We start from the raw sequence: 227,339 nt of genomic DNA, 5'->3' as shown, positions 1-227,339 counted from the left end.
GGATCGCGGCGAGCGAGAGCGCGGCGGCGAGCCAGTTGGAGATGACGCCCAGCCAGACGATGCTGGCGACGCCGATGATCCAGGCGAAGACGAGCGCCTCGCGGTCCGTCAGCTCCCCCGTCACGAGGGGGCGGCGCTGCGTGCGCTTCATGACGCGGTCGATGTCGCGGTCGATGTAGCAGTTGAACGCGTTGGCGCTGCCGGCGCTCAGCGAGCCGCCGACGAGGACGCCGAGGATCAGCCAGAGGTTCGGCCACCCGCCCTGGGCGAGGATCATCACGGGCGCCGTCGTCACGAGCAGGAGCTCGATGACGCGCGGCTTCGTCAGTGCGACGTACGCCTTGGTCTTCCTCGCCAGGCCGATCGTCTCCCGATCGACCCGACTCTGCACCGCAACGTTCATCGCACCTCTAACTCGCCGGACATTCCCTCCCCATGGTAGGCCACGGCACCTGCGAGCCGAGCCGCGCGGGGCCCGTCGCGACGCCCGCCGGAACACCGAAGGGCGAGTGGGTGTTCCCTATACTGATAGGCGGTCCGGCTGGGCCTCCCCCATCTTCAGAAGGGCTAGAACCAAGTGGCAGCATTGCAATGGGACCCCATCGACAGCAAGGCGGTCGACACCGCACGGATCCTCGCCGCGGACGCGGTCGAGAAGGTCGGAAACGGTCACCCCGGCACCGCCATGAGCCTCGCCCCGGCGGCCTACCTCCTCTTCCAGAAGGTCATGCGCCGCGACCCGTCCGACAGCACCTGGATCGGTCGCGACCGGTTCATCCTCTCGGTGGGCCACAGCTCGCTCACGCAGTACACGCAGTTCTTCCTCGGCGGCTACGGCCTCGAGATCGAGGACCTGCAGGCGCTCCGCACGTGGGACTCCAAGACCCCGGGCCACCCCGAGTACGGCCACACCGACGGCGTCGAGATCACCACGGGCCCCCTCGGCCAGGGCCTCGCCTCCTCGGTCGGCTTCGCCTACGCGGCCCGCTTCGAGCGCGGCCTGTTCGACCCCGAGGCGCCCGTCGGCGAGAGCCCCTTCGACCACTTCGTCTACGTGATCGCGGGCGACGGCGACATGCAGGAGGGCATCACCTCCGAGGCCTCGTCCCTCGCCGGCCACCAGGAGCTCGGCAACCTCATCGCGATCTACGACAGCAACCAGATCTCCATCGAGGACGACACCGACATCGCATTCACCGAGGACGTGGCCGCGCGCTACGAGTCGTACGGCTGGCACGTGCAGCACGTGGACTGGAAGCGGTCCGGCGAGTACGTCGAGGACGTCCAGGAGCTGTTCGACGCCGTCGAGGCCGCGAAGGCCGAGACGCGGAAGCCCTCGCTGATCATCCTGAAGACCATCATCGGCTGGCCGTCCCCGAAGAAGCAGAACTCGGGCAAGATCCACGGCTCCGCCCTGGGCGCCGAGGAGCTCGCGGCCGTCAAGGAGATCGTCGGCTTCGACCCCGAGAAGTCGTTCGAGGTGCCGGACGGCGTCCTCGAGCACACCCGGAAGGCCGTCGAGCGCGGCCAGGAGCAGCACCGCGAGTGGGACGGGAAGCTGGCCGCCTGGGCCGAGGCCAACCCCGAGCGGAAGACCCTCCTCGACCGCGTACTCGCGGGTGACGCCCCCGAGGGCCTCGACGCCGCGCTCCCCGTCTTCCCGGCGGGCAAGGACGTCTCGACGCGCGCCGCGTCCGGCAAGGTCATCAACGCCATCGCCGAGGTCATGCCCGAGCTGTGGGGCGGCTCCGCCGACCTCGCCGAGTCGAACAACACGACCATCGAGTCGGCGCCGTCGTTCGTCCCTGCCGAGCGCTCCACCGAGATGTGGAAGGGCGACCCCTACGGCCGCGTCCTCCACTTCGGCATCCGCGAGCACGCCATGGGCGCGATCCTCAACGGCATCGTCCTGCATGGCAACACGCGCCCCTTCGGCGGCACGTTCCTCATCTTCAGCGACTACATGCGTCCGGCGGTCCGTCTCGCCGCGCTCATGAAGGCGCCGTCGATCTTCGTGTGGACCCACGACTCGGTCGCCCTCGGCGGCGACGGGCCGACCCACCAGCCGGTGGAGCAGCTCGCCAGCCTCCGGGCCATCCCGGGCCTCGACGTCATCCGCCCCGCGGACGCCAACGAGACGGCGCAGGCGTGGAAGACGATCCTCACGCGCCGCATGGGTCCCGCCGGCATCGCTCTCTCGCGCCAGAACCTCCCGGTCCTGGAGCGCGGCACGGGCGACGCCACCGCCACCGAGTACGCCTCGGCCGCCGGCGTCGCCAAGGGCGCCTACATCCTCGCCGACACCGAGGGCACGCCCGACGTGATCCTCATCGCCACGGGCTCCGAGGTGCAGTTCGCCGTCGAGGCCCGCGAGGCCCTCGCCGGCGAGGGCGTCCAGGCTCGCGTCGTCAGCGCCCCGAGCCTCGAGTGGTTCGAGGAGCAGGACGCCGCGTACAAGGAGCACGTCCTCCCCGAGGCGGTCGCCGCGCGCGTCTCCGTCGAGGCGGGCATCTCGCTCTCCTGGAAGCAGTACGTCGGGCACCACGGCCGCAGCATCTCGATCGAGCACTTCGGCGCCAGCGCCGAGTACGAGGTCCTGTACCGCGAGTTCGGCATCACCACGGAGGCCGTCGTGAAGGCGGCCCAGGAGTCCATCGCCTCCCTCGCGTAGCTGACGAGGAGCGGGGCGGCCGAGCTGCTCCGCTCCCCGCCGGACCCCCGACCGGTCCGCCGGCCGGGACCCGGGAGGGGCGCGCATCGCGCGCCCCTCCCCCCGAACCTCACAACCAGCATGAAGAAGGCAACATGACCGACACCACTTCCCCCACCGCGCAGCTCTCCGCCGCGGGCGTCAGCATCTGGCTCGACGACCTGTCCCGCGAGCGCATCGATGCCAAGGGCATCGAGAAGGTGATGGCCGAGCGCGACGTCGTCGGCATCACGACGAACCCCACCATCTTCGCGTCGGCCCTGGCCAAGGGCGAGGCGTACGACGCCCAGGTCCGCGAGCTCGCGGCCGACGGCGCCGACGTCGACCGCGCGGTCTTCGAGATCACCACCCGCGACGTGGGCGAGGCCGCGCGCATCTTCCGCCCCGTCTACGACCGCACCGCCGGCTTCGACGGCCGCGTCTCGATCGAGGTCTCCCCCGACTTCGCGAACGACACGCAGGCCACCATCGACGAGGCCCACAAGCTGTGGGAGAAGATCGCCGAGCCGAACGTCATGATCAAGATCCCGGCGACCCGCGAGGGCCTCGAGGCCATCACCGAGGTCATCGGCGCCGGCATCAGCGTCAACGTCACGCTGATCTTCTCGCTCGAGCGCTACCGCGAGGTCATCAACGCGTACCTCACCGGCCTCGAGAAGGCCAAGGCGGCGGGCATCGACCTGTCCACCATCCACTCGGTCGCGTCCTTCTTCGTGTCGCGGGTCGACACCGAGATCGACAAGCGCCTCGACGCGCTCGGCACCGACGAGGCCACGGCCCTGAAGAGCAAGGCCGGCGTCGCCAACGCGCAGCTCGCCTACCAGGCCTTCGAGCAGTCCTTCGCGTCCGAGCGGGCCCAGGGCCTCCTCGGCGCCGGCGCCAACAAGCAGCGCCCGCTGTGGGCGTCCACGGGCGTCAAGAGCCCGGACCTGCCCGACACGCTGTACGTCACGCAGCTCGTCGCCGCGGACGTCGTCAACACGATGCCGGAGAAGACGCTCGACGCGACCTTCGACCACGGCGTCATCGAGGGCGACACCATCACGGGCTCCTACGACGCCGCCAACGACGTGCTCGACCGCGTCGACGCCCTCGGCATCTCCTACAAGGAGGTCACCGAGCTCCTCGAGGAGGAGGGCGTCGCGAAGTTCAAGGTGTCGTGGAGCGAGCTCATCGAGACCGTCACCAACGCCCTGGACGGCGCCAAGTGAGCGTCCGCATCGCGCTGAGCGGTGCGGCGGCCACGGCCGTCGAGACCCACGTCCCCGCGCTCGTCGAGGCGCACGTCGCCTCCGGCATCACCGGGCTCGACGGCACCCTCTGGGGAGCCGACGCCGAGTCCGAGGCCACGAAGCGCCTCGGCTGGACGCAGGCGGTCTCCGTCTCGCGTCCGCTCGTCGCCGAGATCACGGCGCTCCGCGAGGAGCTCCGCGGCCAGGGCGTCGACCACATCGTCCTCGGGGGCATGGGCGGCTCGTCGCTCGCGCCCGAGGTCATCACGCGCACCGCGGGCGTCGAGCTCACGGTCCTCGACTCGACCGACCCGGGGCAGGTGCTCGCCGCGCTCGGCGACCGGCTCGCCACGACGGCCGTCGTCATCTCCTCCAAGTCGGGCTCGACGCTCGAGACGGACAGCCAGAAGCGCGTGTACGAGCGGTCGTTCCGCGAGGCGGGCATCGATCCCACCGCGCGCATCGTCATCGTGACCGACCCGGGATCCCCGCTCGACGAGTCCGCCCGTGCTGACGGGTACCGCGTCTTCAACGCCGACCCGGACGTGGGCGGCCGCTACAGCGCCCTCACGGCGTTCGGCCTCGTGCCGTCCGGCCTCGCCGGCGCCGACATCGGAGGCCTCCTCGACGAGGCGGAGGCGGCGTCCGCGCAGCTCGCCGTCGACGACGTGTCGAACCCGGGCCTCGTGCTCGGCGCCGCCATCGCCGGCACCTCGCCCATCAAGGACAAGCTCGGCATCGTCTCCGACGGCACCCACATCGTCGGCTTCGGCGACTGGGTCGAGCAGCTCATCGCGGAGTCCACCGGCAAGCTCGGCACGGGCCTCCTGCCCGTCGTCCTCCCGACGGACGCCCCCGAGCTCGACCTCGACCTCGCCGACCTGCAGATCGCGCGGCTCGTCGCCGACGTGGACGCACACGACGCGGCCGAGGGCGAGATCGTCATCAGCGGCACGCTGGGCGCGCAGATCCTCACGTGGGAGTACGCCGTCGCGGTCGCGGGCCGCCTGCTCGAGATCAACCCCTTCGACCAGCCCGACGTGGAGGCCGCCAAGGTCGCCGCGCGCGGTCTGCTGGACGACCGTCCCGCCCCCGAGGCCCCCGTCGTCACGACGGACGGCATCGAGGTCCGGGGCACGTCCGACGTCACCGAGGGCGCCACGGACGTGTCCTCCGCCATCGACGCCCTGCTCGCGCACGTCGGCCCCACGGGCTACGTCGCCGTGCAGGCGTTCGTCGACCGCCTCGCGCTCCCCGAGCTCGAGCGCCTCCGCGACGCCGTCGCCCGCAAGGCCGGCCGTCCGGTGACGTTCGGCTGGGGCCCGCGCTTCCTGCACTCCACGGGGCAGTTCCACAAGGGCGGCACCCCCGTCGGCGTGTTCCTGCAGATCACCGCGGACGCGGCCGAGGACCTCGCGATCCCCGACCGCCCCTTCACCTTCGGCGAGCTCATCCAGGCCCAGGCCGCCGGCGACGCCACCGTGCTCGCCGAGCACAGTCGTCCGGTACTGCGCCTGAACCTGACCGACCCCACCACGGACGCCCGGGCCCTGCTCTCGACGCTCGAATGACCGCATCGCCGGATCCGTCCGGCAGATCGAGGAGTTACATGTCGCCGGTGGATATCACCCCGGAATTCAATCCCCTGCGGATCCCGTCGGATCGTCGACTGAACCGCATCGCGGGGCCCAGCAGCCTCATCATCTTCGGCGTGACGGGTGACCTGTCACGCAAGAAGCTGATGCCGGCCGTCTACGACCTGGCCAACCGGGGGCTCCTGCCCCCGGGGTTCGCGCTCATCGGCTTCGCACGGAGGGACTGGGAGGACCAGGACTTCGAGCAGGTCGTGTACGAGGCCGTCAAGCAGTACTCGCGCACCAAGTTCGACGAGGACGTCTGGCGCCAGCTGGCGCAGGGCATCCGCTTCGTGCAGGGCACCTTCGACGACGACGAGGCGTTCCAGACGCTGAAGGAGATCACGGAGGAGCTCGACCGCGAGCGGGGCACGATGGGGAACCACGCGTTCTACCTGTCGATCCCGCCGAAGTCCTTCCCGCTGGTCACCGAGCAGCTCCGCCGCTCGGGTCTCGCGGAGCAGAAGGAGGGCCACTGGCGACGCGTCGTCATCGAGAAGCCCTTCGGCAGCGACCTGAAGACCGCGCGCGAGCTGAACGCGGTCGTCGAGACGGTCTTCCCGCCGGACTCGGTGTTCCGCATCGACCACTACCTGGGCAAGGAGACGGTCCAGAACATCCTGGCGCTGCGCTTCGCGAACCAGCTCTACGAGCCCCTGTGGAACGCCAACTACGTGGACCACGTGCAGATCACGATGGCCGAGGACATCGGGGTGGGCGGCCGTGCCGGCTACTACGACGGCATCGGCGCGGCGCGCGACGTCATCCAGAACCACCTGCTGCAGCTCCTCGCCCTCACGGCCATGGAGGAGCCCGTCGCGTTCGACGCGTCGAGCCTTCGGGACGAGAAGGAGAAGGTGCTGTCCGCGGTGCGCCTCCCCAAGGACCTCTCCACCGCCACGGCCCGCGGGCAGTACGCCGGCGGCTGGCAGGGCGGCGAGGAGGTCGTGGGCTTCCTCGACGAGGAGGGCATGGACCCCCAGTCGACGACGGAGACCTACGCGGCGATGCGCCTCGACATCAACACGCGCCGCTGGTCGGGCGTGCCGTTCTACCTGCGCGCGGGCAAGCGGCTCGGTCGCCGCGTGACGGAGATCGCGGTCGTGTTCAAGCGCGCGCCGCAGAACCTGTTCGCGGAGGACCAGACGTCGGCCCTCGGCCAGAACGCGCTCGTCATCCGGGTGCAGCCCGACGAGGGCGTCACCATCCGCTTCGGCTCCAAGGTGCCGGGTGCGGGGATGCAGGTGCGCGACGTCACCATGGACTTCGGCTACGGCCACGCCTTCACCGAGGCGAGCCCGGAGGCGTACGAGCGGCTCATCCTCGATGTGCTGCTCGGCGACCCGCCGCTCTTCCCCCGCCACCAGGAGGTCGAGCTGAGCTGGAAGATCCTGGACCCCATCGAAGAATTCTGGCGCACGCAGGGCCAGCCCGAGCAGTACCGACCGGGCACCTGGGGGCCGGCCTCGGCCGACGAGCTCCTCGCCCGCGACGGACGGACCTGGAGGCGGCCATGAGAGTCGATCTGCCGAACACCACCACCGCGAAGATCTCGAAGGCGCTCGTCAAGATCCGCGAGGAGGGCGGCGCCGTCGCCCTCGGCCGCGTCCTGACGCTCGTGATCTCCACCTCGCTCGGCAGCGAGGAGGAGGCCATCGAGGCTGCGAACGACGCGTCGCGCGAGCACCCCATGCGCGTCATCGTCATCTCGACCGAGCGCGGCGCCGCCGCGGAGACGACCACCGAGTCGGCCCGCGTGGACGCCGAGATCCGCGTGGGCGGCGACGCCGGCGCGAGCGAGGTCGTCGTCCTCCGCGTGTACGGCGCGGCTGCCGAGGACGAGGAGAGCCTGGTCACGGGCCTCCTCCTCCCCGACGCGCCCGTCGTGGCCTGGTGGCCGCACGACGCCCCCGCGGTCGTCAGCCAGTCGCCGCTCGGCCGCATCGCGCAGCGCCGCATCACCGACTCGTCGACGAGCAGCAACCCGCGCGTCGCCCTGCAGCACCTGGCGGAGACGTACGCGCCCGGGGACACGGACTTCGCGTGGACCCGGCTCACGCTGTGGCGTGCGCTGCTCGCCGCGGTGCTCGACCAGCCGCCGTACGAGCCCGTCACCCAGGTGGAGGTGTCCGGCGCCGCCGACTCCCCCTCCACCGTCCTGCTCGCCGCCTGGCTCGGCCTGCAGCTCCAGGTGCCGGTCCTGCACGAGGTCACCACCCGGGCCACCGGCTCGAGCGGCATCCACGGCGTGCGGCTGCACCGCGCGTCGGGTGTGATCGACCTCGACCGGCCGATCGCGAACGTCGCGACGCTCAAGCAGCCGAACCAGCCGACGCACGATGTGAGCCTCCCCCGCCGGAGCCTCCGCGACTGCCTAGCCGAGGAGCTCCGGCGCCTCGACCCCGACTCCCTCTACGGGGACGTGATCCGTCACGGACTCGAGCGGGCGACGGCGGGCCAGGGATACATCACCGCGTCCACCACCGCACGGAAGGACTCCGAAGAGCGATGACGAACGACCGCAGGGTGCTCGTGCACCCCGACAAGAAGGCCATGACCGGCTCCGTCGCCGCGCGCTTCCTCACGAAGCTCGTCGACATCCTGGATGAGGAGGAGACGGCCAACGTCGTCCTCACCGGGGGGACGGTGGGCCCGAGCATCCTCGCGGCCGTCAACGAGTCCGCGGCGCGCGACAGCGTCGACTGGACCCGCGTCCACTTCTGGTTCGGCGACGAGCGGTGGCTCCCGCACGGCGACCCCGAGCGCAACGACACCACGGTGCGCACGGCGCTGCTGGACCACATCGACGTCCCCGCCGAGAACGTCCACGCCATGGGCGCGAGCGACGCGGGGATGAGCCTCGACGAGGCCGTGCAGGCCTACACGGCGGAGCTCGCCGAGTTCGCGAACGGCGACACTTCGCTGCCCCGCTTCGACATCACGTTCCTCGGCGTCGGACCGGACGGCCACGTGGCGTCGCTCTTCCCGGACAGCGACGGCATCCGCACCATGGACACCGCCGTGGTCGCGGTGCGCAACAGCCCCAAGCCGCCGGCCGAGCGCATCTCGCTCACGCTGCCGGTCCTGAACTCCTCGCTGCGCATCTGGATGGTCCTCGCCGGGCCCGACAAGGCGTTCGCGCTCGGTCTCGCCCTCGCGGGTGCCGATCGCACCGAGGTGCCGGTTGCCGGCATCAAGGGCCGCAAGCGCACGGTCTTCTTCATCGACCGGGAGGCCGCCGCGGACGTGCCGGAGAACCTGATGCTGTCGTCCTACTGACGCACGATGCCGGCGAGAGCCGGACGACGGAGGGCGGGTCCTGAGGGGCCCGCCCTCCGTCGTCCCAGATGCGTCCACCCGCCACGCGGAGCACGCACCGCACGCAGAACGCCCCCGTCCACTCGGACGGGGGCGTTCTGCGTCGCTGACGCGTGCTGCTACTTCGTGGCCTTGACCGTCCCACGGCGGGCGCGGAGCTGCTCCAGCGCCTCCTCGAGGAGCTGGCTCGCCTCCTCCTCGCTGCGACGCTCCTTCACGTAGGCGAGGTGCGTCTTGTAGGGCTCCAGCTTGGCGACCGACGGCGGGTTCGCCTTGTCACGACCGGCCGGCAGACCCGACTGCGGGGAGTCGATGGTCTCGGGGATCTCCTCCTCGGGCAGGTTCGCCGCGAAGTGGCGGACGGTCTCGTTGCCGAGCGCGTCCCAGTACGAGATCGAGATGCGCTCCGCGTGGAAACCGCGGTCCTGCTCGCCCATGGGGCCCGCGCCGACGCGCGAACCGCGGATGGCGCTTCCTCCTGATGCCATGTGGCTGCTCCCTACAATCCGGTGTCGAACTTGGTGATCAGCCCGAGGACCACGATGCACGTGACCCAGACGAGGCCGAGGATGACGGTGATGCGGTTCAGGTTGCGCTCGGCGACTCCCGAGGAGCCGAGGCTCGACGTCGTGCCGCCTCCGAACATGTCGGAGAGACCGCCGCCCCGCCCCTTGTGCAGGAGGATGAGCATGGTCAGCAGGAGGCTGGTGATTCCCAGAACCACCTGCAGGACTACCTGGAGGATTTCCACGTGCGGCCTTTCGGGTGCGCGGTGCTGTGGCCGAGACCGACCGGTGAACGGCCGATGGGCCGTTGTCGATTATAGCGGGCGGCTGGACGCGGCGAGCCGTCCGCGCCCGGAGGGGCGCGGACGGCTCCGAGCGGGTGAGCGGATCAGACGCCGACGTGGGAGCGGAACCGCGCGATGGCGGAGAACTCCTGCACGTCGAGGCTGGCGCCGCCGACCAGCGCGCCGTCCACGTCCGGCTCGCGGAGGAAGCCCGCGATGTTGCCGGACTTGACCGATCCGCCGTAGAGGATGCGCGTGGCCTTCGCGGCCTCGTCGCCCAGGATCTCGGCGACGACCGCGCGCAGCGGCGCCGCCACCTGCTGGGCCTGCTCGGGAGTCGCGGCGACGCCGGATCCGATGGCCCACACGGGCTCGTAGGCGACGACGACGTCGGCGCCCTTCTCGAGCCCCTGGAGCGCGACGCGCAGCTGCGCCACGGGGACGGCGCTCGCGCCGTGCTCCTCGAGGTCGGCTGCGGTCTCGCCCACGCAGATCACGGGGACGATGCCGTGGGCGACGGCCGCCGTGGACTTGGCGGCCACCTGCTCGTCGGTCTCCCCGTGCAGGGTGCGCCGCTCCGAGTGGCCGACGATCACGTAGCGGCAGGCGAGCTGCGCGAGGAACGCCGCGGAGATCTCCCCCGTGTACGCGCCCGACTCGTGCTCGGAGACGTCCTGTCCGCCATAGGCGAGCTCCAGCTTGTCGGCCGACACGAGCGTCTGCACGCTCCGGATGTCGGTGGCCGGCGGGAACACCGCGACCTCAGCCTCCGCGTAGTCGTGCTTCGCGTCCTTGAGGCTCCAGGCGAGCTTCTGCACGAAGGCGATGGCCTGGAGGTGGTCCAGGTTCATCTTCCAGTTGCCCGCGATGAGGGGCGTGCGCCCCGCGGGGCGATCCGTCACTGCCATCCGAGGACCTCCAGTCCCGGCAGGCGCTTCCCCTCGAGGAACTCGAGGCTCGCGCCGCCTCCGGTCGAGATGTGACCGAAGCGGTCATCATCGAATCCGAGCGCGCGGACGGCGGCGGCGCTGTCGCCGCCTCCGACCACGGACAGCCCCTCGACGCGCGTGAGCGCGTCGGCGACCGTCTTCGTGCCGGCCGCGAACGGCTCCAGCTCGAAGACGCCCATGGGCCCGTTCCAGAACACCGTGGTCGAGCCGCGGATGATGGTGGCGAACGCCTCGGCGGTCTCGGGGCCGATGTCGAGCCCGAGCCCCTTCTCGCCCGCGGGCGTCTGCTCGATGGCGTCCGCGCGCGTGACCTCGTGTGCGGCGTCGGCGGAGAACCCGTCGGCGACCACCACGTCGGTGGGGAGCACGATCTGGACGCCCCGCTCCTCCGCCTCGGCCAGGTAGCCCTTGACGGTCTCGACCTGGTCCTCCTCGAGGAGGCTGGATCCGACGGAGTGGCCCTGCGCCTTCAGGAAGGTGAAGAGCATCCCGCCGCCGATGAGCAGCGAGTCGACGCGCGGCAGCAGGTGGCCGATGACGCCGAGCTTGTCGGACACCTTGGAACCGCCGAGGACGACCGTGTAGGGCCGCTCCGGGTTCTCCGTCAGGCGGTCCAGCACCTCGAGCTCGCTCGCGATCAGCGAGCCGGCGGCGCTCGGCAGGACCGAGGCGAGCTCGAAGACGCTGGCCTGCTTGCGGTGCACGACGCCGAAGCCGTCGGACACGAACGCGTCCCCCAGCTCGGCGATCGACTCCGCGAAGCCGCGGCGGACGGACTCGTCCTTGCTCGTCTCCTCCGCGTGGAAGCGCAGGTTCTCGAGCACGACGACGTCGCCGTCCGCGAGGGCGTCCACGGCGGCGCGGGCGGAGTCGCCCACGGTGTCCGTCGCGAACGCAACCTCGACCTCGAGCAGCTCGCCGAGGCGCGCCGCGACGGGGCGGAGGCTGTACTGCTCGTCCGGGGTGCCGTCTGGCCGGCCGAGGTGCGAGATCACGACGACGCGCGCGCCGGCCTCGCGGAGACCCGTGAGGGTCCCCAGCGAGGCGCGGATGCGCCCGTCATCCCCGATCACGCCGTCCTTCAGGGGGACGTTGAGGTCGCAGCGCACGATGACGCGACGACCCCGGAGGTCCCCCAGGGAGTCGATGGTGCGGAGTCCCACGGCCGGTTACAGGCGATCGGCGACGTACTCGGTGAGGTCGACGAGGCGGTTGGAGTAGCCCCACTCGTTGTCGTACCACGACGCGACCTTGACCTGCGAGCCGATGACCTTCGTGAGGCCGGCGTCGAAGATGGAGGAGTGCGGGTCGTTCACGATGTCGCTCGAGACGATGGGGTCCTCGGTGTACTTGAGGATGCCCTTGAGCGGGCCCTCGGCCGCGGCCTTGTAGGCGGCGTTGACCTGTTCGACCGTGACGTTCGCCGTGGTCTCGATGGTCAGGTCGGTGATCGAGCCGGTGGGCACGGGCACGCGGAGGGCGTAGCCGTCGAGCTTGCCGACGAGCTCCGGGATCACGAGGCCGAGCGCCTTGGCGGCACCCGTCGACGTGGGGATGATGTTGACCGCGGCGGCGCGCGCGCGACGCAGGTCGCTGTGCGGGCCGTCCTGCAGGTTCTGGTCGGCCGTGTAGGCGTGGACCGTCGTCATGAGGCCGCGCTCGATGCCGAACTCGTCGAGGAAGACCTTGGCGAGGGGCGCGAGGCAGTTGGTGGTGCACGACGCGTTGGAGATCACGTCGTGGGTGGCGGGGTCGTAGGTGCCCTCGTTGACGCCGAGGACGAGGGTCGCGACGTTGTCGCCCGTGGCGGGCGCGGAGACGAGGACCTTCTTGGCGCCGGCGGCGATGTGCTTGCGCGCATCCTCCGCCTTGGTGAAGCGGCCGGTGGACTCGATGACGATCTCGACGCCCAGCTCGCCCCAGGGGAGGTTGGCGGGGTCGCGCTCCTCGAGCACGCGGATCGCCTTGCCGTTGACGACGATGTTGTCGCCGTCCAGCTCGACGGTCGCGTCGAGGCGGCCGGTGATGGAGTCGTACTTGAGCAGGTGCGCGAGGGCCGTGTTGTCGGTGAGGTCGTTCACCGCGACGATCTCGATGTCGCTGCCCTTGGCGAGCGCTGCGCGGAAGTAGTTGCGGCCGATGCGGCCGAAGCCGTTGATGCCGATCTTGACGGTCACGTGTTCTCCTGATGTTCTGCGCGCTCGGGGGCGGCGGTGGGTGGTGGAGGTTCGGGTGCGGGAGTCCTGGCGTGCGGGAGCCGCGGGCGGCCGGGGTCTCCCGTCCGGCCGCCCGCGGCGGCGCCTACGAGAGGAGGAAGAGGCCCTGCGTCTTGGTGCGGGCGGCCTCGAAGCGCGCCTGCACGTCGGCCCAGTTGACGATGTTCCAGAACGCCTTGACGTAGTCGGCCTTGACGTTGACGTAGTCGAGGTAGAAGGCGTGCTCCCACATGTCGAGCAGCAGGATCGGCACGGTCGCCGCGGCGAGGTTGCCCTGGTGGTCGTACAGCTGCTCGATGATGAGCTTCTGGCCGAGCGAGTCCCACGCGAGGATGCTCCAGCCGGAGCCCTGGATGCCGAGCGCGGAGGCGGTGAAGTGCGCCTGGAACTTGTCGTACGAGCCGAAGAACTCGTCGATGGCCGCGGCGAGCTCGCCGGTGGGCTTGTCGCCGCCGTCGGGGCTGAGGTTGTTCCAGAACACCGTGTGGTTCACGTGGCCCGCGAGGTTGAACGCGAGGTCCTTCTGCAGCTTGTTGACGAACGTCAGGTCGCCGGCGTCGCGCGCCTCCTGCAGCTTGACGAGGGCGGTGTTCGCGCCGTCGACGTAGGTCTTGTGGTGCTTGTCGTGGTGCAGCTCCATGATGCGGCCGCTGATGTTCGGCTCGAGGGCCGAGTAGTCGTACGGGAGGTCGACGAGAGTGTAGTCAGCCATAGGTGTATCTCCTCTTCATTGCCCGGGGGCTCCCGGCCAGAGGCCGGGGGTGGGTGACGGATCGAGTCTAGTCCGGCGGCCCTCCGCGGGACCTGGCCGGATGACGCCGGACGTCGAGCGGATCCCGCCCGCAGCCCGCTGCGGACGACACCGCGTGCCGCGGGCGCCCCGGGCGGATCAGACGTCGTCGAGGTCGGCCGGGAGGTTCGCGTCCGTGCCGGGCAGGCCCTCGTCGACGGCCTTCTTGTCGGCCATCGCCAGCAGGCGGCGGATGCGCCCGGCGACCGCGTCCTTGGTCATGGGCGGATCCGCGTGGTGACCCAGCTCGTCGAGGCTCGAGTCGCGGAAGCGCAGGCGCAGGTCGCCGGCGTACTTGAGGTGCTCGGGGATGTCGGGGCCGAGGATCTCCATGGCCCGCTCGACGCGCGCGCACGCGGCGACGGCCGCCTGCGCGGAGCGGCGGAGGTTGGCGTCGTCGAAGTTGACCAGGCGGTTGGCGGTGGCGCGCACCTCGCGACGCTGCCGCATCTCCTCCCAGTTGACGACCGTGCCCTGCGCGCCCATGGCCCGCAGCATCTGCCCGATGGCGTCGCCGTCGCGGATCACGACGCGGTGGACGCCGCGGACCTCGCGCGCCTTCGCGCTCACGTCGAGACGGCCGGCGGCGCCGACGAGGGCCATCGCCGCCTCGTTGCCGGGGCAGGTCACCTCGAGGGCGGCGGAGCGACCCGGGTCGGTGAGCGTGCCCGCCGCCAGGAACGCGCCGCGCCACACGGCGGCGATCTCCTCGCGCGAGCCCGTGGTGAGCCGGTTGGGGAGGCCGCGGATGGGCCGGCGTCGCGCGTCGAGGAGCCCCGTCTGCCGCGCCAGGGTCTCGCCGCCCTCCATGACGCGGACCAGGTAGTGCGTGGCGCGGCGCATGCCGGACGCGGGGATCACGGAGATGTCGCTGCGGACCCCGTAGAGCTCGGCCAGGTCCTTGCGCACGCGGCGGGCCAGGAGCGGGGTGTCCAGCTCCGACTCCACGGCGATGCGGTTGGAGATGAGGTGCAGACCGCCGGAGAAGCGGAGGATCGTGGCCAGCTCGGCAGCCCTCACCGTGGTCTTGCTGACCTCGACGCGTGACAGTTCTTCCTTGACGTCCGAGGTCAGAGGCAAATGCTTACTCCCTTGATGAGATGGGTGCCCTACTCCCGGCCGAGGTCGCGGTGCTTGGTGCTGACAGCGACGCCGGGAAGGGCGCGGAGGAGGCTGGTGAGCTCCTCGGCGACGGCTACCGAGCGGTGCTTGCCGCCGGTACAGCCGATAGCGATCGTAGCGTGTCTCTTGTTCTCCCGCTGGTACCCGGCGAGCACCGGGGCGAGGGCCCGGGCGTACGCGTAGACGAACTCCTCGGCGCCCTCCTGGCCCAGCACGTAGTCGCTGACGGCCTTGTCGCGGCCGGTGAGCGGCCGGAGCTCCGGGGTCCAGAACGGGTTCGGCAGGAAGCGCATGTCGGCCACCATGTCCGCGTCCGCGGGCGTCCCGTACTTGAAGCCGAAGCTCATGACGGTGACGCGGACGCCGGCGTCGTCGGCCCCGCTGAACTGCTCGGTGATGGTCGTGGCCAGCTGGTGGATGTTGAGCTCGGATGTGTCGATGACGAGGTCGCTGGCCTCGCGGATCTCGATCATCCGGGCGCGCTCGGCCGCGATGCCGTCCAGGAGCGTCCCGTTGCCCTGCAGGGGGTGCGGCCGGCGCACCTGCTCGAAGCGGCGCACGAGCGCCGCGTCCGTGGCCTCGAGGAACAGGACGCGGAGGCGGGGTCCCGTGCCGAAGGTCTGCAGGACGTCGCGCAGCTCGGAGAAGAAGTCGCCGCCGCGCACGTCGACCACCGCGGCGATCTTCGGCAGCGACGTGCCCGCGCGGCCGGCCAGCTCGACGAGCGGCTTGAGCATCTGCGGCGGCAGGTTGTCGACGACGTACCAGCCGAGGTCCTCCAGCGCGTTGCCGACGGTGGAGCGGCCCGCGCCGGACATCCCCGTCACGATCATGACGTCCTGCTGGGGGATCTCCACGCTCATGCCGGCATGCACCTCTCGTCGCGCTGGTCTGTGGGTCGAGTCTAGGCGGGACCCGCGACACGCCGCCCGCGGCCCCGGGTCACGAGCGGAGCCGCTCGTAGACGGCCTGCGCGAGCGTCGGGCCGATCGTGCGGACGGCCGCGATCTCCTCGACCTCCGCCTGCTTGAGCTTGGCGACCGAGCCGAACTGCTGGAGCAGGCGCTGCACCCGCGACGGACCGAGACCCGGGATCTCGTTCAGCACCGACGTGATGTCGCGCTTCCGACGGGCGCGCTGGTGCGTGATGGCGAACCGGTGCGCCTCGTCGCGGATGCGCTGGATGAGGAAGAGCGCGTCGCTGTTGCGCGGCAGGATGATCGGGTAGTCCGAGTCGGGCAGCCATATCTCCTCCAGGCGCTTCGCGATGCCCGCGAGCTGGATGCCCGTCACGCCGGACTCCTCGAGCGCCCGCTGGGCGGCCGCGACCTGCGGCTGGCCGCCGTCGACGATGAGCAGGTTCGGGCTGTAGGAGAACCTGTTGACCGGCGGAGCCTCGCCGAGCTCGGGCGGGGCGGCGTCGGCGGGCACCTCCGCCTCCTTGCCGAGGTACGCGAGACGCCGGGTGATGACCTGGTGGATGGACTCGGTGTCGTCCGTGGAGTCGGCGATGTTGAAGCGGCGGTACTGGTCCTTGCGCGGGAGACCGTCCTCGAAGACGACCATCGACGCGACGATGTTGGTGCCGCTGAGGTGCGAGACGTCGTAGCACTCCATCCGCAGGGGGGCGTCGGGCATGCCGAGCGCCTCCTGGATGTCCGCGAGGGCCTTCGACCGCGTCGTGAAGTCGGAGCTGCGCCTCGTCTTGTAGAGCATGAGCGCGTTCTGCGCGTTGGTGGCGGCGGTCTGCGCGAGCGCGGCCTTGTCGCCGCGCTGGGCGACCCGGAGGTCCACCTGCCAGGAGCTCGGCCGTCCCCGGCGGACGGTGCCGTCGTCCTCCCCCGCGGCCCGACGCTGGCTGAGCCACAGCTCCAGCTCGGCGGCGTCCGCCGGGAGCTCCGGGACGAGGACCTCGCGGGGCGGGTGCGCGTCGTCCTCGTAGGCGTTGTGGAGGACGGTCTCGACGAGCTCGCCGATGCCGATGTCGAGCTCCTTGTCGACGACCCAGGTGCGCGTGCCCCGGATGCGGCCGCCGCGGACCATGAACTGCTGCACGGCCGCCGCGAGCTCGTCCGCGGCGATGCCGAACACGTCGGCGTCGACGCGGTCGTCGAACACCACGGCGGTCTTGGACAGCGCCGCCTCGAGCGCGCCGATGTCGTCACGGTGCCGCGCCGCGGCCTCGTAGTCCATCTCCGCCGCGGCGTCCTTCATCCGCTGGGTGAGCTGGCCCACGTACTTCGAGTCGTTGCCGGCCATGAAGCTCACGAAGTCGTCCGCGATCTCGCGGTGCTCCTCCTCCGAGACGCGGCCGACGCACGGCGCGGCGCAGCGGCCGATGTCGCCCAGCAGGCACGGCCGGTTGGTCTGCCGCGCGCGCTTGAAGGTGCTCTCCGAGCAGGAGCGCACGGGGAAGACCTTGAGCATGTGGTCGACCGTCTCGCGGATCGCCCACACCTTCGTGTAGGGGCCGAAGTACTTGGCCCCGCGGATCTTGCGGTTGCGGGTCACCATGACGCGCGGGTAGTCCTCCCCCAGCGTCACGGCCAGGTACGGGTACGACTTGTCGTCCCGGAACTTGACGTTGAAGGGCGGATCGAACTCCTTGATCCAGGTGAACTCGAGCTGGAGCGCCTCGAACTCGCTGCCGACCACGGTCCACTCCACGCCGGCCGCGGAGGTCACCATGCGGCGCGTGCGCTCGTGCAGGCTCTGCAGGGGGGCGAAGTAGTTGGCGAGGCGGGCGCGGAGGTTGTTCGCCTTGCCCACGTACAGCACGCGGCCGGCGGCGTCTCGGAACCGGTAGACGCCCGGCGACGTGGGGATCTCCCCCGCCGCCGGACGGTAGCCGACCGTGTCGGTGCGGGCCATCAGCCGGCCGCGCGCTCCTCGCGCGCACGCTGCGACTCGAGCGCGGCCGCCTCGGCCTCGGCGTCGAGGACCTCGCGGAGGAACCCGCCGGTGTAGCTCTCCGGCACCGTCGCGAGGTGCTCCGGCGTGCCGGTCGCGAGGACCGTGCCGCCACCGGCGCCGCCCTCGGGGCCCATGTCGATGAGCCAGTCGGCGGACTTGATGACGTCGAGGTTGTGCTCGATGACGATGACCGTGTTGCCCTTGTCCACGAGCCCGTTGAGCACCAGCAGCAGCTTCCGCACGTCCTCGAAGTGGAGGCCCGTGGTGGGCTCGTCGAGGACGTAGACGCTCCGGCCGTTCGACCGCCGCTGCAGCTCCGTCGACAGCTTGACGCGCTGCGCCTCGCCGCCCGAGAGCGTGGTGGCGCTCTGCCCCAGCCGCACGTATCCGAGGCCCACGTCGACGAGCGTCTTCATGAAGCGGTGGATGGCCTGGATGGGCTCGAAGAACTCCGCCGCCTCGCTGATGGACATGTCGAGCACCTCGGCGATGCTCTTGCCCTTGTAGTGGACGCTCAGGGTGTCGCGGTTGTAGCGCGCTCCCCCGCAGACCTCGCAGGCCACGTACACGTCGGGCAGGAAGTTCATCTCGATCTTGATGGTGCCGTCGCCCGAGCACGCCTCGCAGCGGCCGCCCTTGACGTTGAAGCTGAAGCGGCCGGGGAGGTAGCCGCGGGCCTTCGCCTCGGTCGTCTCGGCGAAGAGCGTGCGGATGCGGTCGAACACGCCGGTGTAGGTCGCGGGATTGGAGCGCGGGGTGCGGCCGATGGGGTTCTGGTCGACGTGCACGACCTTGTCGAGGTTCTCGAGCCCCGTGACGCGCGAGTGCTTGCCCGGGACCTTGCGGGCGCCGTTGAGCTCGTTGGCGAGCACCCGGTAGAGGATGTCGTTCACGAGGGACGACTTGCCCGATCCGCTGACGCCCGTGACCGCGGTGAGCGTGCCGAGCGGGAACGCGGCCGTGACGTTCTGCAGGTTGTTGGCGCGCGCGCCGACGACCTGGATCTGGCGCTTCCGGTCGATCCTCCGGCGCTTGGCGGGCGTCGCGATGGCCTTGCGGCCCGCGAGGTAGTCGCCCGTGAGCGACTCGCGGTTCTCGATGAGCCCGGCGTAGGAGCCCGAGTGCACGACCTTGCCGCCGTTGACGCCGGCGCCCGGGCCGATGTCGACGATCCAGTCGGCCGTGCGGATGGTGTCCTCGTCGTGCTCGACGACGATGAGCGTGTTGCCGAGGTCGCGCAGCTTCACCAGGGTCTCGATGAGCCGGCGGTTGTCGCGCTGGTGCAGGCCGATGCTCGGCTCGTCGAGCACGTAGAGCACCCCCGTGAGCCCGGACCCGATCTGCGTGGCCAGGCGGATGCGCTGCGCCTCGCCGCCGGAGAGCGACGCGGCGGCGCGGGCCAGGTTCAGGTAGTTGAGCCCCACCTCGATGAGGAACTCGAGGCGCACGCGGATCTCCCGCAGCACCTGCGCGGCGATGTGCGCCTCGCGGTCGGTCAGCTCGAGCTGCGCCATGAACTCCTGCGCGTCGGACAGGCTCATCTCCGCCACGTCCGCGATGTTCGCGCCGTGCACGAGGACGGCGAGCACCTCGGGCTTCAGGCGCTTGCCGTCGCACACGGGGCACGGGATCTCGCGGAGGTATTCCCCCCAGCGCGCGCGCTGGTTGTCGGTCTCGGCCTGGGCGAACTGGCGCTCGATGTACGGCATGACGCCCTCGAAGCCGGACGAGTAGGTCATCTCCCGGCCGTAGCGGTTCTTCCACTTGACCTGCACCTCGAAGTCGTTGCCGCGGAGGACCGCCTCGCGGACCTCCTCCGACAGCTTCCGCCAGGGCGTCGTGAGGGAGAACTTGAGGTCGCGGGCGAGACCGGCGAGCAGCTTCTCGTAGTACTGGAAGAGGCCCTTGCCCTGCGTGGTCCACGGCAGGATGACGCCGTCCGCGATGCTCAGCGACTCGTCGCCGATGAGGAGCTCCTGGTCGACCGACATGCGCGTACCGAGACCCGAGCACTCCGGGCATGCGCCGAACGGCGCGTTGAACGAGAAGGTGCGCGGCTCGATCTCGGTGAGCTGGATCGGGTGGTTGTTCGGGCAGGATAGCTTCTCGGAGTACGTGCGGAGGCCCCCGGGACCCTCGACGTCGACGAAGTCGATCATGACGATGCCGTCCGTGAGGCGGAGCGCGGTCTCGAGCGAGTCCGTGAGGCGGCCCAGGATGTCCTCGTTCGCGACGAGGCGGTCGACCACGACCGAGATGTCGTGCTTGTACTGCTTCTTCAGCTTGGGCGGCGAGCTGAGCTGGATGAGCTCGCCGTCGACGATGGCGCGCGAGTAGCCACCGGACGCCAGCTCCGCGAAGAGGTCGACGAACTCGCCCTTCTTCTGCGACACGATGGGGCTGACCACCTGGTACCGGGTGCCGGACTCGAGCTCCATGAGCTGGTCGGCGATCTGCTGGACCGTCTGGCGGGAGATGCGCTCCCCGCAGGTGGGGCAGTGCGCGACGCCGATGCGGGCCCAGAGCAGCCGCATGTAGTCGAAGATCTCGGTGATGGTGCCGACCGTCGAGCGGGGGTTGCGGTTCGTGGACTTCTGGTCGATGGAGACCGCGGGGCTCAGGCCCTCGATGAAGTCGACGTCCGGCCGGTCGACCTGGCCGAGGAACTGGCGCGCGTATGCGGACAGCGACTCGACGTACCGGCGCTGCCCCTCCGCGAAGATCGTGTCGAAGGCGAGGGAGGACTTGCCGGACCCCGAGAGGCCCGTGAAGACGACGAGCGAGTCGCGCGGGATGTCGAGGTCGACGTCGCGGAGGTTGTGCACGCGCGCACCGCGCACGCTGAGGAGGGAGGAGGACTCGACGGGGGAGATTGACACCTGTCCATCGTATGCGTCGCCACCGACACGACCGACGGAGGGGGACGCCGCGACCGGCGCCTGCTCCTCCGCGCCCCGGCAGCCCCGCTCAGGACAGGTGGCCCGCCTTCTCCATCTGCCGCAGCTCCCGCTTCAGGTCCCCGAGCTCGTCGCGCAACCGCGCCGCCAGCTCGAACTTCAGCTCGCCGGCAGCCTGGAGCATCTGGTCGTTGAGGTCGGAGATGATCGTCTCCAGCTCGTTGGCGCCCGCGGCCGCCTTGCCCTCGCGTCGGAGGTTCGGCGTGGGCGACCGCTTGCCGCCTCCGCGTCCCTCGAGCATCTTCTTCGTGTCCTCGCCCTCGCGGGCGAGGATCTCCGTGATGTCCGCGATGCGCTTGCGCAGCGGGGTGGGGTCGATGCCGTGCTCGAGGTTGTACGCGACCTGCTTCTCGCGCCGACGGTCGGTCTCCTCGATGGCGCGCTTCATGCTGTCCGTCAGCACGTCCGCGTACATGTGCACCTCGCCCGAGACGTTGCGCGCCGCGCGGCCGATGGTCTGGATGAGCGACGTCGACGACCGGAGGAACCCCTCCTTGTCGGCGTCGAGGATGGCGACGAGCGAGACCTCGGGGAGGTCGAGCCCCTCGCGCAGGAGGTTGATGCCCACCAGCACGTCGTAGATGCCCGCGCGCAGCTCCGAGAGGAGCTCGACGCGTCGCAGCGTGTCCACGTCCGAGTGGAGGTAGCGCACGCGCACGCCCGCCTCGGCGAAGTAGTCGGTGAGCTCCTCCGCCATCTTCTTCGTGAGCGTGGTGACGAGGATGCGCTCGTCCTTCTCGACGCGGACGCGGATCTGCTCCAGCAGGTCGTCGATCTGGCCCTTCGTGGGCTTGACCACGATGGCGGGGTCGATGAGCCCGGTGGGGCGGATGATCTGCTCCACCACGCCGTCGCCCATGCCCAGCTCGTACTTGCCGGGCGTCGCGGACATGTACACGGTCTGGCCGACGCGCTCCGTGAACTCGTTCCACTTCAGCGGCCGGTTGTCGAGCGCGCTCGGGAGACGGAAGCCGTGCTCGACGAGCGTGCGCTTGCGCGACGAGTCGCCCTCGAACATGGCGCCGATCTGCGGCACCGTGACGTGGGACTCGTCGATGACCACGAGGAAGTCGTCCGGGAAGTAGTCGAGGAGGCAGTGCGGGGCCTCCCCCGCGTCGCGCCCGTCGATGTGGCGCGAGTAGTTCTCGATGCCGGAGCAGAAGCCGATCTGCTGCATCATCTCGATGTCGAAGTTGGTGCGCATCCGCAGGCGCTGCGCCTCGAGGAGCTTGCCCTCGCGCTCGAGCACCGCCAGGCGCTCCTCCAGCTCCTGCTGGATGGTGCCGATGGCACGCTGCATGACCTCGGTCTCCGCCACGTAGTGCGAGCCGGGGAAGACGGACACCGAGTCCATCTTGCGGACCACGTCGCCCGTGAGGGGGTGCAGCGTGTAGAGCGCCTCGATCTCGTCGCCGAACATCTCGATGCGGATGGCCAGCTCCTCGTACATCGGGATGATCTCGATGGTGTCGCCCCGCACGCGGAAGTTGCCGCGCGAGAAGTCGACGTCGTTGCGCTGGTACTGCATGGAGACGAACTTGCGGATGAGCGTGTCGCGGTTGATCTGCATGCCCACCTGCAGGGCCACCATCGCGTTCATGTACTGCTCCGGCTGTCCGAGGCCGTAGATGCAGGACACGGTGCTCACCACCACCACGTCCCGACGGCTGAGCAGCGAGTTCGTGGTGGAGTGCCGCAGGCGCTCGACCTCGGCGTTGACCGAGGAGTCCTTCTCGATGAACGTGTCCGTCTGCGGGACGTAGGCCTCGGGCTGGTAGTAGTCGTAGTAGGAGACGAAGTACTCGACCGCGTTGTCCGGCATGAGCTCGCGGAACTCCGTCGCCAGCTGCGCCGCGAGGGTCTTGTTGTGGGCGAGGATGAGCGTCGGCCGCTGGACCTTCTCGATGAGCCAGGCCGCCGTGGCGGACTTGCCGGTGCCGGTGGCGCCCAGGAGGACGATGTCGGGCTCGCCGGCGTTGACCCGACCCGCCAGCTCGGCGATGGCCGTGGGCTGGTCGCCGCTCGGGGAGTACTCGCTGACGACCTTGAACGGGCGCACGGACCGGGTGGGCTGCATGCCCCCGAGTCTACGAGCGGCCTCCGACACCGCCGGACAGGTTCGCCCACAGCCGATCGGTCTGCGCCAGGGTGCTCGCCAGCGAGACGCCGGAGTCGACGACGTCGTCGGCGACGGCGAGGCGCTCCGCGTCCGTGGCCTGCGACGCGATGCGCCGCTCGGCCTCCTCGGCGGGCATGCCGCGGAGCTCGACCAGGCGCCGGATCCGCTCCTCGCGCGGCGCGTGGACCACCACGATCCGGTCGAACTCGTCGACGCGGCCGGACTCGACCAGCAGGGGGATGTCGTAGACGACGACCGCGTCCGGGTCCCGCTCCTCCGCCTCGGCCATCCGCCGGGCGGACAGCGCGCGGACCGCCGGATGCGTGATGGCCTCCAGGTCGCGCCGGGCGTCCGGGTCGCGGAACACGACGGCGCCGAGCGCGGGCCGGTCGAGCGAGCCGTCGGCGGCGATGACGTCCGGGCCGAAGCGGCGGGCGATCTCCGCCAGCGCCGGCGTGCCGGGCTCCACCACCTCGCGGGCCAGCCGGTCGGCGTCGATGCGCACGGCGCCGAGCTCCGCCAGCCGGTCGGCCACCACCGTCTTGCCCGCGGCGATGCCGCCCGTCAGTCCGATCCTCCGCATGCATCCAGCCTAGGCGCGCCCGGAGGAGCGGCGCGGCGCCAGGGGACGACGAAGGCGGCCCTCCCGGAAGGGAGGGCCGCCTCGTCATGGTGCGGGTGGTGCTACTTCGAGCTGGACAGCTTCTCGCGCAGGGCGGCGAGGCTCTCGTCGTCCGCCAGCGTGCCGGCGCCCGTCGAGTCGCTCGTGAAGCCGGGACCGGCGGACGTGATGCCCGTGTCGGCCGCCTCGGCCTCGGCTGCCGCCGCGACCTGCTTCTTGTGGGCCTCCCAGCGGGCCTGGGCTGCGGCGTACTGCTGCTCCCAGGTCTCGCGCTGCGACTCGAAGCCTTCCTTCCACTCGTTGGTCTCCGGGTCGAAGCCCTCGGGGTACTTGTAGTTCCCCTGGTCGTCGTACTCGGTGAGCATGCCGTAGAGGGCCGGGTCGAACTCGGTGCCCTCGGGGTCGACGCCGTCGTTGGCCTGCTTGAGGCTCAGCGAGATGCGGCGACGCTCGAGGTCGATGTCGATGACCTTGACGAACACCTCGTCGCCGACGGACACGACCTGCTCGGCGAGCTCGACGTGCTTGCCGGAGAGCTCCGAGATGTGCACGAGGCCCTCGATGCCCTCGGCCACGCGGACGAACGCACCGAACGGCACCAGCTTGGTGACCTTGCCGGGCGCGACCTGGCCGATGGCGTGCGTGCGGGCGAAGACCTGCCAGGGGTCCTCCTGCGTCGCCTTGAGCGACAGCGAGACGCGCTCGCGGTCCAGGTCGACCTCGAGGATCTCGACGGTCACCTCCTGGCCCACCTCGACGACCTCGCTGGCGTGCTCGATGTGCTTCCAGCTGAGCTCGGAGACGTGCACGAGGCCGTCGACGCCGCCCAGGTCCACGAACGCACCGAAGTTGACGATCGAGGAGACCACGCCCTTGCGGACCTGGCCCTTCTGGAGGTTGTTGAGGAACGTGCTGCGGCTCTCGGACTGCGTCTGCTCGAGCAGGGCGCGGCGCGACAGGACCACGTTGTTGCGGTTCTTGTCGAGCTCGAGGATCTTGGCCTCGATCTCCTGGCCGAGGTACGGCGTGAGGTCGCGGACGCGGCGCAGCTCGATGAGCGAGGCCGGGAGGAAGCCGCGGAGGCCGATGTCCACGATGAGGCCGCCCTTGACGACCTCGATGACGGTGCCGGTGACGACGCCGTCGGACTCCTTGATCTTCTCCACGTCGCCCCACGCACGCTCGTACTGCGCGCGCTTCTTCGACAGGATCAGACGGCCTTCCTTGTCCTCCTTCTGGAGGACGAGGGCCTCGACGGTGTCGCCGACCTTGACGACCTCCGTGGGGTCGACGTCGTGCTTGATGGACAGCTCACGCGAGGGGATGACGCCCTCGGTCTTGTAGCCGACGTCGATCAGGACCTCGTCCCGATCGATCTTCACGACGGTGCCCTCGATGAGGTCCCCGTCGTTGAAGAACTTCAGTGTCTTCTCGACCGCGGCGAGGAAGTCCTCAGCAGATCCGATGTCGTTGATCGCGACCTGCTTGGGCGCCTTGTCGGTCGTTGCGATTGTCATGTAGTTAGTGCTCCAGGATGGGCATGAATAAGGCCGCGGACGCGGACCCGCGCGGGTACCGGTCGAGCGGCGGACAGATGGGTCGTCGCAGAACTGCGACAGTCGATCTTAGACCCGGCCCGGGAGGCGGGACAACCGCGCCGCGCGGGACGACCGCGCCGCGCGGGACGACCGCGCCGCGCGGGACCGCCGCGCGGCGCCCGCCCCGCGGGATCAGCGGAGGACCGTGGCCCGCAGCGTGTCGAGGCCGACGCCGCCGACGTCGAGCGCCCGGCGGTGGAACTCGCGGATGTCGAAGGCGTCGCCCTCGCGGCGCCGCGTCTCGTCCCGGAGGTCCTCCCAGATGCGCTGGCCGACCTTGTAGGAGGGCGCCTGGCCCGGCCAGCCGAGGTACCGGTTCACCTCGAAGCGCACGAACGACGGGTCCATGTTGACGTTGCGGCCCATGAAGTCGAAGGCGTATCCCGCGTCCCACACCGCGTCGCCGTCGGGCACGCGCTTGCCGAGGTGGACGCCGATGTCGAGCACCACGCGCGCGGCGCGCATCCGCTGGCCGTCGAGCATGCCGAGCCGGTCGGCCGGGTCGTCGAGGTAGCCGAGCTCCTGCATGAGGCGCTCGGCGTACAGCGCCCAGCCCTCCGCGTGCCCGGAGGTGCCCGCGAAGCGGCGCCACGTGTTCAGCTCGGCCTTGTTGTAGGTGGCCTGCGCGATCTGCAGGTGATGCCCCGGGACGCCCTCGTGGTAGACGGTGGTGAGCTCGCGCCAGGTGTCGAACTCGGTGACGCCCTCGGGCACGGACCACCACATGCGGCCCGGCCGGCTGAAGTCGTCCGCGGGGCCGGAGTAGTAGATGCCGCCCTCCTGCGTGGGGGCGATCATGCACTCGAGGGCGCGGATCTCCTCGGGGATGTCGAAGTGCGTGCGTCCGAGCTCCTCGACGGCGCGGTCGCTCGTCTCCTGCATCCAGGCCCGGAGGGCGTCCGTGCCGTGGAGCTTGCGCGACGCGTCGCCGTCGAGGTGCGCGATGGCCTCCAGGACGCTCGCGCCGGGGAGGATCTCGCGGGCGATGGACTCCTGCTCCTCGACCATGCGGGCGAGCTCGCCCACGCCCCACTCGTACGTCTCGTCGAGGTCGACCTCCGCGCCGAGGAACGACCGGGAGCGCAGGGCGTACTGCTCACGGCCCACGGCGTCGGCGTCGCGTCCGGCGGGCTCGAGCTCGGAGCCGAGGAACGCCGCGAGGCGCTCGTAGGCGGAGCGGGCCTCCTCGGCGCGGGCGCCGAGGTCGCTCCGGAGGGACGCGGGCAGCTCGCCCGCGTCGGGTCGCGCCTCCTCCGCGAAGCCGCGGAAGAAGCCGTCGGGAGCGGCCTGGCGCTCGACCTGGCCCAGGACCTCGCGGATCTGGCGCTTCGCGGGCACCTGGCCGCGGCGCACGCCCTCCCGCAGGGTCTCGATGTAGCCGTCGACCGCGCCGGCGACGTTGCCGAGGCGCGTGGCGACGTGCGCCCAGTCGCCCTCGGTCGCGGTCGGCGAGATGTCGAACACCTCGCGGATGGCCTGGGCGGGCGAGGCGATGACGTTGAGGTCGGAGAGGTGGACGCCCGCGTCGTGCATCTCGACGTCGAGCTCGAGCTCGCGCGTCAGGTCCATGCGGGTGACCTCGTCCACCGCGTCGACCGGCCGTGCGGCGTGGAGCTGCCGGATGACGGACCGCGCCGCGTCCGCGTGGGCGGCGTGCCCGGCGGGCGAGTGGTCGCCGTACTCGCCCTCGCGTCCGGGCCGGCCGAGGTAGACCCGCTCCTCGGGGTGCAGGTCGAGGGTGGTGTCGATCCACCCCTCGGCGATGCGGTCGATGTCCGTCTGCGGTCGGGGGGCCCTCGGCGTCGTCGTCATCCCTCGACCGTACCGGCTCCCAGGAGGGACCGGACGGCGGCGGGATCGGTCGCCCCGCGCAGCTGCTCCGCGCGCACCGGGTCGAGCAGGATCTCCGCGAGTCGCGACAGCAGCGCGATGTGGCCGCCTCCCGTGGCGGCGATCCCGATGACGATGCGGACGTCGTGCCCGTCCCAGTCGACGCCGTCGGGCAGGCGGAGGAGGCTGATGGCGTCGGCCCGCACCAGGTCGCGGCCGGCCGCGAGCGTGCCGTGGGGGACGGCGACGCCCTCGCCCACGAAGGTGGACACGGATCGCTCCCGCTCCACCATGGCCTCGACGTACGCGGGCTCCACGGCGCCTGCCGCGACGAGCGCCTCACCGGCCTGGCGGATGGCGTCCTCCCGGTCGTCGGCGCGCGCGGCGAGCCGGATGGAGCCGTCCGCGAGGAGGTCGGAGAGTCGGGCCTGGGTCATGCGCTGGTGCTCCTCGTGCTGGGGGTGGACGGGTCGGAAGGGGCGCCGGCGGTCAGTGCGCGGCCGCGGCCCACGAGTCACCGCGGCCGACCTGCACCTCGAGCGGGACCCGCAGGTCCGCCGCGTGGGCCATGCGGTCGGTCACGATCGCCTCGAGGGCGTCCCACTCCCCGGCGGCGACCTCGAGGATGAGCTCGTCGTGGACCTGGAGCAGCATGCGCGACTCCATGCCGCGCTCGCGCATGTCGGCCTCGATGCGGATCATCGCGATCTTCATGATGTCGGCGGCCGAGCCCTGGATGGGCGCGTTGAGGGCCGCGCGCTCGGCGTTGTCGCGCAGCACCCGGTTCGGGCTGGTGAGGTCGGGGAACGGACGGCGGCGGCCGAAGATGGTCTCCGTGTAGCCGGCCGCGCGCGCCTCCTCCACCACCTGGCGGAGGTAGTCGCGCACGGAGCCGAAGCGGGCGAAGTAGTCGGTCATGAGCTGCTTGGCCTCGGATGACGCGATCCGCAGCTGCTTGGACAGCCCGAAGGCGCTCAGCCCGTACGCGAGGCCGTAGCTCATGGCCTTGACCTTGGTGCGCATCTCGGCGCTCACGTCGGCCGGCTCGACGCCGAAGATGCGGGATCCCACGAAGCGGTGCAGGTCCTCCCCCGCCGCGAACGCCTCGATGAGGCCCTCGTCGCCCGAGAGGTGCGCCATGATCCGCATCTCGATCTGCGAGTAGTCGGCCGTGAGCAGGGTCTCGAAGCCCTCGCCCACGCGGATGGCGCTGCGGATGCGGCGACCCTCCTCGGTGCGCACCGGGATGTTCTGCAGGTTCGGGTCGTTCGAGGAGATGCGGCCCGTGGTCGTGCCGGTCTGCACGTACGTGGTGTGGATCCGCTCGTCGTCCCCGATCCCGCGCTCGAGCGTCTGGATGATCTGCCGCAGCTTGCTGGCGTCCCGGTGCTCCAGCAGGAGGTCGAGGAACGGGTGCGGGTTCGACGCCTGGAGGTCGGCGAGGGCCCCGGCGTCCGTCGAGAAGCCCGTCTTGTTCGCTCGCGTCTTCGGCATGCCGAGCTGGTCGAAGAGGACCTCCTGCAGCTGCTTGGGCGAGCCGAGGTTGATTTCCTTGCCGATCTCCGCGAAGGCGCGCTGGGCCAGGTCGGTGATGCGCTCCTGCAGCTGCGCGCTGAGCTCGGCGAGCCCGGCGCGGTCGGTCGCGACCCCGCGCAGCTCCATCTCCACCAGCACGAGCAGGGTGGGCATCTCGATGTCGACGAGGACCCCGAGGGTGCGCTCGTCGAGCACCTCGCGGAGCGCGTGCTCGACACGGAGCGTGTACCAGGCCTCGACCGGCGCCGTGAGGGCCTCGGTCTCGGGGACCAGCTGGTTGGCGTCCGGCTCGGGCAGGTCCTCGAGGAGGTAGCGGCTGACGAGCGCCGCCAGCGTCTTGTCGGTGAAGCCGGGCCGCAGCAGCCAGCCGGCGACGAGCACGTCGAAGGCGAGGCCGGAGAACGCGAGGCCGGCCCGGCGCATGGCCTTCACCTGCACCTTCGCGTCGGACATGACCTTCGGGGCGTCGCTCGCGAGCCACCGCTCGAAGGGGGCGTAGTCCGCCCGGCCCGGCTGCCAGGGCAGCGTGACGGCCTCCGTCGCGCTCGCGAGGCCGAACCCGACGGGCGCGCCGTCCTGGGTCTCCACGGTGAGGCCGAGCCCGTGCGGGGACGCGGCGCTCTGCGTCGCGATCCACTTCTCGAGCTCCTCGTCGAGCAGCTGCTGGGCGCGGGGCGCCTGCGGGGCGGTCGACGGCTCCTGCTCCACCGCGCCGACGGGCGTGCCCTCGCTGGACGCGGAGGCGCCGGAGCCCTCGAGCTTCAGCACGCGCTCCAGGAGCTGCTTGAACTCCAGCACGGCGAAGACCTCGCGGAGCGCGGGCTCGTCGATGGGCTTGCGCTCGAGGTCCGCGGGGCCGAGCGGGAGCTCGACGTCGGTGAGCAGCCGGTTGAGCCGGCGGTTGCGGATGACGTTCTCGTACTGGGCGCGGAGGTTGTCGCCGACCTTGCCCGTGATCTCGTCCCGGTGCTCGATGACCGCGTCGAGCGACCCGAACTGGTTCAGCCACTTGACCGCGGTCTTCGGGCCGACCTTGTCGACGCCGATGAGGTTGTCGCTCGTCTCCCCCACGAGCGCCGCGATGTCCGGGTACATCTCCGGCTGCACGCCGTACTTCTCGAACACCTTCTCGGCGTCGTAGCGCGTGAGCTGGGAGACGCCCTGCGTGGACGGGTACAGGAGCGTGACGTCGTCGTTGACGAGCTGGATGGCGTCCCGGTCGCCGGAGACGACGAGCACGCGGTAGCCCTGCTCGGCACCCTGCCGCGCGAGGGTCGCGAGGATGTCGTCCGCCTCGTGGTCCTCCTTGGTGAGGGTGGGGATGTTCATGGTCTTCAGCGCCCGCTCGAGCAGCGGCACCTGGCCGGTGAACTCCGCCGGCGTCTCGCCGCGCGTGCCCTTGTACTCCGGGTACTCGCGCGTGCGGAACGAGAAGCGCGAGATGTCGAACGCGACGCCGACGTGCGTGGGCTTCTCCTTCTGCAGGAGGTTGATGAGCATCGCGATGAAGCCGTGGACGGCGTTCGTGTGCTGCCCCTCGCGGTTCTGGAAGCTCTCCGCCGGCAGGGCGTAGAAGGCCCGGAACGCCAGGGAATGGCCGTCGATGACGAGGAGGGTAGGCTTTTCCGTGTTCGGCACGGGCCCAGCCTATCGAGGGCTCCCGACCTCGGACCCGGCCTCGGAGGATCCCCATGACCCAGCCCGCACCCGAGGACCATGCCGCCGATCCGCGGCTCCGGCAGCCGCAGGACGTCGGCGCCCTGGCGCGGAAGATGGGCATCGTGGTCACCGAGCTGAGCGCCGAGCGCTCGGTCGCGACCATGCCCGCCGAGGGCAACACGCAGCCCTACGGCGTCGTGCACGGCGGCGCCTACGTCGTCCTCGCGGAGTCGCTGGGCTCGATGTCGGCGAACGTGCACGCGGGCCCGGACCGGGTCGCCTTCGGCATCGAGCTGAACGCGAGCCACACGCGCTCCGCGTCGACCGGCACCGTGACCGGCACGTGCACGGCGATCCACCTCGGGGGCACGCTCACCACGCACGAGATCGTCATGACCGACGACGAGGGCCGGCGGCTGTCGACCGTGCGGATCACGAACATCGTCCGGGAGCGCGGGCGGGCCTGAGCCCTCGTCGGCGAGAGCGCCGTCCTCGACCCGCGGTCCGCGGGCGCCGGGGGCCGGGGGCCGCTAGGCCTTCTTGGCGCTGAGCTGCTCGATGATCGCCTGCGCCACGTCGTGCATGGTGAGCCGGCGGTCCATGGACGCCTTCTGGATCCAGCGGAACGCCTCGGGCTCGGTGAGGCCCATCTTCTCGTTGAGGAGGCCCTTCGCCCGGTCGACCAGCTTGCGGGTCTCGAAGCGCTCCACGAGGTCGGACACCTCGGCCTCGAGGGTGATGATCTGCGCGTAGCGCGCCAGCGCGATCTCGATCGCGGGCAGCAGGTCGTTGGGCGTGAAGGGCTTGACGACGTAGGCCAGCGCGCCGGCCTCGCCCGCGCGCTCCACGAGCTCCTTCTGGCTGAACGCCGTGAGGAGGACGACGGGGGCGATGTGGTTGCGGTTCAGCCGCTCCGCCGCGGAGATGCCGTCGAGCTGGGGCATCTTGACGTCCATGATGACGAGGTCCGGGCGCAGCTCCGTGGCCAGGGCGACGGCGGTCTCGCCGTCCCCGGCCTCGCCGACGACCTCGAAGCCGTTGTCGCGGAGGGTCTCCACGATGTCGAGGCGGATGAGCGACTCGTCCTCGGCGACGACGACACGACGGGGGGCTGCGGGGGCTGTTTCCTGGTCACTCACGGATAGGAGCCTACGGTATCGTCAGCCTGGCCGGTGCGCGCCGGATTGGCGGAATGGCAGACGCGGAGCACTCAAAATGCTCTGTCCGTGAGGGCGTGTGGGTTCGAGTCCCACATCCGGCACCGGGTCCCGCGGAGCACGCGCGGACGACATGCGGGAGGGGGGGGGAACACCCGGTTGGCCCCCCCCCCCCCTCCCGTGCGTCCGGGCCGGGCTCCCGCCCGGCCCCGCCGACCTACTTCTCGTAGGCCGGAGCCGCCTCGTTCACGGCGTCGCCGACGACGTGGACGCGCAGCTCGTTGGTCGAGCCCGCGATGCCGGGAGGGGACCCGGCGATGACGACGACCTTCTGGCCGACCTCGGCGAGGCCCTCCGCGAGGAGCACGTCGTCCACCTGGTGGAACATCTGGTCGGTGTGCGTGACCGTGTCGACGAGGTACGTCTGCACGCCCCACGACAGCGCCAGGCGACGGCGGATGCCCTCGTTCGGCGTGAACGCGAGGATCGGGATGCCGTTGCGCAGCCGCGTCATGCGCCGCACCGAGTCGCCGGACTCCGTGAACACGCAGAGGAACTTGGCCTCCACGAACTCGGCGACCTCGGCCGCCGCGAGCGTGATGGCGCCGCCCTGCGTGAAGGGGCGCGTGCCGAGCTTCGGGATGCGCTCCAGCCCGTGCTCCTCGGTCGACTCGATGATGCGGGCCATGGTCTTGACCGTGACGACGGGGAACTCCCCGACGCTCGTCTCGCCGCTCAGCATGAGGGCGTCGGCGCCGTCGAGGACGGCGTTGGCGCAGTCGGAGGCCTCGGCGCGCGTGGGGCGGGGGCTCGTGATCATCGACTCGAGCATCTGCGTCGCGACGATGACGGGCTTGGCCTTGCGGCGGGCGAGCTCGACGGCGCGCTTCTGCACGATCGGCACGGCCTCGAGCGGGAGCTCGACGCCGAGGTCGCCGCGGGCGACCATGATGGCGTCGAACGCGTCGACGATCTCCTCGAGCGCGTCGACGGCCTGCGGCTTCTCGACCTTGGCGACGACGGGGACGCGGCGGCCCTCCTCGTCCATGATCTCGTGCACGCGCACGATGTCGGACGCGTCGCGCACGAAGCTCAGGGCGATGAGGTCGGCGCCGAGGCGGAGGCCCCAGCGGAGGTCGGCCTCGTCCTTGCCGGAGAGCGCGGGCACGTTGACCGCGACGCCCGGGAGGTTGATGCCCTTGTTGTTGCTGACGGCGCCGGCGACCTCGACCGTGGTCGTGACGCGCGTGCCGTCCGTGGAGACCACGCGGAGCGTGACCTTGCCGTCGTCGATGAGCAGCGGGTCGCCCGGCTTCACGTCGCCGGGGAGGCCCTTGTAGGTGGTGGAGCAGATGTCCTTCGTGCCGAGGATGTCCTCGATCGTGATGACGAAGGTGTCGCCGAAGGCCAGGTCGTGCGGTCCGTCGGAGAACTTGCCGAGGCGGATCTTCGGGCCCTGCAGGTCGACCAGGACCGCGACCGCGCGTCCCGCGTCGTCGGCCGCCTTGCGGATCGTGGAGTAGATGCCCTCGTGGACGTCGTAGGTGCCGTGGCTCAGGTTCATCCGCGCCACGTCCACGCCGGCGTCGATGATGGCTCGGATGCTCTCGTAGGAGCTGGTCGCGGGCCCGAGGGTCGCGACGATCTTCGCTCTTCTGGTCATGCTCTGTCTGTCTCGCGTTTCTGCGTCGCACACGGACGCGGTTCGGGTGAGTGGTCGCGCGCGCGGACGCGGCGACGGGGTCAGATGGAGAGAGCGCGATCCGTGGGACGGACCGGGAACGGGAGCTCCGTGTCCCCCTCAAGGTACCGGTCGACGGCGGAGGCCGCTGAACGCCCCTCGGCGATGGCCCACACGATGAGCGACTGGCCGCGGCCCGCGTCGCCCGCCACGAAGACGCCGGCCTGGTCGGTCTGGTAGTCCTCGCCGCGCGCGACGTTGCCGCGCTCGTCGAACGGGACCGTCAGCTGGGACGCGAGCGCCTCCTTCTCGGGACCCGTGAAGCCGAGCGCGAGGAGCACCAGGTCCGCGGGGATCTCGCGCTCGCTGCCCGACTTGGGCACGCGTCGCCCGTCCCGGAACTCGGTCTCCGCGACGCGGACGGCGCGGACGTGCCCGTCGTGGTCCTTCAGGAACTCGACGGTGGACGCCAGGTAGTGGCGTTCCCCGCCCTCCTCGTGCGCGCTCGACACCTCGAAGAGGGTCGGGTACGTGGGCCACGGCTGGTCGGCGCGGCGCTCCGACGGGGGCTGCTGGCCGATCGCGAGGTTCGTCACGGACGCCGCCTTCTGGCGGTGCGCCGTGCCGATGCAGTCGGCGCCGGTGTCGCCGCCGCCGAGGACGACGACGTGCTTGCCCTCCGCGTGGATCTGCTCGGGCACCTGGTCACCGGCCGTCGCGTGGTTCGACTGGCGGAGGTAGTCCATGGCGAAGTGCACGCCGTCGACGTCGCGGCCCGGGATGTCGAGGTCGCGGGGCACGAGCGCGCCCGTGCAGACCACGACCGCGTCGTAGCGCAGGCGCAGGTCGGACCAGGTGATGTCCTTGCCGATGTCGACGCCCGCGCGGAAGCGGGTGCCCTCCGCCGTCATCTGCGCGAGGCGCGCCTCGAGGTGGCGCTTCTCCATCTTGAAGTCCGGGATGCCGTAGCGCAGCAGCCCGCCGATGCGGTCGTCGCGCTCGAAGACGGCGACCGTGTGGCCGGCGCGCGTGAGCTGCTGCGCGGCGGCGAGGCCCGCGGGACCGGAGCCCACGACCGCGACGGTCTTGCCCGTGAGGCGCTCCGGGGGGTGCGGCTCGACCCAGCCGTTCTGGAAGGCGTCGTCGATGATCGACACCTCCACCTGCTTGATCGTCACGGGCGGCTGGTTGATGCCGAGCACGCACGAGCTCTCGCACGGAGCGGGGCACAGGCGGCCCGTGAACTCCGGGAAGTTGTTCGTGGCGTGCAGGCGCTCGATGGCCTGCCGGCCCTCGCCCCGCCACGTCAGGTCGTTCCACTCCGGGATGAGGTTCCCGAGCGGGCAGCCCTGATGGCAGAAGGGGATGCCGCAGTCCATGCACCGGCCGGCCTGGCGCACGAGCTCGCCGCGCTCCTGCTGCTCGTACACCTCCTTCCAGTCCATGAGCCGCACCGAGACCGGGCGGCGCTTCGGGAGCTCGCGCTCCGTCACCTTGAGGAAGCCCTTGGGGTCAGCCACCGGTCACCTCCAGGATGCGCTTCCAGGCGACGTCGCCGTCGGGGTCGAGGCCCTCGTCCACCGCGGTCTGGCGGGTGGCGAGGACGGCCGCGTAGTCCCGCGGCAGGATCTTGGTGAAGCGGTGCATGGATGTCTCCGGGTCGGCGAGCAGGCGCTCGGCCACGGTCGAGCCGGTCTCGGCGAGGTGCCGGCGGAGGAGGTCGAGCACGATCTCGACGTCGGCGCTCCCGAGCGGGTGCAGCTCGAGCTCGCCCGACGCGAGGGCGTCGGTGTTGATGCGGTCCTCGGCGAGGTCGAGCACGTAGGCGGTGCCGCCCGACATGCCCGCGCCGATGTTGCGGCCGGTGCCGCCGAGCACGAGCGCGAGCCCGCCCGTCATGTACTCCAGCGCGTGGTCGCCGACGGCCTCGACGACCGCGGTGGCACCGGAGTTGCGGACGAGGAACCGCTCCCCCACCATGCCGCGGATGAACATCGTCCCCTGGGTCGCCCCATAGCCGATGACGTTGCCGGCGATGACGTTCTCCTCGGCGGGGAAGCCGGCCCTCGAGTCCGGACGCACGACGATGTCGCCGCCGGACAGGCCCTTGCCCAGGTAGTCGTTGCTGTCGCCGACGAGGCGCAGCGTGATGCCCGCGGGCATGAACGCGCCGAACGACTGGCCCGCGGACCCGCGGAGGGTCACGTCGATCGAGCCGGTGGGCAGGCCGTTCTCGCCGTGGGCCTTGGTGACCAGGTGGCCGAGCATGGTGCCGACCGCGCGCGCCGTGTTGCGGACGGGCAGGTCGATCTCGACGCGGCCGCCGTGGTCGAGGACGTCGCGGCTGAGGCGGATGAGCTCGTTGTCGAAGTGGTCCTCGAGCTCGTGGTCCTGCGACCGGGCGTGCTTCATCGGCTCGTCGTCGGCGAAGGCCGGACCGACCAGGATCGGCGACAGGTCGAGCCCGGACGCCTTCCAGTGGTCGATCGCGTCGCCGACGCCCAGCAGGTCGTTGCGGCCGACGATCTCGTCGAGCGAGCGGTAGCCGAGCGCGGCGAGGTGCTCGCGCACCTCCTGCGCGATGAACTCGAAGAAGTTGACAACGTGGTCGGCCTTGCCGGGGAAGCGCTTGCGCAGCTCCGGGTTCTGCGTGGCTACGCCCACGGGGCAGGTGTCGAGGTGGCAGACGCGCATCATGATGCAGCCCGAGACGACGAGGGGCGCGGTGGCGAAGCCGAACTCCTCCGCCCCGAGGAGCGCGCCGACGATGACGTCCCGGCCGGACTTCATCTGGCCGTCCACCTGCACGACGACGCGGTCGCGCATGCCGTTGAGGCGGAGGGTCTGCTGCGTCTCCGCGAGACCCAGCTCCCACGGCGTCCCCGCGTGCTTGAGGGAGTTGACCGGGCTCGCGCCCGTGCCGCCGTCGTGGCCCGAGACGAGGATCACGTCGCTGAGCGCCTTCGCCACGCCCGCGGCGACCGCGCCGATGCCCGACTGGCTCACCAGCTTCGTGTGGATCCGGGCGGACGGGTTCGCGCGCTTGAGGTCGAAGATGAGCTGCTTGAGGTCCTCGATCGAGTAGATGTCGTGGTGCGGCGGGGGCGAGATGAGGCCGACGCCCGCGGTCGCGTGGCGGGTGCGCGCCACCCACGGGTAGACCTTCCCCGGGGGGAGCTGCCCGCCCTCGCCGGGCTTGGCGCCCTGCGCGAGCTTGATCTGGATGTCGTCGGCGTGCGTGAGGTACATGCTCGTGACGCCGAAGCGGCCGGACGCGACCTGCTTGATGGAGCTCCGGCGCTCGGGGTCGAGCAGGCGCTCCACGTTCTCGCCGCCCTCGCCCGTGTTGGACTTCGCCCCCAGCCGGTTCATCGCGATCGCCAGCGTCTCGTGCGCCTCCTCGGAGATCGAGCCGTAGCTCATGGCCCCCGTGGAGAAGCGCTTGACGATGTCGGAGATGGGCTCCACCTCGTCGAGCGGGACCGGCGGCCGCGTGCCCGTGCGCAGCTGGAACATGCCCCGGAGGGTCATGAGGTCCTTCGACTGCGCGTCGACCATGGACGTGTACTCACGGAAGATGTCGTACCGGCGCGTGCGCGTGGCGTGCTGCAGCCGGAAGATCGTGTCCGGGTTGAAGAGGTGCGGCGAGCCGTCGCGGCGCCACTGGTACTCGCCGCCCGTCTGCAGGCGCTCGTGCGACAGCACGGCCCCGTCCGTCGGGTAGGCGCTGCGGTGGCGTGCGGCGTTCTCCGCCGCGATGACGTCGATCCCGACGCCGCCGAGGCGCGTGGTGGTGCCCGAGAAGTACTGGTCGACGAGCTGCTGCGAGAGGCCGACGGCCTCGAAGCACTGCGCGCCGGCGTAGGAGGAGACCGTCGAGATGCCCATCTTGGACATGATCTTCAGCACGCCCTTGCCGAGGCCCTTGATGAGGTTCCGGGTGGCCTTCTCCGGGGTGACGCCCGTGAGCATGCCGCTGCGGACCAGGTCCTCGCAGGACTCCATGGCCAGGTACGGGTTGACCGCCGAGGCGCCGTACCCGATGAGCAGCGCGATGTGGTGCACCTCGCGCACGTCGCCGGCCTCGACCACGATGCCGACCTTCATGCGGGTCTGCTTGCGGATGAGGTGGTGGTGCACGGCCGCGATCATGAGGAGCGACGGGATGGGCGCCAGGTCGCGGTTGGAGTCGCGGTCCGACAGGACGATGAACTGCGCCCCGTGGGCGATGGCCCGGTCGACCTCGTCGCACATCGCCTCGATCCGCTTCTGCATGGCGAGCGGGCCGTCGTCGACGCGGTAGAGCCCGCTCACGATCGTGGTGGTGCGGCTGCCCGGCCGGTGGTCGATGTGGATGACCTTGGCGAGCTCGTCGTTGTCGATGACGGGGAAGTCGAGCACGACCTGCTTGGCGTGCTCCGGCCCCGCGTCGAGCAGGTTCCGCTGCGGGCCGAGGCCGAGGCGGAGGCTGGTCACGACCTCCTCGCGGATGGAGTCCAGCGGCGGGTTCGTGACCTGCGCGAACTGCTGCGTGAAGTAGTCGAACAGGAGGCGCGGGCGCTGCGACAGCACCGCGATGGGCGTGTCCGACCCCATGGCGCCCAGGGGCTCGGCGCCGACCTTCGCCATGGGCATGAGGAGCATCCGCACCTCCTCCTCCGTGTAGCCGAAGGTGCGCTGGCGGCGGACGACCGACGCGGGCGTGTGCACGATGTGCTCGCGCTCCGGGAGCTCGGCCAGGTGGATGCGGTTCTCGAGCCACTCGCCCCACGGCGCGCTCGCCGCGAGCTGGGACTTGATCTCGTCGTCCTCGATGATGCGGCCGGCCTCGGTGTCGACGAGGAACATCTTGCCCGGGCGGAGCCGGCCCTTGCGGGCGATGCGCGCCGGGTCGATCTCGAGGACGCCGATCTCGCTGCCGAGCACGACGAGGCCGTCGTGCGTGACGAGGTAGCGGCCCGGACGGAGCCCGTTGCGGTCCAGGGTCGCGCCGACGAGCGTGCCGTCGGTGAACGTCAGGGCGGCGGGCCCGTCCCACGGCTCCATGACCATCGAGTGGTACTCGTAGAAGTCGCGGCGGACGGGGTCGATGTCGCTCTGCTTCTCCCACGCCTCGGGGACCATCATCATCATCGCGTGGGGCAGGCTGCGACCGCTGAGGCTGAGGAGCTCGAGGACCTCGTCGAACGACGCGGAGTCGCTCGCGCCCGGGGTGACGATGGGCAGGAGCGGCCCGAGGTCGCCGAGCAGCTCCGACTCGAGCTGCGACTGGCGGGCGCGCATCCAGTTGCGGTTGCCGGCGACGGTGTTGATCTCGCCGTTGTGCGCCATCATCCGCAGCGGCTGCGCGAGCGGCCACGACGGGAAGGTGTTGGTGGAGTAGCGCGAGTGCACGATCGCGAGCTTCGAGGCGAAGCGCTCGTCGGAGAGGTCGGGGTAGAAGGGCTCCAGCTGGAGCGTCGTGACCATGCCCTTGTAGACGAGCGTGCGCGAGGAGAGCGAGATGAAGTAGGCGCCGAGCTCCCGCTCCGCGCGCTTGCGCAGGCGGAACGCGAGCCGGTCGAGGGCGAGGCCCGCGGGGCGGTCGGCGGGCTCGGCCGCGTCGGACGCGAGGAAGAGCTGGCGGAACGCGGGCATGGCCTTCCGCGCCAGGTTGCCGAGATGGGACGGGTCGACGGGCACCTCGCGCCAGCCGAGGACGCGGAGGCGCTCGGTCGCGGCGATCCGCTCGATGCCCGCCTCGAGCTCCTCGCGCTCGGCGTCGTCCGTGGGCAGGAACGCCATGCCCACGACGTACTCCCCCATGGGCGGCAGGTCGAAGCCGGCGACGCCGCGGAGGAACTCGTCGGGGATCTGCGTCATGATGCCCGCGCCGTCGCCCGTGCCCGCGTCGGAGCCGATGGCCCCGCGGTGCTCGAGGTTCCGGAGCGCGTCGAGCGCGTTCACGATGATGTCGTGGCCCGGGGTGCCGCGCAGGGTGGCCACCATGGCCAGGCCGCACGCGTCCTTCTCGAAGGCGGGGTCGTACAGGCCCTGCTTCGCGGGGAACGCGCCGCCGGGAGGGGAGGTGGAGGAGAACGCCATGGGAACCGTCCTAGATGCACTGCGGAGGGACGTCGCTGGCCCTGTGGTGGGGACCGCCTCGCTGAGCAGGAGGCGGTGACCGCGGGGGTGCCCGCGCTGGGGACTAGGCGCCGCGTCCGCTTGTGGCGGGGAGAGCGTGGGAGTCCGACCCGGTGGATGCCCGATCGGCGTCGCCGTCGGTGAAATCCGAATCCGTGTACACCGATGCTACCTCGCCGTCGCGACCCGCCTTCGCGCGCCGGGTTACGTCATCCGGGGTGCGGCCGGGCAGGTACGCGCTCGGCTCGCTGCCCACGTGGCGGCGCGTCTGGACGATGAAGAGCACCAGGCCGATCGCGACCGCGATGAACGCCGCCCACACGTTGGTGCGGATGCCGAGGATGATCTCGCTCGGGTCGATGCGGATGGACTCGAACACCATGCGGCCGAGGCCGTACCACATGAGGTAGACGGCGAGGCCGCGGCCCCACTGGAGGCGCACCGCGCGCCCCAGCAGGATGATGAGCAGCGCGCCCGCCACGTTCCACACGATCTCGTAGAGGAACGTGGGGTGGAACAGCGTGCCGGCGGGGAGGCCGGCCGGGAACGCGGCGTTGCCCGGGTCGACCTCGAGGCCCCACGGCAGGGTCGTGGGCGTGCCGAAGAGCTCCTGGTTGAAGTAGTTGCCCATGCGGCCCGCGGCCTGCGCCAGCAGGAGCCCGGGGGCGAGGGCGTCCGCGAACGTCCAGAAGCGGACGCCGGTCCACTTCGAGGCGAGCCAGACGCCGACGGCGCCGCCGATGAGCGCGCCGAAGATGGCGATGCCGCCCTCCCACACGTAGAGGACCCGGAGCGGGTCCGCCCCCGCGAAGAAGTAGTCGCCGGGGTGCGTCAGCACGTGGAACGCGCGCGCCCCGGCGATGCCGAGGATCAGGGCGAGCAGCGTGAAGTCGATGACCGTGCCGGACTCGACGCCGCGCGCCACCAGGCGCCGGTTCGTGAGCCAGGCCGCGATGAGGATGCCGACGAGGATGCACACCGCGTAGGCGTGGATGGCGAACGTGAGCGGCAGGTCGATGCCGAAGCCCTGGAGCCACGCCGTGACGTCGAACCGGGTGTCGGACGGATCCGGGCTGGGGATGCTCATCGGGGCGAACAACGGATGGCGCTCACTTTCGCAGGGGATTCGGCGGGCGCGGCGGGACCGCGGGCCGGGGGCTAATGTAGCGCAGTTCCCCGCGCCAGATCGGCCGCGGCACGGGCGACGCCGGGCACGCCGCCGTCGGCGAGGGCCGCCACGAGCGCCGAGCCGACGATGGCGCCGTCCGCGTAGTCGAGGACCTCGCGCACCTGGTCGCCCGTGGAGATGCCGATGCCCACGCAGGCGCTCGTGGAGCCGGCGTCGCGCAGGCGCGAGACGAGGCCCCGGGCGGCCTGGTCGACGTCCTGGCGCGCGCCCGTGATCCCCATGGTGCTGACGGCGTAGACGAACCCGCGGCTCCGCTCGACGGCCTGGTGCAGGCGCGCCTCGCTCGAGGACGGGGCCGCGAGGAACACGCGGTCGAGGCCCGTACGCTCCGACGCGGCGAGCCAGTCGGCGCCCTCGTCCGGGATGAGGTCGGGCGTGATGAGGCCGGCTCCGCCGGCGGCGACGATGTCGTCCGCGAACCGCTCCACGCCGTACTGCACGACGGGGTTCCAGTAGGTCATGAGCAGGACCGGGGCGTCGACGCGCTGCGTGATGGCGTGGAGCGCGTCGAAGCCGTCCCGCAGGCGGAAGCCCTGCGCGAGCGCGGTCTGCGTGGCGCGCTGGATGACGGGGCCGTCCATGACCGGGTCGCTGTAGGGCAGGCCCAGCTCGATGACGTCGACGCCGTTCTCGACGAGCGCGACGGCCGCCTCGATGCTCGTGGCCACGTCCGGGAAGCCGACGGGCAGGTAGCCCACCAGCGCACCCGAGCCCTGCTCGCGACGGAGCGCGATGGCCCGCTCGACGGGGCTGCCGACCGGCGTCGCGGCGTGCGCGGCCGCGTTCACTACTGCTCCGCCCCGGCGTCGATGAGGTCGAAGTACGCCCCGGCGGTCTCCATGTCCTTGTCGCCGCGTCCGCTGAGGTTGATCAGGATGATCGCGTCGGGTCCGAGCTCCTTGCCGAGCTCGAGCGCTCCCGCGAGGGCGTGCGCCGACTCGATGGCCGGGATGATGCCCTCGGTGCGGCTGAGCAGGCGGAGCGCGCTCATGGCCTGGTCGTCCGTCACCGGGCGGTAGGAGGCCCGGCCGAGGTCCGACAGCCACGAGTGCTCGGGACCGACGCCCGGGTAGTCGAGCCCCGCGGAGATCGAGTGCGAGTCGATGGTCTGGCCGTCCTCGTCCTGCAGCAGGTAGCTGCGGGCGCCGTGGAGCATGCCGGGACGGCCCTTCGTGATGGTGGCGGCCGTCCGCGGGGTGTCCGCGCCGTCGCCTCCCGCCTCGAAGCCGTAGAGGGCGACGTCCGCGTCGTCGAGGAACGCGTGGAAGATGCCGATGGCGTTGGACCCGCCGCCGACGCACGCGGCGACGGCGTCGGGCAGTCGGCCGGTGAGGGCGAGCACCTGCTCGCGCGCCTCCTCGCCGATGATCTTCTGCAGGTCGCGGACCATGGCCGGGAACGGGTGCGGGCCGGCGACCGTGCCGAAGACGTAGTTGGTGGTCTCGACGTTGGTGACCCAGTCGCGCATGGCGTCGTTGATGGCGTCCTTGAGCGTCCGCGAGCCCGAGCGCACGGGGACGACCTCGGCGCCGAGCAGCCGCATGCGCGCGACGTTGAGCGCCTGGCGCTCGGTGTCGACCTCGCCCATGTAGATGACGCAGTCGAGCCCGAAGAGCGCCGCGGCCGTGGCGGTGGCGACGCCGTGCTGGCCCGCCCCCGTCTCGGCGATGATGCGCTTCTTGCCGATCTTCTTCGTCAGCAGCGCCTGGCCCAGCACGTTGTTGATCTTGTGCGAGCCCGTGTGGTTCAGGTCCTCGCGCTTCAGGATGATGCGGGCACCGCCGGCGTGCTCGGCGAAGCGCGGCACCTCCGTGATGAGCGAGGGCCGGCCCGTGTAGGTGCGGTGCAGCTCCTGGAGCTCGTGGATGAAGGAGGGGTCGACCTTCAGCTCCTCCCACGCCTCCGACAGCTCGTCGAGGGCGGCGACGAGGGACTCGGGGACGTAGCGCCCGCCGAAGTCGCCGAAGTACGGGCCGGTGGCGCTGCGCAGGTCGGTCATGAGCGGATCTCCAGGAACTCGGTCAGCGTGCGGACGGGATCGCCCGTGACGAGCGCCTCGCCCACGAGGACGACGTCGGCGCCCGCACGGCGGTAGTGGGCCACGTCGTCGGCGGTCTTGACGGCCGACTCGGCGATGCGGACGACGCCGGTGGGGATGGAGTCGGCCAGGCGGCCGAAGAGGTCGCGGTCGAGCTCGAAGGTGGTGAGGTCGCGGGCGTTGACGCCGACGACCTGCGCGCCGAGGTCGAGCGCGCGCGACACCTCGTCGGCGGAGTGCGTCTCGACGAGCGCGGTCATGCCGAGCTCCCCTATGAGGGCGTGCAGCTCCACCAGGGTCGGCTGGTCGAGCGCGGCCACGATGAGGAGGACGAGGTCGGCGCCGGAGGCCCGAGCCTCGAGGACCTGGTAGGCCTCGCCGATGAAGTCCTTGCGGAGCACGGGGATGGAGACCGTGTCGCGCACCTGCTCGAGGTCGTGCAGCGAGCCGCCGAAGCGGCGTCCCTCGGTGAGGACGCTGATGACGCTGGCGCCGCCCGTCTCGTAGCGGGACGCGAGGAGCGCCGGATCGGGGATCTCGGCGAGGGCGCCCCGCGAGGGGCTCGAGCGCTTGACCTCCGCGATGATCTTCACGCGGTCGGCCGGCGCCAGCGCGCCGAGGGCGTCGAGGGCGGCCGGACGCGCGAGCGCGGCGGCCTCGACCTCGGCAAGGGGACGGAGCTCGCGACGCGCCGCCGCGTCCTCGAGGGCGCCGGCGAGCAGGTCGCCGAGCATCTAGGAGTGCGCCTTCGTGGGCGCGGTGCGGTGACCGCCCACCCCGAAGCCCATCTTCTTCATGACGCCGCCGGTGATCCAGCCCAGGACGGCGAGGACGGCGGAGGCCCAGACCACGGGCTCGATGGCGAACCAGAACGCGATGGTGCCGACGCTGAACGCGACGAGCATGATGACGACAGCGGTCCAGGCCGCCGGCGAGTTGCCGTGGCCGGGTTCTGCGGACTCGGTGGACATGCGTGCTCCTCGTGGGTCGTACGGTCGGGATGTTCCGAGTCTACCGGTCGGCGTCGGGGTGGACGCCGGGTGCGGGGGGCCCGGCGGGGGCCGTGCCGTCTGCCTCGCGACGGTCGTCGCCGTCGTCCGCGGCGGTGCCCGACGGCGACGCCTCGTCCGGGTCGCCGGGCTCGCGGCGCGTGGGGTCCGCGCCGCCGCTCAGGCTGTCCCACGCGGCGACGGGATCCTCGCGCGGGACGATCCTGCGGGCGGGTCCGGCATCCGGCGCGTCGTATCGGGAGCGGCCGGTCGGCCAGCGGGGGCCGGTGACGGCGACGAGGATACCGACGAGCGCCGAGGCGATGCCGGCGACCAGCGTGAACGGTCCCCAGGGGGTGGTGGTCCAGCCGACGACGAGGTCGGCGATGGGCGCGGACCCGGCGACGCCCGTGACCGTCGTGACCGCGGCCTCGCCGGCCTGCACCGGACCCGACACCGCGGCGAGGGCGGTGAGCGCGACCGTCGCGCCGATGATCGCCTGGAGCACGCCGAGCACGACCCGCAGCGCGCGGCCGGCGATGGCGAGCGCTCCCGCGAGGGCGAGGCTCGACAGGGCGAGCGCGCTGAGCGCCGGCGCGGCGACGCTGCCCGCCACGGGCACGAGCGCCGGTGCCTGACCGCCGATGCGGAGCGTCGACCAGTCCTGCGACCAGCCCAGGAAGGTGGCGGCGCTCGTCGCCAGGACGAGCAGGAGGGCGAGGCCCCTCGTGCGGCGCGTGACGCGCATCAGCGCACGCGCCGCATGGCCTCGGCGACCGCGACCGCGCGCAGCGGGGCCGCGGCCTTGTTCTGCGACTCGAGGTACTCGGCGTCGGGATCGGAGTCGGCCACCATGCCGCCGCCGGCCTGCACGTGCGCGACGCCGCCGACGATGGTGGCGGTGCGGATCGCGATGGCCAGGTCCGCGTCGCCGGCGAAGTCGAAGTAGCCCACCACTCCCCCGTAGACGCCGCGCTGGGCGGGCTCGAGCTCGTCGATGATCTGCAGGGCGCGCGGCTTCGGGGCGCCCGAGAGCGTGCCCGCCGGGAACGTGGCCCGGAACACGTCGATGCTCGAGACGCCGGGCCGCAGCGTGCCCTCCACCGAGCTGACCAGGTGCATGATGTGGCTGAAGCGCTCCACGCGCATGAACTCGGTGACCTCCACCGACCCCGGGGCGCAGGCCTTCAGCATGTCGTTGCGCGCGAGGTCCACCAGCATGAGGTGCTCGGCGCGCTCCTTGGGGTCGGCGAGGAGCGACTCCTCGTGGGCCACGTCCTCCTCGACGGTGCCGCCGCGGGGACGCGAGCCCGCGATGGGGTGCATGTAGACGTGGTCGTCGGTGACGGTCACGAGGGCCTCGGGCGACGAGCCGACGATGGAGTACGGCACGCCGTCGGCGTCCTCCAGCGTGAGGAGGTACATGTACGGGCTCGGGTTGAGCACGCGGAGGATGCGGTAGACGTCGATGGGATCGGCCGTGGTCGGCTGGTCGAAGCGCTGCGAGACCACGACCTGGAAGACGTCGCCCTCGTGGATGTGGTGCTTGCTGCGGGCGATCGCGGCGTGGAAGTCCTCCGGCGCGGTGCGCAGCGTCGCCGACGGCTGCACGTCGAGGTCGACCTCGGCGAGGAACGTCTCCGCGGGGCGTGCGAGGTCGGCCTGCATGCGGTCCAGGCGCGCCTGCGCGTCCGCCCACATGGCGTCCTCGTCGTCCACGCCGTCGTTGAGGGCCGTCGCGACGAGGGTCACCGTGCCGCGCCGGTGGTCGAGGACCGCGAGCTCCGACACGAAGCTCAGGGCCTGGCCCGGCACCGGCACCTCGGCGGGAGGCCGGTCGGGGAGGCGCTCGATCTGCCGCACGGCCTCCCAGCCGATGAAGCCGACGAGGCCGCCGGTGAGCGGCGGCAGGCCCGGGATCCGCGGGGTCTCCCACCGCGCGTACAGGGCGGCGAGGGCCGCCAGCGGGCCGTCCGGGGCGTCGTCGCCGAGCGCGCGGGACGCGTCGAGCCCGTAGTCCAGCCAGCGCGCCTCGTCTCCCTGCTGGGTGAGCACCCCGAAGGACGAGACGCCGACGAAGGAGAACCGGGTCCAGATGCCGCCCTGGCCGGCGGACTCGAGCAGGAAGCTGCCCGGTCGGCCGGCGGTGAGCTTGCGGTGCACGCCGACGGGCGTCTCGCCGTCGGCGAACACCTCGCGGAGGACCGGGATGACCCGGTGGTCGGCCGCGAGGGCGCGGAAGGCCGCGCGCATCGTGGTGCCGGCGGCGGAGGCGTGGCCCGGGGCGGTGGAGGTCATGCGGACGGCCCTTCGTCGGAGGCGGGACGCGCGCCCGCGACGGGGTGCAGGTGGTCGGCGTCGAAGCACGTGCGCGTGCCGGTGTGGCAGGCCACCCCCACCTGGTCGACCTGGACGAGGACCGTGTCGCCGTCGCAGTCGAGGGCGGCGTCCCGCACGAACTGGGCATGCCCGGACGTGTCGCCCTTCCGCCAGTACTCCCGGCGGGAGCGCGACCAGAACGTGACGCGGCCGCTGGTGAGCGTGCGCCGGAGCGCCTCGCGGTCCATGTAGCCGAGCATCAGCACCTCGCGGGTGTCGTGCTGCTGGATGACCGCGGGCAGCAGGCCGTCGTCCGCGAAGGCGGCGCGGGCGAGGATCCCGTCGACGTCCGGGGCCGCGGGGGCGCTGCTCGTCGTGCCGCTCATCGGACCACCTGACCGGCGTCCCGCAGGGCGCCCTTGACGTCGCCGATCGTGAACCGGCGGGAGTGGAAGACGCTCGCGGCGAGCACGGCGTCGGCTCCCGCGTGGATGGCGGGGGCGAAGTGGTCGAGCTCCCCCGCGCCGCCCGAGGCGATCACGGGGACGCGGCTCGCCGCGCGCATCGCGGCCACCAGCTCGAGGTCGAAGCCGTCGCGGGTCCCGTCGGCGTCGATGGAGTTGACGAGGAGCTCGCCCGCGCCGCGCTCCACGGCCTCGCGCGCCCACGCGACCGCGTCGATCGTCGTGCGCGTGCGGCCGCCGTGCGTGGTGACGACGAATCCGGACTCCGTGTCCCCGCGGGTCACGTCCAGGGACAGGACGCAGACCTGCGCGCCGAAGCGGTCGGCGATCTCCCCCACCAGGTCGGGGCGGGCGATCGCGGCGCTGTTGACGCCGATCTTGTCGGCGCCGCTGGCGAGGAGCCGCGCCACGTCGTCCGCGCTGCGCACGCCCCCGCCGACCGTGAGCGGGATGAAGACCTGCTCCGCCGTCGCGCTGACGACGTCGTACATGGTGGAGCGGTCCTCCACCGTGGCCGTGACGTCGAGGAAGGTGAGCTCGTCGGCTCCCTGCTCGTAGTACCGGCGCGCGAGCTCGACCGGGTCGCCCGCGTCCTGCAGGTCGAGGAAGTTGACGCCCTTGACGACGCGGCCGGCGGCGACGTCGAGGCACGGGATGACGCGGACCGCGAGCCGGCCCGAGGTGGCGGCGGCGTCGGCCGGCAGGCCCCCGGCGATGGCGGCCACGGTCAGATCCTGGCGGCGTGGATCGGGCTGACGAGGATGGCGCGCGCGCCGACCTCGTGCAGGCGGTCCATGATCTGGTTCGTGTCGTCCCGCGGCACCATGGAGCGCACCGCGACCCACGCGGGGTCCTGCAGCGGCGAGATGGTGGGCGACTCGATGCCCGGCGTGATGGCCGTGGCCGCGTCGAGCAGGTCGAGCGGGACGTCGTAGTCCATGAGCACGTACCGGCGCGCCACCAGCACGCCCTCGAGGCGGCGCAGGAGGGTCGCGGCGCCCGGCTTCTCCTCGGCACCCGAGATGAGGACCGCGGTGGAGCGGAGGATCACCGGGCCGAAGATCTCGAGTCCCGCCTTCCGCAGCGTGGTGCCGGTCTCGACGACGTCGGCGATGGCGTCGGCGACCCCGAGCTGGATCGCGGACTCGACCGCGCCGTCCAGGCGGATGAGCGTCGCCTCGACGCCGTGCTCGCGGAGGAACCCGCCGACGAGGACGGGGTAGCTCGTGGCGATGCGAACGCCCGCGAGGTCCCGGAGGTCGACGAAGCGGCCGACCGGGCCCGCGAAGCGGAACGTCGACCCCGCGAAGCCGAGCTCCGCGGTCTCCGAGGCGTCCGAGGACGAGTCGATGAGGAGGTCGCGGCCCGTGATGCCGACGTCGAGCGCACCGGATCCGACGTAGGTGGCGATGTCGCGCGGGCGGAGGTAGAAGAACTCGACGTCGTTGCGCGCGTCGAGGACGTAGAGCTCCTTCGGGTCGCGGCGGCCGGCGTATCCGGCCTCGGCGAGCATCTGGGCGGCGGTCTCGGCGAGCGAGCCCTTGTTGGGCACGGCGACACGGAGCATGGGGATCACTTCTTCCGGGGTGGGGGTCGACGGGTGACGGGGCGCGTCACAGATGTCGGCCGACGTCCTCCAGGGTGAGCCCGCGGGCGATCATCATGACCTGCACGTGGTACAGCAGCTGGGAGATCTCCTCGGCCGCGCGGTCGTCGGACTCGTGCTCCGCGGCCATCCAGACCTCGGCGGCCTCCTCGACGACCTTCTTGCCGATCGCGTGCACGCCGCCGTCGAGCTCGCGGACGGTGCCGGACCCCTCGGGCCGCTCGGCGGCGATCCGGGTCAGCTCGCCGAACAGGTCATCGAAGGTCTTCACGGGATCCAGGGTACAGCCGCGGGCGGCGCCCCCCGGACGACGACGGGAGGCCGGGAGCGCGATGCTCCCGGCCTCCCGGTGGTGGTGCGCCGGTGCTAGCCGACGCCCTGCAGGTCGATCACGAAGATCAGGGTGCGGCCGGACAGGCGGTGGCCGCCGCCGGCGGGGCCGTAGGCGAGCTCCGGCGGCACGACGAGCTGGCGGCGTCCGCCGACCTTCATGCCGGGGATGCCCTGCTGCCAGCCCGCGATGAGGCTGCGGAGGGGGAAGCGCACGGACTGGCCGCGGCTCCACGAGGAGTCGAACTCCTCGCCGGACTCGAAGTCGACGCCGAGGTAGTGGACGTCGACGGTGTCGCCGGGCTGGGCCTCGGGGCCGTCGCCCACGGTGACGTCGGAGATGGTGAGCTCTGCGGGGGCCGGGCCGTCGACGGGCTCGACCTCGGGCTTCTGGATGTCGGTCATGGATCCAGTCAAGCAGATCCGCGGACCGGGTCCGTCGGGCCGCGGAGGTCGCGACAGTGCGCGTCGCGCGTCAGTGCGCGTGGGCCTCGGCGGCCCGGCGCAGCTCCCGGATGGCGGACTCCGGGTCGCCCCCGCGGAAGACGCCCGATCCGGAGACGAAGGTGTCGGCGCCCGCCTCCGCGGCGCGCCCGATGGTCTCGACGTCGATGCCGCCGTCCACCTGCAGCCACACGTCGTGGCCGGAGTCGCGGAGGCGGGAGCGGAGCGCGCGGAGCTTCGGCATGGTCTCCGGCATGAACGACTGGCCGCCGAAGCCGGGCTCGACCGTCATGACGAGGACCTGGTCGAACTCGTGCAGCAGGTCGAGGTAGTCGTCGACCGGGGTGCCGGGCTTCAGCGCGATGCCCGCGCGCGCGCCGATGTCGCGGAGACGGCGGGCGAGCGCCACCGGCTCCCGCGTCGCCTCGGCGTGGAACGTGACGCTGGCGGCACCCGCCTCCGCGTAGCCCGGGGCCCAGCGGTCGACGTCCTCGATCATCAGGTGGACGTCCAGCGGGACGGGCGTGACCTGCTGGAGGCGCTCGACCATCGGGAGCCCGAACGTGAGGTTCGGGACGAAGTGGTTGTCCATGATGTCGACGTGCACGAGGTCGGCGGTCGCGAGGCGCTGGATCTCGCGCTCCAGGTTCGCGAAGTCGGCGGACAGGATGCTCGGTTCGATGCGGACGGGCATGCTCCCGACCCTACCGGCGGGTCAGCAGCGCGATGAACATCGCGTCCGTGCCATGCCGGTGCGGCCACAGCTGGACGCTGGACGCGGGATCGGCGCCCTCCTCGCGCGGCGGGAGCTCGAGGTCGCCGTCGGCCACCTCGGCGAGCACGGCGCGCGTGTCGAGCGCCGACACGTCCGGGTGGCGCTGGAGCGCCGCCTGCACGACGGCGCGGGTCTCGGCGAGGTGCGGCGAGCACGTGACGTAGGCGAGGATCCCGCCCGGGGCCAGCGCGCCGATCGCCGCGTCGACGAGAGCCGTCTGGAGCACGCCGAGGCCCGCCACGTCGCGCGGCGACTTCCGCCAGCGCGCCTCGGGCCGGCGGCGCAGGGCGCCGAGGCCGCTGCAGGGGGCGTCGAGGAGGATCCGGTCGAACGCGCCCGGGTGGCTCTCGCCCACGGTCGTGCCGTCCAGCTCCCACACCTCGGTGTCCCCGGGGACCGCGCGGAGCGCGTCCCGGACGAGACCCGCGCGGGCGGGCACGAGCTCGTTCGCGGTGAGCAGCGCACCCGCGCGCCCCGCCTCCGCCGCGAGCAGGGCCGCCTTGCCGCCCGGACCGGCGCACAGGTCCAGCCAGCGCTCGCCGGGGCGGACGGGCCGGGCGCGGCTCAGCGCGAGCGCGGCGAGCTGGGAGCCCTCGTCCTGCACGCGGACGCGGCCCTCGGCGACGCCCGGGGCGTCCATCGGGTCGCCGCCCTCGAGGTACGCGCCCACGGGCGAGAACGCCGCGGGCTGCTCGTGCGTCTCCTCGACCGTCGCGAGCCCCGGGAGCGCGACGAGGCTCACGGCGGGCGCCCGGTTGTCGGCCCGCAGCAGGTCTTCGAGCTCGTCGGCGCGGCCCTCGCGGGCGAGCGCCTGGCGGAGGGCGCGGAGGACCCACAGCGGATGCGAGTGCTCGAGCGCGAGCCGCTCGTCGGCGCTCGCGGCGCTGTCGAGGACCCGCTCCCGCCAGGCGTCGGGCTCGGAGCGCGTGACGGTGCGCAGGACGCCGTTGACGAAGCCGGTCGCCGACCGGGATCCGACCGCGCGGGCCATGTCGACGCCCTCGTTCACGGCCGCGTGCGTCGCGACGCGCATGCTGAGCAGCTGGTGCACCGAGAGGCGCAGCACGTCGAGGATGGGCGCGTCGATCGCCGTGACGGGACGGCCCGCCGCGAGCTCGATCACGCGGTCGTAGTAGCCGGACATGCGCAGGGTGCCGTACGCGAGCTCGGTGGCGAGCGCCGCGTCCTGGGCGCTGAGGGCGGCCCGGCGGATCCGGACGGGCAGCAGCAGGTTCGCGTACGCGTCCGACTCCCGCACGGCGCTGACGACCTCGTAGGCGACGCGACGGGCGGGGCTGACGGCGGCGGGGCCGGCGGCGGCGCGGTCGCGGTCGCGGGGCCCGGCCTCGGGGCGGCGGCGGTCTCCGGCGGGGCGGCGGCCCCCGGGGCGGCGGGAGCTGGATCCGGTGCTGTCGCTCATCGTGCGGTGACGTCCTTGTCCGTGACGCCGCGCCACCAGTCGGCGGCGGGCATGGGGCTCTTCCCCGCGGGCTGCACCTGGATGAGCTCGACGGGGTGGCTGGCGGTGCCGACGGCGACCCGGCCGTCGACGGAGGCGATGCGCCCGGGCTCCAGCGGCGCTCCGTCGCGGAGGGCGGCGGCCCGGTGGACCTTGAGGCGCACGTCGTCCACGGACGTGTGCGCGCCGGGCTCGGGCGTGACGCCGCGGATCCGCGCGAGGACCTCCTCGGCGGGCCGCGCCCAGTCGATGCGGCCGTCGTCGATGGTGGTCTTGGGCGCGAGCGTCGGCTCGCCCTCCTGGGGCAGGGCCCTGGCCGTGCCGGCGGCGATCGCGTCGACCGTGCGCGCCAGGAGGGCGGCGCCCTGCACCGCGAGGGCGTCGAGCACGTGGCCGGCCGTCTCGTGGTCGCCGGTGGGCCGCTCCTCGCGGGCGAACACCGGCCCGGTGTCCATGCCGCGCTCGAGCTGGAAGACGCTCGCGCCGGTGACGCGCTCCCCCGCCATGATCGAGCGCTGCACGGGGGCCGCGCCCCGCCACCGGGGCAGGAGCGAGAAGTGCAGGTTGATCCAGCCGCGCGCGGGCGTGGAGAGGAGCGGCTCGCGCACCAGCCCCCCGTACGCGACGATGACGCCCAGGTCGGCGGCGACCGCGGCGATGCGGGCCGTCGCCTCCTCGTCGAGGCGGTTCGTGCGGAGCGTCGGGATGCCCCGCCGCTCCGCCTCCGCGGCGACCGGCGACGGCGTGAGCACGCGCTTGCGGCCGAGCGGCGCGTCCTCGCGCGTCACGACGAGCGCGACCTCGTGGCCCGACTCGGCGAGGAGCTGGAGCGAGGGCACGGCCGCGAGGGGCGTGCCGGCGAAGACGAGTCTCATGCGGATCCCTCCCGGGGACGGCGTGCGGGGCGAGCGGAGGAGGCGGGGGGCGTGCGGACGGCGGCCGGGGCGGCGGCGCCGCGGGTCCGGGCAGCGCGGCGGACGCGCATCAGAACAGCCCCGTGTCGTCGAACCGTACACGGAGGGGGACGGTGGGCCGGAACCCGGGGCGGCCCGCGACCGGCTTCCGGCGGCTGGAGGCGTTGCGCACGACGGCCGCGCGGAGCTCGCGGGCCGCGTCCGGCCCGCTGGAGTAGTCGAGGCGGACGATGGCCCGCACGCGGCCCTGCTCGGTCGGAGCGGGCCCCAGCACGTCGACCCCCACGATCCCGGCGAGCCGCTCGACGGCCGTGCCGACCGCGTCGGGCAGGCCCTCCACGCTCGCCGCGCGCACCGCGGGCGGGAAGCGCAGCGCCCGGCGCTCGAGCAGCTCCTCGCGCGCGTACCGGGGCTGCTGCCAGGTGGCGAGGGCACGGGCGACCTGCCCGCCGACGCCCACGAGCATGACGGGCGCGCGGGGCGCCGCGAGGGCGGCCGCGTTCGACCACTGCCGGAGCACGTCCTCCCCCACGCGCAGGCTCTCGCGGGCGAGCATCCGCTCGCCGTCGAGGAGGAGCACGGCGCGGTAGCCCCCCGCGGCGACGGGCTCGGCGCCGCGCGTGGCGACGACCAGGCGCGACTCGGCGTCGACCTCCTGCACATGGCGCTCGCCGTCGGCCAGCACCACCTGCACGCCGGGGAACGCGCGGCCGAGCTCCTCGGCGGTGCGGCCGGCGCCGATGGTGACGAGCCGCAGCTCGTCGGATCCGCAGTTCGCGCACCGCCAGTCGCCCGCGAGGTGCCCGCACCAGCCGCAGGTAGGCGTGCTCGTGGCCGTCGACATGCCGAGCGGGCCGGTGCACACCGTGCAGCGCGCGGCCTGGCGGCAGGCGCGGCACGCCACGAGCGGCGCGTAGCCGGGACGCGCGACCTGGATGAGGACCGGACCGTGCTCGACGGCGTCCTTCGCCGCGCGCCAGGCCCCGGACGGGATGCGCGCCTGCCGGGCGAAGCCCTCGTCGCCCGTCTGCGAGGTGGTCGGGATGACGCGCGGGGTGCGGTTCGCGGAGGGCGCGACGCTGCCGAGGTACCCGATGGCGACGAGCCGCTCGACCTCGGTGCTCCGGGAGTGCGCGAGCAGCACGAGCGCGGTCGCCTGCTGCCGGCTGCGGAGGAGCGCCACGTCGCGGGCGTGCGCGTACGGGCTGAGGGGCTCCGCGTGCAGCGGGTCGCCCTCGTCCCACAGGGCGATGAGGCCGAGGCGCGGCGCGGGCGCGTAGACCGCCGAGCGGTTGCCCACCACGATGCGCGGCGCCTCGCCGAGGCCGGCGAGGAACGCGCGGTAGCGGTCCGGGCCGGACTGGCGGGCGTCGGTGCGGATCACCGATCCCGCGGGCGCGTGCACGGCGAGGGCCAGCTCCAGCTGATCCTGGTCGCGGTAGTCGGGGACCACGAGGACGCTGCTGCGGCCGGACGCGAGCACGCGGGCGGCGACCTGCGCGAGCGTGACGGCCCAGCGGCCCGCCCACGCGCCGCCCGGCAGCTCGACGACCTCGGGGATCGCGTCGACGGCGACGCGCCCGGTGCCGTCGATCGCGGCCGCGAGGCCCTCCGGCGCGTACCCGTCGACGGGCGGGAGGACGCGCGCGGCGTCGCCCGCGGGCACGACGGCGGCGTCCGCGTCGGCGCCCGGCCCCCCGCGTGCCGCGAGGGCCGCGATGTGCGCCTTCTCCACGCGCACCTGCCGCGGCGGCACGGCGAGGCGGATCACATCGGACGCGGATCCCGCCTGCCGGTCCGCGACCTCGCGCGCGAGCGTCCAGATCTCCGGCCGCAGGACGGGCAGCGGCGACACGACGGCCTCGACCTCGCTGAGCGCGCCCTCGTAGCCCTGGCCGTCCCCTGCCTCGACGACGTAGCCGTCGGCGACACGTCCCGCGGACCGCAGCGGCACCCGCACGCGCACGCCGGGCACGCACTCGGCCCGCAGCGCCTCGGGCACGGCGTAGTCGAACAGCCGGTCGAGCTGCGGCAGGGGCGAGTCGACCATGACGCGGACGACGGGCGGGCGTCCGCCGAGGGAGGCGCCCGCGCCGTCCGGGGATCCCGCGGTCACCGGGCGCCGCCGATCACGACGTCGCCGGGACGCCCGGCGACGACCCGAGCGCGCGCGTCAGAGGCCCGCGGCGCTCTGCAGGTCGGCGACACGGTCGAGCGCCTCCCAGGTGAAGTCGGGCAGCTCGCGGCCGAAGTGGCCGTAGGCGGCGGTCTGCGCGTAGATGGGGCGGAGCAGGTCGAGCTGCTCGACGATCGCGGCGGGCCGCAGGTCGAAGGTCTCGCGGATGGCGCGGACGATGCGCTCCTCGGGCACGTGCGCCGTGCCGAACGTCTCCACGTAGAGGCCGACGGGGGCGGCCTTGCCGATGGCGTAGGCGACCTGCACCTCGAGGCGGTCGGCGAGTCCCGCGGCGACCGCGTTCTTCGCGACCCACCGCATGGCGTAGGCGGCGCTGCGGTCGACCTTCGACGGGTCCTTGCCGCTGAACGCGCCGCCGCCGTGCCGGCTGAAGCCGCCGTAGGTGTCGACGATGATCTTCCGGCCCGTGAGCCCCGCGTCGCCCTTCGGCCCGCCGATCTCGAACTTGCCGGTGGGGTTGATGAGCATCGTCGCGTGGCGCGAGTCGAGCTCGATGCCGATCTCGGCCGCCTGCGCGAGCACCGGCCGGATCACGTGCTCCTCGACCTCGCGGCGGAGGTCGTCCTGCGACACCTGCGGGCCGTGCTGCGTGGAGAGCACGACGGTGTCGACCGTGCGCGGGACGAGCCCGTCGTAGCCGATGGTGACCTGCGTCTTGCCGTCCGGGCGGAGGTAGGCCAGCTCGCCGGAGTGGCGGACGGCGGCCAGGCGCTCGGCGAGGCGGTGCGCGAGGTAGATGGGCAGCGGCAGGAACACGGGGGTGTCGCGCGACGCGTACCCGAACATGAGGCCCTGGTCGCCCGCGCCCTGCAGGTCGCGGGCGTCGGTCGACGCGGACCCCGAGCGGGACTCGTAGGAGCGGTCGACGCCCTGCGCGATGTCGGGCGACTGCGCGCCGATGGACACGGTGACGCCGCAGTTGCTGCCGTCGAACCCGACCTCGGACGAGTCGTAGCCGATGTCCCGGATGCGGTCGCGCACGATCTGCGGGATGTCGACGTAGCCGGAGGTGGTGACCTCGCCGGCGACGTGCACGAGCCCCGTGGTGACGAGGGTCTCGACGGCCGCGCGGCTCGTCGGGTCCTGCGCGAGGAGGGCGTCGAGGATGCTGTCCGAGATCTGGTCGCAGATCTTGTCGGGGTGCCCCTCGGTGACGGACTCGGAGGTGAACAGGCGCAGGTCGGTCACGTGCGGGGCCTCCAGGGGGATCGCGTGGTCGAGAGCCGGTCGCTACCGCGGCCCCGGCTGACCCGCTACGTCGAGAATTCGATGGGCCACCTGCTCCTTGGAGCCGGAGGCCTCCGCAAGTGTATCGCCGGACCTCGCGAGCACCGTGACCGCGTTGCCCTCCGTGGCGAACCCCTCGGTCCAGCCCACCCGGTTGAGGACGAGCAGGTCGCAGCCCTTGCGCGCGAGCTTCGCCCGGCCGATGCGCAGGAGCTCCGCGGGATCCTCCTCGGTCTCCGCCGCGAAGCCCACGACCACCCGGTGCGAGCCGTCCGCGCGCGGCGCCCGGGCGTCGGCGGCGAGCCGCTGCAGGATGTCCGGGTTCCGCACCAGCTCGACGGAGAGGGCGTCGCCCGCCTCCTCCTTCTTGATCTTGCCCGCGGAGACGGCCGTGGGCCGGTAGTCGGCGACGGCGGCGGCCATGATGACGACGTCGGCGTCGGCCGCCTCGCGCACCATCGCCTCCTCGAGCTCGAGCGCGGTCGACACCAGCACCACCCGGACGCCGGTCGGCGCGGGCACCTCGAGGTGCGCCGCCACGAGGACGACGTCGGCGCCGCGGTCGCGCGCGGCGGCCGCGAGGGCCGTGCCCTGGCGGCCGGAGGACCGGTTGCCGAGGAAGCGCACGGGATCCAGCGGCTCGCGGGTGCCGCCGGCGGAGACGACGACGCGGCGGCCCTCGAGGTCGCGGCCGCCGGGGCGGACGGCGGCGAGGGCCGCGGCGAGCACGTCCTCGACCTCGGCCATGCGGCCGGGTCCCGAGTCGGTGCCCGTGAGCCGACCCGACGTGGGGCCGACGAGCGTGGCGCCGCGCGAGCGCAGGATGGCCGCGTTGGCTTGGGTCGCCGGGTGCTGCCACATCTCGGTGTGCATCGCCGGGGCGACGACGAGGGGCGCGCGGCTGGCGAGGATGGTGGTCCCGAGCAGGTCGTCCGAGAGGCCGAGGGCCATGGAGGCCAGCGTGTGCGCGGTCGCGGGTGCCACGACGATGAGGTCGGCCTTCTGGCCGAGCGCCACGTGGCGCACCTCGGAGACCCCGTCGTACAGGTCGCTCGTGACCGGGTTGCGGCTCACGGCCTCGAGGGTGGGCTTGCCGACGAAGCGGAGCGCCGCCTCGGTGGGGACGACGTGCACGTCGTGCCCGAGGAGCACGAGGCCACGGACGACGCCGACGGCCTTGTACGCCGCGATGCCGCCGGTGATGCCCACGACGACCATCACGCGGCGGCGCTCCGGATGCGGATGGCGGGGAGCGCGTGCGGCGGACGGTCGGCGGGGGTCATCCGGGTGGGCGGCTAGGAGGCCGCGGGCTCCACGATGGGCGTGGCGACGAGCTTGTCCTCGTTGATCTCGTGCATGGCGACCGAGAGGGGCTTGTCGTCGATGGTGGAGTCGACGAGCGGTCCGACGTTGTCGAACAGGCTGCCCTCGTGCAGGTCGGCGTAGTAGTCGTTGATCTGACGGGCCCGCTTGGAGGCGAAGATCACGAGCGCGTACTTCGAGTCGACCTTCGAGAGGAGCTCGTCGATGGGCGGGTCGATGATGCCCTGGGTCTTGTCAACCATGGATGTGCCGCTTCCTCATTACATGGACGAAGGCCGTACGGGTCCGGGTCACGGACCGACGGCCTTCCTGGTCTTCATCAACTCTACGACCTCGCGGGCGGCATCCGCGACATCGCGGTTGACGACCAGGTGGTCGAACTCGTCCTGGGCGGCCAGCTCGACCTTCGCGGTGTCCAGGCGTCGCTGCTGCTCCTCCGGTCCCTCCGTGCCGCGGCCGACCAGCCGCCGCACGAGCTCCTCCCAGGTGGGAGGCAGGAGGAACACGAGCCGGGCCTCCGGCATCGCGGCCTTCACCTGACGGGCGCCCTGGATGTCGATCTCGAGCAGCACGCTGCGCCCCTCGGCCAGCGCGACGTCGATGGGCGCGCGGGGCGTGCCGTAGCGGTGCGCGTTGTGCACCGTCGCCCACTCGAGCAGCTCGCCCCGCTCGACCATGCGGTCGAACTCGGCGTCGGAGACGAAGTAGTAGTTGACGCCCTCGACCTCGCCCGGCCGGGGCGCGCGGGTCGTGGCCGAGACGGAGAGGAGCACGTCGGGCTCGTTCTCGCGGATGAAGGTGGAGACGGTGCCCTTGCCGACGGCCGTGGGTCCGGCGAGCACGACGAGGCGGCTCGGCTCCACGATCTGCTTGGCCGCCTGCCAGTCCTCGAGGAAGCGGGTGAGGCGCACGCGCTGGTGCACGCCGAGCCCGCCGAGGCGCTTGGCGGTGGAGATGCCGAGCTCCCCGAGGATCCGCTCCAGCTTCGTGGGGCCGATGTTCGGGATGCTGGTGAGGAACTCCGTGACGCGCAGCGTCGCCTCCGCGCGGTGCGCCGGGTCGGCGGACGCGTCGAGGACGCCGAGCGGCGTGCGGTCCCCCGTGACGATGTCGTGCTTGACCTGGGCGCGCGCGCGGCGGGCGGCGACGGCGGCCTGCGACGCGGCGACCCGGTCGACCTCGGGTGGTTCGGGCCTCATGGCAGCACCTCTTCGAGTCGTCCGGCGTGGTCGGTGACGGCCTCCGCGACACGCCGTGGCCCTGCCGCGAGGATACTCCGCGAGGCGCTCGCGATCACAACGCCCGCGGCCGGGCCGAACAGCTTCCGGACATCGCCGAGCAGCGCCCCCTGGTGCCCGAATCCGGGCGCGAGGATCGGCGTGCGGGTGAGCGACGCGAGGTCGAGGCCCGCGTCGGCCGCGTCGACGGTCGCGCCGATGACGAGCCCGAAGGCCCCCGGGGCCGCGGCCGGGTCGTCCCGGGGACCGTTGGCGGCGACGGCCGCGTCCTGGATGCCCCGGGCCACCGTGCGCGCGCCGACGGGGTCCCCGCCGTCGCCGGGGACGGCCGGGAGGACGGCCCGCTGCAGGTCGCGGGCCTCCGGGTTCGAGGTGGCGGCGAGGACGAGCACGCCCGCGCCCCACGCGTCGGCGGCGGCCCGGACGCCGTCGAGGGAGCCGACGCCCGTGTAGGCGGTGAGGGTGACGGCGTCGGCCCGCAGCGGGCTGTCGGGCGCGAGCCACGCGGCGCCGTACGCGTCGACCGTGGAGCCGATGTCGCCGCGCTTGGCGTCGGCGATCACCAGGAGGCCCGCGTCCCGCGCCGCGGCGAGCACGCGCTCGAGCGCGGCGTACCCCGCGGATCCGTGCCGCTCGAAGAACGCGACCTGCGGCTTCACGATGCCGGCCCGACCCGCCGTGGCCTCGACCACGCGGAGGCCGAACTCCTCGAGCCCCCGCGCGTCGTCGTCGAGCCCCCATGCGTCCAGCAGGGCGCGGTGCGGGTCGATGCCGACGCACAGGTGCCCGCGCTCGCGGAAGGCGCGGGCGAGGCGCGCGCCGAACGGCGGGGCGACCGGGGCCGCCCCGCCGTCGGCGGTCGTCACCTGCGGGCCTCGCGGGCGATCGCGTAGTCCTGCAGGCTCGTGACGTCGAAGCCCGCGCGGATCGCGTCGAAGGACGCGACGGCGGCCGTGAGCTGCGCGATGGTCGTGAACAGCGGCTTGTCCGCCGCCACGGCCGCGGCGCGGATCTCGTAGCCGTCCGCGCGCGCCGTGCGGCCCGACGGGGTGTTGATCACGACGTCGACCTGGTCGCGGTTGATGAGGTCGACGATCGACGGCGAGTCGCCCTCGACGGGCGCCTCGCTGTACTTGCGGACCACGCGCGCCTGGATCCCGTTGCGGCTGAGGATCTCGGCCGTGCCCTCGGTGGCGAGCACCTCGAAGCCGAGCTGCTGGAGCCGGAGGACGGGGAGCACGATGGAGCGCTTGTCGCGGTCGGCGACCGAGACGAAGACCGTGCCCGAGAGCGGGAGGCCGCCGAACGCCGCCTCCTGGCTCTTCGCGAACGCCCGCGGGAAGTCGCGGTCGATGCCCATGACCTCGCCCGTGGAGCGCATCTCCGGGCCGAGCACCGAGTCGACGATGAGGCCGTCCTTCGTGCGGAACCGCTTGAAGGGCAGCACGGCCTCCTTCACGGCGACGGGCGAGTCCATCGGGACGTCGGAGCCGTCGCGCTCGGGCAGGAGCCCCGAGGCCCGGAGCTCCGCGATGGGCGTGCCGACCATCACGAGCGACGCGGCCTTCGCGAGCGGGATGCCGAGCGCCTTGGACACGAACGGCACCGTGCGGCTCGCGCGCGGGTTCGCCTCGAGGACGTACAGCACGCCCGCGCCGATCGCGAACTGCACGTTGAGGAGGCCGCGCACGCCCACGCCCTCGGCGATGGCGCGCGTGGCGTCGACGACCTGCTGGATCTGGCCGCGGCCGAGCGTGACGGGCGGCAGGGTGCAGCTCGAGTCGCCGGAGTGGATCCCGGCCTCCTCGATGTGCTCCATGACGCCGCCGACGTAGAGCTCGGTGCCGTCGTAGATGGCGTCGATGTCGATCTCGATGGCGTCGTCGAGGAACCGGTCGATGAGGAGCGGCCTGCCCGCGCCGATGATGCCCTGGTCGGCCATGCGCAGGAAGTAGTCGTGGAGCGTCGCCGTGTCGAAGACGATCTCCATGCCGCGGCCGCCGAGCACGTAGCTCGGGCGGACGAGCACCGGATAGCCGATGCCCTCCGCGACGACCACGGCCTCGTCGATCGCGGTGGCCGTGCCGTTCCGCGGCGCCACGAGCCCCGCGGCGTCGAGGATGCCGGAGAACAGGCCCCGCTCCTCGGCGAGGTCGATGGCCGCCGGGCTCGTGCCGAGGATCGGGACGCCCGCGGCCTCGAGGCCCTTGGCGAGCCCGAGCGCGGTCTGGCCGCCGAGCTGCACGACGACGCCGACCAGCTCGCCGGCCTGCTGCTCGGCGTGCACGATCTCGAGCACGTCCTCGAGCGTGAGCGGCTCGAAGTAGAGCCGGTCGCTCGTGTCGTAGTCGGTGGAGACGGTCTCCGGGTTGCAGTTGATCATGATGGTCTCGAACCCGGCCTCGGCCAGCGCGAACGACGCGTGCACGCACGAGTAGTCGAACTCGATGCCCTGGCCGATGCGGTTCGGGCCCGAGCCCAGGATGATCACCTTGCGGCGGTCGGAGGGCACGATCTCCGTCTCGGAGTCGTAGCTGGAGTAGTGGTACGGCGTGAGGGCGGGGAACTCCCCGGCGCAGGTGTCCACCGTCTTGAACACCGGGCGGATGCCCGCCGCGTGGCGCGCGTCCCGCACCTCCTGCTCGGGGACGCCGCGGATCTCGGCGATCTGGGCGTCCGAGAAGCCGTGGTCCTTCGCCTCGCGGAGGATCTCCGCGTCGAGGGAGCCCGCGTCGCGCACGGCGTCCGCGACCTCGTTGATCAGGACGATCTGGTCGATGAACCAGGGGTCGATCTTGGTCGCGTCGAACACCTGCTCCGCCGTGGCGCCCGCGCGGAGCGCCTGCTGCACCGTCACGATCCGGCCGTCGGTGGGCGTGCGGCTCACCTCGAGGAGCTCGTCGACCGAGCGGGTCTCGGCACCCCAGTGGAACGAGGACCCGCGCTTCTCGAGCGAGCGCAGCGCCTTCTGCAGGGCGGTGGAGTAGTTGCGGCCGATGGCCATCGCCTCGCCCACCGACTTCATGGTCGTCGTGAGCTCGGCGTCGGCGGCCGGGAACTTCTCGAACGCGAACCGCGGGACCTTGACGACCACGTAGTCGAGCGTGGGCTCGAAGCTCGCCGGCGTGACCTTCGTGATGTCGTTCGGGATCTCGTCGAGGCGGTACCCGATGGCGAGCTTCGCGGCGATCTTGGCGATGGGAAACCCGGTGGCCTTCGACGCGAGGGCGCTCGAGCGGGAGACGCGGGGGTTCATCTCGATGACGATGAGGCGGCCGTCCGCGGGGTCGACCGCGAACTGGATGTTGCAGCCGCCGGTGTCGACGCCCACCCGGCGGATGATGTCGATGCCGATGTCGCGCATGTGCTGGTACTCGCGGTCGGTGAGCGTGAGCGCCGGCGCGACCGTGATCGAGTCGCCCGTGTGCACGCCCACGGGATCGACGTTCTCGATGGAGCAGACGACGACCGTGTTGTCGGCCGTGTCGCGCATGAGCTCCAGCTCGTACTCCTTCCAGCCGAGGATCGACTCCTCGAGGAGCACCTCGGTGGTGGGGCTCGACTGGAGGCCGTCGGCGACCATGCGCTCGAGCTCCTGGCGCGTGTGCGCGAAGCCCGACCCGAGGCCGCCCATGGTGAACGACGGGCGGATCACGAGCGGGTAGCCGAGGTCCTCGGCGAACTCCACGGCCTGCTCGAGCGTCTTCGCGACGTGCGAGCGGGCGACGTCGGCGCCGGACTCGAGGACGAGGTCCTTGAAGAGCTGGCGGTCCTCGCCCTTCTGGATGGCCTCGACCTTCGCGCCGATGAGCTCGACGCCGTGCTTGGCGAGGATGCCGAGCTCGTCGAGCCGGATGGCCGCGTTGAGCGCGGTCTGGCCGCCGAGGGTGGGGAGCACCGCGTCCGGCCGCTCCTTGATGATGATCTTCTCGAGCACCTCGCTCGTGATCGGCTCGATGTACGTCGCGTCCGCGAAGTCCGGGTCGGTCATGATCGTGGCCGGGTTCGAGTTCACGAGGATGACGCGCACGCCCTCCTCGCGGAGCACGCGGCAGGCCTGGGTGCCGGAGTAGTCGAACTCGGCCGCCTGGCCGATGACGATCGGCCCGGAGCCGATGACGAGGACGGAGTTGATGTCGGCGCGCTTGGGCATTACACGGTCTCCTGGGGGGTCGCGGCGGCGGGGGCGGTGCCCGACGCGTCGTGGATCAGCTCGATGAACCGGTCGAAGAGGTACGACGAGTCGTGCGGGCCCGCGGCCGCCTCCGGGTGGTACTGCACCGAGAAGGCCGGGATGTCGAGGCAGTTCAGCCCCTCCACGACCTGGTCGTTGAGCGAGATGTGGCTGACCTCGGCGCGGCCGAAGCCGGCCGGGGTGTCGACGGGGCCGTCGAGCGGCGCGGAGACCGCGAAGCCGTGGTTCTGGCTCGTGATCTCGACGCGGCCGGTCCGGCGGTCGAGCACGGGCTGGTTGATCCCGCGGTGGCCGAAGGGCAGCTTGTACGTGTCGAACCCGAGGGCGCGGCCGAGGAGCTGGTTGCCGAAGCAGATCCCGAAGAAGGGGATGCCCTTCCGGAGCACGTCCTGGAGGAGCTCCACGTGGTACTGCGACGCCTCCGGGTCGCCCGGGCCGTTGGAGTAGAAGACCGCGGTGGGCGCGAGCTCGGCGAGCTCCTCCGTGGTGATGGTCTGCGGCACGACGTGCACGTCGAGGCCGCGGGCGGCGAGGTGCCTCACGGTCGCGGTCTTGATGCCGAGGTCGAGCACCGCGACGGAGCCGATGCGCTCGCCCTCGGCGGGCACCGTGTACGTCTCGAGCGTGGAGACCTCGGCGGAGAGGTTGCGGCCGGCCATGTCGGGCGCCTGCCGCACCTGCGCGAGCTGCTCCTCGTCGCTGAGCGACGCCGCCTCGCCGGAGAATACGCCGGCGCGCATGGCGCCCTCGTCCCGGATGCGGCGGGTGACCGCGCGCGTGTCGATGCCGGAGATGCCGACGACGCCCTGCGCGACGAGGTCGTCCTCGAGCGTGCGGGTGCCGCGGAAGCTCGAGACCACCCGGGAGGGGTCGCGGACGACGTAGCCGGCGACCCAGATGCGGCGCGACTCCATGTCGTCGTCGTTCATCCCGGTGTTGCCGATGTGCGGCGCCGTCTGGAGCACGATCTGGCCCGCGTAGGACGGGTCGGTGATCGTCTCCTGGTAGCCGGTCATGCCGGTCGCGAAGACGGCCTCGCCGAGGCTGGTGCCGCGGGCGCCGTACGCGCGTCCGACGTACCTCCGTCCGTCCTCGAGTACCAGGACCGCCGGTTCGTGTCGGGCCATGTCGGTCACTTCCCTTCGTTGTCGTCGTCGTGCGCGGGGCGGGGGATGCGGTGGAGGGCGTCGACGAGCGCGGGCTTGTCGCGCGGGTCGATCACCCGGAGGTACGTGTCGACCTCGGTGCGGGCGGCCTCGTCGAGGACCCAGGTGACGGCCACGAGGCCGCCCTCCTCCACCACGCGGTCGATGGCGTAGGTCGCGAGGCCGGAGCCCGTGATCCGGTCGGCGGGCAGGAGCACCTCGCGCTCGCCGTCGATCGCGAGCACGAGGCCGGCGTCGTGGACCCGGGCCGCGGCGCGACCGCGGAAGCCGAGGGGCGCGACGGTCAGCCGGTCGAGCGGCTGGCCGGCCGTGGTCGTGGCGACGTACAGCACGTCGACCTCGAGGGCCGGCGCGCCGAGGCCCGCGGGCGGGCGCGGCGGCTCGGGCAGCGCGCCCTGGCGGCGACGGCGCGCGCGCCAGCCGAGCGCCATGAGCGCGAGGAGCAGGAGGAGGAGCGCGATCACGGTGAGCGCGGGTCCGAGGCGGTCGCTCATGCGGCGGGGCTCCCCAGGGCCCCGGAGGCCGACCCGTCGCGCGCGTCGGCGTCGGCGCGGTCGCGGAGGACCGCGGCGCGCGCGACCGTGCCGCGGTCGACGAGCGCGCCGTCGAGCACGGTCGGGTAGCCGCGGTGGAAGGTCGCGACGACGCGGCCGGGCAGCGTCATCTCCAGGTACGGGGAGTTGCCGCTCAGCCCGCCGAGGTCGTCGCGCCCGAAGACGCGCGAGGCGCGGGGGTCGTACAGGGTGATGTCGGCCGGGGAGCCGCCCGCGAGGACGTGGCCGTGCTCGGCCAGGCGGCCGATGCGCGCGGGGGCGTGCGACATGACCCGCGCGACGCCCTGCCAGTCGAGCAGGCCCGTGTCGACCATCGCGAGCTGGACGACCGACAGCGCGGACTCGAGGCCCACCATGCCGAACGCGGCCGCATCCCACTCGCAGTCCTTCGCCTCGACGGGGTGCGGCGCGTGGTCGGTGGCCACCACGTCGATGGTGCCGTCGGCGAGCGCGAGGCGGAGCGCCTCCACGTCCTCGCGGCGGCGCAGCGGCGGGTTGACCTTGTAGCGCGCGTCGTAGCCGGCGACCAGGTCCTCGGTGAGCAGCAGGTGGTGGGGCGTGACCTCGGCGGTCACGTCGACGCCGCGGGCCTTGGCCCAGCGGATCACGTCGACCGAGCCGGCCGTGGAGACGTGGCAGACGTGCAGGCGGGATCCGACGTGCTCGGCGAGCAGCACGTCGCGCGCGATGATCGACTCCTCGGCGACCGCGGGCCAGCCCGTGATGCCGAGCTCGCCGGACAGCGCGCCCTCGTTCATGGTGGCGCCCTCGGTGAGGCGCGGGTCCTGCGCGTGCTGCGCGATGACGCCGTCGAACGCCTTCACGTACTCCAGCGCGCGGCGCATCAGGAGCGGGTCGGAGACGCACTTCCCGTCGTCGGAGAAGACGCGGACGGCGGCGCGGCTCGACGCCATGGCGCCGATCTCGGCCAGCGACTCCCCCGCGAGCCCGACCGACACGGCGCCGATGGGCCGCACCGTCGCGTAGCCCGCCGCGTCGCCGAGCGCCTTGACCTGCTCGACCACGCCGGCGGTGTCCTGCACGGGCATGGTGTTGGCCATCGCGAAGACCGCCGTGAACCCGCCGAGGGCCGCCGCGCGGGATCCGGTGAGCACCGTGTCGCTCTGCTCGTAGCCGGGCTCACGCAGGTGCACGTGCAGGTCGACGAGGCCGGGCAGCGCCACGAGCCCGTCGGCCTCGACGACGTGCGCGCCGGCCGGGACCTCGAGGTCGGGCCCGATCTCGCGGATCAGCCCGTCGGCGACGAGGATGTCGGCGCGCTCGCCCGAGGGCAGGGTCGCGCCGCGGATCAGGTGGGCGTCGCGCGCGGTCGTGTCGTGCTGGGGCATGTCGTACTGGGTCATCGGTCGGCCTTCCCGTCGCCGGACAGCAGGAGGTAGAGGACGGCCATGCGCACCGAGACGCCGTTGGCGACCTGCTCGCGCACCGTGGACCTCTCCGAGTCGGCGGCGGCGGCGGATATCTCGAGCCCGCGGTTCATGGGCCCCGGGTGCATGACGATCGTATCGGGCCCGAGCAGCGCGAGCCGCGCGTCGTCGAGGCCCCAGATGCGCGCGTACTCGCGCGGGTTCGGGAAGAAGGCCGCGCGCATGCGCTCAGCCTGGATGCGCAGCATCATGACCGCGTCCGGCCGTCCCTCGACGAGCGCCGCGTCGAGGTCGTAGCAGACGGTCACCGGCCACGAGCCGACCCCCACGGGCACGAGCGTCGGCGGGGCGACGAGCGTGACCTCGGCGCCGAGCGTCGTGAGGAGCCACGCGTTCGAGCGGGCGACGCGCGAGTGGAGGATGTCGCCGACGATGAGGACGCGCGCGCCGTCGAGGCCCCTCCCCCGGGCAGCCGGGCCGTGCAGCCGGCGGCGGATGGTGAACGCGTCGAGCAGGGCCTGCGTGGGGTGCTCGTGCGTCCCGTCGCCCGCGTTGACGATGCCGGCGTCGATCCAGCCGCTGCCCGCGAGCGTGTGCGGCGCGCCGGAGGACGGGTGGCGGACGACGACGCCGTCGGCGCCCATGGCCTGCAGGGTCTGCGCGGTGTCCTTCAGGCTCTCGCCCTTGGAGACGCTCGAGCCCTTGGCGCTGAAGTTGATGACGTCCGCCGAGAGCCGCTTGGCGGCGGCCTCGAACGAGATGCGGGTGCGGGTCGAGTCCTCGAAGAAGAGGTTCACCACGGTGCGGCCGCGGAGCGCCGGCGTCTTCTTGATCTCGCGCGTGCCCACGTCGGACATGTCCTCCGCGACGTCGAGGATGCGGACGGCCTCGTCGCGGGTCAGGTCGCGGGTGGAGAGCAGGTGCCTCACGACACGGCCTCCCCCGCGGCGGGCGCCGGCACGTCGTCGGGGCCCTCGATGGCGACGGCGTCCTCGCCGTCGATCTCGTCGAGCCGCACGAAGATGCGCTCCGCGAGGCTCGACGGCAGGTTCTTCCCCACGAAGTCGGCGCGGATGGGGAGCTCGCGGTGCCCGCGGTCCACCAGCGCGGCGAGGCGCACGGCCGTCGGGCGGCCGAGGTCGCCGATCGCGTCGAGGGCCGCGCGGACCGTGCGGCCGGAGAAGAGCACGTCGTCGACGAGCACGACCGTGCGGCCGTCCACGCCGCCCGCGGGCAGGAGCGTGGGCGCGGGCGCGCGGGTGGGGTTCCGCTGCAGGTCGTCGCGGTACATGGTGACGTCGAGCGAGCCCACCAGGTCGGCGGGGGCGTCGGGCTCGAGGCGGGCGATGATGCGGCCGATGCGCTCGGCGAGGACGGTGCCGCGCGTGGGGATCCCGAGGAGCAGGAGGCCGGCGGGGCCGCGGTTCGACTCGAGGATCTCGTGGGCGATGCGCGTGAGCGCACGGGTGATGTCAGAGGGCTGCAGCACGATGCGCTGAGGCAATCCGACCTCCTTCCCCGCCTCTCGGGACGGATGTTAAAGGTGGTCTGTTCCGCGGGTCACTCTAGCGGGTGCGGTCCGACGCGTCGAGGACGGCGCGGATGCGGCCGAGGACGGCGGCGTCCTGCAGGCTCGTGGCGTCCCCGAGCGTCCGGCCCTCGACGAGGTCGGCGAGGAGGCGCCGCATGATCTTGCCCGAGCGCGTCTTCGGCACGTCCGGCACCACCACCATCCGCCGCGGCTTCGCGACCGGCCCGATGGCCCGGGCCACGTGCGCCGTGAGCTCCGGCCCCAGCGACGCGGCGAGCGCGCGCCAGCCCTCCGCGTCGTCGTCCGCCGGCCGGTCGTCGCCGCGCGGCACCACGAACGCGACCACGCGCTGCCCGGTGAGGTCGTCGGCGACGCCCGTGACGCCGGCCTCGCCGACGCGCGGATGCGCGACGAGGGCCGACTCGATCTCGATGGTCGACAGCCGGTGGCCGGAGACGTTCACGACCTCGTCGATGCGGCCCTGGAGCGCGATGTCCCCGTCGCCGTCCCGTCGGGCGCCGTCGCCGGCGAGGAACCAGCCGCGGTCGGCGAAGCGCTCCCAGTAGGCGCTGCGGTAGCGGTCCGGGTCGCCCCAGACGGTGCGGGCCATCCCGGGCCAGGGACGCTGGATGACGAGGAGGCCCGGCTCCCCCGCGGCCGTCTCCTCCCCGTCGTCGTCGACCACGGCGACCCGGAACCCGGGCAGCGCGCGACCCGCGGCGCCCGGCTTCAGCGTGGAGGCGCCGGGCAGGGGCGCGATGACCGCGGCGCCCGTCTCGGACTGCCACCACGTGTCGACCACGGGCGCCGCGCCGCCGCCGACCTCCCGGTGGAACCAGCGCCACGCGGCCGGGTTGATCGCCTCCCCCACGGACCCCAGCAGGCGGATGCTGGACAGGTCGTGCCCGCCCACGCCGTCGGGGAACCAGCTCATGAGCGAGCGGATGAGCGTGGGCGCCGTGTAGTACGTGGTGACCCCGTAGCGCTCGATGATCTCCAGGTGCCGTCCGCGGTGGGGAGTGTCGGGCGTGCCCTCGTAGATCACCTGCGTGAGGCCGTTGGACAGCGGCCCGTAGATCTCGTAGGTGTGCGCGGTGACCCAGGCCAGGTCCGCGGTGCACCAGTGCACGTCGTCCGGCTTCGCGTCGAAGTGGGCCCAGTGCGCCCACGACGCGTGGGTCAGGTACCCGCCGGAGGTGTGCACGAGGCCCTTGGGGCGGCCCGTCGTGCCGGAGGTGTAGATGATGAAGAGCGGGTGCTCGGCGTCGAAGGCGCGGGGCTCGTGGACGGGCGACGCGGCTCCGACGGCGTCATGCCACCAGACGTCGCGTCCCTCGGTCCACGGCACGTCCTGCCCGGTGCGCCGGACGACGAGGACGTGCTCGAGGGACGGGACGCCCGCGACGGCCTCGTCCGCCTGCGGCTTGGTGGCGACCGCGGTTCCGCGCCGGTGCTGCCCGTCGCTCGTGATGAGCAGCCGGGCGCCCGTGTCCTCCACGCGGAAGCGCAGCGCCTCCGCCGAGAAGCCGCCGAACACGAGCGAGTGCACGGCGCCGATGCGGGCGACCGCGAGGGTCGCGACGACGGTCTCGACGAGCACGGGCAGGTAGATGACCACGCGGTCGCCGGGGCCGATGCCGAGGGCGGTCAGCGCGTTCGCGGCGCGCGCGACCTCCTCCTGGAGGTCGCGGTACGTGACGGCGCGGCGGTCGCCGGGCTCGCCCTCGAAGTGCAGCGCGACCCTGTCGCCGCGCCCCGCGGCCACGTGCCGGTCGACGCAGTTGGCGGCGACGTTCAGGCGGCCGCCGGCGAACCAGGTGGCCGCGGGGACCTGCGGGGTGCCGTCCTCGGCGACGGGCGGGACCCAGGTGTGCGCCGTCTGCCAGGGCGTCTCCCAGTCGAGGCGGCGGGCGGCCTCCTCCCAGAAGGCGACGGGGTCGGACTCCGCGCGCGCGTACGCCTCCGCGCCGACGTTGGCCGACGCGGCGAGCGCGGCGGGCGGCGGGAACGAGGCCGGGCCCGCGGTCGCGGCGTCGCCGTCCGAGGGGTCCAGGGGGGTGGCGGCGGCCTGCTCGGTGCGCGGGGAGGTCATGCGACGACGCTACGTGCGCCCCCGCGGAGGACCCGAACCGGGATCGTCACGCGGGGACACACGGCGCGCGAGGCGCTGCCGGCGTCAGCCCCAGCGGCGCACGAGCACGCGTTCGACGACACCCACGACGGCGTCGGTGATCGCGCCCAGCACGGCGAGGAGGACGATGGCGAGGAGCACCCGGTCCACGCGGCCGTTGCTCGACGACTCCGTGAGCAGGTAGCCGAGCCCCATCGAGGCGGCGAGCAGCTCCGCGGCGACGAGGAACAGCCACGACTGCGCGAGGGCGAGCCGGAGGCCGGAGACGACGGCCGGGAGCACGGCGGGCAGCTGCACGGTGACGAGGAGCGGGATCCGGCGCAGCCCGAACGCGCGCCCCACCTCCACGAGGTGCGGGTCCACGTGCCGGAGCGCCCCGGCGACGGTCGTGTACACGGGGAACAGGGCGCCGATCGCCACGAGGGTGACCTTGGAGTCCTCGTTGATCCCCATCCAGAGCAGGAGCAGCGGCACCCACGCGAGCGACGGGACGGTGCGGAAGGCGCCGGCGGTCGGGGCGAGGAGGAGCCGGCCGATGCGGGAGAGGCCCACCACGGCACCGAGCACGAGGCCCACCGTCGCGCCGAGGGCGAACCCGAGGAGCACGCGCTGCAGGGAGATGGCGACGTACTGGCCGAGGATCCCCTGCTCGGCGAGCTGGCCCCCCGCCCGCACCACGTCGAGCGGCGCGGGCAGCAGGTGGGCGGGGACGGCGCCGGTGGCGGTGACCACCGCCCAGAGCCCGACGACCAGGAGCGGGACGACGGCGCCGACGGCCGTGCGCACGAGGGCGCCGCCCGCGGTGCGGCGGGTCGCCGGCCGCGCGGCCCCGCCCTCCTCGACGGCCGCGTCCGCGCGCGGAGCCGTGCCGAGGGCGGTCATCCGGCCGCCACGGCGCCGGCGTCCGCGGACTCCGCGTACTGCGGCTCGAACAGCTCGTCGAGCGCCGTGTCGACCCGCGCCTGGTCGGGGACGTCGCCGGACTCGACGAGGATCGGGCCGACGCGCTCGAGCACGGCGCGCTGGGCGTCGCCGGGGACGGGGTCGACGCCGAGGTTGGTCCGGTCGATGACGGTGGACGCGACGGCGGGGTCGATGGCGGCGGCCTCCGCGAGGATCGCCGCGGTCTCGTCCGGGTGCTCCACCGCCCAGGCGCGGGCCTCCTCGTACGCGTCGACGACCGCCTGCGCGAGGTCGGGCGACGCGTCGAGGAACGACTGGGTGGCGTTGAGGAACCCGTAGGTCGCGAAGTCGACGTTGCGGTACAGGAGCGTCGAGCCCGCCTCCGCCTGGCTCGCGGCCATGAGCGGGTCGAGCCCGGACCACGCGTCGACGGAGCCGTTCTCGAGCGCGGCGCGGCCGTCGGCGTGCTGGAGGTTCTGGATGGTCACGTCGGACACGGGGATGCCGGCCTCCTCGAGCGTCTGCAGCAGGAAGAAGTAGGGGTCGGTGCCCTTCGTGGCGGCGATGTCGGCGCCGCGCAGCTGGTCGACGCTCGTGATCGGCGAGCCCTCCGGCACGACGATCGCGGTCCACTCGGGCTGCGAGTACACGTCGATCGTGCGGATGGGCGACCCGTTCGCCCGGGCGAGGAGCGCGGCGGACCCGGCGGTGGAGCCGACGTCGACGGCACCGGCGCGGAGGAGCTCGTTGGCCTTGTTCGAGCCAGCGGACTGCACCCAGTCGACCTGCACGTCGGATCCGAGGCGTGCCTCGAGGAGGCCCTGGTCCTTCACGATGAGGCTCAGCGGGTTGTAGGTGGCCCAGTCGACGGTGAGCGTGTCGGCGCTCCAGCCGGCCGGGTCCGCGGAGGCGGCGGCGGCGGGGGCGACGGACGAGCCCTCCCCGGCGGCGCAGCCCGCGAGGAGCATCACGGCGGCGCTCGCGAGCGCGAGGGACGGGAGGGCGGATCTGCGGAGCGGGAGACGGGTCACGGTGGGTCCTCGGGTGCTGTGCCGGCGGGGATCGCGCGGGCGGCGGGTCGGGTGGTGCGGAACGTGCGGATGTGCGGGGTGTGCTGGGGCGGTGCGGGTCCCGTCCGGAGCGGAGCCCGGGCGGACGCTGCACGGCGTGCGGGAGCCGGTGCGCGGCGGCGCGTCAGCGGGCCGTGCGGTGGCCGGGCACGCCGAGCCCCTCGAGCAGCTCGGCGCGGAGGGCGGCGAGGGTGGCGTCGCCGCGGTCGCGGGGCCGGGATCCCGGCACCTCGAGCACGCGGCGCACGGTCGCGCCCGGTGCGGCACCGGGAGCGGGGTCGGGTCCGAGCAGCACCACGCGGTCGGCGAGGTGGAGCGCCTCGTCGACGTCGTGCGTGACGAGGAGGACCGTGGTCGGGATGGCGGCGTGCACGTCGAGCAGGAGGTCCTGCATCCGGAGCCGGGTGAGGGCGTCCAGGGCGCCGAATGGCTCGTCGAGCACGAGGACGCGCGGCCGTCGGGCGAGCGCGCGGGCGAGGGAGGCGCGCTGCGCCATGCCGCCGGACACCTGGCGGGGGCGGAGGTCGGCGGCCTCGGCGAGTCCCGTGAGCTCCAGCAGGTCGCGCACGCGGGCGTCCCCCTCCGCACGCGGCACGTCGCGCGGCAGGCCGAGGCGCACGTTGGCGCGGATCGTGCGCCAGGGCAGCAGCCGCGGCTCCTGGAAGGCGACCGCGGAGCGCTGGTCGACCTCCTGTACGGGCGTGCCGTCGATGCGGAGGGACCCGGTGTCGGGGCGGTCGAGCCCGCTCACCTGGCGGAGGAGGGTCGACTTGCCGCAGCCGGACGGCCCGAGGACGGCCACGACGTCGCCGGCCGCGAGGTCCAGGTCGACGTCGCGGAGGACGGTCCGTCGCGCGCGGGAGCCCTCTACGGGGAAGGACCGGCCGATCCCCCGGAGCTCGACGGCGCCCGCGGAGCCCGGTGCGGGAGCGGTCGCGGTCGGCGCACGTGACGGGGCCGGCGCGGGCGGCGCGGCCGGCGCGGGCGACGCCGGGTCGGGGCGCGAGGCGGAGGCGGTGGCGGGCATGACCCGACGCTAGGGCGCGGCGCCGCCGGCCGGATCACGTCCCGTCACACGCCGTCGCGGGACGACACGCGACGTAATGCACCGCCGGCGGTGTGCTCCGACGAGGCGGCACCGGGCCTCGAGCCGCCGACGGACGCGGGCCGCGGCCCTGGACGACGTGGCGCGGAGGACGACGCGGCACAGCCGCCGACGCCCTCCCGGCCGGGTCAGGCCTGCGCGGCCGCGATCCGGGCGAGCATGCCGTTCACGAACGACGCGGACTCGTCCGTGCTGAGCGACGACGCGAGGTCGACGCTCTCCGAGATGGCGACGCCGTCGGGCACGTCGGCGTTGAAGAGGATCTCCCAGATGCCGATGCGCAGGATCGCGCGGTCGACCGCGGGCATGCGGGCGAGGGTCCAGTTGACCGAGTACGTCTCGATGAGCTCGTCGATCTCGTCCTGGTGCTCGACGACGCCCTCGGCGATCTCGCGCGCGTACTGCCACGAGGCCTGCCGGTCGGGCTCCGCGGCGGCCCGCTGCTGCTCTACCGCGAGGGTCGCGGGGATCGTCTCCCCGCGGATGTCGGCGACGTACAGGACGTCGAGGGCGCGCTTGCGCGCCTTGGTGCGTGCGCTCACGGGTCAGTCGGTGACGCGGCCGAGGTAGTCGCCCGTGCGGGTGTCCACCTTGACGCGCGTGCCCTGCTCGAGGAAGAGCGGGACCTGGATCTGGTGGCCGGTCTCGACCGTGGCGGGCTTGGTGCCGCCGGTCGAGCGGTCGCCCTGGAGGCCCGGCTCCGTGTACGTGATGGTCAGCACGACCGACGCGGGCAGCTCGACGTAGAGCCCCTCGCCGTTGTGGAGCGCGACGGTGACGCTCTGGTTCTCGAGCATGAAGTTCTTCGCGTCGCCGACCTGCGCGGCGGACAGCGTGATCTGGTCGTAGTCGCTCGTGTCCATGAACACGAAGTTCTCGCCGTCGGCGTAGAGGTACTGGAAGTCGCGGCGGTCGACCGTCTCGGTCTCGATCTTGGCGCCCGCGTTGAACGTGCGGTCGACGACCTTGCCGCTCATGACGTTCTTGACCTTGGTGCGCACGAACGCGCCCCCCTTGCCCGGCTTGACGTGCTGGAACTCGATGACGGTCCACAGCTGGCCGTCCATGTTGAGGACGACGCCGTTCTTGATGTCAGCGGTAGAGGCCATGCGGGGAGGGTCCTTGCCTGTTCGACGAGCGGGATGCGGCGGTCGAGCGGCCGCGCGGAGGATCCGGATCCGCGGCCCGACGGGGCGCGTGCGGGGATCCGAGGGATCAGCCTAACGGGTGCCGGTCACCACGTGCGCGAGCGCCAGGAGGTACGAGCCCGTCCCGAGGCCCGCGATGACGCCCGTGGCGACGGGCGAGATGACGCTCTGGTGGCGGAACTCCTCGCGCGCGTGCGGGTTCGAGATGTGCACCTCGATGAGCAGGAGGCCGGCCTTGGTGACGAGCGCCGTGGCGTCGCGGAGCGCGTACGAGTAGTGCGTGAAGGCGGCCGGGTTCATGATCACGGGCGTCGCGGTGTCGACGGCCTCGTGCAGCCAGCCGATGAGCGTCGCCTCGTCGTCGGTCTGCCGCAGGTCGATCTCGACGTCGTCGGGCGCGAAGGCGACGAGCTCGCGGCGGAGGTCCTCCAGCGACCCGGTGCCGTAGACGTCGGGCTCGCGGCTGCCGAGGCGACCGAGGTTGGGACCGTTGAGGACGAGCACGCGTGACATGGATCCAGCCTAGGGGCGCTCCCGGGACCCGGCCCCGCGGGACGGCGCCTCCTCGCAGGGCGGTGGCCCGGCAGCGCAGCAGCGAGGAGCAGGAGCGCCCCGACGGGGTGCGGCTCCCGTCTGCCGACGCCGACCGTGATCCCAGCCCCGGGCACGCGACGCCACCTGCGGCGCACGGCTGCCTCCGTGAGGAGCGCCGGAGCCGCGATCCCCGCTCGCGGCACGTGCCCCCGTCCCCTTCCCTGCGGCTGCGCGAGGAGACCGGTCAGCGCGCTCGGGGAGAGGAGGTGCTGATCGTCCGCCGGCATCGGTGCTTACGTCGTGCGCACCGGCCGCCGCGATGGTCGGAGGCCGCCCTCGGGATGCGTGCGGCTCAGCCGACGCTCTGGCCGCCGTCGGAGCGGATGCGCTGCCCGTTGATCCAGCCGCCCTCCGCCGACAGGAGGAAGCACACGAGCGCCGCGGCGTCGCGGGGCTCGGCGAGCCGTCCGCGCGGCGTCGTCTCCCGCAGGCTCTCGCGGATCTCCGGTGTGAACCAGCCCGTGTCGGTGGGCCCGGGATCGACGAGGTTGGCGGTGATCCTCACGTCCTCCAGCTCGCGGGCGGCTGCGATGACGATGCGGTCGAGCGCGGCCTTGCTGGCGCCGTAGGGCACGTTGCCGACGACGTGGTCGCTCGTGAGCGCGACGATGCGCCCGGCACCCGGCACCGCGCGGTACCGGCGGGCGAAGCCCTGGACGAGCTGGAGCGACGCCCGCACGTTCACGGCCAGGTGGCGGTCCAGGCTCTCCACGCTGGTCTCCAGCAGGGCGCTGTCGACCGACTCGGCGTGGCTCAGCACGAGGGCGGTGAGCGGCCCGAGCTCCCGCTCGACCTCGTCGAGGATCCGCTCCGCGGCGTCCGTGTCCACGAGGTCCGCCTCGACGGCGTGCGCCCGGCCGCCCGCGCGCTCCACGGCCTCGGCGACGCGCGCCGGGTCCTCCGGCTGACGGCCCCACGGCATGCGGGCGTCGTAGTCCGACCAGTACGTGAAGGCGACATCCCAGCCGCCGAGCGCGAGGTCCTCGGCGATTGCCGCCCCGATGCCGGAGACGCGGCCGACGCCCGTGACCAGCGCGACGGGCCGCGGCGCGTCCGGATGCGCGGGATCCGTCACGAGCCGATCTCCTGGTAGGCCGCGAACAGCAGCGCCTCCTCCGGGCCGTTGAGCACGCTGGCCCGGCCGACGCCGTCGAGCACGATGAATCGCATCATGTCGCCGCGGGCCTTCTTGTCGCGCTTCATGCTGGCGACGAGCGTGGGCCAGCGGCCCACGGGGTAGCTGGTCGGCAGGTCGAGCGAGTCGAGGATCCGCCGGTGCCGGTCGACCGCCTCGTCGGACAGCGAGCGCGTGAGGCGCGAGAGCTCCGCGGCGAACACCATCCCGACCGCGACCGCCGCGCCGTGCCGCCACCGGTAGCGCTCGGCGTGCTCGATGGCGTGGCCGAGCGTGTGGCCGTAGTTGAGGATCTCGCGGCGGCCCTTCTCCGTGAAGTCCTCGCCGACGACCTCCGCCTTCATGGCGATGGCGAGCTCGACGACGCGGCGGAACTCGGGGCTCGTGGTGTCGGTGACGCGCGCCACGTCGGCCTCGATGACGTCGAGGATCTCGGGCACGGCGATGAAGCCGGCCTTGACGATCTCCGCGAAGCCCGTGACGATCTCGTTGCGCGGCAGGGTGGCCAGCAGGTCGAGGTCCACCACCACGGCGGTCGGCGCGTAGAAGGCGCCGACGAGGTTCTTGCCCTCGGAGGTGTTGATGCCGGTCTTCCCGCCGACGGCCGCGTCGACCATGGCGAGCACCGTGGTCGGGACCTGGATGAGCATGACCCCGCGCAGCCAGGTGGCCGCGACGAAGCCGCCGAGGTCGGTCGTCGCGCCGCCGCCGAGCGTGATGACGGCGTCGGAGCGCGTGAAGTCGGTCGTGCCCATGATCTTCCAGCAGAACGCCGCGACCTCGACGCGCTTCGCGCCCTCCGCGTCCGGCACCTCGGCGAGGTAGACCTCCACGTCGCCCTGCAGGCGCTCCCGGAGGCGCGACGCCTCCTCGGCGAGGGCCGGGGCGTGCACGATGAGCACCTTCCGCACCCGCGGGCCGAGCAGCGCGCCGATCCCCTGCACGAGGCCCCGGCCGACGGTCACGTCGTAGCCGGGGGTGCCGGAGACGCGGATCACCGTGGCCGCGTCGGGCTCGGCGGCGGCGGGCGCGGCGGACGGGTCGGCGGGGCGGGCGGTCTCGGGCGCGTTCTTGTCGGTCATGGCTGCCTCTCCCGGGCGAAGCGCTCGATCTCGCGGACGATGCGCGGGAGCGGGCGGTCGGAGGTGTCGATGGTCAGGTCGGCGAGCGAGCGGTACAGCTCCTCGCGGTCGGCGACGATGCGGCGCCAGCTCTCGAGGCCGTCGACGAGCGGGCGGTCGTCGCCGCGGATCCGCGCCCGGACGGCGTGCTCGCTGACGGTCAGCAGCACGACGAGGGCCGGCGCGAGGTCGGCCCGGGTGTCCGCATCGAGCACGGCTCCCCCACCGAGGGACACGACGCCGCCACCCGCGAGGGCGTCGGCCACCGCGGCCCGCTCGAGCGCGCGGAAGCGCGCCTCCCCGTGGTCGCGGAAGATGTCGGCGATCGAGCCGTGCGCGTCGACGACGGCGCGGTCGGTGTCCGTGAACGGCAGCCCGAGGGCCTTCGCCAGACGACGTCCGACCGTGGTCTTGCCCGCGCCGGGCGCGCCGATCAGGACGACCGTCACGGTCAGGACCCGGGCGGGGCGGGCGGCGCGGCGTCGGCCTCGTCCACCAGGGCCGCGCCGGAGCGGCGGCCCTCGGGGATCGACTCGAGGTAGCCGCGGAGGTTCCGCCGGGTCTCGCCCACGGAGTCGCCGCCGAACTTCTCCAGCACCGCGTCGGCGAGGGTCAGCGCGACCATCGCCTCCGCGACCACGCCCGCGGCGGGCACGGCGCACACGTCGGAGCGCTGGTGGTTCGCGGGGGCGGCGCCGCCCGTGGCGGTGTCGATGGTGCGCAGCGCCCGGGGCACGGTCGCGATGGGCTTCATGCCCGCGCGGACCCGGAGGACCGTGCCCGTGCTCATGCCGCCCTCGGTGCCGCCGGCGCGGTCGGTCGACCGGCCGATGCCCGCCGCCGTGGAGAACAGCTCGTCGTGCGCCTCGGAGCCGCGGCGCGTCGTGGTGAGGAACCCGTCGCCGACCTCGACGCCCTTGATCGCCTGGATGCCCATGAGCGCCCCGGCGAGCTTCGAGTCGAGGCGGCGGTCCCAGTGCACGTGCGAGCCGAGGCCCGGGGGCAGGTCGTAGGCGAGCACCTCGACGACGCCGCCGACGGTGTCGCCGCTCGCCTTCGTGTCGTCGACCTCGGCGACCATGCGGGCGCTCGTCTCGGGGTGGAAGCAGCGCAGCGGATCCGCGTCGAGGGCGTCGACGTCGTCGGGGGTCGGCAGCGGCGCGCCCTCCGGCACGCGGACGGGGCCGATGGCGAGCGTGTGGCTGACGAGGGTGATGCCGAGCTCGGCGAGGAAGGCGCGCGCGACGGCGCCGAGCGCCACGCGCGCGGCGGTCTCGCGGGCGCTGGCGCGCTCGAGGACGGGACGGGCCTCGTCGAAGTCGTACTTCTGCATGCCGACGAGGTCGGCGTGGCCGGGGCGCGGGCGCGTGAGGGCCGCGGCGCGCGCACCCGTCAGCCTCTCCGACTCGACGGGCTCGGGGCTCATGACGTCGACCCACTTGGGCCACTCCGTGTTGCCGATGCGCACGGCGATGGGGCTGCCCAGCGTCCGGCCGTGGACGACGCCGGTGGAGAGGCTGAGCTCGTCCTGCTCGAAGCCCATGCGCGCGCCGCGGCCGTAGCCGAGCTTGCGACGGGCGAGGTCGGCGCGGATGCCGTCGAGGCTGACGGGCACGCCCGCGGGCAGGCCCTCCAGGACGGCGATGAGTTCGGGGCCGTGGGATTCCCCGGCGGTGAGCCAACGCAGCATGGCCCCATCCTCCCACAGCGGCAGCGGCCGCCCCGCGGGTCAGGACCCGGTCCAGGGCCTCCGCGGATCGCGCCCGACGCTCGCGAGCATGGCGGCGAGCACCCGACCCTCGTCGGCGACCGCGCGCTCGGCGTCGCCGCCGACGAACAGGCGCACCTGCATGAGCGCCTGATGCACGAGCATGTCGATGCCGGGCACGACGCGTCCGCCGGCGCGCTCCCACGCCCCGGCGATGCCGGTCGGCCACGGCGCGTAGGTGACGTCGAGGAGCACCGCGTCGGCCGCGAGCCGCGCCGGGAGCGCAACCTCGGACGCGGCGTCGCCGGGGAGCGTGCTGATCGCCGTGTCGGCACTCGCGAGGACCGTGGACGCGTCGTCCAACGGGACGATGCGCAGCGCCAGGCCGAGCTCGTCGGCCAGGGCGTCGAGCTCCCGGGCGCGCTCCGGGCGCCGGGCCGCGACGGCGACGCGCGCGGCCCCCAGGTCGCGGAGCGCCACCAGTGCGGAGCGGGCCGTGGATCCCGCGCCCAGGACGACCGCGTCCGTCGCCTCCGCTACCCCGGCGTCGCCCAACGCGCGCACTATCCCCGCCACGTCGGTGTTGTGGCCGCGGCGGGTCGCCCGACCGGCTGCGTCCGGCTCCTGCACGAGCGTGTTCGCGGCGCCGGCCAGCCGTGCCGTCTCGTCGACGTGGTCGAGGAGCGGGAGCACGTCGCGCTTGAGCGGCATCGTGAGGGACAGGCCGCGCCATCCGGATCCGAGCCCCGCGACGAGGTCCGCGAGCTCCGACCCCGTGCACTCCACGGCCTCGTACGACCAGTCGAGCCCGAGCACGTCGTACGCGGCCCGGTGCAGGCGCGGCGACAGCGAGTGGGCGATGGGGCTGCCGAGGACCGCCAGCCGCACGGCCGGCGTCCGCGGGTCAGCCATTGCCGGGGTTGTCCCTCATGAACTGCTGCCACTCGGCGACGGCCTTCAGGTGGTCGTCGTAGGACTCCGAGAAGACGGTGTCGCCCGTGATCGTGTTGACCGTCACGAAGTACAGCCACGGACCGTCCGCCGGCGCGATGGCCGCCTTGATGGCGACGTCGCCCGGGTTCGAGATGGGCCCGACCGGCAGGCCCGGGTTCACGTAGGTGTTGTACGGGTTGTCGTCCGCGCGCTCGGCGTCGGTCGTCGTGACGCGCCCCGCCGACTCCGCCCCGTAGGCGACGGTGGCGTCGGACTGCAGGAGCATGCCGATGTCGATGCGGTTCTGGAAGACGCGGGACACCTTGTAGAAGTCCTGCTCGAAGCGGGCCTCCTTCTGGATCAGCGCCGCCATCGTGAGGACGCGGTGCCGGTCCCCGGGGGCGACGCCCGCCTCGTCGAGCGCCTGGAAGGTGCGCGCCACCATGGTCCGCACCATGTCGGCGGCGGACGTCCCGGGCGGGAAGTCGTAGGTCGCCGGGAAGAGGTAGCCCTCGATGCTCGGCGCCTCGGCGGGGATGCCGAGCGCTCCGAGGTCGGCCGACGCGGCCTCCAGGTCGGCGACGGGGGTGCCGGTGCCCTCGGCGACGAGCTCGAACGCCTGGGCGGCGGTCTGCCCCTCGGGGATGGTGACCTTCGCCTGCACCTGGCTGGCCGGATCCTGCAGCAGCGCCAGCGCGGACGCGGCGCTCATCTGCTTCCGCAGCGTGTAAGTGCCCGGCTGGAAGACGACCTCGCCCGAGCTGACGACGGCCTGGTAGAACGCCTTCGACGTCTTCACGACGTCCTGCTCGGCGAGCGTGTCGCCGATCGTGCTGCCGGTGTCGCCGGTCTTGACGACGACCTGCACCTCCCCGGAGCCCTCGCCGTCGTAGTCGGTGGGCTCCGCGGGGGTCATGAGCGCCGAGACGACGGGGCCGAACAGCGACGTGGCGATGACGGCGGCGCCGCCGAACAGCACGACGAGCAGGACCAGCACGTAGGGCCACCTGGGGTGTCGGCGCCTCGGCTTGGGGGCGGCCGGGGCGGGATCCCGCGGCGGCGTCCCGCGGCCGCGGCTTCCGTCCGCTGCGGGCGCCGCAGCCGGTCGGCGACCCGCGGACGGCTCCACCGGCGCGGCGGCGATGCCGGCGGCCGCGGCGGAGGCGGCGGACGTGTCGCCCGCGGCGGCGGACGCCGAGGTCGAGGCGGCCGCTGCCGCCGAGGAGGTCGAGGGCGCGTCCGGGACCGCAGCCGGGGCGGGAGCCGGGGCCTCAGCCTCCGGCCGTGATCCGGTCGTGGCCGTGGACCGCGACGCGTCGCCGGCGTCGTCCCCCGTCGCCGAGCCAGAACGTGCCTCCGCGGCCTCGCGCAGGGCGCGCAGCTCGCGTCGCGTCATCGGAGAGCCGGTGCCGATCCCCGGTCCGGCGCCGCGCGGCGCGTCCTCGGCGCCCGGGGCGGGGGCCGGCGCGCGCCCCGCATCGGGGCGAGCCGCGGCGTCGTCGCCGAACAGGCTCTCGAAGGGGTCGCCGCCCGCACCCGCTGCCGTCGTGGCGCGTCGGGTGGGGTCGGTCTCAGGCGTGTCGGTCAGGATCGACTCGGTTCCTCGGGACGAGAGCGCCGGGTGGGGAGCCGGCGGTGCGCTCGCTCTCGAGCGCATGTTGAAGGATTATAACGGCCGCTACCTGGTCGATCACGGGCCGCTGCTTGCGGGAGCCCCTACCGGACGACCGCAGGGCGCTCTGCGCGGAGACCGTCGACAGCCGTTCGTCCACGAGCCGGACCGGCGTCGGGGTGGCGTCCGCGAGGCGGCGGGCGAAGCCCTCCGCGTCCTCCGTCGACGCCGTGGCGCGCCCGGAGAGCGCGAGCGGCAGGCCCACGACGAGCTCGACGCACCCGACCTCCGCGGCCACCTCGAGGATGCGGCGGATGTCCGCCGAGCCGCCCGCGTCGCGCGGGACGGTCTCGACGGGCGTCGCGATCAGCCCGTGCGGGTCGGAGCGGGCGAGGCCGATGCGCGCCTTCCCCACGTCGACGGCGACGCGCGAGCCCGTCCGCATCAGGACGCGAGCGCCTGGCGGACGGCGGCGAGGGCGTCCGGGATGGCCGACACGTCGGATCCGCCGCCCTGGGCGAGGTCGTCCTTGCCGCCCCCGCCTCCGCCGAGCACCGCGGCGGCGGCGCGGGCGAGCTGCCCGGCCTTGGCCCCGGCGTCGCGGGCGGCCTGGTTGGTGGCCACGATGACGGTCGGCTTGCCCGCGGCGTCACCCGCGAGCGCGACGACCACCGGGTCGGAGCCGGCGCGCTCGCGCACGAGGGTCACGAGCTGGCGCACCTCGTCGGCCGAGCGGACGCCGCCGAGCGACTCCTGGATGAGCGTCACCGATCCGACGCGCGAGCCCTGCGCGAGCAGGGCCGGCACGCGCTGCTGGAGCGCCTGCGCCTCGAAGTCCGCGATGCGGCGCTCCGCGGTCCTCAGGTTCGCCATCAGGTCGGCGATGCGGTCGGGCAGCTGCTCGCGCGGCGTCTTGAGGCTCGACGTGAGCTGCGACACGATGGCCCGCTCGACGGCCAGGTCCTGGAACGCCTCGCGGCCGACGAGCGACTCGATGCGCCGGTTGGTGGAGCCTACGGACGACTCCCCCACCACGTTGATCAGCCCGATCTGCGCGCTCGAGGACACGTGGGTCCCCGCGCACAGCTCGCGCGACCACGGGCCGCCGATGTCGACGACGCGCACGGTGTCGCCGTACTTCTCGCCGAACAGCGCCATCGCGCCGAGCTGCTTGGCCTCGTCGATGGGCATCACGCGCGTGACGACCTGCAGGTCGTCCCGCACGGCGCCGTTGGCGATGTCCTCGATCTCGTTGCGCGTCTCGGGCGACAGCGCCTGGTTCCACGCGAAGTCGAGGCGCATGTAGCCGGCGCGGTTGTACGAGCCGGACTGGTGCGCGTCCTGGCCGAGCACCTGCCGGAGGGCGGCGTGCACGAGGTGCGTGCCGGAGTGCGCCTGCGTCGCACCGCGCCGCCAGTCGGCGTCGACCACGGTCGTGGCGGCGTCGCCGACGCCCACCTCGCCGGAGCGCACCTGCACGCGGTGGCTGATGAGGCCCTTCACGGGCTTCTGCACGTCGAGGACCTCGAGGTCGAACCCCTGGCCGACGATGCTGCCCGCATCGGCCTCCTGGCCGCCCGACTCGGCGTAGAGGCTCGTCTCCGGGAGGATGACCTCCGCGATGTCCCCCGCGACCGCGTGGTCGACGCTCTGTCCGCCCACGATGAGGCCGAGGATCGTCGTGCCGGTCTCGAGCTCGTCGTAGCCCGTGAAGCGCGTCTCGCCGGCGGCGCGGAACGCGCTGTAGACGGTGAGGTCGGCGAGGGCGGTCTTCTTGCTCTTGGCGTCGGCCTTGGCGCGCGTGCGCTGCTCCAGCATCAGGCGGTCGAACGCCTCGCGGTCGACCGTGAGCCCGTTCTCCTCCGCCATCTCGAGCGTGAGGTCGATGGGGAACCCGAACGTGTCGTGCAGCAGGAAGGCGGTGTCGCCCGCGATCCGCTCCCCGCCCTTGGCCTTCGTCTCGCCGACGGCCACGTCGAGGATCGTCGTGCCGCCGGAGAGGGTGCGGAGGAACGTCTCCTCCTCCGCGTAGGCGAGGCGCGAGATGCGGTCGAAGTCGTCGGACACCTCGGGGTAGGCGGCCGTCATCGCGTCGCGCGACGCGGGGAACAGCTCGCCGAAGGTCGCCGTGTCGACGCCCATGAGGCGCATGGCCCGGACGGTCCGGCGCATCAGGCGACGCAGGATGTAGCCGCGCCCCTCGTTGGACGGACGCACCCCGTCCGACATGAGCATGAGGGAGGAGCGGACGTGGTCGGCGACGATGCGCATGCGCACGTCGTCCTCGTGGTCGGCGCCGTAGCGGCGGCCCGCGATGCCGGCCGCGCGGTCGAGGACCGGGCGCACCTGGTCGATCTCGTACATGTTCTCGACGCCCTGCTTGAGGAAGGCGACGCGCTCGAGGCCCATGCCCGTGTCGATGTTCCTCTTCGGCAGGTCGCCGAGGATCTCGAAGTCGGCCTTGCCGGTGCCCTGCCCGCGCAGGTACTGCATGAAGACGAGGTTCCAGATCTCCACGTACCGGTCGTCGTCGGTGGCCGGGCCGCCGTCCCGGCCGTAGGCCAGTCCGCGGTCGAAGAAGATCTCGGAGCAGGGGCCCGCGGGGCCGGGCTGGCCGGTGTGCCAGTAGTTCGTGTCCCGGCCGAGGCCCTGGATGCGGTCGTCCGGGAGGCCCGCGATGCGCTTCCACGCCTGCCGCGCCTCGTCGTCCTCGTGGTAGACGGTCACCCACAGGTCGTCCGGGTGGAACCCGAGGCCGCCGTCGGCCTCGCTCGTCGTGAGCAGCTCCCAGGCGTAGGCGATGGCCTGCTCCTTGAAGTAGTCGCCGAACGAGAAGTTGCCGTTCATCTGGAAGAACGTGCCGTGCCGGGGCGTGCGGCCGACCTCCTCGATGTCGAGGGTGCGGATGCACTTCTGCACGCTGGTGGCGCGCGGGAAGGGCGCGGGCACGACGCCCGTGAGGTAGGGCACGAACGGCACCATCCCGGCCACCGTGAACAGGAGGGTCGGGTCCTCGCTCACGAGGGACGCCGACGGCACGACGGTGTGCCCCCGGTCGCCGAAGTACGTCAGCCAGGCGTTGCGGATGTCTGCGGTCTGCATGCGGTCTACTGCTTTCCCAGCTCGGTGATGGTGTCCTCGGCCTCGCCCACGGCGGAGCGGAGCTCGGCCTCGCGCCGGCGGTAGCCGTCCTCGACGGCCTCGCCGAAGCGGCGGGCGCGGTCGTTGACGTCCTGGAAGAGGCGGTGCCCGGCCTCGGTGCGATCGACCTGGTGGGCGATCGCGAAGCCGATGACGACCCCCACGGCGATGAGGACGAGGTTCTTCATGCTTCTCCCCTTCCGGGAGGTCCACCCCTCGCGAGGAGGGTGTCGAGCGGTGCGCGCGGCCCTTCGGGGCCGAGGGCGATCCTACCGGCCGGGGCGGGCGGCTCCCCCGGCGGCCCGGCCCCGCGGGACGGCACGCCCGCCCACGGCCCCCGGCACAGCGGCACATCGGCCGCGGAGACGCCGAGAGGCGGGCCGCCCCGGAGGGCGACCCGCCTCGCGGACGGTGATGCGGTGCTTAGCGTGCCGCGTAGTACTCGACGACCAGCTGGACCTCGCAGGTCACGGGGACCTCGGCGCGCTTCGGCAGGCGCACGAGGCGGGCCTGCAGCTTGTCGAGCTCGACCTCGAGGTACGAGGGGAGCTTCGGCAGCACGTCGGCGTGACCGCCGGCGGCGGCGACCTGGAAGGGCTCGGTGCCCTCGGAGCGCGGCTTGACGTGGATCATCTGGCCGGCCTTCACGCGGAAGGAGGGGCGGTCGACGATCTTGCCGTCGACCATGATGTGACGGTGCACGACGAGCTGGCGGGCCTGCGCCGTGGTGCGCGCGAGGCCGGAGCGGACGACGAGCGCGTCGAGGCGCTGCTCGAGGATCTCGACCAGGTTCTCACCGGTCAGGCCCTGCGTGCGGCGCGCCTCCTGGAAGGCGATCTTGAGCTGGGCCTCGCGGATGCCGTACTGGGCACGCAGGCGCTGCTTCTCGCGCAGGCGGACGGCGTAGTCGCTGTCCTGCTTGCGCTTGGACCGGCCGTGCTCGCCCGGCGCGTAGGGGCGCTTCTCGAGGTACTTGGCCGCCTTCGGCGTGAGCGGGATGCCCAGCGCGCGGGAGAGGCGGGTCTTGCTGCGGGTGCGTGACTTGGTGGACACGTTTTCCTTCCAGGGGAGAAAGTCTCTTGACTGCGGATGATGCAGGGCGTCCGCGCACACGCATGGGCGCGCGACGATCGGTACCGCGATGCGGTTCCTGCGTGAGTAAGAGGGATTCGCCACGGGTCGTCCGGCTACAGGACGTGTCCCTTGATCATGATGTCGACGCAGCCGCACGCGACACCCGATTGAGGCGTCAGCAAGCGTAGCACGGGAACGGCGGGGACCCGGGTGCGCGCCGCGCCGGGCGCGGGCACCCCGTCCGCGTCGCCTCAGCCGCCGCGGACGATGCGGCGCAGCCTCTCGAGCCGCGCCGACAGGTCCCGCTCGTGCCCGTGCTGCGTGGGCGAGTAGTAGGTGCGGCCGACCAGCTCGTCGGGCAGGTACTGCTGGGTCACGACGCCGATGTCCGCGTCGTGGGGGTAGCGGTACCCCTTCCCGTGCCCGAGGCGCTTGGCCCCCGGGTAGTGGGCGTCGCGTAGGTGCAGCGGGACGCGGCCGAACGCGCCGGCGCGGACGTCCGCGATGGCCTGGTCGATGCCGAGGTAGGACGCGTTCGACTTGGGCGCGGTCGCGAGGTGCACGACGGCCTGCGCGAGCGGGATCCGCCCCTCGGGCATGCCGATGAGCTGCACCGCGTCGGCCGCCGCCACCGCGACCACGAGCGCCTGCGGGTCGGCGAGGCCGATGTCCTCGGACGCCGACACGATGATCCGGCGGGCGATGAAGCGCGGGTCCTCCCCCGCCTCGATCATGCGGGCCAGGTAGTGGAGGGCCGCGTCCACGTCCGATCCGCGGATCGACTTGATGAAGGCGCTGATGACGTCGTAGTGCTCGTCCCCGTTGCGGTCGTAGCGCAGGAGCGCCCGGTCGACCGCCAGGGCGACCTGCTCGGTGGAGATGGGGACGGACGCGGGGTCCGCGGCCGGGGCGGTCCCGCGGGCACCGTCGCCGCCCCCGCCCTCGTCGCCGTCCTCGTCGTCGTCATTGCCGTCGTCCGCATCCCCGGCCGCCGCGCGCGCCTTCCCCGCGGCATCCGCCTGGGCCGAGACCGCGGCCGCTTCGAGCGCCGTCAGCGCACGCCGCGCGTCGCCCGAGGCGAGGCGGATGATCATGGCCCGCGCGTCGTCGTCGAGGGAGAAGCGCCCGCCGAGGCCCCGCGCGTCGGCGACGGCGCGGTCGACGAGCACCCCGAGGTCGTCGTCGTCGAGCTGCTCGAGCGTCAGCAGGAGGCTCCGGGACAGCAGCGGGGAGATGACGGAGAAGGACGGGTTCTCCGTGGTCGCCGCGATGAGGATCACCCACCCGTTCTCCACCCCCGGGAGCAGCGCGTCCTGCTGCGCCTTGGTGAAGCGGTGGATCTCGTCGAGGAACAGCACCGTCGAGACGCCGAAGAGGTCGCGGTCGCTGAGCGCCTTCTCCATCACCTGGCGGACGTCGCGCACGCCCGCGGTCACGGCGGAGAGCTCGACGAAGCGCCGGCTGGACCCGTGCGCGATGGCCTGCGCGAGCGTCGTCTTCCCGGTCCCGGGGGGTCCCCACAGGATGATCGACACCGACCCCTGCTCGCCGGCGACGTCGGACGCGAGGCTCACGAGGGGGGATCCCGGCGTCAGCAGGTGGCGCTGGCCGGTGACCTCGTCGAGGGTCCGCGGACGCATCCGGACGGCCAGGGGCGTGGCCCCCGAGCGGAGGCCCGGTCGCGTGTCGGTCATGACCTCGATGGTAGGCGCGACCGGCTAGTGTTCCCGTACCGCCGCCTCGGGCGGGACCGAGCGGAGGACGCCGTGGCCCCCAGGAACGACCGCGCAGCCCGCGAGGCGCAGGCCCGGCTCCGGCGCTACGCGGCGCGCCGGGAGCTCCACGCCCGCGCCGTGCGGCGCCGCCGTCGCGACGACCTCGTGGCCGTCGTCGGCGTGGTCCTCGTCGCGGCGCTCGCGGTCGGCGCGCAGCTCGCCTGGCAGTCGGGGCCGGGCGCCCCCGGGCCCGCGGCGTCCGCCTCCCCGACGCCCGACGCCGCCACGCCCACCGCGGATCCGGCGGAAACCGGGGACGTCCCGCCCGCCACCCTCGCCGAGGATCGGACGTGGACGGGCTCGCTCGTCCTGAACGGCGACGTGACGCTCGGCGTCGAGCTCGACGGGCGGTCCGCGCCCCAGTCCGTGTCGGTGCTCGTCTCGCTCGCGCAGAGCGGCTGGTACGCCGACCGCACCTGCCACCGCCTCACCACGGCGCTGTTCCAGTGCGGGAGCGCGGACGGCCGGGGCGGCGGCGACGCGGGCTTCACGTACGGACCGGTGGAGGACGCTCCCGAGGACGGCTCCTACCCGGCCGGCACCATCGCCATGGCCCGCGGGGAGAGCCCGGACAGCCAGTCCGGCCAGTTCTTCGTCGTCTACCGGGACACCCGGCTCGACACCTCCACGGGCGGCTACACGGTGGTCGGTCGCGTGACCTCCGGCCTCGACGAGTACGTGAGCCGCATCGCCGACCAGGGCATCACCCCCGGCGCCTCCGCGGAGGACGGCGCCCCGGTGGTCCCGACCACGATCACGAGCCTCACCCTGGGCTGAGGCGCGCCGCAGGTCCTCACGAGCGCCTGCGAGCGGGAGCCGGTTCCGCCCGCGACCGCGCCGCCGCACCTCCGCTCGGGCATGATCGGTACGGCGGCCTGCGCCCGCTCCCGGACGATCCCGCCCGGGAGCCGTGCTCTAGGCTGACGTGCACGTCTCCGAACCGGTCCGGCCGGTCCTATGAACAAGGTGGAATCCGTGGCTGACAACGATCAGACCCCCTGGGGCCGCGTCGACGAGACGGGCACCGTCTTCCTGCGCGAGGGCGACGGCGAACGTGCCGTCGGCCAGTACCCCGACGGGACCCCCGAGGAGGCGCTGGCCTACTTCCAGCGCAAGTTCACCGACCTCGCCGGGCAGGTCACGCTCCTGGAGCAGCGCGCCAAGCGCGGCGCCCCGGCGGCGGACGTCTCCAAGGCCGTCGCGCACCTCATCGAGGCCGTGGACGGCGCGAACGCCGTCGGCGACCTCGCCGCGCTCCGCGCCCGCCTCGACGTCCTCGCGGCCACCGTGGGCGAGCTCACGGAGAAGCAGGGCGAGGAGCAGCGCCAGGTCGTCCAGGGTGCCATCGCCGAGCGCACCGCCATCGTCGAGGAGACCGAGCGCCTCGCGGGCCAGGACTTCTCGAAGGTCCAGTGGAAGCAGCTGACCGCCGAGGTCGACGCGCTCTTCGGCCGCTGGCAGCAGCACCAGCAGACGGGTCCGCGTCTGCCGAAGAACGACGCGAACGAGCTCTGGAAGCGCTTCCGCACGGCGCGCTCCGCCATCGACACCGAGCGGAAGGCGTTCTTCGCCGAGCTCGACAACGCGCACAAGGACGCCCGCTCCAAGAAGCAGGCCATCGTCGAGCAGGCGCGTGCCCTCGAGCCGCAGGGCGTCGGCGGCATCCCCGCCTACCGGCGCCTCCTCGACGAGTGGAAGCTCGCCGGACGTGCTGGCAAGCGCTACGACGACGCGCTCTGGGCGCAGTTCAAGGCGGCGGGCGACGTGCTCTACGGCGCCAAGGCCGAGGTCGACGCCGCGGACGACGAGGAGCAGCAGGCCAACCTCGCGGCCAAGCTCGCCCTCCTCGACGAGGCCGAGCCCATCCTGCAGATCACGGACCGCACGGCCGCGCGCGACAAGCTCACGGCCGTCCAGCTCCGGTGGGACGCGGTCGGCCGCGTGCCGCGCGACAGCGTCAAGACGGTGGAGGACCGCCTCCGCAAGGTCGAGACGCACGTCCGCACCCTGGACGAGGAGTTCTGGCGCAAGAACAACCCGGAGACCAAGGCGCGGTCCGAGGGGCTCGCCTCCCAGCTCGGCGCGGCCATCGACAAGCTGCAGCGCGAGCTCGACGCGGCGAAGGCCGACGGGGACGCACGCCGCATCGCGGACGCCGAGGAGGCCCTGGCCGCCCGACGCGTCTGGCTGGACGCCCTCGGCTCCTAGCCTCCCTCCGCACGTCGACGGCCCGGACTCCTCCACAGGAGCCCGGGCCGTCGCCCGTCCGCCCCGGGTCGATGGCATGGTGCGCCCATGTCCCCCCGCCTCGCTCCCGTCCTGTCCGTCCTCGACCTCCCGCTCGCGGAGCTCTGCTCCGCCCGTCTCGACGGCGAGCTGTACGAGGTCGACGCCTGCTACTCCCCCGTGGACGAGCTGGCCTCGCCCTGGCTCCGCGCGGCGGCGCTCGCCGCGCAGGTGCCGTCGCGTCTCATCGCCGAGCGCACCACGGCGGCCTGGGTGCACGGCGCGGTCCGCATGCCCCCGCGCACGCACGAGTACTGCGTCGACAGCGTCGCGCGGTGCCACCCGCCGGCGCTCCGGAACGTGCGCATCCGCGAGGTCGTCCTCGACGAGCGCGACACCGTGGTGCTCGCGGGGATCCGCGTCACCACGCCCCTCCGCACCCTCTGCGACATCGTGCGCACCGTGTCCGACCTCACGCCCCGGCACGAGCGCGCCTGCCTCGGCCTCCTCCGGCTGCCCGGCGTCACGATCCCGGGCGCCCGCGAGCACCTCGCCTCGTGCGGGGCGCTCCCCGACAAGCGCCGTGCGCTCCAGCGGCTCGACGCGCTCGCCCTCCGCGCGTCCTCCCCGCGGGGCACGGACGGGTCCGACGCCGACGACGGCGCCTGGCCGATCAGCCCCCGTTGACCCGGTACACGTCGTACACCGCGTCGATCCGGCGCACCGCGTTGAGCACGCGGTCCAGGTGCGTCACGTCGCCCATCTCGAAGACGAACCGGCTGATCGCCAGCCGGTTGGACGAGGTCGAGACGGAGGCCGACAGGATGTTGACGTGGTGCTCCGAGAGCACGCGCGTCACGTCGCTGAGGAGGCCGGAACGGTCCAGCGCCTCGACCTGGATGTGCACGAGGAACAGGCTCTTCGACGACGGTGCCCACTCCACCTCGATCATGCGGTCGGGTTCCGCCCGCAGCGAGTCCACGTTGTGGCAGTTCGCCTGGTGCACCGAGACGCCTGCCCCGCGCGTGACGAAGCCGATGATCTCGTCGCCGGGCACGGGCGTGCAGCACTTCGCCAGCTTCACGAGGATGTCGGGCGCGCCGCGCACGAGCACCCCGGAGTCGCTGTTGCGGGAGACGCGCGAGCGCTGCGTGACCGCGAAGACCTCCTCGGCCTCCCCGCCGCTGTCGCCCTGGATGGAGGAGAGCACCTTCTCGATCACCGACTGCGTGGAGACGTGCCCCTCGCCGACGGCCGCGTACAGCGCCGCCACGTCGTCGTACTTCATGCTCTGGGCGACGTCCGAGAACGCGTCCTGGTTCATCAGCTTCTGCAGTGGGAGGTTCTGCTTCCGCATGGCACGGGCGATCGCGTCCTTGCCCTGCTCGATCGCCTCCTCGCGGCGCTCCTTGGTGAACCACTGCTTGATCTTGTTGCGCGCGCGGGCGCTCTTCACGAACGCCAGCCAGTCCTTGCTGGGACCGCTGTCCGGGTTCTTCGACGTGAACACCTCGACGACGTCGCCCGTGGTCAGGGGGTTCTCCAGCGGCACCAGCCGGCCGTTCACCTTGGCGCCCATCGTCCGGTGGCCGACGTCGGTGTGCACCGCGTAGGCGAAGTCGACGGGCGTCCCGCCCGCGGGCAGGCCGATGACCTTCCCGTGCGGCGTGAAGACGTAGACCTCCTTCGCGCCGATCTCGAAGCGCAGCGAGTCGAGGAACTCCCCCGGGTCGGCCGTCTCGGACTGCCAGTCCGAGATGTGCGCGAGCCACGCGAGGTCGGTGTCCCCCTGCGGCGACACCTCCGCGGCACGCCCGCCGTTCATGCGCTCCTTGTACTTCCAGTGCGCGGCGACGCCGAACTCGGCGCGCTGGTGCATCTCGTGCGTGCGGATCTGGATCTCCACCGGGCGGCCCTTCGGCCCGATCACCGTCGTGTGCAGCGACTGGTAGAGGTTGAACTTCGGGGTGGCGATGTAGTCCTTGAAGCGGCCCGGCACCGGAGTCCATCGGGCGTGGATCGCGCCGAGCACCGCGTAGCAGTCCCGCAGCGAGTCCACGAGCACGCGGATGCCGACCAGGTCGTAGATCTCGTCGAACTCGCGCCCGCGGACGACCATCTTCTGGTAGATCGAGTAGTACTGCTTGGGCCGACCGGCCACCTTCCCGCGGATGCGGGCCGAGCGCAGGTCGTCGTTCACGCTGTCGATGACCTGCTGCACGAACTCCTCGCGCTGCGGCGTCCGCTGCTTGACGAGGTTCTCGATCTCGACGTAGATCTTGGGGTAGAGGACCGCGAACGACAGGTCCTCGAGCTCCCACTTGATGGTCGAGATGCCGAGCCGGTGCGCGAGCGGCGCGTAGATCTCGAGGGTCTCCTTGGCCTTGCGCTCCGCCGACGCGGACTCCACGAAGCCCCACGTGCGCGCGTTGTGCAGCCGGTCGGCGAGCTTGACCACCAGCACCCGGATGTCCTTCGACATCGCCACGACCATCTTCCGGACGGTCTCCGCCTGGGCGCTGTCGCCGTACTTGAGCTTGTCGAGCTTGGTGACCCCGTCGACGAGCATGGCGATCTCGTCGCCGAAGTCGTGGCGCAGCATGTCGAGCGTGTACTCGGTGTCCTCGACCGTGTCGTGGAGGAGGGCGGCCGCGAGCGTCTTGGGCCCGATTCCGAGGTCCGCGAGGATCTGCGCGACCGCCACCGGGTGGGTGATGTAGGGCTCGCCGCTCTTGCGCTTCTGGCCCTCGTGGGCGCGCTCCGCGACGGCGTAGGCCCGCTCGATGAGGCTCATGTCGGCCTTGGGGTGGTGCAGGCGGGCGGTGCGGATGAGCTGCTCGACCGCGCCGGCGGGCTGTGCGCGCGAGAACAGGCGGGGCACCAGGCGCCGGAGCGACGCCGTGCTCGAGGTCGTCTCCGTCATCGTCCAACCTCCCAGGCGTGTGCTGGAGACCAAATTATCACCGCGTCCGCGGCCTCCCGACCACGGGCCGCCGGCGCACCCCGGTCGCGCCGACCCGCGATCCGGACGTCACCACGACGGACGGCGCATGCCGGTCGACGACGACCGACGCAGCGGGAGGCCGGTCAGGCGACGCGGCCGGGCGCGCCGTCGTCGGTCACGACGTCGCCGCCCATCTCCGACCAGGCGTGCATGCCGCCCGTGATGTTGGAGGCCGCGTATCCACCGCGCAGGAGGGCCTGCGTCGCGAGGGAGGAGCGGTGCCCGGAGCGGCAGACGACGACGATGTGCTCGTCCGTCGGGATCTCGTCGACCCGAGCCTGCAGGTCGCCCAGGGGGATGTGGTGCGCCGCGGCCGAGTGACCGGCCTCCCACTCGTCGGGCTCCCGGACGTCGAGCAGCCAGGAGTCGCCCGTCGCGGTCCGGGCCTTGGCGGTCGCGGCATCGAGGTCCTCCGGGACGCCGGCTCCGTGCGCGCTGCTCACGACTCCACCGTCACGGCGGCGCGCTCGGCCTGGGCGCGGCTCGCGGCCGTGGCCGCCAGCGCGTCGCCGCGCTTCACCCTCGGCTCGCCCTCGCGGAGGTGCGCGTACAGCGGAGCGGCGATGAAGATCGTCGAGTACGTGCCCACGATGATGCCGATGAACAGCGACAGCGCGATGTCGCGGAGCGTCCCGGCCCCGAGCACCACGGCCCCGATGAACAGGATGGACCCGACCGGGAGGATGGCGACGATCGAGGTGTTGATCGACCGCACCAGCGTCTGGTTGACGGCGAGGTTGACCGACTGCCCGAAGGTCCGACGGGACTCCTGCCCGTCCTCCGCGGTGTTCTCGCGGATCTTGTCGAACACCACGACCGTGTCGTACAGGGAGTAGCCGAGGATCGTGAGGAAGCCGATGACGGCGGCCGGCGTGACCTCGAAGCCCGTGATCCCGTAGATGCCGGCCGTGAGGACCAGGTCGTGCAGCAGCGCGACGATGGCGGCGACGGACATCTTCCACGTGCGGAAGTAGACGGACATGACCACGGCGGCCAGCGCGAGGAACACCACGAGCCCCCACAGCGCCTGCCGGGTGATGTCCTGGCCCCACGACGGCCCGATGAAGGACTCGGTGACGCTCGACGTCTCCACGCCGTAGGCGGTCGCGAGCGCCTGGCGGACCGCGGTGCTGTCGGCGGGCTCCAGCTGGTCCGTCTGGACGCGCACCGCGTCGGCGCCGACCGCGGAGACGCGCGCGGGGACCGACGTGACCGTGGCCACGGCGTCGCTGGCCGTGTCCTGGGACTGCGACTGCACACCGCTCACCGTGTACTCGGAGCCGCCCGTGAACTCGATGCCGAACGTGAACCCGCCGCGGACCAGGGGCCCGAGGATGGAGATGAGGATGCAGACGGCGGCGATGCCGTACCAGAGGCGGCGGCGTCCGACGATGTCGAACGAGCGCTTGCCCGTGTAGAGGTCGTTGCCGAACTCGGAGAAGCCAGCCATCAGTCGTCCCTGCTCGTGTCGTCGGCCCGCGGCGCGTCGAGGGTCGCGGTCTTCGTGGATGCGGGCGCCGAGCCCTGGGCGGCCTTGCGCTCGGCGATGGTCTGCCGGCGGGCCGCCTCCTTGGCGGCGGCGGCGCCCCGTCCGCTGGCGGCGGTCGGGGTGCGGAACGTGGCCCGGCCCCGGTAGACGGCGCCGAGGGCGCGCGGGTCCAGCCCGCTCATGCGGTGGCCCTCGGCGAAGAACCGCCGGTTGGCGAGCAGCTGCAGGATCGGGTGCGTGAACAGCGACACCACGATGAGGTCGATGATCGTCGTCAGCCCGAGGGTGAGCGCGAAGCCCTTGACGTTGCCCACCGCGAGCACGAACAGCACGGCCGCGGCCAGGAAGTTGACCGTGTCCGACGCGATGATGGTCCGGAGGGCGCGCTTCCAGCCCTGCTCGACGGAGGAGACGAGACCGCGGCCGTCGCGGAGCTCGTCCTTGATGCGCTCGAAGTAGACGATGAACGAGTCCGCCGTGATGCCGATGGCCACGATGAGACCCGCCACCCCGGCGAGCGAGAGCCGGTACCCCTCCCGCCAGCTGAGCAGCGTGATGAGCAGGTAGGTGATGACCGCGGCGATCACCAGCGACGCGATCGTGACCATGCCGAGCGCCCGGTACTGGACGAGCGAGTAGAGCACCACGAGCACGAGCCCGATGAGGCCGGCGATGAGGCCGCTGGTGAGCTGCGAGGACCCCAGGGTCGCGGAGATGACGTCCGAGCTCTGCAGCGTGAAGCTGAGCGGCAGGGCGCCGAACTTTAGCTGGTCGGCCAGCGCCTTGGCGCTCTCCTGCGTGAAGTTGCCCGTGATGGAGGGCTTGCCGTTCGTGACGACGCCCTGGGTGACCGGGGCGCTGATGACCTCGTTGTCGAGCACGAACGCGAACTGGTTCCGCGGCGACTCGAGGGTGATGAGGCGCGTCGACATGTCGCCGAACTGCTGCGTGCCGTCGCCGTCGAAGACCAGGTTCACGGACCAGGTGCCGGTGCTGACGCCCTGGCTGGACTGCTGGAGGCCGCTCGTGGCGTCGGAGATGGTGCTGCCGTCGACCTCGACCGGGCCGAGCACGTACTTCGCCGCCCCGTCGTCGGAGCAGGAGATGATCGCGCGGTCGGCGGGAGCCGCCTGACCGTCGCTCTCCGGAGCGGTCGCGCAGTCGTACGCGGCGAACTCCGCCTGCAGGCGGGGCGTGACCCAGGAGATGTCGCTGGGACCCGTGGGCTCGGCGGTGGGCTCGTCGGAGAGGGTCGAGGGGTCCGGGGTCTCCTCGGCCGCGGGGGTCTCGCCTTCGGCAGCGGGCGTCTCGCCCTCGGCTGCGGGCGTCTCGCCCTCGGCCGTCGGCGTGGTGCCGTCGGCGGGTGCCGAGCCGTCGGTGGCCGTGGGGGTCGGCGTGGCGCCGACCGACGCGGTGCCGGCTGCGCCGACGAGCACCGGACGCAGCTCGAGCTTGGCCGAGGACTGCAGGCGCTGCATGGTCGCCGCGTCGGGTTCGCCCGGCAGGCTCACGACGATGTTGCTGCCGCCCTGCGTGGTGATCTCGGCCTCGGAGACGCCGCTCGCGTCCACGCGCTGGCGGATGATCGAGACGGCCTGGGCGAGCTGCTCGCTGGTCGGTCCCGAGGACGACCCGTCGAGCTGGGGCGCGAGGATGATCTGCGTGCCGCCCTCGAGGTCGAGCGCCAGCTTCGGGGTCCAGGACCCGTTGCTGAACGCGACGCTCGCGGCGTTGCCGCCAGCCAGCAGGCCGATGATGACGAGCAGCCAGACGAGCTTGCGCCGGGCCTTGCGTACGGGTGTGGGCGACTTTGCCACCTGGACACTCGACTTTCTTCACGGTGGGCCGGCGGGATCCGCGGAGCGCCCCGGATGGAGGGTGGGAGCAGGGCCGGGCGGCATGCCGCCCGGGATCGGACGGACGGCCGGTGGCCGCCCGTCCGCTGGATCAGGAGCGGCCGGTGGGGGCGTCGCCGTCGTCGAGGCGGCGGGCGGACGCGTCCGTGGTGCCCGTCTCGTCGACGACGTCGGTGGCCGGGGCGTCGTCCACCAGGACGGAGGCGTCATCGGCGACGGTCGGCTCGACCACGCGGGCGATCGTCTGGCGGTGCAGCTTCAGCACCGTGCCGGGCGCGACCTCGAGGTAGGCGAGGTTGTTCTCCTCGTCGAAGGACACGAGGGTGCCGTAGATGCCGGACGCGGTCATGACCTCGGCTCCGGGGACCATCTGGGTCTGGAGGGCGGCGAGGTCCTTCTGGCGCTTCCGGCTGTTGCGGAACATGAAGAAGATGAGCAGCGCCAGGACGGCGAACATGATCAGGGTGAACGGGTCCATGCGGGACGGGCCTTTCAGGTGCTGAGGGGTGACGGACACGACGAACCGGCGACGTTCCGCGGGAGGCCAGCTTGAATCATAGGCCATCGCCGAACAGGGGCTCCTGGGGACTCCGAGCCCCCATTCCCGGGGCCGTGCCCGGCGCGGGGGACGCGGCCGCCCCCGGCGCGGCGGGCGCCGGGAGGCCGAAGTGCCGCCACGCCGCCGGGGTCGCCACCCGTCCGCGCGGCGTGCGCGTGACGAGGCCGATCCGCACGAGGAACGGCTCGACGACCGACTCGATGGTCTCCGCTTCCTCCCCCACCGACACGGCGAGGGTGTTCAGCCCGACCGGGCCGCCGCCGAAGCGCGTGAGGATGCCGCGCATCACGGCGCGGTCGAGGCGGTCGAGGCCGAGGGGATCCACGTCGTACAGGTCGAGCGCGGCGCGCACCGACTCGACGCCCGCCTCCGTCCCGTGCACGAGGGCGTAGTCCCGCACGCGCCGGAGCAGGCGGTTGGCGATCCGCGGCGTCCCCCGGCAGCGACCGGCGATCTCGGCGACGGCCGCATGCGCGATCTCGAGGCCGAGCATCCCCGCGGCCCGCTCGATGACCTGCTCCAGCTCGTGCGTCTCGTAGAACTCCAGGTGGGCCGTGAAGCCGAAGCGGTCGCGGAGCGGGCTCGGGAGCATTCCCGAGCGCGTCGTGGCGCCCACCAGCGTGAACGGCGACAGCTCCAGCGGGATGGAGGTCGCGCCCGCCCCCTTGCCCACCATGATGTCGATGCGGAAGTCCTCCATCGCCAGGTAGAGCATCTCCTCGGCGGAGCGCGCCATGCGGTGGATCTCGTCGACGAAGAGGATCTCGCCCGGCACGAGCGCGGACAGCACGGCGGCGAGGTCGCCCGCATGCTGGATGGCCGGCCCGCTCGTGAGGCGCAGCGGCCGGCGGCTCTCCTCCGCGACGATCATCGCGAGCGTGGTCTTGCCGAGCCCGGGCGGTCCCGCGAGCAGGATGTGGTCGGGCGAGCGGTTCTGCATGGCGGCCGCCGTGAGCAGCAGCTCGAGCTGGCCGCGCACCTTGACCTGCCCGACGAACTCCGACAGCGATCGCGGACGCAGGGCCCCCTCGAAGGCGAGCTCCGCGTCGGACTCGGGGACGGGGCTCGAGGCGTCCCCGTGCGCGAGGCCGCTCACCGCTCGACCCCCGGACCGGGCGCGCCCGCCGGCTGCTGCGGGCCCAGCATGCCGAGCGCGACGCGGAGGAGACGGGGCATGTCGGCGGGAGCGCCGGCGTCCTGGGCCGCGACGACCGCGTCGTCGACCGCCGTGCGGGCGACGCGCTCGGACCAGCCGAGCCCGATGAGCGCCGTGACGACGTCGGCGCTGACCGTGGCTGCCGCGTCCGGCACCGGCCGCGCGCGCGGAGCCGTCACGAAGATCTTGCCGGCGAGCTGCAGGACGATGAGCTTGGCCGTCTTCGGGCCTATGCCGGACACCCGGCGGAAGGCCGCGTCGTCCTCCGCCGCGACCGCCCGCGCCATCGCCTCCGGGTCGAGGTGCTCGAGGACCGCGAGGGCGGACTTCGGCCCGACGCCGGTGACGCCGCACAGCAGCTCGAAGGCGCGGAGCTCGTCCGGGCCGGGGAAGCCGAAGAGGGTGAGCGAGTCCTCGCGCACGACCAGCGAAGTGAGCACGGTGGCCTCGGATCCGTGGCGCAGCTCGAGCGCGTGCCGCGGCGTCACCGCGACGCCGTAGCCCACGCCCTGCACCTCCAGCAGGAGGGTCTGACCGGACACGGACAGCACGGTGCCGCGGAGGGAGGAGATCACGCCCCCAACCCTACGAGCTAGCGCCGACCCCGCTGCGCACGCTCGGCAGCGAGCCAGGCGGACTGCGCGGCCGTCGGTCCGGCGGCCGGCGGCGCCCCCGGCGCCACCGCGCGGGGCACGGGCACCGCGGTGCCCGCGATGCCCGCCCGGGACATCCCCGCGCGCCACCCCGCGCAGATGGCGAGGGCGAGGGCGTCCGAGGCATCCGCCGGGGTCGGCAGCTCGTCGAGTCCGAGGATCCGCGCCACCATCGTCGCGACCTGCCTCTTGTCCGCCTGGCCGTAGCCGGTCACGGCGGCCTTCACCTCGCTCGGCGTGTGCATCGCGACGTCGAGACCCCGACGGGCGGCGCCCACGAGGGCGACGCCCGTGATCTGCGCCACCCCCATGACGGTGGAGACGTTGTCCTGCGCGAAGACGCGCTCGATGGCGACGACCGCCGGCCGGTGCCGGTCGACCAGCTCCTCGATGCCGTCGCCCACCGCGAGGAGGCGGTGGTGGAGCTCCGACGTCGGGCTCGTGCGCACGACCTGCACGTCGACGAGGCGCGCGGTGCGGTCGGGGAAGACGTCCACGACGCCGACGCCGCACCGCGTCAGGCCGGGGTCGATCCCGAGGATCCGGACGGGCGGCTGGCCGCCCGCTCCGCTCCCCCGCGCGGCGGCGATGGGGGCCTACTCCTCGTCGTCGTCGAGCGCCGCCTGCACGTCGGCGGGCACGTCGCTGTTGATGTAGATGTTCTGCACGTCGTCCAGGTCCTCCATGGCGTCGACGAGCTTGTTGACCTTGCGCGCCGTCTCCAGGTCGACCTCGACCTTGACCTGCGGCACGAACTCGACGTCGGCGGAGTCGTAGTCGATGCCCGCCGCCTGGAGCGCCTGGCGCACGGCGACCATGTCCGAGGGCTCGCACTGGATCTCGAAGACCTCACCGTGGTCGGTGACGTCCTCGGCGCCCGCGTCGAGGACGGCCGCCAGGACGTCGTCCTCGGTGGGGGTCTCCGCGTGCGGCACCGCGAGGACGCCCTTGCGGTGGAAGTTGTAGGCGACGCTGCCCGGGTCGGCCATGGTGCCGCCGTTGCGGCTCATCGCCGTGCGGACCTCCGCGGCCGCGCGGTTCTTGTTGTCCGTGAGGCACTCGACGAGCATGGCGACGCCGTTGGCGGCGTACCCCTCGTACATGATCGTCTGGTAGTCGACGACCTCGCCGAGCAGGCCGGCCCCGCGCTTGACCGCGCGGTCGATGTTGTCGTTCGGGACGCTGGTCTTCTTGGCCTTCTGCACCGCGTCGACGAGGGTCGGGTTGCCCGACATGTCGGCGCCGCCGATCTTGGCCGCGACCTCGATGTTCTTGATCAGCTTCGCGAACGACTTGGCCCGCCGCGAGTCGATGATCGCCTTCTTGTGCTTCGTGGTCGCCCACTTGGAATGTCCGGACACGGGTGGTTCTCCTTACGCGGCGTCTGCTCGCTGTCAATGATGGACCATGGGGCCCTCCCGCCGAGGGAGCCGGGAGTCAGAGGGTGCGCCCCGCGTCCTCGACCATGTCGAGGAAGAGGCGGTGGAAGCGGAGGTCGCCCGTGACCTCCGGGTGGAACGACGTGCCGAGGAGCGCTCCCTGGCGCACGGCGACCACGCGTCCGTCGTCGAGGGTCCCGAGCGCACGCGCCGACGGGCCCACCGAGTCGACGACCGGGGCGCGGATGAACACCGCGTGCACGGGCGGTTCGCCGAGCTCGGGGACGTCGAGGTCCACCTCGAACGACGACGTCTGCGATCCGAAGGCGTTCCGCCGCACGGACACGTCGAGACCGCCGATGCTCCGCTGGTCGTGGATGGCGTCCACGATCTCGTCGGCGAGCATGATGAGGCCGGCGCACGTGCCGTACACCGGCAGCCCGTCGTCGATGGCGGCACGGAGGGGCTCGGCCACGCCGAACTGCCGCGACAGCTTGTCCATCACCGTGGACTCACCGCCCGGGATCACGAGGCCGGAGATTCCCGGCAGGTCCTTCGGCTGGCGCACGAGCCGCGTGCGGGCCCCGAATCCCTCGAGCACCTGGACGTGCTCGCGGACGTCCCCCTGCAGCGCGAGGACGCCCACGACGGGGCCGTCGCCGTGCGGAGCCGCGCTGCTACCAGCCACGCTCGGCGAGGCGGTGCGGCGCGGGGACGTCGGCGACGTTGATCCCGACCATGGCCTCGCCCAGCCCGCGCGATGCCTCGGCGATGGCGTCGGGGTCGTTGAACAGGGCGGTCGCCGTGACGACGGCCTTCGCGCGCGCCACCGGGTTGCCCGACTTGAAGATGCCGGATCCGACGAACACGCCGTCGGCGCCCAGCTGCATCATCATCGCCGCGTCCGCCGGGGTGGCCACGCCGCCCGCGGTGAAGAGCACGACCGGCAGCTGCCCCGTGGTCGCGACCTCGAGCACCAGGTCGTACGGCGCCTGCAGCTCCTTCGCCGCGACGTAGATCTCGTCGTGCGTGAGGGCGCTGAGCGCGCGGATCTCGGACTTGATGGTGCGGATGTGCTTGGTGGCCTCGGACACGTCGCCCGTGCCGGCCTCGCCCTTGGAGCGGATCATCGCCGCGCCCTCGGTGATGCGGCGGAGCGCCTCGCCGAGCGTGGTGGCACCGCAGACGAAGGGGACGGTGAAGCCCCACTTGTCGATGTGGTTCACGTAGTCGGCCGGGCTCAGCACCTCGGACTCGTCGATGTAGTCGACCTCGAGGGACTGCAGCACCTGCGCCTCGACGAAGTGGCCGATGCGGGCCTTGGCCATGACCGGGATGGAGACCTCGGCCTTGATCTGGTCGATGAGGTCGGGGTCGCTCATGCGGGCGACGCCGCCTTGGGAGCGGATGTCCGCGGGCACGCGCTCGAGCGCCATGACGGCGACCGCTCCCGCGTCCTCCGCGATGCGCGCCTGCTCGGCGTTGACGACGTCCATGATGACGCCGCCCTTGAGCATCTCCGCGAGTCCGCGCTTGACGCGGCTCGAGCCGACCTGTCCGGGGGTGTTGGTGTCAGTCATTGTGGTCCCTATCCTATTCGCCCGCCGCGGCGGGCCAGGCTGCTGCGATGGATGCACGGACGTCGCCCAGCAGCTGCGGCAGCGCCTTGGTCTTCGCGATGATCGGCAGGAAGTTCGCGTCCTGCCCCCACCGGGGCACGATGTGCTGGTGGAGGTGCTCGGCGATGCCGGCGCCCGCCACCTGCCCCTGGTTCATGCCGATGTTGTAGCCGTCGTTCCGGGATACCTCGCGGACGACGCGCATGGCGGTCTGCGTGAGGGAGCCGATCTCGGCGACCTCCTCCGGGCTCGCGAGGTCGTAGGTCGCGATGTGGCGGTACGGGCAGACGAGCAGGTGCCCGCTGTTGTAGGGGAAGAGGTTGAGGAGCACGTAGGCGTGCTCCCCCCGCGCCACGATGAGCGCGTCCTCGTCCGACATCGACGGCGCGATGCAGAACGGGCACTCGTCGCGGTCCGGCTGCTGGCCGTTCTGGATGTAGACCATCCGGTGCGGCGTCCACAGCCGCTGGAACTCGTCCGGGACGCCTGTCAGGTGGCCCGGCTCGTCGACCCGCGGGGCGCCCTGCTCCTCGTCTCCCCCGGGCTCGTGGTCCGACAGCGTCAGACGGGCCACGCGGTCACCACCTGCTCGCGACGGGCGATGGCGCCGGTGATCCTCTCGACGGCCTCCGCCACCGGGACGCCGTTCACCTGCGTGCCGTCGCGGAACCGGAAGCTCACGGACCCGGCCGCCCGGTCGTCCTCGCCCGCGATGAGCTGGTACGGCACGCGCGCCTTGGTGTGGGTGCGGATCTTCTTCGGCATCCGGTCGTCGGAGGTGTCCAGCTGGACGCGCACCCCCTCAGCGCGGAGCAGGTCGAGGACGCCGCCGAGGTACTCCTCGTAGTCCTCGGCGACGGGGATGCCGACGACCTGGACCGGCGACAGCCACACCGGGAACGCGCCGGCGTAGTGCTCGGTGAGCACGCCGAAGAACCGCTCGATCGAGCCGAAGAGCGCACGGTGGATCATCACGGGCTGCTTCCGCGTCCCGTCGTTCGCCGTGTACTCGAGGCCGAAGCGCTCCGGGAGGTTGAAGTCGAGCTGGATGGTGGACATCTGCCACGTGCGGCCGATGGCGTCGCGCGCCTGCACGGAGATCTTGGGGCCGTAGAACGCGGCGCCCGCGGGATCCGGCACGAGCTCGAGGCCCGTCTCGACCGCCACCTGGCGGAGCGTCTCCGTCGCCTCCTCCCAGACCTCGTCGGACCCGACGAACTTCTGCGGGTCCTTCGTGGACAGCTCCAGGTAGAAGTCGTCGAGGCCGTAGTCGCGCAAGAGCGACAGCACGAAGCCGAGCGTGGCCTTCAGCTCGTCGGCCATGCGCTCGCGGGTCGTGAAGATGTGGGCGTCGTCCTGCGTCATGCCGCGGACGCGGGTGAGCCCGTGGATCACGCCCGACTTCTCGTTGCGGTACACGGTGCCGAACTCGAACAGCCGGAGCGGCAGCTCCCGGTAGGAGCGCTGGCGCGACCGGTAGATGAGCACGTGCATGGGGCAGTTCATGGGCTTGAGGTAGTAGTCCGCGCCCTGGCGCGTGATCTCGCCCTCGTCGTTCCGCGCCTCGTCGAGGTGCATCGCGGGGAACATGCCGTCCTTGTAGAAGTCGAGGTGCCCGCTGGTCTCGAACAGGTTCGACTTGGTGATGTGCGGCGAGTAGACGAACTCGTAGCCGGCGTCCTCGTGGCGCCGGCGGGAGTAGTCCTCCATCTCGCGGCGGATGATGCCGCCCTTCGGGTGGAAGACGGCGAGGCCGGAGCCGATCTCGTCCGGGAACGAGAAGAGGTCGAGCTCGGCGCCGAGGCGGCGGTGGTCGCGCTTGAGCGCCTCCTCCATGCGGCCCTGGTAGGCGCGGAGCTCGTCCTTGGTGGGCCAGGCGGTGCCGTAGATGCGCTGCAGCTGCGGGTTCTTCTCGGAGCCGCGCCAGTAGGCGGCCGCGACGCGCGACAGGGCCCAGCCGTTGCCGACCATGCGCGTGCTCGGCAGGTGCGGACCGCGGCAGAGGTCGCGCCAGAGGACCTCGCCGGTCTTGCCGTCGACGTTCTCGTACACCGTCAGCTCAGCGCCGCCGACCTCGACCGACTCGCCGTCCTCGCCGAGCTCCTCGCTCGAGCCGCCCTTGAGGCCGATGAGCTCGAGCTTGAAGGGCTCGTCGGCCATGAGCTCGCGCGCCTCCTCCTCGGAGACCACGCGACGCGTGAAGCGCTGACCCTGCCGGATGATCCGCTCCATGCCCTTGGAGATCGCCTTCAGGTCCTCCGGCGTGAAGGGGGCGTCCACGTCGAAGTCGAAGTAGAAGCCGTCCGTGACGGGCGGGCCGATGCCGAGCTTGGCCGCCGGGTGGATCTGCTGCACGGCCTGCGCCATGACGTGCGCGGCGCTGTGGCGGAGGATGGCGAGCCCGTCGGGCGAGTCGATGCGGACCGGCTCGACGACGTCACCGGGGACGACCTCCGCGGCCAGGTCCCTCAGCTCCCCGCCGACGCGCATGGCGACGACCGCGCGGTCGGAGAACAGCGTGAAGCCGGTGCCGGCCTCGCTCGCCGTGACGGACGACGGCGCCTCGCGCGTCTCCGCGGGCGCGGCCTCGTCGTGGATCTCGGGCTGGGCGGCGTCTACCACTGCGGGCTCCTTGCGGGACGGGGAGGGAACGGCCTCAGACTACCGGCGCGCACGTCCAGCTCCTCGCGGGGCGACGGCGCACGCGGCGCGCGCCCAGGACGTCGCGAGCGACGAGACCGCGGCCAGGAGGCGGCCGACGATGCAAGAAGGCCCCGGTCTCCCGGGGCCTTCCGTTGGTGAGCGATACTGGGATCGAACCAGCGACCTCTTCCGTGTCAGGGAAGCGCGCTACCGCTGCGCCAATCGCTCATGCACTTGCTCGAGGTGGGGACGGGATTTGAACCCGCGTGGACGGCTTTGCAGGCCGCTGCCTCGCCTCTCGGCCACCCCACCACCGGTGGTTCCCACCTTGTGAAAGGGACCCCCTTCGGGGCCCCTGTTCGAGCGGATGACGAGATTCGAACTCGCGACCCTCACCTTGGCAAGGTGATGCGCTACCACTGCGCCACATCCGCATTTCGCTCGCTGCTCCCGGCTTCCCGGCAACCCTGCGTGCTCGATGACTCTAGCCGATGTCGTGACGCGGGTGCAAAACGAGCGCCGCCCGAGGTCGCGTCGACGCCCGTCCACGGGCCCGACGCCCCGTGTTCACGCGGATCCCCGACTGCGGACCCCGGAGGCGGGTCGGGCGTGTCGCGCGCTCGACGCACCTGCGTGCGCCCCTCCGGGAGGGCGTGACCGCGACGGCCCTCGCGGTATGGCATCATGGATCCGCACCGTCCGCGGTGCGAGCACGGGCGATTGGCGCAGTTGGTAGCGCGCTTCCTTCACACGGAAGAGGTCATCGGTTCGAGTCCGGTATCGCCCACCGAACACCTCCTCATCGGCCCCGCGTCGGCGTCCGCCGATCACGCACCGGATGCGCTCAGCGCAGCAGCTCCCTGGCCGTGCCCTCGTCGAGCACGATGTCCGTCACGAGGCCGGCCGCCAGGGCTCCGCGCACGCTCCGCGCCTTGGAGGCGCCGGCGACCACGCAGACGCGACGGGGCGCACGGCGGATGGTCGCGAGATCGGGACCGCTGGCGCGGGCGTTGATGGCGATGTCGGCGGACGAGCCGTCCTCGCGGAAGAACACGGTGGACACGTCTCCCACGACGCCGTCCGCGTCGAGGGCCCGCTGGTCCGAGCGCTCCAGGTAGCCGCCCGAGTAGACGTGGCTGGGGACGAGGGCCACCGGGGAGCCCACCCCGAACAGCACCATGTCCATGCGCTCCTGGAGCTCCAGGACGCGCTGGGTGCTCCGCTCGCGCCACAGCGCCTGCTTGGTGGCGGGGTCGTCGAAGAAGGCGGGCACCGGGAACTGCTGCACGGTCGCGCCGTAGGCGTGCCCGAAGCGCCGGAGGATCTCGCTGGCGTACATGATCCCGGTCGTCCGGACGTTGCCGGCCCCGTTGAGCTGGACCACCAGCGTGTTGTGGGTCGGCTTCGGCACGAGGTAGCGGCTCACCGCGCTCACGGTGGAGCCCCACGCGACCCCGACGACCATGTTGGAGTCGACGTACTGCGTGAGCATCCGTGCAGCCGAGAGCGCCACCCGGTCGACGCGGTCCACGTCGCTCGTCTGGTCCGGGACGGGCACCACGTGCGCGACGACGCCGAACCGGTCGTGCAGCTGCTCCCCCAGCACGGTGGCGAGGTCGAGCGGCGAGCGGATCTGGATGTCCACGAGCCCGGTCTCCCGGGCGAAGGACAGGAGCCGCGACACCGACGAGCGGCTGGTGCCGAGCTCCCGGGCGATGGCCTCCATGGTCAGGTCCTGCATGTAGTAGAGGTGCGCGGCGCGGAGAGCGTCCTGCGTGCGCTCGTGCGCGATCCCGTCGACCATGACGACATGCTTGCACATCCGTGCACGGGCTTCGCGTGATCCGTTCGCGGGAGGAGGATGGAGGCATCACAACGCGCACCACCCACGCACCGACCAGGAAGAAGCTCCTCGTGACCACGTCGAAGAAGACCGACCTGCGGGACAACGTCGCCCGCATCCACGACCGCCCGAGCGCGCAGGTGCTCGTCATCGGCGGCGGCATCAACGGCATCGCGACGTTCCGCGACCTCGCGCTGCAGGGCGTCGACGTCGTCCTCGTCGAGCGCGCCGACTACGGCTCCGGCGCGTCGGCGGCCAGCTCGCACATGATCCACGGCGGCATCCGCTACCTCGAGAACGGCGAGTTCCGCCTCGTCCGCGAGTCGGTCGAGGAGCGCAACGGCCTGATCCGCATCGCGCCCCACTACGTCAAGCCGCTGCAGACGACCATGCCGATCTTCTCGACGTTCTCCGGCATCCTCAACGCGCCGCTGCGCATGCTCACGCACAAGCAGCGCTCCACCAAGGAGCGCGGCGCCCTCCTCATCAGCGTCGGCATGACGCTGTACGACTCCTTCTCCCGCGACGGCGGCTCCGTGCCGCGCCACCGCTTCCGCGTCGGCAAGGCCGCCCGCGAGGACATGCCGGCCCTCAACAGGGACGTCAAGTTCACCGGCACCTACTACGACGCGTCCGTGCACGAGCCCGAGCGCCTGGCGCTCGACGTGCTCAAGGACGGCCTGGCCGCGGGCGAGCACGCCCGCAGCGCCAACTACCTCGAGGCCGTCGGCGTCGCCGAGGGCGGCGTCACGCTCCGCGACGTGATCTCCGGCACCGAGTTCGTCGTGAGGGCGGACGTGGTGGTCAACGCCTCGGGCCCCTGGACCGACCTCACCAACGGCGCGATGGGCGGCGACACGAGGTTCATGGGCGGCACGAAGGGCTCCCACATCGTCGTCGACAACGCCGAGCTCCTCGAGGCCACCAAGGGCCGCGAGATCTTCTTCGAGAACAACGACGGGCGCATCGTCCTCATCTACCCGCTCAAGGGCCGCGTGCTCATCGGCACCACCGACATCGACGCGGACCCCCGCGAGCCGGCCGTCTGCACCGAGGAGGAGGTCGACTACTTCTTCGACCTCGTCAAGCACGTCTTCCCGCAGATCGAGCTGAACCGCGACCACATCGTGTACCGCTACTCGGGGATCCGCCCGCTGCCGCGTCACGAGGACACCGCGCCCGGCTTCGTGTCGCGCGACTACCGGATCGTCGAGACCGAGATCGCCGGCCTGCCCGACACGAAGGTGCTGAGCCTCGTCGGCGGCAAGTGGACGACGTTCCGCGCCCTGTCCGCGCACCTCTCCACCGAGGCCACCACGCGCCTCGGCGTCGAGCGCTCGGTCGACACGACCGGCATGGCCATCGGCGGCGGCAAGGACTTCCCGTCCTCCAGCACGGCACGTGCGCGCTGGATCGCCACGCAGGCGGCACGCGCCGAGGGGATCGGCACCGAGCAGGTCGACCGCCTCCTGAACCGCTACGGGACGCGCGCCACCAGCGTCATCGACGTCCTGGCGGGCCAGCCCTCCACGCCGCTGTCGACCGACCCCCACCTCACGCGGGCCGAGATCGCGTACTTCGCGACGCACGAGGACGCCGTGCACCTGTCCGACGTCGTGCTCCGGCGCACCAACCTCGCCTTCGTCGGCGGGGTGACCCACGAGATGCTCGCGGAGATCGCGGACGTCCTGCAGGAGGCGCTCGGCTGGAGCGCCGGCGAGCGCGACGCCGAGATCCAGGACACGGTGGACGTGCTGCGGACGTACCACGGGGTCGACGTCGGCGCGACGAAGGTCGCCGCCGACGCCACCGTCACGGAGTTCGCGAACTAGCGTCGTCGCTCGCGGATCCGTCCGCACCGGAGGCCGGTCGCCATCTGGCGGCCGGCCTCCCGTCGTCGGTGCCCGCCATGTGCCTCGGCGTACCGTCGCCGGACGTCGGCGGAGGCTGTCAGGGGACGGGGCTACCTTCGGCCCATGACCCATCCCCGGCTCGACGAGATCCCCCTCACCACGCTCCAGGGCGAGAGCACCACGTTCGGCGCCTACGCCGACAAGGTCGTGCTCGTCGTCAACGTCGCCTCGCGCTGCGGCCTCGCGCCCCAGTACGAGAAGCTCGAGCAGCTGCAGCGGAAGTACGGGGAGCGCGGCTTCACCGTCATCGGCTTCCCCAGCAACCAGTTCCTCCAGGAGCTCGGATCCGCCGAGGCCATCGACGAGTACTGCTCCACGACGTGGGGCGTGACCTTCCCGATGATGGAGAAGGCGAAGGTCAACGGCCGATCCGCCCACCCCGTGTACGCCGAGCTCACGAAGACGCCGGACGCGGACGGCAAGGCCGGTCGCGTGAAGTGGAACTTCGAGAAGTTCGTCGTGACGCCCTCGGGCGCGGTGCACCGCTTCCGCCCGACCGTCGAGCCGGACGCGCCGGAGATCGTCGCGCTCATCGAGGCCGAGCTGCCGGCCTGACGCCGACTCCGGTCCGGAGCGGCTCTCCCGCTCGTCCGCGTCAGCGGCGTCGGGCGATCAGTCCGGCCAGGTACGACGCCTGCCCCGCGTGCTGCAGGTCGTCCGAGAGCACGCTGACCAGCCGGGCGCCCAGCGTGACCGGCGGCGTCCACGCCTCGTCGACGACGCGGCCGAGCTCCGGGTCGTCGAGTCCGGCGAGGTACGCCAGCGTCGCCGACTGCACGGCCTCGAGGTAGCCGAGGAGGAGGTCGGCGGTGATCCCGGACAGCGCCGCGACGTCATCCGGCGTCTGCCCGTAGCCCGTGGCCGACTCGGCGAACGGGAGGGCGAATCGATCCGCCCACCCGTCCGCGGTCCATGTCTGCGCCGTCCCGGCCACGTCCGCGACCTGGGCGTCCTGCACCCGGGCGAGGTGCCAGACGAGCCAGCCCACGGTGTTCGCCTCGGGGTCCGGACGGAACGCGAGGTCCTCGGCGTCGAGCCCCTCGACCGCGTCGCGCACGAGGTCGGCGATCCGCCCGTAGGCGTCCACGAGCAGGTCGGTGGCGGGGGTCATGGGGTCTCCTCGGATCGGGCTGCGCGTCCGGCGGATCCGACAGCGCCCCTCCATCCTGCTCCCGGTCGCCGTGGGAGGCTCGGGGCATGACGCGCCTCTCCCCTGCCGCCCCGTGGGCGATCCCGGACGACGACGCCTGGTGCCCGTGCACCGCCGGGGACCCGTACGGGGCCTGCTGCGGTCCGCTGCACCGCGGGACGACGCGGGCACCGACGGCCGAGCGGCTGATGCGGTCGCGGTTCTCGGCGTACGCGCTCGGCGACGCGGCGTACCTCGCGCGGAGCTGGCACCCCTCGACCCGACCGGAGGACCTCGATCTCGACCGGTCCCTCCGGTGGTACCGCCTCACGATCCACCGCACCTCGCTGGGCGGACCCGACGACGCGACGGGGGTCGTGGAGTTCACGGCGGCCTTCCGCGCCGACGGCGAGCGGGGCAGCCAGAGGGAGGCGAGCCGCTTCGTCCGGCACGCGGGCGGCTGGGTCTACCTCGACGGGAGCTGACAGCGGAGCGTCAGGAGGACCGGAGCCGGGTGCTCACGCCTCCCCGAATCCCGACGAGATGAGCTCCACGAGCGCGGTGACGGCCTCCTCGGCGTCGTCGCCCGTCGCCTCGATGACGACATGGGCGCCCCGCGTGAGCCCGAGGGCCATGACGCCGAGCAGCGAGGCCGCGTTCTGGCCGTTGACGGTGACGGCGGAGGAGAACCCGGATGCGCGTGTCACGAAGTCGGCCGCTGGCCGGGCGTGCAGCCCGTCGCGGTTGACGAGGACCGCCTCGCCGCGGACCGTGCCCGCGGTCGTGGCGTCGCCGCCGTCCCCGTGATCCGGGGCGAGCCCGGCATCCGGGTCCTGCGCGGGGTCGGCGCCCGCGGCGGAGGCGGCCGCAGCCACGACCTCCTCGAGCGAGCCCCCGGTCTGGGCGGCCACGGCCGCGGCGACGGCGCCCTCCACCAGCGGGGCCCGCACGACGACCACGCGCGCCGCGGCGTCCTCGTCGAGCAGCTCCACGGCGGTCTCGGCCGTGAGGTACGCGGAGCCGAGGTCGGCGAGGACGACGACGCCGTCGCCGCCCTCCGCCTCGGCCAGCGCCGCGGTCACCACGTCGAAGCTGGTCCCGATGCCGGCGTCGGCGAGCGTGCCGTCCCCCGATCCGCCGGCCGGCACGAGGGCCACGGTCGGCGCCATCTGCCGTGCGAGGTCGACCAGGCCGCGCGCGATGAGCGCGCTGTGGGACACGAGGACGAGTCCGACGGTCACGATGCGGACCCGTCGCCGTCGCGGGCGGCATCGGCCGCGGCCCGGAGGATCAGCGCGGAGGACTGCGCACCCGGATCGCGGTGGCCGACGGCCCTCTCGCCCAGGTACGAGGCGCGTCCCTTGCGGGCGACGAGGGGCTCGGTCGACTCCGCACCGCGCGCGGCGGCGGCTGCCGCGGCCTCGAGGGCCTCGGCGGGCCCGGATCCGCCGTCGGCGGCAGCCCGGGCGGCCTCGGCCGCGGGACCCCACGCGTCCACCATGGTCTTGTCGCCGCGCTCGGCCTTGCCCCGCAGCACGATGCCACCGAGCGCCGCCTCGAGCAGGTCCGCGACGGCCCCCGCGTCGAGGTCGACGCGTCCCGCGACGGCGCCGGAGGCCTTGAGGTACGCCGTGCCGAGCAGCGGGCCGGACGCACCCCCGACCGTGGAGATGAGCGTGGTCGCGACGGTCTTCAGGACGTCGGCCGGGCTGGCATCGACGGCGAGGCCCGGGAGCTTCTCCGCGACCGCGCTGAAGCCGCGATCCAGGTTCTCGCCGTGGTCGCCGTCGCCGATCTCGCGGTCGAGGGTGATGAGCTCACCCCGCTGGTCGGCCACGACGCGCGCGGCCTCCGCGGTCCAGGCCACGACCCATCCGGTCCCGAGTGCCATCAGCTACCTCCCCCACCGCAGCGCGGCGGTCTGCACGGGCGAGTCCCACAGGTCGATGAGCTCGTCGTCGAGCTGCAGCACCGTCAGGGACAGGCCCTCCATGTCGAGGGCCGTGACGAAGTCTCCCACGAGGCGGCGGACGACAGTCAGGCCGGCCTCCTCCAGCACGGCGGCGGCGCGGCGGTACGCGATGTAGAGCTCGGAGAGGGGTGTGGCGCCCATCCCGTTCACGAGGAGCAGGACGCTGCTCCCGGCGGGCGCGGCGAGGTCCTCGAGGACCGGGTCGAGGAGGCGGTCCACGATCGCGTCCACGGGCTCGAGCGGGAGCTTCACGCGCCCCGGCTCGCCGTGGATCCCGATGCCGATCTCCATCTCGTCGTCCTCGAGCGCGAAGCTGGGCTCGCCGGCGTGCGGGACCGTGCAGGCGCGGATAGCGACGCCCATGGTCCGCACCTGCCGGACCACCCGCTCGGCGACGGCGGCGACCGCGTCCAGGTCGTCCCCGCGCTCGGCGGCCGCGCCGGCGAGGCGCTCCACGAGCACGGTGCCGGCGACGCCACGGCGACCGGCCGTGTAGAGGGAGTCGGTGACCGCGACGTCGTCGTCCACCACCACCGTCCGGACCTGCACGCCCTCCGCCTCGGCGAGCTCGGCCGCGGTCTCGAAGTTGAGGACGTCGCCCGTGTAGTTCTTCACGATGTGCAGCACGCCCGCTCCGGCGTCGACCGCGAGCGTGGCGGCCACGACGGGATCGGGGGTCGGGCTGGTGAAGACCGGTCCGGGGACGGCGGCGTCGAGCATGCCGTGCCCGACGAAGCCGGCGTGCAGCGGCTCGTGACCGCTGCCGCCTCCGCTGACGAGCGCGACGCGGCCCGGTCGGGTCGGCTCCGCGCGGCGGACGTACAGCGGCTCCGTGCTCAGGGCGACGAGGTCGGGGTGGGCGGCGGCGAAGCCCGCGACGGACTCCTCGGCCACCGCCCTGGGGTCGTTGATCAGCTTCTTCACGGCCGGCTCCTCGCGGGTCTCGGGCGGCGGACGGCAGCCGCGCATCCGAGCCGGATCGAGGACAGGACTCGGTCGGCGGCGACTCGGGTGTCCCGCCAACATACGCCCGCGCGCGGGCTGTCCGACAGCCCCGGCCCGACCCTCCCGCAGGGGCAGGGATCCGCATGGCCACGCGGAGCGCAGCGGCAGGATCGGCGGCGTCCCCGGGACTAGATTGGTCGGACCGCGACGACGCGGCAGAGGCCGCCCCGCCTCGACGAACGATGGGAGCACCACGCAGTGGATCTTGGAGTCATATTCCTCTCGGAGACGGTGGGCACAGCCCTCCTGGTCCTCCTCGGATGCGGAGTCGTGGCCAACGTCGCGCTCGTCAAGTCGAAGGGGCTGGCCGGCGGCACCCTGATGGTCAACTTCGGCTGGGGCCTCGCGGTCTTCGCCGGTGTCACCGTCTCGTACGCGTCCGGCGCGCACCTCAACCCGGCCGTCACCCTGGGCCTCCTGTCCGCGGGGAAGATCGAGGACGTCGCGAGCGTGCCCGTCTACATCCTCGCCCAGATGGTCGGTGCCATCATCGGCGCCGTCTTCTGCTGGCTCGCCTACAAGCAGCACTTCGACGAGGAGCCCGACGCGGCCACCAAGCTCGGCGTGTTCTCGACGGGTCCGTCCATCCGCAACTACGGCTGGAACCTCGTCACGGAGATCATCGGCACGTTCGTGCTCGTCATCGTGATCCTCGGCTTCAGCCTCGCGAACAACCCGGACGCCGACGCGTCCACCCCCGCCGGCCTCTCGGCCCTCGGCGCCATCCCCGTCGCCCTCCTCGTGGTCGGCATCGGCGCGTCCCTCGGCGGGCCGACCGGCTACGCCATCAACCCCGCCCGCGACCTCGGCCCCCGCATCGCGCACGCGTTCCTGCCCATCAAGGGCAAGGGCGCCAGCGACTGGTCCTACGCCTGGGTCCCGGTCGTCGGTCCCGCCATCGGCGGCGTCCTCGCCGGCCTCGCGTCCTACGCGCTGCTCCCCATCCTCTAGAACCCTCGACCCACAAGGAGAGACCACATGAGCGAGAAGTACATCGTCGCCATCGACCAGGGCACCACCAGCACGCGGGCCATCGTCTTCGACCACAGCGGATCCATCGTGTCCACCGGCCAGCTCGAGCACGAGCAGATCTTCCCCCGTGCCGGCTGGGTCGAGCACGACCCCATGGAGATCTGGCGCAACACGCGCGAGGTCATCGGACAGGCCCTGTCCAAGGCCGACATCACGCGCCACGACGTCGAGGCCGTGGGCATCACCAACCAGCGCGAGACCGCCGTCGTGTGGGACCGCACCACCGGCAAGCCCGTGTACAACGCCATCGTCTGGCAGGACACCCGCACGCAGAAGATCGTCGACCGCCTCGCGGCCGACGGCGGCGTCGAGCGCTTCAAGCCCACCGTCGGGCTGCCGCTCGCCACCTACTTCTCGGGCACCAAGATCGTCTGGATCCTCGAGAACGTCGACGGGGCGCGCGAGAAGGCCGAGGCCGGCGACCTGATGTTCGGCACGACCGACACCTGGGTCCTCTGGAACCTCACGGGCGGCACCGACGGCGGCGTGCACGTCACCGACGTCACCAACGCCTCCCGCACGCTGTTCATGGACCTCGAGACCCTGCAGTGGGACGACGAGATCCTCAAGGCGTTCGACGTCCCGCGCTCGATGCTCCCCGAGATCAAGAGCTCCTCCGAGGTCTACGGCGTGGTCGAGTCCTCGAGCCTCCTCCGCGAGGTGCCCATCGCGGGCATCCTGGGCGACCAGCAGGCGGCCACCTTCGGCCAGGCGGCGTTCGACCAGGGCGAGTCGAAGAACACCTACGGCACCGGCAACTTCCTCATCTTCAACACCGGCACCGACATCATCCACTCGCAGAACGGCCTCCTCACGACGCTCGGCTACAAGCTGGGCGACGCGGAGCCGCACTACGCGCTCGAGGGCTCCATCGCCGTCACCGGCTCGCTCGTGCAGTGGATGCGGGACAACCTCGGCCTCGTGTCGAGCGCCGCGGAGATCGAGACGCTCGCTGCCACGGTCGAGGACAACGGCGGCGTGTACTTCGTCCCCGCGTTCTCCGGCCTGTTCGCGCCGTACTGGCGCTCGGACGCGCGCGGTGCCCTCGTGGGCCTCACGCGCTACGTCAACAAGGGCCACATCGCCCGCGCCGCACTGGAGGCCACCGCCTTCCAGACGCGCGAGGTGCTGGACGCGGTCAACGCCGACTCCGGCGTCGACCTGACCGAGCTGAAGGTCGACGGCGGCATGATCGCCAACAACCTGCTGATGCAGTTCCAGGCGGACATCCTCGGCGTCCCCGTCGTCCGCCCCGTCGTCGCGGAGACCACCGCGCTCGGCGCCGCGTACGCGGCCGGCCTCGCCGTCGGGTTCTGGAAGGACCTCGACGACCTCCGCCAGAACTGGCAGGAGGACAGCCGCTGGACGCCCGACATGGACGACGCCGAGCGCGAGCGCCAGCTGCGCCTCTGGAAGAAGGCCGTCACCAAGACCTTCGACTGGGTCGACGACGACGTGCAGTAGACCGCACCCGATCGGACCGCACGCCCCGCCTCCTCGTGAGGCGGGGCGTGCGTCGTCGTGGGCAGCGCTGCGCGGGCGTGCCGGCTCCTACAGGAGCGTGGGCTGCCCGTCGGGGGCCGGAGCGTCATCGAGCGGGGCGACGAGGTCGGGGCCGTCGTTCCGGACGCTGTTCACCCGTCGGGAGACGAGGCGGGGCACGAGGCGCGGCTCCGGGAGGGACGCCAGGAGGTGGCGGACGTCGTCGACGGCGTCCGTCCCCGCGTCGAGCCAGTCGTCCAGCCGGTCCCGGGGGACGATCACCGGCGTCCGGTCGTGGATGTGCCCGAGCGCGTCGCTCGCGGCGGACGTGATGATGGCGAGGCTCCGCAGCCATGCGCCCGGCTCCCCGTCGGGGACCGCGGGATCGCGCCAGTGCTCGTACACGGCCGCGAAGGCCAGGGGCCGATCGTCCTCCCCGTGCAGGTACACGGGCTGCTTGCCGTCCGACGTCGCCTGCCACTCGTAGTAGCCGTCGGCCGGGACGACCGCGCGGCGCGTGAGGACCGCACGGCGGAACGTCGGCTTCTCCGTCACCGTCTCGATGCGCGCGTTGATGAGCGGCGCACCCTGCACGGACTTCGCCCACGGCGGCACGATCCCCCACCTCGCGGCGGTCAGCACGCGACGCACGGGGGCGTCCGCCTCGCCGCGCGGCCGACGGTCCGCGACCATCCTCACGGTCGTGGTCGGCGCCACGTTCCACGACGGCGCCGGGTCCTCGCCCTCGACGTCGTCCACGGACCAGTCGCCGACGAGGTCACCCGTCGCGCGCGCCACCACGAATCTCCCGCACATGCCACCAGTATCCGCCGCACGCCCGTCGGCACGGGAGCGCGGGAGAGCCGCGACCCGATCAGGCGCGCGTCGCGGCGGCCCACTCCTCGAGCTTCGCGGCGGCACGGCCGGAGTCCACGGCATCGGCTGCGACCGCCAGCTTCTCCCGCAGCCGGCGCGCCATGGGCTGCTGCACGCGCGTGGGGTCGTCCATGAGGTCGAACGCCTCGAGCCCGGCCGCCGCGTTCAGGAGGACGACGTCCCGCTGCGGCCCGCGCTCGCCGGCGAGGACGCGCCGGATGACGGTCGCGTTCTGCTCCGGGCCCTCCCCGAGGAGCGCCTCGATGGGCGCGCGCGGGATGCCGAGCTCGAGCGGGTCGAGGTCGTGCTCCGTCACCGCTCCCCGGCTCACCTCCCAGATGTGGCTGTGGCCGGTGGTGGTCAGCTTGTCGATGCCGTCGTCCCCGCGGTAGACGAGGGCGGTCGCGCCGCGAGTGCGGAACACGCCCACCATGAGGGGCACGCGCGAGAGGTCCGCGACCCCGACCGCGGACGCCTCGGGACGCGCCGGGTTGCACAGCGGCCCGAGGACGTTGAAGAGCGTCGAGATGCCGAGCTCGCTCCGCGTGGCCGACGCGTGCCGGAAGCCCGGGTGGAACAGGGCGGCGTGCGCGTACGTGATGCCGGTCTCGCGGAGCACCTCGGCCACCCGCGTCGGGCTGATCGTGAGGTCGACGCCGAGTGCCGTCAGCACGTCCGACGCTCCCGAGGAGCTGCTCGCGGCCCGGTTGCCGTGCTTGATCACGGGCACGCCGACGGACGCCGCGATCACGGACGCCACCGAGGAGATGTTGAGGACGGCGCCGTAAGGGTCCCCTCCCGTGCCCACGATGTCGAGCGCGCGGGGATCCGCGTCGAGCGGCACCGCATCCTCGAGCACCGCGTCGCGGAAGCCGACGATCTCGTCGACCGTCTCCCCGGAGGCCCGCAGGGCCACCAGGAGCCCGCCCAGCTGGGCGGATGTGGCCTCCCCGCGCATCACCTGGCGCATGGCCCAGGTGGACTCCGCGACGGAGAGGTGGCGGCCCTCGATCAGGGTCGTGATGAGGGCGGGCCAGGTGGGGGCGGAGGGCATGCGGATCAGCCTAACGAGAGGCTGGACGCGATCTCACGGGCGGCCGGGGTGGGCGTCGGCGTCGTCCGCCTGGGACATAATGGAACCTGTGACGACGACCTCAATCTCCCCAGCATCTACCGCGCCGGTGGTGAACCGACCGAACACGGTCGCCGTCGGCACCATCGTGTGGCTCGGAAGCGAGGTGATGTTCTTCGCGGGTCTCTTCGCGATCTACTTCACCCTGCGATCGACGTCCGGCGCCCTCTGGGAGTTCGAGGCGGGCCGCTTGAACGTGCCCTTCTCCCTCGTGAACACGCTCATCCTCGTGTCGAGCTCGTTCACCTGCCAGTTCGGCGTCTTCGCCGCGGAGCGCCTCCAGGCCCGCGCCACGGGCTGGAAGCCGAGCCAGTGGGGCACGGTCGAGTGGTTCTTCCTCACCTACGCCCTCGGCGCCATCTTCGTCGTCGGCCAGATCTTCGAGTACGCGACCCTCGTCACCGAGGGCATCACGCTCGGCAGCAACGCCTACGGCTCGGCGTTCTACATGACCACGGGCTTCCACGGCCTCCACGTCACCGGCGGCCTGATCGCCTTCCTCCTCGTCATCGGGCGCATCTACGCGGTCCGGTCGATGGGGCACCGGGAGGCCACCAGCGCCATCGTCGTGTCGTACTACTGGCACTTCGTCGACGTCGTCTGGATCGGGCTCTTCCTGGTCATCTACGTCCTCAAATAGCACCGAGCGGGAGCATCGAACACAGCATGAGCACCACGAAAGCACGCGCCCGTCGCACCGGTCGCCGCAGCCCCCTGACCACTGTCGCCCTCCTCGCCATCGGCCTGCTCTTCACGGGCGGCGCCTACGCGTTGATCCAGACGGGCACCGCGTCGGCCGAGGTCGACCTCAAGTCCGCGCAGACGATCGAGGAGGGCCAGAAGCTCTTCGGGTCCAACTGCGCCACCTGCCACGGCGTGGACGCGACCGGCACCGGCGTCGCCCCCAGCCTCATCGGCGTGGGCGCGGCGTCCGTCGACTTCCAGGTCGGCACCGGTCGCATGCCGCTGCAGGCCACCACGGTCCAGGCCGAGGAGAAGCCCACGCAGTTCACGGACACGCAGGTGAAGGAGCTCGCGGCCTACGTCGCGTCCCTGGCCCCCGGTCCCGCCATCCCGGACAGCCAGTACCTCGACGGTGAAGGGGACGCGGCCAACGGCGCCGAGCTCTTCCGCATCAACTGCGCGATGTGCCACAACGTGGCTGCAGCGGGCGGCGCCCTCACCGAGGGCAAGTTCGCCCCGAGCCTGGAGGGCGTGGCTCCCGTGCACGTCTACGAGGCCATGGTCACCGGCCCGCAGAACATGCCGGTCTTCAACGACACCAACATCACCCCCGAGGACAAGCGCGACATCATCACGTCGCTGCAGTACATCGAGGAGAACAGCACCGTCGGCGGCGCGAACCTCGGCGGGCTCGGCCCGGTCTCCGAGGGGCTCTTCATGTGGATCTTCGGCCTCGGCGGCATCGTCGCCCTGACCGTGTGGCTCACGGCCCGGTCCAACTGACGCCCGCATCGATGACCTGCACCAGAACACCAGAGAGGCACGCACATGGCACACGACGATAAGGACGAGTCGGGCGTCGTCCCCGCGGGCTACGACGCCGGCGAGCTCGAGCCAGCCGGCCGTGACGTCGTGCTCGCCGGCGGGACCGCCGTCGCCACGCGCGACGCCTTCCAGAACCCGGGCTTCCCGGAGCACCGCCTCCGCGTCACCGACAAGGACCCGAAGAAGGCGAAGACGGCGGAGCGCGTCGTCTACACGTGGTTCTACCTGTCGATCGTCGGCAGCGTCTTCGCGATCGGCGCGTACTTCGGCTTCCCGATCTACGCGGACGACCCGGGCAGCGTGCGCCTCAACAACCTGTTCCTCGGCATCGGCATCGCGCTCGCGCTCCTGAGCCTCGGGATCGGCGCGATCCACTGGTCGAAGGCGCTCATGAGCGACCACGAGCTGATCGACGAGCGGCACCCGCAGGGCGGCTCGCCCGCCACGCAGGCCCGCGCCGTCGAGATCTTCGCCCAGGCGAACGAGGAGTCGGGCTTCGGTCGTCGCTCGCTCATCCGCAACAGCCTCATCGGCGCCCTCGTCGCCTTCCCGCTGCCGGCCGTGGTCCTCTTCCGCGACCTGTACCCGGGAAGCGCGGAGGAGCCCGCCTCCGCCCTCAGCCACACGCTGTGGAAGAAGGGCGAGGTCCTCACCCGCGACCCCTCCGGAACGCCCATCAAGGCCTCGGACGTCACCATCGGCTCCGCCTTCCACGTCATCCCGGCCTCCCTCATGGAGCTCGAGGAGGGCAAGCTCGAGGAGAAGGCGAAGGCCGCGGTGCTCCTCATGCGCCTGCGCCCCGAGGACCTCATCGAGTCCCCGGAGCGCAAGGGCTGGTCCTACGACGGGATCGTCGCCTACTCCAAGGTCTGCACGCACGTGGGTTGCCCGGTGGCGCTCTACGAGCAGCAGACCCACCACCTGCTCTGCCCCTGCCACCAGTCCCAGTTCGACGTGACCAACCACTGCGAGGTCATCTTCGGACCGGCCAAGCGGCCCCTGCCGCAGCTGCCCATCGCCGTCAACGACGAGGGCTACCTCATTGCACAGAGTGATTTCACCGAGCCCGTAGGGGCGAGTTTCTGGGAGCGTCGTGGTGACTACAACAGCTGATCCGACCACGACGGGTGCCGCTGCACCCGCCGCCAAGAGCGGGGGCGGCCTCACCGCCGCCGCCGCGACCTACCTCGACGAGCGCACCAGCGTCAGCGTCGCCGTCAAGGAGTTCGGGCGGAAGATCTTCCCGGACCACTGGTCCTTCATGCTCGGCGAGGTGGCGCTCTACAGCTTCGTCGTCATCCTGCTGACGGGCTCGTGGCTGACCTTCTTCTACGACCCGTCGATGGCGGAGACGCACTACGAGGGCTCGTACGCGCCCCTCAAGGGCGTCGAGATGTCCGTGGCAATGTCGTCGTCGCTCGACATCTCGTTCGACATCCGCGGCGGCCTGCTCATGCGGCAGATCCACCACTGGGCTGCCCTGCTGTTCGTGGCGTCCATCGGGCTGCACATGCTCCGCATCTACTTCACGGGTGCGTTCCGCAAGCCCCGCGAGCTCAACTGGTTCATCGGCTTCGTCCTCTTCATCCTCGCGATGGCCGAGGGCTTCACGGGCTACTCGCTCCCCGACGACCTGCTCTCCGGCAACGGCCTGCGCATCATCGACGGCATGGTGAAGGGCATCCCGGTCATCGGCACCTGGATCTCGTTCCTCCTGTTCGGCGGGGAGTTCCCCGGGACGGCGATCATCCCGAGGCTCTACACGCTCCACATCCTGCTGCTCCCCGCGATCCTCGTGGCGTTCCTGGCGCTCCACCTCCTCTTCGTGGTCGTGCACAAGCACACCCAGTTCGCCGGCCCCGGCCGCACGAACGAGAACGTGGTCGGCGTGCCCGTGCTCCCCACCTTCGCGGCGAAGGCCGGTGGGTTCTTCTTCGTGGTCTTCGGCGTGATCGTGGTCATGGCCTCGTTCTTCACGATCAACCCGATCTGGAACTACGGCCCCTACGACCCGTCCCCGGTGTCGGCGGGTACCCAGCCGGACTGGTACATCGGCTTCGCGGACGGCGCCCTGCGCCTCGTTCCGCCGGGACTCGAGTTCGTGCTGTTCGACCACACGTTCTCGTTCAACATCATCCTGCCGATCACGGTCCTGGGCCTGTTCATCGTGCTCGTCGCTCTCTACCCCTTCATCGAGGCGTGGATCACCGGCGACAAGCGCGAGCACCACATCCTCGACCGCCCGCGCAACGCTCCCACGCGCACCGCCATCGGCGCCGCGGGTGTCACGTTCTACGCGGTCCTCTGGTCCGCTGCGAGCTCCGACCTCATCGCCACGCACTTCAAGGTGTCGATGGAGGGCGTCATCCACACGCTGCAGGCGCTCCTGATCCTCGGACCGGTCATCGCCTACCAGGTCGCGAAGCGCATCTGCCTGGCGCTCATGAAGAAGGACCGCGAGATCGCCCTCCACGGCGTCGAGTCGGGCCGGATCGTGAAGCTGCCCGGTGGCGAGTTCATCGAGGTCCACGAGCAGCTCGACGAGTACGAGCGCTGGCGCCTCGTGAGCTACGACGACTACAAGCCGCTCATGATCCGCCCGGACAGCCGTGGACGCATCACGGTCAACCAGCGGGCCCGTGCGGCACTGTCGAAGTGGTTCTTTGAGGACCGGATCTCCCCGGTCACCACGAAGGACGTCGAGCGCAGCCACGGCGACCACCACTAGCAGCAGCCCCTCGCGCTGATGCGCGGCGCACGAGAGCCGGTCCGGCGATGCTGGGCCGGCTCTCGTGCGTCCACCCCTCCGACCGCAGCACGCACCTCGAGGAGCGCTCGTGGATCTCGCCCGACTCGCCCGGTGGCTCCGCTGCCCGACCTGCGGCGAGGACCTGCGACCCGCTCCCCCGCTGTCCCTCCGTTGCGCTCACGGACACACGATCGACGCGAACAAGCGCGGCTACGCGTCGCTCCTGGCGCCGACGACCCGGGTCGTGGGCGACTCCGCGGCGATGCTCGACGCCCGTGCGCGGTTCCTCGCCCGAGGTCACTACGCCCCTCTGGTCGATGCACTCGTCGAGGGCCTGGCGGCAGCTGCGGTCGGCGTGCACGGGCGCGGGCACGACGTGACTGACAGCCCCACCGCCCGACGCATCGTCGACGCCGGCTGCGGGACGGGCTACTACCTGCACCAGCTCCTCGACCGCGGCATCGCGTCGACCGGACTCGCGGCCGACCTCTCCCCCACCGCCGTCAGCGCCGCCGTACGGGGCCGTCCCGACGTCGACGGGGTCGTCGCCGACACCTGGGCCGGGCTGCCCCTCCGAGACGGCTCGGCGGAGATCCTGCTCGGCGTCTTCGCCCCGCGCAACATGCGCGAGTTCCACCGGGTCCTGACGAGGGGCGGACTCGTGGGGATCGTCGCCGCGGGGCCCGACCACCTCGCGGAGCTCCGAGCCGATGGCCGTGCGGTCGGCGTGCAGGCCGGGAAGCGGGAGCGCATCCTGGAGGCATCCGACGGGCTCTTCACGCCGACGTCGGAGACGCGGATGCGACGGGAGCTGCTCCTGTCGGACGAGGAGATCGACCTGCTCCTCGGGATGGGCCCCTCGGCTCACCACCGGGCACGGAGGCCGATCGACGGCGACACGGCACCCACCTGGGGATCGACGTCGGCGGCGCGGTCGGCTGCGGTCGTGGACGCCGCTGCGTCTCGCCACTCCGTGACGTTGGACGTGATCGTCTACGTCCTCGCCCGCCTCGACGTCCCCGCCACCCACGCCTGACGACCTCGAACGACGTCGACCTGAGGCGCCCGGCGCCGGCCCGCAGCACGTCTGCTGGTCGACTCAGCACGGCCTCCAATGCCTCTGACCTGTTGCGCGCGCGACAGCGGCACGCCGACCCCGGCCTCCCCGCTCTCCCGGCGCCCGGCGCCCGGCGCCCGGCGGCACCCTCCGCCTCTCGCCCCGTCGCGCAGCTCAGAGCCGCACCGGGGCACCTGTGCGCGCCCCTTGAGCCGCGGTACGCCTCCCTGACGCAGGCTCGCACCCCAGGAACAGCTGCATGCGGCCCTGCCCACTGGACCAGTGACTTGCGCTCACGACGGCCTTCGGTCGCCCGACGGTTGAGAGCGCTCGAACGACGGGGCAGGCCTCGCAGGGCGACGCCCGCATGGAACGACGCAGGCACGCAGCGAGGCAGGCGCGAGGATTGAGAAGGGCCCGCCATTTCACGTCCTGGCCGCAGTCCTGGATGCGGGTTCGGGAGAGGCACACGCGACCTGCACGCTCTCCCCGCAATGCAACACGCCCGGCCTTCGAGGGAAGGCCGGGCGTCCTACGCGAGCAGGTGAGGAGCGGTCAGCGGAGCAGCTTCTTGTAGAACTCCGCGGTCCGCTCGTATCCGAGGCGCTTGTAGAACTCGCCCGCGCGCCGAGTGCTCATGGTGATCTGCCCGACGCCGCGGTCGCCGCAGAGGCGCTCCACGGCACGGACGAGAGCGGACCCCGTCCCGCCGCTGCGGGCGTCGGCATCCACCACGAGCTCCTCCAGGTGGGCGCTGAGCCCACCGGCGTAGAGGAGTCGGCTGACGACGAGGTAGGCGTACCCCACGACCGAGCCGTCCTCCTCGGCGACGAGGAGGACGTCCCTGCCGACGTCCTTGTTCGCCCGCAGGATGTGGGAGAACGTGACGTCGAAGTCGTCCCTCGTCGCCGGGGCGTTGATCATGTCGAGCTGCTGGCACAGGGCGAAGACCGCGTCCCCGTCCGATGCCGCAGCGTGCCGGATGTCGACCATCGGATCAGCGTGCGAAGTAGCCGCGGTAGTACTCGTAGGTCCAGCCCACGAGCGCGATGATCGCGAGGCAGCCGCCGATGAGGGCGATCCAGATGCCCACGGCGAGCCCGAGGAACACCGAGGCGGCGCCGGCCGCCAGGATCACCGGCCACCAGCTCCACGGGCTGAAGAAGCCGAGCTCAGGATCGCCGTCGTCGACGTTGGCGTCGCTGCGGTCCTCCGGGAGCTCGCCGTTCTGCGCCGCGTACAGGCGCGCCACGAAGAAGCCGATGAACGCGGCGAGGGCGCCCGAGAGGGCGATGCCCAGGGTCCCGACCCACTCGACCCGGCCGTCGTCGATGACGGCCCAGATCGTGTAGGCGGCCGCCGCGATGACGAAGAAGACCGCGAGGACGTAGAAGAGGTTCCTATTGGCGCGCACGTCACTTCACCTTGTCGCTGGAGATGTCGTAGGTCGCGGCGTCGGGAGCGTCCTTCGCCGGGCCGATTCCCACGGGGATGCCCGCTTCCGGGTGGTTCAGGTCGAAGGCCGGGGCCTCCGAGCGGATCCGCGGAATGGACGTGAAGTTGTGCCGCGGCGGCGGGCAGGACGTGGCCCACTCGAGCGAGCGGCCGTAGCCCCACGGGTCGTTGACCGTGACACGGGGCGCCGTGCGGGCCGTGATCCAGACGTTCAGGAAGAACGGGATCATCGAGAGCGCCAGGATTCCCGCGCCGATGGTCGACAGCTGGTTCATCCAGGTGAAGTCGTCCTCAGGCTGGTACGTCGCGTAGCGACGCGGCATGCCCATGACGCCCAGCCAGTGCTGGATGAGGAAGGTCGTGTGGAAGCCGACGAACAGCAGCCAGAAGTGCACCTTGCCGAGACGCTCGTTGAGCATCGTGCCGGTCCACTTGGGCCACCAGAAGTAGAAGCCCGAGAACATCGCGAACACGACGGTGCCGAACACCACGTAGTGGAAGTGCGCGACGACGAAGTACGAGTCGGACACGTGGAAGTCGAGCGGCGGCGACGCCAGGATGACGCCGGTCAGACCACCGAAGGTGAACGTGATCAGGAAGCCGATGGCCCACAGCATGGGCGTCTCGAACGTGACCGACCCGCGCCACATGGTGCCGATCCAGTTGAAGATCTTCACGCCGGTGGGGACCGCGATGAGCATGGTCATGAGCGAGAAGAACGGCAGCAGGACGGACCCGGTGACGTACATGTGGTGCGCCCAGACCGTGACCGAGAGGGCCGCGATGGAGATGGTCGCGTAGACCAGCGTCTTGTACCCGAAGATCGGCTTGCGGCTGAAGACCGGGAAGACCTCGGAGACGATGCCGAAGAACGGCAGCGCGATGATGTACACCTCGGGGTGCCCGAAGAACCAGAACAGGTGCTGCCACAGGATGGCGCCGCCGTTGGCCGGGTCGTAGATGTGGGCGTCGAATATGCGGTCGGCGCCGAGGCCGAACAGGGCGGCCGCGAGGACCGGGAACGCCATGAGCACGAGCAGCGACGTCACGAGGATGTTCCACGTGAAGATCGGCATGCGGAACATGGTCATGCCCGGCGCGCGCATCGTGATGATGGTCGTCACGAAGTTGACCGCACCGAGGATGGTGCCGAACCCGCTGAGGGCCAGGCCCATCACCCAGAGATTGCCTCCCAAGCCTGGCGAGAACGTCGTGCTCGACAACGGGGCGTAGGCGAACCAGCCGAACGAGGCCGCACCCGCGGGGGTGAGGAAGCCGGCGACCGCGATGAGGGAGCCGAAGTTGAACAGCCAGTACGCGAACGCGTTGAGACGCGGGAACGCGACGTCGGGTGCGCCGATCTGCAGCGGCATGAGCACGTTGGCGAAGCCCGCGAACAGCGGCGTCGCGAACATGAGCAGCATGATCGTGCCGTGCATGGTGAAGAGCTGGTTGTACTGCTCCTTCGTCTCCACGACGTGCAGGCCGGGCTCGAACAGCTGGGCGCGGATGACGAGCGCCATGACGCCGCCGAGGCAGAAGTAGAGGAACGACGTGATCAGGTACAGGTACCCGATCGTCTTGTGGTCGGTGGAGGTGATCCAGTTGACCACGACGTTGCCCCGGCGCTCGGCCTTGCCGGAGCCGTCGAGGACCTTCGCCTGGCCCGCGGGGATCGCGGTGGGACGGTTGAGGGTCGATGTCACGTTGCTGCTGCCCTACTCTTCGGACGACTCGGTGGTGGCCGGCACGTCGGTGCCGGGGAGGTTCTGCAGGCGGTCGTAGTCGGTGCCGAGGTCTCCCTCGAAGCCGGCCGCCTTCTGGCTCTCGATGTAGGCGTTGTACTCGTCGATGGAGACGACCTTGACCTGGAACAGCATGAGGGAGTGGTACTCGCCGCAGAGCTCGGCGCACTTGCCCATGTACGTCCCCTCCTTCTCCGGGATGAACGTCATGTAGTTCGTCTTGCCGGAGATGAGGTCCTTCTTGTAGAGGAAGTCCACCACCCAGAAGGAGTGCAGCGTGTCGCGGGTGTTGAGCTCGAGCTCGACCTTGGTGTTCACCGGCAGGTAGAGCGTGGGGAGCTTGTCCTTGTCGATCGAGCCCTGCGGGCCGTCGGGGTCGTCGACCGCCTGGACGCCCTGCTCGTAGGCACCGCCCTCGATGGCCTCACCGGACTCGGTCTCGCCGCCGAGGTAGTTGAAGTCCCACGCCCACTGCTTGCCGAAGACCTGGACCTTGACCTCGGGGGTGTCGAAGCGCGCCTCGATTGCCGCCTGGTCCTTGGCGGTGAAGGCGAAGAAGCCGAGCACGAGGATGAGGGGCACGATCGTGTAGAAGATCTCGATCGGCATGTTGTAGCGCATCTGCACGGGGAGGCCGGTCTGGCCCTTGCGGCGGCGGTAGACCACGGCGGCCCAGATGGTGAGGCCCCAGGTGAGGACGCCGACGGCGAGGAGGACGATCCAGGCGGTGACCCACAGCCCGATGACCGAGTCGACGTGGTTCGTGGTGCCGGCCTCGGTCGGGAGCCAACCCTGGAGCTGCTGCTGCGTGCACCCCGCGAGGAGTACCGAGATGCCTATGGCGACGGGGATTGTCAGCCAACGTTGACGGCGAGTGAAGCGCACGTGCAGACCCTTCGAAGAACCGGATGTGACGAGTTCCACCCTACGCGACAGGGAGCCGCCCGAAGGACGACTCCCTGTTCGAAGCCCGGTTCCACGGGCCTGGATCGCTTACCGTTCCATGTGTCAGTGGAACGAGTCCCCGCATGCGCACGAGCCGCCCGCGTTGGGGTTGTCGATGGTGAAGCCCTGCTTCTGGATGGTGTCCTCGAAGTCGATGGTGGCGCCGTCCAGGTACGGGACGCTCATTTTGTCGACGATGACCTCGACGCCGTCGAAGTCGACCGTCGCGTCGCCGTCGAGCTCGCGCTCGTCGAAGTAGAGCTGGTAGATGAGGCCGGAGCAGCCGCCGGGCTGGACGGCGACGCGGAGGCGGAGGTCCTCGCGGCCCTCCTGCTGGAGCAGGCTCTTGACCTTGCCTGCGGCGGTGTCCGTGAGGCCGACGCGGTGGGCCGCGGACGCGGTCTCGGTCAGCGTGGTGTCGGTCATGAGCACTCCTCGGGTGGTGGGATCTGCGGTCGGGCGACTCCTCGGGAGTCTACGTGGTGCAACCGCGAGCGCCACCCGGGTGTTCCCGCCCGCCCGTGCGGATCCGACCGTCGCGGGCGGGGGTCCTCGATCAGGCCCGGCGGGCGATGCGCGACAGGAGGACGGCCTCGCTGAGGATGGCGCGCTGGAGGACGCCGAGGTGCTGCGACTCGTTCGGGCTGTGCGCCCGGGTGTCGGGGTCCTCGACGCCGGTCACCAGGATCTGGGCGGACGGGAAGGCCTCGACCAGGTCGGCGATGAACGGGATGGAGCCGCCGATCCCGGCCTGCACGGGGGCGCGTCCCCAGCCGGCGGTCATCGCGGCCGTCGCCTCCGCCATCGCCCATCCGCTCGTGTCGACGAGGAAGGGATCGCCCTGGTCCACGTCGCTGATCTCGACGTGGGCGCCGAAGGGACGGTTGCCCTGGACGTGCGCCTCCAGGGCCTCGTACGCGTCGGCGGCGGTCTGCCCGGGGGCGATGCGGGCGCTGATGCGGACGGACACCTCCGGCAGCAGGGTGTTGCTCGCGTTGGCGACCGACGGGGCGTCGATGCCGGTCACGGTGATGGAGGGCTGCGCCCACAGGCGCGTGAGGATCGGCCCCGTGCCGATGGCCCTGACGCCCGGGAGCAGCGCCGCCTCCTCCGCGAGGCGCGCGTCGTCGTAGGCGGGCGTCTCCATGGCGGTGGACGTGAGGCCCGCGACCGCGACGGACCCGTCGGCATCCCAGAGCGAGTCGAGGAGACGCATGGCGGCCATCATGGCGTCCGGGACGGCGCCCCCGAACATGCCGGAGTGCGAGGCGTGGTCGAGCGTCCGCACCGTCAAGCGGAACGTGACGTTGCCGCGGAGGGCGATGGTGATGGACGGGGTGTCGACGTCCCAGTTGTCGCTGTCGGCGACCACGATGACGTCGGCGGCGAGGGCGTCGTGGTGCGTGGCGAGGAAGTCGGAGAAGGAGCGCGACCCCGCCTCCTCCTCCCCCTCGATGAACACCGCGAGGCCGAGCTCGAGGTCGTCGCCCTCCTCCTCGACGAGCGCGCGGATGGCGGCGACGTGCGTCATGATCCCGGCCTTGTCGTCCGAGGCGCCGCGACCGTGCAGCCGCTCGCCGCGGAGGGTGGGCTCGAAGGGGGGCGTCTCCCAGTGCTCGTCGGCGCCGGGGGGCTGCACGTCGTGGTGCGCGTAGAGGAGGACGGTGGGCTTCCCGTTCCGGGGGGCCCGGGTCGCCAGCACCGCCGGCTGCCCGTCGTCGCCCGACGGCGTGGTCGCCCGGTGCACCGACACGTCGTCGAAGACGCCCAGGCCGGCGAGGAGACCCGCGACGGCGTCCGCGCTGGCCGCGACGTGGGTCGGGTCGAACGCCGGCCAGGAGACGCTGGGGATGCGGACGAGGGCCGAGAGGTCGGCGACGGTGGTGGGGAACCCACCCGCGACGGCGGCGGCGAGCCGGTCGACGGCCTCCTGGTCCGGTGCGGTCACGGCGTCTGCGGAGGTGTCGGGAGGCGTCATGCAGCTAATCTTAGATTCACTCCAGGCAAGGACGAGAGACGTGGCGAAGCAGCAGACACCCGCAGAGACCCCCTCCGAGACGAGCGCCGCGGCGCCCGTGGACGGTCGCACGGCCGACGGGAAGAAGGGCCCGACCCCCACCCGTCGGGAGCGCGAGGCCGCGAACCTCCGCCCGCTCGTGCCGCAGGACCGCAAGCTCGCGGCCCAGCAGGCCAAGGAGAAGGCACGCGAGGCGCGAGCCCGTGCCAATGCCGGCATGGCCGCCGGGGACGAGCGCTACCTGCCCGTCCGGGACAAGGGCCCGCAGAAGCGGTTCGCGCGCGACGTCGTCGACTCCCGCTGGAGCGTCGGCGAGCTCCTGCTCCCGGTCATGGGCGTGGTCGTCGTCCTCACCTTCGTGCTGCCGAACCTGTCGGCGATCCCGCTGCTGTCGATCTACGTGTTCGTCATCGCGGCCATCATCGACGCGTACTTCACGGGCCGCCGCGTGCGCGCCGCCATCGTCGCGCGGGTCGGGGCCGACCGCCTCGAGCGCGGGATCCGCTGGTACGCCGGCATGCGCACCATCCAGATGCGCCCCATGCGCCTGCCCAAGCCGCAGGTGAAGCGCCGCGAGAAGGTCACCTTCAGCTGATCCGTCCCGCGGGCCGCGTCCGGTTCGCGGCGTCGCCGCCGGGGCGCGGACCGGTCAGCCCCGGCGGATTCGGGCGAGGCCGGCGTTGATCGACCGGGCCCACAGCGGACCCCGGTACAGGAACGCCGTGTAACCCTGCACGAGCGTCGCTCCCGCGTCCAGGCGCGCCTGGACGTCCTCGGCCGTGTCCACGCCGCCGACCGAGATCACGCAGGCGTCCCCCGGGAGCGCGCGGCGGAGGAGGCCCAGGACCTCGAGCGATCGCGCGGCCAGGGGCGCGCCGGAGAGCCCGCCCGCGCCCGCGGACTCGACGACCGATGCGTCGGTCCGCAGCCCCTCCCGGGAGAGCGTGGTGTTCGTGGCGATGACGCCGGCGAGGCCGAGCTCGGTCGCGAGCCCCGCGATGCGCTCCACCTCGGCGTCCCGCAGATCCGGCGCGATCTTGACGAGCACGGGCACGCCGTCGGCCGCGTCGCGGATGCTGGTCAGCAGCGGTCGGAGCAGCTCGATCTCCTGCAGGCCCCGCAGCCCCGGCGTGTTCGGCGAGCTCACGTTCACCGCGAGATAGTCGGCCACGGGGGCGACGAGGCGCGTCGTCCGCACGTAGTCGGCGACGGCGTCCTCGACGGCGACGGCTCGGGTCTTGCCGATGTTGACGCCGATGACGGGCCGGTCACGGCGCGCGCGGAGCCGGCGCAGGCGGTCGGCGAGGGCCACCGCTCCCCCGTTGTTGAAGCCCATCCGGTTGATGACCGCGCGGTCCTCGACGAGGCGGAAGAGCCGCGGCCGCGGGTTGCCCGGCTGGGCGACGGCGGTGACCGTCCCGACCTCCACGTGGCCGAAGCCGAGCTGGCCGAGGCCGAGCACGGCCTGCGCGTCCTTGTCGAAGCCGGCGGCCACGCCGAACGGCGACGGGAAGCGGAGCCCGAGGGCGTCGACCGCGAGCGACGGGTCCGGCGCGGTCAGGCGTCGCGCGATCCAGCCGAAGCCGGACGGCGGGAGGAGGGCGATGGCCGTGGACGCCAGGTGGTGCGCGTCCTCCGGGTCCATGCGCGACAGGACCGTGCGGAAGAGGAGGGGATACATCGGCACCAGGCTAGCGCCTGCGCCCAGGCCGTCCCGCGGCGTGGGCGCGGGTCAGGGCCGGTCGGGGGACGCCGCGTGCGCGACGCGCAGCTGGGCGATGGCCGACTCGAAGTCGTCGAGCGAGTCGAAGCCCTGGTAGACGCTCGCGAACCGCAGGTACGCCACCTCGTCGAGCTCACGGAGCGGCGGGAGGATCGACAGCCCGATGTCGTTGGCCTCGATCTGCGACGCGCCCGTGGCGCGGATGGCCTCCTCGACCCGCTGGGCGAGGACCGCGAGGTCGGTGTCGGTGACGGGACGACCCTGGCACGCCTTGCGGACGCCGGTGACGATCTTCTCGCGGCTGAACGGCTCGACGACGCCGTTGCGCTTGATGACGCTCAGGCTCGCGGTCTCCGTGGTGCTGAAGCGACGACCGCACTCGGGGCACTGCCGCCGACGGCGGATCGACAGGCCGTCGTCGCTCGTGCGGGAGTCGACGACGCGGGAGTCGGGGTGGCGGCAGAAGGGGCAGAACATGGTGTGGCCAGGATACGTCAGCGCCCGAGGCGCGCCGTCACGGCGTCGCCGTGCGCCGGCAGGTCCTCGGCGCGGCTGAGCGCGACGATCAGCGGCTCCGCCTCCCGGAGGGCGTCGGCGTCGTAGCGCACCACCTGCTGGGGGCGGAGGAACGTGTACGCGCCGAGGCCGGATCCGAACCTCGCCTGCCCGCCGGTGGGGAGGACGTGGTTGGAGCCTGCCAGGTAGTCGCCGAGGCTCACGGGCGAGTGCGGTCCGAGGAAGATCGCGCCGGCGCTGTGCAGGTGCGCGAGGAGGGCGTCGGGGTCGGTCGTCTGCACGGAGAGGTGCTCGGGCCCGTAGGCGTCGCTGTAGCGCGCGGCCGTCTCGAGGTCGTCGACCACGAGGATCGCGGACTGCGGGCCGGTGAGCGCCTGGACGACGCGCGCGGAGTGGCCCGTCGTCGCGGCCAGCGCCGCGACCTCGGCGTCGACCGCACGGGCGAGCTCCGGGGAGTCCGTGACGAGGACGGACGCGGCCATCTCGTCGTGCTCCGCCTGGCTCAAGAGGTCGGCGGCCACGAGTCGCGCGTCCGCGGCGTGGTCGGCGATCACGAGGATCTCGGTGGTGCCGGCCTCCGAGTCGATCCCCGTCACGCCCCGCACGACGCGCTTCGCGGCGGCGACGTAGATGTTGCCGGGCCCGGTGACGACGTCGACGGGCTCGAGCCCGAGGTCGGCGACCCCGTGCGCGAAGGCGCCGATGGCCCCCGCGCCGCCCATCGCGTAGACCTCGGTGACGCCGAGGAGGCCGGCCGCCCCGAGGATCACGGGGTGCACGGAGCCCCCGTGCGCCGCCTGCGCCGGCGAGGCGAGCGCGATGCTGGCGACGCCGGCCACCTGGGCCGCCACGACGTTCATCACCACGCTGGACGGGTAGACGGCCTTGCCACCGGGCACGTAGAGGCCGACGCGGCGCACCGGCTGCCAGCGCTGGACGATGGTGCCGCCGGGCACGACGGTCGTGGTGGTCTCGGCCGGGACCTGCGCGGCCGAGCCGAGCCGGACGCGTCGGATGGCCTCCTCGAGGGCGGCGCGGACGGCGGGGTCCAGGCCCGCGACGGCGTCCGCGATCGCCTCGGCCGGGACGCGCAGGGAGCCGGGGCGCACGCGGTCGAGCCGCTCCGCCTGGTCGAGCAGCGCGGCGCTCCCCCGCGTGCGGACGTCCTCCACGAGCTCGCGGGCGACGTCGAGCGCGACGGCCACGTCGGTGACCGGACGCGGGAGGAGGTCGAGCAGGTCGGCGGTGCTGGGCGTGGTGCCGCGGAGGTCCTGGATGCGCATCATGACTCCGGAAGTCTACCGAGCGGGCGGTCGGCGGATCCGGCGGCTAGCGTCTCGATGCATGGACGCGCACCCCGCCACCACGCTCTCCGAGGCCCGAGGCCTGGACGCCTTCCGCGCCGCCTTCCGGCGCCACGCGGCCGGCGTCGCCGTCGTCACCGCGCGTGACGCCGCCGGCTCCCCCGTCGGCTTCACCGCCACGTCGCTCTCCTCGGTGTCGGCCGACCCGCCACTCGCGAGCTTCAGCCTCGCCCGCAGGGCGTCGAGCGCCGCGGCCCTCGAGGAGGCGGACCACGTGGCCATCCACGTCCTCGGGGCACGCGACCGGCACCTCGCCGAGCGCCTCAGCGGCCCGGCCTCCGAGCGCTTCGCGGGCGACCACTGGTCCCCGGGCCCGCACGGGCTCCCCGTCCTCGACGGGGGCACCGCGCTGCTCGTGGCCCGCATCGTCGAGCGGATCCACGTGCACGACGCCATCGTCGTCATCGTGCGCATCGAGGACGGCGGCCCGGGCGTCGACGACGAGCCGCTCGTCTACCACGCCCGTCGCTACCTCCGCCCGGGCGCCGAGGCCTGAACGGTCCACGACGGGCCGGGGCCGGGGGTCAGCCCAGGCAGTTCGGCCCGAGCAGGGACTTGAGCTCGCCGTAGAGGTCCGCACTCACCGTGACCGGGTACGGGATCTCGAACACGCGCCCGCTGTCGCCCTTGACGAGCTGCAGCCGGACCTCCGTGTCGCCCGAGTGCCGGATCAGCACGTCGTTGAGGCCCATGACGGTCTCCGTCGTGGCGCGGTTCTCGGCGAGGCTGATGAGCAGCGGACCGGACCCCAGGCTCTGGCCGAGGTCGGGCTGGAACATCGAGAACGCGTGGATGTTCATGCCGTCGTCGCGCGTGGACACGCGGCCGCGGATCACCACGACGGTGTCGCCCTGCAGCGCCGGCGCGAACTCCTGGTACGCCTTGCCCATGAACATGCAGGTGATCTCGCCGCCGAAGTCCTCCAGCTGGACCATGCCGTACTGGTTGCCCGAGTTCCGCGCCGTGCGGTGCTGCACGCTCGTGAGCAGGCCCGCGAGCGTGACCGTCTCGCCGTCCATCGACGCGTCGGTGGCCAGCAGCTCCGCGATGCCCGTGGAGGCGAGCTTCGCGAGCGGGATCTCGAGGCCCGCGAGCGGGTGGTCGGAGACGTAGAGCCCGAGCATCTCGCGCTCGAACGCGAGCTTGTCGCGCTTCGCCCACTCCGGACGCTCGGGGACCTTCCGCGCGTGCTGCGGCTCGTCCCAGAGGCTGTCGAAGTCGAACCCGACCTGCCCGTTCATGGCGGCGCGCTTGTCGCTCACGGATGCGTCGATCATGCCCTCGTGGACCTCGAGGAGGGCCCGACGGGTGTCGCCCAGCGAGTCGAACGCGCCGGCCTTGATGAGCGACTCCACCGTGCGCTTGTTGGCGACCGGCAGCGGGACCTTCTTGAGGAAGTCGTCGAAGGACTCGAAGGCGCCCTGCTCCGCGCGCGCGCCCCGGAGGGCCTCGACCACGTTGGACCCGACGTTCCGCACGGCGCCCAGCCCGAAGCGGATGTCGGCGCCGGCGGCCGCGAAGAAGCCGATCGACTCGTTGACGTCCGGCGGGAGCACCTTGATGCCCATGCGGCGGCACTCGTTGAGGTAGAGCGCCATCTTGTCCTTGGAGTCGCCCACGCTCGTGAGCAGCGCGGCCATGTACTCGGCCGGGTAGTGCGCCTTGAGGTACGCGGTCCAGTACGAGACCACGCCGTAGGCGGCGGAGTGCGCCTTGTTGAAGGCGTAGTCGGAGAAGGGCAGGAGGATGTCCCAGAGCGCCTTCACCGCGGCCATCGAGTAGCCGTTGTCCTGCATGCCCTGCGAGAAGCCCGCGAACTGCTTGTCGAGCTCGGACTTCTTCTTCTTGCCCATGGCGCGGCGCAGGAGGTCGGCCTGCGCGAGCGTGAAGCCGGCGAGCTTCTGCGCGACCGACATCACCTGCTCCTGGTACACGATCAGGCCGTGCGTGGTGCCGAGCACCTCGCGCAGGGGCTCCTCGAGCTCCGGGTGGATGGGCGTGATCTCCTGGAGCCCGTTCTTCCGCAGCGCGTAGTTGGTGTGCGAGTTCGCGCCCATGGGTCCCGGGCGGTACAGCGCGATGACGGCGGAGATGTCCTCGAAGTCGTCCGGCTTCATCATGCGCAGCAGCGACCGCATCGGGCCGCCGTCGAGCTGGAACACTCCGAGGGTGTCGCCGCGGGCGAGCAGGTCGTACGCGGCGCGGTCGTCCAGGCCCAGGTCCTCGAGGACGAGCTTCTCGCCGCGGTTCGACTCGATGTTGTTGAGCGCGTCGTCGATGATCGTGAGGTTCCGGAGCCCCAGGAAGTCCATCTTGATGAGCCCGAGGGACTCGCAGGCCGGGTAGTCGAACTGCGTGACGATCTGGCCGTCCTGCTCCCGCTTCATGATCGGGATGATGTCGATGAGCGGCTCGCTCGACATGATGACGCCGGCCGCGTGCACGCCCCACTGGCGCTTCAGGTTCTCGATGCCCTGCGCGGTCTCGAAGACCTTCTGCGCCTCCGGGTCCATGGCGAGGACCTCGCGGAAGTCGCCGGCCTCGCGGTAGCGCGGGTGGTCGGTGTCGAGGATGCCGGACAGCGGGATGTCCTTGCCCATGATCGCCGGCGGCATGGCCTTGGTGAGCGTGTCGCCCATAGAGAAGGGGTACCCGAGCACGCGGCTGGAGTCCTTGAGGGCCTGCTTCGCCTTGATCGTGCCGTACGTGACGATCTGGGCCACGCGCTCGTCGCCGTACTTGTCCGTCACGTACCGGATGACCTCGCCGCGGCGACGGTCGTCGAAGTCGACGTCGAAGTCGGGCATGGAGACGCGGTCCGGGTTCAGGAACCGCTCGAAGAGCAGGCCGTGCTGCAGCGGGTCGAGGTCGGTGATGCCCATGGCGTACGCGACCATGGAACCCGCGCCCGAGCCGCGGCCCGGACCCACGCGGATCCCGTTCTCCCGCGACCAGCCGATGAAGTCGGCGACGACGAGGAAGTAGCCCGGGAAGCCCATCTGCGCGATGACGCCGACCTCGTAGTCGGCGCGCTTGCGGACCTCGTCGGAGAAGCCGGCCGGGTAGCGGCGGACGAGCCCGCGCTCGACCTCCTTCACGAACCAGGTCTGCTCGCTCTCGCCCTCGGGGACGGGGTACCGCGGCATGTAGTTCGCCGACTCGTTGAACTGCACGTCGCAGCGCTCGGCGATGAGCAGCGTGTTGTCGCACGCCTCCTCGTGGTCGCGGAACAGGTGCCGCATCTGCGCGGCGGTCTTCAGGTAGAACTCGTCGGCGTCGAACTTGAAGCGGTTGGGGTCGTCGAGCGTCGTGCCCGACTGGACGCACAGGAGCGCCGCGTGGCTGGTCGCGTCGTGCTCGTGCGTGTAGTGGAGGTCGTTGGTCGCGACGAGCGGGAGGTCGAGGTCCTTTGCGAGGCGGAGGAGGTCGCTCATGATCCGCCGCTCGATGCCGAGGCCGTGGTCCATGATCTCGCAGAAGTAGTTGCCGGCCCCGAAGATGTCGCGGTAGTCGCTCGCGGCCTTGACCGCCTCGTCGTACTGGCCGAGCCGGAGGCGCGTCTGCACCTCGCCGGACGGGCAGCCCGTGGTCGCGATGAGCCCCGTGGCGTAGGTGCTCAGGAGCTCGCGGTCCATGCGGGGCTTGAAGTAGTACCCCTCCAGGGACGCGCGCGAGGACAGGCGGAAGAGGTTGTGCATGCCCTCGGTCGTCTCCGCCAGCATCGTGAGGTGCGTGTAGGCGCCGGATCCGGAGACGTCGTCCTGGCCGCCGTTGCCCCAGCGGATGCGCGTGCGGTCGCCGCGGTGGGTGCCCGGCGTGATGTAGGCCTCGGTGCCGATGATGGGCTTGACGCCCGCGTTCCTGGCCTGCTTCCAGAAGTCGAAGGCGCCGAAGACGTTGCCGTGGTCGGTGATCGCGACGGCGGGCATGGCCTGCTCGGCGGCCGCCTGGACCAGCGGGCCGACGCGGGCCGCGCCGTCGAGCATGGAGTACTCGCTGTGGACGTGGAGATGGACGAACGAGTCGTTGCGGGGCACGGGTCCCTATCTGCTGGTCTGATCGAGGTGTGGCCATCTTAGGCAGGCCCCGGAGGGCCCGGCCGCGTGTCGCGCGTCAGTCGCGGAGGACGTCGAGCGCGTGCTGGAGGTCCGCCGGGTAGGTGCTCGAGAACGAGGCGCGGTCGCCCGTCGCGGGGTGCGTGATCTCGAGCCGCATGGCGTGCAGCCACTGGCGGTGCAGGTCGAGCTGGGCGGAGATCGTGGGGTCGGCGCCGTACATGGCGTCGCCCACGCAGGGGTGGCGCTGCGCGGCCATGTGCACGCGGATCTGGTGGGTGCGTCCCGTCTCCAGGTGCACCTCCAGCAGGGCCGCGCGCGGGAACGCCTCGAGCGTCTCGTAGTGGGTGACGGAGGGCTTGCCGTCGGCGGTGACCGCGAACTTCCAGTCGCTGCGCGGATGGCGCCCTATGGGGGCGTCGATGGTGCCCGCGAGGGGATCCGGGTGGCCCTGGACGACGGCGTGGTAGACCTTCTCGACCTCGCGGTCGTGGAACTGCCGCTTGAGCTCCGTGTACGCGCGCTCCGTCTTCGCGACGACCATGAGACCGCTCGTGCCCGCATCGAGGCGGTGCACGATGCCCTGGCGCTCCTCCGCGCCGGACGTGCTGAGCCGGAACCCGGCGGCGGCCAGCGCCCCGAGGACGGTCGGCCCCGTCCACCCCACGCTCGGGTGGGCCGCGACGCCCACGGGCTTGTCGACCACGACGATGTCGTCGTCGTCGTGCACGATGCCGAGGTCGGGGACCGCGAGCGGCACCACGGACGGCTCCTGCCGCGGCTGCCAGCTGACGGCGAGCATCGACCCGCCCACGAGGCGGTCGGACTTGCCGGCCTCCCGCCCGTCCTGCGTCACCCCGCCGGACTCGGCGACCTCGGCCGCGAAGCTGCGCGAGAAGCCGAGCAGCCGCGCGAGGCCCGCGTCGACGCGCTGCCCGTCGAGTCCGTCGGGGACGGGGAGGGTGCGGTGCTCCATGGGGACCTCTTCCGGTGCGGTGCGGTGCGGGGCGATGCGGGCCGGGGCGGCGGATCCGGCCCGTCGGCGCGAACGACGACGGCGACGCGGGACCCGCGGCGCATGCCGTGCGGGACCCACGCCGCCGTCGGGCGTGCGGGTGGTGCGGGTGCTAGCTGCCGAACGAGGCGGTGGCGGGCGCCTCGCTGGAGCCGGAGGCGTCCAGCTCGCGGAGCTGGCCCTCGATGTAGCCCTTGAGCTTGGTGCGGTACTCGCGCTCGAAGGTGCGGAGCTCGTCGATGCGGCCCTCGAGCACCTGGCGCTCCTTCTCGAGCACGGCGGTCTTCGAGCGCTGCTCGGCCTCGGCCTCGGCGGCGATGCGCGCGGCGGTGGCGTGGGCCTCCGCGACGAGCGCGTCGCGCTTCTCGACGCCCTCGCGGACGTGCTCCTCGTGCAGCTTGCGCGCGAGCTTGAGGAGGCTGCTGGTGCTGGAGGTCTCGTCGTCGTCGTCCGCGGCGGCTGCGGCGGGGGCGGCGGCGGGCGCCTGCGCGACGACCGGGGCCGCGACGGGCTCCGGCTCCGGAGCGGCCTCGGGCTCGGGCTCGGGCTCGGCGACGACGGGGGCCTGCTCGACCGCGGCGGGGGCGGGAGCGGGGGTCTCGATGGCCGTGGTCGCGGCGGGGGCGGCATCGCCCGAGCCGAGACGCTGGCGCAGCTCCTCGTTCTCCTGGTGGAGACGGCGCAGCTCGACGACCACCTCGTCGAGGAAGTCGTCCACCTCGTCCTGGTCGTATCCCTCGCGGAACTTGGTCGGCTGGAAACGCTTGTTGACGACGTCTTCAGGAGTGAGAGCCATGGCCTGCCACCTCTTTTGTGCGTAGAGCGGGGTCCGCGCGAGCGGACGGGGATTCGGGACAACGTGCGCCTCAACGCTACCAGCGGATGGCGGCGGTCCGGGGACCGGAGGGCGGATCCGGAGCGAGGCGGCGGTCGTCAGCGCATCAGGCCGCCGACGACGTTGAACAGGATGATGGCGACGAGCATCGTGATCATCCAGCCGAAGTCGAGCGCCACCGGGCCGAGGCGGAGCGGCGGGATGAGGCGGCGGACGAAGCCGATGGGCGGGTCCGTGACCGTGTACGACGCCTCCGCCACGATGAGCATCGCCCCGCGCGGACGCCACTGGCGCGACAGCGACTGGACCAGGTCGAGGACGAAGCGGCCCCACATGCAGATGATGAACGCCAGGAGGGCGAACCACACGACGGTGGCGACGATGTTCACGATGATCACGGACACAAGTATGGCGGGCGCCGGTGGGAGCTCCCGCCGACGCCCGCCATCACGGGGCTCCGAGGATCAGCGTCCGAAGAACGACGCCTCGACCTCGGCCTCGGTGGCCGACTGCTCGCCGGAGACGGCGACGTGCGACGGCGAGAGGAGGAAGACCTTGGCGGTGACGCGCTCGATCTTGCCGTAGAGGCCGATGGAGAGGCCGCTGGCGAAGTCGATGAGGCGGCGGGCGTCGTCGTCCGTCATCTGCGAGAGGTTGATGATGACCGGAACGCCCTCGCGGAAGTTCTCGGCGATGACCTGGGCGTCCTTGTAGGCCTTGGGGTGGACGGTGAGGATCTCGTTCATTTCAGCCGGCGCCGCATTCCTTGTGGTGGTCGAGGGCTTGTGCAGGGGGGTCACGGGTGCGCGCTTGGCCTGCTGCTGGGGAGCGGGGGCGGGCGTCGGGACGGCCTGGACGGGGGACTGCTGCGGCTGCGCGGGCTGCGGCTGCTGCTGCTGGTAGTCGAGCTCCTCGTCGGCGAGTCCCAGGTACACCATGGTCTTGCGAAGTGGGTTGGCCATCATTCCTCTTTCCGGGTCGGCCTGACGAACCGGACCGCACTCCCGACATTAAGGGCGGTCGGGCCGCTTTCCCGTGATTGCCGACCCGATCCGAAGGTGTGTCGCGCCCTCGAGGAGCGCCTCGCGCAGATCGCCGGACATGCCCGCCGAGATGGCGCGGGCGTCGGGCAGGATGCGCCGCACGTCGTCCGAGAGGCCGCGCAGCCGGGCGAAGGCGCGGCGCGGCTCCCCGTCGTCGGGGGCCACCGCCATGACGCCGAGGACGCGGATGCCGGCGGCCCGCGCCGCGTGCTCCGCGAGGGCCTCCGCCCCGGCGGGCGGCACGCCGCCCCGGTCCGCGTCGTCGGTGAGGTTGACCTGCAGGAAGACGCGCGTCTCCTGCTCGTCGGAGGCGAGCGCGTCCACGAGCGACGGACGGTCGACCGAGTGGATGACGGAGGCGTAGCGGCGCACCTGGCGCGCCTTCTTGCCCTGGAGCTGTCCGACGAAGTGCCACGCCAGGCCCCGTCCGTCGAGCTCCGCCGCCTTGCCCTGGGCCTCCTGGTGCCGGCTCTCGCCGAAGTCGCGGACCCCGAGGTCGACTAGCGCGCGGATGAGGGACACCGGCTGGAACTTCGTGACCACGATGGTGGTCACCTCCTCCGGGCTGCGCCCGGCCCGGCGGATGCCCTCGGCGACGTCCTCCCGCACGGACGCCCACCGCTCGGCGAGGCCCGGATGGGCCGCGTCGGGGTGGGCGTGCGGTGCCGCGGCACCGTCGGAGCGCGGTCCGTCGGTCACTTCAGGAAGTCGGGGATGTCCAGGTCGTCGCCGTCGTCCTCGAAGGTCGGGTCGCTGGCCGGGACGGACGCGACGGGGGCCTCCGCCTGCGGACGCGCAGGGGCGGCGGCGACCGCCTCGGGCGCGGTGACCGCTCCCCCGCCGGCCGCGACGAAGCCGCTGCGGCGGTTCTCGACCTTGGCCGACGGCTCGCCGCCGTCGAAGCCCGCGGCGATGACGGTGACGCGCACCTCGTCGCCGAGCGTGTCGTCGATGACCGCGCCGAAGATGATGTTCGCCTCGGGGTGCACCGCCTCCTGCACGAGCTTGGCCGCGTCGTTGATCTCGAAGATGCCGAGGTTCGACCCGCCCTGGATCGAGAGCAGCACGCCGTGCGCGCCCTCGATGCTCGCCTCGAGCAGCGGCGAGGCGACCGCCAGCTCGGCGGCCTTGATCGACCGGTCGGCGCCGCGGGACGAGCCGATCCCCATGAGCGCGGAGCCGGCCCCCTGCATGACCGACTTCACGTCGGCGAAGTCGAGGTTGATGAGGCCGGGGGTGGTGATGAGGTCGGTGATGCCCTGGACGCCCGCGAGGAGGACCTGGTCGGCGGTCGCGAACGCCTCGAGCATGCTGATGCCGCGGTCGCTGATCTCCAGCAGGCGGTCGTTCGGGACGACGATGAGGGTGTCGACCTCGTTCTTCAGCGTCGCGACGCCGAGCTCGGCCTGCGCCGAGCGGCGCTTGCCCTCGAAGCCGAACGGCTTCGTCACGACGCCGATGGTGAGCGCGCCGATCGACTTCGCGATGCGCGCCACGACGGGCGCGCCGCCCGTGCCCGTGCCGCCGCCCTCGCCCGCGGTGACGAAGACCATGTCGGCGCCGGCCAGCGCCTCCTCGATCTCCTCCGCGTGGTCCTCGGCTGCGCGACGGCCGACCTCGGGGTCGGCGCCGGCGCCGAGGCCCCGGGTGATCTCGCGTCCGACGTCGAGCTTGACGTCGGCGTCGCTCATGAGCAGCGCCTGCGCGTCGGTGTTGATCGCGATGAACTCCACGCCGCGCAGACCGAGCTCGATCATGCGGTTGACGGCGTTGACGCCGCCACCGCCGATGCCGACGACCTTGATGACGGCGAGGTAGTTCTGGTTGTTCGACACGACGGGCCTCCGCTAGAACCTTCGACCTCCGGTGGAGGCTTAGAGTTTACTCAGTATGCATTTCCTGGTCCCGACGTTAGGGGGCTCCGGGTCGGCGCGACGACTCCCGTGCCGCGTGTCGCGAAGCCCGCCGGGATCAGGGTCCGGCGACGGGCGCGTCGGGCGCCGACACGTCGTACGAGCCGACGTCGTCACGGGCCTTCACGAGCGCCTGCAGCACCTGCGCCTTGTCGGCCGAGCGCTCCCCGCTCCCCCACAGGACCTCCTTGCCGCTGCGGAGGGTGAGCGTCACGTCGTCGGTCGTGTTGGCCTGGATGCTGTCGACCTGGGGCAGGAAGTCGGCCGGGAGGGCCACGAGCACGGCGGTGGCCGCCTGGAACCGCGGGCTCGTGAAGTCCGCGCTCGGCAGGTCGATGACCGGGTAGCCGTCGGGACGCGCCGTGGCGCGCTCGATCGTCACGCCGGCGGGGTCGACGAGGTCGAAGCCCGCGCCGGACTGGATCACGGCGACGGGAGTCCGCTCGACGATGCGGATCACGAGCGTCGACGGCGGCCGGCTCTCGGTGCTGTAGCTGCGGATGAGCGGGAAGGCGCGGAGCTCGTCGCCGACGCGGTCGAGGTCGACGAGCGGCAGCGGCGTGCCGACCTGGTCGGCGAGGGCCGCCTGGATGCTCGACGGGGACACGCGGTCCGCTCCCTCCACCTCGACCGTGCGGAGCGCGAGGAGCGGCGAGTACACGGCGATGCCGACGACGAGGGCGAGGACCAGGAACGCGCCGAGCGCGCCGAGGAGTCCCGCCCGGCGGCGCCGTGCGCGCTGGGTGAACCGCCGGACCTCCTGGCGCTCGTACCGCTGCCGCTCCCGGCGGGCGCGGCGGAGCTGCCGTCGCGCCTCGGCGTCGCCCGTGGCCGCGCTCGCGGGCCGGGCGGGTCGATGGGCCCGGGGGGTGGCGTCCCCGTCGCCGTCGGCGTGGGTGCGCCGACGGAGGGGCCGGGCGGCCGTCGCGGAGGAGGAGGAGGCGGCGGCGTCGGCCGCGCCGCGTGCACGGGCCCCGAGCCGCCCGGCCAGGCCCCCACGGGTCGGCGCAGCCTGCTCCCGGCCCGTCCGGGGCGTGGGGGGTGCCTCCACGGGCGCCTGCGCGAGGTGCGGCAGCACGATGGGCTCGGTGTCGGGCTCGTCGTCGTCGCGCCAGTCGGCACGGGGACGCGCGGCGGAGGGCGTGCGCTGCGGCGTGGGTACGGCGGGCGCCGCGGGCGCCGCGGGCGCCGCGGATCCAGCGCGGGTGCCGGGCGCGGCGCCGGTGCGCGGGACGGGCGGGGCCGTCACGGGACGCGGGGCGGCGGGCCGGGTCGGCGCTCCGGCGCCCGTGCGCGCCGGGGCAGGGTCGTGCCCGGCACGGGACGGCGGCGTCGAGGGCTGCGGGCTCGCGGACTGCGGGGTCGCCGACTGCGGGGTCGCCGACGGCGGCACGGCGTCACGGGACCGCCGACGCCGGACGGGCCGATCCTCGCCGTCACCGGGGCGCGCGGCCGCGGGCTGCTCCGGGACCCGGGGCCGGTCGAAGCCCTCGGGCCGCTTCACTCGCGCGGCCGGGGGGACGCGGCGGGGTCGGCGGATGCGGACGGGCCCTCGAGCGCGCCGATCACCTGCGGGATGATCCGGTACACGTCGCCGCAGCTGAGGGTCACGATGAAGTCGCCGTCGCGGGCGATCTCCGCCGCGCGGTCGGCCGCCTGCTGCCAGTCGGGCAGGTAGTCCACGTGGGCGGGGTCCGTGAACCGCTCCGAGACGAGGGCGCCCGTGACGCCGGGGATCGGGTCCTCACGGGCGCCGAACACGTCGAGGACGATGGTGTGGTCCGCGAGCTCCTCGTACACGCGCGCGAAGTCGCCCGCCATCATCTGCGTCCGGCTGAAGAGGTGCGGCTGGTGCACGGCGATGATGCGGCCGGAGCCCACGACCGTGCGAGCCGCCTCGAGGGCCGCACGCACCTCCGTGGGGTGGTGCGCGTAGTCGTCGTAGACGCTGACGCCGCGGACCTCCGCGTGGAGCTCGAAGCGACGACCGGTGCCGGAGAACCCGGCGAGGCCGGCGATCGCGTCGTCGGGCTCGACGCCGAGGCCCACGAGCACGGCGTAGGCGCCGGCCGCGTTGATCGCGTTGTGTCGTCCGGGGACGCGCAGCGCGGCGCGGCGCGACACGCCCTCGTGGGTGAGCGTGAAGGCGACCGGGCCGTCGGTGACGATGTCGGAGATCCGCACGTCGGCGGCCGGGTCCTCGCCGAACGTGACGATGCGACCCGCGACGCGCGCGGTCACGCGACGGGCGCCCGGGTCGTCGCTGGAGATGACGACGAGCTCGGAGGCGGCGCTGGCGAACCGCACGAAGGCGTCGTCGAAGGCCTCGTGGGAGCCGTAGTGGTCGAGGTGGTCGGCATCGACGTTGGTGATGAGCGCCACGGCGGTGTCGTAGAGCAGGAACGAGCCGTCGGACTCGTCGGCCTCGACCACGAACAGCTCCTCGGACCCGGGGGCGCTCGAGACGCCGAGCCCGCCGATCACGCCGCCGTTGACGAAGGAGGGGTCGCGCCCGGCCTCGAGCAGCGCGGTCACGATCATGCCCGTGGACGTCGTCTTGCCGTGCGCGCCCGCGACCGCCACGAGCCGCTGGCCCGAGATGAGCCAGGCGAGCGCCTGCGAGCGGTGCAGGATCGGGAGGCCCCGCTCCTTCGCGAGCACGTACTCGGGGTTGTCCTGCCACAGGGCGCCCGTGACGACGAGGGCCTCGGCATCCCCCACGTGCGCGGCGTCGTGGCCGACGTGGATCTCGGCGCCGAGGTCGCGGAGGGCCTGGACCGCGTCCGAGTCACGCGAGTCGGAGCCCGTGACGCGGTGCCCCGCGGCGAGGAACAGGCGCGCGATGCCGCTCATGCCGGATCCGCCGATGCCCACGAAGTGCACGCGCCCGAGCTCGGTCGGGATGTCCATGGTCAGGTCGGGTGCGATCACGTGCGGTCTCCTCGGGAGGTGGGAAGCGGGGGCGGCGGGAGGGCGGTCAGCGCCGCGCGACGGGCCGGGGCGGTCGGGCGGCGAGGGCGTCCCCGACGAGGTCGGCCATGCGCGCCGCGCCGTCGCGCGAGCCGACGGACGCCGCGGCCTCGGACATGCGCGCGAGCGCCGCCGGGTCGGACAGGAGCGGGAGGACGCGGGCGAGGATCCAGTCGGGCGTGAAGTCCGCGTCCGCGACGACGATGCCGCCGCCGGCCGCGACGACGCCGCGCACGTTGACCGCCTGCTCCCCGTTGCCGACCGGGTACGGCACGTACACCGCGGGGACGCCGACGGCGGTCAGCTCGGAGAGGGCGCCCGCCCCGGCGCGCGAGACGACCAGGTCGGCGGTGGCGATGGCGAGCTCCATGCGGTCGGAGTAGCCGAGGACGTGGTAGCGGTCGACGCCCGGGTCGGTGAACTCCTGCGCGCCGCCCACGATGTGGAGGATCTGCGCGCCGGTGCCGGTGATGGCAGGGGCGACCTGGACGACGGCGCGGTTGAGGCTGCGGGCGCCCGTCGACCCTCCCGTCACCAGCAGGGTCGGCCGGTCGGCGTCGAGCCCGAGCGCCGCACGGGCCTCGGCGCGGACCGCCGCGCGGTCGAGGGTCGCGATCTCCCGGCGCAGCGGCATGCCGACCACCTGCGCGCGCGGCCCGAGCGCGGTGCCCGGGAACGTGATGCCGACGGCGGCTGCGACGCGGGCGCCGAGGCGGTTGGCGAGCCCCGGGGAGGCGTTGGCCTCGTGCACGACGACCGGGATCCCCGAGCGGCGCGCGGCCAGGTACGCCGGCGCGGCCGCGTACCCGCCGAAGCCGACCACCACGTCGACCGCGCGCTCGGCGATCATCCGGCGGATCTGGCCGACCGCCCGCGTGAAGGCCGGTGCGAAGCGGACCGCGGCCCGGTCCGGACGACGCGGGAACGGCAGCCGGGCGATGGTGAGCAGCTCGTAGCCGCGGGCGGGGACGAGCCGGGCCTCGAGGCCCTCGCGCGTGCCGAGCACCAGGATCGTCGCCTCGGGCTCGCGCGCGCGGAGCTCGTCCGCGACCGCCAGGAGCGGGTTCACGTGCCCGGCGGTGCCGCCGCCGGCCAGCAGGTAGACGGTCACGACCGCATCCCGATGACGGCGGGGACCACGTCCGGCGACTCCTCGGTCGTGGGCTTCCGCGCGAAGCCGAGCACGATGCCCATGGCCACGAGCGTCGTCACGAGCGACGAGCCTCCGGAGGAGACGAACGGGAGGGGCACCCCGAGGACCGGGAGCAGGTTCAGCACCACCCCGATGTTCACGAAGGCCTGCACGATGATCCACGTCATGACCGCGCCCGTCGCGACGCGCGCGAAGGTGTCGGTGTTGGCGCGGATCACGCGGATGAAGCCGATCGCGAGCACGACGAACAGCAGGATGACGACGATCGCGCCGATGAGCCCCAGCTCCTCGCCGATGATCGCGAAGATGTAGTCGTTGTCGGCCTCGGGCAGCCACATCCACTTGGCCTTCGAGTTGCCGAGGCCCACGCCGAACACGCCGCCGGCCGCGAGGGCGTAGAGGCCGTGCGTGGCCTGCCAGCATCCGCCCGCGTAGTCGCACTCGCCCGTGAGGAACTCGGTCACGCGGCGGAGCCGGCTGTCGCTCACGACCGTCATGACGACCGCCATCGCGGAGCCGACGGCCAGCATGATGCCGAGCTTGCCGATGGGGACGCCCGCGAAGAACAGAGCGCCGAGCACGATGCTCGCCATGATGATGACGGTCCCGAGGTCCTGTCCGAGCGCCACCAGCCCGACGGCGCCGCCGGCGATGGGCAGCACGGGGATGAGCACCTCGCGCCAGGTGCGCAGCGCGTTCCGCTTCCGCGCGAGGATGAAGCCGAGCCAGAGCACGAGGCCCACCTTGATGAGCTCGGCCGGCTGGAAGGTCATGCCGCCGACGCGGATCCAACCCACGTTCTCGCCGACCTTCACGCCGAGGGGGCCGAAGACGAGCAGCTGCACGCCGCACGCCGCGATGAGGAGGATCCAGGCCCAGCGCTTCCAGAACATGGGCGGCACGAGCGAGACCACCAGCATCAGCGGGATGCCGATGAGCGCGAACATGCCCTGCTTGAGGAAGATGCCGAAGAAGCCGCCGCCGGCGACGAAGGAGTCGATGCTCGAGGAGGACAGCACCATCACGAGGCCGAAGACGACCAGGAACAGCGTCGTGCCGAGCAGCAGGAAGTAGGAGCCGCTCTCGGCGTGGAAGGCGCGGCCGAGGTGGATGCGGGCGGCGAGCCCGCGACGCTGCGTGCCCTCCTGCTCGCCCTGCCCGGCCGCCGGCGTGGTGCGCGGACCGCGGGGGCCCGGCGCGTCAGCCGTGCGCGGGGTCCGCGTCGTTCTCGGGGGCAGTGTCATCCGCCGCACCTCCCAGGTGGTGGTCGACCGCGGCGCGGAATCGGCGCCCGCGGTCGGCGTAGTCGGTGAATTGGTCCATGGATGCCGCTGCCGGGGCCAGCAGGACGGTGTCGCCCTCCCGGGCCACGCCCGCCGCGAGCCGCACCGCGGACCGCATGACCTCCTCAGTGTCGCTCTCGGCCACCTCGAGGACGGTGACGTCGGGCGCGTGTCGTCCGAATGCCGCGAGGACCCCCTCGCGCTCGACGCCGATGACGACGGCGGCCCGCAGGCGACGCGCGTGGGCGCCGATGAGCTCGTCCAGCTCGACGCCCTTGAGGAGGCCGCCCACGATCCAGACCACCGAGGGGAAGGCCGCGAGCGACGCGGATGCCGCGTGCGGGTTGGTCGCCTTGGAGTCGTCGACGAACGCGACCCCGTCGCGCTGGCCGATCCGCTCGATCCGGTGGCTGTCCAGCTCGAAGCGCAGGAGCGCCTGCCGGACGACGCCGGGCTCGACGCCGTAGGAGCGCGCGAGGGCGGCCGCGGCGAGGATGTTCTGCACGATGTGCGGCGCGGCGAGCCCGACCGCGCGCAGCTCGTCGAGGGTCGTCAGCTCGAGCGCCGACGTGAAGCGCTCCTCGAGGAAGGCGCGGTCGCAGAGGATCCCGTCGACGATGCCGAGGTCGCTCGGACCGGGGGCGTCGAGGCCGAAGCCGATGGCACGGGCGCCGTCCTGCACGTCGGCGTCGCGGAGGGCGTCCTCCGTGGCGCGGTCGGCGCGGTTGTAGACGCACGCGACGCGGGTGTCGGCGAAGACGCGGCCCTTGGCGGCGGCGTAGGCGCTCCGGGACCCGTGCCACTCGAGGTGGTCGTCGGCGAGGTTCAGGAACGCGCTCGAGTAGGGCCGCACCTCCCGCATGTAGTGCAGCTGGTGGCTCGAGAGCTCGACGACGAGCACGTCGAACCCGTCGGGGTGCCGGACGACGTCGAGCACGGGCAGGCCGATGTTCCCGCACGGGACCGCCCGAACGCCGCCCTCCTGCAGCAGCGCCGCGGTGAGCTGCGTGGTGGTGGTCTTGCCGTTGGTGCCGGTGATGGTGATCCACTCGGCGGGCGTGCCCGTCTTGTCGCGGACGCGCCAGGCGAGCTCGATGTCGCCCCACAGCGGGATGCCGGCCGCGGACGCCCACGCCGGCAGCGGGTGCGTCGGCGCGTAGCCCGGCGACACGACGACGAGCTCCGGGGCGAACGCGACGAGCTCCGCCGGGACGGGCTCCTCCTCGGTCGGCCGCACGAGCCGCCCGCCGATCACGTCCAGCAGGGCGAGCCGCTCCGGGGAGGCGTCGGCGGCCACCACGAGCACGTCGGCGCCGAGCTCGACGAGCGTGTCGGCGACCGAGAACCCCGTGCGGCCGAGCCCGAGGACGGCGACGCGGAGGCCGGTCCAGTCGTCGTGCCAGCTGTGCAGGGAGCCCGGTCGTGCGGGGGCCGTGCCGTCGTCGAGAGGGTCCGTCATCTCTACTGCGTGATCCATTCCAGGTAGAAGGTGCCGACGCCGGCCGCGACCAGCAGCCCGGCGATGATCCAGAAGCGCACGACGACCGTGACCTCGGCCCACCCCTTCAGCTCGAAGTGGTGGTGGAGCGGGCTCATCAGGAAGATGCGCTTGCCCTTGGTGAGCTTGAAGTAGATGCGCTGCAGGATCACCGACCCCGCGACGATCACGAACAGGCCGCCGATGAAGACGAGCAGGAGCTCCGTGCGGCTGAGGATGGCGAGGGCCGCGAGGGCGCCGCCGAGGCCGAGGGACCCGGTGTCGCCCATGAATATCTGCGCGGGCGAGGTGTTCCACCAGAGGAAGCCGATGAGCGCACCCACGATCGACGCCGCGATGATCGCGAGGTCGAGGGGGCTGGCGACCTCGTAGCAGCGGTACTCGTTCTGGTAGCTCGAGACGCTGTCGCAGGACTGGTTGAACTGCCAGAAGCCGATGATGACGTAGGAGCCGATGGAGAAGATGGAGGCGCCCGCGGCCAGGCCGTCGAGCCCGTCGGCCACGTTCACGCCGTTCGACGTGCTGGCGACGATGAGGCAGATCCAGACGATGAACAGGGCCGTGCCGACGACCGCGCCGAGGGCCATGAAGTCGAGCGGCAGGTCGCGGAACAGGCTGATGGCCGTGGACGCCGGCGTGAGGCCCGACACCGGGTCGCGCAGCGTGATGGCGAGCACCGCGAAGACGGCGGCGACGAGCACCTGGCCGGCGATCTTCTGCCAGCCGCCGAGGCCGAGGGACTGCTGCTTGCGGGTCTTGAGGTAGTCGTCGAGGAACCCGACGAACCCGAGGCCCACCATCATGAACACGACGAGGAGGCCGGAGGGCGTCACCGGGTCGAACCGGATCCCGTCCCACGTGAGCAGATGCCCCACGAAGTAGCCGAGCACGCTCGCCAGGATGATGACGATGCCGCCCATCGTCGCGGTGCCGCGCTTGGTGTGGTGGGTCTGCGGGCCGTCGTCGCGGATGAACTGCCCCCACTGGAGGCGGTGGAACAGCTTGATGAACAGCGGCGTGAGGAACAGCGTGAAGGCGAGCGAGAAGGCGCCCGCGAAGAGGAGCGCTACCACGAGTACCGCTCCCCCAGCTCGTCGCCGAGGAACCGGAGGCCGGCGGAGTTCGACGACTTGACGAGCACCAGGTCGCCGTCGCGGAGGATGCGGTCGAGCACCTCGCGCGCCTCGGCGGCGTCCTCGGCGAAGATCGACTCGCCGTCCCAGGAGCCCTGCGCGATGGCCTCGAGGTGCAGGCGGCGCGCGGCACGGCCGACCACCACGAGCTGGCCGATGTTGAGGCGGACCGCGAGGAGCCCCACCCGGTCGTGCTCCTCCTCGGAGAACTCGCCGAGCTCGCTCATCTCGCCGAGGACGGCGACCGTGCGCTGGTCCGGGCCCTTGATCTGCGCGAGGGTGCGCAGCGCCGCCGCCATGGAGTCGGGGCTCGCGTTGTAGGCGTCGTTGATGACGGTGACGCCGTTGCCGCCGAGCACCTCCATCCGCCAGCGCTCGGCGCGCTGCACCGTCTGGAGGGCGGCGACGATGGCGTCGCCGTCGACGCCCAGCGCCCAGGCGCCGGCGGCCGCGGCCAGCGCGTTGGTGACGTGGTGCTCGCCGAGCACGCGGAACGAGACGGGACGCGCCGACCCGTCGGGCAGGTGGAGCGTGAACGTGGTGCCCGCGGCGGAGGCGACGACGTCGGTGGCATGCACGGCGGCGCGCGCGTCCCGGCCGAACCAGAGGACGGGCGCCGCGGTCTTGTCGCTCATGGACGCGACGCGCGGGTCGTCGACGTTGAGGACGGCCGTGTCCTCCGGCAGGAGGTCGGCGACCATCTCGGTCTTGGTGGCCAGCGTCCGCTCGATCCCGCCGAAGCCGCCCGCGTGCGCGAGGCCCACCGTGAGCACGATGCCCACGTCCGGCTTCGCCATGCGGATGAGGCGCGTGATCTCGCCGAGGCCGCTCGCGCCCATCTCCGCGACGAGGAAGCGCGTCGAGCGGGTGACCTTGAGCATGGTGAGGGGCGCGCCGACCTCGTTGTTGAACGACGCCACGGGCGACACGGTCTCGCCCTGCGTGGAGAGGATGGCGTGCAGCAGGTTCTTCGTCGTGGTCTTCCCGTTGGATCCGGTGACCGCGACCATCCGCAGGTCGCCGACCGCGCGCACCCGGGCGACGACCTCGTGGGCGAGGGCGCCGAGCGCGTCGACGACGTCCGGCACGAGCACCTGCGGCACGGGCAGGTCGAGCTCGCGCTCCACGAGGAGGAGCGCCGCGCCGGCCTCGACGGCGGCGGGCGCGAAGAGGTGGCCGTCGGTCTCCTCGCCGGGCTTGGCGACGAAGACGCCGCCGGGGGCGATGAGGCGGCTGTCGGTGTCGACCGCGCCGTCCACGACGGTCTGCGGCGTGGCGTTGCCGCGCAGCAGGAGGCGGCCGCCGACCGCCTCGGCGATCTCGGCGAGGGTGAGGGCGATCATGTCAGCTCCAGCCTGCGTCGCGGAGGGCCGCGCGCGCGTCGTCACGGGCGGAGAACGGGATCTTGCGCCCGGCCACCTCGTGGTAGTCCTCGTGGCCCGGTCCGGCGACGAGGATGGTGTCCCCCTCCCCGACCAGCGACACCGCCGTGCGGATCGCGGTCGCCGGGTCGGGGACCTCGTGGATCTCGCGGTCGGGCACCGCAGCCCGCGCGCCCGCGATGAGCGAGGCGCGGATGGACGCGGGGTCCTCGTAGCGCGGGTGGTAGTCGGTGATGACCACCACGTCGGCCCGCCGGGCCGCGATGGCGCCCATCTCGGCCCGCTTGGTCGTGTCCCGGTCCCCGTCGGCGCCGAACACCATCACCAGCTTCCCGGGCGTGAACGGCCGCAGCGCCTGGAGGGTCTGCTCGAACGCGTCCGGCGTGTGGCCGTAGTCGACGAAGAAGAGGGGACCGGTGCCGCCCGAGACGCGCTCCGCGCGACCGGGGATGTAGGCCTGGATGCCGCCGTCGCGGTCGAGCACGTGCGCCACGGCGTCGAGGTCGTAGCCGGACTCGACGAGCATCACGATGGCGAGGCCGGCGTTCGCGGCCATGAACCAGCCGGGCACCGGCACGCGCGACACGAGCACGCGGTTGTCGGGACCCTCGAGGCGGAAGCCCGTGGAGTCCGCCGTCTGCTCGAGGACCGTGACGGTCCAGTCGGCGTCGACGCCCGGCTTCGAGGAGATCGTCGTCATGGGGATGCGCGAGCCGTCGACGATGCGCTGGCCCCACTCCGTGTCGAGGGAGACGACGCCGCGGCGGGCGCGGTCGGGGTCGAAGAACGCGGCCTTGGCCTCGAAGTACTCCTCGAAGTCCGCGTAGTCGTCGAGGTGGTCGTGGCTGAGGTTGATGAAGGCGGCCACGTCGAACACGAGCCCGTCCACGCGGTGGCGGGACAGCGCCTGCGCGGAGACCTCGATGGTGACCGCGCGGACCTCGGCCTCCCGCATCCGGGCCAGGAGCGCGTGCAGCTCGCTCGCCTCCGGCGTGGTGAGGCGGCTCGTGATGCTCTCGTCGCCGATGCGGCGCTCGGCCGTCGAGGTGAGCCCCGTGACGACGCCGAGCTGGCGGAGCAGGCCGTCCAGCAGGTACACGACGCTCGTCTTGCCGTTGGTGCCCGTGACGCCGTAGAGCGTGGCGGGGTTCTCGGCCGAGCGGTGGACCCACGCGGCGACGTCGCCGAGGGCGGCCCGCGGGTCGGGGGTGAGGATCACGGGCAGGCCGGCCGCCTGCGCGTCGGCGAGGCCTGCCGGATCCGTGAGCACCGCGACCGCGCCGCTCTCGGCCGCGGACGACGCGAAGCGGGCGCCGTGGGCGCGGGCGCCCTGCAGTCCCACGTACAGGTCGCCCGGCTGCACGTCGCCGGAGGAGAGGGTGACGCCGGTGACCTCCACCTCGTCCACGTCGCCGACGACGTCGAGCGCGAAGTCGCGCACCAGGCCGGACAGCGACCGTGCGACGGGGTGCTCGGGGCGGAGGGCGGGAGTGGCAGGGGAGGTCATCGCCCTCATCTCTCAGTAGGTCGTCGGGAGGTTCGGGGACGGCACGCTGGAGGGCGGGACCCGGTAGGTCTTCAGGACCTGGGACATGATCTTCTGGAAGACCGGCGCCGCGGCCGCCGAGGACTTCATGGTATCCGGATTGGCCAGGCTGATCGACACGACGTACTGGGGGTCCTCCGCCGGCGCGAGCCCCGCGATCGACACCAGGTAGTTCTTGCCGTACTTGCCGTCGGCCTCCGCGACCTGCGCCGTGCCGGACTTCGCGGCCACCCGGTAGCCGGGGATCGTGAGGTCCTTCGCCAGGTGCCCGTCGGTGACCACGGTCTCCAGCATGTTGACGGTCGAGTCGGCCGCCTGGGGCGAGATGACCTGCGTGCCCTCGGTGGAGGGCTGGTCGGTCACTGTGCCGTCGGCCTGCTTGCAGCCCGAGACGAGCGACAGCGGCAGCTTCACGCCGTGGTTGCCGATGGTCTGGTAGATGCTCGCGACCTGGAGCGCCGTGGTCGTGAGGCCCTGGCCGAACATGGTCGCGTAGTTGGTCTGCGGGTCCCACTCCTGCCAGGGGCGCACGAGGCCGCTGCTCTCGCCCGGGAAGTCGATCGCCGTCTTCTCGCCGACGCCGAAGGCCCGGAGGTAGTCGTACCGGTCGGACGCCGAGAGGCGCTCGCCGAGCGCCGAGATGCCCGTGTTGGAGGAGTCCATGAGGACGCCCGCGAGCGTGAAGCGGAGGTCGGGGTGCACGTAGCTGTCGCTCAGCCGCACGTCCGGCCGGGTGAACGTGTAGGGCGCGACGACGCGGGTCGAGGGATCCGCCTTGCCCGAGTCGAGCAGGGCCGCGGCGGTGACCGCCTTCAGCGTGGATCCCGGCTCGAAGGGCGACCCGAACGCGCGGCTCCCCCGGTCCTCGGGCTTCGTGGCGGAGACGTCGTTGGGGTCGACCGACGGGTACTCGGCGACCGCCAGGACCTTGCCCGTCTTCACCTCGACGATGGTGGCGTGGCCGTAGTCCGCGCCGACCTTCACGGCCTGCTCGGCGACCGCGGTCTGCGCGAAGTACTCGAGGTCGGTGTCGATGTTGGTCATCACGTCGCTGCCGTCGACGGCGGGCTTCTGCGTGACGGTGCTGCCGGCGATGGCCACGCCGTCGGCGCCGCGCTCGTAGGTCTGCGCCCCGTCCTCGGCCGCGAGGCAGGAGTCGTACTCCTGCTCGAGGCCCGCCTTGATGCTGCCGTCGCCCGCGATGTAGCCGAGGACGCTGCCGGCGATCTGGCCGTTCGGGTAGGTGCGGCTCGACACCGCCTGGAAGTAGATCCACGGGATCTCGAGGTCGCGGATGGCGAGGTAGGCGTCGACGTCGACGCCCTTGGTCACGTACGCGAACAGCGAGTCCGGGTCCTTCGCGAGCGTGCCCGTGATGATCGCGTGGATCTCCTCCGGCGCCTGCCCCGTGATCGCGCCGAGCTGTGCCTCGGCGTCCGCGAGGGACACCTCCTGCTTCGTCCTCTCGCCGTCGTCGCCGGTGACCGTGCGGGTGAAGTCGCCGGCCTTCGACGGGTCCATCGTGACGTCGTAGCGGAGGACGCTGTCGGCGAGCACCTTGCCCTCGGCGTCGTAGATGCTGCCGCGGACGCCCGGCAGGACCTGCGAGATCGCCCGCTTGCCGAGCGACTCCTCGTTGAGCTCCGTCGCCTGGACCACCTGGATGTCGATGAGCTTGACGACGAAGACCCCGATGACGGCGAGGATCGCGATGAGGGAGAAGGCGATGCGCCGTCGGTTCGAGATCGTGGTCACTCGGGGATTCCTCTCGGTGCCTGCGGTGCGGTGCGGTGCTCCGTCGGAGCGGTGTAGTGCGGATGGTCGCGGCCCCGCGAGGGGCCCGCGGTCAGCGGGTCTGCGGGGTGGGGATCGCCGTGGTCGACGCCGACCCGGAGGCCGCGCCGCTCACGGGGGGCGCGCTCGGGGTGCCGGCCGTGACGCCGCCGGCGGCCTCGGCCGACCCGGGGATCGCGGAACCGGGGTCGACGGCCGCCTGGCCGTCCTGGGCCGTGGCGGCCTCGACCGCGGCCTGCTGCTCCGCCGGGCTGCTCGCGATGGTGAGCGGCACGCCCGTGAGGAGCGAGTTGCCGATCAGGGTGTCGGCGGTGAGCGGCGTGGTCGCGCCGTCCTCCGCCTGCGGGGTCCCCTGGACGGTGCCGTCGAGGGACAGGAAGGAGGGCGAGGCGCTCGCGACCATGCCGAGCGCCTGCGCGTTGCGGGCCAGGTTCTGCGGGGAGGACAGCCGGTCGACGTCCTCGGTCAGCGCCTGGTGGGTGCGGTCGAGCTCCTTCTGCTGCTGCTGCAGCGACTGGATCGCGTACGCGCCGTCCGAGAGCCCGATGGAGAGCAGGAGCTGCGCGAGCAGGACGGCGAAGAGGCCGCCCACGACGATGAGCGCGTACACCGTGCGCGGCCGGGCACGGCGCTGGCCGCGCGTGGCGACGACCTCGATGTGCCGCGGGGCGGGCTCGGCGGACGGCTGGATCCGGGGACGCGCGGTCGCGCGTGCTGCGTCGGTCATGCGTGTCGCCTCCTGGCTCGTTCTGCGGCGCGCAGCCGGACGGATGCGGCGCGGGGGTTGCGGGCGATCTCGTCCTGGTCCGCGAGCTCGGCGCCGCGGACGAGGAGCTTGAGCTCGGGACGGTGCTCGGGGAGCTCGACGGGCAGGCCGACGGGCGCGGTGCTCGTGGACCGGGCGCGCAGCTCGCGCTTCACGATCCGGTCCTCGAGCGACTGGTACGACTCGACGACCACGCGGCCGCCGATCGCCAGCCGGTCGACGGCGGCGGGCATCGCCCGGGCCAGCACGCTCAGCTCCTGGTTGACCTCGATGCGGAGCGCCTGGAAGACGCGCTTCGCCGGGTGCCCGGCTCGCTGCACGGCGGCCGGGGTCGCTTGCTGGATGATCTCGACCAGCCGCGCGGACGTCGTGATCGGCTCGACCTCCCGCGCCTGCACGATGCGGCTGGCGTAGCGGGGGGCGAGCTTCTCCTCGCCGTAGTCGTAGAAGATGCGGCGCAGCTCGAGCTCGTCGTAGTCGGCGACCACCTGGGCCGCGGTGAGGCCGGCGGTGCCGTCCATGCGCATGTCGAGCGGGGCGTCCTGCGAGTAGGAGAAGCCGCGCTCCACCCGGTCGAGCTGGAGCGACGAGACGCCGAGGTCGAAGAACACGCCCTGCACCTCGCCGATGCCGAGCCCGTCGAGCGCGCGGCCGATGCCGTCGTACACGGTGTGCACGAGGTGGACGCGGTCGCCGAACCGGGCGAGCCGCTCCCCCGCGATGGCGAGGGCGTCGGGGTCCCGGTCGAGCCCGACCAGCCGCAGCCCGGGCAGCGCGTCGAGGAACGCCTCCGAGTGGCCGGCCATCCCGAGGGTGGCGTCGACCAGCACGGCGCCCTCGCCTTGGAGGGCGGGGGCGAGGAGCTCGAGGCACCGCTCGAGGAGGACGGGGGTGTGGATGTCGTCGAGTGCCATGGCATCCCGATGTCCTGCACGCGGCTCCTGATCCCCATCCGTCCCGACCTGCCACCGGGGAAGTGCGGCAGGGCGTCGGACGGCTGGGAGTCAGGGGCCGGGGTCAGAACAGGCCGGGGATCACCTCCTCCGCGGTGTCGGCGAACGCGCTCTCGTTGGCGGTGAGGTACTCGTCCCACGTGCCGGCGTCCCAGATCTCGACGCGGCTGCCCGCGCCGATGACCGCGAGCTCGCGGTCGAGGCCCGCGTACGTGCGGAGCGCCTGCGGGATGGTGATGCGGTGCTGCTTGTCGGGCGTCTCGGCGTTGGCGCCGGACAGGAACACGCGCATGTAGTCGCGCGCCTGCTTGCTGGCGAGCGGGGCCTGGCGCATCCGGTCGTGCAGCTCCTCGAACTCCCGCGTCGTGAACACGTAGATGCAGCGGTCCTGGCCGCGCGTCATCACGACGCCGCCCTCGAGCTCGTCGCGGTACTTCGCGGGGAGGATGAGCCGCCCCTTGTCGTCGAGACGAGGCGAGTGGGTGCCGAGGAACACACCGACACCCCCTGTCTCTCCGGCCGTGGTTCAGGACTTGCTCCACTTTACTCCACAGCCCTCCACCCACCGCCAGGGGATCCCCGTCCTTTCCGGCCCCATGTCCCCCGATCGCCGTGGATCCGGGGCCGCGCGCGGGGGGAGGGATGTGGAGGGTCGTGACCCGCCCGGCGCGCCGCGGGCACGGGAAAGCGCCCTGCACGCAGCCGGCAGGCCGCGAGGAGGGCGCTGGGGAGCCATGTGGAGGGCGCGAGGAGGACGGAGGGGAGGCGGGTGGAGGACCCGCTGGGACGACGAGAGGGGCCGGTCCCGGCGATCGGGACCGGCCCCTCGGGGTCGGGTGGAGGGAGGTGGAGGCTCCCTCAGATGGTGGTCAGTCCTGACCGCCCTGGCGCTTCTCCCAGCGCTCGTTGATGCGGTCCATGAAGGACGACGACGGAGCGCGTCCACCTGAGCCGCGGCCGGCGGGACGCGAGGGGCCGGCGGACGGGGTCTCGGCCACCGTGCCGCGCGGGCTGAAGATGAGCAGCGCTCCCACGATCATGATCGCGAAGCCCAGGATGCCGATGATGGCCAGCTTGGTGATGACGCCGGCGGCGAGGGCGGCGATGCCCAGCACGATCACCAGCACCCCGACCACGACCATCGTGTAGTTCGGTCTGCTGCGGCGACCGCTGACGGTCGCCACGAAGTCTGCGTCGTTGTGATAGAGGCTTCGCTCCATCTCCTCCAGCAGGCGCTGCTCTTGCTCGGAAAGCGGCATCATGTTCCCCTCAGGCTCGGGACGACGCGTCGGTGTTCACCTCTGGATTCTAGCTCCCCGCCCCTGGCTAGGCTAGGCGGGTGCCCGAAAGCGACCGCCTCGTCAGCCACGTCCAGACCCGCCTCGACGACTTCCTGTCGGCGCAGGTCGCGGGACTCCGGGAGATCAGCCCGGATCTTGTGCCCATCCAGGAGTTCTCCTCGGATCTGCTGAGAGGCGGCAAGAGGTTCCGCGCGCAGTTCTGCTACTGGGGCTGGCGCTCGGTCATCGACCTCGAGTCCTCCCCCGCGGGGCGCCCGGAGGGCGAGGAGCGCCCCGGCTACCGCGCCGTCGTCGGCGTCGCCGCCGGCCTCGAGATCTTCCACGCCGCGGCGCTCGTGCACGACGACATCATCGACCGGTCCGACACCCGGCGCGGACGCCCGGCGGCGCACCGCCGCTTCGAGGCCCTGCACGCGGCGAGCGGCTGGGGCGGGTCCTCGGCGGGCTTCGGCGAGGCCGGCGCCGTCCTCCTCGGCGACCTCCTCCTCGGGTGGAGCGACGAGCTCCTCATCGACTCCCTGCTGGCGCTGGCCGACGGGTCGTCCGCCCGCGCGACCCGCGCGGAGCTCGCCACCATGCGGACCCAGGTGACCCTCGGCCAGTACCTCGACGTGCTCGAGGAGGTCGCGTGGCCGACCGTGCCCGACGATGACACCCTCGCCCGCGCCCACAACGTCATCGTCTACAAGTCGGCCAAGTACAGCATCGAGGCGCCGCTGGTCGTCGGGGCGAGCCTCGCCGGGGCCTCGGCGGAGCAGGTGGCGGCCCTGCGGGCGTTCGGCCTGCCGCTCGGGATCGCCTTCCAGCTGCGCGACGACGTGCTCGGGGTGTTCGGCGACAGCGCCGTCACGGGCAAGCCGAGCGGCGACGACCTCCGGGAGGGCAAGCGCACCGTGCTGATCGCCCTCGCGCGGCGTCGACTGCCGGACGGCGTGCGCCGCACGGTCGACGCCCTCCTCGGCGACCCGGACCTCGACGACGAGCAGATCCGCGCGCTCCAGTCGATCCTCCGCGAGAGCGGGGCGCTCGACGAGGTGGAGGGCATGATCGCGCGCCACGTGCGGGAGTCCCTCGCGGCACTGCGCGAGGCGCCCATCGGCGCGCGCGCCCGGAACCAGCTGGAGCTCCTGGTCGACAGCGTCACGCGCCGCACGACCTGACGGGCGCGGGACGCGGTCCCCTCCCCTCCTCCGAGAGGGGACGGGAGGAGAGGTCAGGCGCTCGCCTGCGCCACCCGACGCACCTCGGCCTTGCGGCCCGCGAGCAGGGCGTCGACGGGCGCCGCTCCGAGGCTCGGCTCCTCCGTCAGGAGCCAGTCCATCGCCTCGTCGTCGGTGAAGCCGTTGTCGCCGAGCACGATGATCGTCCCGCGCAGCTCCGACAGCGGCTCGCCGTCGCGGAGGAACACCGACGGGACCTTGAGCACGCCGTCGAGGCGCACGGCCAGCAGCCGCCTGTCCTCGATGAGCCGGCGCACCCGGCTGACGGTGAGACCCAGGAGGTCGACGAGATCGGGGACGGTCAACCACTCACGGTCGGCATAGGGCTCGTTCACGTCTCACATGCTGGCACGTCCGCGGCTGCCGACGGGAACCCGGGGCTCCCTGACCGCGCCGCCGGGCCCCGCACGGTGGGTCGGCTGCCTATCCGCCGAACACGCGTGTCGTTGGTCACTCCAGTCACATGCGTCACGTATGTGCGCTTTGTTCTCCCTGCGTGTTAACGTGGAACACCTGCATCAGGGAATCGTGCACGAAGGCCGGAGTAGACCAACATGCCCATGACCGAATCCATCCCTCCTCGCGACCCCAGCCGGTCCTCGGACACGTCCGCGGGACGCTCGGCGAACCGCCGCTCGAAGGCGCTCCTCGCGACCATGCCCATCGTGCTGGTCGGGTCGCTCGCGGTCAGCCTCGGCATGGCGGCACCCGCGGAGGCGGCACCGGTCAAGCGCGTGCCCAAGGCCAAGTCGGGTCCCGCGCAGACGAAGATCCCCCTGATCGCGGCGCCGACCGTCGCCCCTGCCGCCGCGCCCATGGTCGCCGCGCCCTCCACCTACGTCGTCGAGCCCGGGGACACCGTCTCCGGCATCGCCGGCCGCTTCGGCATCTCCACCGCCTCGGTGCTCGCGCAGAACGGCCTCGGCTGGAAGACCACGATCTTCCCCGGCCAGACGCTCACCCTGGGCGGCTCCGGCGGCGGCTCGGCTGCCGCCGCGCCCGCCGCGGCGCCCACGGCATCCGGCGGGAGCTACACGGTCGTCGCCGGCGACACCGTCTCCGGCATCGCCGGGCGCCACGGCGTCTCGACCTCGGCCGTCCTCCAGGCCAACGGCCTGCAGGCCACCAGCACGATCTTCCCCGGCAACCGCCTGACGATCCCCGGCGGCGGATCCTCCGCTCCCGCAGCCCCCGCCGTCCCGCCCAGCGCATCCCCCGCCGCGCAGGCCGGCCTCTCGGGCACCTACACGATCGAGACCGGCGACACGCTGCACAGCATCGCGCAGGAGTCCGGCGTCACCGTCCAGGACCTGCTGAACGCCAACGGACTCAACTGGTCGAGCATCATCTACGCCGGCAGCAAGCTCACCATCCCCCACGCCTCCGCCTCGGTGGTGCAGGTCGCGTCCCTGCACGGGACCACGATCATGACCGACGAGATGCGCCGCAACGCCCGCGTCATCGTCCAGGTCGGCCGGTCCGCCGGCGTGAGCGACTACGGGCTCGTCATCGCCCTCGCGACCGCCGCGCAGGAGTCGACCCTCCGCAACCTCGACTGGGGCGACCGCGACTCCATCGGCCTGTTCCAGCAGCGCCCGAGCCAGGGCTGGGGACAGCCGTCCGACCTCAACGACCCGGTCTACGCCTCGCGCGCGTTCTTCGGCGGCAGCGTGAACCCGAACCCCGGCAGCACGCGGGGCCTCCTCGACATCCCCGGCTGGAAGTCGATGACCGTCACGCAGGCGGCGCAGGCCGTGCAGTACTCGGCCTACCCCGAGGCGTACGCCAAGTGGGAGCCCTCCGCCTGGATCTGGCTCGACGAGATCGGCTGACGCCCATCCGCGTGCGCACCCGCACGGCGGCGCACCGGTGTGCCGGGGAGGGTCCGACACCGGCGATCCCTAGAATCGTCCAGTGACCTCCAGCCCGACCGACCCCATGATCGGCCGTCTCCTCGACGGTCGGTACCAGGTCCGGTCCCGCATCGCGCGCGGCGGGATGGCGACGGTCTACGTCGCCACCGACCTGCGGCTCGAGCGTCGCGTCGCCGTCAAGGTGATGCACGGGCACCTCGCCGACGACAGCGCGTTCCGGGACCGCTTCATCCAGGAGGCGCGCTCGGCGGCACGGCTCGCGCACCCCAACGTCGTCAACGTCTTCGACCAGGGCCAGGACTCCGACATGGCGTACCTCGTCATGGAGTACCTGCCGGGCATGACGCTGCGGGAGCTCCTGCAGGAGTACGAGCGGCTGACTCCCGAGCAGACCCTCGACATCCTCGAGGCGGTGCTCTCCGGGCTGGCCGCGGCGCACAAGGCCGGGATCGTCCACCGGGACCTCAAGCCCGAGAACGTCCTGCTCGCCGACGACGGCCGCATCAAGATCGGCGACTTCGGCCTGGCGCGCGCCGTGAGCGCGAACACCGCGACGGGCCAGGCGCTCCTCGGCACTATCGCGTACCTCTCCCCCGAGCTCGTCACCCGCGGCATCGCCGACACCCGCAGCGACATCTACGCGGTCGGCATCATGATGTACGAGATGCTCGCGGGCGAGCAGCCGTTCAAGGGCGAGCAGCCCATGCAGATCGCGTACCAGCACGCGAACGACCAGGTCCCGACGCCCAGCACCGCCAACGCGTCCGTCCCCGTGGAGCTCGACGAGCTCGTCCTGTGGGCGACGGCGCGCGACCCCGAGCAGCGGCCCCGCGACGCGCGGGCGCTCCTCGACGAGCTCTACGCCGTGCAGAACCGGCTCGACGCCCGCTCCGGCGATCCCGCCCCGCTGCAGCGCACCGTAGTCTTCCCCAGCGCCCCGGCCCTCCCGCCCGTCACCACGGGCGAGACGCAGGTCGTCGGCGGGCCCCCGGTCATGCTCCGCCCGGAGCCCGAGCGGTCCGAGCCGGACTCCGTCGTCGCACTGGCGGCCGCGGGATCGCGCCGACGGACGCGCGGCTGGGTGCTCGCGCTCCTCATCGTCATGCTCGCCGCCCTCGCCGGCGGCACCGGCTGGTACTACGGCCAGGGTCCGGGCGCGCGGGTACCCGTGCCGACCGTCACCGCGATGGCCGTGGACGACGCGGCGGGGACGCTCCAGGGCCAGGGCTTCGTGGTCGCGCGCGCGGAGGAGCCGAGCGTCGACGTCGAGGTCGGACGCGTCACCCGCAGCGTCCCGGCGTCGGGCACGCCGGTGGACCAGGGCTCCACCGTGACCGTGTACGCCTCGACCGGCCCGCAGCTGCTCGACGTGCCCGACGTGGTCGGCGCCTCCGAGGACGACGCCCGCACGAGCCTCGAGGGCGTCCCGTTCGTCGTGCAGGAGGCGACGGTGCGGCAGTACGGCGACGTCGAGGAGGGCACGGTCGTGCAGGTGCTCGACGCCTCCGGCGCGCCGATCGGCGCCCAGTACCCGGAGCAGCAGCCGGTGACCCTCGTGGTCGCCGCCGGGGGGATCCCGGACGTAGGCGGGCGCTCCGTCGACCAGGCCGTCGCCACGCTCGCGGATGCCGGGCTCGTCGGCGAGGCGGGCCGGCAGGCGTTCAGCGACGACGTGGAGAAGGGGGAGGTCATCTCCGTCTACGCGCTCGACGACGCCCCCGTCCGCTCCGGCCTGGACGGCGCCCCCGGCAGCAGGGTCGGCCTCGAGATCTCGAAGGGACCCGACCTCGTGGCGGTCCCGGCCGTCGTCGGGCTCACGCGCGACGAGGCCAAGTCGGCCCTCGACGCGGCGGGCTTCAAGTACGCCTACTCCGCCTTCTGGGACGCCCTGCCCAACAGCATCACCCGCGTGGCCTCCGCGAGCCCGGAGGCGCAGGCGCTCGCCCGTCGCGGGTCGACGGTCAACCTCGGCATCACCGCGTCCGGCTGATCCGGCCCCGCACGCCCACGCGGGTCGGCCCACGACGACCGATGCCCCGCCGCCCTCGAGGGCGGCGGGGCATCGGTCGTCGTGGCGGGGATCAGCTCCGCGCCGCGGCCAGCTCCTCCGCGACGAGGAACGCGAGCTCGAGGCTCTGCATGTGGTTGAGCCGCGGGTCGCACAGCGACTCGTAGCGCGTCGCGAGGGTGGCCTCGTCGATGTGCTCGGATCCGCCCAGGCACTCGGTGACGTCGTCGCCCGTGAGCTCGATGTGGATGCCTCCAGGGTGCGTGCCCGCCGCCCGGTGCGCCTGGAAGAAGCCCTGCACCTCGTCGACCACGTCGTCGAAGCGCCGCGTCTTGTAGCCGGTGGGCGTGGTGAGGCCGTTCCCGTGCATGGGATCGGTCACCCAGAGCGGGTGCGCGTCCGACTGCTTCACGGCCTCCAGCAGGGGCGGCAGCGCATCCCGGATGCGGCCCGCGCCCATGCGCGTGATGAACGTGAGCCGACCGGGCTCGCGATCCGGGTCGAGCTTCTCGATGAGCTCGTGCACGGTCTCCGGGGTCGTCGACGGGCCGAGCTTCACGCCCAGCGGATTCCGGACGCGGGAGAGGAAGTCGACGTGCGCGCCGTCGAGGTCGCGCGTGCGCTCGCCGATCCAGATGAAGTGCGCCGAGGTGTTGTACGGCGTGCCCGTGCGCGAGTCGATGCGCGTCATGGGGCGCTCGTAGTCCATGAGGAGGCCCTCGTGGCCCGTGTAGAACTCCACGCGCTTCAGGTCGTCGAAGTCGGCCCCCGCGGCCTCCATGAACTTGATCGCCCGGTCGATGTCGCGGGCGAGCTGCTCGTACCGCTGGTTGGCGGGGTTCGCGGCGAAGCCCTTGTTCCAGCTGTGCACCTCGCGCAGGTCGGCGAAGCCGCCCTGCGTGAACGCGCGGATGAGGTTCAGCGTGGAGGCGGCCGTGTGGTACCCCTTCACGAGGCGCGCGGGATCCGCCGCCCGCGACTCGGGGGTGAAGTCGTAGCCGTTCACGATGTCGCCGCGGTACGCCGGCAGCGTCAGGTCACCGCGCGTCTCGGAGTCGCTGGAGCGCGGCTTGGCGAACTGGCCGGCCATGCGCCCCATCTTCACGACGGGCATGGCCGCCCCGTAGGTGAGGACGACGGCCATCTGCAGGACGGTCTTCACGCGGTTGCGGATCTGGTCGGCCGTGGCGCCCGCGAACGTCTCGGCGCAGTCGCCGCCCTGCAGGAGGAACGCGCGGCCGTCGGCCGCGGCGGCGAGGCGCGAGCGCAGCTGGTCGACCTCGCCCGCGAACACCAGGGGCGGGAGCAGGGCGATCTCGGCGGACGCGGCGTGCACCGCGGCGGCGTCGGGCCAGGCCGGCTGCTGCTTGACCTCGAGCGTGCGCCAGTGGTCGAGCCCGGCGAGGACGTCGGGATGGGCGGGGACGAGGTGCTCAGAGGCCACGGTGGGATCCCGGTTCGTGTCGTGCGCGTGATGCGCGGTGGAGTCGGTGCGGGCGTCGGTCAGCGGGCCGCGCTGGCGCGCTTCTCCTTGACCGAGGTCGCATAGACGTCGACGTACTCCTGGCCGCTGAGCCTCGAGAGCTCGTACATGATCTCGTCGGTGATGGAGCGGAGGATGAAGCGGTCTCCCTCGAGGCCGGCGAACCTACTGAAATCTAGCGGCTCGCCGATGACCACACCAATCCGGCGGACCTTGGGGATCCGCGTGCCGATGGGCATGACCTTCTCGGTGTCGATCATGGCGATCGGGATGACCGGCACCTCGCCCTCGAGGATCATGCGGGCCACCCCCGTGCGTCCGCGGTACATCTTGCCGTCGGGGCTGCGGGTGCCCTCGGGGTAGATGCCGAGCATGCGCCCCTCGGCGAGCACGCGGAGGCCCGTGTTGAGCGACGCCTCGGACGCCTTGCCGCCGGAGCGGTCGATGGGCAGCATGCCCGTGGCGGTGAAGAACATCTTGGTGGCCCAGCCCTTGAGGCCCGGACCCGTGAAGTAGTCGCTCTTGGCGAGGAAGACGAGGTTCCGGTCCACCAGCAGCGGCAGGAACACCGAGTCGATGAAGGAGAGGTGGTTGCTCGCGAGGATCACGCCGCCCTTGGCGGGGATGTTCTCCAGGCCCGTCACCCAGGGGCGGAACGTGCTCCGCAGGAGGGGTCCGGCGACCAGGTTCTTCATGAACCAGTAGAACATCGGGTGGCCACCTTCCGGGCGGGGTCGTCGTCCAGCATAGCCAGCGGCGCCGCGTCCGCCGGCAGCGGCCGGCCGACGGGCGGCGGTGTCGCGTGCGGTCGGCTCAGGCTCCGTGGCGCAGGGCCCCGGCGTGACGCCGGGCGAGGTCCGCCGCGCCCACCACGCCGGCGTCGTTGACGAGCTCCGCGATCCGGAACTCCGGCTCGGGGTGGTACCCGCGGGCGGGCAGGTGCGCGAGGTAGGCCTCGCGGATGGGGTCGAGGAGCAGGTCGCCCGCCTGGGCCACCCCGCCGCCGATGACGAACATCTGCGGGTCGAGGATGGCGCCGATGCTCGCGGCCGCCTCCCCCAGCCAGCCGCCGAGGCGTCGGAGGGCGAGGAGCGCGCCGGGGTCGCCGGCCTGGATCAGGTCGCTCACGTCGTGGCCCGTCAGGGTCCCCACCTCGCGGCGACGCGCGGCGAGCCCCTCGCCGTGGGTGCCGCCGAGGTCGGCCAGCTCGTCGGCGGTGCGGAGCAGCGCGCGGCCCGAGCCGTACTGCTCGATGCAGCCGCGGGCGCCGCAGCCGCAGGGCAGGCCGTCCGGCACGACCCGCATGTGCCCGAGCTCGGCGCCGGCGCCGAAGCCGCCGCGGAACAGCCGGTCGTCGGCGACGATGGCGCCGCCCACCCCCGTGCCGATCGTCAGGGTCACCATGTCGCTGACGAGGCGGCCCGCGCCGTAGCGGAACTCCGCCCAGCCGGCGGCGTTGGCGTCGTTCTCGATGACGATGGGCAGGTCGATCCGGCCGCGGAGCTTCTCCCGCACCGGCTCGTTGCGCCAGTTGATGTTCGGGGCGTAGTAGACGGTGGACTGCGCGGCGTCGATGAAGCCCGCCGCGGCCACGCCGACCGCCACGACGTCGGGGTGCTGCGCACGCAGCCGCTCCACCATGCCGACGACCGCCTCGACGATCGCGTCCGGGCTGCTCGCCTCGGTGGGCGTGCGCTCCTCCGCGGCGATGACGCCGAGCTCGTCGACCACGGCTCCCGCGATCTTGGTCCCGCCGATGTCGATCCCTATTGCATGCACGTGGCGGGCCCTTCCTCATCGTCTCGCCTGTCGATCCTAGTGAGGCGCCCGACGCCCCCGACCGGGGACGAGCGCGCCGGAGCCGCGCGCCCTTAAGCTGGTCCCATCCATTTCCGGTACCGAAGGAGCTGCCGTGGAACAGCACACCATGCCCGCCGTCGTCGAGGCCAGACCCGACGACAACATCACCGATGTCCTGGTGCACCGCGTGAGGACGAGCCCCGACGCCCCGCTGTTCGCGCTGCCGGACGGGAAGGGCGGGTGGAGCGACGTCACGGCGGCCGAGTTCCACCGCCAGGTCGTGGCCCTCGCGAAGGGACTCGTCGCCGCGGGCCTCCAGCCCGGCGAGCGGATCGGCATGATGTGCCGCACGCGCTACGAGTGGACGCTCGTGGACTTCGCGGTGTTCTTCGCGGGCGGCGTCCTCGTCCCGGTCTACGAGACGTCCTCCCCCGGCCAGGTGCACTGGAACCTGCAGGACTCCGGCAGCGTCGCCGTGATCCTCGAATCCGCTGAGCACTTCTCCCGCTTCGACGAGGTCCACCCGGAGCTGCCGGACGTGCGGCACGTGTGGCAGATCGACCTCGGCGACCTGGACAAGCTCGCCGAGCAGGGCGTGGACGTGCCCGACGCCGAGATCGAGCGCCGGCGGAACATCGCCGTGGGCTCGGACATGGCGACCCTGATCTACACCTCCGGCACGACCGGGCGGCCGAAGGGCTGCGTGCTCACCCACGCGAACTTCGTCGAGCTGGCCCGGAACGCCGAGGTCGCGATGGAGGAGGTCGTGCGCGTGGGCGCGTCGACCCTGCTGTTCATCACGACGGCGCACGTGTTCGCGCGCTTCATCAGCATCCTCAACGTGCAGGCCGGCGTGAAGACCGGGCACCAGGCCGACACCACGCAGCTGCTCCCGGCGCTCGCGTCCTTCCAGCCGACCTTCCTGCTCGCGGTGCCGCGCGTGTTCGAGAAGGTCTACAACTCGTCGGAGCAGAAGGCGGAGGGCGCCGGCCGCGGGAAGGTCTTCCGCAAGGCCGCGGAGGTCGCCTACGCGCACTCCGTCGCGATCGACGCCGGGAAGGTGCCGCTCGCGCTGAAGCTGCAGTTCAAGGTCTTCGACGCGCTCGTCTACTCCAAGATCCGGCAGGCGATGGGCGGGCGCGTGCGGTTCGCCGTGAGCGGCTCGGCGCCGCTCGGCCTCCGGCTCGGCCACTTCTACCGCTCGCTCGGGCTCACGATCCTCGAGGGCTACGGCCTCACCGAGACCACGGCGCCGGTCAGCGTCAACCTCGTCAAGGGCTTCCGCATCGGCACGGTGGGCCCGGCTCTCCCGGGCGTGTCCACCCGCATCACCGACGAGGGCGAGATCGAGGTCAAGGGCGTCAACGTCTTCGACGGGTACTGGCAGGACGAGGAGGCGACCGCCGCGGTCTTCGACGACGGCTGGTTCCGGACGGGCGACCTCGGCAGCTACGACGCCGACGGGTACCTCACGATCACGGGCCGGAAGAAGGAGATCATCGTCACGGCCGGGGGCAAGAACGTGGCCCCCGCGGCGCTCGAGGACCCGATCCGCGCGAACCCGCTCGTCGGGCAGGTCGTGGTGGCGGGCGACCGCCGCCCGTTCATCTCCGCGCTCATCACGCTCGACCCCGAGATGCTCAAGGTCTGGCTCGGCAACAACGGCCAGGACCCGGCGCTGACGCTGGAGCAGGCGTCGCAGAACCCGGCGGTGCTCGCCGAGGTGCAGCGCGCCGTCGACGCGGCCAACGCGACGGTGTCGCGCGCGGAGTCCATCCGGAAGTTCGTCGTGCTGCCCGTGGAGCTCACCGAGGCGGCGGGCCACCTCACGCCGAAGCTCAGCATCAAGCGCCAGGTGGTGCTGGACGCCTTCGGCGACGTCATCACGCGCATCTACGAGGCGGCGCCGAACACGGAGGGGCACTCGCTGGTGCACTGAGCGCGCCCGAGCGGGTGCGCGGGCCGACCGGTCAGAACCAGTCGGACTCGCGCACCTGCTTCATGGCCTCGCGTCGGCGCTGCTTGTCGAGGCGGTCGAGGTAGACGAGGCCGTCGAGGTGGTCCACCTCGTGCTGGAAGGCCTGCGCGAGGACGCCCGTGCCCTCGAGGCGCACCGGCTTCCCGTCGAGGTCGGTCCCGCTGATGACGGCCTCGGGGTGGCGCATGGTGGGGAACCAGAGCCCGGGGACCGACAGGCAGCCCTCGTCGACCAGCACGGCCTCGCCGCGCAGCTCCTCGATGACGGGATTGAGGATGTAGCCGAACGCGGGACCCACGTTGTAGCTGAACGCCCGCAGGTTGACGCCGATCTGGGCGGCGGCGACGCCGGCGCGGCCGTCCGGGCGCACGCTGTCGAGGAGGTCCTCCACGAGGGCGCGGACCCCCTCGTCGATCTCGTGGATCTCCGTGGAGACGGTCTTCAGCACCGGATCGCCGAACAGGCGGATCTGTCGTTCAGTCATTCTCTGCTTCCGTGGGTCCTCTGCGGTGGGCCGCTCAGGGTCGATCGGCTCCCGCGGGCGCATCGCCCGGACCATTCTCCCGTGCCCACTCGGCCACCGCGGACTCGACGGACAGCAGGGCGTTCTCCACGACCTCCGTGACGGCGGGATGCGGCCAGTACTGCGCGCGGGCGAGCCCCGTCACGCGGAGGCCGAGGCTCGCGGCCTGGAGCAGCGGCTGGATGAGGGCCGCCGAGTCCGACCCGATGATGTGCGCGCCGAGGAGCGTGCCGCCGTCGCGCGGGTCGACGACGAGCTTGCAGAACGACGTCGTGTCCTCGAGCGCCCAGCCCCACGCGGTGGAGGAGTACGGCTGCTCCACCGTGACCACGGGGCCCGCCGCGCGCGCCTCCGCCTCCGTGAGGCCGAACGCGCCGATCTGCGGACGGGAGAAAACGGCCTGCGGGACGGGTCCCGGCGCGCCGCCGACGAGGTCGTCCGGGTGCAGGAGGTTGTGCTGGACCACGCGGGCCTGGTGGTTCGCGACGTGCTTGAGCGAGTGCTCCGCGCTGATGTCGCCGAGCGCGAATACCCCGGGGACGGGCTCGCCGCCCGCGAGGACGCGCTGCCGGTCGTCGACCGCGACGCGACCGTCCGCGTGCAGGTCGTACCCCGCGTTCACGACGGCGAGCGTGTCGGAGTTGGGGATGCGGCCGAGCGCGACGAGGACGGCCTCCGTCTCGACGAGGTGGCCGGACGCGAGGCGCGAGCGCAGGACGGCGCCGTCGCGCTCGATCTCCTCCACCTCGCAGTCCGTGATGACGTCCCACTGCGTGCGGGCGAGCGTCGTGAAGCGCGTGGACACGTCCTCGTCGAGCGTGCCGAGGAGCCGGGAGGAGCGCGCCACCTGCGTCACGTGCACGCCCAGGTGGCTGAACACGTGGGCGAACTCCGCGGCCACGTACCCGCCGCCGACGATCAGGAGCGAGGCGGGGAGCTCGGCGATGCGCATGATGGAGTCGGAGTCGTGGATCGCCGGGTCCGGGGTGTACGCCGCGGGGAGCGGGCGCGGACGGGAGCCCGCCGCGAGCACGACGCGGTCGGCGTGGATCCGCCGCCCGCTGGCCGTCACGAGCACGCCGGGAGCCTCGAAGCCCACGCTCTCGCGGAGCAGGGTGACGTCCTCCATGCCGGACTCGCGCCACTCCCGGCCGCCCTCGCTGATGGCGTCGATGCGCCCGAAGACCCGGGCGGCGATGGCGGGCCAGTCGACGGCGTCCACCGTGGCGCGGAGGCCGAGCGCCGGGGCGTCGCGGGTGTCGGCCGCCAGGTCCGCCACGTGCACGAGCATCTTCGTGGGGATGCACCCCGCGTTGAGGCAGGTGCCGCCGAAGTGCTCGCCGTCGTCGACGATGAGCACCCGCTGGCCCGCGAAGCGCTCGTCGACGATCGAGTTGCCCGATCCGCCGCCCACGATCACCAGGTCGTAGCGCTCGTCCTCGTCGTGTCCCGTGCCGGTCATCCGCTCCTCTATCCCTGGTCCTCGACGACCACGAGCAGGTCGCCCGCGTCGACCTGCTGCGTGGTGGGCACCGCGAGGCGCGCGACGCGTCCCGCGACGGGCGACGTGATGGCCGCCTCCATCTTCATGGCCTCGATGGACGCGACCGCCTGGCCAGCCGCGACGACGGCGCCCTCCTCGACCTTGAGCGTCACGACGCCCGAGAACGGCGCCGACACGTGCCCGGGCCGCGACGGGTCGCCCTTCTCGGCCGCGACGGTGGTGACCGCGATGCGGCGGTCGCGCACGAAGACGGGACGGAGCTGGCCGTTCATGACGACCATGACGGTGCGCATGCCCGACTCGTCCGCCTCGCCGACCGCCTCGAGGCCGATGAGCACCTCGACGCCGCGGCCGATCCTCACGGCGTGCTCCTGGCCGGGGCGGAGCCCGTGCAGGTAGTCGTCGGTGTCGAGGACCGACAGGTCGCCGAACAGCTCCCGGATGGTCTCGAACTGCTCCGTCGGCTGCGGGAACAGGAGGCGGTTGAGCGTCCGGCGCCTGGCGGCCCCGGGCACCTCGAGCGCCCCGCGGTCCTCGGCGGTGAGCGGCGTCACGCCGATGCGCACGTCGCGGCCCTGCAGGACGCGGGTGCGGAAGGGCTCGGGCCAGCCGCCGGGGAGGTCGCCCAGCTCGCCCGCCATGAAGCCGACGACGGAGTCGGGGATGTCGTAGTCCTGCGGGTTCTCCGCGAAGTCGTGCGGGTCGGCTCTCGCAGCGGCGAGCTGCAGGGCGAGGTCGCCCACCACCTTCGAGGACGGGGTGACCTTGGGGATGCGGCCGAGGATGCGGTCGGCGGCGGCGTACATGTCCTCGATGAGCTCGAAGTCGTCGGCGAGGCCGAGGGCGATCGCCTGCTGCCGCAGGTTCGACAGCTGGCCGCCCGGGATCTCGTGGCGGTACACCCGCCCCGTCGGACCGGGGAGCCCGGACTCGAAGGGGCGGTAGAGACGCCGCACGGCCTCCCAGTAGGGCTCGAGGTCGCTGACCGCGTCGAGGGAGAGGCCCGTGTCCCGCTCGGTGTCGGCGAGGGCGGCCACCAGCGCCGAGGCCGACGGCTGGCTCGTGGTGCCCGACATCGGCGCGCTGGCGACGTCGACCGCGTCGGCGCCCGCGCGGCTGGCGGCGAGGAGGGTGGCGAGCTGCCCGCCCGCGGTGTCGTGGGTGTGCACGTGCACCGGGAGGTCGAACTCGCGGCGCAGCGCGGTGACGAGCCGCTCGGCCGCGGCCGGGCGGAGGAGCCCGGCCATGTCCTTGATCGCGAGGACGTGCGCGCCGGCCTGCACGCTGCGCTCGGCGAGGCCCAGGTAGTAGTCGAGCGTGTAGAGGTCCTCCGCGGGGTCGAGCAGGTTGCCCGTGTAGCAGAGCGCGACCTCCGCGACGGTGGTGCCGGTCGCGAGCACGGAGTCGATGGCGGGGCGCATGCGCTCGACGTCGTTGAGGGCGTCGAAGATGCGGAAGACGTCGACGCCGGTGGCGGCGGCCTCCTGCACGAAGGCGTCGGTGACCTCGACCGGGTACGGCGTGTAGCCCACGGTGTTGGCCCCGCGCAGCAGCATCTGGATGGCGATGTTCGGGAGCGCCTCGCGGAGCGACGCGAGCCGCTCCCACGGGTCCTCGCCGAGGAACCGGAGGGCGACGTCGTACGTCGCCCCACCCCATGCCTCGACCGACAGCAGCTCCGGGGTGGTGCGCGCGACGTGGGGCGCGACGGCGACGAGGTCGCGGGTGCGCACGCGCGTGGCGAGCAGCGACTGGTGCGCGTCGCGGAACGTCGTCTCGGTGACGGCGAGGGCGGTCTGCGCGCGCAGGGCCTCGGCGAAGCCGCGCGGGCCGAGCTCGAGGAGGCGCTGCCGGGATCCCGCGGGGGCCGGCTGCTGCAGGTCGACCGCGGGCAGCTTGTCCGCGGGGCGGACGGCCGCGGTGCGGGGGCCGTTCGGCTGGTTCACCGTGACGTCGGCGAGCCAGTTGAGGATCTTCGTGCCGCGGTCCTTCGAGACGTTGCTGCGCACGAGGCCCGGGCGCTCGTCGATGAAGGAGGTGCTCAGGTCGCCCGCCTGGAACGCGGGGTCGTCGAGGACGCCCTGGAGGAACGGGATGTTGGTGGAGACGCCCCGGATGCGGAACTCCGCCAGGGCCCGCTTGGCGCGCGTGACCGCGGTGGCGAAGTCGCGGCCCCGGCAGGTGAGCTTCGCGAGCATGGAGTCGAAGTGCGGGCTGATCTGCGCTCCGGTCGCGACCGTGCCGCCGTCGATGCGGATCCCGCCGCCGCCCGGCGAGCGGTAGGTCGTGATCTTCCCGGTGTCGGGCTGGAAGCCCTGCGCCGGGTCCTCCGTCGTGATCCGGCACTGGAGGGCGGCGCCGTGCAGCACGATGTCGTCCTGGTGGAGGCCGAGGCCGGCCAGGGTCTCCCCCGCCGCGATGCGCATCTGCGACTGCACGAGGTCGACGTCGGTGACCTCCTCGGTCACGGTGTGCTCCACCTGGATGCGCGGGTTCATCTCGATGAAGACGTGCTGGCCCGCGCGCGGACCGTCGGTGTCGAGCAGGAACTCGACCGTGCCGGCGTTCACGTACCCGATGCTGCGGGCGAAGGCGACGGCGTGCGCGTGCATGGCGTCGCGGACGGCCGGATCGAGGTTCGGCGCGGGCGCGATCTCCACGACCTTCTGGTGGCGGCGCTGCACCGAGCAGTCGCGCTCGAACAGGTGCACGGTCTCGCCCGCGGCGTCCGCGAGGATCTGCACCTCGATGTGCCGCGGACGGAGCACCGCCTGCTCGAGGAACATGGTGGGGTCCCCGAAGGCGCTTTCCGCCTCGCGCATGGCGGCGCGGAGCGCGCCCTCGAGGTCCTCCGGCCGCTCGACGCGCCGCATGCCGCGCCCGCCGCCGCCCGCGACGGCCTTCGCGAACACCGGGAAGCCGATCCCCTCCGCCTGGGAGAGCAGCAGGTCCACGTCCCTCGACGGCGGGGTCGACGCGAGGACCGGGACACCGGCCCGCGTCGCGTGCTCCTTCGCCGTGACCTTGTTGCCGGCCATCTCGAGCACGTCCGCGCCGGGGCCGATGAAGACGATGCCGTTGTCCGCCGCGGCGCGCGCGAGGCCCGGGTTCTCCGACAGGAACCCGTACCCCGGGTAGATGGCGTCGGCCCCGGACTCGAGCGCCACGCGGATGATCTCGTCGACGTCGAGGTAGGCCCGGACGGGGTGGCCCTCCTCGCCGATGAGGTAGGCCTCGTCGGCCTTCAGGCGGTGCAGGGAGTGCCGGTCCTCGTGGGGGTACACGGCCACGGTGCGGGCGCCCAGCTCGACGGCGGCCCGGAACGCCCGGATCGCGATCTCCCCCCGGTTGGCGACGAGGATCTTCGTGAACATGGCGGGCCTCTCGTCAGACGGGCTTCGGGACCCCCGCGTTTAGGTTCTCCCAGAGTATCGACGGTAGCCTGTCACCCGTGCATGTACTCAGCGTCAGCTCCCTCAAGGGGGGCGTGGGAAAGACCACCGTGACCCTGGGACTGGCGTCCGCCGCCTTCTCCCGCGGCTTGAGGACCCTCGTGGTCGACCTCGACCCGCAGGCCGACGTGTCGACCGGCATGGACATCCAGGTCGCCGGCCACCTCAACGTCGCCGACGTGCTCGCCTCCCCCAAGGAGAAGATCGTGCGCGCGGCCATCGCCCCCAGCGGCTGGACCAAGGGCCGCACGGGCACCATCGACGTCATGATCGGCAGCCCGTCCGCCATCAACTTCGACGGCCCGCACCCCAGCATCCGCGACATCTGGAAGCTCGAGGAGGCCCTCGCGAACGTCGAGGCCGACTACGACCTCGTGCTCATCGACTGCGCGCCCTCGCTCAACGCCCTCACGCGCACCGCGTGGGCCGCCAGCGACCGCGTGACGGTCGTCACCGAGCCCGGCCTCTTCTCGGTCGCCGCCGCGGACCGCGCGCTGCGCGCCATCGAGGAGATCCGGCGCGGACTCTCGCCCCGCCTGCAGCCCCTCGGCATCATCGTGAACCGGGCGCGCGTCCAGTCGCTCGAGCACCAGTTCCGCATCAAGGAGCTCCGCGACATGTTCGGCCCGCTCGTGCTGAGCCCGCAGCTGCCCGAGCGCACGTCGCTCCAGCAGGCGCAGGGCGCCGCCAAGCCGCTCCACGTGTGGCCCGGCGAGAGCGCGCAGGAGATGGCGCGCAACTTCGACCAGCTCCTCGAGCGCATCATGCGCACCGCCAAGATCGGCGACTACGCGGAGAACGCCGCCCGCTGATCCGCTCCGACCCGTGCGGGTCGGCCTGCGGGGTCCTGCCGTCCGGCGCGCTCGTCGCGTCGGCGCGAGGAGGCACGTCCGGAGCATGGGGGCACCCGCGCCGAGAGCGCTGCCACGGAACGACCGCGCTGCGAGGCGGCCGCGCTCTCCAGGGACCCCGCGGCCCCGGTAGGGCCTAGGAGGCCTTGACGGCCCGTCGTGCGGCGAGCTCGTCGGTGGGGTCGACGGTCTGCGTGTCGATCTCGACGAGGCTGTGCTCCACCTCGCGGAGGACCTTGCCGACGGCGATGCCGAACACGCCCTGGCCGCGGCTGACCAGGTCGATGACCTCGTCGTTGCTGGTGCAGAGGTAGACGCTGGCGCCGTCGCTCATGAGGGTGGTCTGCGCCAGGTCGACGACGCCGGACTCGCGCAGCTGGTTCACCGCGGTGCGGATCTGCTGGAGGGAGATGCCGGTGTCGAGGAGGCGCTTGACGAGCTTGAGGACGAGGATGTCGCGGAACCCGTAGAGGCGCTGCGTGCCGGAGCCGGAGGCGCCGCGGACGGTGGGCTCGACGAGGCCGGTGCGTGCCCAGTAGTCGAGCTGGCGGTAGGTGATCCCCGCGGCGCGGGCGGCGACGGCGCCGCGGTAGCCGGCGCCGGCGTCCATCTCGGGGAGGCCGTCGGTGAACAGCAGACCGAGGTCGTATCTCCCGGAGTCCGGGGTGGAGTCGCTCATCGTTCTGCCTTCCACCCCTCGGCGTCCGCCCCCGTGGGGTGCGCGCGCTGCTCGGGTCGGTTCGTCGGGATCGTGCTCTCACGGTAGCGGGGCCCGCGGGCCCGATCAACGACATCCGGCGGAAGCGCCCGGCGTGTCGTCCCGGCGCTCCGCCACGCCCCCCGCGGGGGCGCGCATCGACCGGTCCCGCCGGACCGGTCCGACGTGCGGATCGTCCCGTGCGGACACGTCAGTCTACGGGCCGGTCGCCCGGGCGCCAGGCCGATCAGGAGGAGAGGCGGCCGAGCGCGGAGCGGATGAGGCTGCCCCGCACGACCTCCAGCTGGGTCGCGATCTCGCGGGCGAGCTCCGCCGCATGCGCGCGGCTGGACGCGTCGCGGCGCCGGGACACGGGGACGAGCGCCGACTCGATGAGGCTCAGCTCCCGCTCCGCGGCCTGGCGGAAGCCCCGGAGGTGGCGCGGCTCGATGCCGGTGCGCTGCAGCTCGACGAGCGCGCGCATGACCTGCACCGCCTCCTCGCCGTACACCTCGGCGGGCACGAGCACGCCCGCGGTGATCGCGTCGCCGAGCAGCGGGGCGGTGGCTCCCGACTCGCGGACGAGCTCCGCCCTGCTGTAGCGCCGCTCCTGGTCGAGCATGGAGACGGGGGGCGTGGTCGCGCCGCCGGGCAGGGCCGGCGACAGGCCGGCGTCGAGGTCGCGCAGGTAGGAGCGGATGACCTTGAGCGGCAGGTAGTGGTCGCGCTGCATGCCGAGGACGGTCCGCAGCCGCTCGACGTCGGCCGGGCTGAACTTGCGGTAGCCGGACTCCGTCCGCGACGGCTGGACGAGCCCCTGCTCCTCGAGGAAGCGGAGCTTGCTGTTGGTCAGGTCGGGGAACTCCGGCGTCAGGCGCGCCAGCACCTGTCCGATGCTGAGGAGACCGGGGGTGCGGGCGGGCGTCGACCGGGCGGCGGACGCCGGCACTACTCGGTCGTCCGGCCGACAAGGTCGGTGCGGGACGCGTAGAACGTGAGGCGGAACTTGCCGACCTGGACCTCGGCGCCGTCCTGGAGCAGGGCGGTGTCGATGCGGACCCCGTCGAAGTAGGTGCCGTTGAGGGAGCCGAGGTCCTTCACCTGGAACGAGGTCCCCTGGCGGATGAACTCCGCGTGACGGCGCGACACCGTCACGTCGTCGAGGAAGATGTCGGCGTCCGGGTGACGGCCGGCGACCGTGACGTCGGCGTCGAGGAGGAAGCGCGCGCCCTGGTTCGGACCGCGGCGGACGACGAGAAGGGCGGAGCCGGAGGGCAGGGCCGTGACGGCGTCCTTCTCCTCGGCCGAGACCGCGCCGTCGAGGCCCGCGAGGGCCGCTCCCAGCTCGTCGCGGAAGGTGGCCGTGGTGTCCGTGCTCGTGTACTGCTCGGGCACGCGCGTGGCGCCGTGACCGTCTTCGCGTCCATCCATGGTCGTACCTCCTGTGACCTGACAGCGTAACGGATCGGACACGGCCGGGACCACGGCGGGATCGCCCCGGGCGTGGCCCCGACCCGGCTCAGCGAGAGGCCGGGCGCGGCTCGTCGCCGGACCCCGCGGAGCGCGTGACGTCGGCCTCGAGCGCCTCGGCGGGCGCCTCCAGCCGGGCCCCGTGCTCCGCGCCCATGCTCGCCTCGTCGAAGGGGTCGCCGCCGCCGAGGACGAGGGCCACGCGCTCCGCGTCGATGCCGCGGGTCCAGGTGCCGATGAGCAGCGTCGCCACCGCGTTGCCGGTGAAGTTCGTGAGCGCGCGCGCCTCGGACATGAAGCGGTCGATGCCGACGATGAGGCCGACGCCGTCCACCAGGTCGGGGCGGTGGGACTGGAGCCCGCCGGCCAGGGTCGCGAGGCCGGCGCCCGTGACGCCCGCGGCGCCCTTGGAGGCGATGATCATGAAGACCAGCAGCGACACCTGCTCGCCGATGGCCAGCGGGCTGCCGAGGGCGCTCGCGATGAACAGGGACGCCATGGTCAGGTAGATGGCCGTGCCGTCGAGGTTGAACGAGTAGCCCGTGGGGACCGTGATGCCGACGACCGGGCGCGAGACGCCGACGTGCTCCATCTTCGCGATGAGCCGGGGCAGTGCCACCTCGGACGACGACGTGGACACGATGAGCAGGTACTCGCGGCCGAGGTAGCGCATGAGCTTGAAGATGCTGACGCGGGCGACGAACCACAGCAGCGGGCCGAGGACCGCCACGATGAACAGCGCGCAGGTGACGTAGAAGCCGATCATGAGGGTCGCGAGGCTGATGACCGCCTGGAACCCGGTGGCGCCGACGACCGCGGCGATGGCGCCGAACGCGCCGATCGGGGCCACCCACATCACCATGCTGAGGATGCGGAAGACGAGGACCTGGATGTTGCGGATGCCCTCGAGCACCGGCTCGCCGCGCTTCCCGAGCTGCTGCAGCGCGAAGCCGACGAGCAGCGCCACGAACAGCGTCTGCAGGATGCTGCCGGAGGTGAGCGAGGAGAGGAGCGACGTCGGGATGATCGAGAGGAGGAAGTCCTTCTCGCCCGTCGCCTCCGTCGAGCCCTCCGGCGCGCGCAGGCCGCTGAGGTCGAGGCCCTCGCCCGGGTGCACGAGGTTGCCGACCAGCAGGCCGATGGCCAGCGCGAACGTCGACATGACGATGAAGTAGAGGAGGGCGAGGCCGCCGACCCGGCCCACCGTCGCGGCCTTCGCGACCGAGCCGACGCCGAGGACGATGGTGCAGAAGATGATGGGCGCGATCATCATCTTGATGAGGGCGACGAAGGCGTCGCCGACCGGCTTGAGCGCCACTCCCGTCTCGGGGGCGACGAGCCCGACGGTGACGCCGAGGAGGACCGCCAGGATGACGGCGATGTAGAGGTAGTGCTGGCGGTCCAGGCGGCGGAGCGCGGCGATGGGGTTGGTCATGGGACGTCCTTGTCTCGTGAGCGGCGCCGGCGCACGGGGTGCGCCAGGCGGTCCTCGTCAGGATGTCCCACGCTCGGGGCCCGGCCGTCGTTGTGTTCATAATGTTCCTGCCGGGGTGCCGGCCGCGGACGCGAGGAGGCAGCATGTCGCGAGGCGCGCTGCCCGGCCCCGCACGCGACCCCCGCTCCCGACGGCCGCGCCTCCCCCGCGGCATCGCCGCCCGGCTCCTGGTGGTCCAGCTCGGGGTCCTCCTCCTGGTGGCCGTGGTCGCGACCGCGGCGCTGTGGGCCGACTCCCGGCAGCGGGCCGAGCAGTCCGCCGCCGACCGGAGCCTGGCCGTCGCCATCACCGTGGCCGACTCGCCCCGGGTCGCGGAGGGGCTCGCGTCGGCGGACCCCACGGCCGCGCTCCTGGGCTACTCCCGGGACGTGACGCGCGACACCGGGGTGGACTTCGTCACGATCATGGACCGCGACACCGTGCGGGTGACGCACCCGGACCCCGACGAGATCGGCCGGCGGTACCTCGGCACCACCGGTCCCGCGCTCGCCGGGCGCACGATGACCGAGACCTACACGGGGACGCTCGGGCCGAGCGTACGGGCCGTCGTCCCCGTGCGCGACGCGGACGGGGGCATCGTGGGGCTGGTGGCGGCCGGGGTCACCGTCGAGCGCGTCTCGGAGGTCCTCGCGGCGCGCCTGCCCGGGCTCATCGGGACGGTCGGCGCGCTCGCCCTCCTCCTCGCCGCGGGGGCCGTCCTCCTCAGCCGGTCGCTCGCGCGCACCACCTGGGGACTCGGACCCGAGGAGATGGCCCGCATGCTCGCGTACTACGAGTCGGTGCTCCACTCGGTCGGCGAGGGCATCGTGCTCGTCGACCGGGACCGGCGGCTCGTGCTGCACAACGACCAGGCGGCCGAGCTGCTGGACCTCGACGTTGATCCCTCCGCCGGTCCCGTCGAGGTCGGGAGCCTCGGCCTGCCCGCGGCGATCGGGCGGCTGCTCGCCGAGGGCACCACGGCGGACGAGGTCGTGCACCTGCCGTCCGGGCGCGTCCTCGTGGTCACCCAGCGGCCCGCGCTGCCGACGGGCCGGACCGGGAGCGCCGCGCGCCTCGGGACGGTGACGACGCTCCGGGACCGGACGGAGATCCAGCGCCTGTCGGGCGAGCTGGCGACGCTGCGGACGCTCTCCGACGCCATGCGCGCGCAGACGCACGAGTTCGCGAATCGGCTGCACACCATCGTCTCGCTCATCGAGCTGGAGCGACCGCGCGAGGCGCTCGCGCTGGCGGCCTCCGAGCTCGAGACGGACCGGCGCGCGTCCGAGGGCGGTCTCGCCGAGGACGCCGATCCGGTGGTGCGGGCCCTGGTGCGCGGCAAGGCCGCCCAGGCCGCCGAGCGCGGGGTGGAGCTGACCGTGCGCGTCGCCGACGGCACCGGCGACCCGGGGGTGCCCGCGACCGAGCTGGTGACCGTCGTCGGGAACCTGGTCGACAACGCCATCGACGCCGCCGCGGACCCCTCCGTCGCCACGGCCCGGGGCGTGGACCGCGGCCGCGTGGAGCTGTCGCTGTCGCGGACCACCGCGGGGGCGCTCGTCATCGAGGTGGCGGACGACGGGCCGGGGGTGGATCCCGGGATCCGCGCGCGCGTCCTCGAGTTCGGGGTCACGACCAAGACGGGCGACGACGGGCCGCGCGGGGTGGGGCTCGCGCTCGTCGCGCGCTCGGCCGCGCGGCTCGGCGGGCGGGTCGAGGTGGCGGACGCGGACGCGCGGCTGGGCGGCGCGCGCTTCCGCGTCGTGCTGCCGGCCGACGCGGACGCGCGAGACGGCGGGGTGCGGGCGTGATCCGCGTGCTGGTCGTCGACGACGACGTCCTGACCGCGGAGGCGCACGCCGCCTACGTGGGTCGGCTCGACGGCTTCCTCGTCGCGGGGGTCGCCCACACGGGCGGCGAGGCCCTGCGGCTCGTGGCGGACGCCGGGCCCGACGGGATCGACCTGGTGCTCCTCGACATGACCCTCCCCGACATGCACGGCCTCGAGGTCTGCCGTCGGCTGCGCGCCGCCGGGCGGGCGACCGACGTCGTGGCGGTGACGGCCGTGCGCGACCAGGCCGTCGTGCGCAGCTCCGTGACCGCGGGGATCGTGCAGTACCTCATCAAGCCGTTCACGTTCGCGGCCTTCGCGGAGAAGATGGCCGCGTACGTCGGCTATCGCGAGGGGCTCGGGGCCGGGAGCGGCAGCACGACGCAGCTGCAGGTCGACCGGGCCCTCGCGGCGCTCCGCTCCCCCGCGTCCGACGCACGGCTGCCGAAGGGCATGTCGGCGGAGACGCTGGACCTCGTGCGCGGCATCGCGCGCGCGGACGGCCCGGTCGACGGCGCGGCCCCCCGGGAGGGCGCGCGCGCGGCCGAGGGCGTGTCCGCCGCCGAGGTGTCCGGTGCGCTCGACGTGTCCCGCGTGACGGCCCGGCGGTACCTCGAGTACCTCGCGGACGTCGGCCAGGTCGAGCGCGTGCCGAGATACGGGACGCCCGGCCGCCCCGAGCTCGGGTACCGCTGGACCCGCTGAGCCCACCCGGCGCGGGGTGCGACGGACGGCCCGCGACGGGATCCGCCGCGACCCGTGACGATGTCACCGCCCCGTGCGAGTCTTCGGTGCATGAGACGCACGATCCTCCCCCCGTACCTGCTGACCCGCCTCGCCGAGGCCGACCCCGACCGGGTGTCCGCCGCGCGGCAGGCCGCGCGCCGCGCCCTCCGCGACCAGGGGCCGCTCATCCACGACCGCCGCGGGCCGGGTGCCCTGCCCGACTCCGCGGCGCTCGCGGAACGGGACCCGTCGGGGATCCACCGGACCGTGTCGGACGCCCAGAACCGCGAGGAGCTGCCGGGCCGGACGGTCCGCGTCGAGGGCGCGCCCGACATCGGCGACGCGCAGGTCGACGAGGCCTACGCCGGGCTCGGCGCCACCTACGCGCTCTTCTCGGAGGTCTACGGCCGGGCCTCGCTCGACGACCGCGGCCTGCCGCTGCTGGCGACCGTGCACTACGGCGAGGAGTACGACAACGCGTTCTGGGACGGCACGCGCATGGTCTTCGGCGACGGGGACGGCGAGGTGTTCGCGCCCTTCACGCGCTCGCTGACGGTCATCGGCCACGAGCTCGCCCACGGCGTCACGGAGCTGACCCTCGGCCTCGTGTACCAGGGGCAGTCGGGCGCGCTCAACGAGTCGATCTCGGACGTGTTCGGCGTGCTCGTGGAGCAGCACTCGCTCGGGCAGACCGCCGACCAGGCGGACTGGCTCGTCGGCGCGGAGCTGTTCCTCGACCGGTCGACCGGGCTCGCGCTCCGCTCCATGCGCGCCCCGGGCACCGCGTACGACGACGACGTGCTCGGGAAGGACCCGCAACCCGGGCACATGGACGACTACGTGGAGACCGCGGAGGACAACGGGGGCGTGCACGTCAACTCCGGCATCCCGAACCGCGCGTTCTTCCTCGCGGCCACCGCCATCGGCGGGCGGGCCTGGGAGGGCGCGGGGCGGGTCTGGTACGACGTGATGGTCGCCGGCACCGTGCGGCCCGACTGCGACTTCCCGCGGTTCGCCCGGGCCACCGTGGACGCGGCGACGGCGCGGTACGGTGAGGGCGCGTCCGAGGTCGCCGCGATCCAGGCGGCGTGGGAGGGCGTCGGGATCGAGGTCTAGGTGGAGATCGCCGTGTCGCGCACGGGCGGGATGGCGGGCATGACCCGCACCTGGTCGGTGCGCGTCGACGCCGCCGCGGACGACCGCGCGGACTGGGACGCGCTCCTCGACGAGTGCCCCTGGGACGCGCCGTCCCCGCCGAGCCCGGGAGCCGACCGCTTCGTCTACCTGGTGCGCGCGGGCGACCGCGAGGCGCGCCTCGGCGAGGCGGCGGTCGACGGCCCCTGGCGTCGGCTCGTCGACCGGGTGCGCGATGCCTCCCGTGGCACCCTGGGAGCATGACGCCGCCCCCCTTCGACGACGACCGCTACGGAGAGGACGTGCTCGCCCCCGGCTGGCGCGGGCCCGCGAAGGCGGCGCCCCGTCCGCAGGACGCGACGCGCGACCTCGTGGTCGAGGAGCTGTCGACGGGCTTCTGCGGCGCGATCGTGCGCGTCGAGTCCGGCATGGTCGTGCTCGAGGACTTCCGGCGGAAGCAGCGCACGTTCCCGCTCGGCGGCGCGTTCCTCCTCGAGGGCGAGCCCGTGGCCCTGCGCGCGCCCCGCGCGGCGCCGACGGGCCCCGCCCGGACGGCATCCGGTTCGCTCGCGGTCGCCGACGCCCGCGCCCGCGTCGCGCTCCCCAGCCGCATCTTCGTGGAGGGCCGGCACGACGCCGAGCTCGTGGAGCGGGTGTGGGGCGAGGACCTGCGGATCGAGGGCGTCGTCGTCGAGTACCTGGAGGGCGTCGACCACCTCGACGAGGAGCTCGACCGCTTCCGGCCCGGGCGCGGTCGCCGCGTGGGGGTGCTCGTCGACCACCTCGTGCCCGGCTCGAAGGAGAGCCGCATCGCCGAGTCCGTCGCCCGCGGGCCGCACCGCGCGCACGCGCTCGTGGTGGGCCACCCCTACGTCGACGTCTGGCAGTCGGTGAAGCCCGGGCGCCTCGGACTGCGCGAGTGGCCGGTGATCCCCCGGAACGTGGAGTGGAAGCACGGCATCTGCGCGGCGCTCGGCTGGCCGCACGCGGAGCAGGCGGACATCGCCCGGGCGTGGCAGCGGATCCTCGGGCAGGTGCGCTCCTACCAGGACCTGGAGCCCGCGCTCCTCGGCCGGGTGGAGCAGCTCATCGACTTCGTCACGGATCCCGCCGGGCGCTGACGGCGCGGGCCGGCGGCGGCGCCGTCAGCCGAGGCCGGGAACCCGACGCGCGTCGAGGAGCGCCCGGATCCGCCCGGGACCCGCGACGCGCGCACCCCGGGCCTCGACGCGCGCGGCGAGCCCGCGGTCTGCCGTGACCACCACGACGTCGCGTCCGGCCTCACGGGCCGCGGTCGCCACGCGCACGATCTCGCCGTCGCCGTCGGCGGGCGCGGCGACCACCGCGACCCCCGGAGCCCGCAGCGTCGGGGATGCCGGGTCGGTCATCGGCGCCGCGGGCAGGGACGCCCCGCGCGCGTCGCCCTCGACCACCGCGACGACGTGGGGCCACCGGACGTGGCCCGGGAGGCCGAGCTCGGCCGCGGGCAGCCCGTCGCGCGCGAGGGCGTCGAGCTCGGCGAGGAGGCGGGTCGTGGATCCGACGCGGTCGCGCCACCACCCGTCCGGCCGGGACCCGAGCAGGTTGGCCGCGTCGACGACCAGGGTGACCTCGCGCGCGAGCTCGTCGCGCAGCATGGGCCAGGCCCCGCCGAAGCCGGGATGCAGCGGCAGCGCGCCCACCTCCTCCACCGGGACCCAGCGGAGGGCGATGCTCTCGGCGTCCGCGACGCGGGGCTCGAAGGGACGGAGGACGCGGGCCGTGACGGTGGTGTAGCTCCAGAAGCCGAGGTCGAGGACGGTCGCGAGCACCGGCCGGATGCCCGCGGGTGGGACCCCCGCCTCCTCGGCCGCCTCACGCGCGGCGCCGTCGACCGCGGACTCGCCCGCGTGGCGGGCGCCGCCCGGCAGACCCCACGTGCCGCCGTGGTGGCTCCACGCGACACGGTGCTGGAGCAGGACGCCGCGATCGGGGTCGTGCACGAGGAGGCCCGCCGCGCCGAACGCGCCCCAGTGGCGCTGCCCCTCGGGGCCCTCGACCCAGGCGTCGCCGCTGTCGCGCGGGGTGCCGAGCGGAGGCTGGGGTGGACGCTCGGCGGTCATGGACCCACCATCTCACGCGCTCCTCCGGGTAGCGTTCGAGGATGTCGTGCATCAGGTTCACCACCGCCGCGCAGCTCGAGGCCCTGCACCGGACGGCGCCCGCCGTCCTCACCGCGGAGCAGGCCGCGGCCCTGCATCCCGCACCGGAGGTCACGCCCAGCAAGATCCGCCGGCTGCGCCTGCTCGCCGAGCACCGCGACCCGAAGGTGCGGGAGAGCGTCGCCAGCAGCCGTCACGCGCCGCTCGACGTCCAGCAGGCGCTCGCGCACGATCCCGACGAGGGCGTGCGCTCGTGCCTCGCTCGCAACCCGACGGCGCCCCCGAGCGTGCTCACCGTGCTCGTGGGCGACACGTCGGAGCGCGTGCGCTCGTGGCTCGCCGTCAACGACGCGACGCCGCCCGCCGCCGTGACGATGCTGGAGTGCGACGAGTCGCCCGCCGTGCGCGACCTGCTGCTGTGGCGCGACGCCCACATCCAGCGGCCCGTCGAGCCGGCGCCGGCGGAGATCCTGGCCCGCTGACCGGAACCGTCCGGGACGCGTCAGGCGCGGCCCTCCGCGACGTCGCGCGCCTTCGCCGTGCTGCGCCGGTCGCCCGGGTAGTGCACGGGCCGCATGCCGAGCACGATCTTGCCGCGGGCATGGCGTCGCTCCAGGTCGTCGAACGCGTCCTGCACCTCGGCGAGCGGGTAGAAGCCGGACACCAGGACGTCCACCTCGCGCTTGGCGGCCAGCTCGGCGACCGTGGCGAGCGTGCGCGATCGGTGCACGTCGTCCTCCTCCACCGGCGGCAGGACCGCCTCGAGCTCGATCTCGCGGCGGGCGTCGCTGGAGCTGAAGCGGTTGGCGGGGATGCCGAGCTCCTCGGCGACCTGCTCGCCGCCGCCGAAGTTGTCGATGAAGCCCTGCACGCCGTTCGGGGCGGCCGCGCGGATGCGGTCGGCCAGGCCGTCGCCGTACACGACGGGCGTGACTCCGACCTGCCGCAGGTAGTCGAAGTTGCGCTCCCCGCAGGTGCCGATCACGCGGGCGCCGCGGCGCTTGGCCAGCTGCGCCTCGATGCTCCCGACGCCGCCTGCCGCGGCCGACACGACGAGGGTGTCGCCCTCGCCCGGCTTGATGGCCTGGAGGACGTCGTGCGCCACGAGGCCCGCGAGGAAGAGGCCCCCGGCCACCTCCCACGGGAGCTGCGCGGGCTTCGGGACGACGTTGCCGGCGGGCACCACCACGTGGGTCGCGTGCGCCGCCATGACGGTGTGGCCGAGGACGTCCTGCCCCTTGCGGAAGCGGGTCACGCCCTCGCCGACCGCGGCGATGCATCCCGCGAAGTCGCTGCCCTGGCCGTTGGGGAAGGACGTGGGGACCTCGTCCGGGAACCGGCCCTGGCGGATGTACGCCTCGATGTGGTTGATGCCGGCCGCGAAGACCTCCACCAGCACCTCCCCGGGCCCGGGCGACGGCCGCGGGACGTCGACGACCTCGAGGACGTCGACGCCGCCGAATGACCCGAACTGCACCTGCTGGCTGGTGGATCGCGATGAAGGGCTCATGGCCGTCATCCTGCCGTCCCGGGACGCGACGCGCGAGGACGCGGAGGTGATCGTGAGACCTCGTTCGTACACTGGATGCGACGGGGATGCCGGGAGTCGGCCGCGATCGGAGAGCTGTGCAGAGGATCCTCGGTGCCGTGCGCCTGGTCGCCGCCCTCGTCGTGGTCGCCGCCCTCGTCGCGGACTTCGACTACGTGCAGGGGTTCACGACCTTCGCGGCCGAGAACTGGTTCAGCTACTTCACGACGCAGAGCGGCATGGCCGGTGCCGTCGTGCTCGCCGCCTCGGGGATCCACGCGCTCCGCGGGGGCGTCGAGCCGCCGCTGATGGCGGCCGTGCGGGCCGTGGTGCTCAGCTACGTCGTGGTCTCCGGCGTCGTGTTCGGCCTCATCGTGCTGGAGTCGAGCGCGCAGGCGTACTACGTCGAGGTGCCGTGGTCGAGCCGCCTGCTGCACTTCGTGATCCCCGCCTACGCGCTCCTGGACTGGACCCTCGCCCCCGGCCGGCCGCGCGTCACCTGGAAGGCCGTCGGGTGGGCCATGCCCTTCCCCCTCGTCTGGTGCGCGTTCACGGAGATCCGCGGCCCGCGCGTCGGGTGGTACCCGTACTTCTTCCTCGACCCCGCGCAGGTGGGGGTGCCGTTCGAGATCACGGCGTGGCTGGCGCTCGTCGCGGGCGTGCTGGCGGGCGTGACGACGACCGTCGTGGCGCTCAGCCGCGTGCGGGCGGCGCGGGGTGCGGCGTCGGGACCGCCGGCTGCCGCCGGTGCGGGCATGCCCGCCGAGCGCCGATCCGGCGCCGCCGGTGCTGCCGCGCAGGGGCCGTCGGACGAGCCCGGTGCCGCGGGGACCGGCGCCCCGGACGCGGACGGCGCGACCGTCGACCCGCTGCCGGCGGCCGCGCGGGCGGACCGCTAGCGCACCGGTCGTCGGATCGCGCGCGGGTGGGATCGGGCGCGGACGGGACCGGGCTACGGCGCCGGCGTGGACGTGCCGGAGGGCGCGGTCGTCGGCGCGTCGGTCGGCTCGCCGGTCCCCGTCCCGGTCTCCGTCCCCGTCTCCGGCGGCAGGAGCTCGGGATCCGCGAACGGCGCGAGCGTGCGCAGCGCCGCCGACCGAACCGCGTCGTCGTCCATCGCCGCCACCCGCTCCGCGGCCGCCGCGCCGACCTCGGCCATGAGGACGGGCTCCCCGGACACGGGCATGAGGTTGTACCAGCGCGTCGAGCTGCCGCCCGCGTCGGTGGAGGTCCAGACCGTGGCCGTCGTCGACCAGAACGGCTCGGCGAACCGCAGCCAGATCCGGTCGGCGCTGCCGGATCCCAGCGCGCGGATGGCGGTCGCGTGCGCGGCCGGCAGCGCGGGCTCGAACGCGATGGAGCCCTCCTGGAGGACCCCGAGCGGCACCGTCACGACCACGCGGTCGACCGACAGCGACTCCCCGGATCCGAGGCGCAGCCCCACCGGGCCGTTGCCGTAGGCGACGCGGGAGACCGTCGCCTCGCGCAGCACGTCGATGTCCTGGTCGCGCAGCAGGTGCAGGACGAGGCGCGCGAACCCGCCCGTGACGGCGACGTTGCCGACGGGCGACGCCTCGTCGAGGCCCTGGGCGGCGGAGAGCTCGGACGCGGCGGCGCCGTGCGCGATCGCGACGTCCGTGGCGAGGAGTGCGGCGAGACGCGCGGCGGGCGACGCCGCCCCGTCCTCGGCGGACAGGGCGTCCGCGCCCGTCTCGAGGAGCGCGGCGGCCACGCTCGCGTCGACGGCCTGCCCCTGGGCCCACGTGCGCGCGGCCGCGAGGGCGTCGGCCCCGGCGCCGGAGGCGTCGAGGACCTCTCCGTCCGGGCCGCGGTGCTCGGGGATGAGCGCGAGGCCGTAGCGGGAGATGCCGGCCGCCTCGAGGGCGTCGCGGAGCAGGTGGTCGTCGTCGGCGGCGATCCAGAGGGCGCCCAGCTCGGCGGGATGCGGCCACTCGGTGCTCGATGCCGCGCGGATGCGGCCGCCCAGCTCGGCCCGCGCCTCGACGAGGACCACGTCGTGGCCGGCGTCGCGGAGGGCCCGGGCGGCGGCCGTGCCCGCGATCCCGGCGCCGATGACGGCGACGCGCTCGGATCCGGCGCCCGCGCGGTCCACCTCTCCCGCCGCCCGGAGGCCCGACGCGTAGGCGCCCGCGACGGTGCCCGGTCGGTCGGCGCTCGTGGCCTCGCCGGCGAAGAAGACGCGGTCGTCGACGGGGCGGGCGAGGGCCTCGCGGTCGGCCGCGGTGGCGCCGGGACGGAGGAAGCTGCCGGATCCGCGCGCGAAGGGGTCGCCGGTCCAGTCGGACCGCGCGAAGGCGATCGGCTCGGGCAGCCCGGCGGCGCCCACGGTGGGCGTCGGGGTCGGCGTGGCGGAGGGCGTGGCCGTGGGGGTCGCCGGCACGGGGGTCGTCCGCGTGCACGCCGCGAGGCCGAGGAGCGAGAGGCCCGACGCGGACGCGGTGAGGAGGGTGCGGCGGGAGATCGACATGCTCGGGCCAGCGTACCGGGGAGCCGTCGCCTAGGGTCGGGGGATGGCATCCGTCGACCCGCTGATCCCGGCCCCGGCCGGACCGGCGTCCGTCCGCGTGGACAGCTGGCTCTGGGCGGTGCGCGTCTACAAGACCCGGTCGCAGGCCACGGCCGCGTGCCGGGCGGGCCACGTGCGGGTCGGCGACGAGCGCGCGAAGGCGTCGCAGGCGGTCCGGCCGGGCGACGAGGTGCGCGTGCGCGTGGCGGGCGCCGAGCGGATCCTCGTGGTGCGCCGCACGCTCGTGAAGCGCGTCGGCCCGTCGGTCGCCGCGGAGGCGCTCACGGACCTCACTCCGCCGCCGCCGCCGCGCGAGGCCGCGCCCGCCGGCGTCGTGCGCGACCGCGGGGCGGGGCGGCCGACGAAGCGCGACCGGCGCGAGATCGAGCGGCTGCGCGACCCGGACGGCGCCCGCGGGCGCTGACCCGCTCCGTCCCGAGGGGAGGCGGGCTCGAGTCCCGGGACGGCGCGCGACGCAGCCGCGGCGCGGATCCCCCCTAGAGTCCCGCGGCGGCAGCCCGGCGCGCGTGCGCCAGCTCGGTGAGGATCCGAGCCCGCAGCCCGTTCGACCGCTCCGCGAACGCACGCTGCTCGGCGGCGTAGCGGGCCTTGCCGGCCGGCTCCTCGATGCGGACGGCCTCGAGCCCCAGGCCCGAGACGTCGTAGGGGCTCGCGCGCATGTCGAGCGAGCGGATGTCGCGCGCCAGCTCGAACGCGTCGAGGAGCAGCTCGCCGGGCACCAGCGGACCCAGCTTCGTGGCCCACTTGTAGACGTCCATGCCGGCGTGGAGGCAGCCGGGCTGCTCGAGGTCGGGCTGCGTCTCGCGCGTGGGCGCGAGCGCGTTCCGCGGTACGGCCTCCGGCGTGAAGAAGCGGAACGCGTCGATGTGCGTGCACGCCAGCCGGTGCGCCTCGACGACCTCGTCGGTCGCGGCCGACCCGAGCCGCAGCGGCAGCCGCTCGTGCCGCTGCTCCCCGGGGCCGACCCGGTAGACCATGGCCCACTCGTGGAGTCCGAAGCACGAGAAGCGGCCGGGGCGGGCGGCGGTGCGGGCGAGGATCCGCTCGACGAAGGACGCCGTGGACCCGCGCGCCGCGAGGTACGCGGACGCGTCGACGTGCACGCCTCCGGGCAGGCCCGCGCTGCGGTCGGCGGCGTACCAGCGCCACCCCGCGCGCTCGTCGCCGGCGCCGTCGGCGAGCACGGCGCCCGCGCCCGGGTGCCACCGCCGCAGGTGCGAGGGCTTGTGGGGGTAGTAGGTGAAGAGGAAGTCGTCGACCTCGTGGGTGCGGCCCGCGAGGCGGCGTGCGCGGAACCCGGCGGAGAGGGCGTCGGCCCGCTCGGCGTGGCGGGCGGCCCGGTCGCGCCAGGAGGCGGGATCCAGCACGGCCGGCAGCGGTCGGTCGGCCGCCCCGGGAGCCGGGTCCGGATCCGGGTGCGGGGCCGGGGGCCGGGCGGCGGTCTCGGGGGCCGTGGTCATCCGTCGAGGCTACCTCCGCGGGCTCGGCGGGCCGGCGCCTCGCGTCCCGGATCGGGCCCCGGCGCCGACCCCTCCCGGATAGGATCGGCGCATGGATGACGACTCCCTTCCCACGCCTCCCGGCGTCGCCGGCTACACGATCACCGAGATCGTCGAGAGCGATTCGCGCGGCGAGCCCCTCTTCGTCTCCGCGATCCACCTCGACGGCGAGCACGTCGCCAACTGGATCTCCACCGACCTCGACGAGGACGACGGCATCGTCGCCGACCTCGACCACGCGTTCGGCGGCCCTGCGACCGACCGCATGTTCCGCCAGGCCGCCGCGATCTTCCCGGACGCCGTGCTCTCGGAGATCCTCCCCGAGCTCGTCAGCTTCCTCTGGGTCGTCGCCGACGTCGCGGGCGTCGCCGACGACCAGGACCTCGACTTCGAGGCCGCCATCCGCGTCGTCGCGGCCGAGGGCGACCTCGACGCGCAGGACCGCGACCTGCTGGGCCGCCTGGACGGCCTGAAGCGCATCGACTGAGCGGCCCCGCCGCACGCCCGGAGCCCCGCCCGCCTGACGCGCGCGGGGCTCCGGCGTACGTTCGGGGGATGAGCGACTCCGACATCGATCCCCTGTCCACCGTCCAGGGCGCCCCCGGCGTCACGCAGGACCTGCCCGGCGAGGGCGACACCGACTCCGCGATCGGCGGCACCGTGCCCGACGGCGAGTCGATCCAGCACGTGGACGACGACGAGGCCCCGGGCGACGGCGGCCTCTCCAGCGGCGGCGACACCCTGGGCTCCGACGAGGACGCCGCCGACACGGGCGCCGGGGACGCGCCCACCGACCTGCCCGCCTGACGCACCGGCCGGTCCGGCCGGTCGTGCCGGACCGGCGGGCCCGGCACGGCCGACGGGCTGTGCACGGTCGGCGCGGCGCATCCACCTCCTCGCGTACGGTGTCGCGGACCCGAACCCGTGCACCACCCGCAGGAGGACCCGATGGCTCCGCGCGCGCCGGGCGACCCGCCCGCGTCGCCCCTCCTCACGCGCGGCTTCCTCGCGCTCGCGGGCTCGTACGGCCTGTCCACGCTCGGCGACGCCTTCCGGATGGTGGCCGTCAACGTCTGGCTCGTCGAGGTGCTCGGCGGCTCCCTCGGACAGCGGCTCGGCCTGGTGCTGCTCGCCAACGTGCCGGGGATCCTCTGCGGCGGACTGGCCGGCGTGGTCGCCGACCGCGGGGACCGGTTCGCCATCCTGCTGCGCACCGACCTCGCCCGCATCGGCGTCGGACTCGGCCTCGCGGTCGCCATGGGGGCGGGGGCGCCGATGCCCGCGCTGCTGCTCGTCGGCGTCGGCAACGCGCTCGGGGTGCTGTCGTCGGCCGCCTCCTTCGCCGCGCTCTCGGCGCTGGTGCCGACGGGCGCCATGCTGCGCGCGAACGGGCTCCTCGAGTCCGCGCAGCGCGTGGCGCAGGTCGCGGGCCCGGCGCTCGCCGCCGTGGTGCTCACCGCCGGCGGCCCCGTGGCGGCGGCCCTCGTCGACAGCGCCTGCTTCCTCGCCTCGTCCCTCCTCCTCGCCGGGCTGCGGGCCCGCATGCGGGCGGCTCGGGATGCCGGGCCGCTCCCGGGCGGCCGTGGCGCGGGCGTCGGGGCCGGGCTCGCGAGCGGGCTGCGCATGGTGCGCACGGACGGCCGGCTGCAGGCGTTCCTCACGGTGTCGGCGGCCGTCGCGTTCCTCACGGCCTGCACGAGCGTGGCCCTGGGGCCGCTCGTCACGGGGGTGCTCGGCCGGGAGCCCGCCGCCGGGCAGCTGCTCTACGGCATCACGGGAGGCGCGGCGCTCGCCGCGGCCGTCCTCACGACCGCGCTCGGGACCGAGCGGCGGGCCGCCCCCGTCCTCCTGGTCGGCGTCGTGGGGCTGTGCCTCGCGCAGGCCGCGCTCGGCGCGTCACCGGGCCTCCCCGTCGCGGTCGTCGCCGCCGCCGTCGCCGCCGCGGCCAGCGCACCGGTCACGGTCGCCGTCAGCACGCTCCTCAAGGCCACGGTCCGCACCGACCACCTCGGGCGGATCGCCGGCATCGACCGGGTGCTGGACGACACCGCCATCGTCGTCGGCCACGTCGCGGCGCTCGGGGGCCTGGCCGCGGCGGATGCCCGGCTCGTGCTCGTGGGCTCGGCGGTGGTCGTCCTCCCGCTCGTCGTCCCGGCGATGCTGCGCCTCCGCGCGCGGCCCGCGGCGGCGGCCGTCGGTCCCTGACCGCGACGGCCCGCGGATGCGGGACCGGATCGGCCCGCGGGTTCGGGACCGGGCCGGCTCGCGCCGGGCCGGCTCGCCGGTGCGGGACCGGTCCGGCTCCCGGCCGGGACCGCCGCGCGCCGCATCCGGCGGAGGTGAGGTCAGGGGGCGGCGGGGCCGAGCAGCGTCAGGCGCTCGCGGAGCAGCGCGCGGACGGCGTAGGGATCCGCGACGCTCAGACGACCCTCCTCCGACACGCCGTCGCGGAGCACGAGCGGGAGCACCGACCGCCGGACGACCAGCGCGCCGCGGTTGCGGCCGCGCTCCACGCGCTCCACGGGCTGGGCGAGCGCGTCGTCCGGCACCACGACCACGGCGGCGGCGAACCGGACCCCCGCGGACGCGGCCAGGGAGCGGGCGGCGCCGACCAGCCACGTGACGGGCGCGTCGCCCGCGGCGAACGCGCCGTCCGGATCCGGCACGACGGGCTGCAGCTCCCCGCGCACGAGCTGGACGGCGACGCCCCAGTCCTCGGAGCTCAGGGCGAACAGGCCCGCGGGCGCGAGCACGACGTGGTCGACCTTGCCGGCGCCCGTCAGGGGACGGACGTCGTGGAAGATCGTCGCGCCCATGCCGAGCGAGGCCGCCGCCCGGGCCGTCGCCTCCTCCGCCAGGGCCTTCGCGAGGAGCCAGCGGATCTCGCGCGGAGCGCGGCGCACCAGCTCGGGCGACCAGGGATCGAGCCCCGGGTCGCCGCCCGGCGTCGCGCCCTGCCAGGCCGCCACGCGGTCGAGGTAGTGGGCGCGGGCCAGCGCGCCCGCGACGCCGTGGACGGAGGCGCCCAGGCGGGTGCCGGATCCGGCCGCGGGCGCGTACCCGGCGCCATCGGGGTGGAGCGGGTCGTCGTCGCCCGCGGACCGGCCCTGCCCGCGGTCGTAGGCGGCGCGGTCGTCCGGGTCGCCGACCAGCTCCCACGCGCGCTGCACGGCGTGGAACAGGTGCGCCTCGCCGCCCGTGTCCGGGTGGGTCGCGCGCACCAGCCGCCGGTACGCCGCGCGCAGGGCCGTCGTGTCCGCCGCGGGATCCACGCCGAGCACCTCGTACGGGGTGCGGTCGGCGGGGCTGCCCGCGCGGCTCACTCGGCCGGGTAGGCGGGCGCGGTGCCCGTGGCCGCCGCGGCGTCCCCGTCGGCGGCCTCCCACGGCGCCGGGATGCCGTAGTAGCGCTCGAGGAACTCCTGCACGCGCGCCTGGCGCTCGTCGGCCGGCACCTCGGGGAAGGACCCGTCGTTCAGGCAGAAGAAGTCCTGCGACCGGCGCTTGAGGAGGCCGGGCAGGAGGTCGAGGCCCGCACGCGACGTCGTGTCGACGTACAGGACCTTCGCGTTCTCCTGCTGCACCGCGCGCGCCGTCATCTGGGCGTAGTAGTGGTACAGCGAGTTGGTGACGGAGATGTCGGTGCTCGACCGGAAGCGGCTCAGCTGCGTGCGGTGGAAGTCCTCCGCGAACTCCTGCTCGAGCTCCAGGAGGACGCTCTTGCGCAGCGGCGTGGCCGCGTGCTCGAGGTGGCGCGTGATGAGGCGGCCGAACCGGTCCATCAGCAGGCGGCGGTTGACGCGCGCCGAGTTCTCGAAGCCGCTGCGGTCGGAGTCGTTGTCGCCCAGGCCGATGCGCGTGGACGCCTCGATGAACTTCGTGATGCCGCCCGGGGAGAAGAACATGCCGGGCTGCACGGGACGGCCGAAGAACATGTCGTCGTTGGAGTACAGGAAGTGCTCGCTGAGGCCGGGGATGTGCTGCAGCTGCGACTCGACGGCCTGCGAGTTGTGCGTGGGCAGGGCGTCGGGGTCCGTGAAGAACTCCTCGCTGCGCACGAACGTGACGGCGGGGTGGTCGGCCAGCCACGCGGGCTTCGGGGAGTCGGTGACGATGAAGATGCGGCGCACCCAGGGCGCGAAGAGGTACACGGAGCGCAGCGCGTACTTGAGCTCGTCGATCTGGCGGAAGCGCGCCTCCGAGTCGTCGCCCTCGCCCACGACGACGTCCTTCATGCGCTCGGCGCGGCGCTTCTGGAACTCGGGGTCGTTGCCGTCGACCCAGGAGAAGACCATGTCGATGTCGAAGGTGATGTCGGACGCCTGCGCGTCGAACATGCCCCGCAGCGTCCGCCACTCGTGCCCGTACATCTCGACCGTGGCGGGCACGACCTCGGCGGCGGGGAGGATCTCGCGCGTGAGCGAGTTCTCGACGGGCCACACGATGTTCTCGCCCTCGAAGCGGAAGAACTGCAGCTCGACGGCGGTGGAGGCGCCGTAAGCGAGGAGGCCGTCGGGCTCGATCCGGGGTCGGTAGAGGCGGAAGATGCCGGCGTCGGGGTTGTCGGTGAGGCGGCCGTCGGCGACGAGCAGCGGCGGACGGCGGCGGCCGTCGACGGTCTTCGCGTACAGGGGCTCGTCGACGCAGTCGGCCACGAGGGCGCGCACGACCGTGTCGCGGTTCTGCACGTCGATGGCGATGACCGGCCGCTCGTCGTTGCCGCGGATGAGCCAGAAGTCGATGCCGGTCGCGAGCAGCGCGTCCCGGATGAAGAGGAGGTCGGTCACGAGCGCCTGGTGCGGCGTGAGCGTGCGGTTGACGAGCGTGGCGAGGCCCTTGCGGACGAGGACGTCGGGGCGGTGGTGCGTGGTGGGCCACGTGGCGGGGGCGGGGGCGACGGCGTCGTCCTGGCGGGAGAACTCCTCCTCGCTGGTGGCCGGGTCGACGGTCGGCTCGAGGGCCACGTTGAACTGCCGTGCGCTGCCCGCCATGGACCATCCCCTTGCTGCGTCTCGTGTGCCGTCTGCGTGCGCCCGACCCGACGGGTGGCGACGGATCATCCTATCCGGCGCGGGGTCGAGCCCCCGGCCGGGGGCGGCGGTCAGCCCTCGACGTCGGCGGCGGGGAGGGCGTCGACCTCCCACACGACGGGGGCCTCGAGGAACGGGTGGGTCGCGGGATCCGGCGGCGGGAGGATCGTCCGCGGCACGTCGTGCCAGCGCAGCTCCGCGAGCTCCTGGCCGCCGGGGACCGCGTAGACGACGCACTCGATGCGCTCGTCCGCGGCACGGCCCTCCTCGAGGGCGAGGTCGGGCACCTCGTAGGGGCACTCCCCGCCGGAGGTGATGCCGCCGAGGCTCCGCTGGATGATGTCGACCTCGGTGCCGTCGGCGAGGAAGGGACGCAGCACCGGTCCGCTCTGCGGGCCGCCCTCGCCCTGGAGCCAGCGGGTCTGCACGAACGCGAAGTACGGGGTGCTTCCGGCGAACCGGTCACCGTCCTCGTAGCCGGACCAGTACGTGGGCTGCCCCTCGGCGACGCCCAGCAGCGCCGCCGCGACCACGTCGCCCGCGCCGCCGTCGGCCGCGACGCTCGGGAGGGCCACCACCTCGCCCGCGGGGACGCGCTGGCCGGGGACGGCCTCCGACGGTCCCGCGGCCATCTCGACGGCGTCGAAGGGGGGCGGCGGCGGACCGGCCGGGCCCTCGACGCACCCGGCGAGGAGGAGGGCCGCGGCGAGCGCCGCACCGGGGACGGCGAGCGCGCGCGGTGCCCGGGGCCTCCCGATCGGACGCGGCGTGCGGACGGCGGTGCGGATGCTCATGGTCTCCCCCGGGGCTCGCCGTCGAGCGTGCCAGGCGGATCGGGACGGCGGCAACTCGGGGGCGCGCGGGCGGGGGCGGGGCCGTCGGCTGCGTCGGCGGTGGAGGCGTCGGCGGAGGCGGCAGCGGAGGGCGGCGGCGCGGGGGCACGGCGGCGGATGCGAGGATCGCTCTCACACGTCCCCGCACGACCGCGCACCGGAACGGGCCGCGGCCGTCGAGCGGGACGCCCGGGAGGAGACCCATGGACCAGCCCACCGTCCGCTCCGTCGTGCCCGCCCGGACGCGCGGGGACCTGGTCGCGCTCGGGCCGTCCGTGGCGGCGCTGGCGGGCGGATCCGGCATCTTCGCCGAGCCGCACCCGCACCTCACCGGGCTGGTGGACCTGCAGGCGCTCGGCTGGCCGGCGCTCGTCGTGAGCGACGCGGGCCTCGAGATCGCGGCGACCTGCACCATCGCGGAGGTCGCCGCCATCGCGCCCGCGGAGGGCTGGGCCGCGCACCCGCTGTTCCGGGAGGCCTGCACCGCGCTCTTCGGCTCCACGAAGATCTGGCGCGTGGCGACCGTCGGCGGGAACATCTGCTCGGCGCTGCCGGCGGGACCCATGACCGCCCTCGCGGCGGCCCTCGACGCCCGGGCGCTCGTGTGGCGCGCGGCGGTCGGCCCCGCGCCCGCGCACGACGAGCGGATGCCCGTGGCGGAGCTCGTGACGGGCGACCGGACCACGGCGCTCCGGCCGGGCGACGTGCTCCGCTCGATCCACGTGCCGACGTCGTCGTTGCGCGCCCGCACGGCGTTCCGGAGGATCGCGCTGTCGCCCCTCGGCCGGTCGGGCTCGGTCGTGATCGGCCGGCTCGACGAGGACGGGTCCGTCACGGTGACGGTGACGGGCGCGACGCTCCGACCCGAGCAGCTGCGCTACGACGCCCTGCCCGCCGCCGCCGCGCTCGCCGACGACGTGCGCGCGATCGGGTCCTGGTTCACCGACGCGCACGGGGCCGCGGACTGGCGTCGGGCGGTGAGCGCGCTGCTCGCGGAGGAGGTCCGCCGGGAGCTGGGCGGCGACCCGACGGATCCCGCGACCACGACGACGGCAGGAGCGCACCCGTGAGCATGACCGTGGACGGCCGCGAGATCGCCGGGGACCCGGCACCCGGCCAGAGCCTGCGCACCTGGCTCCGGGAGCACGAGGTGCTCAGCGTCAAGAAGGGCTGCGACTCGGGCGACTGCGGCGCGTGCACGGTGCTCCTCGACGGCGAGGCCGTGCACTCCTGCATCCTCCCCGCGTTCCGCGCGGAGGGCCGTGCGGTCACGACGGCGGCGGGCCTCGGGACGCCGGGCGACCTGCATCCCGCGCAGGAGCGGTTCGTGGCGGCGGCGGGGTTCCAATGCGGGTTCTGCACCCCCGGGATGGTCGTGACGGCGTCGACGTTCGGCGAGGAGGAGCTCGACGACCTGCCGCGCCTGATGAAGAGCAGCCTGTGCCGGTGCACGGGGTACCGGGCCATCGACGAGGCGATCCGCGGGGAGCACGGGGGACCGGACCACGCGCACGGCGCGGGCTGCGGCCCGCGCCCCGAGGGGCTGGGCCCGGTGCGGGCGACCGGGCCCGCGGCGAGCGCCGCGCATCCCGTCGCGACGGATGCGGCCGAGGACGAGCGGGCCCAGACGGGCCGCGTCGGCACCTCGCTCCGTGCCCCCGCGAGCGAGCGCGTGGTCAGCGGGCTCGAGCCGTACACGCTCGACGTCCAGGTCCCGGGGCTGCTGCACGTGAGCCTCGTGCGGAGCCCGCACCCGCATGCCCGCATCCGCGCCATCGACGCCACGGCGGCCCTCGCGCTGCCCGGCGTGCACGCGGTGCTCACGCACCACGACTCCCCCGCCACGCTGTACTCGTCCGCCCGGCACGAGGACCGCTTCGACGACCCGGACGACAGCCGCGTGCTCGACGACGTCGTGCGGTTCCGCGGGCAGCGCGTCGCGGCCGTGGTCGCCGACAGCGTCGGGATCGCGGAGGCCGCGGTGCGCCTGGTGCGCGTCGACTACGAGCTGCTCCCCGCGGTGCTCGATCCCGACCGCGCCCGGCGGCCCGGCGCGCCCTTCGTGCACGGCGACAAGGACCCCGCCGTCTCCCGTCTCGCCGACCCGCTCCGGAACGTCGTCGCGGAGATGCACGGCGAGCACGGGGACGTGGCGCGGGGCATCGCCGCGGCCGACGAGGTGGTGTCCGGCACGTGGTCCACGCAGCGCGTCGCGCACACGCACCTGGAGACGCACGCGACGATCGGCTGGATGGAGGAGGGGCGCCTCGTCCTCCGCACGAGCTCGCAGGTGCCGTTCCTCGTGCAGCGCGAGATCTGCCGCCTGTTCGAGCTCGCGCCGGAGGACGTGCGCGTCTTCACGGCGCGCGTGGGCGGCGGGTTCGGCGGCAAGCAGGAGATCCTCACCGAGGACGTCGTCACCCTCGCGGTGCTCGCCACGGGACGCCCGGTGCAGCTGGAGTTCACGCGCTCCGACGAGTTCACCCTCTCGCCGTCGCGGCACCCCATGCGGGTGGGCGTCACGGTCGGCGCCACGTCCGACGGCGTGCTGACGGCGCTCGCCGTGGACGTGCTCTCCGACACCGGCGCGTACGGCAACCACGGGCCGGGCGTGATGTACCACGGCTGCAACGAGTCGATCAGCCTGTACCGCGTGCCCGCGAAGCGCGTGGACGCGCAGAGCGTCTACACGAACAACCTGCCGTCGGGCGCCTTCCGCGGCTACGGCCTCGGGCAGGTGATCTTCGCCGTCGAGTCCGCCCTCGACGAGCTCGCACGGCGCCTCGGCATCTCGGGCTTCGAGATCCGGCGCCGGAACGCCGTCGTGCCAGGCGACCCGCTCATCATCACCGAGGCGGAGGGGCCCGACCTCGGGTTCGGCGGCAGCTACGGGCTCGACCAGTGCCTCGACCTGGCCGAGGCGGCGCTCCGCGACGGCGGCGGGGATCCGGTGCCCGACGGGGACCGCTGGCTCGTGGGCGAGGGCATGGCGGCCGCGATGATCGCGACCATGCCGCCGCGCGGGCACTTCGCGGAGGTGCACGTGGGCATCCGGGCCGACGGCATCGTCACGGTGTCGGTCGGCACGGCCGAGTTCGGCAACGGCACCACCACCGTGCACGCGCAGCTGGCCGCCACGGCGCTCGGCACCACGTCCGACCGGATCTGGATCCGCCAGTCCGACACCGACGCGACGGGCTACGACACGGGCGCGTTCGGCTCCGCCGGCACGGTCGTGGCGGGCAAGGCCGTGCACGTGGCCGCGACCGCGCTCGCGGACCTGCTCCGCGAGCGGGCGGCGGCGCGCACGGGGCTCGCGGCCTCCGCGTTCGCCCTCACGCCGGACGCGCTCGTGGCCCCCGGCGGCGTCGCCGTCGCCGTCGCGGACCTGGCGGGCCCGGACGGCCTGTCGGCCCGGGCGCGCGAGGACGGCGCGCTCCGCTCCCTCGCGTTCAACGTCCACGCGTTCCGCGTCGCGGTGGACCCGGCGACCGGCGAGGTGCGCATCCTCCGGTCCGTGCAGGCGGTGGACGCGGGCACCGTCCTGAACCCCGCGCAGCTGCGCGGACAGGTCGAGGGCGGCACCGCGCAGGCGATCGGGACGGCGCTCTACGAGGAGGTCGTGCACGACGGCGAGGGCCGGATCCTCACGGACGTGCTGCGGAACTACCACATCCCCCAGCTGGCGGACCTGCCCGTGACCGAGGTGCTGTTCGCCGACACGCACGACGACCTGGGGCCGCACGGCGCGAAGTCGATGAGCGAGGCGCCCTACAACCCGGTCGCCCCCGCGCTCGCGAACGCGGTGCGCGACGCCGTGGGGGTCCGGCCGCACGAGCTGCCGATGTCGCGCGACCGGGTCTGGCGGATGCTGCACGGCGGCGGACCGCAGCCGGCCTTCGACAGCCCGACGACGCTCGGGGAGCGGGGGACGCGGGAGTCCTGACGCGGGTCAGCGCCGGGATGCACCGGAGGGGGGACCGCCCGGATGCCGGTCAGCGCGCGGCCGGGCGCCGTCGGGCGACCACGGCCAGCCGGCCCACCGCCCCCACGAGGAGCACGGCGGCGCCCGTGAGGATCGACGGTCCGGGCAGGGTCGCCACGAGCACCGCGCAGCCGACGATGCCGAGCACCTGCAGGACGCGCGGGTACCGCCGGTCGGCGCCGGTCTGCGTGAGCGCGGACGCGTTGGCGACCACGTAGTACAGCAGCACTCCGAAGGACGAGAACCCGACGACGCCGCGGAGGTCGACCGTCAGCACGAGCGCCACGACGACCACCGCCACCGCGACCTCCGCGCGCTGCGGCACCCGGTACCGCGGGTGCACGACCGCGAGCCCGCGCGGCAGGTCGCCCTCGCGCGCCATCGCGAGGGACGTCCGCCCGATCCCCGCGAGGAGCGCGAGCAGCGCCCCGAGGCACGCGGCGGCCGCGCCGACGCCGACGACCGGGACCGCCCACGCCCAGCCGGCCGCGCGCACCACGTCGGTGAGCGGCGCGGTGGATCCCGTGAGCCGCGCCTCCCCGAGCACCCCGAGCAGGGTCACGGCGACGAGCGCGTAGACGACGAGCGCGCCGCCGAGGGCGAGCAGGATCGCGCGCGGGATGGTGCGGGCGGGATCGCGCACCTCCTCCCCCATGGTGGCGATGCGCGCGTAGCCCGCGAAGGCGAAGAACAGCAGGCCGGCCGACTGCAGGACCCCGTAGGGCGTCGTGTCGACGGCGCCGGCGGTGGATCCGGGTGCCGCCGGGCCGGGGCCGCCCGCGACGAGGCCCGCCACGAGCACGAGCGCGAGGACCGCGAGGACGACCGCGATGATCGCGCGCGCCAGCCGGGCCGTCCGGGTGACGCCGAGGCAGCCGACGATCGCGAGGGCCACCACGGCGAGCGCCGCGACCGGCCGCTGCCACGCCGCCGGCACCGCGTACGCGGCGAACGTGAGGGCCATGGCGGCGCAGCTCGCCGTCTTGCCGATGACGAAGGACCAGCCCGCGAGGAAGCCCGGCCACTCCCCCAGCCGCTCCCGCCCGTACAGGTACGAGCCGCCGGAGGACGGGTAGCGGGCCGCCAGCTGGGCGGACGCGGTGGCGTTGCAGAGGGCGACCACGGCGGCGATCGCGAGCCCCGCGACGAGGCCCCCGCCCGCGGCGCGCGCGGCGGCGGGCATGACCGCGAAGATCCCCGCGCCGATCATCGCGCCGAGGCCGAGCACGGTGGCGTCGAGGAGGCCGAGGCGGCGGGCGAGACCCGGCTGACCCGAGGCTGCTGCTGCTGCAGCGGATGCGGCGGTCATGCGCCCTCCCCGTGGATCGGCCCGCGCGTGGTCGTGAGCGGCGCGCCCGCGGTGCCGGCACGCGCGGCGAGCACCTCGGCGAGGATGGAGACGGCGGTCTCCTGCGGCGTGCTCGCGCCGAGGTCGAGCCCGATGGGCGAGCGGAGGCGCGCGAGCTCGGTCTCGGTGAGGCCCTCCTCCACGAGCCGCGCGCGGCGGCGCTCGTGGGTGGCGCGGGATCCCATCGCCCCCACGAACGCCACCGGCAGGCGGAGCGCGGCGACGAGGAGCGGGACGTCGAACCGGTCGTCGTGGGTGAGGACGCAGATGACCGTGCGCGCGTCGACCTCGGTGCGGGCCAGGTACTCGTCGGGCCACTCGGCGACGACCTCGTGCGCCGACGGGAACCGGGCGTGCGTGGCGAACGCGGGCCGCGCGTCGCACACGGTGACCCGGTACCCGAGGAGCACGGCCGCGTCGGCGAGCGCGGCGGAGAAGTCGACGGCTCCGAAGACGAGCAGCCGGGGCGGGGCGGCGGCCACGAGGTGCAGCACGCGCGCGGGTCCGTCGGCGCAGTCCACGGTGGTCGTGCCCGAGCGGCCGGCGGCCAGGCGGGCGGCGAGCTCCGCGCGGATGCGCCGGGCGGCGTCGGCGCCCACGGCCGCGTCGGTCCCGGGTTCGGCGTCCGCGGTGATCCACGTGCCCACGGCCGGCCCGTCGAGCACGAGCGCGAGCGACGCGGCGCGCGACGCGCGGGCGTCCTCGAGGGCGGCGCGCACCGCGGCGGGGATGGGAGCGCGGTGGTCGCCGACGGGAGCGACCTCGACGACGACCACGCCGATCCGACCGCCGCAGGTGAGGCCGACCTGGAAGGCGTCGACGTCGCTCACGCCGAAGCCGGTGAGCACGGGCACCCCGTCGTCGAGCACGCCCGCGGCGACCTCGACCACGGCGCCCTCGACGCAGCCGCCGGAGATGGATCCGATGACGCGGCCCGCCTCGTCGACCGCCATGGCCGTGCCGGCCGTGCGGGGCGCGCTGCCGAGCACGTCGGTGACGCACGCGACCGCGAGCCGTCGGCCGTCGGCGAGGGCGTCGAGCACCTCCGCGGCGATCTCGAGCACGGCACCTCCGGACGGGAGCGCCCGGGCGGGGCGCGGACAGGCGAAGGGTACCGCCCTCGTCAAGCCTCGCACGGCCCCTGCGTAGGGTGGGACGCGGATGCCGGGGGGGCTCCCCGGTGCCGGGCGCCGCATCCGGTGCCGAGGACGAGGAGGCCCGAATGACCCCGACCGCACCCGCCTGGCCCCGCCCCCTCTTCCGCCGCCTCCGACGCGCGTGGCACGACTCGCCCTCCTTCGTGCCGGCGCTCGTCTTCGGGATCCTGGTGTTCGCATGGCTGTGGGCGCTCGACATCGACCGGCCGGCGGAGGGGACGGAGACGGGGACCGTGATCCTGCGCGCCGCGGTCGCCCTCGCCGCCGGCGTCGCGCTGGCGGGAGCGCGACGCGCCACCCGCATGTACCACCCCGGCTCGCCCAGCGAGGTGGAGGTGTCGGAGGCGGCGGAGGACGGCGAGCTCCCGCCGCGAGCGGAACCCGTCGCATGGCAGGGCGCCCTCGAGCGGCGACGGCGGCAGATCCGTCAGGAGGCGTGGGCCGTGCCGCTCGCGCTCGTGATGGTGGTGGCCCTCGCCGTCCTCGCTCCCGCGGGCGGTGTCCTGCCGGTGGCCTACATCGTGTTCCTCGCCCTGTTCGTCCCCTGGGCCGCATGGGTGATCGCCTCGCGAGGCCGCCGCCGCGACGGCGTCGACGCGCTGCTCATCCCGTTGCAGGAGCGGGCGCTCCGCGACGGCGAGGAGCGCGCGGGCTGGGCGCCGCCCTCCCCGCACGGCGGTATCCCGTCGGTGCGGGAGCGTCCCCGCTGAGCGGCGAGCGCTCGACCACGGGCGCGGAGCGGCGTGTGACGGCTCCCTGGATGACGCCGCGTGTCGGTGCGCTCCGCGGGCATCCACCCGCCGGGTGCGACCATCATGTCGAGGGCCCTCCGTCCGGCGTGCCCCACGGGGCCCGCATGCACGACGGGCGCCTCAGACGGAACGCGTCCTCCCGCGTCCCGCCCCTGCCGAGCGAACGGACCCGCATGGTCGACCACCGCGCCCCGAGCACCTCACGCCCCACCCCGCGGACCGTCACCGGCGCCTCGCCGGACACCGGATCCGGCTCCGTCGGCCGCCGCGCGGTGCACCGCGGCCACGTGCTGCACATCGCGGGCGCTCCCCGCGTCGAGGACGCCCGGCAGCACCTCGTCTCCGTCCCCGACGGCGCGCTCGCGGTCGACCCGGCGGGGCGCATCGCGTGGGTCGGCCCGTTCCGCGAGCTCCCCGCCGCGTTCGCCGACGCCCCCGTGCACGGCGACGCGTCCGACTTCCTGCTCCCCGGCTTCGTCGACGCCCATGTGCACTTCCCGCAGACGTACACGACCAGCGCCCACGGCGGCGGGCAGCTGCTGGAGTGGCTCGACTCCTGCGTCTTCCCCTCGGAGGCCCGCCTCGAGGACGAGGGCTTCGCCCGGATGATCGCGCGGGACTTCACCCGGCGGCGGGTCATGGCGGGCACCACCAGCGCGCTCGTGTTCGGGTCGGCGTTCCCCCACGCGCAGGACGCCCTGTTCGAGGCATCCCGCGACGCCGGCCTGCGGCTGGTGAGCGGCCGCGGGATCCAGACGGTCGGCTCCGGCCCCGCCACCCCGCTCCTCACCTCGGAGGAGGACGCCATCTCGCTCTCCTGCGCGGAGATCGACCGCTGGCACGCCGCCGACACGGGCGACGCGACCACCGCCCTGCTGCAGGTCGCGATCGTCCCCCGCTTCAGCCTCTCGGTGACGCCCACGACGTTCCGCGGGCTCGGCGAGCTCTACGACGTGGCGCGGGGCGAGGGCGTCTACTTCCACTCGCACCTGAACGAGAACGACCGGCCGGGCACGGGCGAGATCGCGGCCGTCCGCCAGGTGTACGGCACGGAGACCTACCTCGACACCTACGACGGGCGGTTCCTGCCCGGGTCCGAGCGCGGCGGGTCGAGCCTCCTCGGCCGGCGCAGCATCCTCGCGCACGCCGTGCACTGCCAGGACTCCGAGCTCGCGCGGCTGCGCGACACCGGCAGCAGCATCGCGCACTGCCCCACGTCGCAGCAGTTCCTCGGCTCGGGCACGATGCCGTGGCGGCGCACGCGCGCGTCGGGCGTGGACGTGGCGATCGGATCCGACGTGGGCGCCGGGGACGAGTGGCTCGTCTCGCGCGTGCTCAACGACGCGTTCAAGGTGCACCTGTCGGAGCCGGGCGACGCGGGCGTGGAGCTGGACGCGGCCGAGCTGCTGTTCCTGGGCACGCTCGCCGGCGCCCGCGCGCTGGACATGGAGGAGCGCTACGGCAACCTCGACGTCGGCAAGGACGCCGACTTCCTGACGATCACGCCCGACCGGTGGGAGCCGCTCGCCCTGACGCTCGCGCACGGCATCCGCTCGGACGACGCGGCGCGCGCGACCGACCAGATCCTCTTCACCCTCCTGATGGGCCTCCGCGAGCCCGCGATCACGGGCGTCCACGTGCAGGGCCGGCGGGTGTCGGCGGGCTGAGGAGCGGCCGTCGCCCGGCGTCCGCCGCCGAGGGGCGGGCGTCAGCCGGCGTCAGGAGCTGAGCAGGCGGTTCTCGTAGGCGTGCACCACGATCTGCGCGCGGCTGCGGAGCTCGAGCTTGCCGAGGATGCTGCTGATGTGGGTCTTCACGGTCGTCTCGCTCACGAAGGCGGCCGCCGCGATCTCGCTGTTGCGGAGCCCCTTCGCCGCGAGCAGGAACACCTCCCGCTCCCGCGGCGACAGCGCGGCGAGCGCCCGCTCGGGCCGCTCGGTCGCGGAGGCGCGGGCGTGCTCCGCCACGAGGTCGACGAGCGGCGTGGGCGCCGCGTCGCCGGCGTGCACCGCGCGGACGGTCTCCAGGAGGGTCTCGGGCGTCGCGTCCTTCGTGATGAACGTGCTCGCCCCGTGCCGCATCGACTGGAACAGCGCCTCGCGCTGCTGGAACGTGGTGAGGATCACGACCTTCGGCCGCGACCCCGGCTCCCCCTCGACCGCGTCCGGGTCGTCGCGCGTGATCCGGTGCGTCGCCTCGATGCCGCTCATCACCGGCATGCGGATGTCCATGAGGACCACGTCGGGGCGCGTCCGCGTGACGAGGTCGACGGCCTCCCGCCCGTCGGTCGCCGAGCCGACGAGCTCCAGGTCGGGCTGGGACTCGATGAGCATGCGGATCCCGTAGATGAACAGCCGCTGGTCGTCGACGACGACGATGCGGATGCGGCGGGGCGCGGCGGCGGTCATGACGCGTCCCCGTCCGGGTCGGCGCGACCGGAGCCGGGTGCGGCGTCCTCGTCGCCGGCCGCGTCCCCGGCCCGGGCTGCCGGGTCGCCCGCGTCCGCGTCCTCGCGCGGTCCCTCCGCCGCGCCCCGCCCGTCCGCCGCGCGCCGCCCGTCCGACGGGTGCTCCCCGTACGTCGGCAGGAACGCCGTCACCAGGTAGCCGTCGGCCGTCTCCCCCTCCTCCGGATCCGTGCGCTCCGCGGTCAGCCAGCCGCCGGCGAGCCGCGCGCGCTCCTGCATGCTCCCGACGCCGAACCCGCCGCGGGGACGGGGCGGGGGCAGCTTCGACGGCGGCTCCGGCGGCGTCCCCGAGCCCGTGCTGCGCACCGTCAGGGCGAGGCCGGGGCCCTCCCAGACGAAGGAGACGTCGACGGTCGCGATGCCCCGCGTGTGCTTCAGCGCGTTCGTCAGGCTCTCCTGCACGATCCGGTACACGCTGAGCTGCTGCGACGGGGTGAGGCCGCCGGGCCTCCCGGTCGTGCGCAGGTCGACGCGCATCCCCGTGGCCGCCATGCCGCGGACGAGCGCGGGCAGGTCCGCCAGGTTCGGCTGCGGCCGGTGGCTGTCGTCCGTGAGCTCCTCGATGAGCCCGCGGAGGTCGAGGAGCGCCGACCGGGCGGTGCCCGCGATCTCCCGCAGCGCCTCGTCCGTCGTCTCCGGTCGGGTCTCCCGGAGGAACCGCGACCCGTCGGCGACCGCCACCACCACGGCGAGGGAGTGCGCGAGGACGTCGTGGACCTCCTGCGCGATCCCGCTGCGCTCCTGCGCGATGCGCAGCTCCACGCCGGCGACCTCGAGGTCCGCCTCGGCGCGCACGAGCCGGGCGCGGTCGCGCACCAGCCGGGCGCGGTCCGGGAGGAGGCGCCCGCCCCGTCGCAGCGCGACGCCCAAGGCCCCCGCGGCGACGTACATGACGGCGGCGATGCCGGCGAGCAGCAGCGCCCATCCCACGGACACGCCCTCCCCGTACGGCGCGGGACCGAGGCCCTGCCAGGCGCTCCCGTAGCCGGACGCGGAGATCGCGAAGCCGAGGCACACCGCCTGGAACGCGCCGACCGCGAGCGCCGCGACCTGCATGCCCGCGCTCCCCGTGCGGCCGATGGCGAAGGCGACGACCGGCGCAGCCGCCGCGACCGGCCACGTCGTGGGATCCGGCGGCGCGACGAGGGCGAGCAGCGACGTCACGCCCGAGGCGCCGAGCATCTGCAGGGCCGGCACCACGAGCACGATCGCGAGCGCGGACCGCGGGGCCGTCCGGGCGATCGCGATAGCCGCGGCGTACGCGGCGACGGTGACCGCGTAGGCGTAGCCGTGCTCCGGCAGACCGCCGCCGAGCCCGACCAGCAGGAACAGGAGCAGGAAGGCCGTCCCCGCGGCCGGCTCCACGTACGGCCGGAGGCGGGAGCGGAGTCGTCGGGGCATGCCCTCACGCTAGGGCGGCACCGCCCCGGATCCGAGGGCCGGCGCCCGACGTCATCCGAAGGGACGAGCGGCGCCCTGGCGTCCGTCAGCCGTGGAGGTCGCCCTCATCGGCGCCCCCGTGCCCGCCGGCGTCCGGATCCTCGCCGACGACGGACAGGGGGAAGCCGGGCATCAACGGCGCGTAGGAGCCGGTGTGGTGCATCGTGCCCGTGGTCACCACGTGGTGACCGCCGTCGTCGCCTCCCCCGGCCTCGGGATCGTCCGGACCGTCGTCGCCTCCCCCGCCGCCCAGGAGCCGGCGCGTGAGGGCCGCGCCCGAGGCGAGGAGGGCGTCGAGCGCCGCCGCGAGGTCGTCGTCACCCGGGGCGCGACCGGCGATCGCGGCGCGCAGCACCGTCCGGCGCATGAGCTCCTTGGCGAACGATCCCGTCGTCCCCTCCGCCTCCCGGGCCGCGTCGTCCAGCGCGTCCTCCCCCACGGGCAGCCCCGCCGCGTACCGGCGGAACAGGCGGATGCGCGCCTCCGGGCCGGGCAGCGGGATCTCGACGGCGAGATCGACCCGACCCGGGCGGGTCGCGAGCGCGCGCTCGAGCGTCTGCACGCGGTTCGTGGTCATGACGAACGCGACGTCCGCGTCGCTGTCCAGCCCGTCGAGGGCGTCGAGCACCTCGAACAGGAGGGGCTGCGGCGAGGTGTGGCGCTCCATCGCGACCAGGTCGATGTCCTCGAGCACGACGATGGACGGCGCGAACGTCCGGGCGATCTCGGCCGCCTGGGTGATGTACCGGATGCTCGACCCCGTCAGGACGACGGCCGTGACCCCGGGAGTCCGGGACAGCAGGTGCCGGATCGTGAGCGTCTTGCCCGTTCCGGGAGGGCCGTACAGGAGCACTCCGCGCTTCAGGTGCTGGCCCGCCGCCCGGAGCGCGTCGCGGTGGTCGCCGATGCCGACGACGTGCTGCACGACCTCCTCCAGCACGCCCCGCTCGAGCACGACCGCGTCCTCCGGCACGTCGGGTCGGACCACGAACGACGCGCCCGCGGACGCGCCGAACTGCGTGGCCTGGAACGAGAGCACCTGGCCGCGCAGCACGCTGCGGGCGATCATCAGCTCGCGCAGGCGGTCGAGGAAGGCGGTGACGGCGTCGTCGTCCGCGCCCATGACCTCCAGCTGCGCGTCCTCCCGCCCGAACTGCGGCGCGGCCCCGCGCTGCACGACCACGAGGGGGACGCCGTCGTGCTCGAGGAGGCGCACCCCGAACTGCACGACCCGGCGCCGGGTCGCGGGGCCGGTGTCCCGATCGGCGTACGACACGGGGCCGGGGGCGAAGCGGACGTGCGCGTTCGCGATCAGCTCCGACATGGACGTGTGGAAGCGCTGCTCGCCGCCGGTGGACCCGATGAGGCTCCCCGGGGCGGATCCGGCGAGCTCGTCGAGCGCGATGTCCGCATCGACGAGGCGGTGCGCGACCACCTGCTCGACGACGATCGGCAGCGTCGTCGCGTCGCACCCGAGGTGGACCGAGATCGCGTCCCCCAGCGGCGTGCGGTCGCCCGCCCTCTCCTCGGACATCGCCGTCACGCGCGCGAGGTACCCCGCGACGGCGCGCATCATCTCGCGGTCGAGCTCGTCCATCGGCATGCGGCACCCCGTCTCCGGCCGCCCGGCGCGACCACCCCGACCGTAGCGGGGCCGGCGTCGGGCCTGCGGAGCGCGTGCCGACGGGTGCCGGCCGGCTCAGCCGGCGTCGCCGTCGCGCTCCTCGGGCTCCAGCAGCCGGAGCCGCACGCGGTGCGCCACCACGACGAGGGCGAGCCAGGCGACGGCGAGGAGCCAGCCCGCGAGGACGTCGGTCAGCCAGTGGTGGCCCAGGTAGACGCGGCTGAGGCTCACGGAGGCGGCGAAGGCGACGGCGATCCCGTAGGTGAGCACGCGCGTGGAGCGCCGCATCTGCCGGAGCACCAGCAGGTAGGCGACGATGCCGGCGACGACGCTGGCGTTCAGCGTGTGGCCGGACGGGAACGACGGCGACGTCTCGTACGGCGGCACGGCATCGGTGCGCGGCGGGCGGTCGCGGCCGAGGAGCTCCTTGCCGACCTCCGTCATCAGCAGGGATCCGGCTCCCGCGACGAGGCCGAGCACGATCGGCACCCACTGCCGGCGGCGGATCGCGAGGGCGACGATCACCGCGAGGCCCACGATCGGGACGGCGTAGACGCCGGCGGCCTCGGTGAACACGGTCATCGCGGTGTCGAGCCACGGGGAGCGGACGTCCATGGCGAGGCGCAGCACGGGCTCGTCGAGCAGGGCGACGCTGTCGTCGTCGGTGACGGCCACGTACAGGCCCGCGAAGAGGCTGGAGGCGACGGCCATCACGACCAGCCCGAGGGCGAGGACGGCCGCGAAGGTGCCCGACGGCCCGACCCGCCGCGCGACGCCGCCCGCCGCGCGGACGACGCGGCCGGGCGGCCGGTCGCGACGGCGCCGGACCGGCAGGCGGTCGCCCGAGGATCCGGGCCGGGTCACCCGTGGACGAGCGCGGACGACGGCACGCGGTCACGCTGGCGGACCGCGGCCGAGATGAGGCCCACGACGCCCGCGATGACGCCCACGACGAAGGTCGCGATGCCGCCGAGGATGCCCATGAGGACGATCCCGAACGTCCCGGCGCCGTCATCGATCGCGGCGACGCCCGTCTGCGCGCTCCAGGTGGCGAGGATCGCGAGCCCGAGGGCGAGGACCAGCGCGACCACCGTGCAGCCGACGAGGTACCAGCCCCAGCCGGCGCCGCGCGCACGGGCCACGGCGAGGACGACGGCGACGAGGATCGCGAGCACGGGCACGCCGAGCGACAGGGTGAGGGCGAGGGCGGACGCGGTGTCGGGATCCATGCATCGAGCGTAGGCCGCGCGGCGGGGTACGGCGAGGGACGGGCGGACGGCTCCTAGCATGGGCGGATGGCGGGAGCACGGGGCGCGGACGACGACGACGTCGCGCGCATCGCGGGGGTCGTCCTCGCCGCGGGTGCGGGCGTGCGCTTCGGCGGCCCGAAGGCGCTCGCCGCCCGTCCCGACGGCACGCCCTGGCTGGCGACCGCGATCCGCGCGCTCGCCGAGGCGGGCTGCTCGCCGGTGCTCGTGGTGCTCGGCGCCGCCGCCGACGAGGCCGCGGCCCTGCTCCGCACGCTCCCCGTGGCGGTCGACGCGGTCGTCGTCCGCGCCGACGACTGGGCCGACGGGTTGTCCGCCTCCCTGCGCGCGGCGCTCCGGGCCGCCGCCGCCCTCGATCCGATGCCCGTCGCGCTCGCGGTCGTCCCGGTGGACGTCCCCGACCTCGACGCGGCCACCGTCCGCCGCGTCCTCGGCGCGGCACCCGTCGACCCGGGCACGCTCCGCCAGGCCGTCTTCGGCGGCCGTCCCGGGCACCCCGCGCTGCTCGGCCGCGCCCACTGGGACCCGCTCGCCGCGCACGTGGGCGGCGACGCCGGCGCACGCGCCTACCTCGCCGCCCACGACGCGCGGCCCGTGGAGGCGGCCGACCTCAGCTCGGGAGAGGACGTCGACCGGCGCTCCTGAGAGCGTCAGGAGTTCGACTCGGAGTGCCCACCTGCGCCGTCGACGACCGGGTCGAGGTGCGGATGGGAGCTCGCGATGCCGCTGACGGCGTTCGCGAAGCAGCGCGGGCGGGCCTTCGCGGGACCCGTCGCCCCCCGTAGCGGGCCTTCACGATGTCGGACTCCGGGAGCGCGCATGCGCCCCCGTGGGCTTGGATGTCCCCGTCGGCGATCTCGTCGATGCCGGACGCTCCCGCCGACCGGCGGTGCAGCGCCACTGGCCTCAGCGCCCCAGCGCCTCCTCCAGCGCGTGCCAGGCGAGCAGCGCGCACGTGCCGCGCAGCGGGTAGCGGCCCGAGTCCGCCAGCGCGAAGGCGTCGCCGAGCCGGTCCTCGGCGCCGGGCCGGAGCTCGTGGGCGCGGATGAGGGCGCGCAGCTCGACGACGAGCGCCGCGGCCTCCGCGGCCGTGCGCCCCGCGACCAGTTCCGCGAGCATCGACGCGGACGCCTGGGAGACCGTGCAGCCACGGCCGTGCCAGCGGACGGCGATGCGGTCGGCGGCGTCGACCACGCCGTCCGCGCCGTCGCGCGGGTGCGCCGGATCCGCCGCGAGCACCCGCAGGTCCACCACGTCCCCGCACGTCGCGTTCCGCTGCTCGGACGCGCCGAGCACGACGCCCGTCGAGGGGATCCCCGCACCCGGCTCGGCGACGAGCCGCCCCGGCGCCGACTCCGCCCGCAGCGCCGCATCGCTCCCGACGCGGCGCCGCGCGTGGTCGGCGATGAGCGCCGAGGCGACCTGCCGGTCGAGCGTCATCGCCCGACCGCGTACCCCTGCGCCCCGCGCGGGTTCGCGGCGGCCCCGAGGAGTCCCGTGGCCGGATCGCGCGTGACGGCGGACAGCCGGCCGAGCGCCCAGTCCCCGACGACCTCGACCTCGTGCCCGCGGGCGCGGAGCTCGGCGATCACGTCGGCGCCCACCCGGCCCTCGACGACCAGGCCGCCGGGCGTCCACGTGCGCGGCCAGAACGAGCCCGGCACGCTCGTCGTGTGGAACGTCGGCGCGTCCACCGCCGCCTGCGGGGAGAAGCCGCCGACGATCGTCCGCAGCAGGTACGGCAGCTGCCACTGGTCCTGCTGGTCGCCGCCGGGCGAGCCGAGCGCCTCCACGGGCTCGCCGTCGCGCGTGAGGAGCGTGGGCGTGAGCGTCGTCCGCGGGCGCCGTCCCGGCACGAGCGACGACGGCCCGCCCGGCTCGAGCCACGTCATCTGCAGGCGCGTGCCGAGGCAGAACCCGAGCGACGGGATGAACGGCGACGACTGCAGCCATCCGCCCGAGGGCGTGGCGGAGATCATGTTGCCCCAGCGGTCGACGATGTCGAGGTGGCAGGTGTCGCCGCGGGTCTCGCCGGTGCGCGAGACGGTGGGCTCGCCCGTGCCACCGGCGGAGACGGGCGCGTCGCCCTCCACCAGGAGCGGCGGCAGGAACGGCTCCACGCCCGCGACGCGCCCCGGCCGGAGCTCGTGCGACGCCGTGTCCGCGATGAGCGCCCTGCGCTCGTCCGCGTACTCGGCCGACAGCAGCACGTCGAGCGGCGCGCCGCCCGGCACGGCGTCGCCGTAGTAGGCCTCCCGGTCGGCGAGCGCGAGCTTCTGAGCCTCGATGATGCGGTGGATCCCCGCGGCCGTCGCCGGGTCGATCTCGTCGTCCGCGAACCCGTCGAGGATCCGCAGCGCCTGCAGCAGCGCGGGCCCCTGTCCCCAGGCGTCCGTCTTCCAGACGCGGACGCCGCGGAACTCGACGGACACGGGGTCCTCCCACGACGCGCGCGCCGCGGCGAGGTCGTCGGCCGTGAGGAGTCCGGAGTGGTCCGTGCCCGTGGAGTGCCGGTGCGGCGCCCGGACGCTCGCCACCATCTCCTCCGCGACGAAGCCCTCGGCCCAGACGGCGCGGGCGGCGCGGATGCGGTCCGCGCGTCCGCCGTCAGGACCCGCCGCGGTCGACGCCTCGGCGAGGATCCGCTCCATCGCGGCCGCCCACGCGGGGTTCCGCACCAGCGTGTCCGCCACGGGCGCCTCGCCCCCCGGCATCCAGAACTCCGCGGACGCCGCCCAGTGGTCGCGGAACAGGTCGGCCACGCCGGCGATGGTGCGCCCCACGCGCTCGAGCACCGGGTGCCCGTCGCGGGCGTACCCGATGGCGAAGGCCCAGACGTCGGCGAGCTCCCACGTGCCGTGGTCCTCGAGGAGCAGGAGCCACGCGTCGACCGCGGCGGGCACGGCCGCGGCGAGCGCGCCGGCGCCGGGGACGCGGTCGAGGCCCTCGGCGCGGAAGCGCTCGGGCGTCGCGGCGGTGGGCGCGGACCCCTGGCCCATGAGCAGCCGTGGCGCGTCCCGGCCGGCGACGTGCACGACGGCGGTCATGTCGCCGCCCGGGCCGTTGAGGTGCGGCTCGACGACGTGGAGCACGAAGGCCGCGGCGACCGCGGCGTCGAAGGCGTTGCCGCCGCGCTCGAGCACGGCCTGGCCGGTGCCGGACGCCAGCCAGTGGGTCGAGGCGCTCATGCCGAAGGTGCCGCGGAGCGTGGGTCGGGTGGTGAAGGCGTCGGGAGCGCGGAACGTCACAGGGGGTCCTTCCGGTGGGATCCCTCCAGTCGACCACACCGATTCCGCTCCCCGCGGGAATGCGCCCGGCCGCGCGCGGCGTTGACCGGACGACCCGGGAGGCCCATGACTGACACCACTGGCGTCGGATTCCGATCCGAGCGCGGCCCGATCCTCATCGCCCTGATGATGACGACGGGCCTCGTGGCCATCGACGCGACCATCCTCGCCACGGCGGTGCCGTCGATCGTGGACGACCTCGGGGGCTTCGCCTCGTTCCCGTGGCTGTTCTCGATCTACCTGCTCGCGCAGGCCGTGTCGGTGCCCCTCTACGCGAAGCTCAGCGACACGGTGGGCCGGAAGCCGATCATCCTCATCGGCATCGGCCTGTTCCTGCTCGGCTCCGTCCTGTGCGGCCTCGCCTGGAGCATGCCCGCGCTCATCGCCTTCCGCGCCGTGCAGGGACTCGGCGCGGGCGCGGTGCAGCCCATGGCGATCACGATCGCCGGCGACATCTACACGGTCGCGGAGCGCGCGAGGACGCAGGGGTACCTGGCGAGCGTGTGGGCGGTGTCGAGCGTCGTCGGGCCGACCCTCGGCGGCGTGTTCTCCGAGTTCACGAGCTGGCGCTGGATCTTCCTCGTCAACGTGCCGCTGTGCCTCGTGGCCGGCTGGATGATCGTCCGCCGCTTCCACGAGTCCATCGAGCGCACGCGGCACCGCGTCGACTACGCGGGCGCCGCGCTCCTCACGGTCGGCCTCAGCCTCCTCATCCTCGCGGTGCTCGAGGGCGGCCAGGCGTGGGCGTGGGACTCCCTGCCGAGCATCGGCGCCTTCGCGGTCGGCGCGGTGCTGATCGTCGCGTTCCTCCTCGTGGAGCGCCGGGCGGCGGAGCCCGTGCTCCCGCTGTGGGTGTTCTCGCGGCGCCTGCTGCTGACGACCACGCTCGTCTCGCTCGGCGTCGGCGCCATCCTCATCGGCCTCACCTCCTACGTGCCCACGTACCTGGAGGGCTCGCTCGGGGTGACGCCGCTCGTCTCGGGCCTCACGCTCGCCGCGCTCACCATCGGCTGGCCCATCTCCGCCTCCCTCTCCGGCCGCCTCTACCTCCGCATCGGGTTCCGCCGCACCGTGCTCATCGGCATGGCGCTGACGATCGCGGGCACCGGGTCCATCGCCCTGCTGGCGGGCACGCCGACCCTGGCGGGCATCGCCGCGGGCTGCTTCGTCGTGGGCCTGGGGCTCGGCCTCGTCGCGACGCCGAGCCTCATCGGCGCGCAGTCGAGCGTGGGCTGGGGCGAGCGCGGCGTCGTCACGGGCGCGAACCTGTTCGCGCGCTCCATCGGCAGCGCGGTCGGCGTCGCCGTGTTCGGGGCCATCGCGAACGCGATCTTCGCCGCCTCGTCCGGCGGGCAGCGCGATCCGGACGCCGTCATCTCCGCGTCGGGCGCGGTCTTCCTCGCGGTCGGCGTCTGCGCGCTCGCGACCGTCGTCGCGGGCCTGCTGATGCCGGAGTCGCGCGTCGAGGACACCGAGATCGCGCGACCCGCGCCCGTCGTCGACTGACGGGGAGCCCGCGATTCGCGGGAATGCCGACCGCACGCCTAGGGTTGACCTAGATGCATACGTTCGCATGGATAGGGAAGCAGGGCAGCATGGCGCAGGAGATCGAGCTCGGACTGGACACGTTCGGGGACGTCACGGTCGGACCCGACGGACGCGAGCTGCCGTACGCGGAGGTGATCCGGAACGTCGTCGCCGAGGGCGTGCTGGCCGACCAGGTCGGCGTGGACTTCATCGGCCTCGGCGAGCACCACCGCGACGACTACGCGATCTCCGCCCCCGAGGTGGCCCTCGCCGCCATCGCGGCGCGGACGGAGCGCATCCGCCTCGGATCCGCCGTCACCGTCCTCAGCTCCGACGACCCCGTGCGGGTCTTCCAGCGCTTCGCCACGCTCGACGCCGTCTCGGAGGGACGGGCCGAGGTCATCCTCGGGCGCGGCTCCTTCACGGAGTCCTTCCCGCTGTTCGGCTACGAGCTGAGCGACTACGAGCGCCTCTTCGAGGAGAAGCTGGGCCTGTTCGCCGAGCTCGTGAAGGAGTCGCCCGTCACCTGGAGCGGCAGCACCCGCGCGCCCCTCACCGACCACGACGTCTTCCCGAAGACCGCGGCCGGGCACCTCAAGACGTGGATCGGCGTCGGCGGCAGCCCCGAGTCCGTCGTGCGCGCCGCGCGCCACGGCATGCCGCTCATGCTCGCCATCATCGGCGGCGAGCCGCACCGCTTCGCGCCGTACGCCGACCTCTTCGCGCGCGCTCTCGACCAGCTGGAGCAGCCGCGCCTGCCCGTCGGGATCCACTCCCCCGGCTACGTCGGCGAGACCGACGCCGAGGCCCGCGAGGCGTTCTTCCCCGACTACCAGGTCATGCACGCGCGCATCGGCAAGGACCGCGGCTGGCCGCCGCTGGCCCGCGCGTCCTACGAGCAGGAGATCGAGCACGGCTCGCTGTACGTCGGATCCGCCGAGACGGTCGCCCGCAAGATCGCCGCGACGCTGAAGGCCGTCGGCGCCACGCGCTTCGACCTCAAGTACAGCGCCGGACCCTTCTCGCACGAGCGGATGATGGGCGGGATCGAGCGCTACGGCACGGTCGTGGCGCCCATGGTGCGCGACATCCTGGCCTGATCCGCCGAGCCGCTGCGGGGCCGTCTGCGCGTTCGCGATGCAGGCGACCCCGTGCGCGGGTTATCCTGCGATCGTCCCCGGACCAGGGGCATCGCGAGGGACGGGACGGGTGGCGATGACCGGCGCTCCGCCTTCCGCCCGACCCGGCCCCGACGACGCCGGGCGCGACGCCGAGCCGCGTCGGCTCCCCGCCGAGTCCCGGGCGCTCTCCGCCGGGCCGCTCGCCTCGCTCCGGTCGGCGACGATCGGGCTGCTGCAGTACCGCGTCCTGTACCGGGAGATGCGCCGCGCGACCTTCCCCCGCGACTCCCCCACCGGCTCGCAGCCCGGCCCCGACCCCTACGGCCTGGCCGTGGTCGGGGAGGGGACGGCGGTCGGCTACCAGACCGTGTCGCACGACCTCGGCGTCGCCGGTCAGGTCGCGCACAAGCTCGCGGTGCGCACCGGCCGCGGCGTCTTCTGGTCGGTGCAGGCCTTCCCCGACTTCACCGTGCGCTCGTGGCGTGCCGGCATCGACGCGTTCCCGGCGTGGGCGAGCACCGACGTCGCGGTCCTCGCGCTCGGCATCGGCGACTCCATCCGGTTCACGCCCACGCCCCTCTGGGAGTCGCTGCTCGAGGCGTGCATCGTCGAGGTGCGGAGCCGGATGCCCGCGGGAGGCCGGGTGCTGGTCATCGAGGTGCCGCCGCTCGAGATCTCCCCGGTGACGCCCCCGCCCATCGCCGGCGCCGTCGGGCGCCACGCGGACGCGCTCAACCGCACCACGCGCCGGGTCGTCGCCCGCCACGACGGCGTCGACAGCGTCCCGTTCCCGTCCTGGCGCATCCCCGACTTCATGGCGCCGAACCCCGAGGACACCCTGTACGGGCGGGTCTACCGGGCCTGGGCGGAGCTCGTCGTCGACCGGATCGCGCCGGCGTCGTGACCGAGCCCGACCCGGGCTCGCCCGACCTCCGCGCCGGGTGGACCGCGGACGCAATCCGCGCCGCCGAGGCCCCGCTCCTCGCGGCCGGCGCGCAGCTCATGCGCGTCGCCGCCGCGGGCCTCGCCCGCCAGTGCCGCGAGCTCGCCCCGACCGGACCCGTGCTGGTGCTCGTCGGGGCGGGGAACAACGGCGGCGACGCGCTCCTGGCCGCCGCGGAGCTCGCCCGCGAGGGCCGTGAGGTGCGCGTCATCCGCACGGCGTCGCGCCTCCACGAGGCCGGCGCCGCGCGGGCAGCCGCCGCCGGGATCGCCCTCACGCCGTCCGAGGAGCTCGACGACGCCGCCATCCGCGGCCTCGGGCGCCGCGCGTCGCTCGTCATCGACGGGATCCTCGGGATCGGCACCACCGCGAGCCCCGCGCTCCGCGGCGAGGCCCGGCGCGTCGTCGGGGCCCTCCTGAGCGTCGTGCGCGCGGCCGACGGCCCGCGGGTCATCGCGTGCGACATCCCGAGCGGCACGGGCGCGGACGACGGCGCCGTGCCGGATACGACCGTGCTGCCCGCAGACGTCACCGTCACCTTCGGCGCGGGCAAGGCCGGCCTCCTGCGCGAGCCGGCGCGCGGACTCGCGGGGCGCGTGGTGCTGGTCGACGTGGGGCTCGACGTCGCCCGGCTCGGTCCGCCGGCGGTCGCCGCTCGCGCCTGACGGCATCTACCCAGGTGGGGGAACCGCTCGCTACCCTGAGCCCGTGTCCACCGTCCTGACCCGCACGCTGCGCCTCGTCGCCGCGCGCTGGCCGGCGCTCCTCGCCTGGTACCTCGCGGGCTGGCTCGGGCACTACCTGCTCATCCAGCTCGCCGCGGAGCTCGGCGCCCGGAGCGCGCTGGCGGGGCTCCTGGTGCTCCCGCTCGCGATCCTCGCGCGGCTCGGCGCCTTCATCGCGATGTTCCTCGTGCTGCGGGACGAGCTGCCCGCCTTCGCGGGCGCTGCCGCCGCCGGTCGGGACGCCGTGGACCGCGGCCCGCTGCTGCGGCGCGGACAGCGAACGGCCGACCTCCTGCTCGTGAGCATCCTCCCGTTCTTCGCGTTCTACGCCTCCTGGAAGCTGCTCGCCGACGACACCGTCCAGTACGCCACGACGGCGCTCCGTCGCATCGACTACTTCGAGGAACTGCCCGAGGGCGGCCGCGTCCTCGACGTCGCCCTCGACGCACGCACCGTCGCGGTCGTCGTGCTCGCCTTCACCGGGCGGTTCCTGCTGAAGCGCTACGCCGAGCGGCTGCCGCGTTGGACGGCCCTCGTCGCGGTGTACCTCGAGTCGGTCTGGGTCTACCTGACGCTGTTCCTCCTCACGCAGTACCAGGAGCGGGCGCGGGAGTGGATCGACACCCGCGCCGCGAGCGCGTGGGCCGCCGACGTGCGCGCGGGGCTCACCGGGTACCTGGAGCCGCTCGCCGTGCTGTGGGACGGGTTCGGCTGGGTGGTCGGCCAGGTGGGCGACGTGGTCCTCCTCCCCATCGCGTGGCTGACGCTCGCGGGCGTCGTCTACGGGCGCGCGCTCGCGCAGGCGGCGGCCCGGCGGCGCGCGGCGGATCCGCGGCGGGCCCTCGACCGCGGCTACCTGCGCGTGGCCGACCGGGTGCGGGCGCTCCCGGGCGGGGTCCGCCGCCGCGCGGCCGAGGTGGGCGAGGACCTCCTCAGCCGCTGGCGCCCGCTGGTCGACGCGGTGCGCCTGATCTGGCGCGCGGGCGTCCTGTCCATGGGCGTCTTCGTGCTCGCGTACGCCGTGGTGGAGGCGGGATCGTCGTGGCTGCTGCTCGGCGCCGTCCGGGCCATCGGGCCGCACGACCTGGTGACGTGGTGGATGAACGTCGACGACCTGCTGGGGTTCGGCGTCGACGTGGTGCTGGAGCCGCTGCGCATCTGCCTGATCGCGGCGGCGTACGACCTGTGCCTCCGCCGCCTCGAGGAGCGGCGCACGGCGGCGGGCGAGCCGCCCGTGGCCCGGGAGGCCGAGGACCCCCGGCCGGTCACAGCGTGACGCGGAGGTAGCGCGGCAGCTGGTCGACGGTCTGCACCGCGAGCCGGAGGTCGGCGTCCTCGCCCGCGTCGACCGGCACGAGGAACCCCACAGCGGCCTCGTACCGGCCGAGCCGCGTGGAGTCGCAGCCCGTCGTCGTGGGGTCGTCGAAGTCGAGGCCGAGGTAGCTGGAGGACGCGGGCTCCCAGGTGCGGGCCGAACGGTCGCCGTCCGCCTCGTCCAGCATCAGGGTGCATCCCTCGGACGCCCAGTCCACGATCGCGTGCGGGATGACGGTCATGCGCACGACGACGAGGTCGGTGCCCACCGGGAGCTCCCGTTCGACGCCCGGGTCGCTCGACCAGCGGATCCGGTCGGCGCCGTCCACGCGCCACGTGGTGGTCCCGAAGTCCGTGTCCGCGCCGACCGCCACGTCGACGGGCTCCACCGGCCGGCCCTCGCGGAACCCGCCCCACTCGTTCTGGAAGACGATGCCGACGGTGAGGGGCGCGAGCACCAGGGTCGCGACGAGGGCGACGCGGTTCCTCCGCCACCAGCCCGTCATCGTCGGCCCTCGACGGGCTCGTCCGTGGTCACGGCGTCCGCGACGGACAGGCGGGACAGGTCGACGGGGATCACGAGGAGCGAGTCCGTGCGGGCGTCGTCGGTCGCCGCGAGCCGGACCACCGCGTCGGCCGTTCCCTCCGACGGCACGGCGTCGCGCGGCACCTCGAACATGAGCGGCCCGTGCACCGGGATGCCGACGGCCAGCGGGCGATCCGCGACCGTGGCGAGGCCCGGCCGGGTGGAGGCGCTGTACACGTCCTCCCCCAGCACGAGCTCCGCGGTGCGGCGGCCCGCCGCGTACTCCGTCACGACGGCCTCCGCGGTCACGTCGACCACGACCCACACGCCGGTCGTCTCCCCCACCCAGCCGTTCGACGCGGTCACGCTGCGCGCCGCGCGGACGTCCTCGACGGTCGCGGCGACGTTGCGGCCCCGCACCTCCTCGCCCGCGCGGCCGTGCACCTCGATGGGCGCCTGCCACTCGGACTGCGTGGGCGCCGTCCGCAGGATGAGGGACGCCGTCGCGATCACCGCGGCGAGCGCGGCCGCCGTGCCGATCCGGCGGAGGGCCTCGCGGCGCGCGGGCGTCACCCGTCCGCCCCCGCGCCGACGTCCTCGAACGGGACGGTGGCCCGCGCCTGCACGAACGGCTCCTCGAAGCGCTCGCCGTAGGTCACGAACCCCTCGGCACGGTAGGTCTTGTCGTACACGTCGACCGGCAGGTCGGCTCCCGCCTCGGCCTGCACGGCGTCGCCGTCGACCTCCCAGACGAACGCGAGCTCCATGGGCACGTGCGGCTGCAGCTCGGGGCGGGAGGTGCCGTCGGCGAGGAGGAGGACGGCGACCGGATCCGTCTCCTCGTCGATGCCGGCGATGCCGACGGGGCGCAGGTTGTCGGCGGCGCCGGTGCCCGAGGCGGTCGAGACGGGGCCGTCCCAGACGTCCTCCACCGTCGCGACCACGGCGAGGAGCCGCCGCCCGTCCTCCGGCTCGAGGCCCGCCTCCGGCAGCGCGTCGATGAGCCGGGCGCGCTCCACGGCGATCCGGAGCTGGGCGCCCGTGACCGCGTCGCCGGCGCCGAGCGACGGCAGCGCCTCGACGGGCGCGTCGTCGAGGCCGCCGAACGCGGCGGAGGCCGCGAGGACCACGAGGGTGGAGCCCGTCACGAGCCAGCGGGTCGGCACCCGGTCGGACAGCCGGACGGCCCGCGCCCGCCAGGCCGCGGGATCGCGCGGGGCACGGCGACGGCCGGCACGGCGGCCGGCGGCGCGGCGGGGTGCGGTCGGCTCCGTCGTCGGCGTGTCGCGTTCGGTCACGCCGTCAGGCTAGTGTCCGGCCGCCGGGACGGCCAGGTCCGGGCGACGCCCGGACCCTGCGGGGCGTCAGGCCGGCGTCACGTCGATGAGCACCTTGCCGGTCACGCCGTCCTCGACCGCCTGGTGCGCGTCGGCGGTCCGCTCCAACGGGAAGCGGTGCAGCGGCAGGCCCGCCTCCTCGCCGACGGGCAGGGCGCCGTCGATGAGCGCCAGGTGGATGTCGGCGCGGGCGGCGTCGAGCGCCTCCTGGCCGACCGTGTACAGCAGCAGGAACTGGTAGCGGAGGTTCTTCACGAAGCTGTCGACCACGGGCAGCGTGACGGTGTCGCCGCCGTTGTTCGCGTACACCGCGACGGACGCGCGGTTCCGGGCCACGCGCTGGTTCAGCCCGGCGTTCTGCGCGGGGGCGACCTCGACGACGAGGTCGACGCCGTCGGGCGCGATCTCGAGGATCGCCGTGGCCGCGTCGGTCGCGCGGTAGTCGACGACGTGCTGCGCGCCGGCGGCCGTGGCGAGGGCGCCCTTCTCCGGGGAGCTGACCGTGGTGATCACGGTGGCACCCGCCCAGCGCGCCAGCTGGATGGCGGCGTGGCCGACCGCGCCCGCGCCGCCCGCGACGAGGACGTGCCGTCCGGCGAGGGCGCCCGGGGCGAGGCGCGACGGCCCGTCCTCGGCGACGGTGAGCGCGCGGTGCGCGGTGACGGCGGGCACGCCGAGGCTCGCGCCGAGGTCGAAGGACAGGCCGTCCGGCAGGGGCGCGACGCGGTCCACCGGGAGCACCGTGCTCTCCTGCGCCGTGCCGGTGGGGCGGCCGTGCGCGGCCAGCATGATCCAGACGCGGTCGCCCACGGCGAGGTCGGTCACGTCGGGGCCGACGGCGTCGATGACGCCCGCGCCGTCCTGGTTGGGGACGACCTCGGGGAACGGCAGCTCCTGGCCGGGCGACCCGCCGTCGCGGGACTTCCAGTCGGTGGGGTTCACGCCGGACACGACGACGCGGACGCGCACCTCGCCGGGGCCGAGGGCGGCCTCGTCGCGGTCGACGGGCTGCAGGACGTCGGGGGCACCGGTGCGGGTGTAGGTGATCGCTCTCATGCCACCATCCAACGCCCGGCACCCGCGCGGTGTTCCTGCCGTCAGCCGCCGAGCGTGTCGTGCGTGAGCCGGCCGCCGAGGAGGGTGGCCGACACGCGCATCGCGCGGAGGTCGTCCGCGGTGGTGGACGGCGTGAGCGGATCCGCCTCCACGACCGCGATGTCGGCCCGCTCCCCCGGCGCCACGCGCGTGCGGACGGACGCGTCGAGCGCCGCGGCGCGGTCGATGGACTGCTCCGGGTGCCACGGCGCCCGGCCGTCGCGCGACCGGCCGACGGCGGCGGACATGGTGGCCCACGGGTCCAGCGGCGCGACGGGGGCGTCGGAGCCGAGCACGAGGCGGGTGCCCGCGGCGCGCAGGTCGGCGAGGGGGAACGCGCGGCCCGTGCGGCCGGCCCAGTAGACGTCGGCGACGTCGCGGTCGTCCATGGCGTGCTCCGGCTGCACGCTCGCGACCACCCCGAGCGCCGCGAAGCGCGCCACGTCCTCGCGGGTGAGGAGCTGCGCGTGCTCGATGGACCCGGCGAGGCCCAGGGCGTCGCGGTGCGTCCCGCGCATGACCTCGTCGAGGTGCGCGAACGCGTCGAGGGCGAGCCGGTTCGCGTGGTCGCCGATGGCGTGGATCGCGGGCCGGAGCCCCTGGCGCGCGGCGCGCACCATGATCCCCCGCAGCTCGTCCGGCGGCACCGAGAGGGTGCCGCACGCGCCGCCGTGCGCCGCGCCGCCCTGGCCGTCGAGGTCGGGGTACGGGTCGAAGCAGTACGCGGTGCGGGTGTTGAGCGACCCGTCGGTGACGACCTTCGCGGGGCCGACGCGCACGAGGCCCCCGGTGCCCGGGAGGAGGTCGCCCGTGCGGAGCCCCTCGTCGCGGGCGCGGTCGAGGTGCTGCGGCCAGACGCCGAACTCGACGCGGAGGGCGTCGTGGCCGAGGGCGGCGAGGCGGCGCCAGCGGTCCTGGTTCTCGTCGATCTCGAGGTCGACCACGCCGACCACGCCGCGGCGGGCGGCGTCGCGCGCGACCTGCACGGCGCGCGCGTCGAGCGACGACGCGTCGCCCTCCTCCACGCGGTACATGAAGTCGAAGCAGTCGTCCTCGCGCAGGAGGCCCGTGGGGTGGTCGCCGTAGCCGTGCGGACCGAGCGCCGCCGAGCTCGCCCAGCAGCAGTGCAGGTCGCCGCTGACGAGGAGCACGGGGGTGTCGCCCGCGACGGCGTCGAGGAGCTCCTTCGTGGGGAGGTCGGGCCAGAGGCCGTCGCGGAAGCCGTAGCCGACGAGCGCCTCGGGCGCGCCCGCGGTCGCGACCGCGCCGCCCGCGCCGGACGCCGCGTCGCGGGCGGCGAGGGCGTCCCGGACGAGCGCGACGGCCTCCGCGGCGGAGGCGACGCGGGACAGGTCGAGCCGCCGCGACACCTTCGTCCATTGGGTGAAGTGCACGTGCGCGTCCCACAGGCCCGGGATCACGAAGCGGCCGTCGAGGGCGCGCGTCTCCACGCCCGGGGCGTCGGCGGATCCGGCGGGGACGACCGCGGCGATCACGCCGTCGCGCACGAGCACGTCGACGGGCGCGTCGGATCCGGGCAGGCGCCCGCCCGCCAGGAGCAGCGCGGTCACTCGGCGGTCCCGGACGCTCCGGCGGTCCCGGGCACGTCGCCGGCGTCGTCGGCCCGGGCGGCCGCGCGCCGCATCTCCGCGGCGAGCGCCGGGTTCGGGTACTCCGCGCCGTGCTCCAGCTCGTGGAGCACGCGCTCGACCACGTGGGCGGGCTTGTTCTGGCTGAGCTTCGCCTTCGCGACGACGCGCGTGGCGACGAGGCGGAGGCCCACGGTCCCGGCGCTGATGCGGGCGGCGTAGGCGGCGTCCGGAGCCGTCCCCCCGATCCGGCGCGGCGCGGGCATGCGGTCCTCGAAGTGGTCCACGAGCGCGCCGAGCACGCGCAGGTTCTCCTCCGCGGAGAGGATCTCGACGCGGCAGGTGAGGTGCGCGCTGATGTGGTTCCAGGTGGGCACGGCCGGGTCGGCGTCGTACCAGCCGGGCGACACGTAGCCGTGCGGGCCCTGGACGATCACCAGCACCTCGGCCTCGACTCCCGAGCGCTCGCCGAGCTCGTGGATCCGCTCGTCGGGACGGCCCACGTGGGTGAGGAGCGTGAGGTCGTCGCGCGCGGGATCCAGCAGCACCGGGTAGTGCGAGGCGACGAGGCCCGCACCCGTGCCGCTGACGATCGTGGCCCACGGGTTCTCCGCGACGAGGCGGCGGATCTCGGCCACGTCCTCGAGCGCGAACGACGGGTTCTCCCTCACCGGGCGGCCCGCCGCGGCTCGAGGGCGGACGGTGGGGCGAGGCGCATGACGGGATGCTACCGGCCGCCGGCCGGGTGGGAGACCGCCCTCACCGCGCGCGCAGGCCCTCGAACCCGTCGTCGCGCCACTCGCCCGCGAGGCGCTCCCCCGCGTCGGCCGCGCGGACCTCGCGCTGCCGCAGCTCGACCCGGCGGATCTTCCCCGACGCGGTCTTCGGCAGCTCCCCGAACTCGACGCGGCGCACCCGCATGAACGCGGGGCACCGCTCGCGCGCGTGCCGCAGCACGGCGAGGGCCGTCTCCGCGCCCGGCTCCCATCCGGCCGCGAGGTGCACGTACGCCTTCGCGACGTTGAGCCGCACGGGGTCCGGGGCGCCGACGACCGCGGCCTCCGCGACCGCCGGGTGCTCGAGGAGCACGCTCTCGACCTCGAAGGGCGACACCTTGTAGTCGGAGGACTTGAAGATGTCGTCGGTGCGCCCGATGAAGGTGATGGAGCCGTCCGCGTCCCGCCGGGCCACGTCGCCCGTGTGGAAGTACCCGTCGCGCATCGACTCGTCCGTCCGGGCGTCGTCGCCCAGGTACCCGGCCATGAGGTTCACCGGCCGGGTCGCGAGGTCGAGGCAGATCTCGCCCTCGTCGGCGGGCTCGCCCGAGACGGGGTCCACGAGGACGAGGTCGACCCCCGGCAGAGCCGTGCCCATGGAGCCCGGCACGACGGGCGCGCCGGGCGGGTTCGCGACGATGGCGGTGGTCTCCGTCTGGCCGTAGCCGTCGCGGATCACGAGCCCCCACCACTCCTCGATGCGCGCGATGACCTCCGGGTTCAGCGGCTCCCCGGCGGACACGATCTCCCGCAGCCTCCCCGGCCGCGCGCGGATCCCGGCCTGGATGAGCATGCGCCACACCGTGGGCGGGGCGCAGAACGTGGTGACCCCGGCGCGGTCGAGCTGCTCCACGAGCGCGTGCGCGTCGAAGCGCGCGTAGTCGTGCACGAAGACGGTCGCCTCGGCGATCCACGGCGCGAAGAAGCAGCTCCACGCGTGCTTGCCCCAGCCCGGGGAGCTGATGGCGAGGTGCACGTCGCCGGGCTGGAGCCCGATCCAGTAGGTGGTCGTGAGGTGCCCGACGGGGTACGACGTGTGCGTGTGCACGACCATCTTCGGCTTGCTCGTGGTGCCGGAGGTGAAGTAGACGAGGGCGGGATCCGTCGACGCGACCTCGACGCCCACCCGGTCGGCGGGCGCGCGGTCGGCGTCGCGGTAGTCGGCCCAGCCGCGGGGCGCGGGCGCCGCGTCCGTCGCGCCGATCGCGATGCGGGCGTAGCCGCCGGGCACGTCGTCGAACACGGCCGTGTGCGCGAGGTCGGCGATGACCTGGCGGACGCCGGCGCGCTCCACCCGGTCGGCGAGGTCCGCGGCGCCGAGCACCGTGGAGGTGGGCAGGATCACGGCGCCCGCCTTCATGATGGCGAGCATCGTCTCCCACAGCTCCACCCGGTTCCCGAGCATGAGCATCACGTGGTCGCCCTTCCGCACGCCCTGCGCGACGAGCCAGGTCGCGACGCGGTCGGAGCGCGTCGCCATCTCGTCGAAGGTGAGGCTGCGCTCGGATCCGTCGCCGGCGACCACGCGCAACGCCACCCGGTCGTTCCCGCGCGCGATCCGGTCGAACCAGTCGACGGCCCAGTTGAAGGAGCCGCCCACGTCCGGCCAGCGGAAGCGCTCGACCGCGGATGTCCGGTCGGTGCGCATCTCCTGCAGGAGGTCACGGGCGGCGCGGTAGGAGGAGTCGGCTGGGGGCATGGGTCCATCCTGCTGCCCGCGCCTCCGAGCCGGGCGCAGGGGATCCGGGGACCACACCGATCGGCGCCGGGCTCCGAAGTCAACCGGTAGTGCACGAACTCATCACGGAGGGAAGGACCGCAGCATGACCGAGATCACCGCCCACCACGGGCTCCTGAAGGACACGCACCTGCACGTCGACGACACCGGGGGCACGGGCCGCCCCGTCGTGCTCATCCACGGCTGGCCGCTCTCCGGCGAGTCCTGGAGCAAGCAGGTCCCCGCGTTCGAGGCCGCCGGCTTCCGCGTCATCACCTACGACCGCCGCGGCTTCGGGCGCAGCGACAAGCCGCTCACGGGCTACGACTACGACACGTTCGCCTCCGACCTCGACGCGCTCCTCGACCAGCTCGACCTGGTCGACGTCACCCTCGTCGGCTTCTCGATGGGCGGCGGCGAGATCGCCCGCTACATCGGGACGCACGGGGAGGCGCGCCTGCACAGCGTGGTGTTCGCCTCCGCCGTGCCGCCGTACCTGATGCAGGGCGACGACAACCCGGACGGTCCGCTCACGAAGGACGCGGCGGCCGAGATGACCGCGGGGCTCACGAAGGACGAGGACTCCTTCTACGACGGATTCACCACCGCGTTCTTCTCCGCGGACGGGGTGGTAAAGGTCACCGAGCAGGAGCGCCAGGAGGCCATCGCGCTCGCGCACCAGTCGAGGAAGCACGCGGCGCTCGCGTCGATGGCCGCGTTCGCGACCACGGACTTCCGCGACGACCTGACGAAGGTCACCGTCCCGACCCTCGTCATCCACGGGGACGGCGACGGCACCGTCCCCTTCGAGGGCTCCGGCGCACGCACGCACGCCGCCATCGCCGGGTCCGAGCTGCACGTCGTCGCGGGCGCCCCCCACGGCGTCACGGTGAGCCACCCCGAGGAGTGGAACCGCGTGGTTCTGGAGTTCCTCGCGAAGTAGGACGCACCACCCGCAGGGGCGCTAATCCGGTCGGGTCAGCGCCCCTGCGTGCGCTTGTAGGGCTTCGGCTGCCCCTTCACCACCGGCGCGCGGCCCTGGCCCTTGGACGCCTTCGCCTTCCCGCCGGCGGGCGGCTTCGGCGCCTCGGGCGGGGTGGACGGCTTCGCGAGCTCCTCGAGCGCCTCCTCGTAGGCGAGGCGGCCCGTCTTCGTCAGCCGCGTCTCGGTGGCCTGCGGGTCGAAGACGGCCCTGCCGTAGTGCTCCTCGACGGCGCGGATGGACGAGGCGAGCTTCGCGCGCGAGATGCCGAGCTGATCCGCGGCCTTCGGCAGGTGCAGCACCTCGGCCGCGACCACGAAGTGACGCTGGTGGCTGATCTTCACGGTGGTGCCTCTCGTCGCGGCGGATGCCGGATCCCCCACGGTACAGGCCGGGCACGGCCGGCCCCGGCCGTGCGGGCCGCGCCCGGGCGCGGGAGGACGCCCGACGCGACCGGTAGCGTCGGGGCCGGGACGGATCCGACGAGGGGGCACGGCATGGCGGGACTCGAGGTCGTGGCCGCGGTGATGATCCGCGACGGGCGGGCGCTCGCCTGCCGCCGCGCGCCGCACAAGCCGGGCGCGGGGACCTGGGAGTTCCCGGGCGGCAAGGTCGAGGCCGGCGAGCGGCCCGAGGCGGCGCTCGTGCGGGAGATCCGCGAGGAGCTCGGGATCGACGTGGCCGTCGGCGCCCTCGTCGACCGCTCCGAGGTGCCCGTCGGCGATCGCGTCATCGACCTCGCCTGCTACCGGGTGGCACCGCTCGGTCCGCTGCCCAGCGCGAGCACCGACCACGACGAGCTGCGCTGGGTGCCGCTCGCGGACCTCGGCGACCTCGACTGGTCCGCGCCGGACCTGCCCGCCGTGCGGAGCCTCGTTCTCGCGACGCGGCACCCGGACGCCGACCGGCTGATCGACCCGGCCGCCCCGCGACCGGCGCCGGACGCGGAGCACGACCGGCACGCCGGGCGCCTGCGGGAGCTGTCCGCGGACGCCGCGGCAGCGCTCGCCGCGCTCCGGGCCGGGGTCCGCGCCGCCGGGAAAGCGGGCCTCGACGCGCACCGGATCGCGGCCGCCGCCGGCCTGGCGCTGCGGGACGTCCAGGACCTCCTCCGGTGAGCGCGGATCCGCGCGACGCGGACGCCCGCTGCACCGCCGCGCACCGGGGAGCGGACCGCCCGCCGCCCCGCCGGACGACGCGGTGAGGCGCCTCCGCCCCGCGGCCGCCGCCTACGTGCTCGGCCTCGCCGGGCTCACGCTCCTCGACGCGCTCCTCGCCCTCTCGCCGGTGCAGGTCGCCGTCCCCCTGGCGATGGCGGCCCTCGGAGCGCTCGCCCTGCGCGGCCGGATCCACCCCGTCGCGGTGGCGGCGGCCTCGATCGCGGTGACGGGAGCGTCCCTCCTCGCGGGTCCCGTGTCCGGGCTGACGGCCACGCTGGGGCTCGGGGAGTGCCTCGTGCTCCTGGTCGGGGTCGCCGCAGCGTCGCGTCGGGCGGTGGGGATCCGCGGCTGGACCGGCACCGCGCTGGCCGTGGTCGCGGTCGTCGGCGTGCCCCTGCGGCTCGCGTCGCCGGACTCGCCGACCTTCGCCGTCCTGCTCCTGGCCGCAGCTGCCTGCGCGCTCGCCGCCGGCGCCGTGCTGCGCGACCTCGATGCGGAGCGCCGCCTCGCCCTGGAGCGCGCCACCCGCGAGGAGCGCGACGGGCTCGCGCGCGACCTGCACGACGACCTCACGAACCGCCTGACCGGCATGGTGCTGCAGCTGCAGGCGACGCGACGCGCCCTCGGGGCGGACGGCGGGGCGCTCGACGCCGACCTCGCCGCCGTGGAGGACGCGGGCGGCGCCGCGCTGGCGAGCATGCGGGCGTGGGTCCGGACCCTGCGCGCGACGGACGTGGAGCGCGACGCGGAGCTGTCGTCCACGCCGACGGAGGGCCTCGCCGAGCTGCTCGCGCGCTGGGAGGCGACGGCCTCCGGAGGGCGGGCGGACCTCGACGACCGCACGCCGGCCGACGTCCCCGACGACGTGCGCGCCACGGCGATCCGCATCGTGCAGGAGGCCGTGACCAACGCGACGCGCCACGCGCCCGGTGCCCGGTGGATCCGCGTCGCGCTGCGGGCCGAGGGCGCCGACCTCGTCGTGGAGGTGGTGAGCCCGCGCATGGTGCCGGGCGGGGATCCCGTCCCCGGCTCCCCGGGCCTCGGGCTCCTCGGGATGCGCGAGCGCGCCGCGCTCGAGGGCGGCCAGGTGGCGGCCGGCCCCTCCCCCGCGGGCGGCACGACGGCCGCGGGCGGCACGGCGGCCGCGGGCGGCACGGCGGCCGCAGGCGGCACGGCGGCCGCAGGCGGCGACCCCTACGACGGCCCGACCTGGCGCGTGCTCGCGCGCCTGCCCCGGGGAGGCGCCGCGTGACGATCCGCGTCCTCGTCGCCGACGACCACCCGTCCGTGCTCCGCAACGTGGCGCGGATCCTCGCCGGCGAGGACGACATCGAGGTCGTCGCCGAGTGCGCCGACGGGCTCGCGGCGTTGGAGGCGGCGCAGCGCCTCGTCCCGGACGTCGCGATCGTCGACATCCGCATGCCACGCATGGACGGCCTCGAGCTCACGCGGCTCCTCGCCGGTCCGCGGGCGCGCGTGCCCGTGAAGGTGGTCGTCGCCACGACCTTCGACCTCGACGAGTACGTCTACGGGGCGCTGCGGGCCGGCGCGTCCGGCTTCCTGCTGAAGGACGCGGGGGCGCGGCTCCTCGTCGAGGCGGTGCGGGCCGCGCACACGGGCGAGCAGCTCATCAGCCCGTCCGTGACCGTCCGCCTCCTCCAGCACCTCGCCCCGCGCACCTCGGGCCCCCACCACCCGGAGCTCACGCCGCGCGAGCTCGAGGTCGCGGCCCTCGTGGGGCGCGGCCGCACGAACGCGGAGATCGGCGCCGACCTCGTGATCTCGCTGGGCACGGTCAAGTCCCACCTCGGCTCCGTGCAGACGAAGCTCGACGCCCGCAACCGCGTCGAGATCGCCGCGTGGGCGTGGAGCTCGGGGCTGCTGCGACCCTGACGGCGCCCGGCGGAGGCCCGGCGGAGGCCCGGCGGCGTCCCCGCGAAAGGCCTGCCGCCGCCCGTTCGGCGCCCCCGAGACCGGCCGAACGGCCGATGCCCGCACGACCCGCCCGCGCCGAGCATGGGACCGCGGACGGCGCGAGAGGCGCGCCCCGCCCCGAGAGGCAGACAGTGACCGGCACCCGGCCCCATCCCCGCACGACCCCCGCAGCGCCGACCCCGCCCGGCGCACCCGCGGCCCGTGGTGCGCGCATCGTCGCGCTCGACGTGATCCGCGGCGTCGCCCTGTGCGGCATCGCCCTCGTCAACATCGGCCCGCTCACCCGCTTCGGGACCGCGGCGGGCTTCTACGAGCCCGCCGCCCTGGACACCGTGGCCGGCTGGCTCCAGCTGCTCGTCCAGCAGCGGTTCTTCCCCGTGTTCGCGCTGCTGTTCGGCATCGGCTTCGCGCTACTCCTGGACTCGGCGTCGCGCACGACGGCCCGTCCTCGGCTGGTGCTCCTCCGTCGGCTCCTCCTGCTGCTCGCGATCGGCATCCCGTTCCAGTTCCTGCAGCCCGGATCCGCGCTCCTGCCGTTCGCCGTCGTCGGCCTCGTGGTCCTCCTGCCGAGCTCATGGCTGCCGCGCGCCGTGGTCGCCGTCGCGGCGGTGGTCGTGACGGCGGCCGGCATCGTGGGCGCCGGCGGCGGGCTCGCGCTCATCCCCGGCATGTTCCTCGCGGGCTCCGCGCTCACCCGCTACGGCGTCGTCGAGCGCGTCGGGCGGTCGCGCCGCGGCTCGATGGCGGTGACGCTCGTCGCGGCCGCGCTCGCCGTGCCGCTCGTCCTCCTCCAGGCGGCCACCATCGAGGCGTCGGGCTTCAGCGTCGAGTCGGCGGCGGCGGGACTGGCCCTCGCCGTCGCGTGGGCCGCGCTCGTGTCGTGGCTCATGACGACCCGGGCGGCCCGTCCCCTGACCGCCGCCTTCGCGCCGCTGGGGCGGATGGCGCTCACGAACTACGTGGCCGCCGCACCGCTGATGCTCGCCGCCGGAGCGCTGCTGGACCTCCCGCACGCGACCTCGTGGACGCCGGTGCTCGCGACCGCCGTCGCCGTGCTGGTCGGGCAGGCGATCGTGAGCGCGCTCTGGCTCCGGCACTGCACGCAGGGTCCGCTCGAATGGCTGTGGCGCTGGGGAACGTGGGGCCGACGGGGCCCGCTGCGGCGCACCCGGCCCACCCGGAGGCCCGCCGACCCGGCTTGACCTCGAGGGCACTCGAGG

General features: G+C 73.3%; 203 protein-coding genes and 5 tRNA genes (1 of these 208 running past the window's edge). 55 read left to right on the top strand and 153 right to left on the bottom strand.

The genetic code is table 11. The features are described 5' to 3' along the window. Window positions 1-403, bottom strand: the beginning of a protein-coding gene (locus tag AC07VC_RS05020) for a heme o synthase (protein WP_494675960.1). Its footprint begins 518 nt before the window's first position; 403 of the gene's 921 nt are visible here — the first part of the coding sequence; it begins with the start codon at window positions 401-403; its stop codon lies off the left edge, out of view. A 174-nt stretch (window positions 404-577) separates the two neighbouring features. On the opposite strand from AC07VC_RS05020, the gene tkt reads away from it, so the two are divergent. The 6 genes from tkt to pgl all read left to right on the top strand — a co-directional run bounded on the left by tkt (window position 578) and on the right by pgl (window position 8,855). Further along, window positions 578-2,671: a transketolase gene (gene tkt / locus AC07VC_RS05015; protein WP_494675961.1), complete on the top strand. Its 2,094-nt coding sequence runs from the start codon at window positions 578-580 to the stop codon at window positions 2,669-2,671. Window positions 2,672-2,805: 134 nt separating this feature from the next. Beyond that, a complete protein-coding gene (tal, locus tag AC07VC_RS05010; RefSeq protein ID WP_494675962.1) occupies window positions 2,806-3,921 on the top strand; it encodes a transaldolase in 1,116 nt (371 codons plus the stop codon). Then, window positions 3,918-5,513 carry a glucose-6-phosphate isomerase gene (locus AC07VC_RS05005; protein WP_494675963.1) on the top strand — a complete coding sequence of 532 codons (1,596 nt, stop codon included), beginning with the start codon at window positions 3,918-3,920 and terminating at the stop codon, window positions 5,511-5,513. Before tal ends, AC07VC_RS05005 begins: the two co-directional genes overlap by 4 nt. Before the next feature lie 38 nt (window positions 5,514-5,551). Next, window positions 5,552-7,093, top strand: coding sequence for a glucose-6-phosphate dehydrogenase (zwf, locus tag AC07VC_RS05000; protein WP_494675964.1), 1,542 nt, complete (start codon window positions 5,552-5,554; stop codon window positions 7,091-7,093). Next, complete coding sequence (locus tag AC07VC_RS04995; RefSeq protein ID WP_104289216.1) at window positions 7,090-8,088, top strand: glucose-6-phosphate dehydrogenase assembly protein OpcA; 999 nt, start codon at window positions 7,090-7,092, stop codon at window positions 8,086-8,088. The genes zwf and AC07VC_RS04995 overlap by 4 nt, the downstream gene beginning before the upstream one ends. Beyond that, on the top strand, window positions 8,085-8,855 hold the full coding sequence (gene pgl / locus AC07VC_RS04990) for a 6-phosphogluconolactonase (protein WP_317228636.1): 771 nt from the start codon (window positions 8,085-8,087) through the stop codon (window positions 8,853-8,855). Before AC07VC_RS04995 ends, pgl begins: the two co-directional genes overlap by 4 nt. 158 nt (window positions 8,856-9,013) lie before the next feature. Here pgl and AC07VC_RS04985 read toward each other — a convergent pair whose 3' ends face one another. The 16 genes from AC07VC_RS04985 to polA all read right to left on the bottom strand — a co-directional run bounded on the left by AC07VC_RS04985 (window position 9,014) and on the right by polA (window position 29,975). After that, window positions 9,014-9,382: an RNA polymerase-binding protein RbpA gene (locus AC07VC_RS04985; RefSeq protein ID WP_053774592.1), complete on the bottom strand. Its 369-nt coding sequence runs from the start codon at window positions 9,380-9,382 to the stop codon at window positions 9,014-9,016. Between the two features lie 11 nt (window positions 9,383-9,393). After that, window positions 9,394-9,645, bottom strand: coding sequence for a preprotein translocase subunit SecG (gene secG / locus AC07VC_RS04980; protein ID WP_012038429.1), 252 nt, complete (start codon window positions 9,643-9,645; stop codon window positions 9,394-9,396). A 143-nt stretch (window positions 9,646-9,788) separates the two neighbouring features. Next, window positions 9,789-10,592, bottom strand: coding sequence for a triose-phosphate isomerase (gene tpiA, locus AC07VC_RS04975; protein WP_494675965.1), 804 nt, complete (start codon window positions 10,590-10,592; stop codon window positions 9,789-9,791). Beyond that, window positions 10,583-11,797, bottom strand: coding sequence for a phosphoglycerate kinase (locus tag AC07VC_RS04970; protein ID WP_494675966.1), 1,215 nt, complete (start codon window positions 11,795-11,797; stop codon window positions 10,583-10,585). Before AC07VC_RS04970 ends, tpiA begins: the two co-directional genes overlap by 10 nt. A gap of 6 nt (window positions 11,798-11,803) precedes the next feature. Then, window positions 11,804-12,811, bottom strand: coding sequence for a type I glyceraldehyde-3-phosphate dehydrogenase (gap, locus tag AC07VC_RS04965; RefSeq protein ID WP_317228633.1), 1,008 nt, complete (start codon window positions 12,809-12,811; stop codon window positions 11,804-11,806). 124 nt (window positions 12,812-12,935) lie between these two features. Then, a complete protein-coding gene (locus AC07VC_RS04960; RefSeq protein WP_494675967.1) occupies window positions 12,936-13,562 on the bottom strand; it encodes a superoxide dismutase in 627 nt (208 codons plus the stop codon). 177 nt (window positions 13,563-13,739) lie between these two features. Next, the gene (gene whiA, locus AC07VC_RS04955; protein WP_012299318.1) at window positions 13,740-14,720 is read right to left on the bottom strand and encodes a DNA-binding protein WhiA; all 981 of its coding nucleotides are present in this window, start codon (window positions 14,718-14,720) and stop codon (window positions 13,740-13,742) included. Between the two features lie 29 nt (window positions 14,721-14,749). After that, a complete protein-coding gene (gene rapZ / locus AC07VC_RS04950; protein ID WP_494675968.1) occupies window positions 14,750-15,625 on the bottom strand; it encodes an RNase adapter RapZ in 876 nt (291 codons plus the stop codon). A 79-nt stretch (window positions 15,626-15,704) separates the two neighbouring features. After that, complete coding sequence (gene uvrC / locus AC07VC_RS04945; protein WP_494675969.1) at window positions 15,705-17,633, bottom strand: excinuclease ABC subunit UvrC; 1,929 nt, start codon at window positions 17,631-17,633, stop codon at window positions 15,705-15,707. Beyond that, window positions 17,633-20,554: an excinuclease ABC subunit UvrA gene (gene uvrA, locus AC07VC_RS04940; protein ID WP_317228630.1), complete on the bottom strand. Its 2,922-nt coding sequence runs from the start codon at window positions 20,552-20,554 to the stop codon at window positions 17,633-17,635. The genes uvrC and uvrA overlap by 1 nt, the downstream gene beginning before the upstream one ends. An 88-nt stretch (window positions 20,555-20,642) precedes the next feature. Next, a complete protein-coding gene (gene uvrB / locus AC07VC_RS04935; protein ID WP_094115995.1) occupies window positions 20,643-22,709 on the bottom strand; it encodes an excinuclease ABC subunit UvrB in 2,067 nt (688 codons plus the stop codon). A gap of 10 nt (window positions 22,710-22,719) precedes the next feature. Next, window positions 22,720-23,334: a dephospho-CoA kinase gene (gene coaE / locus AC07VC_RS04930; RefSeq protein WP_494675970.1), complete on the bottom strand. Its 615-nt coding sequence runs from the start codon at window positions 23,332-23,334 to the stop codon at window positions 22,720-22,722. Window positions 23,335-23,435: 101 nt separating this feature from the next. Beyond that, window positions 23,436-24,890, bottom strand: coding sequence for a 30S ribosomal protein S1 (gene rpsA, locus AC07VC_RS04925; RefSeq protein ID WP_012038440.1), 1,455 nt, complete (start codon window positions 24,888-24,890; stop codon window positions 23,436-23,438). A gap of 213 nt (window positions 24,891-25,103) precedes the next feature. Further along, entirely contained in the window at window positions 25,104-26,783 is a 1,680-nt protein-coding gene (locus tag AC07VC_RS04920) for a DUF885 domain-containing protein (RefSeq protein WP_494675971.1), read from the bottom strand. Then, window positions 26,780-27,238: a PTS mannitol transporter subunit IIA gene (locus AC07VC_RS04915; RefSeq protein WP_317228627.1), complete on the bottom strand. Its 459-nt coding sequence runs from the start codon at window positions 27,236-27,238 to the stop codon at window positions 26,780-26,782. The genes AC07VC_RS04920 and AC07VC_RS04915 overlap by 4 nt, the downstream gene beginning before the upstream one ends. Window positions 27,239-27,290: 52 nt before the next feature. Continuing rightward, a complete protein-coding gene (gene polA / locus AC07VC_RS04910) occupies window positions 27,291-29,975 on the bottom strand; it encodes a DNA polymerase I (RefSeq protein ID WP_494675972.1) in 2,685 nt (894 codons plus the stop codon). A gap of 53 nt (window positions 29,976-30,028) precedes the next feature. Here polA and AC07VC_RS04905 point away from each other — a divergent pair, with 53 nt between their 5' ends. After that, window positions 30,029-30,463 carry a PaaI family thioesterase gene (locus AC07VC_RS04905; protein WP_317228625.1) on the top strand — a complete coding sequence of 145 codons (435 nt, stop codon included), beginning with the start codon at window positions 30,029-30,031 and terminating at the stop codon, window positions 30,461-30,463. 63 nt (window positions 30,464-30,526) lie between these two features. Here the strand turns inward: AC07VC_RS04905 and AC07VC_RS04900 are convergent, their stop codons facing one another. Beyond that, the gene (locus AC07VC_RS04900) at window positions 30,527-31,135 is read right to left on the bottom strand and encodes an ANTAR domain-containing response regulator (RefSeq protein WP_015490426.1); all 609 of its coding nucleotides are present in this window, start codon (window positions 31,133-31,135) and stop codon (window positions 30,527-30,529) included. 39 nt (window positions 31,136-31,174) lie between these two features. Between AC07VC_RS04900 and AC07VC_RS04895 the strand changes: the two genes are divergently transcribed. Continuing rightward, window positions 31,175-31,257: transfer RNA gene (locus AC07VC_RS04895), tRNA-Leu, on the top strand. A 113-nt stretch (window positions 31,258-31,370) separates the two neighbouring features. Here AC07VC_RS04895 and pyk read toward each other — a convergent pair. From pyk to AC07VC_RS04655, 48 genes are all read right to left on the bottom strand, one after another. After that, window positions 31,371-32,816 (bottom strand): pyruvate kinase, encoded by a 1,446-nt coding sequence (pyk, locus tag AC07VC_RS04890; RefSeq protein WP_494675973.1) that lies wholly within the window; start codon window positions 32,814-32,816, stop codon window positions 31,371-31,373. Between the two features lie 80 nt (window positions 32,817-32,896). Beyond that, window positions 32,897-34,354, bottom strand: a complete 1,458-nt coding sequence (locus AC07VC_RS04885; RefSeq protein WP_494675974.1) for a glutamate synthase subunit beta — start codon at window positions 34,352-34,354, stop codon at window positions 32,897-32,899. Continuing rightward, window positions 34,347-38,918, bottom strand: coding sequence for a glutamate synthase large subunit (gltB, locus tag AC07VC_RS04880; protein ID WP_494675975.1), 4,572 nt, complete (start codon window positions 38,916-38,918; stop codon window positions 34,347-34,349). Before gltB ends, AC07VC_RS04885 begins: the two co-directional genes overlap by 8 nt. A 103-nt stretch (window positions 38,919-39,021) precedes the next feature. Continuing rightward, on the bottom strand, window positions 39,022-40,044 hold the full coding sequence (gene lgt, locus AC07VC_RS04875; RefSeq protein ID WP_317231207.1) for a prolipoprotein diacylglyceryl transferase: 1,023 nt from the start codon (window positions 40,042-40,044) through the stop codon (window positions 39,022-39,024). Window positions 40,045-40,115: 71 nt separating this feature from the next. Next, on the bottom strand, window positions 40,116-40,934 hold the full coding sequence (trpA, locus tag AC07VC_RS04870; protein WP_317229837.1) for a tryptophan synthase subunit alpha: 819 nt from the start codon (window positions 40,932-40,934) through the stop codon (window positions 40,116-40,118). Continuing rightward, window positions 40,934-42,145 carry a tryptophan synthase subunit beta gene (gene trpB / locus AC07VC_RS04865; protein WP_494675976.1) on the bottom strand — a complete coding sequence of 404 codons (1,212 nt, stop codon included), beginning with the start codon at window positions 42,143-42,145 and terminating at the stop codon, window positions 40,934-40,936. Before trpB ends, trpA begins: the two co-directional genes overlap by 1 nt. Then, window positions 42,142-42,918 (bottom strand): indole-3-glycerol phosphate synthase TrpC, encoded by a 777-nt coding sequence (gene trpC, locus AC07VC_RS04860; protein WP_494675977.1) that lies wholly within the window; start codon window positions 42,916-42,918, stop codon window positions 42,142-42,144. The genes trpB and trpC overlap by 4 nt, the downstream gene beginning before the upstream one ends. After that, window positions 42,919-43,155 (bottom strand): DUF6704 family protein, encoded by a 237-nt coding sequence (locus AC07VC_RS04855; protein ID WP_317229840.1) that lies wholly within the window; start codon window positions 43,153-43,155, stop codon window positions 42,919-42,921. 40 nt (window positions 43,156-43,195) lie between these two features. Continuing rightward, complete coding sequence (locus tag AC07VC_RS04850) at window positions 43,196-43,921, bottom strand: Trp biosynthesis-associated membrane protein (protein ID WP_494675978.1); 726 nt, start codon at window positions 43,919-43,921, stop codon at window positions 43,196-43,198. Continuing rightward, a complete protein-coding gene (locus AC07VC_RS04845; protein WP_494675979.1) occupies window positions 43,921-45,471 on the bottom strand; it encodes an anthranilate synthase component I in 1,551 nt (516 codons plus the stop codon). The genes AC07VC_RS04850 and AC07VC_RS04845 overlap by 1 nt, the downstream gene beginning before the upstream one ends. Further along, complete coding sequence (hisI, locus tag AC07VC_RS04840; protein WP_317229843.1) at window positions 45,468-45,878, bottom strand: phosphoribosyl-AMP cyclohydrolase; 411 nt, start codon at window positions 45,876-45,878, stop codon at window positions 45,468-45,470. The genes AC07VC_RS04845 and hisI overlap by 4 nt, the downstream gene beginning before the upstream one ends. After that, window positions 45,875-46,660, bottom strand: coding sequence for an imidazole glycerol phosphate synthase subunit HisF (gene hisF, locus AC07VC_RS04835; RefSeq protein WP_494676568.1), 786 nt, complete (start codon window positions 46,658-46,660; stop codon window positions 45,875-45,877). The genes hisI and hisF overlap by 4 nt, the downstream gene beginning before the upstream one ends. A gap of 23 nt (window positions 46,661-46,683) precedes the next feature. Beyond that, on the bottom strand, window positions 46,684-47,523 hold the full coding sequence (hisG, locus tag AC07VC_RS04830; protein WP_494675980.1) for an ATP phosphoribosyltransferase: 840 nt from the start codon (window positions 47,521-47,523) through the stop codon (window positions 46,684-46,686). 46 nt (window positions 47,524-47,569) lie between these two features. Continuing rightward, entirely contained in the window at window positions 47,570-47,833 is a 264-nt protein-coding gene (locus tag AC07VC_RS04825; RefSeq protein WP_012038459.1) for a phosphoribosyl-ATP diphosphatase, read from the bottom strand. A gap of 95 nt (window positions 47,834-47,928) precedes the next feature. Further along, complete coding sequence (locus tag AC07VC_RS04820; RefSeq protein WP_094116011.1) at window positions 47,929-48,297, bottom strand: FKBP-type peptidyl-prolyl cis-trans isomerase; 369 nt, start codon at window positions 48,295-48,297, stop codon at window positions 47,929-47,931. A 70-nt stretch (window positions 48,298-48,367) separates the two neighbouring features. Beyond that, window positions 48,368-49,030 (bottom strand): ribulose-phosphate 3-epimerase, encoded by a 663-nt coding sequence (gene rpe, locus AC07VC_RS04815; protein WP_317229846.1) that lies wholly within the window; start codon window positions 49,028-49,030, stop codon window positions 48,368-48,370. Window positions 49,031-49,040: 10 nt separating this feature from the next. After that, window positions 49,041-50,531: an RsmB/NOP family class I SAM-dependent RNA methyltransferase gene (locus tag AC07VC_RS04810; protein WP_494675981.1), complete on the bottom strand. Its 1,491-nt coding sequence runs from the start codon at window positions 50,529-50,531 to the stop codon at window positions 49,041-49,043. Then, on the bottom strand, window positions 50,528-51,445 hold the full coding sequence (gene fmt, locus AC07VC_RS04805; RefSeq protein WP_494675982.1) for a methionyl-tRNA formyltransferase: 918 nt from the start codon (window positions 51,443-51,445) through the stop codon (window positions 50,528-50,530). Before fmt ends, AC07VC_RS04810 begins: the two co-directional genes overlap by 4 nt. Before the next feature lie 109 nt (window positions 51,446-51,554). Continuing rightward, on the bottom strand, window positions 51,555-53,600 hold the full coding sequence (locus tag AC07VC_RS04800; protein WP_494675983.1) for a primosomal protein N': 2,046 nt from the start codon (window positions 53,598-53,600) through the stop codon (window positions 51,555-51,557). 57 nt (window positions 53,601-53,657) lie between these two features. Then, entirely contained in the window at window positions 53,658-54,869 is a 1,212-nt protein-coding gene (gene metK / locus AC07VC_RS04795) for a methionine adenosyltransferase (RefSeq protein WP_317230078.1), read from the bottom strand. Between the two features lie 42 nt (window positions 54,870-54,911). After that, the gene (coaBC, locus tag AC07VC_RS04790; RefSeq protein WP_494675984.1) at window positions 54,912-56,129 is read right to left on the bottom strand and encodes a bifunctional phosphopantothenoylcysteine decarboxylase/phosphopantothenate--cysteine ligase CoaBC; all 1,218 of its coding nucleotides are present in this window, start codon (window positions 56,127-56,129) and stop codon (window positions 54,912-54,914) included. A gap of 74 nt (window positions 56,130-56,203) precedes the next feature. Continuing rightward, window positions 56,204-56,473 carry a DNA-directed RNA polymerase subunit omega gene (rpoZ, locus tag AC07VC_RS04785; RefSeq protein ID WP_012038467.1) on the bottom strand — a complete coding sequence of 90 codons (270 nt, stop codon included), beginning with the start codon at window positions 56,471-56,473 and terminating at the stop codon, window positions 56,204-56,206. A 48-nt stretch (window positions 56,474-56,521) separates the two neighbouring features. Beyond that, a complete protein-coding gene (gmk, locus tag AC07VC_RS04780; RefSeq protein ID WP_317230080.1) occupies window positions 56,522-57,430 on the bottom strand; it encodes a guanylate kinase in 909 nt (302 codons plus the stop codon). Continuing rightward, window positions 57,427-58,335 (bottom strand): orotidine-5'-phosphate decarboxylase, encoded by a 909-nt coding sequence (pyrF, locus tag AC07VC_RS04775; RefSeq protein WP_317230081.1) that lies wholly within the window; start codon window positions 58,333-58,335, stop codon window positions 57,427-57,429. The genes gmk and pyrF overlap by 4 nt, the downstream gene beginning before the upstream one ends. Further along, complete coding sequence (gene carB / locus AC07VC_RS04770; protein WP_494675985.1) at window positions 58,332-61,622, bottom strand: carbamoyl-phosphate synthase large subunit; 3,291 nt, start codon at window positions 61,620-61,622, stop codon at window positions 58,332-58,334. The genes pyrF and carB overlap by 4 nt, the downstream gene beginning before the upstream one ends. Beyond that, entirely contained in the window at window positions 61,622-62,791 is a 1,170-nt protein-coding gene (gene carA, locus AC07VC_RS04765) for a glutamine-hydrolyzing carbamoyl-phosphate synthase small subunit (RefSeq protein WP_494675986.1), read from the bottom strand. The genes carB and carA overlap by 1 nt, the downstream gene beginning before the upstream one ends. A 5-nt stretch (window positions 62,792-62,796) precedes the next feature. Beyond that, complete coding sequence (locus AC07VC_RS04760) at window positions 62,797-63,324, bottom strand: PH-like domain-containing protein (RefSeq protein ID WP_464169661.1); 528 nt, start codon at window positions 63,322-63,324, stop codon at window positions 62,797-62,799. Next, window positions 63,321-64,733, bottom strand: coding sequence for a dihydroorotase (locus AC07VC_RS04755; RefSeq protein WP_494676569.1), 1,413 nt, complete (start codon window positions 64,731-64,733; stop codon window positions 63,321-63,323). The genes AC07VC_RS04760 and AC07VC_RS04755 overlap by 4 nt, the downstream gene beginning before the upstream one ends. 11 nt (window positions 64,734-64,744) lie before the next feature. Next, window positions 64,745-65,701 carry an aspartate carbamoyltransferase catalytic subunit gene (locus AC07VC_RS04750; RefSeq protein WP_494675987.1) on the bottom strand — a complete coding sequence of 319 codons (957 nt, stop codon included), beginning with the start codon at window positions 65,699-65,701 and terminating at the stop codon, window positions 64,745-64,747. Further along, a complete protein-coding gene (pyrR, locus tag AC07VC_RS04745) occupies window positions 65,698-66,276 on the bottom strand; it encodes a bifunctional pyr operon transcriptional regulator/uracil phosphoribosyltransferase PyrR (RefSeq protein WP_494675988.1) in 579 nt (192 codons plus the stop codon). Before pyrR ends, AC07VC_RS04750 begins: the two co-directional genes overlap by 4 nt. Before the next feature lie 61 nt (window positions 66,277-66,337). After that, window positions 66,338-68,395 carry an acetate--CoA ligase gene (gene acs / locus AC07VC_RS04740; RefSeq protein WP_494675989.1) on the bottom strand — a complete coding sequence of 686 codons (2,058 nt, stop codon included), beginning with the start codon at window positions 68,393-68,395 and terminating at the stop codon, window positions 66,338-66,340. 84 nt (window positions 68,396-68,479) lie between these two features. Further along, window positions 68,480-69,316, bottom strand: coding sequence for an ABC transporter permease (locus AC07VC_RS04735; RefSeq protein ID WP_494675990.1), 837 nt, complete (start codon window positions 69,314-69,316; stop codon window positions 68,480-68,482). Further along, window positions 69,313-70,368: an aliphatic sulfonate ABC transporter substrate-binding protein gene (locus AC07VC_RS04730; protein WP_494675991.1), complete on the bottom strand. Its 1,056-nt coding sequence runs from the start codon at window positions 70,366-70,368 to the stop codon at window positions 69,313-69,315. Before AC07VC_RS04730 ends, AC07VC_RS04735 begins: the two co-directional genes overlap by 4 nt. A gap of 163 nt (window positions 70,369-70,531) precedes the next feature. Beyond that, on the bottom strand, window positions 70,532-71,434 hold the full coding sequence (locus AC07VC_RS04725; protein ID WP_494675992.1) for an ABC transporter ATP-binding protein: 903 nt from the start codon (window positions 71,432-71,434) through the stop codon (window positions 70,532-70,534). 206 nt (window positions 71,435-71,640) lie between these two features. Further along, window positions 71,641-72,054 (bottom strand): transcription antitermination factor NusB, encoded by a 414-nt coding sequence (nusB, locus tag AC07VC_RS04720; protein ID WP_317230443.1) that lies wholly within the window; start codon window positions 72,052-72,054, stop codon window positions 71,641-71,643. A 3-nt stretch (window positions 72,055-72,057) separates the two neighbouring features. Beyond that, window positions 72,058-72,621: an elongation factor P gene (gene efp / locus AC07VC_RS04715; protein ID WP_086513594.1), complete on the bottom strand. Its 564-nt coding sequence runs from the start codon at window positions 72,619-72,621 to the stop codon at window positions 72,058-72,060. A 111-nt stretch (window positions 72,622-72,732) separates the two neighbouring features. Further along, window positions 72,733-73,173, bottom strand: coding sequence for a type II 3-dehydroquinate dehydratase (locus AC07VC_RS04710; protein WP_494675993.1), 441 nt, complete (start codon window positions 73,171-73,173; stop codon window positions 72,733-72,735). A gap of 373 nt (window positions 73,174-73,546) precedes the next feature. Continuing rightward, window positions 73,547-74,329, bottom strand: a complete 783-nt coding sequence (locus tag AC07VC_RS04705; protein ID WP_317230444.1) for an SDR family oxidoreductase — start codon at window positions 74,327-74,329, stop codon at window positions 73,547-73,549. Further along, window positions 74,326-75,471, bottom strand: coding sequence for a 3-dehydroquinate synthase (gene aroB / locus AC07VC_RS04700; RefSeq protein ID WP_494675994.1), 1,146 nt, complete (start codon window positions 75,469-75,471; stop codon window positions 74,326-74,328). Before aroB ends, AC07VC_RS04705 begins: the two co-directional genes overlap by 4 nt. Next, window positions 75,468-75,959 (bottom strand): shikimate kinase, encoded by a 492-nt coding sequence (locus AC07VC_RS04695; protein ID WP_317230446.1) that lies wholly within the window; start codon window positions 75,957-75,959, stop codon window positions 75,468-75,470. Before AC07VC_RS04695 ends, aroB begins: the two co-directional genes overlap by 4 nt. A 2-nt stretch (window positions 75,960-75,961) precedes the next feature. After that, complete coding sequence (gene aroC / locus AC07VC_RS04690; RefSeq protein ID WP_494675995.1) at window positions 75,962-77,200, bottom strand: chorismate synthase; 1,239 nt, start codon at window positions 77,198-77,200, stop codon at window positions 75,962-75,964. Between the two features lie 39 nt (window positions 77,201-77,239). Next, window positions 77,240-78,130: a shikimate dehydrogenase gene (locus AC07VC_RS04685; RefSeq protein WP_494675996.1), complete on the bottom strand. Its 891-nt coding sequence runs from the start codon at window positions 78,128-78,130 to the stop codon at window positions 77,240-77,242. Beyond that, window positions 78,123-79,148: an endolytic transglycosylase MltG gene (mltG, locus tag AC07VC_RS04680; protein WP_494675997.1), complete on the bottom strand. Its 1,026-nt coding sequence runs from the start codon at window positions 79,146-79,148 to the stop codon at window positions 78,123-78,125. The genes AC07VC_RS04685 and mltG overlap by 8 nt, the downstream gene beginning before the upstream one ends. Before the next feature lie 574 nt (window positions 79,149-79,722). After that, entirely contained in the window at window positions 79,723-80,208 is a 486-nt protein-coding gene (gene ruvX / locus AC07VC_RS04675; RefSeq protein WP_494675998.1) for a Holliday junction resolvase RuvX, read from the bottom strand. Next, window positions 80,208-82,865: an alanine--tRNA ligase gene (gene alaS / locus AC07VC_RS04670; protein ID WP_494675999.1), complete on the bottom strand. Its 2,658-nt coding sequence runs from the start codon at window positions 82,863-82,865 to the stop codon at window positions 80,208-80,210. Before alaS ends, ruvX begins: the two co-directional genes overlap by 1 nt. Window positions 82,866-82,870: 5 nt before the next feature. After that, on the bottom strand, window positions 82,871-83,092 hold the full coding sequence (locus AC07VC_RS04665) for a hypothetical protein (protein WP_094116033.1): 222 nt from the start codon (window positions 83,090-83,092) through the stop codon (window positions 82,871-82,873). Between the two features lie 235 nt (window positions 83,093-83,327). Further along, the gene (gene rpsD / locus AC07VC_RS04660; protein WP_012038492.1) at window positions 83,328-83,957 is read right to left on the bottom strand and encodes a 30S ribosomal protein S4; all 630 of its coding nucleotides are present in this window, start codon (window positions 83,955-83,957) and stop codon (window positions 83,328-83,330) included. 272 nt (window positions 83,958-84,229) lie between these two features. After that, complete coding sequence (locus AC07VC_RS04655) at window positions 84,230-85,672, bottom strand: replication-associated recombination protein A (RefSeq protein ID WP_494676000.1); 1,443 nt, start codon at window positions 85,670-85,672, stop codon at window positions 84,230-84,232. 72 nt (window positions 85,673-85,744) lie between these two features. On the opposite strand from AC07VC_RS04655, the gene AC07VC_RS04650 reads away from it, so the two are divergent. The 3 genes from AC07VC_RS04650 to AC07VC_RS04640 all read left to right on the top strand — a co-directional run bounded on the left by AC07VC_RS04650 (window position 85,745) and on the right by AC07VC_RS04640 (window position 88,666). Further along, window positions 85,745-86,530 carry a peptidylprolyl isomerase gene (locus AC07VC_RS04650; RefSeq protein WP_494676001.1) on the top strand — a complete coding sequence of 262 codons (786 nt, stop codon included), beginning with the start codon at window positions 85,745-85,747 and terminating at the stop codon, window positions 86,528-86,530. Between the two features lie 198 nt (window positions 86,531-86,728). After that, window positions 86,729-87,961: a DUF349 domain-containing protein gene (locus AC07VC_RS04645; RefSeq protein WP_494676002.1), complete on the top strand. Its 1,233-nt coding sequence runs from the start codon at window positions 86,729-86,731 to the stop codon at window positions 87,959-87,961. Window positions 87,962-88,048: 87 nt separating this feature from the next. Next, window positions 88,049-88,666 carry a type IV toxin-antitoxin system AbiEi family antitoxin gene (locus AC07VC_RS04640; RefSeq protein ID WP_317228671.1) on the top strand — a complete coding sequence of 206 codons (618 nt, stop codon included), beginning with the start codon at window positions 88,049-88,051 and terminating at the stop codon, window positions 88,664-88,666. Here the strand turns inward: AC07VC_RS04640 and AC07VC_RS04635 are convergent. The 16 genes from AC07VC_RS04635 to AC07VC_RS04560 form a co-directional block, all read right to left on the bottom strand. Beyond that, window positions 88,653-90,902: a RelA/SpoT family protein gene (locus AC07VC_RS04635; protein WP_104289821.1), complete on the bottom strand. Its 2,250-nt coding sequence runs from the start codon at window positions 90,900-90,902 to the stop codon at window positions 88,653-88,655. The genes AC07VC_RS04640 and AC07VC_RS04635 overlap by 14 nt on opposite strands. Window positions 90,903-91,066: 164 nt before the next feature. Further along, window positions 91,067-91,426, bottom strand: a complete 360-nt coding sequence (locus AC07VC_RS04630) for a rhodanese-like domain-containing protein (RefSeq protein WP_494676003.1) — start codon at window positions 91,424-91,426, stop codon at window positions 91,067-91,069. After that, window positions 91,423-92,433, bottom strand: a complete 1,011-nt coding sequence (secF, locus tag AC07VC_RS04625; protein ID WP_494676004.1) for a protein translocase subunit SecF — start codon at window positions 92,431-92,433, stop codon at window positions 91,423-91,425. The genes AC07VC_RS04630 and secF overlap by 4 nt, the downstream gene beginning before the upstream one ends. Beyond that, window positions 92,433-94,289 carry a protein translocase subunit SecD gene (gene secD / locus AC07VC_RS04620; RefSeq protein ID WP_494676005.1) on the bottom strand — a complete coding sequence of 619 codons (1,857 nt, stop codon included), beginning with the start codon at window positions 94,287-94,289 and terminating at the stop codon, window positions 92,433-92,435. Before secD ends, secF begins: the two co-directional genes overlap by 1 nt. Window positions 94,290-94,419: 130 nt before the next feature. Then, window positions 94,420-94,806, bottom strand: coding sequence for a preprotein translocase subunit YajC (gene yajC, locus AC07VC_RS04615; protein WP_494676006.1), 387 nt, complete (start codon window positions 94,804-94,806; stop codon window positions 94,420-94,422). A 76-nt stretch (window positions 94,807-94,882) separates the two neighbouring features. Continuing rightward, window positions 94,883-95,983 carry a Holliday junction branch migration DNA helicase RuvB gene (gene ruvB, locus AC07VC_RS04610; protein ID WP_494676007.1) on the bottom strand — a complete coding sequence of 367 codons (1,101 nt, stop codon included), beginning with the start codon at window positions 95,981-95,983 and terminating at the stop codon, window positions 94,883-94,885. Beyond that, window positions 95,980-96,618: a Holliday junction branch migration protein RuvA gene (gene ruvA / locus AC07VC_RS04605; protein WP_317228678.1), complete on the bottom strand. Its 639-nt coding sequence runs from the start codon at window positions 96,616-96,618 to the stop codon at window positions 95,980-95,982. The genes ruvB and ruvA overlap by 4 nt, the downstream gene beginning before the upstream one ends. A gap of 17 nt (window positions 96,619-96,635) precedes the next feature. Then, a complete protein-coding gene (ruvC, locus tag AC07VC_RS04600) occupies window positions 96,636-97,286 on the bottom strand; it encodes a crossover junction endodeoxyribonuclease RuvC (protein WP_494676570.1) in 651 nt (216 codons plus the stop codon). A gap of 6 nt (window positions 97,287-97,292) precedes the next feature. After that, entirely contained in the window at window positions 97,293-98,057 is a 765-nt protein-coding gene (locus AC07VC_RS04595) for a YebC/PmpR family DNA-binding transcriptional regulator (protein WP_094116042.1), read from the bottom strand. A gap of 76 nt (window positions 98,058-98,133) precedes the next feature. After that, on the bottom strand, window positions 98,134-98,763 hold the full coding sequence (pdxT, locus tag AC07VC_RS04590) for a pyridoxal 5'-phosphate synthase glutaminase subunit PdxT (protein ID WP_317228679.1): 630 nt from the start codon (window positions 98,761-98,763) through the stop codon (window positions 98,134-98,136). After that, window positions 98,753-99,655 carry a pyridoxal 5'-phosphate synthase lyase subunit PdxS gene (gene pdxS, locus AC07VC_RS04585; protein WP_086513245.1) on the bottom strand — a complete coding sequence of 301 codons (903 nt, stop codon included), beginning with the start codon at window positions 99,653-99,655 and terminating at the stop codon, window positions 98,753-98,755. The genes pdxT and pdxS overlap by 11 nt, the downstream gene beginning before the upstream one ends. Window positions 99,656-99,668: 13 nt before the next feature. Next, window positions 99,669-100,253, bottom strand: coding sequence for an HIT family protein (locus tag AC07VC_RS04580; protein ID WP_317228711.1), 585 nt, complete (start codon window positions 100,251-100,253; stop codon window positions 99,669-99,671). Between the two features lie 2 nt (window positions 100,254-100,255). Next, on the bottom strand, window positions 100,256-102,316 hold the full coding sequence (thrS, locus tag AC07VC_RS04575) for a threonine--tRNA ligase (protein WP_494676008.1): 2,061 nt from the start codon (window positions 102,314-102,316) through the stop codon (window positions 100,256-100,258). A 174-nt stretch (window positions 102,317-102,490) separates the two neighbouring features. After that, a tRNA-Val gene (locus tag AC07VC_RS04570) sits at window positions 102,491-102,565 on the bottom strand. 13 nt (window positions 102,566-102,578) lie between these two features. Further along, a tRNA-Cys gene (locus tag AC07VC_RS04565) sits at window positions 102,579-102,649 on the bottom strand. Window positions 102,650-102,699: 50 nt separating this feature from the next. Further along, window positions 102,700-102,771 (bottom strand) — tRNA-Gly (locus AC07VC_RS04560). Between the two features lie 280 nt (window positions 102,772-103,051). Here AC07VC_RS04560 and AC07VC_RS04555 point away from each other — a divergent pair. Continuing rightward, window positions 103,052-103,124 (top strand) — tRNA-Val (locus tag AC07VC_RS04555). A 57-nt stretch (window positions 103,125-103,181) separates the two neighbouring features. Here AC07VC_RS04555 and AC07VC_RS04550 read toward each other — a convergent pair. Next, on the bottom strand, window positions 103,182-104,141 hold the full coding sequence (locus tag AC07VC_RS04550) for a sugar-binding transcriptional regulator (RefSeq protein ID WP_094116044.1): 960 nt from the start codon (window positions 104,139-104,141) through the stop codon (window positions 103,182-103,184). Window positions 104,142-104,251: 110 nt separating this feature from the next. Here AC07VC_RS04550 and AC07VC_RS04545 point away from each other — a divergent pair, with 110 nt between their 5' ends. Beyond that, window positions 104,252-106,012 carry a glycerol-3-phosphate dehydrogenase/oxidase gene (locus AC07VC_RS04545; protein WP_494676009.1) on the top strand — a complete coding sequence of 587 codons (1,761 nt, stop codon included), beginning with the start codon at window positions 104,252-104,254 and terminating at the stop codon, window positions 106,010-106,012. Between the two features lie 144 nt (window positions 106,013-106,156). Then, on the top strand, window positions 106,157-106,648 hold the full coding sequence (locus tag AC07VC_RS04540; RefSeq protein WP_094116045.1) for a glutathione peroxidase: 492 nt from the start codon (window positions 106,157-106,159) through the stop codon (window positions 106,646-106,648). 40 nt (window positions 106,649-106,688) lie between these two features. Here the strand turns inward: AC07VC_RS04540 and AC07VC_RS04535 are convergent, their stop codons facing one another. Next, on the bottom strand, window positions 106,689-107,204 hold the full coding sequence (locus tag AC07VC_RS04535; protein ID WP_317228683.1) for a mycothiol transferase: 516 nt from the start codon (window positions 107,202-107,204) through the stop codon (window positions 106,689-106,691). A gap of 86 nt (window positions 107,205-107,290) precedes the next feature. Here AC07VC_RS04535 and AC07VC_RS04530 point away from each other — a divergent pair, with 86 nt between their 5' ends. Further along, the gene (locus tag AC07VC_RS04530) at window positions 107,291-107,707 is read left to right on the top strand and encodes a YchJ family protein (RefSeq protein ID WP_494676010.1); all 417 of its coding nucleotides are present in this window, start codon (window positions 107,291-107,293) and stop codon (window positions 107,705-107,707) included. 33 nt (window positions 107,708-107,740) lie between these two features. On the opposite strand, the gene dhaM is transcribed toward AC07VC_RS04530, so the two are convergent. The 3 genes from dhaM to dhaK are packed head-to-tail and all read right to left on the bottom strand — an operon-like array spanning window position 107,741 to window position 110,118. Then, entirely contained in the window at window positions 107,741-108,463 is a 723-nt protein-coding gene (dhaM, locus tag AC07VC_RS04525) for a dihydroxyacetone kinase phosphoryl donor subunit DhaM (RefSeq protein ID WP_494676011.1), read from the bottom strand. After that, the gene (gene dhaL, locus AC07VC_RS04520; RefSeq protein ID WP_494676012.1) at window positions 108,460-109,113 is read right to left on the bottom strand and encodes a dihydroxyacetone kinase subunit DhaL; all 654 of its coding nucleotides are present in this window, start codon (window positions 109,111-109,113) and stop codon (window positions 108,460-108,462) included. The genes dhaM and dhaL overlap by 4 nt, the downstream gene beginning before the upstream one ends. Window positions 109,114-109,116: 3 nt before the next feature. After that, complete coding sequence (gene dhaK / locus AC07VC_RS04515; RefSeq protein ID WP_494676013.1) at window positions 109,117-110,118, bottom strand: dihydroxyacetone kinase subunit DhaK; 1,002 nt, start codon at window positions 110,116-110,118, stop codon at window positions 109,117-109,119. 279 nt (window positions 110,119-110,397) lie between these two features. On the opposite strand from dhaK, the gene AC07VC_RS04510 reads away from it, so the two are divergent. Both AC07VC_RS04510 and glpK read left to right on the top strand, forming a co-directional pair. After that, window positions 110,398-111,150, top strand: a complete 753-nt coding sequence (locus AC07VC_RS04510) for an MIP/aquaporin family protein (RefSeq protein WP_317228688.1) — start codon at window positions 110,398-110,400, stop codon at window positions 111,148-111,150. 27 nt (window positions 111,151-111,177) lie between these two features. Then, on the top strand, window positions 111,178-112,695 hold the full coding sequence (gene glpK, locus AC07VC_RS04505) for a glycerol kinase GlpK (RefSeq protein WP_317228689.1): 1,518 nt from the start codon (window positions 111,178-111,180) through the stop codon (window positions 112,693-112,695). A gap of 87 nt (window positions 112,696-112,782) precedes the next feature. Here glpK and AC07VC_RS04500 read toward each other — a convergent pair whose 3' ends face one another. Continuing rightward, window positions 112,783-113,529 carry an SOS response-associated peptidase gene (locus tag AC07VC_RS04500; protein WP_494676014.1) on the bottom strand — a complete coding sequence of 249 codons (747 nt, stop codon included), beginning with the start codon at window positions 113,527-113,529 and terminating at the stop codon, window positions 112,783-112,785. Between the two features lie 58 nt (window positions 113,530-113,587). Beyond that, window positions 113,588-114,643: an anthranilate phosphoribosyltransferase gene (trpD, locus tag AC07VC_RS04495; RefSeq protein ID WP_317228691.1), complete on the bottom strand. Its 1,056-nt coding sequence runs from the start codon at window positions 114,641-114,643 to the stop codon at window positions 113,588-113,590. A 79-nt stretch (window positions 114,644-114,722) separates the two neighbouring features. On the opposite strand from trpD, the gene ctaE reads away from it, so the two are divergent. The 5 genes from ctaE to AC07VC_RS04470 all read left to right on the top strand — a co-directional run bounded on the left by ctaE (window position 114,723) and on the right by AC07VC_RS04470 (window position 120,015). Continuing rightward, on the top strand, window positions 114,723-115,361 hold the full coding sequence (ctaE, locus tag AC07VC_RS04490) for an aa3-type cytochrome oxidase subunit III (protein ID WP_494676015.1): 639 nt from the start codon (window positions 114,723-114,725) through the stop codon (window positions 115,359-115,361). Window positions 115,362-115,387: 26 nt separating this feature from the next. Continuing rightward, on the top strand, window positions 115,388-116,188 hold the full coding sequence (qcrC, locus tag AC07VC_RS04485) for a cytochrome bc1 complex diheme cytochrome c subunit (RefSeq protein WP_317228693.1): 801 nt from the start codon (window positions 115,388-115,390) through the stop codon (window positions 116,186-116,188). Between the two features lie 45 nt (window positions 116,189-116,233). Next, window positions 116,234-117,343, top strand: coding sequence for a cytochrome bc1 complex Rieske iron-sulfur subunit (gene qcrA, locus AC07VC_RS04480; protein WP_317228694.1), 1,110 nt, complete (start codon window positions 116,234-116,236; stop codon window positions 117,341-117,343). Then, window positions 117,327-118,958: a cytochrome bc1 complex cytochrome b subunit gene (gene qcrB / locus AC07VC_RS04475; protein WP_317228695.1), complete on the top strand. Its 1,632-nt coding sequence runs from the start codon at window positions 117,327-117,329 to the stop codon at window positions 118,956-118,958. Before qcrA ends, qcrB begins: the two co-directional genes overlap by 17 nt. 109 nt (window positions 118,959-119,067) lie before the next feature. Beyond that, window positions 119,068-120,015, top strand: a complete 948-nt coding sequence (locus AC07VC_RS04470) for a methyltransferase domain-containing protein (protein ID WP_494676016.1) — start codon at window positions 119,068-119,070, stop codon at window positions 120,013-120,015. Between the two features lie 576 nt (window positions 120,016-120,591). Here the strand turns inward: AC07VC_RS04470 and AC07VC_RS04465 are convergent. From AC07VC_RS04465 to AC07VC_RS04440, 6 genes are all read right to left on the bottom strand, one after another. Then, the gene (locus tag AC07VC_RS04465) at window positions 120,592-121,029 is read right to left on the bottom strand and encodes a GNAT family N-acetyltransferase (RefSeq protein WP_317228697.1); all 438 of its coding nucleotides are present in this window, start codon (window positions 121,027-121,029) and stop codon (window positions 120,592-120,594) included. Window positions 121,030-121,033: 4 nt separating this feature from the next. Next, a complete protein-coding gene (locus AC07VC_RS04460) occupies window positions 121,034-121,450 on the bottom strand; it encodes a cytochrome c oxidase subunit 4 (protein WP_317228698.1) in 417 nt (138 codons plus the stop codon). A gap of 1 nt (window position 121,451) precedes the next feature. Next, entirely contained in the window at window positions 121,452-123,197 is a 1,746-nt protein-coding gene (gene ctaD / locus AC07VC_RS04455; RefSeq protein ID WP_172407199.1) for an aa3-type cytochrome oxidase subunit I, read from the bottom strand. 12 nt (window positions 123,198-123,209) lie between these two features. After that, complete coding sequence (gene ctaC / locus AC07VC_RS04450) at window positions 123,210-124,121, bottom strand: aa3-type cytochrome oxidase subunit II (RefSeq protein WP_094116061.1); 912 nt, start codon at window positions 124,119-124,121, stop codon at window positions 123,210-123,212. Window positions 124,122-124,244: 123 nt separating this feature from the next. Then, window positions 124,245-124,607, bottom strand: a complete 363-nt coding sequence (gene erpA, locus AC07VC_RS04445; protein WP_094116062.1) for an iron-sulfur cluster insertion protein ErpA — start codon at window positions 124,605-124,607, stop codon at window positions 124,245-124,247. Between the two features lie 130 nt (window positions 124,608-124,737). Further along, on the bottom strand, window positions 124,738-126,159 hold the full coding sequence (locus AC07VC_RS04440) for a dipeptidase (protein ID WP_494676017.1): 1,422 nt from the start codon (window positions 126,157-126,159) through the stop codon (window positions 124,738-124,740). A 40-nt stretch (window positions 126,160-126,199) separates the two neighbouring features. Between AC07VC_RS04440 and AC07VC_RS04435 the strand changes: the two genes are divergently transcribed. Then, entirely contained in the window at window positions 126,200-126,793 is a 594-nt protein-coding gene (locus tag AC07VC_RS04435; RefSeq protein ID WP_094116064.1) for a DUF3043 domain-containing protein, read from the top strand. Between the two features lie 54 nt (window positions 126,794-126,847). Here AC07VC_RS04435 and AC07VC_RS04430 read toward each other — a convergent pair whose 3' ends face one another. Genes AC07VC_RS04430 through hisD form a run of 3 tightly spaced genes read right to left on the bottom strand, consistent with a single transcriptional unit; the run spans window position 126,848 to window position 129,720 of the window. Next, window positions 126,848-127,879 (bottom strand): quinone-dependent dihydroorotate dehydrogenase, encoded by a 1,032-nt coding sequence (locus AC07VC_RS04430; protein ID WP_494676018.1) that lies wholly within the window; start codon window positions 127,877-127,879, stop codon window positions 126,848-126,850. 51 nt (window positions 127,880-127,930) lie between these two features. Then, on the bottom strand, window positions 127,931-128,398 hold the full coding sequence (gene nrdR, locus AC07VC_RS04425) for a transcriptional regulator NrdR (protein WP_317228701.1): 468 nt from the start codon (window positions 128,396-128,398) through the stop codon (window positions 127,931-127,933). 17 nt (window positions 128,399-128,415) lie between these two features. Beyond that, window positions 128,416-129,720 (bottom strand): histidinol dehydrogenase, encoded by a 1,305-nt coding sequence (gene hisD / locus AC07VC_RS04420; protein ID WP_494676571.1) that lies wholly within the window; start codon window positions 129,718-129,720, stop codon window positions 128,416-128,418. A 61-nt stretch (window positions 129,721-129,781) separates the two neighbouring features. On the opposite strand from hisD, the gene AC07VC_RS04415 reads away from it, so the two are divergent. After that, on the top strand, window positions 129,782-130,297 hold the full coding sequence (locus tag AC07VC_RS04415; RefSeq protein ID WP_494676019.1) for a flavin reductase family protein: 516 nt from the start codon (window positions 129,782-129,784) through the stop codon (window positions 130,295-130,297). Between the two features lie 28 nt (window positions 130,298-130,325). On the opposite strand, the gene dnaE is transcribed toward AC07VC_RS04415, so the two are convergent. The 20 genes from dnaE to AC07VC_RS04315 form a co-directional block, all read right to left on the bottom strand. Further along, a complete protein-coding gene (gene dnaE, locus AC07VC_RS04410) occupies window positions 130,326-133,787 on the bottom strand; it encodes a DNA polymerase III subunit alpha (protein WP_494676572.1) in 3,462 nt (1,153 codons plus the stop codon). Between the two features lie 127 nt (window positions 133,788-133,914). Continuing rightward, window positions 133,915-134,832 carry an RluA family pseudouridine synthase gene (locus tag AC07VC_RS04405; protein ID WP_104343747.1) on the bottom strand — a complete coding sequence of 306 codons (918 nt, stop codon included), beginning with the start codon at window positions 134,830-134,832 and terminating at the stop codon, window positions 133,915-133,917. A gap of 151 nt (window positions 134,833-134,983) precedes the next feature. Next, window positions 134,984-135,667, bottom strand: a complete 684-nt coding sequence (locus AC07VC_RS04400) for a DivIVA domain-containing protein (protein ID WP_494676020.1) — start codon at window positions 135,665-135,667, stop codon at window positions 134,984-134,986. Between the two features lie 137 nt (window positions 135,668-135,804). Next, window positions 135,805-136,104 (bottom strand): YggT family protein, encoded by a 300-nt coding sequence (locus AC07VC_RS04395; protein WP_094116998.1) that lies wholly within the window; start codon window positions 136,102-136,104, stop codon window positions 135,805-135,807. Between the two features lie 66 nt (window positions 136,105-136,170). Continuing rightward, complete coding sequence (locus AC07VC_RS04390) at window positions 136,171-136,668, bottom strand: cell division protein SepF (protein ID WP_494676021.1); 498 nt, start codon at window positions 136,666-136,668, stop codon at window positions 136,171-136,173. Between the two features lie 48 nt (window positions 136,669-136,716). Further along, window positions 136,717-137,448: a YggS family pyridoxal phosphate-dependent enzyme gene (locus AC07VC_RS04385; protein WP_494676022.1), complete on the bottom strand. Its 732-nt coding sequence runs from the start codon at window positions 137,446-137,448 to the stop codon at window positions 136,717-136,719. Then, window positions 137,445-138,584 (bottom strand): cell division protein FtsZ, encoded by a 1,140-nt coding sequence (gene ftsZ / locus AC07VC_RS04380; RefSeq protein ID WP_317228708.1) that lies wholly within the window; start codon window positions 138,582-138,584, stop codon window positions 137,445-137,447. Before ftsZ ends, AC07VC_RS04385 begins: the two co-directional genes overlap by 4 nt. Window positions 138,585-138,720: 136 nt before the next feature. Further along, on the bottom strand, window positions 138,721-139,911 hold the full coding sequence (locus AC07VC_RS04375; RefSeq protein WP_494676023.1) for a cell division protein FtsQ/DivIB: 1,191 nt from the start codon (window positions 139,909-139,911) through the stop codon (window positions 138,721-138,723). A 251-nt stretch (window positions 139,912-140,162) separates the two neighbouring features. Continuing rightward, window positions 140,163-141,593 carry a UDP-N-acetylmuramate--L-alanine ligase gene (gene murC / locus AC07VC_RS04370; RefSeq protein WP_494676024.1) on the bottom strand — a complete coding sequence of 477 codons (1,431 nt, stop codon included), beginning with the start codon at window positions 141,591-141,593 and terminating at the stop codon, window positions 140,163-140,165. Between the two features lie 46 nt (window positions 141,594-141,639). Next, window positions 141,640-142,743, bottom strand: coding sequence for an undecaprenyldiphospho-muramoylpentapeptide beta-N-acetylglucosaminyltransferase (gene murG, locus AC07VC_RS04365; RefSeq protein WP_494676025.1), 1,104 nt, complete (start codon window positions 142,741-142,743; stop codon window positions 141,640-141,642). Then, window positions 142,740-144,029 carry a putative lipid II flippase FtsW gene (gene ftsW / locus AC07VC_RS04360; RefSeq protein WP_494676026.1) on the bottom strand — a complete coding sequence of 430 codons (1,290 nt, stop codon included), beginning with the start codon at window positions 144,027-144,029 and terminating at the stop codon, window positions 142,740-142,742. The genes murG and ftsW overlap by 4 nt, the downstream gene beginning before the upstream one ends. Next, on the bottom strand, window positions 143,986-145,527 hold the full coding sequence (gene murD / locus AC07VC_RS04355; protein ID WP_316298839.1) for a UDP-N-acetylmuramoyl-L-alanine--D-glutamate ligase: 1,542 nt from the start codon (window positions 145,525-145,527) through the stop codon (window positions 143,986-143,988). Before murD ends, ftsW begins: the two co-directional genes overlap by 44 nt. 2 nt (window positions 145,528-145,529) lie before the next feature. Continuing rightward, a complete protein-coding gene (gene mraY / locus AC07VC_RS04350; protein WP_094116074.1) occupies window positions 145,530-146,639 on the bottom strand; it encodes a phospho-N-acetylmuramoyl-pentapeptide-transferase in 1,110 nt (369 codons plus the stop codon). Then, complete coding sequence (locus AC07VC_RS04345; protein WP_494676027.1) at window positions 146,633-148,042, bottom strand: UDP-N-acetylmuramoyl-tripeptide--D-alanyl-D-alanine ligase; 1,410 nt, start codon at window positions 148,040-148,042, stop codon at window positions 146,633-146,635. The genes mraY and AC07VC_RS04345 overlap by 7 nt, the downstream gene beginning before the upstream one ends. Window position 148,043: 1 nt before the next feature. Further along, window positions 148,044-149,588: a Mur ligase family protein gene (locus AC07VC_RS04340; RefSeq protein WP_494676028.1), complete on the bottom strand. Its 1,545-nt coding sequence runs from the start codon at window positions 149,586-149,588 to the stop codon at window positions 148,044-148,046. Window positions 149,589-149,600: 12 nt separating this feature from the next. After that, window positions 149,601-151,382 (bottom strand): peptidoglycan D,D-transpeptidase FtsI family protein, encoded by a 1,782-nt coding sequence (locus AC07VC_RS04335; protein WP_494676029.1) that lies wholly within the window; start codon window positions 151,380-151,382, stop codon window positions 149,601-149,603. A gap of 91 nt (window positions 151,383-151,473) precedes the next feature. Continuing rightward, the gene (ftsL, locus tag AC07VC_RS04330; RefSeq protein ID WP_494676030.1) at window positions 151,474-152,148 is read right to left on the bottom strand and encodes a cell division protein FtsL; all 675 of its coding nucleotides are present in this window, start codon (window positions 152,146-152,148) and stop codon (window positions 151,474-151,476) included. Beyond that, entirely contained in the window at window positions 152,145-153,101 is a 957-nt protein-coding gene (gene rsmH, locus AC07VC_RS04325; RefSeq protein ID WP_317228944.1) for a 16S rRNA (cytosine(1402)-N(4))-methyltransferase RsmH, read from the bottom strand. Before rsmH ends, ftsL begins: the two co-directional genes overlap by 4 nt. A 103-nt stretch (window positions 153,102-153,204) precedes the next feature. Next, window positions 153,205-153,636 (bottom strand): division/cell wall cluster transcriptional repressor MraZ, encoded by a 432-nt coding sequence (gene mraZ, locus AC07VC_RS04320; protein WP_094116079.1) that lies wholly within the window; start codon window positions 153,634-153,636, stop codon window positions 153,205-153,207. Window positions 153,637-154,009: 373 nt separating this feature from the next. Further along, window positions 154,010-154,402, bottom strand: coding sequence for an SCO2097 family morphological protein (locus AC07VC_RS04315; RefSeq protein WP_317228943.1), 393 nt, complete (start codon window positions 154,400-154,402; stop codon window positions 154,010-154,012). Between the two features lie 77 nt (window positions 154,403-154,479). Between AC07VC_RS04315 and AC07VC_RS04310 the strand changes: the two genes are divergently transcribed. Continuing rightward, entirely contained in the window at window positions 154,480-155,601 is a 1,122-nt protein-coding gene (locus tag AC07VC_RS04310) for a polyprenyl synthetase family protein (RefSeq protein WP_494676031.1), read from the top strand. Window positions 155,602-155,654: 53 nt separating this feature from the next. On the opposite strand, the gene AC07VC_RS04305 is transcribed toward AC07VC_RS04310, so the two are convergent. Beyond that, the gene (locus AC07VC_RS04305) at window positions 155,655-155,996 is read right to left on the bottom strand and encodes an Rv2175c family DNA-binding protein (protein ID WP_194636387.1); all 342 of its coding nucleotides are present in this window, start codon (window positions 155,994-155,996) and stop codon (window positions 155,655-155,657) included. 219 nt (window positions 155,997-156,215) lie between these two features. On the opposite strand from AC07VC_RS04305, the gene AC07VC_RS04300 reads away from it, so the two are divergent. Together AC07VC_RS04300 and pknB are read left to right on the top strand one after the other, a co-directional pair. Further along, the gene (locus AC07VC_RS04300) at window positions 156,216-157,493 is read left to right on the top strand and encodes a LysM peptidoglycan-binding domain-containing protein (RefSeq protein WP_494676032.1); all 1,278 of its coding nucleotides are present in this window, start codon (window positions 156,216-156,218) and stop codon (window positions 157,491-157,493) included. Window positions 157,494-157,575: 82 nt separating this feature from the next. Further along, window positions 157,576-159,525: a Stk1 family PASTA domain-containing Ser/Thr kinase gene (gene pknB, locus AC07VC_RS04295; RefSeq protein ID WP_494676033.1), complete on the top strand. Its 1,950-nt coding sequence runs from the start codon at window positions 157,576-157,578 to the stop codon at window positions 159,523-159,525. Between the two features lie 91 nt (window positions 159,526-159,616). Here pknB and AC07VC_RS04290 read toward each other — a convergent pair whose 3' ends face one another. The 3 genes from AC07VC_RS04290 to AC07VC_RS04280 all read right to left on the bottom strand — a co-directional run bounded on the left by AC07VC_RS04290 (window position 159,617) and on the right by AC07VC_RS04280 (window position 162,805). Next, window positions 159,617-160,987 carry a class II 3-deoxy-7-phosphoheptulonate synthase gene (locus AC07VC_RS04290; protein ID WP_317228938.1) on the bottom strand — a complete coding sequence of 457 codons (1,371 nt, stop codon included), beginning with the start codon at window positions 160,985-160,987 and terminating at the stop codon, window positions 159,617-159,619. A gap of 59 nt (window positions 160,988-161,046) precedes the next feature. Then, window positions 161,047-161,736 carry a lysophospholipid acyltransferase family protein gene (locus AC07VC_RS04285; RefSeq protein ID WP_494676034.1) on the bottom strand — a complete coding sequence of 230 codons (690 nt, stop codon included), beginning with the start codon at window positions 161,734-161,736 and terminating at the stop codon, window positions 161,047-161,049. Between the two features lie 103 nt (window positions 161,737-161,839). Next, entirely contained in the window at window positions 161,840-162,805 is a 966-nt protein-coding gene (locus AC07VC_RS04280; RefSeq protein ID WP_317228937.1) for an ROK family glucokinase, read from the bottom strand. 133 nt (window positions 162,806-162,938) lie between these two features. On the opposite strand from AC07VC_RS04280, the gene AC07VC_RS04275 reads away from it, so the two are divergent. Then, window positions 162,939-164,765 (top strand): AMP-dependent synthetase/ligase, encoded by a 1,827-nt coding sequence (locus tag AC07VC_RS04275; protein ID WP_494676035.1) that lies wholly within the window; start codon window positions 162,939-162,941, stop codon window positions 164,763-164,765. Between the two features lie 31 nt (window positions 164,766-164,796). Here AC07VC_RS04275 and AC07VC_RS04270 read toward each other — a convergent pair whose 3' ends face one another. The 3 genes from AC07VC_RS04270 to AC07VC_RS04260 are packed head-to-tail and all read right to left on the bottom strand — an operon-like array spanning window position 164,797 to window position 170,205. Further along, entirely contained in the window at window positions 164,797-165,288 is a 492-nt protein-coding gene (locus tag AC07VC_RS04270) for a peptide deformylase (protein ID WP_317228935.1), read from the bottom strand. A gap of 34 nt (window positions 165,289-165,322) precedes the next feature. After that, on the bottom strand, window positions 165,323-166,789 hold the full coding sequence (locus AC07VC_RS04265; protein ID WP_494676036.1) for a mycothione reductase: 1,467 nt from the start codon (window positions 166,787-166,789) through the stop codon (window positions 165,323-165,325). A gap of 8 nt (window positions 166,790-166,797) precedes the next feature. Continuing rightward, on the bottom strand, window positions 166,798-170,205 hold the full coding sequence (locus AC07VC_RS04260) for a pyruvate carboxylase (RefSeq protein WP_494676037.1): 3,408 nt from the start codon (window positions 170,203-170,205) through the stop codon (window positions 166,798-166,800). A gap of 77 nt (window positions 170,206-170,282) precedes the next feature. Between AC07VC_RS04260 and AC07VC_RS04255 the strand changes: the two genes are divergently transcribed. Then, on the top strand, window positions 170,283-171,095 hold the full coding sequence (locus AC07VC_RS04255; protein ID WP_045528295.1) for a ParA family protein: 813 nt from the start codon (window positions 170,283-170,285) through the stop codon (window positions 171,093-171,095). 175 nt (window positions 171,096-171,270) lie between these two features. On the opposite strand, the gene AC07VC_RS04250 is transcribed toward AC07VC_RS04255, so the two are convergent. The 4 genes from AC07VC_RS04250 to AC07VC_RS04235 form a co-directional block, all read right to left on the bottom strand. Next, window positions 171,271-171,813, bottom strand: a complete 543-nt coding sequence (locus tag AC07VC_RS04250) for a MerR family transcriptional regulator (protein ID WP_494676038.1) — start codon at window positions 171,811-171,813, stop codon at window positions 171,271-171,273. Window positions 171,814-172,078: 265 nt separating this feature from the next. Further along, window positions 172,079-172,780, bottom strand: a complete 702-nt coding sequence (gene ftsR, locus AC07VC_RS04245) for a transcriptional regulator FtsR (protein WP_317228932.1) — start codon at window positions 172,778-172,780, stop codon at window positions 172,079-172,081. Beyond that, window positions 172,780-173,262, bottom strand: a complete 483-nt coding sequence (locus AC07VC_RS04240; RefSeq protein ID WP_317228931.1) for an FHA domain-containing protein — start codon at window positions 173,260-173,262, stop codon at window positions 172,780-172,782. The genes ftsR and AC07VC_RS04240 overlap by 1 nt, the downstream gene beginning before the upstream one ends. A gap of 88 nt (window positions 173,263-173,350) precedes the next feature. Beyond that, window positions 173,351-174,736, bottom strand: coding sequence for a cation:dicarboxylate symporter family transporter (locus AC07VC_RS04235; protein WP_317228930.1), 1,386 nt, complete (start codon window positions 174,734-174,736; stop codon window positions 173,351-173,353). Window positions 174,737-174,879: 143 nt separating this feature from the next. Here AC07VC_RS04235 and AC07VC_RS04230 point away from each other — a divergent pair, with 143 nt between their 5' ends. The 5 genes from AC07VC_RS04230 (at window position 174,880) to AC07VC_RS04210 (ending at window position 179,587) form a co-directional block, all read left to right on the top strand. Then, a complete protein-coding gene (locus tag AC07VC_RS04230; RefSeq protein WP_494676039.1) occupies window positions 174,880-176,586 on the top strand; it encodes a sensor histidine kinase in 1,707 nt (568 codons plus the stop codon). Then, window positions 176,583-177,311 (top strand): response regulator, encoded by a 729-nt coding sequence (locus AC07VC_RS04225; protein ID WP_494676040.1) that lies wholly within the window; start codon window positions 176,583-176,585, stop codon window positions 177,309-177,311. Before AC07VC_RS04230 ends, AC07VC_RS04225 begins: the two co-directional genes overlap by 4 nt. A gap of 90 nt (window positions 177,312-177,401) precedes the next feature. After that, entirely contained in the window at window positions 177,402-178,448 is a 1,047-nt protein-coding gene (locus AC07VC_RS04220) for a M4 family metallopeptidase (RefSeq protein WP_494676041.1), read from the top strand. Next, window positions 178,449-178,730 carry a protealysin inhibitor emfourin gene (locus AC07VC_RS04215; protein WP_317228926.1) on the top strand — a complete coding sequence of 94 codons (282 nt, stop codon included), beginning with the start codon at window positions 178,449-178,451 and terminating at the stop codon, window positions 178,728-178,730. Continuing rightward, on the top strand, window positions 178,727-179,587 hold the full coding sequence (locus tag AC07VC_RS04210) for a DUF3097 domain-containing protein (protein WP_494676042.1): 861 nt from the start codon (window positions 178,727-178,729) through the stop codon (window positions 179,585-179,587). The genes AC07VC_RS04215 and AC07VC_RS04210 overlap by 4 nt, the downstream gene beginning before the upstream one ends. A gap of 24 nt (window positions 179,588-179,611) precedes the next feature. Here AC07VC_RS04210 and AC07VC_RS04205 read toward each other — a convergent pair whose 3' ends face one another. Next, a complete protein-coding gene (locus tag AC07VC_RS04205; protein WP_494676043.1) occupies window positions 179,612-180,568 on the bottom strand; it encodes an NUDIX domain-containing protein in 957 nt (318 codons plus the stop codon). Window positions 180,569-180,609: 41 nt separating this feature from the next. Between AC07VC_RS04205 and AC07VC_RS04200 the strand changes: the two genes are divergently transcribed. Beyond that, a complete protein-coding gene (locus AC07VC_RS04200) occupies window positions 180,610-181,089 on the top strand; it encodes a hypothetical protein (protein ID WP_494676044.1) in 480 nt (159 codons plus the stop codon). 20 nt (window positions 181,090-181,109) lie between these two features. Here AC07VC_RS04200 and AC07VC_RS04195 read toward each other — a convergent pair whose 3' ends face one another. Next, a complete protein-coding gene (locus AC07VC_RS04195) occupies window positions 181,110-182,117 on the bottom strand; it encodes an NADP-dependent oxidoreductase (protein ID WP_494676045.1) in 1,008 nt (335 codons plus the stop codon). Between the two features lie 116 nt (window positions 182,118-182,233). Between AC07VC_RS04195 and AC07VC_RS04190 the strand changes: the two genes are divergently transcribed. After that, window positions 182,234-183,034, top strand: a complete 801-nt coding sequence (locus tag AC07VC_RS04190) for a Pr6Pr family membrane protein (RefSeq protein WP_494676046.1) — start codon at window positions 182,234-182,236, stop codon at window positions 183,032-183,034. 53 nt (window positions 183,035-183,087) lie between these two features. On the opposite strand, the gene AC07VC_RS04185 is transcribed toward AC07VC_RS04190, so the two are convergent. Then, complete coding sequence (locus AC07VC_RS04185) at window positions 183,088-184,623, bottom strand: flavin monoamine oxidase family protein (RefSeq protein ID WP_494676047.1); 1,536 nt, start codon at window positions 184,621-184,623, stop codon at window positions 183,088-183,090. Between the two features lie 43 nt (window positions 184,624-184,666). Between AC07VC_RS04185 and AC07VC_RS04180 the strand changes: the two genes are divergently transcribed. After that, on the top strand, window positions 184,667-185,086 hold the full coding sequence (locus tag AC07VC_RS04180) for an RNA-binding S4 domain-containing protein (RefSeq protein WP_494676048.1): 420 nt from the start codon (window positions 184,667-184,669) through the stop codon (window positions 185,084-185,086). 73 nt (window positions 185,087-185,159) lie between these two features. On the opposite strand, the gene AC07VC_RS04175 is transcribed toward AC07VC_RS04180, so the two are convergent. Next, window positions 185,160-186,143 (bottom strand): 3-methyladenine DNA glycosylase, encoded by a 984-nt coding sequence (locus AC07VC_RS04175; protein ID WP_494676049.1) that lies wholly within the window; start codon window positions 186,141-186,143, stop codon window positions 185,160-185,162. A gap of 91 nt (window positions 186,144-186,234) precedes the next feature. Here AC07VC_RS04175 and AC07VC_RS04170 point away from each other — a divergent pair, with 91 nt between their 5' ends. The 3 genes from AC07VC_RS04170 (at window position 186,235) to AC07VC_RS04160 (ending at window position 188,387) form a co-directional block, all read left to right on the top strand. Next, complete coding sequence (locus AC07VC_RS04170) at window positions 186,235-186,669, top strand: hypothetical protein (RefSeq protein WP_094116100.1); 435 nt, start codon at window positions 186,235-186,237, stop codon at window positions 186,667-186,669. Window positions 186,670-186,737: 68 nt separating this feature from the next. Next, window positions 186,738-186,989, top strand: a complete 252-nt coding sequence (locus tag AC07VC_RS04165; protein WP_494676050.1) for a hypothetical protein — start codon at window positions 186,738-186,740, stop codon at window positions 186,987-186,989. A 141-nt stretch (window positions 186,990-187,130) separates the two neighbouring features. Next, a complete protein-coding gene (locus tag AC07VC_RS04160; protein ID WP_494676051.1) occupies window positions 187,131-188,387 on the top strand; it encodes an MFS transporter in 1,257 nt (418 codons plus the stop codon). 140 nt (window positions 188,388-188,527) lie between these two features. Here the strand turns inward: AC07VC_RS04160 and AC07VC_RS04155 are convergent, their stop codons facing one another. The 3 genes from AC07VC_RS04155 to AC07VC_RS04145 form a co-directional block, all read right to left on the bottom strand. Further along, window positions 188,528-189,505, bottom strand: coding sequence for a J domain-containing protein (locus AC07VC_RS04155; protein ID WP_494676052.1), 978 nt, complete (start codon window positions 189,503-189,505; stop codon window positions 188,528-188,530). Next, window positions 189,502-191,172: a stealth family protein gene (locus tag AC07VC_RS04150; protein WP_494676053.1), complete on the bottom strand. Its 1,671-nt coding sequence runs from the start codon at window positions 191,170-191,172 to the stop codon at window positions 189,502-189,504. Before AC07VC_RS04150 ends, AC07VC_RS04155 begins: the two co-directional genes overlap by 4 nt. A gap of 110 nt (window positions 191,173-191,282) precedes the next feature. Then, the gene (locus tag AC07VC_RS04145; RefSeq protein ID WP_494676054.1) at window positions 191,283-192,005 is read right to left on the bottom strand and encodes a hypothetical protein; all 723 of its coding nucleotides are present in this window, start codon (window positions 192,003-192,005) and stop codon (window positions 191,283-191,285) included. Window positions 192,006-192,247: 242 nt separating this feature from the next. Here AC07VC_RS04145 and AC07VC_RS04140 point away from each other — a divergent pair, with 242 nt between their 5' ends. Both AC07VC_RS04140 and AC07VC_RS04135 read left to right on the top strand, forming a co-directional pair. Then, window positions 192,248-193,114, top strand: a complete 867-nt coding sequence (locus tag AC07VC_RS04140; RefSeq protein WP_494676055.1) for an FAD binding domain-containing protein — start codon at window positions 192,248-192,250, stop codon at window positions 193,112-193,114. After that, the gene (locus tag AC07VC_RS04135; RefSeq protein ID WP_494676056.1) at window positions 193,111-195,990 is read left to right on the top strand and encodes a molybdopterin-dependent oxidoreductase; all 2,880 of its coding nucleotides are present in this window, start codon (window positions 193,111-193,113) and stop codon (window positions 195,988-195,990) included. Before AC07VC_RS04140 ends, AC07VC_RS04135 begins: the two co-directional genes overlap by 4 nt. Window positions 195,991-196,039: 49 nt before the next feature. Here AC07VC_RS04135 and AC07VC_RS04130 read toward each other — a convergent pair whose 3' ends face one another. Both AC07VC_RS04130 and AC07VC_RS04125 read right to left on the bottom strand, forming a co-directional pair. Next, window positions 196,040-197,338 carry an APC family permease gene (locus AC07VC_RS04130; RefSeq protein WP_494676057.1) on the bottom strand — a complete coding sequence of 433 codons (1,299 nt, stop codon included), beginning with the start codon at window positions 197,336-197,338 and terminating at the stop codon, window positions 196,040-196,042. After that, window positions 197,335-198,441 carry an XdhC family protein gene (locus AC07VC_RS04125; protein WP_494676058.1) on the bottom strand — a complete coding sequence of 369 codons (1,107 nt, stop codon included), beginning with the start codon at window positions 198,439-198,441 and terminating at the stop codon, window positions 197,335-197,337. The genes AC07VC_RS04130 and AC07VC_RS04125 overlap by 4 nt, the downstream gene beginning before the upstream one ends. A gap of 158 nt (window positions 198,442-198,599) precedes the next feature. Between AC07VC_RS04125 and AC07VC_RS04120 the strand changes: the two genes are divergently transcribed. After that, window positions 198,600-199,244, top strand: coding sequence for a hypothetical protein (locus AC07VC_RS04120; RefSeq protein ID WP_494676059.1), 645 nt, complete (start codon window positions 198,600-198,602; stop codon window positions 199,242-199,244). 215 nt (window positions 199,245-199,459) lie between these two features. Then, window positions 199,460-200,953, top strand: coding sequence for an amidohydrolase family protein (locus AC07VC_RS04115; protein WP_494676060.1), 1,494 nt, complete (start codon window positions 199,460-199,462; stop codon window positions 200,951-200,953). A gap of 51 nt (window positions 200,954-201,004) precedes the next feature. Here the strand turns inward: AC07VC_RS04115 and AC07VC_RS04110 are convergent, their stop codons facing one another. From AC07VC_RS04110 to AC07VC_RS04090, 5 genes are all read right to left on the bottom strand, one after another. After that, window positions 201,005-201,694 carry a response regulator transcription factor gene (locus AC07VC_RS04110; protein ID WP_494676061.1) on the bottom strand — a complete coding sequence of 230 codons (690 nt, stop codon included), beginning with the start codon at window positions 201,692-201,694 and terminating at the stop codon, window positions 201,005-201,007. Then, a complete protein-coding gene (locus AC07VC_RS04105) occupies window positions 201,691-203,154 on the bottom strand; it encodes a sensor histidine kinase (RefSeq protein WP_494676062.1) in 1,464 nt (487 codons plus the stop codon). The genes AC07VC_RS04110 and AC07VC_RS04105 overlap by 4 nt, the downstream gene beginning before the upstream one ends. Window positions 203,155-203,239: 85 nt before the next feature. Further along, window positions 203,240-204,796, bottom strand: coding sequence for an AAA family ATPase (locus AC07VC_RS04100; RefSeq protein ID WP_494676063.1), 1,557 nt, complete (start codon window positions 204,794-204,796; stop codon window positions 203,240-203,242). A gap of 96 nt (window positions 204,797-204,892) precedes the next feature. After that, a complete protein-coding gene (locus tag AC07VC_RS04095; RefSeq protein ID WP_317230375.1) occupies window positions 204,893-205,681 on the bottom strand; it encodes a phosphatase PAP2 family protein in 789 nt (262 codons plus the stop codon). Next, window positions 205,678-206,046, bottom strand: coding sequence for a hypothetical protein (locus AC07VC_RS04090; RefSeq protein ID WP_494676064.1), 369 nt, complete (start codon window positions 206,044-206,046; stop codon window positions 205,678-205,680). The genes AC07VC_RS04095 and AC07VC_RS04090 overlap by 4 nt, the downstream gene beginning before the upstream one ends. Before the next feature lie 66 nt (window positions 206,047-206,112). On the opposite strand from AC07VC_RS04090, the gene AC07VC_RS04085 reads away from it, so the two are divergent. Next, a complete protein-coding gene (locus AC07VC_RS04085; RefSeq protein WP_494676065.1) occupies window positions 206,113-206,730 on the top strand; it encodes a nucleotidyltransferase family protein in 618 nt (205 codons plus the stop codon). Window positions 206,731-206,991: 261 nt separating this feature from the next. Here the strand turns inward: AC07VC_RS04085 and AC07VC_RS04080 are convergent, their stop codons facing one another. Together AC07VC_RS04080 and AC07VC_RS04075 are read right to left on the bottom strand one after the other, a co-directional pair. Beyond that, on the bottom strand, window positions 206,992-207,525 hold the full coding sequence (locus AC07VC_RS04080; RefSeq protein ID WP_494676066.1) for an iron-sulfur cluster assembly scaffold protein: 534 nt from the start codon (window positions 207,523-207,525) through the stop codon (window positions 206,992-206,994). After that, entirely contained in the window at window positions 207,522-209,333 is a 1,812-nt protein-coding gene (locus AC07VC_RS04075; RefSeq protein WP_494676067.1) for a gamma-glutamyltransferase family protein, read from the bottom strand. Before AC07VC_RS04075 ends, AC07VC_RS04080 begins: the two co-directional genes overlap by 4 nt. A 105-nt stretch (window positions 209,334-209,438) precedes the next feature. Here AC07VC_RS04075 and AC07VC_RS04070 point away from each other — a divergent pair, with 105 nt between their 5' ends. From AC07VC_RS04070 to AC07VC_RS04050, 5 genes are all read left to right on the top strand, one after another. Then, window positions 209,439-210,878 (top strand): MFS transporter, encoded by a 1,440-nt coding sequence (locus tag AC07VC_RS04070; RefSeq protein WP_494676068.1) that lies wholly within the window; start codon window positions 209,439-209,441, stop codon window positions 210,876-210,878. A gap of 89 nt (window positions 210,879-210,967) precedes the next feature. Further along, the gene (locus tag AC07VC_RS04065; protein ID WP_494676574.1) at window positions 210,968-211,999 is read left to right on the top strand and encodes an LLM class flavin-dependent oxidoreductase; all 1,032 of its coding nucleotides are present in this window, start codon (window positions 210,968-210,970) and stop codon (window positions 211,997-211,999) included. Window positions 212,000-212,114: 115 nt separating this feature from the next. Next, window positions 212,115-212,924 carry an SGNH/GDSL hydrolase family protein gene (locus AC07VC_RS04060; protein ID WP_494676069.1) on the top strand — a complete coding sequence of 270 codons (810 nt, stop codon included), beginning with the start codon at window positions 212,115-212,117 and terminating at the stop codon, window positions 212,922-212,924. Then, window positions 212,921-213,628: an NAD(P)H-hydrate epimerase gene (locus tag AC07VC_RS04055; protein ID WP_494676070.1), complete on the top strand. Its 708-nt coding sequence runs from the start codon at window positions 212,921-212,923 to the stop codon at window positions 213,626-213,628. The genes AC07VC_RS04060 and AC07VC_RS04055 overlap by 4 nt, the downstream gene beginning before the upstream one ends. 43 nt (window positions 213,629-213,671) lie before the next feature. After that, a complete protein-coding gene (locus tag AC07VC_RS04050; protein ID WP_494676071.1) occupies window positions 213,672-214,964 on the top strand; it encodes a hypothetical protein in 1,293 nt (430 codons plus the stop codon). Here AC07VC_RS04050 and AC07VC_RS04045 read toward each other — a convergent pair. From AC07VC_RS04045 to AC07VC_RS04015, 7 genes are all read right to left on the bottom strand, one after another. Beyond that, entirely contained in the window at window positions 214,954-215,508 is a 555-nt protein-coding gene (locus AC07VC_RS04045; protein ID WP_494676072.1) for a hypothetical protein, read from the bottom strand. The genes AC07VC_RS04050 and AC07VC_RS04045 overlap by 11 nt on opposite strands. After that, window positions 215,505-216,101 carry a hypothetical protein gene (locus AC07VC_RS04040; protein ID WP_494676073.1) on the bottom strand — a complete coding sequence of 199 codons (597 nt, stop codon included), beginning with the start codon at window positions 216,099-216,101 and terminating at the stop codon, window positions 215,505-215,507. Before AC07VC_RS04040 ends, AC07VC_RS04045 begins: the two co-directional genes overlap by 4 nt. Next, window positions 216,098-216,826 (bottom strand): hypothetical protein, encoded by a 729-nt coding sequence (locus AC07VC_RS04035; protein WP_494676074.1) that lies wholly within the window; start codon window positions 216,824-216,826, stop codon window positions 216,098-216,100. Before AC07VC_RS04035 ends, AC07VC_RS04040 begins: the two co-directional genes overlap by 4 nt. A gap of 66 nt (window positions 216,827-216,892) precedes the next feature. Beyond that, window positions 216,893-217,921 (bottom strand): NADPH:quinone reductase, encoded by a 1,029-nt coding sequence (locus AC07VC_RS04030; protein ID WP_494676075.1) that lies wholly within the window; start codon window positions 217,919-217,921, stop codon window positions 216,893-216,895. 41 nt (window positions 217,922-217,962) lie between these two features. Further along, complete coding sequence (locus AC07VC_RS04025; protein WP_494676076.1) at window positions 217,963-219,531, bottom strand: amidohydrolase; 1,569 nt, start codon at window positions 219,529-219,531, stop codon at window positions 217,963-217,965. Next, on the bottom strand, window positions 219,528-220,220 hold the full coding sequence (locus tag AC07VC_RS04020; protein WP_494676077.1) for an FMN-binding negative transcriptional regulator: 693 nt from the start codon (window positions 220,218-220,220) through the stop codon (window positions 219,528-219,530). Before AC07VC_RS04020 ends, AC07VC_RS04025 begins: the two co-directional genes overlap by 4 nt. 88 nt (window positions 220,221-220,308) lie before the next feature. Continuing rightward, complete coding sequence (locus tag AC07VC_RS04015) at window positions 220,309-222,024, bottom strand: AMP-binding protein (RefSeq protein WP_494676078.1); 1,716 nt, start codon at window positions 222,022-222,024, stop codon at window positions 220,309-220,311. Between the two features lie 124 nt (window positions 222,025-222,148). On the opposite strand from AC07VC_RS04015, the gene AC07VC_RS04010 reads away from it, so the two are divergent. Then, complete coding sequence (locus AC07VC_RS04010; RefSeq protein ID WP_494676079.1) at window positions 222,149-222,985, top strand: alpha/beta fold hydrolase; 837 nt, start codon at window positions 222,149-222,151, stop codon at window positions 222,983-222,985. Between the two features lie 35 nt (window positions 222,986-223,020). Here the strand turns inward: AC07VC_RS04010 and AC07VC_RS04005 are convergent, their stop codons facing one another. Then, window positions 223,021-223,368 (bottom strand): LysR family transcriptional regulator, encoded by a 348-nt coding sequence (locus tag AC07VC_RS04005; protein ID WP_317230515.1) that lies wholly within the window; start codon window positions 223,366-223,368, stop codon window positions 223,021-223,023. 153 nt (window positions 223,369-223,521) lie between these two features. On the opposite strand from AC07VC_RS04005, the gene AC07VC_RS04000 reads away from it, so the two are divergent. The 4 genes from AC07VC_RS04000 (at window position 223,522) to AC07VC_RS03985 (ending at window position 227,321) form a co-directional block, all read left to right on the top strand. Next, a complete protein-coding gene (locus AC07VC_RS04000; protein WP_494676080.1) occupies window positions 223,522-224,142 on the top strand; it encodes a (deoxy)nucleoside triphosphate pyrophosphohydrolase in 621 nt (206 codons plus the stop codon). A gap of 82 nt (window positions 224,143-224,224) precedes the next feature. After that, window positions 224,225-225,436, top strand: a complete 1,212-nt coding sequence (locus AC07VC_RS03995) for a sensor histidine kinase (protein WP_494676081.1) — start codon at window positions 224,225-224,227, stop codon at window positions 225,434-225,436. Next, complete coding sequence (locus AC07VC_RS03990; protein WP_104290812.1) at window positions 225,433-226,077, top strand: response regulator; 645 nt, start codon at window positions 225,433-225,435, stop codon at window positions 226,075-226,077. Before AC07VC_RS03995 ends, AC07VC_RS03990 begins: the two co-directional genes overlap by 4 nt. 173 nt (window positions 226,078-226,250) lie before the next feature. Continuing rightward, the gene (locus AC07VC_RS03985) at window positions 226,251-227,321 is read left to right on the top strand and encodes a DUF418 domain-containing protein (protein WP_494676082.1); all 1,071 of its coding nucleotides are present in this window, start codon (window positions 226,251-226,253) and stop codon (window positions 227,319-227,321) included. The last annotated feature ends 18 nt before the right edge of the window (window positions 227,322-227,339 follow it).

The sequence above is a fragment of the Clavibacter sp. GW821-FHT01D01 genome (genome assembly GCF_059422605.1).
Note: the sequence above shows the minus strand (reverse complement) of the source record. Positions and strands in the feature narration are given on the sequence as shown.

What these genes read in the sequence shown, in the direction of transcription:
- rsmH (WP_317228944.1), bottom strand. Translation starts at nt 153,101, where the DNA reads ATGGCACTCGACGACATCCACACCCCCGTCCTCCTCGAGCGGTGCCTC.
- ftsL (WP_494676030.1), bottom strand. Translation starts at nt 152,148, where the DNA reads ATGACCGACGCAGCACGCGCGACCGCGCGTCCCCGGATCCAGCCGTCC.
- AC07VC_RS04165 (WP_494676050.1), top strand. Translation starts at nt 186,738, where the DNA reads ATGAGCGACTCCGACATCGATCCCCTGTCCACCGTCCAGGGCGCCCCC.
- AC07VC_RS04500 (WP_494676014.1), bottom strand. Translation starts at nt 113,529, where the DNA reads ATGTGCGGGAGATTCGTGGTGGCGCGCGCGACGGGTGACCTCGTCGGC.
- AC07VC_RS04080 (WP_494676066.1), bottom strand. Translation starts at nt 207,525, where the DNA reads ATGACGCTCGACCGGCAGGTCGCCTCGGCGCTCATCGCCGACCACGCG.
- uvrC (WP_494675969.1), bottom strand. Translation starts at nt 17,633, where the DNA reads ATGGCCCGCACCGACACGGTCGGCTACCGTCCGGCGGCGGGGGAGATC.
- yajC (WP_494676006.1), bottom strand. Translation starts at nt 94,806, where the DNA reads ATGGACCCGTTCACCCTGATCATGTTCGCCGTCCTGGCGCTGCTCATC.
- AC07VC_RS04180 (WP_494676048.1), top strand. Translation starts at nt 184,667, where the DNA reads ATGGCATCCGTCGACCCGCTGATCCCGGCCCCGGCCGGACCGGCGTCC.
- murD (WP_316298839.1), bottom strand. Translation starts at nt 145,527, where the DNA reads ATGACGGACCCTCTCGACGACGGCACGGCCCCCGCACGACCGGGCTCC.
- AC07VC_RS04345 (WP_494676027.1), bottom strand. Translation starts at nt 148,042, where the DNA reads ATGATCGCCCTCACCCTCGCCGAGATCGCCGAGGCGGTCGGCGGCCGC.
- AC07VC_RS04235 (WP_317228930.1), bottom strand. Translation starts at nt 174,736, where the DNA reads ATGACCAACCCCATCGCCGCGCTCCGCCGCCTGGACCGCCAGCACTAC.
- trpC (WP_494675977.1), bottom strand. Translation starts at nt 42,918, where the DNA reads ATGCTCGGCGACCTGCTCGCCGGCGCCCTCGAGGACGCGGCGGCGCGT.
- carB (WP_494675985.1), bottom strand. Translation starts at nt 61,622, where the DNA reads ATGCCCAAGCGCGCCGACATCAACTCCGTCCTCGTCATCGGCTCCGGG.
- AC07VC_RS04145 (WP_494676054.1), bottom strand. Translation starts at nt 192,005, where the DNA reads ATGAGCATCCGCACCGCCGTCCGCACGCCGCGTCCGATCGGGAGGCCC.
- hisI (WP_317229843.1), bottom strand. Translation starts at nt 45,878, where the DNA reads ATGAGCGGCACGACGAGCAGCGCCCCCGCGGCCCCGGACGTCGACGGG.
- rpoZ (WP_012038467.1), bottom strand. Translation starts at nt 56,473, where the DNA reads ATGGTTGACAAGACCCAGGGCATCATCGACCCGCCCATCGACGAGCTC.
- AC07VC_RS04985 (WP_053774592.1), bottom strand. Translation starts at nt 9,382, where the DNA reads ATGGCATCAGGAGGAAGCGCCATCCGCGGTTCGCGCGTCGGCGCGGGC.
- AC07VC_RS04665 (WP_094116033.1), bottom strand. Translation starts at nt 83,092, where the DNA reads ATGAAGAACCTCGTCCTCATCGCCGTGGGGGTCGTCATCGGCTTCGCG.
- gmk (WP_317230080.1), bottom strand. Translation starts at nt 57,430, where the DNA reads ATGAGGCCCGAACCACCCGAGGTCGACCGGGTCGCCGCGTCGCAGGCC.
- qcrC (WP_317228693.1), top strand. Translation starts at nt 115,388, where the DNA reads ATGAGCACCACGAAAGCACGCGCCCGTCGCACCGGTCGCCGCAGCCCC.
- dhaL (WP_494676012.1), bottom strand. Translation starts at nt 109,113, where the DNA reads ATGGCACTCGGGACCGGATGGGTCGTGGCCTGGACCGCGGAGGCCGCG.
- nrdR (WP_317228701.1), bottom strand. Translation starts at nt 128,398, where the DNA reads ATGTTCTGCCCCTTCTGCCGCCACCCCGACTCCCGCGTCGTCGACTCC.
- AC07VC_RS04550 (WP_094116044.1), bottom strand. Translation starts at nt 104,141, where the DNA reads ATGGTCGACGGGATCGCGCACGAGCGCACGCAGGACGCTCTCCGCGCC.
- trpD (WP_317228691.1), bottom strand. Translation starts at nt 114,643, where the DNA reads ATGCCCTCCGCCCCCACCTGGCCCGCCCTCATCACGACCCTGATCGAG.
- AC07VC_RS04710 (WP_494675993.1), bottom strand. Translation starts at nt 73,173, where the DNA reads ATGTCACGCGTGCTCGTCCTCAACGGTCCCAACCTCGGTCGCCTCGGC.
- AC07VC_RS04085 (WP_494676065.1), top strand. Translation starts at nt 206,113, where the DNA reads ATGGCGGGAGCACGGGGCGCGGACGACGACGACGTCGCGCGCATCGCG.
- AC07VC_RS04090 (WP_494676064.1), bottom strand. Translation starts at nt 206,046, where the DNA reads ATGGATCCCGACACCGCGTCCGCCCTCGCCCTCACCCTGTCGCTCGGC.
- carA (WP_494675986.1), bottom strand. Translation starts at nt 62,791, where the DNA reads ATGGCCCGACACGAACCGGCGGTCCTGGTACTCGAGGACGGACGGAGG.
- AC07VC_RS04285 (WP_494676034.1), bottom strand. Translation starts at nt 161,736, where the DNA reads ATGTTCTACTGGTTCATGAAGAACCTGGTCGCCGGACCCCTCCTGCGG.
- AC07VC_RS04855 (WP_317229840.1), bottom strand. Translation starts at nt 43,155, where the DNA reads ATGTCCACCGAGTCCGCAGAACCCGGCCACGGCAACTCGCCGGCGGCC.
- AC07VC_RS04440 (WP_494676017.1), bottom strand. Translation starts at nt 126,159, where the DNA reads ATGACGCCTCCCGACACCTCCGCAGACGCCGTGACCGCACCGGACCAG.
- glpK (WP_317228689.1), top strand. Translation starts at nt 111,178, where the DNA reads ATGAGCGAGAAGTACATCGTCGCCATCGACCAGGGCACCACCAGCACG.
- dnaE (WP_494676572.1), bottom strand. Translation starts at nt 133,787, where the DNA reads ATGCTCGACGGCGCGGCCCGCGTCGGCCCGCTGGTCCAGGCGGCCGCC.
- fmt (WP_494675982.1), bottom strand. Translation starts at nt 51,445, where the DNA reads ATGAGACTCGTCTTCGCCGGCACGCCCCTCGCGGCCGTGCCCTCGCTC.
- AC07VC_RS04230 (WP_494676039.1), top strand. Translation starts at nt 174,880, where the DNA reads ATGTCGCGAGGCGCGCTGCCCGGCCCCGCACGCGACCCCCGCTCCCGA.
- AC07VC_RS04185 (WP_494676047.1), bottom strand. Translation starts at nt 184,623, where the DNA reads ATGTCGATCTCCCGCCGCACCCTCCTCACCGCGTCCGCGTCGGGCCTC.
- AC07VC_RS04640 (WP_317228671.1), top strand. Translation starts at nt 88,049, where the DNA reads ATGTCCCCCCGCCTCGCTCCCGTCCTGTCCGTCCTCGACCTCCCGCTC.
- AC07VC_RS04175 (WP_494676049.1), bottom strand. Translation starts at nt 186,143, where the DNA reads ATGACCACGGCCCCCGAGACCGCCGCCCGGCCCCCGGCCCCGCACCCG.
- AC07VC_RS04260 (WP_494676037.1), bottom strand. Translation starts at nt 170,205, where the DNA reads ATGTTCACGAAGATCCTCGTCGCCAACCGGGGGGAGATCGCGATCCGG.
- AC07VC_RS04430 (WP_494676018.1), bottom strand. Translation starts at nt 127,879, where the DNA reads ATGTATCCCCTCCTCTTCCGCACGGTCCTGTCGCGCATGGACCCGGAG.
- AC07VC_RS04725 (WP_494675992.1), bottom strand. Translation starts at nt 71,434, where the DNA reads ATGCCCGCCACCGCCTCCGCCTCGCGCCCCGACCCGGCGTCGCCCGCG.
- pgl (WP_317228636.1), top strand. Translation starts at nt 8,085, where the DNA reads ATGACGAACGACCGCAGGGTGCTCGTGCACCCCGACAAGAAGGCCATG.
- AC07VC_RS04905 (WP_317228625.1), top strand. Translation starts at nt 30,029, where the DNA reads ATGACCCAGCCCGCACCCGAGGACCATGCCGCCGATCCGCGGCTCCGG.
- gltB (WP_494675975.1), bottom strand. Translation starts at nt 38,918, where the DNA reads ATGGCGTTCTCCTCCACCTCCCCTCCCGGCGGCGCGTTCCCCGCGAAG.
- erpA (WP_094116062.1), bottom strand. Translation starts at nt 124,607, where the DNA reads ATGACCGACACCACGCTGACCGAGACCGCGTCCGCGGCCCACCGCGTC.
- AC07VC_RS04030 (WP_494676075.1), bottom strand. Translation starts at nt 217,921, where the DNA reads ATGAGAGCGATCACCTACACCCGCACCGGTGCCCCCGACGTCCTGCAG.
- AC07VC_RS04340 (WP_494676028.1), bottom strand. Translation starts at nt 149,588, where the DNA reads ATGACCTCCCCTGCCACTCCCGCCCTCCGCCCCGAGCACCCCGTCGCA.
- secF (WP_494676004.1), bottom strand. Translation starts at nt 92,433, where the DNA reads ATGGCTGGCTTCTCCGAGTTCGGCAACGACCTCTACACGGGCAAGCGC.
- AC07VC_RS04845 (WP_494675979.1), bottom strand. Translation starts at nt 45,471, where the DNA reads ATGACCTCCACCGCCCCGGGCCACGCCTCCGCCGCCGGCACCACGATG.
- AC07VC_RS04685 (WP_494675996.1), bottom strand. Translation starts at nt 78,130, where the DNA reads ATGGCTGACCCGCGGACGCCGGCCGTGCGGCTGGCGGTCCTCGGCAGC.
- AC07VC_RS04130 (WP_494676057.1), bottom strand. Translation starts at nt 197,338, where the DNA reads ATGACCGCCGCATCCGCTGCAGCAGCAGCAGCCTCGGGTCAGCCGGGT.
- efp (WP_086513594.1), bottom strand. Translation starts at nt 72,621, where the DNA reads ATGGCCTCTACCGCTGACATCAAGAACGGCGTCGTCCTCAACATGGAC.
- AC07VC_RS04150 (WP_494676053.1), bottom strand. Translation starts at nt 191,172, where the DNA reads ATGGCGGGCAGCGCACGGCAGTTCAACGTGGCCCTCGAGCCGACCGTC.
- hisD (WP_494676571.1), bottom strand. Translation starts at nt 129,720, where the DNA reads ATGCGCATCCAGGACCTCCGCGGCACCACGCCCAGCACCGCCGACCTG.
- AC07VC_RS04655 (WP_494676000.1), bottom strand. Translation starts at nt 85,672, where the DNA reads ATGACCGACACGCGACCGGGCCTCCGCTCGGGGGCCACGCCCCTGGCC.
- AC07VC_RS04920 (WP_494675971.1), bottom strand. Translation starts at nt 26,783, where the DNA reads ATGACGACGACGCCGAGGGCCCCCCGACCGCAGACGGACATCGACCGC.
- AC07VC_RS04405 (WP_104343747.1), bottom strand. Translation starts at nt 134,832, where the DNA reads ATGGAGCACCGCACCCTCCCCGTCCCCGACGGACTCGACGGGCAGCGC.
- AC07VC_RS04995 (WP_104289216.1), top strand. Translation starts at nt 7,090, where the DNA reads ATGAGAGTCGATCTGCCGAACACCACCACCGCGAAGATCTCGAAGGCG.
- AC07VC_RS04045 (WP_494676072.1), bottom strand. Translation starts at nt 215,508, where the DNA reads ATGACGGGCTGGTGGCGGAGGAACCGCGTCGCCCTCGTCGCGACCCTG.
- rpe (WP_317229846.1), bottom strand. Translation starts at nt 49,030, where the DNA reads ATGCCCGTCCGCATCGAACCGAGCATCCTGTCCGCCGACTTCGCGAAC.
- AC07VC_RS04240 (WP_317228931.1), bottom strand. Translation starts at nt 173,262, where the DNA reads ATGGATGGACGCGAAGACGGTCACGGCGCCACGCGCGTGCCCGAGCAG.
- trpB (WP_494675976.1), bottom strand. Translation starts at nt 42,145, where the DNA reads ATGACCGACCTGCGCAGCGCCACCGGCCCGTACTTCGGCGACTTCGGC.
- qcrA (WP_317228694.1), top strand. Translation starts at nt 116,234, where the DNA reads ATGGCACACGACGATAAGGACGAGTCGGGCGTCGTCCCCGCGGGCTAC.
- AC07VC_RS04205 (WP_494676043.1), bottom strand. Translation starts at nt 180,568, where the DNA reads ATGACCGCCGAGCGTCCACCCCAGCCTCCGCTCGGCACCCCGCGCGAC.
- AC07VC_RS04755 (WP_494676569.1), bottom strand. Translation starts at nt 64,733, where the DNA reads ATGCCCCAGCACGACACGACCGCGCGCGACGCCCACCTGATCCGCGGC.
- AC07VC_RS04315 (WP_317228943.1), bottom strand. Translation starts at nt 154,402, where the DNA reads ATGATGCCGCTTTCCGAGCAAGAGCAGCGCCTGCTGGAGGAGATGGAG.
- AC07VC_RS04635 (WP_104289821.1), bottom strand. Translation starts at nt 90,902, where the DNA reads ATGACGGAGACGACCTCGAGCACGGCGTCGCTCCGGCGCCTGGTGCCC.
- AC07VC_RS04530 (WP_494676010.1), top strand. Translation starts at nt 107,291, where the DNA reads ATGACGCGCCTCTCCCCTGCCGCCCCGTGGGCGATCCCGGACGACGAC.
- AC07VC_RS04270 (WP_317228935.1), bottom strand. Translation starts at nt 165,288, where the DNA reads ATGACTGAACGACAGATCCGCCTGTTCGGCGATCCGGTGCTGAAGACC.
- AC07VC_RS04265 (WP_494676036.1), bottom strand. Translation starts at nt 166,789, where the DNA reads ATGACCGGCACGGGACACGACGAGGACGAGCGCTACGACCTGGTGATC.
- AC07VC_RS04010 (WP_494676079.1), top strand. Translation starts at nt 222,149, where the DNA reads ATGACCGAGATCACCGCCCACCACGGGCTCCTGAAGGACACGCACCTG.
- AC07VC_RS04735 (WP_494675990.1), bottom strand. Translation starts at nt 69,316, where the DNA reads ATGACCGCCCTCGGCACGGCTCCGCGCGCGGACGCGGCCGTCGAGGAG.
- AC07VC_RS04210 (WP_494676042.1), top strand. Translation starts at nt 178,727, where the DNA reads ATGACGCCGCCCCCCTTCGACGACGACCGCTACGGAGAGGACGTGCTC.
- AC07VC_RS04110 (WP_494676061.1), bottom strand. Translation starts at nt 201,694, where the DNA reads ATGACCGCCGCCGCGCCCCGCCGCATCCGCATCGTCGTCGTCGACGAC.
- AC07VC_RS04120 (WP_494676059.1), top strand. Translation starts at nt 198,600, where the DNA reads ATGACCCCGACCGCACCCGCCTGGCCCCGCCCCCTCTTCCGCCGCCTC.
- ruvX (WP_494675998.1), bottom strand. Translation starts at nt 80,208, where the DNA reads ATGCGGACGGGCTCGCGCGTCGCCGTCGACGTGGGGAAGGCGCGCATC.
- AC07VC_RS04465 (WP_317228697.1), bottom strand. Translation starts at nt 121,029, where the DNA reads ATGGTCGACATCCGGCACGCTGCGGCATCGGACGGGGACGCGGTCTTC.
- AC07VC_RS04115 (WP_494676060.1), top strand. Translation starts at nt 199,460, where the DNA reads ATGGTCGACCACCGCGCCCCGAGCACCTCACGCCCCACCCCGCGGACC.
- aroC (WP_494675995.1), bottom strand. Translation starts at nt 77,200, where the DNA reads ATGCTGCGTTGGCTCACCGCCGGGGAATCCCACGGCCCCGAACTCATC.
- AC07VC_RS04400 (WP_494676020.1), bottom strand. Translation starts at nt 135,667, where the DNA reads ATGGCTCTCACTCCTGAAGACGTCGTCAACAAGCGTTTCCAGCCGACC.
- hisG (WP_494675980.1), bottom strand. Translation starts at nt 47,523, where the DNA reads ATGCTCCGTGTCGCCGTGCCCAACAAGGGCTCGCTCGCCGAGACCGCC.
- acs (WP_494675989.1), bottom strand. Translation starts at nt 68,395, where the DNA reads ATGACCTCCCCGCGCACCGAGCAGGCCGCCGCCACCCCCCTGGACCCC.
- uvrB (WP_094115995.1), bottom strand. Translation starts at nt 22,709, where the DNA reads ATGCAGCCCACCCGGTCCGTGCGCCCGTTCAAGGTCGTCAGCGAGTAC.
- AC07VC_RS04100 (WP_494676063.1), bottom strand. Translation starts at nt 204,796, where the DNA reads ATGCCGATGGACGAGCTCGACCGCGAGATGATGCGCGCCGTCGCGGGG.
- AC07VC_RS04070 (WP_494676068.1), top strand. Translation starts at nt 209,439, where the DNA reads ATGACTGACACCACTGGCGTCGGATTCCGATCCGAGCGCGGCCCGATC.
- AC07VC_RS04000 (WP_494676080.1), top strand. Translation starts at nt 223,522, where the DNA reads ATGGCGGGACTCGAGGTCGTGGCCGCGGTGATGATCCGCGACGGGCGG.
- AC07VC_RS04105 (WP_494676062.1), bottom strand. Translation starts at nt 203,154, where the DNA reads ATGCCCCGACGACTCCGCTCCCGCCTCCGGCCGTACGTGGAGCCGGCC.
- AC07VC_RS04060 (WP_494676069.1), top strand. Translation starts at nt 212,115, where the DNA reads ATGACCGGCGCTCCGCCTTCCGCCCGACCCGGCCCCGACGACGCCGGG.
- AC07VC_RS04220 (WP_494676041.1), top strand. Translation starts at nt 177,402, where the DNA reads ATGAGACGCACGATCCTCCCCCCGTACCTGCTGACCCGCCTCGCCGAG.
- ftsW (WP_494676026.1), bottom strand. Translation starts at nt 144,029, where the DNA reads ATGACACTGCCCCCGAGAACGACGCGGACCCCGCGCACGGCTGACGCG.
- AC07VC_RS04415 (WP_494676019.1), top strand. Translation starts at nt 129,782, where the DNA reads ATGGACGCGCACCCCGCCACCACGCTCTCCGAGGCCCGAGGCCTGGAC.
- rpsA (WP_012038440.1), bottom strand. Translation starts at nt 24,890, where the DNA reads ATGACAATCGCAACGACCGACAAGGCGCCCAAGCAGGTCGCGATCAAC.
- coaE (WP_494675970.1), bottom strand. Translation starts at nt 23,334, where the DNA reads ATGCGGAGGATCGGACTGACGGGCGGCATCGCCGCGGGCAAGACGGTG.
- AC07VC_RS04065 (WP_494676574.1), top strand. Translation starts at nt 210,968, where the DNA reads ATGGCGCAGGAGATCGAGCTCGGACTGGACACGTTCGGGGACGTCACG.
- aroB (WP_494675994.1), bottom strand. Translation starts at nt 75,471, where the DNA reads ATGACCGACAAGAACGCGCCCGAGACCGCCCGCCCCGCCGACCCGTCC.
- AC07VC_RS04810 (WP_494675981.1), bottom strand. Translation starts at nt 50,531, where the DNA reads ATGAGCGACAGCACCGGATCCAGCTCCCGCCGCCCCGGGGGCCGCCGC.
- pdxS (WP_086513245.1), bottom strand. Translation starts at nt 99,655, where the DNA reads ATGACTGACACCAACACCCCCGGACAGGTCGGCTCGAGCCGCGTCAAG.
- AC07VC_RS04535 (WP_317228683.1), bottom strand. Translation starts at nt 107,204, where the DNA reads ATGACCCCCGCCACCGACCTGCTCGTGGACGCCTACGGGCGGATCGCC.
- AC07VC_RS04200 (WP_494676044.1), top strand. Translation starts at nt 180,610, where the DNA reads ATGTCGTGCATCAGGTTCACCACCGCCGCGCAGCTCGAGGCCCTGCAC.
- ctaE (WP_494676015.1), top strand. Translation starts at nt 114,723, where the DNA reads ATGGAACCTGTGACGACGACCTCAATCTCCCCAGCATCTACCGCGCCG.
- tpiA (WP_494675965.1), bottom strand. Translation starts at nt 10,592, where the DNA reads ATGGCAGTGACGGATCGCCCCGCGGGGCGCACGCCCCTCATCGCGGGC.
- AC07VC_RS04960 (WP_494675967.1), bottom strand. Translation starts at nt 13,562, where the DNA reads ATGGCTGACTACACTCTCGTCGACCTCCCGTACGACTACTCGGCCCTC.
- zwf (WP_494675964.1), top strand. Translation starts at nt 5,552, where the DNA reads ATGTCGCCGGTGGATATCACCCCGGAATTCAATCCCCTGCGGATCCCG.
- AC07VC_RS04915 (WP_317228627.1), bottom strand. Translation starts at nt 27,238, where the DNA reads ATGACCCAGGCCCGACTCTCCGACCTCCTCGCGGACGGCTCCATCCGG.
- AC07VC_RS04195 (WP_494676045.1), bottom strand. Translation starts at nt 182,117, where the DNA reads ATGAGCCCTTCATCGCGATCCACCAGCCAGCAGGTGCAGTTCGGGTCA.
- AC07VC_RS04820 (WP_094116011.1), bottom strand. Translation starts at nt 48,297, where the DNA reads ATGACCGACATCCAGAAGCCCGAGGTCGAGCCCGTCGACGGCCCGGCC.
- AC07VC_RS04140 (WP_494676055.1), top strand. Translation starts at nt 192,248, where the DNA reads ATGGACCAGCCCACCGTCCGCTCCGTCGTGCCCGCCCGGACGCGCGGG.
- AC07VC_RS04540 (WP_094116045.1), top strand. Translation starts at nt 106,157, where the DNA reads ATGACCCATCCCCGGCTCGACGAGATCCCCCTCACCACGCTCCAGGGC.
- AC07VC_RS04850 (WP_494675978.1), bottom strand. Translation starts at nt 43,921, where the DNA reads ATGCGCGTCACGCGCCGCACGAGGGGCCTCGCCCTCCTGCTCGTCCTG.
- rapZ (WP_494675968.1), bottom strand. Translation starts at nt 15,625, where the DNA reads ATGAGCGTGGAGATCCCCCAGCAGGACGTCATGATCGTGACGGGGATG.
- AC07VC_RS04250 (WP_494676038.1), bottom strand. Translation starts at nt 171,813, where the DNA reads ATGAGCGACTCCACCCCGGACTCCGGGAGATACGACCTCGGTCTGCTG.
- AC07VC_RS04015 (WP_494676078.1), bottom strand. Translation starts at nt 222,024, where the DNA reads ATGCCCCCAGCCGACTCCTCCTACCGCGCCGCCCGTGACCTCCTGCAG.
- lgt (WP_317231207.1), bottom strand. Translation starts at nt 40,044, where the DNA reads ATGAGCATCCCCAGCCCGGATCCGTCCGACACCCGGTTCGACGTCACG.
- AC07VC_RS04390 (WP_494676021.1), bottom strand. Translation starts at nt 136,668, where the DNA reads ATGGCCAACCCACTTCGCAAGACCATGGTGTACCTGGGACTCGCCGAC.
- AC07VC_RS04760 (WP_464169661.1), bottom strand. Translation starts at nt 63,324, where the DNA reads ATGAGCGACCGCCTCGGACCCGCGCTCACCGTGATCGCGCTCCTCCTC.
- tal (WP_494675962.1), top strand. Translation starts at nt 2,806, where the DNA reads ATGACCGACACCACTTCCCCCACCGCGCAGCTCTCCGCCGCGGGCGTC.
- AC07VC_RS04170 (WP_094116100.1), top strand. Translation starts at nt 186,235, where the DNA reads ATGGATGACGACTCCCTTCCCACGCCTCCCGGCGTCGCCGGCTACACG.
- AC07VC_RS04300 (WP_494676032.1), top strand. Translation starts at nt 156,216, where the DNA reads ATGCCCATGACCGAATCCATCCCTCCTCGCGACCCCAGCCGGTCCTCG.
- AC07VC_RS04160 (WP_494676051.1), top strand. Translation starts at nt 187,131, where the DNA reads ATGGCTCCGCGCGCGCCGGGCGACCCGCCCGCGTCGCCCCTCCTCACG.
- pyk (WP_494675973.1), bottom strand. Translation starts at nt 32,816, where the DNA reads ATGACCAGAAGAGCGAAGATCGTCGCGACCCTCGGGCCCGCGACCAGC.
- alaS (WP_494675999.1), bottom strand. Translation starts at nt 82,865, where the DNA reads ATGCAGACCGCAGACATCCGCAACGCCTGGCTGACGTACTTCGGCGAC.